At 64.0% G+C, this 230,154-nt stretch carries 200 protein-coding genes, 2 tRNA genes, 1 other RNA gene, 1 pseudogene and 2 riboswitches (1 of these 206 cut by a window edge); of the genes and pseudogenes, 108 read left to right on the top strand and 96 right to left on the bottom strand.

Features of this window, described 5'->3' with window-relative positions:
* From dtd to OU419_RS26290, 6 genes are all read left to right on the top strand, one after another.
* Positions 1-416, top strand: partial view of a D-aminoacyl-tRNA deacylase gene (dtd, locus tag OU419_RS26315; RefSeq protein ID WP_254476198.1) — the 3' portion only. Its footprint begins 22 nt before the window's first position; only the last 416 of its 438 coding nucleotides appear in the window; its start codon lies beyond the left edge, outside the window; its stop codon occupies positions 414-416.
* Between the two features lie 243 nt (positions 417-659).
* Entirely contained in the window at positions 660-2,186 is a 1,527-nt protein-coding gene (locus OU419_RS26310; RefSeq protein ID WP_254476327.1) for a glucan biosynthesis protein G, read from the top strand.
* Positions 2,179-4,758, top strand: a complete 2,580-nt coding sequence (gene mdoH, locus OU419_RS26305; protein WP_254476200.1) for a glucans biosynthesis glucosyltransferase MdoH — start codon at positions 2,179-2,181, stop codon at positions 4,756-4,758. The genes OU419_RS26310 and mdoH overlap by 8 nt, the downstream gene beginning before the upstream one ends.
* Before the next feature lie 235 nt (positions 4,759-4,993).
* Positions 4,994-5,791 carry a transporter substrate-binding domain-containing protein gene (locus tag OU419_RS26300; RefSeq protein WP_254476202.1) on the top strand — a complete coding sequence of 266 codons (798 nt, stop codon included), beginning with the start codon at positions 4,994-4,996 and terminating at the stop codon, positions 5,789-5,791.
* Between the two features lie 72 nt (positions 5,792-5,863).
* The gene (locus OU419_RS26295) at positions 5,864-6,826 is read left to right on the top strand and encodes an amino acid ABC transporter permease (RefSeq protein WP_254476204.1); all 963 of its coding nucleotides are present in this window, start codon (positions 5,864-5,866) and stop codon (positions 6,824-6,826) included.
* Positions 6,819-7,553 carry an amino acid ABC transporter ATP-binding protein gene (locus OU419_RS26290; protein WP_254476206.1) on the top strand — a complete coding sequence of 245 codons (735 nt, stop codon included), beginning with the start codon at positions 6,819-6,821 and terminating at the stop codon, positions 7,551-7,553. The genes OU419_RS26295 and OU419_RS26290 overlap by 8 nt, the downstream gene beginning before the upstream one ends.
* A gap of 240 nt (positions 7,554-7,793) precedes the next feature.
* On the opposite strand, the gene OU419_RS26285 is transcribed toward OU419_RS26290, so the two are convergent.
* From OU419_RS26285 to OU419_RS26260, 6 genes are all read right to left on the bottom strand, one after another.
* A complete protein-coding gene (locus tag OU419_RS26285) occupies positions 7,794-9,788 on the bottom strand; it encodes a DEAD/DEAH box helicase (RefSeq protein ID WP_254476208.1) in 1,995 nt (664 codons plus the stop codon).
* A gap of 154 nt (positions 9,789-9,942) precedes the next feature.
* The gene (gene metF / locus OU419_RS26280; protein WP_254476209.1) at positions 9,943-10,791 is read right to left on the bottom strand and encodes a methylenetetrahydrofolate reductase [NAD(P)H]; all 849 of its coding nucleotides are present in this window, start codon (positions 10,789-10,791) and stop codon (positions 9,943-9,945) included.
* Positions 10,792-10,845: 54 nt separating this feature from the next.
* On the bottom strand, positions 10,846-11,376 hold the full coding sequence (locus OU419_RS26275; RefSeq protein WP_254476211.1) for an HD domain-containing protein: 531 nt from the start codon (positions 11,374-11,376) through the stop codon (positions 10,846-10,848).
* Positions 11,377-11,434: 58 nt separating this feature from the next.
* Positions 11,435-12,844 (bottom strand): adenosylhomocysteinase, encoded by a 1,410-nt coding sequence (gene ahcY, locus OU419_RS26270; RefSeq protein ID WP_254476213.1) that lies wholly within the window; start codon positions 12,842-12,844, stop codon positions 11,435-11,437.
* 22 nt (positions 12,845-12,866) lie between these two features.
* A riboswitch (S-adenosyl-L-homocysteine riboswitch) is annotated at positions 12,867-12,979 on the bottom strand.
* Between the two features lie 194 nt (positions 12,980-13,173).
* On the bottom strand, positions 13,174-14,397 hold the full coding sequence (locus OU419_RS26265) for a CaiB/BaiF CoA transferase family protein (protein WP_254476215.1): 1,224 nt from the start codon (positions 14,395-14,397) through the stop codon (positions 13,174-13,176).
* A gap of 123 nt (positions 14,398-14,520) precedes the next feature.
* A complete protein-coding gene (locus OU419_RS26260) occupies positions 14,521-15,702 on the bottom strand; it encodes an acyl-CoA dehydrogenase (protein ID WP_254476217.1) in 1,182 nt (393 codons plus the stop codon).
* 228 nt (positions 15,703-15,930) lie between these two features.
* Here OU419_RS26260 and OU419_RS26255 point away from each other — a divergent pair, with 228 nt between their 5' ends.
* From OU419_RS26255 to OU419_RS26235, 5 genes are all read left to right on the top strand, one after another.
* Positions 15,931-16,839 carry a LysR family transcriptional regulator gene (locus OU419_RS26255; protein WP_254476218.1) on the top strand — a complete coding sequence of 303 codons (909 nt, stop codon included), beginning with the start codon at positions 15,931-15,933 and terminating at the stop codon, positions 16,837-16,839.
* A gap of 263 nt (positions 16,840-17,102) precedes the next feature.
* Positions 17,103-17,510: an acyl-CoA thioesterase gene (locus OU419_RS26250; RefSeq protein WP_015479269.1), complete on the top strand. Its 408-nt coding sequence runs from the start codon at positions 17,103-17,105 to the stop codon at positions 17,508-17,510.
* 188 nt (positions 17,511-17,698) lie between these two features.
* Positions 17,699-18,706, top strand: a complete 1,008-nt coding sequence (locus OU419_RS26245) for an ABC transporter substrate-binding protein (RefSeq protein ID WP_254476219.1) — start codon at positions 17,699-17,701, stop codon at positions 18,704-18,706.
* A gap of 67 nt (positions 18,707-18,773) precedes the next feature.
* Positions 18,774-19,580: an ABC transporter permease gene (locus tag OU419_RS26240; RefSeq protein WP_254476221.1), complete on the top strand. Its 807-nt coding sequence runs from the start codon at positions 18,774-18,776 to the stop codon at positions 19,578-19,580.
* Positions 19,580-20,356 (top strand): ABC transporter ATP-binding protein, encoded by a 777-nt coding sequence (locus tag OU419_RS26235; protein WP_254476223.1) that lies wholly within the window; start codon positions 19,580-19,582, stop codon positions 20,354-20,356. The genes OU419_RS26240 and OU419_RS26235 overlap by 1 nt, the downstream gene beginning before the upstream one ends.
* Before the next feature lie 18 nt (positions 20,357-20,374).
* On the opposite strand, the gene OU419_RS26230 is transcribed toward OU419_RS26235, so the two are convergent.
* Positions 20,375-21,364, bottom strand: a complete 990-nt coding sequence (locus OU419_RS26230; RefSeq protein WP_254476225.1) for a TPM domain-containing protein — start codon at positions 21,362-21,364, stop codon at positions 20,375-20,377.
* On the bottom strand, positions 21,361-21,975 hold the full coding sequence (locus OU419_RS26225; protein ID WP_254476227.1) for a LemA family protein: 615 nt from the start codon (positions 21,973-21,975) through the stop codon (positions 21,361-21,363). Before OU419_RS26225 ends, OU419_RS26230 begins: the two co-directional genes overlap by 4 nt.
* A 153-nt stretch (positions 21,976-22,128) precedes the next feature.
* Between OU419_RS26225 and OU419_RS26220 the strand changes: the two genes are divergently transcribed.
* The 3 genes from OU419_RS26220 to OU419_RS26210 all read left to right on the top strand — a co-directional run bounded on the left by OU419_RS26220 (position 22,129) and on the right by OU419_RS26210 (position 24,046).
* The gene (locus tag OU419_RS26220) at positions 22,129-22,959 is read left to right on the top strand and encodes an EamA family transporter (protein ID WP_254476229.1); all 831 of its coding nucleotides are present in this window, start codon (positions 22,129-22,131) and stop codon (positions 22,957-22,959) included.
* Between the two features lie 102 nt (positions 22,960-23,061).
* On the top strand, positions 23,062-23,448 hold the full coding sequence (locus OU419_RS26215) for an MAPEG family protein (RefSeq protein ID WP_254476231.1): 387 nt from the start codon (positions 23,062-23,064) through the stop codon (positions 23,446-23,448).
* 130 nt (positions 23,449-23,578) lie between these two features.
* Complete coding sequence (locus OU419_RS26210; protein ID WP_254476233.1) at positions 23,579-24,046, top strand: c-type cytochrome; 468 nt, start codon at positions 23,579-23,581, stop codon at positions 24,044-24,046.
* A gap of 303 nt (positions 24,047-24,349) precedes the next feature.
* Here the strand turns inward: OU419_RS26210 and OU419_RS26205 are convergent, their stop codons facing one another.
* Entirely contained in the window at positions 24,350-24,745 is a 396-nt protein-coding gene (locus OU419_RS26205) for a DUF1090 domain-containing protein (protein ID WP_254476235.1), read from the bottom strand.
* Positions 24,746-24,881: 136 nt separating this feature from the next.
* Here OU419_RS26205 and OU419_RS26200 point away from each other — a divergent pair, with 136 nt between their 5' ends.
* Complete coding sequence (locus tag OU419_RS26200; RefSeq protein WP_254476237.1) at positions 24,882-25,850, top strand: alpha/beta hydrolase family esterase; 969 nt, start codon at positions 24,882-24,884, stop codon at positions 25,848-25,850.
* 3 nt (positions 25,851-25,853) lie between these two features.
* Here the strand turns inward: OU419_RS26200 and OU419_RS26195 are convergent, their stop codons facing one another.
* The gene (locus OU419_RS26195; protein WP_254476239.1) at positions 25,854-26,597 is read right to left on the bottom strand and encodes a metallophosphoesterase; all 744 of its coding nucleotides are present in this window, start codon (positions 26,595-26,597) and stop codon (positions 25,854-25,856) included.
* Between the two features lie 172 nt (positions 26,598-26,769).
* Between OU419_RS26195 and OU419_RS26190 the strand changes: the two genes are divergently transcribed.
* On the top strand, positions 26,770-28,074 hold the full coding sequence (locus tag OU419_RS26190; RefSeq protein ID WP_254476241.1) for a ferredoxin reductase family protein: 1,305 nt from the start codon (positions 26,770-26,772) through the stop codon (positions 28,072-28,074).
* A gap of 417 nt (positions 28,075-28,491) precedes the next feature.
* Here OU419_RS26190 and metK read toward each other — a convergent pair whose 3' ends face one another.
* Entirely contained in the window at positions 28,492-29,682 is a 1,191-nt protein-coding gene (gene metK, locus OU419_RS26185) for a methionine adenosyltransferase (protein ID WP_254476243.1), read from the bottom strand.
* A gap of 17 nt (positions 29,683-29,699) precedes the next feature.
* A complete protein-coding gene (locus tag OU419_RS26180) occupies positions 29,700-30,701 on the bottom strand; it encodes an ArsR/SmtB family transcription factor (protein WP_254476245.1) in 1,002 nt (333 codons plus the stop codon).
* Between the two features lie 213 nt (positions 30,702-30,914).
* Between OU419_RS26180 and tkt the strand changes: the two genes are divergently transcribed.
* The 8 genes from tkt to OU419_RS26140 all read left to right on the top strand — a co-directional run bounded on the left by tkt (position 30,915) and on the right by OU419_RS26140 (position 39,036).
* Positions 30,915-32,912, top strand: coding sequence for a transketolase (gene tkt / locus OU419_RS26175; RefSeq protein ID WP_254476247.1), 1,998 nt, complete (start codon positions 30,915-30,917; stop codon positions 32,910-32,912).
* 89 nt (positions 32,913-33,001) lie between these two features.
* Complete coding sequence (epd, locus tag OU419_RS26170) at positions 33,002-34,048, top strand: erythrose-4-phosphate dehydrogenase (protein WP_254476249.1); 1,047 nt, start codon at positions 33,002-33,004, stop codon at positions 34,046-34,048.
* Positions 34,049-34,077: 29 nt separating this feature from the next.
* Entirely contained in the window at positions 34,078-35,241 is a 1,164-nt protein-coding gene (locus tag OU419_RS26165) for a phosphoglycerate kinase (protein WP_254476251.1), read from the top strand.
* Between the two features lie 435 nt (positions 35,242-35,676).
* Complete coding sequence (locus OU419_RS26160; RefSeq protein WP_254476253.1) at positions 35,677-36,012, top strand: MliC family protein; 336 nt, start codon at positions 35,677-35,679, stop codon at positions 36,010-36,012.
* A gap of 103 nt (positions 36,013-36,115) precedes the next feature.
* Positions 36,116-37,180 carry a class II fructose-bisphosphate aldolase gene (fba, locus tag OU419_RS26155; protein WP_254476254.1) on the top strand — a complete coding sequence of 355 codons (1,065 nt, stop codon included), beginning with the start codon at positions 36,116-36,118 and terminating at the stop codon, positions 37,178-37,180.
* Between the two features lie 83 nt (positions 37,181-37,263).
* The gene (locus OU419_RS26150; protein ID WP_254476255.1) at positions 37,264-37,686 is read left to right on the top strand and encodes a hypothetical protein; all 423 of its coding nucleotides are present in this window, start codon (positions 37,264-37,266) and stop codon (positions 37,684-37,686) included.
* 36 nt (positions 37,687-37,722) lie between these two features.
* Positions 37,723-38,493, top strand: a complete 771-nt coding sequence (locus OU419_RS26145; protein WP_254476256.1) for a class I SAM-dependent methyltransferase — start codon at positions 37,723-37,725, stop codon at positions 38,491-38,493.
* 51 nt (positions 38,494-38,544) lie between these two features.
* The gene (locus OU419_RS26140) at positions 38,545-39,036 is read left to right on the top strand and encodes a YgjP-like metallopeptidase domain-containing protein (protein ID WP_254476259.1); all 492 of its coding nucleotides are present in this window, start codon (positions 38,545-38,547) and stop codon (positions 39,034-39,036) included.
* A gap of 204 nt (positions 39,037-39,240) precedes the next feature.
* On the opposite strand, the gene OU419_RS26135 is transcribed toward OU419_RS26140, so the two are convergent.
* Positions 39,241-41,679: a penicillin-binding protein 1A gene (locus OU419_RS26135; protein ID WP_254476261.1), complete on the bottom strand. Its 2,439-nt coding sequence runs from the start codon at positions 41,677-41,679 to the stop codon at positions 39,241-39,243.
* A gap of 186 nt (positions 41,680-41,865) precedes the next feature.
* Between OU419_RS26135 and OU419_RS26130 the strand changes: the two genes are divergently transcribed.
* From OU419_RS26130 to hemE, 11 genes are all read left to right on the top strand, one after another.
* On the top strand, positions 41,866-42,930 hold the full coding sequence (locus OU419_RS26130) for a pilus assembly protein PilM (protein WP_254476263.1): 1,065 nt from the start codon (positions 41,866-41,868) through the stop codon (positions 42,928-42,930).
* Positions 42,930-43,523 (top strand): type 4a pilus biogenesis protein PilN, encoded by a 594-nt coding sequence (gene pilN / locus OU419_RS26125; protein ID WP_254476265.1) that lies wholly within the window; start codon positions 42,930-42,932, stop codon positions 43,521-43,523. Before OU419_RS26130 ends, pilN begins: the two co-directional genes overlap by 1 nt.
* Complete coding sequence (gene pilO / locus OU419_RS26120) at positions 43,520-44,173, top strand: type 4a pilus biogenesis protein PilO (RefSeq protein ID WP_254476267.1); 654 nt, start codon at positions 43,520-43,522, stop codon at positions 44,171-44,173. The genes pilN and pilO overlap by 4 nt, the downstream gene beginning before the upstream one ends.
* Entirely contained in the window at positions 44,170-44,694 is a 525-nt protein-coding gene (gene pilP, locus OU419_RS26115; protein ID WP_254476269.1) for a type 4a pilus biogenesis lipoprotein PilP, read from the top strand. The genes pilO and pilP overlap by 4 nt, the downstream gene beginning before the upstream one ends.
* 53 nt (positions 44,695-44,747) lie before the next feature.
* Positions 44,748-46,889, top strand: coding sequence for a type IV pilus secretin PilQ (gene pilQ, locus OU419_RS26110; protein ID WP_254476271.1), 2,142 nt, complete (start codon positions 44,748-44,750; stop codon positions 46,887-46,889).
* 35 nt (positions 46,890-46,924) lie between these two features.
* On the top strand, positions 46,925-47,416 hold the full coding sequence (aroK, locus tag OU419_RS26105) for a shikimate kinase AroK (RefSeq protein WP_408004973.1): 492 nt from the start codon (positions 46,925-46,927) through the stop codon (positions 47,414-47,416).
* Between the two features lie 50 nt (positions 47,417-47,466).
* On the top strand, positions 47,467-48,573 hold the full coding sequence (gene aroB, locus OU419_RS26100; protein WP_254476273.1) for a 3-dehydroquinate synthase: 1,107 nt from the start codon (positions 47,467-47,469) through the stop codon (positions 48,571-48,573).
* 6 nt (positions 48,574-48,579) lie between these two features.
* Positions 48,580-50,253, top strand: a complete 1,674-nt coding sequence (locus tag OU419_RS26095) for an AAA family ATPase (protein ID WP_254476276.1) — start codon at positions 48,580-48,582, stop codon at positions 50,251-50,253.
* 448 nt (positions 50,254-50,701) lie between these two features.
* A complete protein-coding gene (gltB, locus tag OU419_RS26090; RefSeq protein WP_254476278.1) occupies positions 50,702-55,147 on the top strand; it encodes a glutamate synthase large subunit in 4,446 nt (1,481 codons plus the stop codon).
* A gap of 27 nt (positions 55,148-55,174) precedes the next feature.
* Positions 55,175-56,593: an FAD-dependent oxidoreductase gene (locus OU419_RS26085; RefSeq protein WP_254476280.1), complete on the top strand. Its 1,419-nt coding sequence runs from the start codon at positions 55,175-55,177 to the stop codon at positions 56,591-56,593.
* Between the two features lie 228 nt (positions 56,594-56,821).
* On the top strand, positions 56,822-57,886 hold the full coding sequence (hemE, locus tag OU419_RS26080; protein ID WP_254476282.1) for a uroporphyrinogen decarboxylase: 1,065 nt from the start codon (positions 56,822-56,824) through the stop codon (positions 57,884-57,886).
* 49 nt (positions 57,887-57,935) lie between these two features.
* Here hemE and OU419_RS26075 read toward each other — a convergent pair whose 3' ends face one another.
* The 3 genes from OU419_RS26075 to OU419_RS26065 all read right to left on the bottom strand — a co-directional run bounded on the left by OU419_RS26075 (position 57,936) and on the right by OU419_RS26065 (position 61,505).
* Positions 57,936-58,364, bottom strand: coding sequence for a hypothetical protein (locus OU419_RS26075; protein WP_254476331.1), 429 nt, complete (start codon positions 58,362-58,364; stop codon positions 57,936-57,938).
* Positions 58,365-58,549: 185 nt separating this feature from the next.
* Entirely contained in the window at positions 58,550-59,941 is a 1,392-nt protein-coding gene (gene gabP / locus OU419_RS26070; protein WP_254476284.1) for a GABA permease, read from the bottom strand.
* A 244-nt stretch (positions 59,942-60,185) separates the two neighbouring features.
* Positions 60,186-61,505, bottom strand: coding sequence for an MFS transporter (locus tag OU419_RS26065; RefSeq protein ID WP_254476286.1), 1,320 nt, complete (start codon positions 61,503-61,505; stop codon positions 60,186-60,188).
* 173 nt (positions 61,506-61,678) lie between these two features.
* On the opposite strand from OU419_RS26065, the gene OU419_RS26060 reads away from it, so the two are divergent.
* Entirely contained in the window at positions 61,679-62,581 is a 903-nt protein-coding gene (locus OU419_RS26060) for a LysR family transcriptional regulator (protein WP_254476288.1), read from the top strand.
* An 86-nt stretch (positions 62,582-62,667) separates the two neighbouring features.
* The gene (locus OU419_RS26055) at positions 62,668-63,435 is read left to right on the top strand and encodes a ParA family protein (protein WP_254476290.1); all 768 of its coding nucleotides are present in this window, start codon (positions 62,668-62,670) and stop codon (positions 63,433-63,435) included.
* Positions 63,436-63,467: 32 nt separating this feature from the next.
* On the opposite strand, the gene OU419_RS26050 is transcribed toward OU419_RS26055, so the two are convergent.
* The 14 genes and pseudogenes from OU419_RS26050 to OU419_RS25990 all read right to left on the bottom strand — a co-directional run bounded on the left by OU419_RS26050 (position 63,468) and on the right by OU419_RS25990 (position 85,235).
* Entirely contained in the window at positions 63,468-64,277 is an 810-nt protein-coding gene (locus OU419_RS26050) for a universal stress protein (protein WP_254476292.1), read from the bottom strand.
* Positions 64,278-64,354: 77 nt separating this feature from the next.
* Complete coding sequence (locus OU419_RS26045) at positions 64,355-64,798, bottom strand: YiiD C-terminal domain-containing protein (protein ID WP_254476294.1); 444 nt, start codon at positions 64,796-64,798, stop codon at positions 64,355-64,357.
* Between the two features lie 105 nt (positions 64,799-64,903).
* On the bottom strand, positions 64,904-65,338 hold the full coding sequence (gene trxC / locus OU419_RS26040; RefSeq protein ID WP_254476295.1) for a thioredoxin TrxC: 435 nt from the start codon (positions 65,336-65,338) through the stop codon (positions 64,904-64,906).
* Positions 65,339-65,610: 272 nt separating this feature from the next.
* Complete coding sequence (locus tag OU419_RS26035) at positions 65,611-66,252, bottom strand: hypothetical protein (RefSeq protein WP_254476296.1); 642 nt, start codon at positions 66,250-66,252, stop codon at positions 65,611-65,613.
* Complete coding sequence (locus OU419_RS26030) at positions 66,243-69,026, bottom strand: RHS repeat-associated core domain-containing protein (protein ID WP_254476297.1); 2,784 nt, start codon at positions 69,024-69,026, stop codon at positions 66,243-66,245. Before OU419_RS26030 ends, OU419_RS26035 begins: the two co-directional genes overlap by 10 nt.
* A gap of 16 nt (positions 69,027-69,042) precedes the next feature.
* A complete protein-coding gene (locus OU419_RS26025) occupies positions 69,043-70,548 on the bottom strand; it encodes a DUF6531 domain-containing protein (RefSeq protein ID WP_254476299.1) in 1,506 nt (501 codons plus the stop codon).
* 279 nt (positions 70,549-70,827) lie between these two features.
* The gene (locus OU419_RS26020; RefSeq protein ID WP_254476300.1) at positions 70,828-72,336 is read right to left on the bottom strand and encodes a DUF6531 domain-containing protein; all 1,509 of its coding nucleotides are present in this window, start codon (positions 72,334-72,336) and stop codon (positions 70,828-70,830) included.
* A gap of 353 nt (positions 72,337-72,689) precedes the next feature.
* The gene (locus OU419_RS29095; protein ID WP_408004972.1) at positions 72,690-73,394 is read right to left on the bottom strand and encodes a methyl-accepting chemotaxis protein; all 705 of its coding nucleotides are present in this window, start codon (positions 73,392-73,394) and stop codon (positions 72,690-72,692) included.
* A 198-nt stretch (positions 73,395-73,592) separates the two neighbouring features.
* Positions 73,593-74,474 (bottom strand): annotated as a pseudogene (locus OU419_RS29090) (methyl-accepting chemotaxis protein); the annotation flags it as partial.
* Positions 74,475-75,006: 532 nt separating this feature from the next.
* Positions 75,007-76,284, bottom strand: a complete 1,278-nt coding sequence (locus tag OU419_RS26010; RefSeq protein ID WP_254476304.1) for a bifunctional O-acetylhomoserine aminocarboxypropyltransferase/cysteine synthase — start codon at positions 76,282-76,284, stop codon at positions 75,007-75,009.
* 125 nt (positions 76,285-76,409) lie between these two features.
* Complete coding sequence (gene selO, locus OU419_RS26005; protein ID WP_254476306.1) at positions 76,410-77,870, bottom strand: protein adenylyltransferase SelO; 1,461 nt, start codon at positions 77,868-77,870, stop codon at positions 76,410-76,412.
* Between the two features lie 106 nt (positions 77,871-77,976).
* The gene (mscK, locus tag OU419_RS26000) at positions 77,977-81,339 is read right to left on the bottom strand and encodes a mechanosensitive channel MscK (protein WP_254476308.1); all 3,363 of its coding nucleotides are present in this window, start codon (positions 81,337-81,339) and stop codon (positions 77,977-77,979) included.
* A gap of 82 nt (positions 81,340-81,421) precedes the next feature.
* Positions 81,422-83,164, bottom strand: a complete 1,743-nt coding sequence (locus OU419_RS25995; RefSeq protein ID WP_254476310.1) for a potassium/proton antiporter — start codon at positions 83,162-83,164, stop codon at positions 81,422-81,424.
* Between the two features lie 253 nt (positions 83,165-83,417).
* The gene (locus OU419_RS25990) at positions 83,418-85,235 is read right to left on the bottom strand and encodes an acyl-CoA dehydrogenase (RefSeq protein WP_254476312.1); all 1,818 of its coding nucleotides are present in this window, start codon (positions 85,233-85,235) and stop codon (positions 83,418-83,420) included.
* A gap of 176 nt (positions 85,236-85,411) precedes the next feature.
* Here OU419_RS25990 and OU419_RS25985 point away from each other — a divergent pair, with 176 nt between their 5' ends.
* The gene (locus OU419_RS25985) at positions 85,412-86,248 is read left to right on the top strand and encodes a 23S rRNA (adenine(2030)-N(6))-methyltransferase RlmJ (protein WP_254476313.1); all 837 of its coding nucleotides are present in this window, start codon (positions 85,412-85,414) and stop codon (positions 86,246-86,248) included.
* 209 nt (positions 86,249-86,457) lie between these two features.
* Here OU419_RS25985 and msrA read toward each other — a convergent pair whose 3' ends face one another.
* The 4 genes from msrA to aceE form a co-directional block, all read right to left on the bottom strand.
* On the bottom strand, positions 86,458-87,105 hold the full coding sequence (gene msrA / locus OU419_RS25980) for a peptide-methionine (S)-S-oxide reductase MsrA (protein WP_254476316.1): 648 nt from the start codon (positions 87,103-87,105) through the stop codon (positions 86,458-86,460).
* Positions 87,106-87,186: 81 nt separating this feature from the next.
* A complete protein-coding gene (locus tag OU419_RS25975) occupies positions 87,187-89,886 on the bottom strand; it encodes a putative bifunctional diguanylate cyclase/phosphodiesterase (RefSeq protein WP_254476318.1) in 2,700 nt (899 codons plus the stop codon).
* A 290-nt stretch (positions 89,887-90,176) separates the two neighbouring features.
* Positions 90,177-91,817 (bottom strand): dihydrolipoyllysine-residue acetyltransferase, encoded by a 1,641-nt coding sequence (aceF, locus tag OU419_RS25970; RefSeq protein WP_268172514.1) that lies wholly within the window; start codon positions 91,815-91,817, stop codon positions 90,177-90,179.
* Positions 91,818-91,828: 11 nt separating this feature from the next.
* Positions 91,829-94,477, bottom strand: a complete 2,649-nt coding sequence (gene aceE / locus OU419_RS25965; protein ID WP_254472215.1) for a pyruvate dehydrogenase (acetyl-transferring), homodimeric type — start codon at positions 94,475-94,477, stop codon at positions 91,829-91,831.
* A 244-nt stretch (positions 94,478-94,721) separates the two neighbouring features.
* Between aceE and glnE the strand changes: the two genes are divergently transcribed.
* The 14 genes from glnE to OU419_RS25895 all read left to right on the top strand — a co-directional run bounded on the left by glnE (position 94,722) and on the right by OU419_RS25895 (position 111,795).
* Positions 94,722-97,667: a bifunctional [glutamate--ammonia ligase]-adenylyl-L-tyrosine phosphorylase/[glutamate--ammonia-ligase] adenylyltransferase gene (gene glnE / locus OU419_RS25960; protein WP_254472216.1), complete on the top strand. Its 2,946-nt coding sequence runs from the start codon at positions 94,722-94,724 to the stop codon at positions 97,665-97,667.
* 273 nt (positions 97,668-97,940) lie between these two features.
* The gene (gene waaF, locus OU419_RS25955) at positions 97,941-98,975 is read left to right on the top strand and encodes a lipopolysaccharide heptosyltransferase II (protein WP_254472217.1); all 1,035 of its coding nucleotides are present in this window, start codon (positions 97,941-97,943) and stop codon (positions 98,973-98,975) included.
* Positions 98,972-100,042 (top strand): lipopolysaccharide heptosyltransferase I, encoded by a 1,071-nt coding sequence (gene waaC / locus OU419_RS25950; protein WP_254472218.1) that lies wholly within the window; start codon positions 98,972-98,974, stop codon positions 100,040-100,042. The genes waaF and waaC overlap by 4 nt, the downstream gene beginning before the upstream one ends.
* On the top strand, positions 100,039-101,160 hold the full coding sequence (locus tag OU419_RS25945; RefSeq protein ID WP_254472219.1) for a glycosyltransferase family 4 protein: 1,122 nt from the start codon (positions 100,039-100,041) through the stop codon (positions 101,158-101,160). Before waaC ends, OU419_RS25945 begins: the two co-directional genes overlap by 4 nt.
* Entirely contained in the window at positions 101,157-101,963 is an 807-nt protein-coding gene (gene rfaP, locus OU419_RS25940; RefSeq protein ID WP_254472220.1) for a lipopolysaccharide core heptose(I) kinase RfaP, read from the top strand. Before OU419_RS25945 ends, rfaP begins: the two co-directional genes overlap by 4 nt.
* A complete protein-coding gene (locus OU419_RS25935; protein WP_254472221.1) occupies positions 101,963-102,697 on the top strand; it encodes a lipopolysaccharide kinase InaA family protein in 735 nt (244 codons plus the stop codon). The genes rfaP and OU419_RS25935 overlap by 1 nt, the downstream gene beginning before the upstream one ends.
* Complete coding sequence (locus OU419_RS25930; RefSeq protein ID WP_254472222.1) at positions 102,694-103,449, top strand: lipopolysaccharide kinase InaA family protein; 756 nt, start codon at positions 102,694-102,696, stop codon at positions 103,447-103,449. Before OU419_RS25935 ends, OU419_RS25930 begins: the two co-directional genes overlap by 4 nt.
* On the top strand, positions 103,446-104,924 hold the full coding sequence (locus tag OU419_RS25925) for a lipopolysaccharide kinase InaA family protein (RefSeq protein ID WP_254472223.1): 1,479 nt from the start codon (positions 103,446-103,448) through the stop codon (positions 104,922-104,924). Before OU419_RS25930 ends, OU419_RS25925 begins: the two co-directional genes overlap by 4 nt.
* A gap of 16 nt (positions 104,925-104,940) precedes the next feature.
* Positions 104,941-106,680, top strand: coding sequence for a carbamoyltransferase family protein (locus OU419_RS25920; RefSeq protein ID WP_254472224.1), 1,740 nt, complete (start codon positions 104,941-104,943; stop codon positions 106,678-106,680).
* Positions 106,681-106,696: 16 nt separating this feature from the next.
* A complete protein-coding gene (locus tag OU419_RS25915) occupies positions 106,697-107,665 on the top strand; it encodes a glycosyltransferase (RefSeq protein ID WP_254472225.1) in 969 nt (322 codons plus the stop codon).
* A 38-nt stretch (positions 107,666-107,703) separates the two neighbouring features.
* Complete coding sequence (locus tag OU419_RS25910; protein ID WP_254472226.1) at positions 107,704-109,047, top strand: UDP-glucose dehydrogenase family protein; 1,344 nt, start codon at positions 107,704-107,706, stop codon at positions 109,045-109,047.
* On the top strand, positions 109,047-109,916 hold the full coding sequence (locus OU419_RS25905) for a hypothetical protein (RefSeq protein ID WP_254472227.1): 870 nt from the start codon (positions 109,047-109,049) through the stop codon (positions 109,914-109,916). Before OU419_RS25910 ends, OU419_RS25905 begins: the two co-directional genes overlap by 1 nt.
* Positions 109,917-109,921: 5 nt before the next feature.
* Positions 109,922-110,536 (top strand): hypothetical protein, encoded by a 615-nt coding sequence (locus OU419_RS25900; RefSeq protein WP_254472228.1) that lies wholly within the window; start codon positions 109,922-109,924, stop codon positions 110,534-110,536.
* Positions 110,537-110,589: 53 nt separating this feature from the next.
* On the top strand, positions 110,590-111,795 hold the full coding sequence (locus OU419_RS25895) for an O-antigen ligase family protein (protein ID WP_254472229.1): 1,206 nt from the start codon (positions 110,590-110,592) through the stop codon (positions 111,793-111,795).
* A 42-nt stretch (positions 111,796-111,837) separates the two neighbouring features.
* Here the strand turns inward: OU419_RS25895 and OU419_RS25890 are convergent, their stop codons facing one another.
* Positions 111,838-112,701 carry a glycosyltransferase gene (locus tag OU419_RS25890; protein ID WP_254472230.1) on the bottom strand — a complete coding sequence of 288 codons (864 nt, stop codon included), beginning with the start codon at positions 112,699-112,701 and terminating at the stop codon, positions 111,838-111,840.
* A 49-nt stretch (positions 112,702-112,750) separates the two neighbouring features.
* Complete coding sequence (locus OU419_RS25885; protein ID WP_254472231.1) at positions 112,751-113,410, bottom strand: phosphotransferase; 660 nt, start codon at positions 113,408-113,410, stop codon at positions 112,751-112,753.
* Between the two features lie 91 nt (positions 113,411-113,501).
* Between OU419_RS25885 and msbA the strand changes: the two genes are divergently transcribed.
* The 6 genes from msbA to OU419_RS25855 all read left to right on the top strand — a co-directional run bounded on the left by msbA (position 113,502) and on the right by OU419_RS25855 (position 122,023).
* Positions 113,502-115,340, top strand: a complete 1,839-nt coding sequence (gene msbA, locus OU419_RS25880) for a lipid A export permease/ATP-binding protein MsbA (protein ID WP_254472232.1) — start codon at positions 113,502-113,504, stop codon at positions 115,338-115,340.
* A 19-nt stretch (positions 115,341-115,359) separates the two neighbouring features.
* Positions 115,360-116,256, top strand: coding sequence for a GNAT family N-acetyltransferase (locus tag OU419_RS25875; protein ID WP_254472233.1), 897 nt, complete (start codon positions 115,360-115,362; stop codon positions 116,254-116,256).
* Between the two features lie 65 nt (positions 116,257-116,321).
* Positions 116,322-117,737 carry a PIG-L deacetylase family protein gene (locus tag OU419_RS25870; protein ID WP_254472234.1) on the top strand — a complete coding sequence of 472 codons (1,416 nt, stop codon included), beginning with the start codon at positions 116,322-116,324 and terminating at the stop codon, positions 117,735-117,737.
* Positions 117,738-117,833: 96 nt separating this feature from the next.
* Positions 117,834-119,258: a bifunctional D-glycero-beta-D-manno-heptose-7-phosphate kinase/D-glycero-beta-D-manno-heptose 1-phosphate adenylyltransferase HldE gene (gene hldE / locus OU419_RS25865; RefSeq protein WP_254472235.1), complete on the top strand. Its 1,425-nt coding sequence runs from the start codon at positions 117,834-117,836 to the stop codon at positions 119,256-119,258.
* Positions 119,259-119,522: 264 nt separating this feature from the next.
* Positions 119,523-120,806 (top strand): acyl-CoA dehydrogenase family protein, encoded by a 1,284-nt coding sequence (locus OU419_RS25860; RefSeq protein WP_254472236.1) that lies wholly within the window; start codon positions 119,523-119,525, stop codon positions 120,804-120,806.
* Positions 120,807-120,817: 11 nt separating this feature from the next.
* The gene (locus OU419_RS25855; RefSeq protein ID WP_254472237.1) at positions 120,818-122,023 is read left to right on the top strand and encodes an acyl-CoA dehydrogenase family protein; all 1,206 of its coding nucleotides are present in this window, start codon (positions 120,818-120,820) and stop codon (positions 122,021-122,023) included.
* Positions 122,024-122,122: 99 nt separating this feature from the next.
* On the opposite strand, the gene OU419_RS25850 is transcribed toward OU419_RS25855, so the two are convergent.
* The 4 genes from OU419_RS25850 to OU419_RS25835 form a co-directional block, all read right to left on the bottom strand.
* A complete protein-coding gene (locus OU419_RS25850; protein WP_254472238.1) occupies positions 122,123-123,034 on the bottom strand; it encodes a metal ABC transporter ATPase in 912 nt (303 codons plus the stop codon).
* Between the two features lie 307 nt (positions 123,035-123,341).
* Positions 123,342-124,145: an aldo/keto reductase gene (locus OU419_RS25845; RefSeq protein WP_254472239.1), complete on the bottom strand. Its 804-nt coding sequence runs from the start codon at positions 124,143-124,145 to the stop codon at positions 123,342-123,344.
* Positions 124,142-125,317 (bottom strand): NAD(P)/FAD-dependent oxidoreductase, encoded by a 1,176-nt coding sequence (locus tag OU419_RS25840; protein ID WP_254472240.1) that lies wholly within the window; start codon positions 125,315-125,317, stop codon positions 124,142-124,144. The genes OU419_RS25845 and OU419_RS25840 overlap by 4 nt, the downstream gene beginning before the upstream one ends.
* A gap of 115 nt (positions 125,318-125,432) precedes the next feature.
* Complete coding sequence (locus OU419_RS25835; protein ID WP_254472241.1) at positions 125,433-125,765, bottom strand: DMT family transporter; 333 nt, start codon at positions 125,763-125,765, stop codon at positions 125,433-125,435.
* A 126-nt stretch (positions 125,766-125,891) separates the two neighbouring features.
* On the opposite strand from OU419_RS25835, the gene OU419_RS25830 reads away from it, so the two are divergent.
* Both OU419_RS25830 and waaA read left to right on the top strand, forming a co-directional pair.
* Positions 125,892-126,776 (top strand): LysR family transcriptional regulator, encoded by an 885-nt coding sequence (locus OU419_RS25830; protein WP_254472242.1) that lies wholly within the window; start codon positions 125,892-125,894, stop codon positions 126,774-126,776.
* A 150-nt stretch (positions 126,777-126,926) separates the two neighbouring features.
* On the top strand, positions 126,927-128,198 hold the full coding sequence (waaA, locus tag OU419_RS25825) for a lipid IV(A) 3-deoxy-D-manno-octulosonic acid transferase (protein WP_254472607.1): 1,272 nt from the start codon (positions 126,927-126,929) through the stop codon (positions 128,196-128,198).
* A gap of 8 nt (positions 128,199-128,206) precedes the next feature.
* Here waaA and OU419_RS25820 read toward each other — a convergent pair whose 3' ends face one another.
* The 4 genes from OU419_RS25820 to OU419_RS25805 form a co-directional block, all read right to left on the bottom strand.
* Positions 128,207-128,800: a helix-turn-helix domain-containing protein gene (locus tag OU419_RS25820; protein WP_254472243.1), complete on the bottom strand. Its 594-nt coding sequence runs from the start codon at positions 128,798-128,800 to the stop codon at positions 128,207-128,209.
* 54 nt (positions 128,801-128,854) lie between these two features.
* Positions 128,855-129,307, bottom strand: a complete 453-nt coding sequence (locus tag OU419_RS25815; protein WP_254472244.1) for a DUF6896 domain-containing protein — start codon at positions 129,305-129,307, stop codon at positions 128,855-128,857.
* 65 nt (positions 129,308-129,372) lie between these two features.
* Entirely contained in the window at positions 129,373-131,322 is a 1,950-nt protein-coding gene (locus tag OU419_RS25810) for an oxidoreductase (RefSeq protein ID WP_254472245.1), read from the bottom strand.
* Positions 131,323-131,395: 73 nt separating this feature from the next.
* The gene (locus OU419_RS25805; protein WP_254472246.1) at positions 131,396-131,746 is read right to left on the bottom strand and encodes a cupin domain-containing protein; all 351 of its coding nucleotides are present in this window, start codon (positions 131,744-131,746) and stop codon (positions 131,396-131,398) included.
* Between the two features lie 321 nt (positions 131,747-132,067).
* On the opposite strand from OU419_RS25805, the gene OU419_RS25800 reads away from it, so the two are divergent.
* On the top strand, positions 132,068-133,111 hold the full coding sequence (locus OU419_RS25800; protein ID WP_254472247.1) for an ABC transporter substrate-binding protein: 1,044 nt from the start codon (positions 132,068-132,070) through the stop codon (positions 133,109-133,111).
* A 53-nt stretch (positions 133,112-133,164) separates the two neighbouring features.
* A complete protein-coding gene (locus tag OU419_RS25795) occupies positions 133,165-133,959 on the top strand; it encodes a class II aldolase/adducin family protein (protein WP_254472248.1) in 795 nt (264 codons plus the stop codon).
* 135 nt (positions 133,960-134,094) lie between these two features.
* Here the strand turns inward: OU419_RS25795 and OU419_RS25790 are convergent, their stop codons facing one another.
* Positions 134,095-135,543 carry a TolC family outer membrane protein gene (locus tag OU419_RS25790; RefSeq protein WP_254472249.1) on the bottom strand — a complete coding sequence of 483 codons (1,449 nt, stop codon included), beginning with the start codon at positions 135,541-135,543 and terminating at the stop codon, positions 134,095-134,097.
* A 188-nt stretch (positions 135,544-135,731) separates the two neighbouring features.
* A riboswitch (TPP riboswitch) is annotated at positions 135,732-135,839 on the top strand.
* A 115-nt stretch (positions 135,840-135,954) separates the two neighbouring features.
* Here OU419_RS25790 and thiC point away from each other — a divergent pair.
* Together thiC and cytX are read left to right on the top strand one after the other, a co-directional pair.
* A complete protein-coding gene (thiC, locus tag OU419_RS25785; protein WP_254472250.1) occupies positions 135,955-137,835 on the top strand; it encodes a phosphomethylpyrimidine synthase ThiC in 1,881 nt (626 codons plus the stop codon).
* Positions 137,836-137,954: 119 nt separating this feature from the next.
* The gene (gene cytX, locus OU419_RS25780; RefSeq protein ID WP_254472609.1) at positions 137,955-139,241 is read left to right on the top strand and encodes a putative hydroxymethylpyrimidine transporter CytX; all 1,287 of its coding nucleotides are present in this window, start codon (positions 137,955-137,957) and stop codon (positions 139,239-139,241) included.
* A gap of 197 nt (positions 139,242-139,438) precedes the next feature.
* On the opposite strand, the gene OU419_RS25775 is transcribed toward cytX, so the two are convergent.
* Positions 139,439-140,191, bottom strand: a complete 753-nt coding sequence (locus OU419_RS25775) for an RsiV family protein (protein WP_254472251.1) — start codon at positions 140,189-140,191, stop codon at positions 139,439-139,441.
* Positions 140,192-140,397: 206 nt separating this feature from the next.
* Between OU419_RS25775 and OU419_RS25770 the strand changes: the two genes are divergently transcribed.
* From OU419_RS25770 to OU419_RS25720, 11 genes are all read left to right on the top strand, one after another.
* Positions 140,398-141,015: an NUDIX domain-containing protein gene (locus tag OU419_RS25770; protein ID WP_254472252.1), complete on the top strand. Its 618-nt coding sequence runs from the start codon at positions 140,398-140,400 to the stop codon at positions 141,013-141,015.
* Positions 141,006-141,464 (top strand): DUF1249 domain-containing protein, encoded by a 459-nt coding sequence (locus tag OU419_RS25765; protein WP_254472253.1) that lies wholly within the window; start codon positions 141,006-141,008, stop codon positions 141,462-141,464. Before OU419_RS25770 ends, OU419_RS25765 begins: the two co-directional genes overlap by 10 nt.
* A gap of 157 nt (positions 141,465-141,621) precedes the next feature.
* Complete coding sequence (cpdA, locus tag OU419_RS25760; protein ID WP_254472254.1) at positions 141,622-142,440, top strand: 3',5'-cyclic-AMP phosphodiesterase; 819 nt, start codon at positions 141,622-141,624, stop codon at positions 142,438-142,440.
* 93 nt (positions 142,441-142,533) lie between these two features.
* The gene (locus tag OU419_RS25755; protein ID WP_254472255.1) at positions 142,534-143,157 is read left to right on the top strand and encodes a YqiA/YcfP family alpha/beta fold hydrolase; all 624 of its coding nucleotides are present in this window, start codon (positions 142,534-142,536) and stop codon (positions 143,155-143,157) included.
* An 11-nt stretch (positions 143,158-143,168) separates the two neighbouring features.
* Positions 143,169-145,067: a DNA topoisomerase IV subunit B gene (parE, locus tag OU419_RS25750; RefSeq protein ID WP_254472256.1), complete on the top strand. Its 1,899-nt coding sequence runs from the start codon at positions 143,169-143,171 to the stop codon at positions 145,065-145,067.
* On the top strand, positions 145,067-146,071 hold the full coding sequence (locus tag OU419_RS25745) for an esterase-like activity of phytase family protein (RefSeq protein ID WP_254472257.1): 1,005 nt from the start codon (positions 145,067-145,069) through the stop codon (positions 146,069-146,071). The genes parE and OU419_RS25745 overlap by 1 nt, the downstream gene beginning before the upstream one ends.
* A complete protein-coding gene (locus OU419_RS25740) occupies positions 146,068-146,592 on the top strand; it encodes a retropepsin-like aspartic protease family protein (RefSeq protein WP_254472258.1) in 525 nt (174 codons plus the stop codon). The genes OU419_RS25745 and OU419_RS25740 overlap by 4 nt, the downstream gene beginning before the upstream one ends.
* 7 nt (positions 146,593-146,599) lie before the next feature.
* Positions 146,600-148,864, top strand: a complete 2,265-nt coding sequence (gene parC / locus OU419_RS25735) for a DNA topoisomerase IV subunit A (RefSeq protein WP_254472259.1) — start codon at positions 146,600-146,602, stop codon at positions 148,862-148,864.
* Between the two features lie 149 nt (positions 148,865-149,013).
* Positions 149,014-149,736 carry a PqiC family protein gene (locus OU419_RS25730; protein ID WP_254472260.1) on the top strand — a complete coding sequence of 241 codons (723 nt, stop codon included), beginning with the start codon at positions 149,014-149,016 and terminating at the stop codon, positions 149,734-149,736.
* Positions 149,737-149,897: 161 nt separating this feature from the next.
* On the top strand, positions 149,898-151,547 hold the full coding sequence (locus OU419_RS25725; protein WP_254472261.1) for an ArnT family glycosyltransferase: 1,650 nt from the start codon (positions 149,898-149,900) through the stop codon (positions 151,545-151,547).
* Complete coding sequence (locus OU419_RS25720; RefSeq protein ID WP_254472262.1) at positions 151,544-152,863, top strand: metallophosphoesterase family protein; 1,320 nt, start codon at positions 151,544-151,546, stop codon at positions 152,861-152,863. Before OU419_RS25725 ends, OU419_RS25720 begins: the two co-directional genes overlap by 4 nt.
* On the opposite strand, the gene OU419_RS25715 is transcribed toward OU419_RS25720, so the two are convergent.
* Together OU419_RS25715 and OU419_RS25710 are read right to left on the bottom strand one after the other, a co-directional pair.
* Positions 152,777-153,313, bottom strand: a complete 537-nt coding sequence (locus tag OU419_RS25715; protein WP_254472263.1) for a metal-dependent hydrolase — start codon at positions 153,311-153,313, stop codon at positions 152,777-152,779. The two genes, OU419_RS25720 and OU419_RS25715, sit on opposite strands and share 87 nt — an antisense overlap.
* Positions 153,314-153,350: 37 nt before the next feature.
* Entirely contained in the window at positions 153,351-154,886 is a 1,536-nt protein-coding gene (locus OU419_RS25710) for an AhpA/YtjB family protein (RefSeq protein ID WP_254472264.1), read from the bottom strand.
* Positions 154,887-155,110: 224 nt separating this feature from the next.
* On the opposite strand from OU419_RS25710, the gene serB reads away from it, so the two are divergent.
* A complete protein-coding gene (gene serB, locus OU419_RS25705; RefSeq protein WP_254472265.1) occupies positions 155,111-156,331 on the top strand; it encodes a phosphoserine phosphatase SerB in 1,221 nt (406 codons plus the stop codon).
* Between the two features lie 53 nt (positions 156,332-156,384).
* On the opposite strand, the gene OU419_RS25700 is transcribed toward serB, so the two are convergent.
* From OU419_RS25700 to OU419_RS25675, 6 genes are all read right to left on the bottom strand, one after another.
* A complete protein-coding gene (locus OU419_RS25700; RefSeq protein ID WP_254472266.1) occupies positions 156,385-158,457 on the bottom strand; it encodes an EAL domain-containing response regulator in 2,073 nt (690 codons plus the stop codon).
* Positions 158,458-158,522: 65 nt separating this feature from the next.
* Complete coding sequence (locus OU419_RS25695) at positions 158,523-160,325, bottom strand: molecular chaperone (protein WP_254472267.1); 1,803 nt, start codon at positions 160,323-160,325, stop codon at positions 158,523-158,525.
* Positions 160,326-160,453: 128 nt separating this feature from the next.
* On the bottom strand, positions 160,454-161,431 hold the full coding sequence (locus tag OU419_RS25690; RefSeq protein ID WP_254472268.1) for an HPP family protein: 978 nt from the start codon (positions 161,429-161,431) through the stop codon (positions 160,454-160,456).
* A 76-nt stretch (positions 161,432-161,507) separates the two neighbouring features.
* A complete protein-coding gene (gene asd / locus OU419_RS25685; RefSeq protein WP_254472269.1) occupies positions 161,508-162,377 on the bottom strand; it encodes an archaetidylserine decarboxylase in 870 nt (289 codons plus the stop codon).
* 3 nt (positions 162,378-162,380) lie between these two features.
* Positions 162,381-163,196 (bottom strand): thiosulfate sulfurtransferase, encoded by an 816-nt coding sequence (gene rhdA, locus OU419_RS25680; RefSeq protein ID WP_254472270.1) that lies wholly within the window; start codon positions 163,194-163,196, stop codon positions 162,381-162,383.
* 129 nt (positions 163,197-163,325) lie between these two features.
* A complete protein-coding gene (locus OU419_RS25675) occupies positions 163,326-164,849 on the bottom strand; it encodes an HDOD domain-containing protein (RefSeq protein ID WP_254472271.1) in 1,524 nt (507 codons plus the stop codon).
* 121 nt (positions 164,850-164,970) lie between these two features.
* Between OU419_RS25675 and motA the strand changes: the two genes are divergently transcribed.
* Positions 164,971-165,822: a flagellar motor stator protein MotA gene (motA, locus tag OU419_RS25670; RefSeq protein ID WP_254472272.1), complete on the top strand. Its 852-nt coding sequence runs from the start codon at positions 164,971-164,973 to the stop codon at positions 165,820-165,822.
* A gap of 15 nt (positions 165,823-165,837) precedes the next feature.
* On the top strand, positions 165,838-166,893 hold the full coding sequence (gene motB, locus OU419_RS25665; protein ID WP_254472273.1) for a flagellar motor protein MotB: 1,056 nt from the start codon (positions 165,838-165,840) through the stop codon (positions 166,891-166,893).
* A gap of 35 nt (positions 166,894-166,928) precedes the next feature.
* Here motB and rsgA read toward each other — a convergent pair whose 3' ends face one another.
* Complete coding sequence (rsgA, locus tag OU419_RS25660; RefSeq protein WP_254472274.1) at positions 166,929-167,960, bottom strand: small ribosomal subunit biogenesis GTPase RsgA; 1,032 nt, start codon at positions 167,958-167,960, stop codon at positions 166,929-166,931.
* Between the two features lie 89 nt (positions 167,961-168,049).
* Between rsgA and orn the strand changes: the two genes are divergently transcribed.
* The gene (gene orn / locus OU419_RS25655; RefSeq protein WP_254472275.1) at positions 168,050-168,592 is read left to right on the top strand and encodes an oligoribonuclease; all 543 of its coding nucleotides are present in this window, start codon (positions 168,050-168,052) and stop codon (positions 168,590-168,592) included.
* A gap of 44 nt (positions 168,593-168,636) precedes the next feature.
* Here the strand turns inward: orn and queG are convergent, their stop codons facing one another.
* Positions 168,637-169,710 (bottom strand): tRNA epoxyqueuosine(34) reductase QueG, encoded by a 1,074-nt coding sequence (gene queG / locus OU419_RS25650; protein ID WP_254472276.1) that lies wholly within the window; start codon positions 169,708-169,710, stop codon positions 168,637-168,639.
* Between the two features lie 103 nt (positions 169,711-169,813).
* Between queG and OU419_RS25645 the strand changes: the two genes are divergently transcribed.
* The 12 genes from OU419_RS25645 (at position 169,814) to OU419_RS25590 (ending at position 183,059) form a co-directional block, all read left to right on the top strand.
* Positions 169,814-171,316, top strand: a complete 1,503-nt coding sequence (locus tag OU419_RS25645; RefSeq protein ID WP_254472277.1) for an NAD(P)H-hydrate dehydratase — start codon at positions 169,814-169,816, stop codon at positions 171,314-171,316.
* Entirely contained in the window at positions 171,304-171,771 is a 468-nt protein-coding gene (tsaE, locus tag OU419_RS25640) for a tRNA (adenosine(37)-N6)-threonylcarbamoyltransferase complex ATPase subunit type 1 TsaE (protein WP_254472278.1), read from the top strand. The genes OU419_RS25645 and tsaE overlap by 13 nt, the downstream gene beginning before the upstream one ends.
* Before the next feature lie 8 nt (positions 171,772-171,779).
* Positions 171,780-173,207, top strand: coding sequence for an N-acetylmuramoyl-L-alanine amidase AmiB (gene amiB / locus OU419_RS25635; RefSeq protein ID WP_254472279.1), 1,428 nt, complete (start codon positions 171,780-171,782; stop codon positions 173,205-173,207).
* The gene (gene mutL, locus OU419_RS25630; RefSeq protein WP_254472280.1) at positions 173,204-175,105 is read left to right on the top strand and encodes a DNA mismatch repair endonuclease MutL; all 1,902 of its coding nucleotides are present in this window, start codon (positions 173,204-173,206) and stop codon (positions 175,103-175,105) included. The genes amiB and mutL overlap by 4 nt, the downstream gene beginning before the upstream one ends.
* 85 nt (positions 175,106-175,190) lie before the next feature.
* Positions 175,191-176,156 (top strand): tRNA (adenosine(37)-N6)-dimethylallyltransferase MiaA, encoded by a 966-nt coding sequence (miaA, locus tag OU419_RS25625; RefSeq protein ID WP_254472281.1) that lies wholly within the window; start codon positions 175,191-175,193, stop codon positions 176,154-176,156.
* A gap of 106 nt (positions 176,157-176,262) precedes the next feature.
* Positions 176,263-176,511: an RNA chaperone Hfq gene (gene hfq / locus OU419_RS25620; RefSeq protein ID WP_015479145.1), complete on the top strand. Its 249-nt coding sequence runs from the start codon at positions 176,263-176,265 to the stop codon at positions 176,509-176,511.
* 12 nt (positions 176,512-176,523) lie between these two features.
* Positions 176,524-177,825 (top strand): ribosome rescue GTPase HflX, encoded by a 1,302-nt coding sequence (gene hflX / locus OU419_RS25615; RefSeq protein WP_254472282.1) that lies wholly within the window; start codon positions 176,524-176,526, stop codon positions 177,823-177,825.
* A gap of 95 nt (positions 177,826-177,920) precedes the next feature.
* A complete protein-coding gene (hflK, locus tag OU419_RS25610) occupies positions 177,921-179,090 on the top strand; it encodes an FtsH protease activity modulator HflK (protein ID WP_254472283.1) in 1,170 nt (389 codons plus the stop codon).
* Positions 179,090-179,959: a protease modulator HflC gene (gene hflC / locus OU419_RS25605; protein ID WP_254472284.1), complete on the top strand. Its 870-nt coding sequence runs from the start codon at positions 179,090-179,092 to the stop codon at positions 179,957-179,959. The genes hflK and hflC overlap by 1 nt, the downstream gene beginning before the upstream one ends.
* Positions 179,960-180,301: 342 nt before the next feature.
* The gene (locus OU419_RS25600; protein WP_254472285.1) at positions 180,302-180,487 is read left to right on the top strand and encodes a DUF2065 domain-containing protein; all 186 of its coding nucleotides are present in this window, start codon (positions 180,302-180,304) and stop codon (positions 180,485-180,487) included.
* 31 nt (positions 180,488-180,518) lie between these two features.
* Complete coding sequence (locus OU419_RS25595; RefSeq protein ID WP_254472286.1) at positions 180,519-181,697, top strand: ATP phosphoribosyltransferase regulatory subunit; 1,179 nt, start codon at positions 180,519-180,521, stop codon at positions 181,695-181,697.
* 66 nt (positions 181,698-181,763) lie between these two features.
* Positions 181,764-183,059 (top strand): adenylosuccinate synthase, encoded by a 1,296-nt coding sequence (locus tag OU419_RS25590; protein ID WP_254472287.1) that lies wholly within the window; start codon positions 181,764-181,766, stop codon positions 183,057-183,059.
* A 284-nt stretch (positions 183,060-183,343) separates the two neighbouring features.
* On the opposite strand, the gene OU419_RS25585 is transcribed toward OU419_RS25590, so the two are convergent.
* Positions 183,344-183,430: transfer RNA gene (locus tag OU419_RS25585), tRNA-Leu, on the bottom strand.
* Positions 183,431-183,577: 147 nt separating this feature from the next.
* Positions 183,578-183,664: transfer RNA gene (locus OU419_RS25580), tRNA-Leu, on the bottom strand.
* 205 nt (positions 183,665-183,869) lie between these two features.
* On the opposite strand from OU419_RS25580, the gene rnr reads away from it, so the two are divergent.
* The 8 genes from rnr to alr all read left to right on the top strand — a co-directional run bounded on the left by rnr (position 183,870) and on the right by alr (position 192,297).
* On the top strand, positions 183,870-186,611 hold the full coding sequence (gene rnr / locus OU419_RS25575; protein WP_254472288.1) for a ribonuclease R: 2,742 nt from the start codon (positions 183,870-183,872) through the stop codon (positions 186,609-186,611).
* Positions 186,608-187,360, top strand: coding sequence for a 23S rRNA (guanosine(2251)-2'-O)-methyltransferase RlmB (gene rlmB / locus OU419_RS25570; RefSeq protein ID WP_254472289.1), 753 nt, complete (start codon positions 186,608-186,610; stop codon positions 187,358-187,360). Before rnr ends, rlmB begins: the two co-directional genes overlap by 4 nt.
* 203 nt (positions 187,361-187,563) lie before the next feature.
* Positions 187,564-187,980: a 30S ribosomal protein S6 gene (gene rpsF / locus OU419_RS25565; protein WP_054906367.1), complete on the top strand. Its 417-nt coding sequence runs from the start codon at positions 187,564-187,566 to the stop codon at positions 187,978-187,980.
* Positions 187,981-188,009: 29 nt separating this feature from the next.
* A complete protein-coding gene (rpsR, locus tag OU419_RS25560; protein ID WP_003095634.1) occupies positions 188,010-188,240 on the top strand; it encodes a 30S ribosomal protein S18 in 231 nt (76 codons plus the stop codon).
* 36 nt (positions 188,241-188,276) lie between these two features.
* Complete coding sequence (locus tag OU419_RS25555; RefSeq protein WP_254472290.1) at positions 188,277-189,146, top strand: hypothetical protein; 870 nt, start codon at positions 188,277-188,279, stop codon at positions 189,144-189,146.
* A gap of 21 nt (positions 189,147-189,167) precedes the next feature.
* On the top strand, positions 189,168-189,614 hold the full coding sequence (rplI, locus tag OU419_RS25550) for a 50S ribosomal protein L9 (RefSeq protein WP_254472291.1): 447 nt from the start codon (positions 189,168-189,170) through the stop codon (positions 189,612-189,614).
* A gap of 139 nt (positions 189,615-189,753) precedes the next feature.
* Positions 189,754-191,148 (top strand): replicative DNA helicase, encoded by a 1,395-nt coding sequence (gene dnaB / locus OU419_RS25545; protein ID WP_254472292.1) that lies wholly within the window; start codon positions 189,754-189,756, stop codon positions 191,146-191,148.
* Between the two features lie 72 nt (positions 191,149-191,220).
* On the top strand, positions 191,221-192,297 hold the full coding sequence (alr, locus tag OU419_RS25540) for an alanine racemase (RefSeq protein WP_254472293.1): 1,077 nt from the start codon (positions 191,221-191,223) through the stop codon (positions 192,295-192,297).
* Here alr and OU419_RS25535 read toward each other — a convergent pair whose 3' ends face one another.
* The gene (locus tag OU419_RS25535) at positions 192,298-194,154 is read right to left on the bottom strand and encodes a diguanylate cyclase domain-containing protein (protein WP_326494063.1); all 1,857 of its coding nucleotides are present in this window, start codon (positions 194,152-194,154) and stop codon (positions 192,298-192,300) included.
* A 199-nt stretch (positions 194,155-194,353) separates the two neighbouring features.
* Here OU419_RS25535 and OU419_RS25530 point away from each other — a divergent pair, with 199 nt between their 5' ends.
* Positions 194,354-196,609, top strand: a complete 2,256-nt coding sequence (locus OU419_RS25530) for a YgiQ family radical SAM protein (RefSeq protein ID WP_254472294.1) — start codon at positions 194,354-194,356, stop codon at positions 196,607-196,609.
* Between the two features lie 22 nt (positions 196,610-196,631).
* On the opposite strand, the gene OU419_RS25525 is transcribed toward OU419_RS25530, so the two are convergent.
* Complete coding sequence (locus OU419_RS25525; RefSeq protein ID WP_254472295.1) at positions 196,632-197,042, bottom strand: bacteriohemerythrin; 411 nt, start codon at positions 197,040-197,042, stop codon at positions 196,632-196,634.
* Between the two features lie 178 nt (positions 197,043-197,220).
* Between OU419_RS25525 and OU419_RS25520 the strand changes: the two genes are divergently transcribed.
* The 7 genes from OU419_RS25520 to OU419_RS25490 all read left to right on the top strand — a co-directional run bounded on the left by OU419_RS25520 (position 197,221) and on the right by OU419_RS25490 (position 202,828).
* Positions 197,221-198,468 carry a parallel beta-helix domain-containing protein gene (locus OU419_RS25520; protein WP_254472296.1) on the top strand — a complete coding sequence of 416 codons (1,248 nt, stop codon included), beginning with the start codon at positions 197,221-197,223 and terminating at the stop codon, positions 198,466-198,468.
* Positions 198,465-199,589: an SO2930 family diheme c-type cytochrome gene (locus OU419_RS25515; protein WP_254472297.1), complete on the top strand. Its 1,125-nt coding sequence runs from the start codon at positions 198,465-198,467 to the stop codon at positions 199,587-199,589. The genes OU419_RS25520 and OU419_RS25515 overlap by 4 nt, the downstream gene beginning before the upstream one ends.
* Before the next feature lie 110 nt (positions 199,590-199,699).
* Complete coding sequence (locus OU419_RS25510) at positions 199,700-200,551, top strand: mechanosensitive ion channel family protein (RefSeq protein ID WP_254472298.1); 852 nt, start codon at positions 199,700-199,702, stop codon at positions 200,549-200,551.
* A gap of 291 nt (positions 200,552-200,842) precedes the next feature.
* Entirely contained in the window at positions 200,843-201,313 is a 471-nt protein-coding gene (locus OU419_RS25505; protein ID WP_254472299.1) for a GspH/FimT family pseudopilin, read from the top strand.
* Between the two features lie 23 nt (positions 201,314-201,336).
* Entirely contained in the window at positions 201,337-201,828 is a 492-nt protein-coding gene (pilV, locus tag OU419_RS25500; protein ID WP_254472300.1) for a type IV pilus modification protein PilV, read from the top strand.
* Positions 201,829-201,836: 8 nt separating this feature from the next.
* Positions 201,837-202,625, top strand: a complete 789-nt coding sequence (locus tag OU419_RS25495; RefSeq protein WP_254472301.1) for a prepilin-type N-terminal cleavage/methylation domain-containing protein — start codon at positions 201,837-201,839, stop codon at positions 202,623-202,625.
* Positions 202,622-202,828: a PilX N-terminal domain-containing pilus assembly protein gene (locus tag OU419_RS25490; RefSeq protein ID WP_254472302.1), complete on the top strand. Its 207-nt coding sequence runs from the start codon at positions 202,622-202,624 to the stop codon at positions 202,826-202,828. The genes OU419_RS25495 and OU419_RS25490 overlap by 4 nt, the downstream gene beginning before the upstream one ends.
* 96 nt (positions 202,829-202,924) lie before the next feature.
* Here the strand turns inward: OU419_RS25490 and OU419_RS25485 are convergent, their stop codons facing one another.
* From OU419_RS25485 to terL, 22 genes are all read right to left on the bottom strand, one after another.
* The gene (locus OU419_RS25485; protein WP_254472303.1) at positions 202,925-205,096 is read right to left on the bottom strand and encodes a phage tail protein; all 2,172 of its coding nucleotides are present in this window, start codon (positions 205,094-205,096) and stop codon (positions 202,925-202,927) included.
* Positions 205,086-205,301, bottom strand: a complete 216-nt coding sequence (locus tag OU419_RS25480) for a hypothetical protein (RefSeq protein ID WP_254472304.1) — start codon at positions 205,299-205,301, stop codon at positions 205,086-205,088. The genes OU419_RS25485 and OU419_RS25480 overlap by 11 nt, the downstream gene beginning before the upstream one ends.
* Positions 205,298-205,528, bottom strand: a complete 231-nt coding sequence (locus tag OU419_RS25475) for a hypothetical protein (RefSeq protein WP_254472305.1) — start codon at positions 205,526-205,528, stop codon at positions 205,298-205,300. The genes OU419_RS25480 and OU419_RS25475 overlap by 4 nt, the downstream gene beginning before the upstream one ends.
* 8 nt (positions 205,529-205,536) lie before the next feature.
* A complete protein-coding gene (locus tag OU419_RS25470) occupies positions 205,537-206,358 on the bottom strand; it encodes a phage BR0599 family protein (protein WP_254472307.1) in 822 nt (273 codons plus the stop codon).
* On the bottom strand, positions 206,348-208,054 hold the full coding sequence (locus tag OU419_RS25465; RefSeq protein ID WP_254472308.1) for a hypothetical protein: 1,707 nt from the start codon (positions 208,052-208,054) through the stop codon (positions 206,348-206,350). Before OU419_RS25465 ends, OU419_RS25470 begins: the two co-directional genes overlap by 11 nt.
* Complete coding sequence (locus OU419_RS25460) at positions 208,054-208,947, bottom strand: hypothetical protein (protein ID WP_254472309.1); 894 nt, start codon at positions 208,945-208,947, stop codon at positions 208,054-208,056. The genes OU419_RS25465 and OU419_RS25460 overlap by 1 nt, the downstream gene beginning before the upstream one ends.
* Positions 208,944-209,798 (bottom strand): hypothetical protein, encoded by an 855-nt coding sequence (locus OU419_RS25455; protein ID WP_254472310.1) that lies wholly within the window; start codon positions 209,796-209,798, stop codon positions 208,944-208,946. The genes OU419_RS25460 and OU419_RS25455 overlap by 4 nt, the downstream gene beginning before the upstream one ends.
* A gap of 5 nt (positions 209,799-209,803) precedes the next feature.
* Positions 209,804-213,769: a tape measure protein gene (locus OU419_RS25450; protein ID WP_254472311.1), complete on the bottom strand. Its 3,966-nt coding sequence runs from the start codon at positions 213,767-213,769 to the stop codon at positions 209,804-209,806.
* Between the two features lie 148 nt (positions 213,770-213,917).
* Positions 213,918-214,391 (bottom strand): DUF6631 family protein, encoded by a 474-nt coding sequence (locus tag OU419_RS25445; RefSeq protein ID WP_254472312.1) that lies wholly within the window; start codon positions 214,389-214,391, stop codon positions 213,918-213,920.
* 3 nt (positions 214,392-214,394) lie between these two features.
* Positions 214,395-215,165, bottom strand: a complete 771-nt coding sequence (locus tag OU419_RS25440) for a phage tail tube protein (RefSeq protein ID WP_254472313.1) — start codon at positions 215,163-215,165, stop codon at positions 214,395-214,397.
* A 32-nt stretch (positions 215,166-215,197) separates the two neighbouring features.
* The gene (locus OU419_RS25435) at positions 215,198-215,389 is read right to left on the bottom strand and encodes a DUF7210 family protein (protein WP_254472314.1); all 192 of its coding nucleotides are present in this window, start codon (positions 215,387-215,389) and stop codon (positions 215,198-215,200) included.
* A complete protein-coding gene (locus OU419_RS25430; protein ID WP_254472316.1) occupies positions 215,377-215,850 on the bottom strand; it encodes a phage tail terminator protein in 474 nt (157 codons plus the stop codon). Before OU419_RS25430 ends, OU419_RS25435 begins: the two co-directional genes overlap by 13 nt.
* A complete protein-coding gene (locus OU419_RS25425) occupies positions 215,847-216,263 on the bottom strand; it encodes a gp436 family protein (protein WP_254472318.1) in 417 nt (138 codons plus the stop codon). The genes OU419_RS25430 and OU419_RS25425 overlap by 4 nt, the downstream gene beginning before the upstream one ends.
* On the bottom strand, positions 216,260-216,436 hold the full coding sequence (locus OU419_RS25420; RefSeq protein WP_254472319.1) for a hypothetical protein: 177 nt from the start codon (positions 216,434-216,436) through the stop codon (positions 216,260-216,262). Before OU419_RS25420 ends, OU419_RS25425 begins: the two co-directional genes overlap by 4 nt.
* A gap of 62 nt (positions 216,437-216,498) precedes the next feature.
* Positions 216,499-217,026, bottom strand: a complete 528-nt coding sequence (locus OU419_RS25415; protein ID WP_254472320.1) for an HI1506-related protein — start codon at positions 217,024-217,026, stop codon at positions 216,499-216,501.
* A gap of 12 nt (positions 217,027-217,038) precedes the next feature.
* The gene (locus OU419_RS25410; RefSeq protein WP_254472321.1) at positions 217,039-217,947 is read right to left on the bottom strand and encodes a Mu-like prophage major head subunit gpT family protein; all 909 of its coding nucleotides are present in this window, start codon (positions 217,945-217,947) and stop codon (positions 217,039-217,041) included.
* Between the two features lie 27 nt (positions 217,948-217,974).
* Complete coding sequence (locus OU419_RS25405) at positions 217,975-218,373, bottom strand: hypothetical protein (protein ID WP_254472322.1); 399 nt, start codon at positions 218,371-218,373, stop codon at positions 217,975-217,977.
* An 11-nt stretch (positions 218,374-218,384) separates the two neighbouring features.
* Complete coding sequence (locus OU419_RS25400; protein WP_254472323.1) at positions 218,385-219,491, bottom strand: phage protease; 1,107 nt, start codon at positions 219,489-219,491, stop codon at positions 218,385-218,387.
* Between the two features lie 202 nt (positions 219,492-219,693).
* The gene (locus OU419_RS25395; protein ID WP_254472324.1) at positions 219,694-220,161 is read right to left on the bottom strand and encodes a phage virion morphogenesis protein; all 468 of its coding nucleotides are present in this window, start codon (positions 220,159-220,161) and stop codon (positions 219,694-219,696) included.
* On the bottom strand, positions 220,161-221,447 hold the full coding sequence (locus OU419_RS25390; RefSeq protein ID WP_254472326.1) for a phage head morphogenesis protein: 1,287 nt from the start codon (positions 221,445-221,447) through the stop codon (positions 220,161-220,163). The genes OU419_RS25395 and OU419_RS25390 overlap by 1 nt, the downstream gene beginning before the upstream one ends.
* Positions 221,447-223,033 (bottom strand): DUF935 domain-containing protein, encoded by a 1,587-nt coding sequence (locus OU419_RS25385; RefSeq protein ID WP_254472327.1) that lies wholly within the window; start codon positions 223,031-223,033, stop codon positions 221,447-221,449. The genes OU419_RS25390 and OU419_RS25385 overlap by 1 nt, the downstream gene beginning before the upstream one ends.
* A 9-nt stretch (positions 223,034-223,042) precedes the next feature.
* Positions 223,043-224,698: a phage terminase large subunit gene (gene terL / locus OU419_RS25380; RefSeq protein WP_254472329.1), complete on the bottom strand. Its 1,656-nt coding sequence runs from the start codon at positions 224,696-224,698 to the stop codon at positions 223,043-223,045.
* Between the two features lie 29 nt (positions 224,699-224,727).
* Here terL and OU419_RS25375 point away from each other — a divergent pair, with 29 nt between their 5' ends.
* Positions 224,728-224,979 carry a hypothetical protein gene (locus OU419_RS25375; RefSeq protein ID WP_254472330.1) on the top strand — a complete coding sequence of 84 codons (252 nt, stop codon included), beginning with the start codon at positions 224,728-224,730 and terminating at the stop codon, positions 224,977-224,979.
* Here the strand turns inward: OU419_RS25375 and OU419_RS25370 are convergent.
* The 14 genes from OU419_RS25370 to OU419_RS25305 form a co-directional block, all read right to left on the bottom strand.
* A complete protein-coding gene (locus OU419_RS25370; protein WP_254472332.1) occupies positions 224,957-225,187 on the bottom strand; it encodes a hypothetical protein in 231 nt (76 codons plus the stop codon). The two genes, OU419_RS25375 and OU419_RS25370, sit on opposite strands and share 23 nt — an antisense overlap.
* Entirely contained in the window at positions 225,187-225,687 is a 501-nt protein-coding gene (locus tag OU419_RS25365) for a DUF1804 family protein (RefSeq protein WP_254472334.1), read from the bottom strand. Before OU419_RS25365 ends, OU419_RS25370 begins: the two co-directional genes overlap by 1 nt.
* An 8-nt stretch (positions 225,688-225,695) precedes the next feature.
* A complete protein-coding gene (locus tag OU419_RS25360) occupies positions 225,696-225,884 on the bottom strand; it encodes a hypothetical protein (protein WP_254472335.1) in 189 nt (62 codons plus the stop codon).
* Between the two features lie 110 nt (positions 225,885-225,994).
* Positions 225,995-226,396 (bottom strand): hypothetical protein, encoded by a 402-nt coding sequence (locus OU419_RS25355; RefSeq protein ID WP_254472336.1) that lies wholly within the window; start codon positions 226,394-226,396, stop codon positions 225,995-225,997.
* On the bottom strand, positions 226,393-226,515 hold the full coding sequence (locus OU419_RS25350; protein WP_268172467.1) for a hypothetical protein: 123 nt from the start codon (positions 226,513-226,515) through the stop codon (positions 226,393-226,395). Before OU419_RS25350 ends, OU419_RS25355 begins: the two co-directional genes overlap by 4 nt.
* Positions 226,512-226,931, bottom strand: coding sequence for a structural protein (locus OU419_RS25345; RefSeq protein ID WP_254472338.1), 420 nt, complete (start codon positions 226,929-226,931; stop codon positions 226,512-226,514). Before OU419_RS25345 ends, OU419_RS25350 begins: the two co-directional genes overlap by 4 nt.
* 2 nt (positions 226,932-226,933) lie before the next feature.
* Positions 226,934-227,353 carry a hypothetical protein gene (locus OU419_RS25340; RefSeq protein ID WP_254472340.1) on the bottom strand — a complete coding sequence of 140 codons (420 nt, stop codon included), beginning with the start codon at positions 227,351-227,353 and terminating at the stop codon, positions 226,934-226,936.
* Positions 227,346-227,690 (bottom strand): hypothetical protein, encoded by a 345-nt coding sequence (locus tag OU419_RS25335; RefSeq protein ID WP_254472341.1) that lies wholly within the window; start codon positions 227,688-227,690, stop codon positions 227,346-227,348. The genes OU419_RS25340 and OU419_RS25335 overlap by 8 nt, the downstream gene beginning before the upstream one ends.
* Before the next feature lie 102 nt (positions 227,691-227,792).
* Positions 227,793-228,251: a Mor transcription activator family protein gene (locus OU419_RS25330; RefSeq protein ID WP_254472342.1), complete on the bottom strand. Its 459-nt coding sequence runs from the start codon at positions 228,249-228,251 to the stop codon at positions 227,793-227,795.
* Complete coding sequence (locus OU419_RS25325; protein WP_254472343.1) at positions 228,238-228,645, bottom strand: gp16 family protein; 408 nt, start codon at positions 228,643-228,645, stop codon at positions 228,238-228,240. Before OU419_RS25325 ends, OU419_RS25330 begins: the two co-directional genes overlap by 14 nt.
* A 193-nt stretch (positions 228,646-228,838) precedes the next feature.
* Positions 228,839-229,120: a hypothetical protein gene (locus tag OU419_RS25320; protein WP_254472344.1), complete on the bottom strand. Its 282-nt coding sequence runs from the start codon at positions 229,118-229,120 to the stop codon at positions 228,839-228,841.
* 12 nt (positions 229,121-229,132) lie between these two features.
* Positions 229,133-229,804: a DUF2786 domain-containing protein gene (locus tag OU419_RS25315; protein ID WP_254472346.1), complete on the bottom strand. Its 672-nt coding sequence runs from the start codon at positions 229,802-229,804 to the stop codon at positions 229,133-229,135.
* 5 nt (positions 229,805-229,809) lie between these two features.
* An RNA gene (locus OU419_RS25310) (hammerhead ribozyme type II) lies at positions 229,810-229,881 on the bottom strand.
* On the bottom strand, positions 229,880-230,149 hold the full coding sequence (locus OU419_RS25305) for a hypothetical protein (protein WP_254472348.1): 270 nt from the start codon (positions 230,147-230,149) through the stop codon (positions 229,880-229,882). Before OU419_RS25305 ends, OU419_RS25310 begins: the two co-directional genes overlap by 2 nt.
* Between the last annotated feature and the right edge of the window lie 5 nt (positions 230,150-230,154).

Genomic DNA, 230,154 nt, shown 5'->3' with positions numbered 1-230,154 from the left:
TGAGCGGCGCTCGCGTCGAGGTTGGCGGCGAGGTAGTCGGCGCTATCGATCACGGCCTGCTGGTCCTGGTGGGCGTCGAGCCGGAGGACAGCGAAGAGTCGGCGAACCGTTTGTTGCACAAGCTGCTTAACTATCGAGTGTTCGGCGACGATGAAGGTAAAATGAATCTTTCGTTGAGCGATGTCGGCGGCGGTCTGCTGCTGGTTTCGCAGTTCACGCTGGCCGCGGATACCCGGAAGGGGCTTCGGCCGAGTTTTTCCAGCGCGGCGCCTCCGGAAAGGGGCGCCGCGCTGTTCGATTTTCTCGTTGAGCAGGCGCGAGCCCGTCATTCCCTGGTCGCCACTGGCCGTTTCGGCGCCAACATGCAGGTTCATCTGGTCAATGACGGGCCAGTGACCTTTCTTCTGGAGGCTTGAACGCGCGGCAGCTTGTCATAACGCCGTGGGATGATGGTTAGGGCATATGCACATAGAACAATGGGTCTCCGGGAGACTGAATTACCCGCTGAAAAAATCGGGGAATCATTCAGGCTCACCGGGGTCGGAACTCAATCGTCGGCATTTTGGCATCGCTTTTGCCGGCTTTATCAGCTTCATGTTCACGGACGAGGGGGACTCGTGATTTTCCGTTCCGTTCAGCAACCTTTTTCCAGCAAGCTCCTGCGCGCGCTGGTCGGCTCCGCCCTCCTGGCGTTGAGCACCAGCCAGGCGTGGGCTTTCAATCTCGATGACGTGGCCGAAAAGGCCAAGGCCCTGGCAGGTGAGAAGTACAGCGCACCTACCAGCAATCTGCCATCGGAGTTCAGCGAAATGAAATTCGCCGACTACCAGCAGATTCGCTTCCGTAACGAGAAGGCCTACTGGGCCGATGAGAAGACACCCTTCAAGATCAGCTTCTATCACCAAGGCATGCACTTCGACACGCCGGTGAAGATCAATGAGGTCACTTCCACCAGCGTCAAGGAGATCAAGTACGATCCCTCCCGTTTCGACTTCGGTTCACTGAAGTTCGACGAAAACGCTACCAAGGACCTCGGCTACGCCGGTTTCCGCATCCTCTATCCGATCAACTCCCCGGACAAACAGGACGAGATCGCCACCTTCCTCGGCGCGAGCTACTTCCGCATCGTTGGCAAGGGCCACTGGTGGGGCCTGTCCGCCCGCGGCCTGGCGCTGGACACTGCGCTGCCGTCCGGCGAGGAATTCCCGCGCTTCCGCGAGTTCTGGATCGAGCATCCCAAGCCCTCGGACAAGCACCTGGTGATCTTCGCCCTGCTGGACTCGCCGCGCGCGACCGGTGCCTATCGCTTCATCGTGCGGCCGGGCAACGACACCGTGGTCGACGTGAAGGCCCGTGTCTATCTGCGCGACAAGGTTTCCAAGCTGGGCCTGGCCCCGCTGACCAGCATGTTCCTGTTCGGCTCCAACCAGCCGTCGGCGGAGCACAACTTCCGTCCCGAGCTTCATGACTCCACCGGCCTGCAGATCCATGCCGGCAACGACGAGTGGATCTGGCGCCCGCTGAACAATCCGAAACACCTCTCCGTCAGCGCCTACAGCGTCGAGAATCCGAAAGGTTTCGGCCTGCTGCAGCGCGGCCGCGAGTTCTCCCGCTACGAAGACCTGGACGATCGCTACGATCTGCGTCCGTCCGCCTGGGTCGAGCCGCAAGGTGACTGGGGTAAGGGCACCATCGAACTGGTGGAGATCCCGACGCCGGACGAGACCAACGACAACATCGTTGCCTTCTGGAACCCCGAGAAGCGCCCGGAGAACGGCGAGCCGCTGGACTTCGCCTATCGCATGCGCTGGACCAAGGACGAAGATGCCCTGCACGATCCGAAGAACTCCTGGGTCATGCAGACCATGCGTTCCGTGGGGGACGTGAAGCAGAAGAACCTGATCCGCCAGCCCGACGGCAGCGTTGCCCTGGTTGTCGACTTCGTCGGCCCGACCCTGAAAGCGCTGGCTGGCGATGCGCCGGTGAGCACCCAGGTGAGCACCGACGACAATGCCGAGGTCAAGGAGAACAATCTGCGCTACAACCCGGTTACCCAGGGCTGGCGTCTGACCCTGCGGATCAAGGTCAAGGATCCGAAGAAGCCGACGGAAATGCGTGCTGCGCTGGTGAATGGCGGCCAGACGATTTCCGAAACCTGGAGCTACCAGCTGCCTGCCGATGAATAACTCCACCTCTACGACGGCTCCGTTGGCCGACTACCTCGCGCACCTGCCGCTGTCCGAGCAGGAGCGCGAGCGTCTGGCCCAGGTCGATTCCTTCAGCGAGCTGCATGAGCAGCTCGCTGGCACCGCCCGCGAGGGCGGTGACAACGCCGCGCTGGCTTCGGTCGGCGCGCGTTTGCGTCATGGCTTCGGCCAGGAGCTGGACGACGCGCAAATGCTGGGGATGGACGATAACGGTCGCACCTACCTCAAGGCCGCGCCGCCGATCCAGCGTACCAAGGTCATTCCCGAGCCCTGGCGCACCAACCCGCTGGTCCGCGGCTGGCGTCGCCTGACCGGGCGCAGCAATCCGTCCAGGCCCTCGCGCGACCTGCCCAGGGCGCGCTGGCAGCGTGTCGGCTCCTGGCGCCGGTTCATCCTGGTGCTGCTGATGCTGGGGCAAACTACCGTCGCCACCTACTACATGAAGGGCATCCTGCCGTATCAGGGCTGGGCCTTCGTGGATCTGGAAGAAATTAACCGCCAGACCTGGCTGCAGACGCTGGAGCAGGTGCTGCCCTATGTCGTCCAGTTCGGTGTCCTGACGCTCTTCGCCATCCTGTTCTGCTGGGTTTCCGCTGGCTTCTGGACTGCCCTGATGGGCTTCTGGGAGCTGCTCACCGGGCGCGACCGCTACCGGATTTCCGGTAGCAGCGCCGGCAACGAGCCGATCGCAGCCGAGGCCCGTACCGCTATCGTCATGCCGATCTGCAACGAAGATGTTCCGCGCGTCTTCGCCGGTCTGCGCGCGACCTTCGAGTCGGTGGCTGCCAGCGGCGAGCTGGATCGCTTCGACTTCTTCGTGTTGAGCGACACCAACCAGCCGGACATCGCCGTAGCTGAGGAAAAGGCCTGGATCGAGCTGTGCAACGAGGCCAAGGGCTTCGGGCGCATCTTCTACCGCCGTCGTCGGCGCCGGGTGAAGCGCAAGAGCGGCAACATCGACGACTTCTGCCGCCGCTGGGGTGGCCAGTACAAGTACATGGTCGTCATGGATGCCGACAGCGTGATGAGCGGCGACTGCCTGACCAAGCTGGTGCGGCTGATGGAAGCCAATCCGGAGGCGGGCATCATCCAGACCGCGCCGAAGGCCTCGGGCATGGATACCCTCTATGCGCGCATGCAGCAGTTCGCCACCCGCGTGTATGGCCCGCTGTTCACCGCCGGCCTGCACTTCTGGCAACTGGGTGAGTCGCACTACTGGGGCCACAACGCGATCATCCGCATGAAGCCCTTCATCGAGCACTGCGCCCTGGCGCCGCTGCCGGGCAAGGGTTCCTTCGCCGGGGCGATCCTCTCCCATGACTTCGTCGAAGCCGCGCTGATGCGCCGCGCCGGCTGGGGCGTGTGGATCGCCTACGACCTGGAAGGCAGCTACGAAGAACTGCCGCCGAACCTGCTGGACGAGCTCAAGCGCGACCGTCGCTGGTGCCACGGCAACCTGATGAACTTCCGCCTGTTCCTGGTCAAGGGCATGCACCCGGTGCACCGCGCGGTGTTCCTCACTGGCGTGATGTCCTACCTGTCGGCGCCGTTGTGGTTCTTCTTCCTGGTGCTGTCCACGGCGCTGCTGGCGGTACACCAGTTGATGGAGCCGCAGTACTTCCTCGAACCGCGCCAGTTGTTCCCCATCTGGCCGCAATGGCATCCGGAAAAGGCTATCGCGCTGTTCTCCACCACCCTGACCCTGCTGTTCCTGCCCAAGCTGCTCAGCGTCATGCTGATCTGGGCCAAGGGTGCCAAGGGCTACGGTGGCGTGGTCAAGGTGACGCTGAGCATGCTCCTGGAGATGCTCTTCTCGGTGCTGCTGGCGCCGGTGCGCATGCTCTTCCACACCCGCTTCGTGCTGGCCGCCTTCCTTGGCTGGGAAGCGCAGTGGAAGTCACCGCAGCGCGATGACGACGATACCCCGTGGGGTGAGGCGATCCGTCGCCACGGCCTGCAGACACTGCTGGGCCTGTGCTGGGCGCTGCTGGTGGCCTGGCTGAACCCGCGCTTCCTGTGGTGGCTCTCGCCGATCGTCGGGGCCCTGATGCTGTCGATCCCGGTGTCGGTGATCAGCAGCCGGGTCAAACTGGGCCTGGCATCGCGCGACGAGAAGCTGTTCCTCATCCCCGAGGAGTACGACACCCCGCGCGAGCTGCGTGCCACCGACGAGTACACCTACCAGAACCGCTGGCAGGCATTGAAGGACGGCTTCCTCCGCGCAACCGTCGATCCGGTGCTCAATGCCCTGGCCTGTGCGATGGGTACTGCTCGCCACGGCAAGTCCGAGCCGATCGAGGCAATGCGTGCCGAGCGCGTGCAGAAGGCGCTGGATGCCGGTCCTGCGCAACTGGATGGCAGTGTGCGCCTGGCGCTGCTGAGTGATCCGGTGGCGCTGTCACGCCTGCATCTGGCGCTCTGGCAAGGCGACAAGGAGCAGTGGATCGGCCCGTGGCGGCAATCGCTGCAGGCTGACGCGCACGCTCCAGCCCTGCCGCTCGCTCCCGTGGCGGAGCCCGGCTCACTGGCGATGCCTGCCGCGCAATCCTGAATCCGGTCGACCTCGCCCGTCAGCGGCGAGGTCGACCTGCGGGTTCGCCTGTTTTCCCCGCGCGGCGCTACTGGTACCCTGCGCCAGCTATCCAGAAAAGATTGAGATGTACGGCGCATCGGGTACGCTTCGCACCCTTCTGGCGCGACCAGCCCCCGCGCCTGTCGGGCAGCGAATGCCCGGCTCGATCTATGGGAACAACAAGAAGTTCTTTCACTTGCTTGGGAGTTTGGGGATGAAAAAGTACCTGGCATCGCTGGTGATGGGCGTCTGCGCCCTGGTCGGCGTGGCTTCGGCACAGGCCGGCGCCATTGATGAAGCGGTCAAGCGCGGCACTCTGCGCGTGGGCATGGACCCGACCTATATGCCGTTCGAGATGACCAATAAGCGCGGTCAGATCGTCGGATTCGAAGTCGATCTGCTCAAGGCAATGGCCAAGGCCATGAACGTCAAGCTGGAGCTGGTTTCCACCGCTTATGACGGCATCATCCCTGCTCTGCTCACCGACAAGTTCGACATGATCGGCTCAGGCATGACCCTGACCCAGGAACGCAACCTGCGCCTGAACTTCTCCGATCCCTTCATCGTGGTCGGTCAGACGCTGCTGATCCGCAAGGAACTGGAAGGCGAAATCAAGTCCTACAAGGACCTGAACGATGCGAAGTACCGCATCACCTCCAAGATCGGCACCACTGGCGAGTTCGTCGCCAAGAAGCAGCTCTCCAAGGCCCAGTACCACGGTTTCGACAACGAGCCGGAAGCGGTAATGGACGTCGTCAACGGCAAGGCCGACGCCTTCATCTACGACTCGCCGTACAACGTCGTGGCCGTCAGCAAGTTCGGCGCTGGCAAGCTGGTTTACCTGGACCAGCCGTTCACATACGAGCCGCTGGCTTTCGGCCTGAAGAAGGGCGACTACGACTCGGTCAACTTCATCAACAACTTCCTCAAGCAGATTCACGAAGACGGTACTTACGATCGTCTGCATGACAAGTGGTTCAAGAGCACCGACTGGCTGAAGGACATGGAATAATCCACGTCCCAAGTTGGTCGACCCGACGCGCAGGCCCCGGCCTGCGCGTTCGCATTTTCACGGTAAAGATTCGTGGCTAGAACGAAACGCGCAACCTGGCCCTGGCATGGGCTGACCGGGCTGATCATTCTGCTGATCGGCCTGGCCATCTGGTATTCCACCTCTCTGATCTCCTACGAGTGGCGCTGGAATCGTGTCCCGCAGTACTTCGCCTACAAGGCGGAAGAGCCGCAGCGGGCGGACAACATCTCGCGAGTGGAGAAGGTCGAAGAGGATGGGCGCAATGTCCGCGTGACGCTGCAGGGCGAGGACGGCAGGCAGCAAGTCCTGAGCGTCGCCGCCGACAGCCTGCAGTTTTCCGAAAACGACGACGTCAGCGAAGGCGACGTGGTCGGCGTACAGCGCCACTGGGCCGCAGGCCCTCTGGCCTGGGGGTTGTGGACCACGTTGTGGATTTCCTTCGTCTCCGGCGCGTTCGGTCTGATCATCGGGCTGTTCACCGGCCTTTGCCGCCTGTCGAAGAACCCGACGCTGCATGACCTGTCGACGCTCTATGTCGAGCTGGTACGCGGCACACCGCTCCTGGTGCAGATATTCATCTTCTATTTCTTCATCGGCACAGTGCTGAACCTTTCCCGCGAGTTCGCCGGGGTGGCGGCGCTGGCGCTGTTCACCGGCGCATACGTGGCCGAGATCGTCCGTGCTGGCGTGCAGTCCATTGCCCGTGGCCAGGACGAAGCGGCACGCTCGCTGGGTCTTAACGCGGCGCAGTCCATGCGCCACGTTATCCTGCCGCAAGCCTTCAAGCGCGTGCTGCCACCGCTGGCCGGACAGTTCATCAGCCTGGTGAAGGACACCTCGCTGGTCTCGGTGATCGCCATCACTGAACTGACCAAGAGTGGCCGCGAGGCGATCACCACTTCGTTCTCCACCTTCGAAATCTGGTTCTGCGTCGCGGCGCTCTACCTGGTGATCAACCTGCCGCTGTCGCACCTTGCAGGTCGTCTGGAACGGAGGCTCGGCCAAAGTGATTGAAGTCCGCAACCTGACGAAGGTGTTCGATACCCGCGGGCAGGTCGTTCGTGCCGTCGACGACGTCACAACCGGCGTGGCCAAGGGCGAGGTAGTGGTGGTGATCGGGCCTTCCGGTTCTGGCAAATCCACGTTCCTGCGCTGCCTGAACGGCCTGGAAGAGTTCGACTCCGGTTCGGTGAGTATCGATGGTGTCGACCTCGCCAACCCCAGGACCGACATCAACGCCTACCGCCGCGAAGTCGGAATGGTGTTCCAGCACTTCAACCTGTTCCCGCACATGACCGTGCTGGAAAACCTCTGTCTCGCCCAGAAGGTCGTGCGCAAGCGTGGCAAGGCTGAGCGAGAGGCCAAGGCCAGGGCGTTGCTGGAAAAGGTCGGTATCGGTCAGAAGGCCGATGAGTACCCGTCGCGTCTTTCCGGCGGCCAGCAGCAGCGCGTCGCCATCGCTCGCGCGCTGTGCATGGATCCGAAGGTCATGCTGTTCGACGAACCAACCTCGGCGCTCGACCCGGAGATGGTTGGCGAGGTGCTGGACGTGATGAAGACCCTCGCACTGGAAGGCATGACGATGGTTTGCGTCACCCACGAGATGGGCTTTGCACGTGAAGTGGCGGACCGGGTGTTGTTCTTCGATCACGGCAAGCTGCTGGAAGACGCCTCCCCGGCGGAGTTCTTCGCCCAGCCCAAGGATACGCGCGCACAGACCTTCCTGCGGCAAGTGCTCTGAGGTTCGATGCTGTTATGAAAAAGCCGCCTTCGGGCGGCTTTTTCATGCCCTGGGCCGTGATCGGCGGAGGCGGCACCGAATACCGGAAGCGAGGCGGGTCGATTTGCCCCCGTCAATGCTGTCGCGCACCGCTCGAGGGGGATCGCCTGGCTCCGCGCCGTTTTGCGGACTTGCCAGGTGCTCCCGCGGAGACTTGTGGGCAAAAAGAAACCGCCCCGGAGGGCGGTTTCTTCTGTAGCGTCAGTCGCGGTTGCGGGTCAGCAGCGCGGGGCGCTCTGTCTTGCGTCGCGGTTCGAGCTCTTCCAACTGCTCGGCAGTGGGGAAGCGATCGGTGCGGATCAGGTCGCGCTTGTTGATAACGACCGGCTGACGGGTCGGCTTGGCCGCGCCGTACTCGCTCGGTTCGCGCAGCGGCGCGTCATTCATCCGCGAGGTGGATGCCTTGCCACCGCGCTTGCGCTGGCCCTGCTTGCCTTGGCCATTGTTGCCGCCCTGGCCGCGAGCGCCGCTGCCGTTGGGCTTCCTGGCAGCCTTGCCTTGTCCACGGTTCTGCCCATTGCCCTGGCCTTGGCCGCCGCCCTGGCCGCCCTGGCCGCGAGCGCGTTGCTGGCCCTGGTTCTGGCCTTGCCCCTGGCCCTGACCGCCACGGCGGCGCTGGCCGCGTTGCTGGTCCTTGTCCGGGAACGGGCTGACATAGTCGGCGCGGTTGCCGAAGTTGTCGAAGTCGTCGTCGAGGAATTCTTCCGGGTCGCGGTTACCGTCGACCTTCGGTGCGCGAGTCGGTTTTGGCTGCTGCTGGCGAGGTTGGCGGGATTCGCGTGGTTGGGCGTTGCTGCTCGGCTGGGCATCGCCGCCCTGGCCGTCACCTTTGCGCTTGCCGCGCCCGCCGCGACGGCGGCGCTTGCCGGCGGGTTTGTCACCCTGTTCGGCTTCGCCTTCGGAGGGGGCGGCGGCATTCGCCTGCTCTTCGCTCTGCGGTTTGTCCCTGTTGCGGTCCTTGCGTTCGCCGCGCTTGGCCTTGTCTTTGCGCGGCTGGCGCTGGGAGGTTTCCTTCGGCTCTGGCTGCTGGACTTCCGGCAGTACGGCGTCGGGGTCGAAGCCCTGCATGTCACCATCAGGGATGCGTTGCTTGGTCAGGCGTTCGATGGCCTTGAGCAGCTTCTCCTCGTCCGGCGCCACCAGCGAGATGGCCTCGCCCGTGCGACCGGCGCGGCCGGTGCGGCCGATGCGGTGGACGTAGTCTTCCTCGACGTTGGGCAACTCGTAGTTGACCACGTGGGGCAGTTGGTCGATGTCCAGGCCGCGGGCGGCGATATCGGTGGCGACCAGGATACGTACGTCGTTAGCCTTGAAGTCGGCCAGGGCCTTGGTGCGTGCGTTCTGGCTCTTGTTGCCGTGGATCGCGGCAGCCGGCAGGCCATGCTTGGTCAGGTACTCGGCGAGGCGGTTGGCGCCGTGCTTGGTGCGGGTGAACACCAGTACCTGCTCCCAGGCGCCGACGGTCACCAGGTGCGCCAGCAGAACGCGCTTCTGCTGCGCGGGGACACGGAATACGCGCTGCTCGATGCGCTCGACGGTGGTGTTCGGCGGGGTGACCTCGATGCGCTCCGGGTTGTGCAGGAGCTTGTTGGCGAGGTCGACGATGTCTTTCGAGAAGGTCGCCGAGAACAGCAGGTTCTGGCGCTTGGGCGGCAGCTTGGCGAGGACTTTCTTCACGTCATGGATGAAGCCCATGTCGAGCATGCGGTCGGCTTCGTCGAGGACGAGGATCTCCACATGGGACAGGTCGATGCTGCCCTGGCCGACCAGATCGAGCAGGCGGCCGGGGCAGGCGACGAGCACGTCGACGCCCTTGGAGACGGCCTGGACCTGCGGGTTCATGCCGACGCCGCCGAAGATGCAGGCACTCTTGAGCGGTAGGTCGCGGGCGTAGATCTTGAAGCTGTCATGGACCTGGGCGGCCAGCTCGCGGGTCGGTGTCAGGACCAGCACGCGGGCCTGGCGCGGCCCGTGGCGATGCTCGCGGTCAGGGTGGCCTTCGGGGAACAGGCGTTCGAGAACCGGGAGGGCGAAGCCGCCGGTCTTGCCGGTGCCGGTCTGGGCGGCAACCATCAGGTCGCGGCCTTGCAGTACGGCGGGAATGGCTCGTTCCTGTACGGGAGTGGGCTGCGCGTAGCCGGCGGCTTCGACAGCGCCAGCCAGGGCCTCGGAGAGACCGAGGGAAGTAAAGGACATGCGGGGTTCCTGTAGGCCGGCGACCTGCCGGCTCGAGGGCGCGTGGTTCTACGCTCGGGGCGAGCGCTCAGCCGATGGCTGCAAGCACTCCGTCCACGATACGCCGGCGTTGCGCTGGCCGGGATCGAGGACGGTTAGCCCGGAGCAATGATCCTCAGCGTGGGAGCTTGAGGTTGTTCCAGAGTGCCAGGCTGGGGTCAGCCTGGTTCAGCGTGTAGAAGTGCAATCCGGGTGCGCCGCCTTCGAGAAGGCGTTCGCACATTTCGGTGATCACCTGCTCGCCAAAGGCCTGGATGCTGGCGGTGTCGTCGCCGTAGGCTTCCAGTTGCTTGCGAATCCATCGAGGGATTTCCGCGCCACAGGCGTCGGAGAAGCGGGCCAGCTTGGTGTAGTTGGTGATCGGCATGATACCCGGTACGACCGGAATGCTGACACCGAGTTTCTCCGCACGCTCGACAAAATGGAAGTAGCTGTCGGCGTTGAAGAAGTATTGTGTGATCGCGCTATCGGCGCCGGCTTTGACCTTGCGCACGAAATTGGCGAGATCATCCTCGAAATTGCGTGCTTGTGGGTGAACTTCCGGATAGGCGGCAACTTCGATGTGGAAGTGGTCGCCGGTCTCGGAGCGGATGAATTCCACCAGTTCGTTGGCGAAGCGCAGCTCGCCGCTGGCCATGCCCATGCCCGAGGGCAGGTCGCCACGCAGGGCGACGATGCGGCGGATGCCGGCATCCTTGTAGTGGGCGAGCAGGGCGCGCAGTTCGGCCTTGGTATCGCCGACGCAGGACAGGTGCGGCGCTGTCGGAACCTGCACGTCACCGTCGAGCTGCAGCACGGTGGTGAGGGTGCGGTCGCGGGTCGAGCCGCCGGCACCGTAGGTGCAGGAGAAGAAATCGGGTTTGTACGCGGCCAGTTGGCGAGCGGTCGCCAGCAGTTTTTCGTGGCCGGCTTCGGTCTTGGCGGGGAAGAACTCGAAGCTGAAACGGCGTTCGTTCTGACTCATGGTCGTTCCTTCGGTGCTGCGTCGTCGCGCAGCGACCGGTATGTGCCGTCGACTTCAGAAGTAACGGCGATAGTTGTCTATCTTCTCGCGCAGTCGCTCGGCGCTGGGCTCGTGCGCGTGGCCGAGTACGGCCAGGATGCGCTGCGACTCCGCGTGATACTCGCTGATCTTGCTCCGCGCCCAGGTGGAGGGTGGCGGTTGCAGGTTGGTGATCCGGTCGCACAGCTTGACGATCGCATACTGCGGCGCGGCGCTGGCCAGCCTGCCAAGGTAGTTCTCCAGCGACAGTTTGCCGCCGTCCGCTGCCTTGCTCAGCCGCTGGGCTCCTTCCGCAACGAAGGCGCCGAAACGCGTTTGCAGTTGTTCGAAGCTTACCGAGGTGTCTTCGAGCACATCGTGCAGCAGGGCGATCTGGACGGTCTCCGCCAGGCGTTCGATGGACGCTTCGCGGTCGGCCGCCATGACTTCGTTGGCCACCATTGCCAGGTGGACCGCGTAGGGTAGCGTCGAGGCGGTCAGCGTCTGGCCAGCGTGAGCGCTGGCGGCGAAGAGCCAGGCCTGGTTGTAGCTATCCTGCAGGTTCATTGTTTCCAGTCCGCATATGGCAACGGGGCAGACGATTGCTCGTCTGCCCCTTGGCACATCAGTAGCGGTAGGTGTCCGGCTTGAACGGGCCTTCCACGGTCACGCCGATGTACTCGGCCTGTTTCGGGGTAAGTTGGGTGACTACGCCACCGAAGCCTTTGACCATCTCCAGCGCTACTTCTTCGTCGAGCTTCTTCGGCAGTACTTCGACGGTCAGGCGCCGGGCTTTGTCTTCGGCGGACAGCTCGGCGAACTTCTGCTCGAACAGGTGGATCTGGGCCAGCACCTGGTTGGCGAAGGAACCGTCCATGATGCGCGACGGGTGGCCGGTGGCATTGCCCAGGTTCACCAGGCGGCCTTCGGCCAGCAGGATCAGGTAGTCATCGTTGTGCGGGTCGAAGCCGTCCTTGCCGGTACGGTGGATCTTGTGCACCTGCGGCTTGACCTCTTCCCAGGCCCAGGTCTTGCGCATGAAGGCGGTGTCGATCTCGTTGTCGAAGTGGCCGATGTTGCAGACCACGGCGCGCTTCTTGAGGGCCTTCAGCATGCCGGCGTCGCAGACGTTGACGTTGCCGGTGGTGGTGACGATCAGGTCGATCTTGCCCAGCAGGGCGGCGTCGACGCTGGCTTCGGTGCCGTCGTTCAGGCCGTTCTTGTAGGGAGATACGACTTCGAAGCCGTCCATGCAGGCCTGCATGGCGCAGATCGGGTCGACTTCCGATACCTTCACGATCATGCCTTCCTGACGCAGGGACTGGGCGGAGCCCTTGCCCACGTCGCCGTAACCGATCACCAGGGCCTGCTTGCCCGACAGCAGGTGGTCGGTGCCGCGCTTGATGGCGTCGTTGAGGCTGTGACGGCAGCCGTACTTGTTGTCGTTCTTGCTCTTGGTGACCGAGTCGTTGACGTTGATCGCCGGGACTTTCAGGGTGCCGGCCTTGAGCATGTCGAGCAGGCGGTGCACACCGGTGGTGGTCTCTTCGGTAATGCCGTGGATCTTCTCCAGCATCGCCGGGTACTTCTTGTGCAGGATCTCGGTCAGGTCGCCGCCGTCGTCCAGCACCATGTTGGCGTCCCACGGCTGGCCGTCCTTGAGGATGGTCTGCTCGATGCACCACTCGTACTCTTCCTCGGTCTCGCCTTTCCAGGCGAATACCGGGATGCCGGCAGCGGCGATGGCGGCTGCGGCCTGATCCTGGGTGGAGAAGATGTTGCAGGAGGACCAGCGTACTTCGGCGCCCAGGGCGGTCAGGGTTTCGATGAGCACGCCGGTCTGGATGGTCATGTGGATGCAGCCCAGGATTTTTGCGCCCTTGAGCGGCAGTTGGCCGGCGTACTTGCGGCGCAGGCCCATCAGTGCCGGCATTTCGGACTCGGCGATGATCAGCTCGCGGCGGCCCCATGCGGCCAGGGAAATATCGGCGACTTTAAAATCGGTGAAACCGGCAGGCGTCATGACAGCGCTCATGCGTAACTCTCCATTCGTTGTCTGCGAATGGGCGCCGTTGATGCGTTTACAGCACCGGGATTCGGTACTGTGAGCGCGCTCCGTTCGAGCCTGACAAGTCGGGGTTGCCGACCTGCTGCAGCGCCCCTCGAACGGAAGGCGGGAGCGACCGGGAAGTCGCTTGAGGGGGCGATTATAGCGGCGCCTTGAGCATCGCCCAAGTCCGGCGTGCGCCGCCGGTCAGCGGAATGTGATCTCCGCCGGCTTCCAGCGACGGGGCCGTGAAAACCCGGCGCTGGAAGCCAGTCAGGAGATGCTCGTTAGCGCCCCGCCGGGAGCGGGGCGCGCAATCAGATGACGCCGTCCGCGCGCAGCTTGCCGATGGTCGCTTCATCCAGGCCCAGCAAGCCTTCGAGGATTTCGTGGGTGTGCTGGCCGAGGGTCGGCGGCGCGTTGCGGTACTGCACCGGGGTTTCGGAAAGGCGGATCGGGCTGGCCACCTGCGGCACGCTGCCGGCCAGCGGGTGCGGCAGGTCCAGGCGCAGGCCGCGGGCGATCACCTGCGGGTCGGCGAATACCTGGGCCAGGTCGTTGATCGGGCCGCAGGGCACGCTGGCCTGCTCCAGCACGGCGATCCACTCGGCGGTGGTGCGCATCACGGTGGCCTGGCGGATCAACGGGATCAGCACTTCGCGGTGAGCCACGCGCGCCTGGTTGGTGGCGAAACGCTCGTCGGTGGCCCATTCCGGGTGGCCGGCCAGTTCGGCGAACTTGCGGAACTGCCCGTCGTTGCCGACGGTGAGGATGAAGTCGCCGTCCGCGGTGGGGAAGTCCTGGTAGGGCACGATGTTCGGGTGCGCGTTGCCCAGGCGACGCGGCGGGTTGCCGGTGGTCAGGTAGTTCAGGGTCTGGTTGGCCAGGCAGGCGACCTGTACGTCCAGCAGCGCCATGTCGATGTGCTGGCCGATACCGCTGACATCGCGGTGGGCCAGGGCAGCGAGGATCGCGGTGGAGGAGTAGAGGCCTGTGAGGATGTCGGTCAGCGCTACGCCGACTTTCACCGGGCCGGCGCCTTCCTCCGCGTCGGAGCGGCCGGTCAGGCTCATCAGGCCGCCCAGCCCCTGGATCATGAAGTCGTAGCCGGCACGCTTGGCGTAGGGGCCGAACTGGCCGAAGCCGGTGATCGAGCAGTAGATCAGCTTCGGGTTGATCGCCTTCAGCGACTCGTAGTCCAGGCCATAGGCCGCAAGGCCGCCAACCTTGAAGTTCTCCAGCACGATGTCGGCATTGGCCGCCAGTTCGCGAACCAGGCGCTGGCCTTCGGGCTGAGTGAAATCGATGGTCAGGGACTTCTTGTTGCGGTTCGCCGACAGGTAATACGCCGCTTCGCTGGTATCGCGACCGTCTGCGTCTTTCAGGAACGGCGGGCCCCAGGCGCGGGTGTCGTCGCCACTGCCGGGGCGCTCGATCTTGATCACCTCGGCGCCGAGGTCGGCGAGGATCTGCCCGGCCCAGGGGCCGGCGAGGACGCGGGAGAGGTCGAGGACACGGATGTGCGAAAGGGCGCCGGACATGGAATCACCTGCAACGTGAATTGGGGCGGGGAGGGGGCGGTGCGGGGACTCCACGTCCCTCCCCGGGGCCTCTCGGGCGAGAGGTAAAACGTGCGCCGACCTTTCAGGATCGGCGCGAGGCGCTTAGAAGAACGCCTGGATGCCGGTCTGGGCGCGACCAAGGATCAGCGCGTGGACGTCGTGGGTACCTTCGTAGGTATTGACCACTTCCAGGTTGACCAGGTGGCGGGCGACGCCGAACTCGTCGGAGATGCCGTTGCCGCCGAGCATGTCACGGGCCATGCGCGCGATGTCCAGGGCCTTGCCGCAGCTATTGCGCTTCATGATCGAGGTGATTTCGACGGCGGCGGTGCCTTCGTCCTTCATGCGGCCCAGGCGCAGGCAGCCTTGCAGGGCGAGGGTGATCTCTGTCTGCATGTCGGCCAGCTTCTTCTGGATCAGCTGGTTTGCGGCCAGCGGACGGCCGAACTGCTTGCGGTCCAGGGTGTACTGGCGTGCGGTGTGCCAGCAGGCTTCGGCTGCACCCAGGGCGCCCCAGGAGATGCCGTAGCGAGCGGAGTTCAGGCAGGTGAACGGGCCGCGCAGGCCGCGAACTTCGGGGAACGCGTTCTCTTCGGGGACGAACACGTTGTCCATCACGATCTCGCCGGTGATGGAGGCGCGCAGGCCGACCTTGCCGTGGATGGCCGGAGCGGACAGACCTTCCCAGCCTTTCTCCAGGACGAAGCCACGGATCTGGCCTTCGTCATCCTTGGCCCAGACCACGAAGACATCGGCGATCGGGCTGTTGGTGATCCACATCTTGTTGCCGGTCAGGCGGTAGCCGCCGTCGACCTTGCGGGCGCGGGTGATCAGCGAGCCCGGGTCGGAACCGTGGTTCGGCTCGGTCAGGCCGAAGCAGCCGATGTATTCGCCGCTGGCCAGCTTGGGCAGGTACTTCTGGCGAGTGGCTTCGTTGCCGAACTCGTAGATCGGCACCATCACCAGGGAGGACTGCACGCTCATCATCGAGCGATAGCCGGAGTCGACACGTTCGACTTCACGGGCGATCAGGCCGTAGCAGACGTAGTTCAGGCCGCTGCCGCCGTATTCGGCGGGGATGGTCGCGCCGAGCAGGCCGGTTTCGCCCATCTCGCGGAAGATTGCCGGGTCGGTCTGCTCGTGGCGGAAGGCTTCCAGCACGCGAGTGGCCAGCTTGTCCTGGGCGAACTGGTAGGCGCTGTCGCGCACCATGCGCTCTTCTTCGGTGAGTTGCTGATCCAGCAGCAGCGGATCTTCCCAGTTGAAGCTTGCTTTGGTGGCCATGAAGAAAACCTCGGAACAGACAGTGAAAGACCCGCTCAAGTCTAGGCGGGCTGGGTGTGGGCCATCCTAGTCAGCCGTCGGGAAGCCGGGCAACCGATTAATTTGCACGCTGTTGTGCTATTTTTTCACTCCGTAATTGTGTCGGTGATGAGCGAACAGGCGTTTGAATGGCATTTTCAGGCGCTTCTGCCGGTTTGGCCGTATCACGAGATTCCGAAGAGGCATTCGATGCGACGTAAAATCCCGACCACCGCAGCGTTGGTCGCCTTCGAGTCAGCCGCCCGCCATGAAAGCTTCACCAAGGCCGCCGACGAGCTGTCGCTGACCCAGAGTGCGATATGCCGGCAGATCGCCGCGCTGGAGGAGTTCTTGGGTGTCGAGCTGTTTCGCCGCTCGCGTCGCGGGGTGAAACTCACCGAGGCCGGCTTGAACTACAGCCGCCGGGTCGCCGCGCGGCTCGACGCGGTGGAGCGCGACACCCTGGCGGTGATGGGGCAGCAGGGCGGCGGTACGCTGGAGCTGGCGGTGGTCCCGACCTTCGCCACCCAGTGGCTGCTGCCGCGCTTGAAGGATTTCAAGCGCCTGCACCCGGAAGTCACGGTGAATCTGACCAACCGCACCCGGCCATTCCTGTTCGCCGACACGGAGTTCGATGCCGCGCTGTACTTCGGCGATGGCGTCTGGTCCGGTACGGTGGCCAACTTCCTCATGCACGAGAACCCGGTGCCGGTGTGCAGCCCCGAACTGCTGGGCGGGCGCACCGAGCTGTCTGCCGCCGAAATCGCAGGGTTGCCGCTGATGCAGCAGACCACCCGGCCCTATGCCTGGCGCCAGTGGTTCGGTTCGCTGGGCATGAGTGTCGCCCACGATATGGGCGGTACCCGCTACGAACTGTTTTCGATGCTCGCCCAGGCGGCCATGCACGGCATGGGCGTGGCGCTGATTCCGCCGATGCTGATCCAGCAGGAGTTGGCCGATGGCAGGCTGATCGTGCCGATGCAGCATGCCTATTTGAGCGAAAACGCCTATTACCTGATGATTCCCGAACGCAAGGTGGAATCGGTGACGCTGGGCGCGTTCCGCGACTGGCTGGTCGACGAGGCGGCGCAGTACCGCGCCGAAGCGGGTCTTGGCTGAACATCTGCTGCGCATCGGCAAACCGCGTTGTAAACAGCTCATTCACAGAGCCTGGACTTCGCCTGTTTGATTCGGTGGCGCTCACCCCTCGGTTGTTACTCCCGCTGGTCGTTGCGCCTTGTTCAGCTTTAGCTTGCGAGATGTTGAACTGACTCTGAGTCATGGCAAGGTATCTGGCGCCGGAGCGGGCCAGACTTGCGTAGCCGGCGGGGCTTTCCCCGTCATCGCGCTCACGAGGCGCAACCTCCCAACAAGGAGTACACATGAATTTCCATACCCGTAAATGGGTCAAGCCCGAAGATCTCAACCCGAATGGCACCCTGTTCGGCGGCAGTCTTCTGAAGTGGATCGACGAAGAAGCGGCGATCTACGCCATCGTCCAGTTGGGCAACCAGCGTGTGGTGACCAAGTTCATCTCCGAGATCAACTTTGTCAGCTCCGCGCGCCAGGGCGACATCATCGAGCTGGGGATCACCGCCACCGAGTTCGGGCGCACCTCGATCACCCTGACCTGCGAAGTGCGCAACAAGATCACCCGCAAGAGCATCCTCACGGTCGACAAGATGGTCTTCGTCAACATCGGTCCGGATGGCCAGCCGGCCCCTCACGGCCGCACCGAGATCAAGTACATCAAGGACCAGTTCAAGGATGACGCCATCCCGCAGCCCTGACCGGCCGCCGGGTGATTGCCTGCGGGCCCGGAGCTAAACCGATCCGCGGCGAAATCCTTTGCATTTGCGTCGATTGAATGTGAGCCTGTGCCCGCCCACGGCGGGCATGGGCCGATGCAGCTCCCCGCCGCTTCAGCAGCACTTCATTTCCGAAGAATGTCCTGCAAAACAATGACCGGGGAGAGACCATGCACACCACCTTCGTATCCGCGCTGCGCCAACTGGCCGTGGCCACCTGCGCCAGCCTGTTGCTGGCAGGCGCCGCCCAGGCTGCGCCGCTCAAGGCCGACACCAAGCCAGAGGCTGGTACCTTCAAAATGGGCATGCAGCCCTGGCTGGGCTACGGCCAGTGGTACGTCGCCGAGCAGGCCGGCGCCTTCAAGGCCAACGGCCTGGAGAAGGTCGAACTGGTGAACTTCACCGAAGACAAGGACATGAATGCCGCGTTGGCCAGCGGCCAGATCGATGGCGGCAACCTGGCCACTCACACCGCAATGGCGATGGTCGCCGCAGGCTTGCCGGTGAAGATCGTCCTGCTGCTGGACCAGAGCACCAGCGCCGACGCGCTGATCGTCGACCCATCGATCAAGACCCTGACCGATCTCAAGGGCAGGCAGGTCGCCTACGAAGAGGGCACCACCAGCGACATCCTCCTGCACAGCGCGCTGCGCAAGGCGGGCCTGACCATCGCCGATGTGCAGCCGGTGCCGATGCCCGCTGCCAACGCTGGCAGCGCGCTGATCGCAGGCCAGGTACCTGCCGCCGTGACCTACGAGCCGTACCTCTCTGCGGCCAAGCAGCAGAACCCCAAGGTCAACCTGCTGTACAAGGGCTCGGATGACCCGGGCATCATCAGCGACGTGCTCGTGGTGCGCGACGAAGTGCTGAAGGAGCGTCCTGGCCAGGTGCTGGCGCTGATCAAGAGCTGGGAAGCGGGCCTTGCGCGGTACAACGAGAAGACCGCCGAAGGCCGCGCCGCGATCGCCAAGGGTGTGGGCGCCGATGAGGATGAGCTGGGCAGCGCGTTCGACGGCGTGCATTTCTACTCGCTGAAAGAGAACAAGGCCGAGCTCAAGGGCACCTTCCAGAAGGGTTCCTTCGAGCATATCCAGAAGGCCGCCAGCGAAGCCGGCATTCTCCCGCAGCCAGTCACCCCGGCGCAGGCCATCGACGCGCGCTTCGTCGAGGCTCTCTGATTCTCCGAAACACCACGCGCGCCGGCCCTGAGCCGGCGCGTGTCTTTCTTCGTTCGACGAGCCAGACATGAAAGCCCGTAAATCCAACCCGCTGTTCACCATCGGCAAGCCGATTGCGCAGCGCCACTTCCTGCTCATCGGCGGCGCCGTGTTCGTCCTGCTGGCGCTGCTCTGGTGGCTGGCTGGCGCCAGCGGCGCGGTGCCGAAGATCTTCCTGCCGGCGCCCGGCGACGTCTGGGCGCGCATGCTCAAGCTGGCCGCCGACGGCACCCTGTGGGCGGACCTGAAGGTCAGCGTGTACCGCATTGCCGTGGCCTTCGTGGTGTCCTCGGCGATGTCCATCGTGATCGGTGTGTTCGCCGGCTGCTACGGTTTCTGGAAAGCCGCCAGCGAACCGCTGGTGGACTTCGTGCGCTACATGCCGGTGGTTGCCTTCGTGCCGCTGACCATCCTCTGGGCCGGCACCAGCGACTTCCAGAAATTCCTCATCATTTGGATCGGTACTTTCTTCCAGCAGGTACTGATGGTGATGGATGCCATCAAGCGCGTGCCGGCGGACTTCGTCGGCCTCGGTCGGACCCTGGGCATGCCGGACCGCCGCATCCTCCTGAAGATCGTCCTGCCCAGCGCACTGCCAGGCATCTGGGACGCGCTGCGGATAAGCCTTGGCTGGGCCTGGACCTGGCTGGTGCTGGCCGAGCTGGTGGCCGCGACCTCGGGCCTGGGCTACCGCATCACAGTGTCCCAGCGCTTCTTCCAGACCGACACCATCATCGGCTATATCCTCCTGCTCGGCTTCCTCGGGCTGGTCACTGACCAGGCCATGCGCGCCGGCGAGAAGGTCCTGTTCCGCTACAACCGGAGGCGCAACTGATGGCGACCCTGGAAATCTCCGGCCTGAACAAGAGTTTCGCGGTCGGCAAAGCGCGCCGTGAGGTGCTGCGCAATATCGACCTGACCCTGGCGGACAACGAGTTCGTCTCCATCGTCGGGACGTCCGGTTGCGGCAAGAGCACGCTGCTGTCCATCGCCGCCGGCCTGGAGGAGTTCGACGGCGGCAGCGTGAAGGTGGATGGCGTGCAGATCACCGGGCCGGGCCTGGACCGTGGCGTGGTGTTCCAGTCCTATACCCTGCTGCCCTGGCTGACAGCGCGGCAGAACGTCGAGTTCGCCCTCAAGGCGGCAGGCATGTCCCGCGCGCAATGCCGCGAAATCGCCGATGAACACCTGGCGCTGGTGAAGCTGGAAAAGTTCGCCGATGCCTATCCTAACGAGCTCTCCGGTGGCATGAAGCAGCGCGTGGCGATTGCCCGTGCGCTGTCCTACCGGCCGAAGATCCTGCTGATGGACGAACCCTTCGGCGCGCTGGACGCGATGACCCGCCACCAGATGCAGGAGCTGCTCACGCGCATCTGGGAAACCCACCGGCTGACGGTGATGTTCGTTACCCATGATGTGGAAGAGGCGGTCTATCTGTCCGACCGCATCGTGGTAATGGGCCTGGGGCCGGGACGGATCAAGGCGACCTTCGACGTGAAGCTCGGCCGCCCGCGCCACGAGGACATGGCCGCCAGCGCCGAGTTCATCGAGCTGCAGCGCCAGGTGCTGCGTTCGATCCGCGAGGAAGAACAGGGTGTCGCAGCCCTCTGATTCCCCAGGGATCAGCCGCTACCAGCGCCCGGAGGCTCCGCCACCGCCGCTGGAACCACCGCCGCCGCGAAAGCCACCGCCGCCCCCGCCTCCGCCACGACCACCGCCGCCGCGGCCGATCGAGCTGACGATCATCCATAGCAGTTGCAGTACGCCCGAGGTCAGCCACATCGGCGGCAGGAAGAAGATGTACAGCACCAGCGGGATCGAGAAGGAGCCGATCATCTGTTGCTGCAAGGCTTCGGGGTTGGTTTCGCTCAATAGCAGTACCGCCGATGCCACGCCGCCGACCAGCGCGCTGCACAGAAGGTAGCGGCCCATGCTGCGCTGGCGCAGCCACTGCACCGGGAACAGCAGGCACAGCAGCGGTACGCCGACCAGCAGGGCGAGCAGGCCGAGCAGCCGCGCGGGCGGAATTGCCTCGGGCGTGTTGGCGTTCTGATTGGAGTAGATATCGCTGTAGTTCGAGGCTGGTGCGATGGGAGCTGCCCTGTCGCCTGGCTGGTCCTGCGGAGCGGCGTTGGCTGGCGGATCGATCAGCGCGATCAGATTGTCCACGCCGGCCTGGACGCCGCCGGCGAAATCGCCGGTCTTGAAGCGCGGGACGATGGCGTCGCGAATGATGCGCCCGGCCTGTACGTCGGTGATGGTGCCTTCCAGCCCATAGCCGACCTCTATGCGCAACGCTCGGTCGTTCTTGGCGATGACCAGCAGTACGCCATCGTCCACACCCTTGCGCCCCAGCTTCCACTGTTCGAAGGCGCGCACTGCATAGTCTTCGATGCTGTCTTCGCCGGTCGTGGGAAGCATCAGCACCGCCAGTTGCGCGCCCTTGCGCTGCTCCAGCCCGGCGAGCTGGCTTTCCAGTTGCGCGCGCTGTGCGCTGCCGAGGGTCTGCGTGAGGTCGGTGACGCGGGCGTTGAGCGGCGGAATAGCGACCGGCGCCGCTTGCAGCAGGGCTGTCCAGCACAGCAGCAGGGCAGCCAGCAGCCAACGCGGCAGGATCATTGTGCGGGCTGCGCCGGCGAGTTGCCGAAGTCCACTTTAGGCGCAGTTGAGATGGCGGCTTCGTTCTCCACGCTGAAGTTGGCCTTGGGCTGGTAGCCGAAGATCTTCGCGGTGATCACCTGCGGGAACTGGCGAATCATCACGTTGTACTCCTGCACGGCCTTCACGTAGCGGCCACGGGCGACAGTGATGCGGTTCTCGGTGCCTTCGAGCTGGGTCAGCAGGTCCTTGAACAGGCCGTCGGCCTTGAGTTGTGGATAGTTCTCGGTGACCACCAGCAGGCGCGAAAGCGCCGAGCTGAGTTCGCCCTGGGCCTGCTGGAAGCGCTTCACGGCAGCCTCGTCGCCGAGTTGGTCGGCGCTGAGCGTGGTGCTGCCGACCTTGGCGCGGGCCTCGGTCACCTGGGTCAGTACGCTGGCTTCATGGGAGGCGTAGCCCTTCACCGTACTGACCAGGTTTGGAATCAGGTCCGCGCGGCGCTGGTACTGGTTGAGCACTTCCGACCACGCAGCCTTCACCTGCTCGTCGCCGGCCTGCATGGCGTTGTAGCCGCAGCCCGACAACAGCGTGACGAGGATATAACAGGAAAGGAACTTGATCAGACGTGGCATGGCGCGGCGCTCTTTGGTCGAAAAGGCTCAGTCTAGGCCACTTCCCGGCGCTGGGGCATGTGGAAATGTCGCAACCTGAGACATGCCTGGCTCTTGTCGGGAGCGGGGGAGCTCGGGGTAGAATCCGGCTGGTATATACCAAGAGGCTTCTTCGTGTTCGCCACTGCTCTGGTACTGCTCGCCGCCCTGCTGCACGCCACTTGGAACACCCTGGTGAAATTCAGCAGCGATCGCCTGCTGGTAGTTGCCTGCATGGACCTGGTCGGTCTCGCCGCCGCGTTACTGCTGTTGCCGTGGATCGAGGTCCCGCCTGCCGAAGTCTGGCCCTGGTTGCTGGCCGCCGTGGCGCTGCAACTGGTGTACCGGGTGTTGCTGATCCAGGCCTATAAGGTTGGCGATCTCGGGCTGGTATATCCGTTGATGCGTGGCCTGTCGCCGCTGGTGGTGCTGGCCCTGACGCTGTACTTCGGCGGCGAGCACCTTACCGACCGGCAGATTCTCGGCATCCTGCTGATCCCGCTGGGCATGCTGTTCCTGCTCAAGGGTGGCGGCGGTTCCGGGCTGCCGTGGATTGCCTGTCCGGTCGTTCTGCTGATGGGACTGTGCATTGGCAGCTACACCTGGATCGACGGTAATGCTCTCAAGCGCTGGTCGCAGCCGCTGGACTACCTCGTCTGGCTGTCGCTGCTCTCCGGCTTGCCCTTTCCGCTGGTTGCGCTGTTTGCGCGAACCCGCGCTTTCGCGCGTTTCTGGCTCACCGACTGGAAACTGGGTATCAGTGTGGGGCTGTGTGTGCTGGCGAGCTACGGGCTGGTGCTGTGGGCCATGCAGCTGGGCTCCATTGCGGAAGCCGCCGCCCTGCGCGAAACCAGCGTGCTGCTGGTGGTGCTGTTCGGCATGCGCTTCCTCAAGGAGCCCTTCGGCCTGCCGCGCCTGGCAGCCTGTAGCCTGGTACTGGCAGGGATGCTGGTCATGAAGCTCTGAGCGCGATTGGCCGCCGCGCCCATGCGGTCGCCGAGCCGGTCAACGATTCCGCGGTGGCGATGGCCTAGGCTGCTGCTTTTCCCACGATGAGAGCCTTTCGCCATGCCCATTGCCTTCTGGTGCGTCCTGATTGCGATCTTCCTGCCCTACCTGGGCACCAGTATTGCCAAGTTCACCGGCGGGGGCTTCGGGCCGCGGCAGAATCATGATCCGCGCGCTTTCCTCGCCGGGCTGGAGGGCTATCGCAAGCGCGCCAACGCCTTCCAGCTCAACAGTTTCGAGGTGACACCTGCCTTTGCTGCGGCGGTGATCATCGCCCACGTGGTGAACAATGCCGAACCTTCCACCATCGATCGCCTGGCCATCGTCTGGGTCACCAGTCGCCTGCTTTATCTGATTTTCTACGTTGCCGATCTGGCGTTGCTGCGTTCGCTGGCGTGGTTCGCTGGTATGGCGCTGATCGTCGCCCTATTCGTCGTCTCTGCCTGAACGGCGGCTGAACGGAAGTCGATCAGGCTGCGACGGATGGCCGCAGCCGCTTCCGTGTGCTCTGGATCAATCGGGGATCGGGGCGGATAATCCGGCGCTTCCGTGTCCAGCTGTCCTACAAGAGTCCCCCATGAAGTTGAAGACCCTGCTCGTTCTGCTGCTCGCCGGCGTGGCGCTCACCGGTTGCCATCGCCTGGACCCAAACTCGCCGGAAGCCAAGCGCCAGGTGGTGTTCAAGGAGATGCTCAAGACCAGCGAAGACATGGGCGGCATGCTGCGTGGGCGCCTGCCGTTCGACGCGGACAAATTCCGCGCCGGCTCGGCGAAGCTCGGTGAACTGGCCGACAAACCCTGGCAGTACTTCCCCAGCACCCAGCCGCCGGCTGGCCAGGTGGAGAACGACGACACCCGCGCCAAGGCGGAAATCTGGCAGCGTCAGCTGGAGTTCCAGGCCGACGCCAAGACCTTCGAGCAGGCCGTCCGCACGCTGGTCGATAACACTCGCAACGCGGCACCGACGCCGGAAGGGGTGCGCAAGGACTTCGCCGCCGTGGAAGACGCCTGCGAAGCCTGCCACAAGAAATTCCGCGCGCTCTGAGCCGGGCGAAGGGACGGACGCCGTCCCCCTGGCGGGAGCCGCCTGCGACAGCGGCTGCTCGGGGGATGGCAGCGATTCCGCGACCATTTGGCGCTATCACCGGAATGGCTTCCGTCTGTGAGAACTCTGGGTTGCGCTGGAAGACATCGAGGACAAAATCCGATCCTGCGAGGTAGCGCTGGCGCACGCCTGGCCTGCTGAGGTAATCGCCCGGCAGGCTCATGGGCAGGATCGACTCCGGCATGCGCCGTTCCCGGCGGCGCGAGGCTTTTCTGCGACCCGGCCACCGCTCGGCTTCCATCTTTACTCTTCGAGTTCGCGCTTGGCCTGGTCCAGTTCGGCGCGAGCTTCGGCAAGCTTGTTCTTGCGCTTCTCGACTTTCTCGGCGTCACCCTTGTTCATGGCCTTGCGCAGGTCCTTCTCGCGCTGGCTGACTTCCTTCTCGGCATCCAGAACCCGTTGCTTGCGCGCCTGCGTGAGGCTGGCATCGGTGCAGTGCGCCTTCACTTCATCCAGAGCCTTCTGCAAACCGGCTGCCTGGTTGGCGTTGCCGTAGGCCCTGGCCTCCTGGAGTTTGCTTTCGATGGCGGCCCGTTTGGCGGCGCAGCCGGTCAACTGCCCGGACTGCTCGGCGGCGGGCAGCGGTGCGGCGCAACCCAGAGCGAGCAGAGCGGCCAGGATGGAAGAGCTTCGGAACATTTTCGGAATCCTTGGTTACCAAACACTATGACGCTGGCGTCAAGGGTCAGAGTTTGCCACGGACCGGCGCGGTAGCGACTGCCCCAGGACAAGGGCGGAATCGGCGGGGCCCGCGAGACGGGCGAGGAGGGTCGGGATGCGTATGGCGATTCGCGTCGTGCAGGGACTCATCGTGCTGCTGGTGCTGGCGCTGCTGGCCGGCACATGGTGGTACGTACCGGGCGAGCTGAAGCAACGGCCGCTGCTTGCCGGCACCAGCGAGGATGCGTCGGTTCGCCAGGGCGAGCGGCGCCGTCACTATGTGCTCTACCTGCCCGCGCATCCGGCGGAGCGGCCGGCGCTGCTGGTGGTGCTGCACGGCTCCGGCGGCAACGGTGAGCGGATGCGCCGCGAGAGTGGCTATCGCTTCGATGCGCTGGCTGATCGCGACGGCTTTCTGGTGCTCTATCCCGACGGTTTCGAGGGGCACTGGAACGACTGCCGCAAGGCCGCTTCCTATAGCGCCCGGCGGCTCAATATCGACGATGTCGGGTTTCTGTCGACGATGATCGAGCGGCTGCAGCGCGAGCGTGGCGTCGATCCGCAGCGGATTTTCGTCACCGGCTACTCCAATGGCGGACAGATGGCGTTGCGCCTGGCAGCCGAGGCCCCCGATGCGGTAGCTGGCGTGGCGGCGATAGCGGCGAGCCTGCCCAGTGCGGAGAACGACGCCTGCCGGCCGGCGCAGCAACCCAAGGCGACGCTGCTGATGAATGGCACGCGGGATCCGATCAATCCGTATGCGGGCGGCAGGGTGACGCTGTTCGGCTTCGGCAACCGCGGAACGGTTCTTTCGAGTGGGGAGTCCGCGCGCGCCCTGGCCCGGCGCAACGGCGTGAATGCTGCGCCGAGCCTGGACAGGCTGACGTCGGTAGGGCCAGTGTGGAGCGAGCGCCAGCGCTGGGGTGCCGCCGGAATGGCGCCGGTGGAGCTGGTGACTGTCCACGGCGGCGGGCATCTGCTCCCGCAGGCGCTGTACCGGCCGCCCCGCCTGCTGGGCGAGGTCGATCCGGAACTGGATGGTCCTGCGGAAATCTGGCGGTTCTTCAGCGAGTTGTCGCGCTGAGGTTCAGAGCTCGATCACCAGGCGCGGGTCGAAGCCGCTGTCTTCTCCCGGATAAGCGCCCGGGTTGGTGACGATCCGGGCATTGCCGATGCGGTAGTCCAGGCGTTCGTGGACATGCCCGTGAACCCAGAGGTCGCAGCGTTCGGCCAGGTGTTCGAGGTTCGAAGCGAAGGCAGGGGAAAGGCTGTCACCGACGTAGTGCGCGGGAATCGAGCGGCCGCTTGGGGCGTGGTGGGTGACCACCACTGTGCGTCCGGCGAAGGGCTGCGACAGTTCCGCCGCCAGCCATTCGCAGGAGGCCTCGCAGAGGTCGCGGCTCATCGACGGTGTGAAGGGCTGGGTGAAGTAGTCCACGCAACTGAAATCGGGCATGAGCAATTGCGCCTGCTCGATGGCCAGTTCGGCGCTGCGCTCGCCGTATAGCTGGAAGTCGGTCCAGAGTGTTGCGCCGAGCACGCGCACATTGCCTAGCACTACGGCATCGTTTTCCAGGAAGTGGATATCCAGCGCTCGCGCGAGGTTGCGCATGGCCTGGGTCAACTCGGGCAGGTCGGCGTTGTAGAACTCGTGGTTGCCGGCGACATAGACGATCTGCGTATCGGGAAACGCCTCCCGTGCCCAGTGCAGCCCCTGCAGGTGCTCATGGATGTCGCCAGCGAGGATCACGACGTCGGCATCCTCCTCTGGCAGCTCGCGGCCGCCGGGGAAGTGCTCTTGGTGAAGGTCGGACAGGATACGCAGACGCATGGTCGTTACCGGGCGGCGAGGGGGATTCATTCTGCGCACGGTGGTAGCGATTGCCTAGTGTTTGATCTGCGTCATGGCATGGCCAGTCATCCGGAAATTCCCACATGGAATTAAGGGATGATTCAGAGGAATCCTTCAGTTTCCGCTTGGAGAAGCAGTCTGGGAGGACCTCATGAAACTCATCTGGATCGTACTGGCCGCTGTGGCAGCGGCCTTTGGCCTGGCGTTAGTGCTCGACCCGCCGGCAATGGTGGATATCTGGGTCGTGCGCAAGCAGGCCATTCTGTTCACTGGCGTGGCTGCGTTCGCGCTCATGTCGCTGATCATGCTGCTGGCGGTGCGCCCGGTATGGCTGGAGCGCCCGCTTGACGGGCTGGATCGCATGTATCAGGCGCACAAGTGGGCGGGCATCCTCGCCATCGTGCTCGGCCTGCTGCACTACCTGATGGAACTGGCCGGCCCCCTGCTGGCGGAATTCATCGCCAAGCCCGCGAAAGGACCTCGGGTGGAGACGTTCCTCGATGCTTTCCGCGGCTCGGCCAAGGAGCTTGGGGAGTGGTCCGCGTGGCTGCTGGCGGCGATGCTGGTGATCACGCTCTGGCAACGCTTCCCCTATCACCTGTGGCGCTACGTGCACAAGACGCTCGCCGTGGTCTACCTGGTGCTGGCCTTCCACGCCGTGGTGCTGGCGCCGGCGGGCTACTGGACGCAGCCGATAGGCTGGCTGGTGGGTTTCTGCGCTCTGCTGGGCAGCGCCTGTGCGCTCTGGTCGCTGGCCGGCAGGATCGGCCGCAAGCGTACCCACGAAGGCGTCGTGGTAGCGGTGGAGCGTCCCGGCGAACGCATGCTCGAAGTCACCTGCAAGCTGCAGGGTTCCTGGCGTCACCGCGCCGGTCAGTTCGCGTTCCTGACCTGCGATCGCCTCGAAGGCCAGCACCCCTTTACCTTGTGCGGTGCCGATCGCGGCAACGGCGAGGTGCGCTTCAGCATCAAGGCGCTGGGGGACTATACGCAGCGCTTGCAGGACTGCCTGCGGGTGGGTGACCCGGTGAAGGTGGAGGGGCCGTACGGTCGCTTCGACTTCCGCCGCGACAACGGTGCGCGTCAGGTGTGGATCGCCGGCGGCATCGGTATCACGCCGTTCCTCGCCTGGCTGGAATCCCTGCAGGACAAACCCGGCGATTGCCCGGAGGTGACGCTGCTGTACTGCGTGCGCAGCCCGTCGGATGCCATCTATGCGGGGCGCCTGCGTGAGCTTTGCGAGAAGCTGCCGCGCATCGATCTGCGGGTTCACTACAGCGAGAGCGAAGGCCGTCTGCAGACTACCGATCTGGAGCTGCAACCCGGCCCTCAGGGGCGCTGGCCGAGTGTCTGGTTCTGCGGCCCGCAGGGGCTGGCGGAGCTGTTGCGGCGTGACCTGCGCCGCCAGGGTATGCCGAGCAATCGCTTCCATCAGGAAGCTTTCCAGATGCGTTGAGCGGTGTGCTGGCAAGGCATCGGGATTCTGCGCTGATGCCGCAATGGATGCGCCCTGGCGTCAGCGACGAAAAGGATGACGAGATGCTGCCGGGCTTGTCTGCGACGGCTAAGGGGCACCTGGGTCGTTCAACTGTTGCTGGAGGCCGGTGCAGCGGTGGATGAGGTTGTCGATGCCCGCTGCTCTGGGCGGTCATCGGCGAGCAGCCGCAAGCGCCCCGGGTTGTCGAGGCGCTGCTGAAGCTGGGCGCGAACAGTAGGCGAGAGTTCGAGGGCTTCGACGGATCGGAGCAGAGTGCCGCCCAGTTGGCGGAGAGAGTTGGTCCGAAGGTGCCGGACAGCTTCCGGCGCAGCGCCAGGTAATGGCCGGAAATGAATAAGCCCCGCGGATGCGGGGCTTATTCATGGAGACCGAACCTTACAGGCCGGCGGCGTCACGCAGGGCGGCAGCCTTGTCGGTGCGCTCCCAGGTGAAGGCGGTGAAGGTGTCGCCCTCGTAGGTCATCTCGAACGGGTTGCGGCCGAAGTGGCCGTAGGCCGCGGTCGGCTGGTACATCGGGTGCAGCAGGTCGAGCATCTTGGTGATCGCGTACGGACGCAGGTCGAAGTGCTCGCGGACCAGTTGGACGATCTTCTCGTCGCTGATCTTGCCGGTGCCGAAGGTGTTGACCGAGATGGAGGTCGGCTGGGCCACGCCAATGGCGTAGGACACCTGGATCTCGCAACGCTCGGCCAGGCCGGCGGCGACGATGTTCTTGGCTACGTAGCGGCCAGCGTAGGCTGCCGAGCGGTCGACCTTGGACGGGTCCTTTCCGGAGAACGCGCCGCCACCGTGGCGGGCCATGCCGCCGTAGGAGTCGACGATGATCTTGCGACCGGTCAGGCCGCAGTCTCCCACCGGGCCGCCGATCACGAAGTTGCCGGTCGGGTTGATGTGGAACTGGGTGTCCTTGTGCAGCAGTTCGGCCGGCAGGACGTTCTTGATGATCAGCTCCATCACGCCCTCGCGCAGGTCGGCGTAGGAGACTTCCGGGTTGTGCTGGGTGGACAGCACCACGGCGTCGATGCCGACGACCTTGCCGTTCTCGTAGCGGCAGGTGACCTGAGACTTGGCATCCGGGCGCAGCCACGGCAGCAGGCCGGACTTGCGGGCTTCGGCCTGACGCTCGACCAGGCGGTGCGAGAAGCAGATCGGCGCGGGCATCAGCACGTCGGTTTCGTTGCTGGCGTAGCCGAACATCAGGCCCTGGTCGCCAGCGCCCTGGTCTTCCGGCTTGGCGCGGTCGACGCCCTGGTTGATGTCCACGGACTGCTTGCCGATGATGTTCAGCACGCCGCAGGTGGCGCCGTCGAAGCCGACTTCGGAGCTGTTGTAGCCGATGTCGATGATGACCTTGCGCACCAGCTCTTCCAGGTCGACCCAGGCGGAGGTGGATACTTCGCCGGCGATGATCGCGACACCGGTTTTCACCAGGGTTTCGCAAGCCACGCGGGCGTATTTGTCCTTGGCGATGATGGCGTCGAGCACCGCATCGGAGATCTGGTCCGCGATCTTGTCCGGATGGCCTTCGGATACGGATTCAGAGGTGAAGATCGAATATTCGCTCATCTAACGGTTCCTATCATTTACCGGTGGGTGAGGACGCTTCGCGAATCCGGTTTGGCAAAATGCCGCACCTGGATCTGAAAGCCATTGCGTAAACCAATGTACAAGCTTTCACCGGGGGTGAGCCCCGCGGCATCGGCCCAATGGGCCAGGTCTTCCTGTTCGAACCCCAACCAGAGGTCCCCGCAGGCTTCGCGGGCCCAGTCCTGGTCGTGGCTGCAGAGCTCCGTCACCAGCAGACAGCCACCGGGTTTGACCAGGTGCGCCAACTGCCGCAGAGCTTCCGCTGGTGCTGCGAAGTGGTGCAGCACCATGTTCAGTACCACGCAGTCCGCCGCATCGCTGGCGTCCTGCAGGGCGTCGGCCAGCCGCAGCCGGACGTTGTTCAAGCCTTCGCTGGCACAGCGTTGCCGCGCCATGTCGAGCATCGCCTCGCTGTTGTCCAGCGCGGTCACCTGCTCGAAGCGCCGGGCCAGCTCCGGCAGGAATCCGCCGTCGCCGGGGCCTACCTCGAGCGCCGTGGCGCCCGGAGCGAAACTCAGTGCGTCGAGCAGCGCCAGTACGCCTTCCCGGTATTGCGGCAGTCCTGCGATCAGGTCCTGCGTCGCCTGGAACTTCTCCGCGCTGCGGGCGAAGTAGTCGCGGCTCACCGCGGCACGCTGGGCGTGAACGCTGGTGACACGGGTACTGACATCCGCCGGCAGTTCCAGCTCGTCGACCTCTTCCAGCAGCGCTCCGTGCAGCGTTCCTCCCAGGTTTTCGGTCTGGGGCAGGGCGCGGCGGTAGAAGATCGCGTTGCCTTCGCGGCGGGTCGCGACCAGCCCGGCCTGGGCCAGCACCTTCAGGTGATGGCTCATGCCCGACTGGCGAATGCCGAAGATATACGCCAGCTCCAGCACGCCGAACGAGTCGTTGGCCAGCGCGCGCAGCACGTTCAATCGCAGTGGATCGCCACCGGCCTTGCACAGGGCGGCTAGCTGGTCGCAATCGTCGTGACGGATTTCGGGCAGGCGCAGGCTCATAGGTCGCGCAGTCTAGTCTCGGGTTTCGGGGTGGGCAATAGCTGTATCAAAAAATTTTGATATTGCCGGATGGGCGGTTTTTGGCCAGTTGCCCGTGGCTCAGGTCAGGCATCTGCCGATCTGTCATTGCCCCGCGGGGGCCGGCTGGGCGAAAATACCGGCCTTTTTTCACCCCTTCGATGATTCGAAGCAGCCCCCGCAGGAGATTCAGCGATGCCCAGCCGTCGTGAGCGAGCCAATGCCATCCGCGCACTGAGCATGGATGCCGTGCAGAAAGCCAACAGCGGCCACCCCGGTGCCCCTATGGGTATGGCGGATATCGCCGAAGTGCTGTGGCGCGACTACCTCAAGCACAACCCATCCAACCCGCAGTGGGCCGACCGCGACCGCTTCGTGCTGTCCAACGGCCACGGTTCGATGCTGATCTACTCGCTGCTGCACCTGACCGGCTACGACCTGTCCATCGATGATCTGAAGAACTTCCGCCAGATGAACTCGCGTACTCCGGGCCACCCGGAATACGGCTACACCGCTGGCGTGGAAACCACCACTGGCCCGCTGGGCCAGGGCATCGCCAACGCCGTGGGCATGGCATTGGCCGAGAAGGTGCTGGGCGCACAGTTCAACCGTGACGGCCACGCTATCGTCGACCACTACACCTACGCCTTCCTTGGCGACGGCTGCATGATGGAAGGTATCTCTCACGAGGTGGCTTCGCTGGCCGGAACCCTGCGCCTGAACAAGCTGATCGCGTTCTACGACGACAACGGCATTTCCATCGACGGGGAAGTCGAGGGCTGGTTTACCGACGACACGCCCAAGCGCTTCGAAGCCTACGGTTGGCAAGTGATCCGCAACGTGGACGGCCACGACGCCGAAGAGATCAAGACCGCCATCGAGACGGCCCGCAAGAGCTCGGTGCCGACCCTGATCTGCTGCAAGACCGTGATCGGCTTCGGCTCGCCGAACAAGCAGGGCAAGGAAGAATGCCACGGCGCTCCGCTGGGCAATGACGAAATCGCTGCCACCCGCGCCGCGCTCGGCTGGAGCCACGGCCCGTTCGAAATCCCGGCCGACATCTACGCCGAGTGGAGCGCCAAGGAGACCGGCGCCAGCCGCGAGAACGAGTGGAACCAGCGCTTCGCCGCCTACCAGGCCGCTTACCCGGAGCTGGCTGCCGAGTTCCTGCGCCGTATCGCCGGTGAGTTGCCCGCCGATTTCGCCGAAAAGGCCGCGGCCTACGTCGCCGACGTCGCCGCCAAGGGCGAAACCATCGCCAGCCGCAAGGCCAGCCAGAACGCATTGAATGCCTTCGGCCCGATGCTGCCGGAGTTCCTCGGCGGCTCCGCCGACCTAGCTGGCTCCAACCTGACCCTGTGGAAGGGCTGCAAGGGCGTCAGCGCAGAAGACGCCAGCGGCAACTACATGTTCTACGGTGTCCGTGAGTTCGGCATGAGCGCCATCATGAACGGCGTGGCCCTGCATGGCGGTTTCATTCCCTACGGCGCGACTTTCCTGATCTTCATGGAGTACGCCCGCAACGCAGTGCGCATGTCCGCCCTGATGAAGCAGCGTGTGCTGTACGTTTTCACCCACGACTCTATCGGCCTGGGCGAAGACGGCCCTACCCACCAGCCGATCGAGCAGTTGGCCAGCCTGCGCCTGACCCCCAATCTGGATACTTGGCGCCCGGCCGATGCCGTGGAATCCGCGGTGGCCTGGAAATACGCCATCGAGCGCGCCGACGGCCCCTCCGCACTGGTATTCTCCCGGCAGAACCTGCCGCACCAGCCGCGCGACGCTGGCCAACTGGTCGATGTCGCCCGTGGCGGCTACGTGCTGAAGGACTGCGATGGCGAGCCGGAACTGATCCTGATCGCCACTGGCTCCGAAGTCGGCCTGGCCGTGCAGGCGTTCGACAAGCTAAGCGCCGAAGGCCGCAAGGTGCGTGTGGTCTCTATGCCGTCCACCAGCGTCTTCGACCAGCAAGATGCCGGCTACAAGCAGGCCGTGCTGCCGGTACAGGTTGGTGCGCGTATCGCCATCGAGGCTGCCCACGCGGACTATTGGTACAAGTATGTCGGCCTGGAAGGCCGTGTCATCGGCATGACCACTTTCGGTGAGTCGGCTCCGGCCGCCGCCCTCTTCGAGCACTTCGGCTTCACCGTCGAGAACGTGCTGGAAGTGGCCGCCGAGTTGCTCGACGCCTGATACTTGCAGGAGCGGCATTGTCTGCTCGCGAAGGGGGGCACCCGGCTCGCGAGCAGGCTCGCACCTGCGAAGATCGACAAGGGATAACAATGTCCAAGCGCCCTTACCGAGTTGCCCTGAACGGCTACGGCCGAATCGGTCGCTGTGTGTTCCGTGCTCTGCATGAGCGCCGTGCGAGTGCTGATTTCTCTATCGTCGCGCTGAACGACCTGGCCGATCTCGCCAGCCTGGAATACCTGACCCGCTTCGACTCCACCCACGGCCGCTTCCCTGGCGATGTGAGCGTGGATGACGGCTGCCTGCACGTCGATGGCGACTGTGTGAGGGTCTTCCGCGAGGCGACGCCCGAAGCCATCGACTGGCGCGCGCTGGATGTCGACCTGGTGCTGGAGTGCTCCGGTGTCTACCACACACGCACCGATGGCGAGCGCTTCCTCGCAGCCGGTGCCCCGCGGGTGCTGTTCTCGCAGCCGATGGCCAGTGAGTCGGATATCGACGCCACGGTGGTCTTCGGCATCAACCAGCAGGACCTTTCCGGTGCGGAAAAGCTGGTTTCCAACGCTTCCTGCACTACCAACTGCAGTGTGCCGCTGCTCAAGTCGCTGAACGAGGCGGTGGGCATCGAGTACGTCTCGATCACCACCATTCACTCGGCGATGAACGACCAGCCGGTGATCGATGCTTACCACCACGAAGACCTGCGCCGCACGCGCTCGGCCTTCCAGTCGGTGATCCCGGTGTCCACCGGTCTGGCCCGGGGCATCGAGCGCCTGCTGCCGGAACTTGCCGGACGTATCCAGGCCAAAGCCATTCGCGTGCCGACGGTGAACGTCTCGGCGCTGGACATCACCCTCCAGGTGTCCCGCGATACCACCGCCGAAGAGATCAATCGCGTGCTGCGCCAGGCTGCCGGCGAGGGGCCTCTGAAGGGCCTGCTGGCCTATACCGAGCTGCCTCACGCCAGTTGCGATTTCAATCACGACCCGCACTCGGCCATCGTCGATGGCAGCCAGACCCGCGTTTCCGGCCCTCGGCTGGTCAACGTGCTGGCCTGGTTCGACAACGAGTGGGGCTTCGCCAACCGCATGCTCGACGTCGCAGCGCACTATCTGCGCGTCGCCGCAGCAAACCGTTAATAGAAACAGCCCAGACAGGACTGACCGTCATGACCGTGTTGAAGATGACCGACCTCGACCTCCAAGGTAAGCGCGTACTGATTCGCGAAGACCTCAACGTTCCGGTGAAGGACGGTGTGGTCAAGAGTGACGCGCGCATCGTGGCCTCCCTGCCGACCATCAAGCTGGCCCTGGAAAAGGGTGCGGCGGTAATGGTCTGCTCGCACCTCGGTCGTCCGACCGAAGGCGAATACTCCGAAGAAAACAGCCTGCAGCCGGTGGCCGACTATCTGTCCAAGGCCCTGGGCCGCGCTGTGCCGCTGGTCAAGGACTACCTGGGCGGCGTGGATGTGAAGCCGGGTGAAGTCGTGCTGTTCGAAAACGTGCGCTTCAACAAGGGCGAGAAGAAAAACGCGGACGAGCTGGCGCAGAAATACGCTGCGCTGTGCGATGTGTTCGTCATGGATGCCTTCGGTACCGCTCACCGTGCCGAGGGCTCGACCCACGGCGTGGCAAAGTTCGCCAAGGTCGCCGCTGCCGGCCCGCTGCTGGCTGCTGAACTGGAAGCCCTCGGCAAGGCTCTGGGCAACCCGGCCCGCCCGATGGCGGCCATCGTCGCCGGTTCCAAGGTCTCCACCAAGCTCGACGTGCTGAACAGCCTGGCGCTGATCTGCGACCAACTGATCGTCGGCGGCGGCATCGCCAACACCTTCCTCGCCGCGGCTGGCCACAAGGTCGGCAAGTCGCTGTACGAGGCCGATCTGGTCGACACTGCCAAGGCCATTTCGGCCAAGGTCAGTGTCCCGCTGCCGGTGGATGTGGTCGTTGCCAAGGAGTTCGCCGAGAGCGCCGCCGCAACCATCAAGGACATCGCCGACGTGGCCGATGACGACATGATCCTGGACATCGGCCCGAAGACCGCTGCCCAGTTCGCCGAGTTGCTGAAGTCTTCAAAGACCATCCTGTGGAACGGCCCGGTAGGCGTGTTCGAATTCGATCAGTTCGGCGAGGGCACCAAGACCCTGGCCAAGGCGATCGCTGAAGGCTCCGCGTTCTCCATCGCCGGCGGTGGCGACACCCTGGCGGCCATCGACAAGTATGGCATCGGCGACCAGATCTCCTACATTTCCACCGGCGGCGGCGCCTTCCTCGAGTTCGTCGAAGGCAAGGTCCTGCCCGCAGTTGAAGTGCTGGAGCAGCGCGCCAGAGGCTGAGGTGCTCGACAGAAAGCAAACCCCTCCGGCATCCCGAGGTCATAGACCTTGTAGGCCGCCATCGGAGAACGGATATGCGATCTGTCACCGCCCTGATCCCGTTTTGCCTGGTACTGATGGGGTGTACGGCCGGAGCTGACGCCCCCAGTGCCTGTGAAGTGATAAGCCCGCCCTCGGTCATGGTGCCGTCCGACCAGAACCGGGAGCGTGTGGATAGCCAGAGCAGCAGTGATCCGATGCCCGAGCGCAAGCCGACGAACTGCCCTTGAGGTACTCGCCGACGCGTGGCGGCGGATCTCCGCTGCACTCCACGCCGTACAGCACCGCCGTCGTCCGATGTCCGATCGATGGCGGTGCTGGTGTTCCCGCGGCGGCGCGGGCAAGCTGGCGCATTGGATACCCGGCGGCGACGCCGCCCCAAGGGAGAGTTGCCCGATGCTGCGTTATTTCGTCCCGGCCCTGGCGTTGTCGCTGGCCACGGGATGTTCGAGCCATTCGTCTGGCGGCGCCGCCGGCAAAGATGCCGGTTGGAACCACTGGGTTTGCGACAGCCAGGCTGTCGTCATCTGGCGTTACGTGGACGTCAGCAAGTCGGTGGTCGACCTGCGCCTGGGCGAGGATGACGTAGTGCATCACCTGGAGGAGGAACCCGGTGGCTCCGGCGCTTTCTATAGCGACGGACTGGTTGGGTTCAGCATCACCGGGAATCAGGGGCTGATCTACTGGGTCGAGAGCAATGATCTCATCGGCCGAGGCTGCAAGGCGCGCTGAGCGCCGACTGTCCTGGCCGTGGCCGGGATACTTGAATACAGCCTGTCCGTGGGGCAGGCTTTTGAACAACTGAACGAGCCCGTCTTCTGGGAGAAGCGAAAACATGGCACTCATCAGCATGCGCCAAATGCTGGATCACGCCGCCGAATTCGGCTATGGCGTTCCGGCTTTCAACGTCAACAACCTCGAGCAGATGCGCGCCATCATGGAAGCGGCCGACAAGACCGATTCCCCGGTGATCGTGCAGGCCTCCGCCGGTGCCCGCAAGTACGCCGGTGCCCCGTTCCTGCGTCACCTGATCCTCGCGGCCATCGAAGAATTCCCTCACATCCCGGTGTGCATGCACCAGGACCACGGCACCAGCCCTGACGTCTGCCAGCGCTCCATCCAGCTGGGCTTCTCCTCCGTCATGATGGACGGCTCGCTCAAGGAAGACGGCAAGACTCCCGCCGACTACGAGTACAACGTCCGAGTGACTCAGCAGACCGTTGCCTTCGCCCACGCTTGCGGCGTGTCCGTGGAAGGTGAACTGGGCTGCCTGGGCTCCCTGGAAACCGGCATGGCTGGCGAGGAAGACGGCGTTGGCGCCGAAGGCGTGTTGGACCACAGCCAACTGCTGACCGATCCGGAAGAAGCCGCCGACTTCGTCAAGAAAACCAAGGTCGACGCCCTGGCCATCGCCATCGGCACCAGCCACGGTGCCTACAAGTTCACCAAGCCGCCGACCGGCGACATCCTCGCCATCGACCGCATCAAGGCGATCCATGCGCGCATCCCCGGCACTCACCTGGTGATGCACGGTTCGTCCTCGGTTCCGCAGGACTGGCTGGCGATCATCAACGAGTTCGGTGGTGAAATCCCGGAAACCTACGGCGTGCCGGTCGAAGAAATCGTCGAAGGCATCAAGTACGGCGTACGCAAGGTGAACATCGATACCGACCTGCGCCTGGCCTCCACCGGTGCCATTCGTCGCTTCCTGGCGAAGAACCCGAGCGAGTTCGATCCGCGCAAATACTTCGCCAAGACCATCGAAGCGATGCGCGATGTCTGCATCGCCCGCTACGAAGCCTTCGGCACCGCCGGCCATGCCTCCAAGATCAAGCCGATCTCCCTGGAAGGCATGTTCCAGCGTTACGCCAAGGGCGAGCTTGAGCCGAAGGTCAACTGATCGCGGTCCAGCCCCGTTCCTGATGAGCCGAAGAGCCCCGCCTTGCGGGGCTCTTTCGTATCCGCCAGAAGGAGATTTCCGGCATGCCGCACCTTCGTTCCGGCTTCGCCGCCTTGCTGTTCGTTCTACTGGCAGGCTGTTCGCAGCAGTCGCCGCAGCAGCCCCCGGCTCCGCCGCCCAAGCCGCCCGTTGCGCTTGCGGTGGACGCGCAGAATTGCCTGACCCACGTTGAGTGCACACTGAAAACGTCGCGCACCTTGCTATTCGTCTTCGATTACGCCGATGCCGGCGGTGCTTTGGTGGAAAGCCAGGGCAGGCTGCTCAGTACGCCAGACAAGGCGCCGAAGAACGGCTGGCCGGCACTGCGGATAAAGCTTGCCGATCCAGATGGCGGGCGCTTCGAGTTCCACAGCGAGTGCCGACAGAAGCGTTGCCGGATCAAGGATTCCCGCCTGCTCAACTGCTACCGTAAATATCTGGACGGCAAGACCTGCCGGCTGCGCTGAGCGTTCCGTTCGGCCGGGGCGGGTTCGGGAGGCACGATGACGGATGTACATGGTAGTGCGCAGCAGGGCTTCACCCGGGAAGCGAAGGCATACGCCCTCGGACGGCCGGACTACCCGGATGCGCTGCTCGGTTGGCTGAGCGATGAGTTGGGCGTTGGCTCCGAACGGCAGGTGGTCGACCTGGGGGCTGGTACCGGCAAGTTCACTGCGCTGCTGCTGCGCACCGGCGCTCAGGTAACGGCGATCGAGCCCGTCGCGGCGATGCGCGAGCAGTTGAGCGCGGCGCTGCCGGACGTGAAGGTGCTCAATGGCACCGCTCAGGCCATCCCGCTGGTGGCTCATAGCCTGGATGCGGTGGTTTGTGCGCAGGCATTCCACTGGTTCGCCAATGAGCGTGCGCTAGCGGAGATCCACCGGGTGCTGCGGCCTGGCGGTCATCTCGGGCTGGTCTGGAACGTGCGTGACGAGCGAGTGGACTGGGTTGCCGAGGTCGCCCGGATCGTCGAGCGCTACGAGGGCGGAACCCCGAGGTTCCACAGCGGCGAGTGGCGTCGTGCCTTTGCTGGGGCGCAGTTCGCACCGTTGCGGCTACGTGAGTTCAGCTACCAGCACGTGGGGCCGCCGGAGCAGGTGATCGTGGCGCGCAATCTTTCTGTCAGCTTCATCGCCGCACTGCCGGACGAGCAGAAGCAGCGCGTAGCCGAGCAGTTGCATGAGCTAATCGCCCAGCATCCGGACCTGAAGGGGCGCTCCGAGGTTGCTTTCCCGTACCGAACCGAGGCGTACAGTACCCACTCGCTGGGCTGAGGCAAAGAATGAGGTAGACTGGCGAACGCTTCGCCAGCCAGTCTGCCCTTCATGTCGCTGCTACGTTATCTCCAGGCCTACCCGCCGCATCTCCAGGACCAGGTTCGCCAGCTCATCGAGCAGGGCCGGCTGGGCGAATACCTCGAACGCCGCTATCCAGCCCGCCATGATGTGCAGAGTGACAAAGCTCTGTATGCCTATGCGATGGATCTCAAACAGCAGTACATGCGCACGGCACCGGCCGTAGACAAGGTGCTGTATGACAACAAGCTGGACGTGGTGCAGCGCGCCCTGGGCCTCAACACCGCCATCTCGCGGGTGCAGGGCGGCAAGCTGAAGGCAAAGAAGGAGATCCGCGTCGCTTCGCTGTTCAAGGATGCCGCGCCGGAGTTCCTGCAGATGATCGTGGTCCATGAGCTTGCGCACCTGAAGGAGCGTGACCATTGCAAGGCGTTCTACCAGCTATGTGAGCACATGCTCCCGGGGTATCACCAACTGGAGTTCGACCTGCGCGTCTACCTGACCTGGCGGGACCTGGTCTAGAGCCGCATGGAAGTCGTGACGCTGTGCGAGGGACGCTGGAAGTTGCTGCGGGAAGCCCCTGACAGACCGGATGGGGTCGGCTGTCCGGGGTTGTTCGCCGCCGCAAGTGCAGATTAATCAATGATTTGGCTGATTGCCATCACTTGCTTTCAGATATGCCGCTCACAATGAAAGAACCCCTCTTGCGAGGGGTTCCTGTGTGGGTCAGAAGAGGTCGATCGGCGCCTCTTCCTCGGCTGGCATGCCGCTGCCAGGCGCGCTGCCCGGCGCCAGCTCGCTCATGGACGGTGGCGTGTCTTCGTTCTTGAACAGCTCGAAGTAGGCGCCCGGGGTGCCCGGCGGAGCCGCGCGGCCAGTGACTGGGTCGATGCGCAGGCTGACCATCCCGGCGGGTTCCGGCAGCATGTGCAAGGGTTTGTCCTTCAATGCGGCACCCATGTAGCGCATCCAGATCGGCAGTGCTACGTTGCCGCCGTATTCGCTGCGACCCAGGCTTTCTGGCTGGTCGAAGCCGACCCAGACAGTCGTCATGTAATCAGCGTTGTAGCCGGAGAACCAGGCGTCCTTGGACTCGTTGGTGGTGCCGGTCTTGCCCGCCAGGTCGTCACGCTTGAGTGCAAGGGCGCGGCGGCCGGTGCCGCGCTTGATCACGTCCTGCAGCATGCTGGTCATGATGTAGGCGGTGCGTGCATCGATGATGCGCTCTGCTGCGGCCGGTTCGATGGTGGTCTTGGCCAGGCTCGGGTCGTCGTTGCCCAGTGCATTGGTGCCGGTCGGCTGGGCCTGTGCCTGGGCCACATCGGCCTGGGCATCGTCGTTCGGAACGCGAGCCGGGTTGGCCTGGTAGACGACCTGTCCGTCGCGGCTTTCGATGCGGTCGACCACGTACGGGGAAATCTTGAAGCCGCCGTTGGCGAAGGTGCTCCAGGCGGTAGCGATCTCCAGCGGGGTCAGCGTGGCGGTGCCAAGGGCCATCGACAGGTTCGGCGGCAATTCGTCGCGGTTGAAGCCAAATCTGCTGATGTAGGTGCGCGCGCGCTCGACGCCCAGGCCCTGGAGGATTCGGATCGAGACCATGTTGCGTGACTTGTAGAGTGCTTCACGCATAGGGATCGGGCCGAGGAAGGTGTTGGTGTCGTTTTTCGGACGCCATACCTTGTCCAGATACTCGTCATAGAACACCACGGGGGCGTCATTGATCAGTGACGCCGCGGTGAATCCGTTGTCCAGAGCGGCACTGTAGATGAACGGCTTGAAGCTGGATCCGGGCTGGCGCTTGGCCTGGCTTGCGCGGTTGTAGTTGCTTTGCTCGAAGGAGAAGCCCCCAACCAGCGCCATGATCGCGCCGTCCCGTGGGTTGAGAGATACCAGCGCGCTCTGCGCTGCCGGCACCTGGCTCAGGCGCAGCGAGCCGTCCTCGCGGCGCTGTACGCGGATCACGTCGCCGGCCTGCACCACATCGCTGGGCTGACGCGGCATCGGCCCCATGCTGTTATTGCTCAGGTAGGGGCGTGCCCACTTCATGCCATCCCAGCCGAGCGCTTCCTCCTTGCCGTCGCGTGTCATGACCATCGCGCCGCTCTTTTCGACTTGCACGACAATGGCCGGCTCCAGCCCGCCGAGCGGGCGTTGCTGGGCAATGGCCTGTTTCCACGCGTCGCGGGTCTTGCCGGGCAGGCGGGTTTCGGGGCCGCGATAGCCGTGGCGCTGGTCGTACTCCTGCAAGCCTTCGCGCAGGGCGTTGTTGGCGTCGTCCTGCAGATCGCTGCGAACGGTCGTGTAGACGCGATAGCCTTCGGTATACGCATCGCCACCGAAGCGCCCGACCAGCTCGGCACGCGCCATTTCCGCGATGTACGGGGCGGCCAGCTCCGGGCTTTGCACATGGTAGGAGGCTCCCACGGGCTCCTTCACGGCAGCCTCATAGCGTGGCTGGTCGATGAAGCCGAGCTTGAGCATGCGCTCGAGAATCCAGTTACGCCGCTCCAGGCTGCGTGCAGGGTTGGCCAGTGGGTTGTAGCGCGACGGCGCTTTCGGCAGTCCGGCGATCATCGCCATCTGGGCCAGGCTCAGATCCTTGATCGACTTGCCGTAGTAGACCTGTGCCGCGGCCTCCACACCGTAGGCGCGATTGCCGAGATAGATCTTGTTGACGTAGAGCTCGAGAATTTCATCCTTGGTTAGCGAGCGCTCGATTTGCAGGGCTAGCAATATCTCATTGATCTTACGGGAGAAACTGCGCTCGTTGGTGAGGAAGTAGTTCTTCGCCACCTGCATGGTGATGGTGCTGCCGCCGGTCTGGATATGGCCAGTCTTCAATAATTGGGCAGCAGCACGCATCAGGCTCTTGACGTCCACGCCATAATGATTGGCGAAATTGTCATCTTCGGCCGATAACAGTGCGTGAGTGAAATCCGGGGGGATTTCTGCAAAGCGAATCGGCGTGCGGCGCATCTCGCCAAACTCTGCTATCAATTTGTTATCACTGCTGTACACCCGCAGCGGCATCTGCAAACGCACGTTGCGTAAGGCTTCCACGGACGGGAGGTTCGGGCTGAGGTACAGATAGGCGCCACTGAAACTGAGCAGCAATCCACAGATTATGGTGATGCAGGTCCACCACAGAAACTTCAGCAGGCGCATTTGGAAGGTCTTGGATTTCCAGAGAAAAGAAAGAGTTAAGCGGATGGCGCGGCAAAAAGGGAAAAGCTGATCACATTATAAGCAGTTTTTTTGCCGACGAGCTATTTGCGCAGGTGTCAAGTCTGGTATCTAATGTGGAAAAACATAAATCGTCCGTAAGTCTCGGATGCTGATAGGAAATCAGTCGTGCTAGGGCTCTTCAATAAGAAAGCGAACACGCTGCTGGGGATAGACATCAGTTCGACTTCGGTCAAACTTCTCGAATTGAGCCGCTCTGGAGGCCGCTACAAGGTAGAGGCCTACGCTGTCGAGCCGCTCCCGCCCAATGCAGTGGTAGAAAAGAACATCGCTGAGCTGGAAGGGGTCGGCCAGGCGCTGTCGCGCGTGGTCGCCAAGGCGCGTACCGGCGTCAAGACGGCTGCCGTCGCCGTTGCTGGCTCAGCGGTAATCACCAAAACCATCGAGATGGACGGGGGCCTCTCCGAAGACGAGCTGGAAAATCAGCTCAAGATCGAAGCGGACCAGTACATCCCTTACCCCCTCGAGGAAGTGGCGATCGATTTCGAGGTCCAGGGCGTTTCCGCGCGCAATGCGGATCGCGTGGACGTTCTGCTCGCCGCTTGTCGAAAGGAAAACGTCGAGGTGCGCGAAGCTGCGCTGGCGCTGGCAGGATTGGGCGCCAAGGTCGTCGACGTCGAGGCGTACGCGCTGGAGCGGGCTTTCGGTCTGCTCAACGATCAGCTAGGCGGCAACGCCGACGAGCTGACCGTAGCGGTAGTCGACATCGGCGCCACCATGACCACCCTCAGCGTCCTGCATCACGGTCGAACCATCTATACACGCGAGCAGCTATTCGGCGGGCGCCAGCTCACCGAGGAGATCCAGCGTCGTTACGGCCTGTCGGTGGAAGAGGCTGGTCTTGCCAAGAAGCAGGGCGGTCTTCCGGATGACTACGACAGCGAAGTTCTTCAACCGTTCAAGGATGCCGTCGTTCAGCAGGTATCCCGTTCGCTGCAGTTCTTCTTCGCGGCCGGCCAGTTCAACGATGTGGATTACATCCTGCTGGCTGGCGGAACCGCCTCCATTCCGGATCTGGACAGGCTGATTCAGCAGAAGATCGGGACTCCCACGCTTGTCGCCAACCCGTTCGCCGACATGGTGCTGAGCGGGAAGGTCAATGCGGGAGCGCTGGCCAGTGATGCGCCGGCGCTGATGATTGCCTGCGGTCTGGCGATGAGGAGTTTCGACTGATGGCTCGCATCAACCTACTGCCGTGGCGGGAGCAACTGCGCGAGGAGCGCAAGCAGCGGTTCCTGGTTACCCTGGGCTGTGTCCTGCTGGCTTCGGCCGGTGTGATATTCCTTGGCGATCAGTACTTCAACTCGGCCATCGAGCGGCAGAACGCGCGCAACGATTTCCTCCGCAAGGAAATTGCCGTGCTGGACGCGCGAATCAAGGAAATCAGTGAGCTGAAAACGCGCCGGCAGCAACTGCTGGAGCGTATGAAGATCATTCAGGACCTGCAGGGCAACCGCCCGATCATTGGGCGTGTATTCGATCAACTGGTCCGCACGCTGCCGGACGGCGTCTACTTCACCGGTTTGAAGATGACCGGTAAATCCATTGCCATCGCAGGGGCGGCCGAGTCTAACAACCGTGTCTCCAATCTGATGCGTAACCTGGATGCGTCCGAGTGGTTGACGTCACCGAACCTGACGGAAGTGAAGGCTGTGACCCAGGGCGCCCTGGATCAGGCGAACGTCTTCCAGCTGACTGTGCAACAGACCCAGCCTGGCGGTGAGGAACAGGACAAGAAGAACGTCGCGCAAGGAGCCAAGAAATGAGTCTGGCCAGTTCCCTCGAGAGCTTGCGCAAGATCGACGTCAATGATCTTGACCTGAACAACATCGGCTCCTGGCCCTCGGCAGTCAAGGTTATCGCCTGCGTGCTGCTGATGGCCGTGATGCTCGCGCTTGGATACAACTTCCATCTGAAGGACCTGCAGGATCAACTCGATCGCCAGGCTGCCGAGGAAGAAACCCTCAAGCAGCAGTTCGCGAGCAAGGCGTTCCAGGCTGCCAATCTGGAAGCCTACAAGACCCAGATGAAGGAGATGGAAGAGTCCTTCGGTGCGCTGCTGCGGCAACTGCCCAGTGACACTGAAGTTCCCGGGCTCCTTGAAGACATCACTCGCACTGGCCTGGGGAGCGGGCTTGAGTTCGAAGAGATCAAGCTGCTGCCGGAGGTCACCCAGCAGTTCTACATCGAGTTGCCCATTCAGATCAGTGTCGTGGGCGGGTATCACGACCTTGCGACTTTCGTGAGCGGAGTAGCCAGCCTCCCGCGGATCGTTACGTTGCACGACTTCGAGATCAAGCCTGTCAGTGCTGACAGCACTTCCAAGCTGCGAATGAGCATCCTGGCCAAGACCTACCGCTACAACGACAAGGGCGGGAAGGTTAATGCCCCGAACACGGGAGCCAACAAGAAATGAGGGGTCGCCTGATCTTCTGCAGTCTTCTGCTCCTGAGTCTGAACGGATGTGGTTCCGGCGGCGATTTCAGCGACCTACAGGCGTACATGGACGAAGTCCGTGCACGCCCAAAGGGGTCGATCGAGCCGCTTCCGAAATTCCAGCCGTACGAAGCCTTTACCTATAGCGCTTCGGCATTGCGCAGTCCCTTCCAGCCGCCGGTGAAGATCGATCTGGCCGTCAAGCAGAAGGGTAACAAGGTCGTGAAACCGGACGAAACCCGGGTCAAGCAGTTCCTGGAAGGTTTCAACATCGAGACCTTCGAGATGGTTGGAACCTTGTCCAGGGATAGCCAGACGTTCGCTCTCGTGAAAGGTGCAGGGGGGGTGCACCGCGTACGGGTTGGCGACTATCTGGGGCGTAACGACGGCAAGATTGTTGCGATCAGCGAAGGCAAGATCGACGTGATTGAAATCGTTCCTGATGGTGAGGGTGGCTGGCTCGAGCGTCCGCGTAGCCTGACTCTCAAGGAACGCTCCTAAGGGCGGGGATGAATATGGAAAACAAACAGCAGTCTGCACGACGGATTCAGACGATGAATAGAAGACTTTCCCGCCTGAGCATTTCCTTGCTCGCGGCTGTATTCGCACCGGCTCTTCTTGCCGCCAATCTGCAAAGCGTCGATGTAGCGGCGCTGCCGGGTGATCGTGTCGAGTTGAAGCTGGGTTTCGATGAGCCGGTTGCGGCTCCGCGTGGCTATACCATCGAGCAGCCCGCCCGTATTGCGCTGGACCTGCCAGGCGTACAGAACAAGCTGGGTAGCAAGAACCGCGAGTTGGGCGTTGGTAATGCGCGCAGCCTGACGGTCGTGGAGGCCAAGGATCGGACCCGCCTGATCGTAAACCTGACCAATCTTTCGCCCTATACCACGCGTACGGAAGGTTCGAACCTGTTCATCGTGGTGGGCGGAGCGCCGGGGGCGTCCAGCACCGTCGCGTCGGCAGCACCCGTTTCCGCACCCATTGCCAAGCCGGCGCAGCCGAAGCCCTATATCCCGGCTGGCAAGGCGATTCGCAATATCGACTTCCAACGCGGAGCGCAAGGTGAAGGCAATGTCGTGATCGACCTTTCCGATCCGACTGTTAGCCCGGATATCCAGGAGCAGGGTGGCAAGATTCGTCTGGACTTCCCGCGCACCCAGCTCCCGGACAACCTGCGCGTTCGCCTGGACGTGAAGGACTTCGCCACTCCGGTGCAGTTCGTCAACGCTTCCGCCGCGAGCGACAAGGCCAGCATCAGTATCGAACCGACCGGTCTGTATGACTATCTCGTCTACCAGACCGACAATCGCATGACCGTCAGCATCAAGCCGCTGACTGCGGACGATGCCGAGAAGCGCAAGAAGGACGCGTTCGCCTATACCGGCGAAAAGCTGTCGCTGAACTTCCAGGACATCGATGTTCGTTCGGTGCTTCAGCTCATTGCCGACTTCACCGATCTGAACCTGGTGGCCTCCGATACCGTTCAGGGCAGCATCACCCTGCGTCTGCAGAATGTGCCGTGGGACCAGGCGCTGGATCTGGTGCTGAAAACCAAGGGGCTGGACAAGCGCAAGGTCGGCAACGTCCTGCTGGTCGCCCCGGCTGACGAGATCGCCGCGCGTGAGCGCCAGGAGCTCGAAGCGCAGAAGCAGATCTCCGAACTGGCACCGCTGCGTCGTGAGCTTATCCAGGTCAACTACGCCAAGGCCTCCGATATCGCCAAGCTGTTCCAGTCGGTGACCGGTTCCGGCCCGGGTGCGGCAGCCGCTTCTGCTCAGTCGGACAGCCGTGGCTCCATCACGGTAGATGACCGTACCAACAGTATCATTGCCTATCAGACCCAGGATCGCCTGGATGAGCTGCGCCGAATCGTGGCGCAGCTGGACATCCCGGTTCGCCAGGTCATGATCGAGGCTCGCATCGTCGAGGCTGCCGTCGACTACAGCAAGAGCCTGGGGGTTCGCTGGGGTGGCGCCGTAACCTTCGGCAACTGGGCTACCTGGGGCAAGAATGGCAACATCGGTGTGGGTGGCGATAACGGCACCAGCTGCGGCCCGTTTGGTGGCGGCGGTTGTACGCTGCCAACCGTCAGCGATGTCCCGACGCCCTCGGTCGATCTTGGAGTACAAAACAGCACCTCTGGCCTTGGTATCGGCTTCGTTTCCAACAATGCGATTCTCGACCTGCAATTGTCCGCTATGGAAAAAGGCGGCAACGGCGAGATCGTTTCACAGCCGAAGGTCGTCACCTCGGACAAGGAAACCGCGAAGATCCTCAAGGGCTCGGAAATTCCGTACCAGGAAGCCAGCTCCAGCGGCGCCACCTCGGTTTCCTTCAAGGAGGCGGCCCTGTCCCTGGAAGTCACTCCGCAGATCACTCCGGACAACCGGATCATCATGGAAGTGAAGGTCAACAAGGATGAGCCGGACTACGCCAACGCCCTGAACGGCGTACCGCCGATCAAGAAGAACGAAGTGAATGCCAAGGTGCTGGTCAACGATGGCGAGACCATCGTGATTGGTGGTGTGTTCTCGAACACCCAGACCAAGGCGACCGACAAGGTTCCGTACCTGGGTGACGTACCGGTGCTGGGCCGCCTGTTCCGTCGTGATTCGGTAACTGACAGCAAGAACGAGCTGCTGGTTTTCCTTACCCCCCGGATCATGAATAATCAGGCCTTTGCAGCCGGCCGTTGATCAATGTCGTGTCCAATTTGATTCTGGTAGGCCCGATGGGAGCTGGAAAGAGCACCATCGGGCGTCTTCTTGCCAAAGAGCTTCATCTCGTTTTCAAAGACTCGGATAAAGAGATCGAGCAACGCTGCGGAGCCAACATCCCCTGGATATTCGATGTCGAGGGCGAGGCTGGCTTTCGCGAGCGCGAACAGGCAATGCTCGCCGAGCTCTGTGCCGAAGGCGGTATGGTGATCGCGACGGGTGGCGGAGCGGTTATGCGAGAGGCCAACCGTCTGACGCTGAAGTCCGGCGGTCAGGTGATCTATCTGCACGCCTCCGTGGAGCAGCAGATATCCCGCACCGCGCGGGACCGGAATCGCCCACTGCTGCAGAAGCCCAATCCTGATCAGATCCTGCGCGACCTCATGCAGCTTCGTGACCCGCTGTATCGCGAGATCGCCGACATCATCGTCGAAACCGACGAGCGGCCACCCCGCATGGTGGTGCAGGAAATCCTCGATCGTCTGCGTAGCCTGGAGCGCCACTAACGGTGTTCCATTCTGCGTTATCCTAGTCCCCTTTATTGCTTGGGGGTTTCATGCGCACACTCAATGTCGATCTGGCTGATCGCAGCTACCCGATCTATATCGGTGAGGGGCTGCTGGATGATCCGGGCTTCTTCGAGCCGCATATTCGCGGTCGCCAAGTCGCGATCGTCACCAATGAAACCATCGCGCCGCTCTATCTGGATCGACTGAAGAAAACCCTCTCAGGCTTCAACGTTACTGCGGTAGTGCTGCCTGATGGCGAGGCCTACAAGCAGTGGGAAACACTGCAGCTCATCTTCGATGCGCTGCTGCAGGCGCGGCATGATCGCAAGACCACGCTGATCGCCCTGGGTGGTGGCGTCATCGGCGATATGACCGGGTTCGCGGCGGCGTGCTATCAGCGTGGCGTCGATTTCATTCAGGTGCCGACCACGCTGCTGTCCCAGGTCGACTCCTCTGTCGGCGGCAAGACCGGTATCAACCATCCCCTGGGCAAGAACATGATCGGGGCGTTCTACCAGCCCCAGGCCGTGGTGATCGATACTGCAACCCTGCGCACGCTCCCGGCGCGCGAGCTTTCCGCGGGCCTCGCGGAGGTCATCAAATACGGCTTCATCTGCGACGAGCCGTTCCTTGGCTGGCTGGAGTCGCGCATGGATGATCTGCTGGCACTCGAGCCGGCTGCGCTCACCGAGGCGATCGAACGCTCCTGTACCGCCAAGGCCCGTGTGGTTGGTGCGGACGAGCGTGAGACTGGTGTTCGTGCCACCCTGAACCTGGGGCACACGTTCGGCCATGCCATCGAGACCCACATGGGCTATGGCGTCTGGCTGCACGGCGAGGCGGTCGGGGCGGGAACCGTGATGGCACTTGAGATGTCGCATCGGCTGGGCTGGCTGACATCTGCCGAGCTGGAGCGTGGCGTCCGCCTGCTGGCCAGTGCGAGATTGCCGGTCGTGCCCCCGCAAGAAATGAATGCCGAGCATTTCCTTGAGCATATGGCAGTCGACAAGAAGGTGCTCGATGGTCGTTTGCGTCTGGTATTGCTCCAAGGGCTGGGGGCTGCAGTGGTTACTGCCGATTTCCCCCGTGAGGTTTTGGAAGAAACGCTGCGCGCTGACTATCAGGCACTGGCCGGTCAGCCAGGAGAACGTTGAGATCCCATGTCCAGTTTGCATGCCGATGAGGCCTTCCTGGCCCACTACCAGTTCAGCCACGATCCGTTCGCCCCGCGCGTTCCTGGCTTCAAGTTCTTCCCGGCACAGCGCAAGCCCGTGCTCGGCCAACTTCATCATCTGGCCCGATACAGCCACTTGCTGCTGGCGGTGACCGGTCCGCTCGGTAGCGGCAAGACGCTGCTGCGCCAGGCCCTGGTGGCCAGCACCAACAAGGACGCGGTCTCCAGCGTGGTCATCTCAGGGCGCTCGGTGGCCGACGAAACCACCCTTCTGCGCCAGTTGGCTCAGGGCCTGGGGATCACTCAGGTCAGCACCGAGTCGATCCTTGCCAAGGTCGCGCAACTGGCAATCACCGGGCAGGACGTCTACCTGCTGGTGGATGATGCTGAGCAACTGCGTGACGATGCGCTGGAAGTGCTGTTGCTGCTGGCTGCTGGCAATTCCGAGGCGCGTCTGCATGTATTCCTGTTCGGTGAGCAGGCGCTCCTGTCGCGACTGGAGGTGTTATCCGAGGGCGAGGAACGCTTCCATGCCATCGAACTGCAACCTTACAGCGAGGAAGAAACCCGCGAGTACCTGGCGCAGCGCCTGGAAGGTGCCGGCCAGGGAATCGAGCTGATTTCCGCTGATCTTCTGGGGGATATCCACGAGCAGTCCGGCGGTTGGCCGGGCGTGATCAATCAGGTCGCCCGCGATGCCATGATCGAGGCGATGCTGGCGGACCGTGGCGGTGCACGCAAGTCCGCTGGCGCGGGCTTCAAACTGCCCAAGAAGCACCTGGCGATACTCGGCGTTGTCGCGATCGGCGTGATTGCTGCCTGGTTCATGCAGGGCAAGACCAGCAAGCCGGACACCGCAAGCAATACCGCTGCGCAGACCTCGTCGCAGCTACCGCTAAACGGTTCCGCTGCGCCGCAGCCGGATGCCCAGGGCTCCGCGCCGTCGGTTGAATTCGCTGGCTCCAACCAGCCGCTGCCCTTGCCGCTGGTAGGTGAAAGCCAGCCGGTGATCCGTGAGCCGATGGCACAAGCTGGCGGCCAGGAGGATGCCGATGAGGGCGGCATGCCGTCTGCGGTAATCCCGCCAACCGTGACCACTGCCGCGCCGCCGGTAACGCCACTGGCCAATAACGGCCCGGCGCCGCTGCATCCGGTGCCGCCAGCGCCCGCGCAGCGGCAGGCTGCTATCTCGCAGCCGCCGGCCCAGGCTGCCGCGCCTGCGCCGCGCCCGGAGCCGGTGAAGCCCGCTGCTACTGCTCCGGCCAAGCCGGTGCAGGCGGCCAAGCCCGCCGCCAAGCCCGCGGTCGCCGTCGCCAGTGCCAAACCGGCTGCGGCCAGCAAGCCTGTCGCCACCGGTGGCAGCGCTGGCGGTAGTAGCTGGTACCAATCCCAGGCCGGTTCGCGCTACTCCGTGCAGGTGCTGGGTACGGGCTCCGAGGACAGTGCCAAGGCATTCATCAGCCAGCAAGGCGGCGGCGAGTACCGCTATTTCCGCAAGAATCTGCAGGGCAAGCCGTTCTACGTAGTGACCTACGGCAATTTCGCGGACCGTGCCTCCGCCCAGGCTGCCATCAAGAAGCTGCCGGCGAAGATCCAGGCCTCCAAGCCCTGGCCGCGGCCGTTCTCCAGCATTCAGCAAGATATCGCTGGGGCGCGCTGAAAGGCCGTCATGTCGCCAAAATGAAAAAGCCGGGACCTTTGGCGGGTTCCGGCTTTTTTCTTTTGCTGAATTCTTATATTAATGCGACATTCGGTGTCGACAGTGCGTCAAAAAAAACAGTGACGTCGCTTTCTCCATGTGTACAATGACCTCCCTTTGCCTGTCGGAAACTTGCCGCTTGAGCGAGTAGGCAGGCGAAGTGCTTGAAGAGGGTCTGCTGACGTTTCGTCATGGCCAGAACCGGAACCGCCGTCGCGTTGGGTAAGACGCGGCAAACGAGGCGTTTCGGTCATTCCAGGTGAACCAGGGGCTGAGCGGCGCTGCACGATAGATGTGGCACGTGCCTTTGGGGTGCGCGGGAATCGAGCCAGCAAAGGCGAAGCAGGGCGCATGGCGAAACGTCAGCAGACCCTGGAAACTAAAAAAGTTTTGCCGGTGAGAGTTCCCTATGAAAGCAGGTCTGTACCATCCTGAGACGTTCAAGGATAACTGCGGATTCGGTCTGATCGCCCACATGACGGGTGAGGCAAGCCACGAACTTCTGCAAACCGCCATCGAAGCACTGACCTGCATGACCCACCGAGGTGGGATCAACGCGGACGGGAAAACCGGGGATGGCTGCGGGCTGTTGATCCAGAAGCCCGACCAGTTCCTGCGCGCCGTGGCCAGGGAGTCCTTCGCGACCGAGCTGCCCGACCAGTATGCGGTCGGCATGGTCTTCTTCAATCAGGACCCGGTGAAAGCCGAAGCTGCCCGCGCGAACATGAATCGCGAAATCGAGCGTGCCGGCCTTAACCTGGTCGGTTGGCGCAAGGTACCGATCGACACCAGCGTCCTGGGTCGCCTGGCACTGGAGCGCCTGCCGCAGATCGAACAGGTGTTCATCGGTGGCGAAGGCCTGTCCGACCAGGAGTTCGCGGTCAAGCTGTTCAGCTCCCGTCGCCGTTCCTCCGTGGCCAACGCCGAGGATGCCGATCACTACGTCTGCAGCTTTTCGCACAAGACCATCATCTATAAGGGCCTGATGATGCCGGCGGATCTCGCCGCCTTCTATCCGGACCTGTCCGACGAGCGCCTGAAGACCGCCATCTGCGTCTTCCACCAGCGCTTCTCGACCAACACCCTGCCGAAATGGCCGCTGGCCCAGCCGTTCCGCCTGCTGGCGCACAACGGCGAGATCAACACCATCACCGGCAACCGTAACTGGGCGCAGGCGCGTCGCAGCAAGTTCGCCAACGAGTGGATGCCCGATCTCGACGAGCTCGGCCCGCTGGTGAACCGCGTGGGTTCCGACTCCTCCAGCATGGACAACATGCTCGAGCTGATGGTCACTGGCGGCATGGATATGTTCCGCGGCCTGCGCATGATCATTCCGCCGGCCTGGCAGAACGTCGAAACGATGGACGCCGACCTGCGCGCGTTCTACGAATTCAATTCGCTGCACATGGAGCCGTGGGACGGCCCCGCTGGCGTCGTGCTGACCGACGGACGCTATGCCGTCTGCCTGCTCGACCGCAACGGCCTGCGTCCGGCGCGTTGGGTCACCACCCGGAACGGCTATATCACTCTCGCCTCGGAAATCGGCGTTTGGGACTACAAGCCCGAGGACGTCATCGCCAAGGGCCGCGTCGGACCGGGCCAGATCCTCGCGGTGGACACCGAGACCGGTCAGCTGCTGCAGACCGAAGACATCGACAACCGTCTGAAGTCGCGCCACCCGTACAAGCAGTGGCTGCGCCAGAGCGCCTTGCGTATCCAGGCCACCCTGGACGACGACCAGGGCGTTGCCAGCTACGATGGCGACCAGCTCAAGCAATACATGAAGATGTTCCAGGTCACCTTCGAGGAGCGTGACCAGGTACTGCGTCCGCTGGCCGAACAGGGTCAGGAAGCGGTCGGTTCGATGGGTGACGACACCCCGATGGCGGTGCTGTCCAAGCGTATCCGTTCGCCCTACGACTACTTCCGCCAGGTATTCGCCCAGGTGACCAACCCGCCGATCGACCCGCTGCGCGAGGCGATCGTGATGTCCCTGGAAACCTGCCTGGGCATCGAGCAGAACATCTTCGAAGAGTCGCCGCACCATGCCAATCAGGCGATCCTCACCACTCCGGTGATCTCTCCGGCCAAGTGGCGCACTCTGATGACGCTGGACCGTCCAGGCTTCGACCGTCATCACATCGACCTGAACTACGACGAGTCCGTTGGCCTCGAAGCGGCCGTACGCAATATCGCCGACCAGGCCGAGGAAGCCGTGCGCGCCGGCAAGGTGCTGCTGGTGCTTTCCGACCGCCATATCGCCCCTGGCAAGCTGCCGGTGCACGCGGCTCTGGCCGTCGGAGCCGTGCACCATCGCCTGGTGCAGACAGGGCTGCGCTGCGACTCCAACATCCTGGTGGAAACCGCCACCGCCCGTGACCCGCATCACTTCGCGGTGCTGGTGGGCTTCGGTGCGTCTGCTGTCTACCCGTTCCTCGCCTATGAGGTGCTGGCCGACCTGATCCGTACCGGCGAAGTGCTGGGCGACCTCTACGAGGTGTTCAAGTACTACCGCAAGGGCATCTCCAAGGGGATGCTCAAAATCCTCTCGAAGATGGGCATCTCCACTATCGCTTCCTACCGCGGCGCTCAACTCTTCGAAGCCATCGGCCTTTCCGACGAGGTCACCGGCCTGTGCTTCCCGGGTACCCCGAGCCGCATCCAGGGCGCGCGCTTCATCGACATCGAGAACGAGCAGAAGCTGTTGGCCTTTGAGGCCTGGAACAACCGCAAGCCGATCCAGCAGGGCGGCCTGTTGAAGTTCGTCTACGGCGGTGAGTACCACGCCTACAACCCGGACGTGGTGAACACCTTGCAGGCCGCCGTGCAGCAGGGCGACTACGCCAAGTTCAAGGAATACACCGCGTTGGTCGACCAGCGCCCGGTGTCCATGATTCGCGACCTGCTCAAAGTGAAGACCCTTGAGCATCCGCTGAGCCTGGACGAGATCGAGCCGCTGGAGTCCATCTTCAAACGCTTCGACGCCGCCGGCATCTCTCTCGGTGCGTTGTCGCCGGAGGCTCACGAGGCGCTGGCCGAAGCCATGAACCGCCTGGGCGGCCGCTCCAACTCCGGTGAGGGCGGTGAAGACCCGGCGCGCTACGGCACGCTGAAAAGCTCGAAGATCAAGCAGGTGGCCACCGGCCGCTTCGGTGTGACCCCGGAATACCTGGTCAACGCCGAAGTCCTGCAGATCAAGGTGGCCCAGGGCGCCAAGCCCGGCGAAGGCGGCCAACTGCCCGGCGGCAAGGTCAACGGCCTGATCGCCCGCCTGCGCTATGCCGTGCCCGGCGTGACCCTGATCTCGCCGCCGCCGCACCACGACATCTACTCCATCGAAGACCTCGCCCAACTGATCTTCGACCTCAAGCAGGTCAACCCGCAGGCGCTGGTGTCGGTGAAGCTGGTGTCCGAGCCCGGCGTCGGTACCATCGCCGCCGGCGTGGCCAAGGCCTACGCCGACCTGATCACCATTTCCGGCTACGACGGCGGTACCGGCGCATCGCCGATTACCTCGATCAAATACGCCGGTAGCCCCTGGGAGCTGGGCCTCGCCGAGGCGCACCAGACCCTGCGCGGCAACGACCTGCGCGGCAAGGTCCGTGTGCAGACCGACGGTGGCCTGAAGACCGGCCTGGATGTCATCAAGGCTGCCATCCTCGGCGCCGAAAGCTTCGGCTTCGGCACCGCGCCGATGATCGCCCTGGGCTGCAAATACCTGCGCATCTGCCACCTGAACAACTGCGCTACCGGCGTCGCCACCCAGAACGACAAGCTGCGCAAGGATCACTTCATCGGCACCGTGGACATGGTGGTGAACTTCTTCACCTTCATCGCCAGCGAAACCCGCGAGTGGCTCGCCAAGCTCGGCGTGCGTAGCCTGGAAGAGCTGATCGGCCGCACCGATCTGCTGGAAGTCCTGCCGGGTGAAACGCCGAAGCAAGGCAATCTCGACCTCACGCCGCTGCTGGGCAGCGACCTGATTCCGGCCGAGAAGCCTCAGTTCTGTGGTGTCGAGAAGAACCCGCCGTTCGACCAGGGCCTGCTGGCCGAAAAGATGGTCGAACTGGCCCGCGACGCCATCGCAGGCGCCAAGGGTGGCGAGTACGAGCTGGATATCTGCAACTGCGACCGTTCCATCGGCGCGCGGATTTCCGGCGAGATCGCCAAGGTCCACGGCAACCAGGGCATGGCCAAGGCGCCGATCACCTTCCGCTTCAAGGGCACCGCGGGCCAGAGCTTCGGCGTGTGGAACGCCGGCGGCCTGCACCTGTACCTGGAAGGCGACGCCAACGACTACGTGGGCAAGGGCATGACCGGCGGCAAGCTGGTCGTTACCCCGCCCAAGGGCAGTCCGTTCAAGTCGCAGGAGTCGGCCATCGTCGGCAACACCTGCCTGTACGGCGCCACCGGCGGCAAGCTGTTCGCCGCGGGCACCGCTGGCGAGCGCTTCGGCGTGCGCAATTCCGGCGCCCACGCGGTAGTGGAAGGTACTGGCGACCACTGCTGCGAATACATGACCGGCGGTTTCGTCTGCGTTCTGGGCAAGACCGGCTACAACTTCGGCTCCGGCATGACCGGTGGCTTCGCCTATGTCCTCGACCAGGACAACACCTTCGTTGACCGCGTGAACCATGAGCTGGTGGAAATCCAGCGCATCAGCGGCGAAGCGATGGAGGCCTACCGCAGTCATCTGCGCAAGGTGCTGGTCGAATACGTGGCGGAAACCGCGAGTGAGTGGGGCGCACATCTGTTGGAGAACCTCGACGACTACCTGCGTCGGTTCTGGCTGGTGAAACCGAAGGCCGCAAGCCTCGGTTCCCTGCTGACCAGCACCCGTGCCAACCCGCAATAAGCGCCCGAAGTCTGAAGAGGTCTTGAAATGTCTGAACGTCTGAATAACGACTTCCAGTTCATCGAAGTCGGGCGCAAGGATCCGAAGAAGAAGCTCCTGCGCCAACGCAAGCGCGAGTTCGTGGAGATCTACGACCTGTTCAAGCCGCAGCAGGCGGCTGATCAGGCCCACCGTTGCCTGGGTTGCGGCAACCCGTACTGCGAGTGGAAGTGCCCGGTGCACAACTTCATTCCCAACTGGTTGAAGCTGGTCTCCGAAGGCAACATCCTGGCCGCCGCCGAGCTGTCCCACCAGACCAACACCCTGCCTGAAGTCTGCGGCCGGGTATGCCCACAGGACCGCCTCTGCGAAGGCGCCTGCACCCTGAACGACGGTTTCGGCGCAGTCACCATCGGCTCGGTCGAGAAGTACATCACCGACACTGCCTTCGCGATGGGCTGGCGTCCGGATATGTCCAAGGTCAAGCCCACCGGCAAGCGCGTCGCAGTGATCGGTGCCGGCCCGGCCGGCCTGGGCTGCGCCGACGTGCTGGTGCGCAACGGCGTGAGCCCGGTGGTCTTCGACAAGAACCCGGAAATCGGCGGTCTACTGACCTTCGGCATCCCCGAGTTCAAGCTGGAGAAGCAGGTTCTCAGCCGTCGCCGTGAAGTCTTCACCGGCATGGGTATCGAGTTCCGTCTCAATACCGAGATCGGCAAGGACGTGACCATGCAGCAGCTGCTCGACGAGTTCGATGCGGTATTCATGGGCATGGGTACCTACACCTACATGAAAGGCGGCTTCCCCGGCGAGGACCTGCCCGGCGTGCACGATGCGCTGGACTTCCTGATTGCCAACGTGAACCGCAACCTGGGCTTCGAGAAGTCGCCGGACGATTTCGTCGACATGAAGGGCAAGCGGGTAGTGGTTCTGGGCGGTGGCGACACCGCGATGGACTGCAACCGCACCTCCATCCGTCAGGGCGCCAAGAGCGTGACCTGCGCCTACCGCCGAGACGAGGAAAACATGCCCGGCTCGCGCAAAGAGGTGAAGAACGCCAAGGAAGAAGGCGTGAAATTCCTCTTCAACCGCCAGCCCATCGCCATCGTCGGCGAGGACAAGGTGGAAGGCGTGAAGGTGGTCGAGACCCGTCTCGGCGAGCCGGACGCCCGTGGCCGTCGCAGCCCCGAGCCGATCCCCGGCTCCGAGGAAATCATCCCGGCGGAAGCCGTGCTGATCGCTTTCGGCTTCCGCCCGAGCCCGGCGCCGTGGTTCGACCAGCACCAGGTGGAAATCGACAGCCAGGGCCGCGTCATCGCCCCGGCCGCCGCGCAGTTCAAGCATCAGACCAGCAACCCGAAGATCTTCGCCGGTGGCGACATGGTCCGCGGGTCCGACCTGGTGGTGACCGCCATCTTCGAAGGGCGGACCGCCGCCGAAGGTATCCTGGACTACCTCGGCGTTTAAGCTGCTGCGCTAGCTCAGGCGGTGCTGGAAACAGGCTCGGAATGCTGATTTGCTGCAGCAAACTCCGCTTCCTCGACTGTTTCCGCCTAACCTGGGCGCCGCTCGCGACACTTAAATCACTGAGGGTCGCAGCGACCAAATGTCGCGATGGACGAAAGGCACGGCACCCGCCGTGCCTTTTCTTTTGGGCTTTGCGAAAATGCCCGCACTTTTTTGTCGGATGCCGTTATGACTGCCCTGAAGAACGATCGCTTCCTTCGCGCCCTGCTCAAGCAGCCCGTCGATGTCACGCCTGTCTGGATGATGCGCCAGGCCGGTCGCTACCTGCCGGAATACCGCGCTACCCGCGCCAAGGCAGGCGACTTCATGAGCCTGTGCATGAACCCGCAGCTGGCCTGCGAAGTCACTTTGCAACCGCTGGACCGTTACCCCCAGCTGGACGCCGCGATCCTCTTCTCCGATATCCTCACCATCCCCGACGCAATGGGGCAGGGCCTGTACTTCGAAACCGGCGAAGGCCCGCGTTTCAAGAAAGTCGTTAGCACCCGGGCCGACATCGACGCCCTGCCGATGCCCGATCCGGAAAAGGACCTGGGCTATGTGATGGACGCCGTGCGCACCATTCGCCGCGAGCTGAATGGCCGCGTGCCGCTGATCGGTTTCTCCGGCAGCCCCTGGACCCTGGCCACCTACATGGTCGAAGGCGGCTCCAGCCGCGACTTCCGCAAGTCCAAGGCGATGCTCTACGACAACCCGCAGGCCATGCACGCGCTGCTGGACAAGCTGGCGCAGTCGGTGACCAGCTACCTCAACGGCCAGATCCTCGCGGGCGCGCAGGCGGTACAGATCTTCGATTCCTGGGGCGGCAGCCTGTCGGCGGCGGCATACCAGGAGTTCTCGCTGGCCTACATGAAGAAGATCGTCGACGGCTTGATTCGCGAGCATGATGGGCGCCAGATTCCGGTGATCCTCTTCACCAAGGGGGGCGGCCTGTGGCTGGAATCCCTGGCCGCGACCGGCGCCGAAGCCCTCGGCCTGGACTGGACCTGCGACATCGGCAGCGCCCGCGCCCGCGTTGGCGACAAGGTGGCGCTGCAGGGCAACATGGACCCGGCGGTGCTGTACGCCAAGCCCGAGGCCATCCGTGCCGAAGTCGCGCGTATCCTTGCGGCATATGGCAAGGGCAGCGGCCACGTCTTCAACCTCGGCCACGGCATTACCCCCGAAGTCGATCCGGCTCACGCTGGAGTCTTCTTCGCGGCGGTTCACGAACTGTCGGCGCAGTACCACTGAGCACGGCACCGAAATGAAAAAGCCCCGCAATGCGGGGCTTTTTCATTGTTCAGAAGTTGCTGAACTTCTTCTCGATCTTGCGCCTTTCCACAGTGTACTGCGCCAGGTCGATTTCCTTGGACGTCAGGCGCTCGTCGAGTGCCTGGAACTCACTCTCCTGCATCTTGTTTACCCGCGCCTTGGTAGCCTGGTAGTTGATGGAGCGGGCGGCGTCATAGCCGCTGACCGGGTCCCACAGGATCGAGATCGGCCAGGTCAGCAGGTTGACTACACCGAAGCCATACTCCCTGCCGTAGAAGGATCCGCCGCCGGGCAGAAGTCCGAGTGCCGCACCCAGGTCTGGGCTCTTTTCGGTGACCGCCATGCCGCGGGCATCGTAGTAGTCCAGTTCGGATTTCTGGGCGGAGTTGAGTCCGGTTGCACAGCCGGTGCAGAGGGCGATGACCAGCGCGGCGAGTAGGGAGCGGGCGTACAAGATGAATTCCTTTTCATTGCCCGGAATGGGCGGCGGCGGAGACTAGCATGGCGTAATGGCCATTGGCTACGCTCTGCTTCCCATGCGCTCTTGCTGGATTGGAGCGATGCAGGTCGCCATGAAAAAGCCCCGCCAATCGGCGGGGCTCTTCATTTCTCTGACGGGGCATCGTACCCCGTCAGAGTGCCTCAGGCGGCGTCGGCAACCAGGCCGGCGTTGCGCTGTGCTTTGCGGCGGTTGGACACCAGCAGGCCCGAGCAGACCACCACGATGGTCAGCAGGGTGGTGGCAACGACTTCCATGCGGTGATCCGGGCGGATCAGCATGGTCACCAGGGCGCCGACGATGAACAGGATCACCGCCCAGGTCAGCCAGGGGAACAGCCACATCTTCAGCTTCAGTTGGTGACCCTGGGCGAGCAGCTTCTTGCGCATGCGCAGTTGCGACATAGCGATCACCAGGTACACCAGCAAGGCGATGGCGCCGGAGCTGGCCAGCAGGAAGTTGAAGACTTCCTCGGGCGCCAGGTAGTTGGCGAAGGTGCAGAGGAAGGCCATCGCGGTGGACAGCAGCACAGCGTAGATCGGGGTACGGCTGGCGCTGGTCACCTGGGCGATCTTCGGGGCGTCGCCGCGCTTGCTCAGGGAGTACATCATGCGCGAGGCGGTGTAGAGCGCGGAGTTCAGGCAACTGGTTACCGAGACGAGGACGATGATATCGACGATCAGCTTGGCGTACGGGATGTGCAGGTGCTCCAGTACGGTCTGGTAGGAGCCCATGCTCACCAGGCGCGGGTCGTTCCAGGGCACCAGGCAGACCACGATCAGGATCGACAACAGATAGAACAGCGCGATACGCCAGATCACCGAGTTGGTGGCCCGGGTGATCTGCTGGGCCGGATCCTTCGACTCGGTGGCGGCGATGGTGACGATTTCCGAACCCATGAAGGAGAACATGGTGGTCAGCAGCGCTGCGAGTACGGCGCCCCAGCCCTTGGGCAGGAAGCCTTCGCTGGTCAGGTGACCGATGCCGGACACTTCATCGTTGGGCGAGAAGCCGAAGATGGCCGCGCAGCCCAGCACCAGGAAGGCGATGATCGAGCAGACCTTGATCAGCGCCAGCCAGAACTCGAACTCACCGTAGTTCTTCACGCTGAACAGATTGGTAACGGTCAGCGCCGAGGTGATCACGAAGGCCAGTATCCAGATCGGCGCACCGGGGAACCAGGCGTGGATGATCGCGGCGGCGGCGTTGGCTTCCAGCGGAATCACCAGGACCCAGAACCACCAGTACAGCCAGCCGATGGTGAAGCCGGCCCAGTGGCCGATGGCGCGGTCGGCATAGGTGGAGAAGGAGCCGCTGTCGGGCTGCGCGACGGCCATTTCGGCCAGCATGCGCATCACCAGCACCACCAGCAGGCCGGCGATCAGATAGGAAATCATTACAGCCGGGCCGGCCTCGGCGATGGCGTGGCCGGAACCCACGAACAGGCCCGCGCCAATGGCACCGGCAATCGAGAGCATCGTGACGTGACGATTTTTCAGGCCTTGGGAAAGGCCGGAAGGAGGAGTACTGCTCATGCTTTACCTACAACTACAGGAGGGAATTGCGTGCTGCGGGAGCTGAGGTCCGTTTCAGGATTCCAACAAAGCGTTCGTTTTTCTTGACGCAAGGATCGCGCCATATTTTGTTACGACTTTGGTTGTAGGTTGAGTAGAAGCTTCACAACGCCCGTGCATGGGGCGTTGTGGTGGAGGAGATATTTGTCCTGGTACGACCGTCTAATGTCGTTTTTAGATAAGTATTGCGAAATGTGTGTAGAAACTACCCGCGCGCGATCGGTGCGGGAATCGCGCGCGGTAACACAGGCAGGCGAGCCAGGTGCAGGGCAACCAGTACCGCGATCACCAGCATGCCGGCGATGAACGAGCCGACTCCGTTCCAGCCGTAGGCGTGCCAGAACACGCCGCCCGCCGTGCCCGCGATGCTGGAGCCGACGTAGTAGCTGAACAGATACAGCGACGACGCCTGGCCCTTGGCTTTCAGGGCGCGGCGGCCGATCCAGCTACTGGCCACCGAATGCGCACCGAAGAAGCCGAAGGTGAACACCAGCATCCCGATCAGTACCAGCGCCAGCGGCTGGAACAGGGTGATCAGCAGCCCGCCGAGCATCAGCGCGATCATCGCCCACAACACCTTGCGCCGGCCCAGGCGGTCGGCCAGGGAGCCGACCCAGGCGGAGCTGTAGATCCCCGACAGGTACACCACCGACAGCACGCCGACCACGGCCTGGCTCAGGTGGTAAGGATCGGCGAGCAGCCGGTAGCCGATGTAGTTGAACAGGGTGACGAACGCACCCATCAGCAGGAATGCCTCGACGAACAGCCAGGGCAGGCCCGCATCGCGGAAATGCCCGCGGAAGCCTTCAGCCAACTGGCGCGGCTTGAGCGGTGCCGGACGGAAGTTCTTCGATTCGGGAAGGATGCGCCAGAACAGCAGGGCGGCGGCCAGCGCCATCACGCCCAGGGTGGCCAGCGCTACATGCCAGTTCACGTAGTCCACCAGCACGCCGCTGATCAGCCGGCCGCTCATGCCGCCAATGGCGTTGCCACCGATGTACAACCCCATCGACAGGCCGATGTGCTGCGGATGGATTTCCTCGCTCAGATAGGTCATGCCCACCGCCGCCAGGCCGCTCAACGACAGGCCCAGCAGTGCACGCATCACCAGCACGCCGTGCCACGTCGGCATCATCGCGCTGCCGAGGGTGAACAGTGCGGCGAGGATCAGCGAGGCAACCATGATGGGCTTGCGCCCGATGGCGTCGGAGATCGGACCGGTCACCAGCAGGCCGATGGCCATCGTGATGGTCGAGATGGACAGCACCAGGCTGCTCTGAGCCGCCGTCAGGCTGAACGCCTTCGACAGCACCGGCATCATCGGCTGTACGCAGTAGAGCAGGGCGAAAGTGGCGAAGCCGCCGGAGAACAGCGCGAGGGAGGTGCGCATGAAGGCCGGGGTGCCTTTCTCGATGTAGCTTTCGATCTCTTCGACAACGCTGATGACGCTGGCATTCGCCTCGCGTGCGGCACTGAGTAACTCGGGTTCGCCCTGTTCGGAAGCCCGCAATGCAGATTGACTCACAACTCACCTCGATTCGGCTCGCGCAGGGGCAGCGAATGGCCCGTGCGGCGGGGATGACGGAAGACTTTGGAGTTGTTATTGGGCTTGTGCTGGAAAGGATAAGGAGGCGCTTTTATTATTTCCAATATATTAATCGACATGTTTGATATGTATTTCGAATCAATGGTGGTGGCATGGAACTGAGGCACCTGCGTTACTTCATCGCTGTGGCGGAAGAGCTGCACTTTGGCCGTGCGGCCGAGCAACTGGGCATTTCCCAGCCGCCACTGAGCCAGCAGATCCAGGCGCTGGAAGAGGAAGTCGGAGCCCGCTTGCTGGAGCGCACCAATCGGCGGGTGGAGTTGACCGAGGCCGGGCGCCTGTTCCTCGCCGAGTCGCGGCAGGTGTTGCAGCAGGTCGAACGTGCGGTGTTGCTGGCGCGGCGTGCACACCAGGGGGAATTGGGAGAGTTGAAGATCGGCTTCACCGCCTCGGCGCCGTTCACCTCGACCATCCCGCGCAGCATCCTGGCCTTTCGCCAGGCTTACCCGGATGTCCACCTGGATCTGCAGGAACTGAGCAGCGGCCAGGCGGTACAAGCGCTACTGGAAGAGCGCGTGCAGGTTGGCCTGATCCGGCCGGTTCCGCTGCCGGAGACCCTGGAAGCGGTCGAGCTGTTCAGCGAGCCGCTGGTGGCAGTGCTGCGGGCCGACCACCCGCTGGCGGAGTCCAGCCTGGACGGCCTGGAAATCGCTGCCCTGGCGGAAGAGCCCTTCGTCTTCTTCCCGCGCAGCTATGGCACCGGCCTCTATGACCAGTTGATCACCCTGTCGCGGCAGGCTGGCTTCAGCCCGCGCATCGCCCAGGAGGCCGGTGAGGCCATGACCATCATCGGCCTGGTAGCGGCGGGGCTGGGCGTCACCATGTTGCCGGCCTCTTTTCGGCGCACGCGGGTGGACGGGGTGGTCTATCGCACCCTGCTCGATCCCGGTGCGACCAGCTCGGTCTGGTTGGTGCGCCGCCGTGACGAGCGCTCGCCGCTGGCACAGTCCTTCATTGATCTGCTGACCCGCGAGGTAGCCGCCTTGCGCGGCTGAGTCGGAATCGTCCGACAGAGAGCTCGCCGTTGTCATGGGCATTGCATAGAATCCGGAGCACTCGAATGGCTTCCGGAGGCAGGCTCATGCGGCGCGTGGTGTTCAATCAGAAAGGTGGAGTGGGCAAGTCGAGCATTGCCTGCAACCTGGCGGCGGTCAGCGCGGCGGAGGGCTATCGCACATTGCTGGTGGACCTGGATGCCCAGGCCAACTCCACTCACTACCTCACCGGCCTGACCGGCGAGGACCTGCCGGTGGGTATCGCCGACTTCTTCAAGCAGACCCTCTCGTCCGGCCCCTTCAGCCGCAAAGGCAAGGTCGATATCTACGAGACTCCGTTCGACAACCTGCACATCGTGACGGCCAGTCCCGAACTGGCCGACCTGCAGCCCAAGCTTGAGCAGAAGCACAAGATCAACAAGCTGCGCAAACTGCTGGACGAGCTGGCCGACGATTACGACCGGATCTACCTGGACACACCGCCGGCACTGAACTTCTACACGGTATCGGCCCTGATCGCCGCCGATCGCTGCCTGATCCCCTTCGACTGCGACAGCTTCTCCCGCCAGGCGCTCTACGGCCTGTTGCAGGAGATCGAAGAACTCAGGGAAGACCACAACGAGGACCTGGAAGTCGAAGGCATCGTGGTCAACCAGTTCCAGCCGCGCGCGAGCCTGCCGCAGCAACTGCTGGATGAACTGGTGGAAGAGGAGTTGCCGGTGCTGCCGGTCTACCTGATGAGTTCGGTGAAAATGCGCGAGTCGCACCAGGCGTGCACGCCGCTGATCTTCCTCGAACCGCGCCACAAGCTGACGCAACAATTCGTCGAGCTGCACAACCTGCTGGAAGCCTGATGCAGCAAGGGATGGGCCGGGCCCATCCCGCGTCATTGCGAAAGAAGAATGTCGCAGGGCGGCCGACGCAGATAGTGACGAACGACGTTGCCCAGGAACGCCTGCTCGATGCTGCCGCGGCTGCGGCTGCCGAGCACCAGGAGGTCTGGCTTCCACTCTCCCAGCGCGCGGTCCAGTACTTCCTTGAACGGCCCGCTCTGCACCGCGCACAGCAGGCGCGGTCCCATGTCCGGAACATGTGCGCGCTCCTCCTGGATCGCCTGGCGCAGCAGGTCGCGCTGGGTGGCCAGGTGGCGCTCGGCCTTGTCCGCTTCCTTGCCCGGTTCGTAGGCATTGAGAGCCAGCAGCTCTGCGCTGCTCGATAGCAGCCGGTATCCCAACCGCCAGGCGTGGCAGGCACACAGGGAGAAATCCATCCCGCTCAACGCCCGCGTATAGGAGCTGACCGACTCGTCCACCGCCAGCAGCAATGGCACGCGGCTGTGCCGGGCGATGCGGTCCAGCGTGGTGCCGTCGAAGCGTTCCAGAAGCTGTTGATGGTGGGCGCCAATCACCAGCAGATCGGCTTTCAGCTCATGCGCGGCCTCGCTGATGGTCGGTGCGGCGCGGCCCTGGCGGATCAGCAGGTGGCAATTGCCAATGGCATTGCTCTGCGCGGCATCGCGCAGCGCGACTTCCGCTGCCTCGCGCACGGTCTGCATCATCCGTTCGGGAAAGTATTCTTCGATGACATGGAGCAGGGTGACGCGCGCATCGTGCAGCCGCGCCAACTGGGCGGCGCGGCGCACGGCGATGTCCGCCTCCACGCTGAGATCGTGGGCGACGAGCAGGTTCTTGTACATGGTAGCTTCCCTCTATGGCAGCACCAATGTCGCGCGCTGCGGGGAAAGCCACCTTGATGCACGGCAACGCCGCGGTTTCAGCGGCTGCGCAGTTGATAGATGGCGTGGCTTTCTGCGACGACGTTACCGTTCTCGTCTTTCAATTGCAGGTCGAGGACGAACTCGGATTTGCCCTGATGAGTGGCTTCTTCGCCGATACGCTGGATATCCGCCTCGCTCAGCCGCGCATCGACCGTCACATCGCTGGCCGCAGGGCGCAGGAAGCGCAGCCCGGCTTCTTTGACTATGGGGTAGAAGCGCCGCGCATCGAAACTGGTCAGCATCAACACACCGCCGGGTAGCTCGGCCACGGTGAACAGCGCGCCGGCATACATGTTGTTGATGTGGTTCTCGTTACCCTTGAGCGGCATGCGCAGGCGCACGTGGCCCGGTTCCAGAACCTCGGCCTTGAGGCCGGTGCGCTTGACGAAGGCAATGTGTTCTTCGGTGAGCTGGCGGATGAAATCTTCGGGATAAGGCATTGAGCGCTCCGTTCGCCTGGACATTGTTTTCGTCCAAGACTAGCCGCACCGCGCGCCCTGGCAATGACCGCACGGATTGACCGGATCGCTCAGCGAACGCCTGCCTCAGACACCGTTGCGCGCCAACCAGTCGAGCAACTGCGGCAGCGGCACGGCACCACTCTGGCGCGCCACTTCCTGCCCGTTGCGCAACAGGATCAGGCTCGGGATCGAACGAATCCCCAGGCGCGTGGACAGGTTCGGGTTGGCATCGCTGTCCAGCTTGGCCAGCCGCACCTTGCCCGACAGCCGCGCCGCCGCCTGCTCGAACACCGGCGCAAAACCCTTGCACGGCCCGCACCATTCCGCCCAGACGTCCACCAGTAACGGCAGATCGCCCTTGGCCTGGGCGGCGAAGCTGGCTTCATTCAACTCGAAGGGCCGGTCGACGATGACCGCGGACTGACAGCGCCCACAACGCGGCGCATCGCCCAGACGCTCGGCCGGAACGCGGTTGAGGCCGTTGCAGTTGGGGCAGGGGATGATCAGGGAGTCGGACATGGTGGGGGCTCCAGAGGCAATGGGGAGCTAGGTGGAGGCGGGGGAGGGGAATATCAAGCGGGACGGTCTGTGGAGGGCTTCTGTTCTGTTGTGACGATACTTCCAGCCAATACATGATCAATCTGGAAATATTGACTCTGAAAAAGAGAGCTTTCCCCATTTTTCTCAAATGCACAAAAAACAAAGCCTGCGAAAGCGGGCTTTGTTTTTTTTGTGCGGAACATCTTGTTAGATAGCTCTAACATATCAGGGGTAAATTCACCCCTGTTGGTTTAGTCAAACAACCCGCGAATAGCTATTTTCTCATTTTCGCCTTGACTTACTTTGAGTATGAATTTTGCTGCATGACTAAGTTTTTTTATTTCGCCAGAGTTATTAGGTAGCAGGGCCTCTCCACTAATGATGCCTGCCCATTGCGTGCGTAGTGAGAATACGCACAAGGTTGGATCGATTGTGACTCCTCTGTTTTTATTGTATCTAGCTGAGGTTATCGAAAGTTCCCATAGTTTAATTAGATTTTGTGCCGCTGAGTCGGATATGGGCTTGCTCTTGTACTCACTCCCTGTCTCGTCGCTCTTGGTGTTTGTGAGTGTGAATTCTCTTTTCTTGACTAAAAGCTGAACGGGTTGATCAGGCACTATAGAAAAGGCTTCGTAGTTTCCTGGTGTTCCCCTGATTCCGACCATGATCTCTTTGGACATGCTTGGAAGTATGTGTGCGGTCAACACCACGTCAGGTTGAGAACCCTTGCTAAAGACATGCCTCAATGCCTCGTAGTAATTCCCGAAGCTAAACAGTGGGGAAGCCACGGGGGAAAGATTTCCATTTATCTCACTGGCAGTGGAGGCTAATGGGAATACAAGCGAGGAAATGATCAAAAAATATATGCGCTTTGATATCTGGTTCATTGGCATCCGCAAGCCTCTGGCTCCTTGTTAGGGAGCTGCCGGTATGGGTTGTTAGGATTTTGAGGGTAGTCGTAATATGCGTTAATGCCACTTGGGGTGTTTAAATAAATTCCAATGTTAGAATTTCTAGATGTGGACATATCACCTGGGACGCTCCCGTCGTAGCTTCCTGAGAAGTTTTCTTGGAACATAGTTGGACCAACAGGTGGGTGTGTATGCCAGATTTTTCTTGCTTTTGGTGGGCGCGAACTATCCAGTTTGTCGGGTGGCAGCATTCCACTCTGCCAGTCATCTGCGGGTGGAAGTTCGCCCTCTATAAAATTGTAAGACCAGCAGTTTCCCGCCGGATACACCCAGCCCCCATACTCAATACTCTGATTTCCTCGCTTTCTAGCATATCTAGCTGCATCAATTGCTGCATCGTCTGGGGTCCGGAAAAGATCGCCAGGATCAAGGCCTAGCATGTCTACCAAGCTGAGCGGGTTCGCCGCGACGTAGCCATAAATATTTAGTCCTCCCGCCAACCCAATCGGATCACTCTCCACATACCGCCCAGTCTCCGGGTCGTAATCCCTGAAGTAGTTGTAGTGCAGCCCGCTCTCCCCATCGAAGTACTGTCCCGGGAAGCGCAGGCTCAGTACGGTCTGTTGCCCAGTTCCCTGCGGATCCTGATTGGGTGTGCCGTTGCCGAAGGCATCCGACTGCCATTGCCAGACGATCTGCTGATTCGCCGCCGTAGCCAGGCGCGGCGTATTCAGGTGGTCGCCGTGCAGGTACAGCACCTGCGGTGCGCTGGTTCCCTGGATGATTACGCTGGCCAGCGGCATGCTGTCGAGCCAGAGGTACGCCTGGGTGCGTTGCTGAGCGCCGGTACTGGTGTATTCGCTTTCGCCAAGCAGTTGCCCGTCCGGTCCGTACAGGTAGGTGGTGAATCCCTGTCCGGTTAGCTTGGCCACACGCTGGCCGAGGCTGTTGTAGCGATACTCCGCCACCTGCTGGCCATTGATTTTCACACTGGCCAGGCGGTTCTGTGCGTCGTAGCCGAGCAGTCGGCTGGCGCGATCCTGGGTCAGGTTGCCGGCGGCGTCGCTAGTGACGGCCTGGCTGTCGATGGCGGTCAGGCGGTTGCTGTCGCTGGCGTATTGGTAGGTGGTGGTCGCGGTGGCGCCGTTCTCGGTTTGCTGCCGCTGGGTGCGGTTGCCCACCGCATCATAGCTGTAGCTGCGTTGCTGGCCGGTGCCGTCCTCGCTGGTCAGCCGGTCCAGGGCGTCATAGCCGTAGGTCAGGGTGCCCCAGAGGTTGTTCGCGAGTTCGGTGATGTTGCCGTTGGCGTCGCGCTGGTAGTCGTTGCGCCACGGGCCGACGTCCTGGCGGGTCAGCTGGTAGTCCTGGTCGTACTCGCGCTTGAGCTGGATGCCGTTGGCCCAGGTCAGCTGCTGCAGCGGGCCGAAAGGCAGGTAGTTGATGCCGCTGGCCAGGTTGGTGGCGCTGCCGCCGTTGAGAGCGACGGTCACGCTGGCGACCTGGCCGCCAGTGTTGCGTGGATATCCAACCTGTACCGCGCCCGGATAGCCGATGCCCACCAGTTGATCGGCGGCGTCGTACTGGAAGGTCGCGGTGTCTGTCAGAGCCTGGCCGTTGACGCTGAGGTTGCGCGCCTGCTCGATCAGGTTGCCGCGCGCGTCGTAGCGATAGGCAAGGCTACCGCTGCCGTCCTGAATCGCCGTCAGCCTGCCGATGCCGAAGTTGCCATTGGCGCTGGCGTCATAGCTGTAGGTGGCGTCCAGCGCCGGTGTTGCCGGGTAATGACGTGCGGTCAGGCGGTTCAGCGCGTCGTAGCTGAAGGTGACGACCACGCCGCGGGCGTCGGTCTGCTTGGTGATATTGCCGGCGTTGTCGTACTCGAAGGTACTGGTGCCGCTGTCCGGGCTGATCAGCCTGGTCAGGTTGCCCAGGCCGTCGTACTCGTAGCGGGTGGTGACGCCGCGCGGGTCCTGCACCTGGGTGAGGTTGTCCTGGCCGTCGTAGCCCAGCTGGGTGACGCCGTTCAGGGCATCGGTCTGGCTGACCAGGCGATCCAGTGCGTCGAAGCTGCTGGAGTTGCTGAACTGGCGCGGGTTGGTGTGGCCGGTGGTGTTGTCGTTCAGGTCGTACTGGTAGTGATCGGTCTGCGCGCCGGCGCCGACCGAGCGCAGCAGGCGGCCCAACTCGTCATACACCCAGCTTTGCTGCTGCTTCAGGGTGCCGCTGGCGTCCTTAAGGCGCTGCGCGGTGCGCTTGCCGGCGACGTCGACGTCGTACTCGACACGCTCGCCCAGGTTGTTGGTGATAGCGGTCAGGCGGCGCGCCGGATCGTAGGTGTATTGCAGCCAACTGCCGTCGGCGCGGGTGATCCTGGTCAGTTGCCCGACTGCATCGTGCTCGAAGCTGGTGGTGCTGCCGGCGGTGGTGATGCTGGCTAGCTTCGGGTCGACGCCGCTGTAGGACAGGATGCTGACCACGCCGTTGGCATCGGTGATGGTGCCGGGGTTGCCACGATCATCGTAACTGCCCAGCAGGGTTTCCTGGCCCAGGGCGTTGGTGACCTTGGAGAGGTTGCCCTTGGCGTCGTAGGCGTAGTGGGTGACGTCCTGGACGTCGGTACGCGGGCCGTCCGCGCTTTCGATTCGTCCCTGGGCGGTGTAGGTGTAGCTCCAGCTGCGCTCGGCCGCTGTCGCGGACAAAGCGAGGCCGCAGGCAAGGGCGAGCGCGCCCAGCCTGTACATGGGATGTACCTGCATGATGACTTCCTTGGCGTTAGCGAGGGGTGACGGTCTGGCCGAGAGGGCGGCCCTGGGCGTCGTACTGGTAGGTGGTGATGCGGTTGGGTTCGGTGACTTTGGTTTTCAGGTAAAGGGTTGGATGCCACTCGGTAGTGATGGTGCGCGCCTCGGGCGTGCCGGAGGCTTCGGTGCGGCTCACTTCCAGACCGCGAGTGTTGTAGTCGTAGGTAGTCAGATTGTTCTTTGCGTCTATTTTTGACTCAAGCAGACCTCGACTGTTGTAGGTGAACTTGGAATTGCTGTAGGGGCAGTTTGAGGTAGCCTCGCCTTCAATCGAAGTGATCTGCTTTATTCCATTGATTGTCTGGAATTGATATGTGGAATTCCTGCCGTACTCATTAGTTACGGTTGTGGTTCCATCTCTGTTGTATGAAAGAGACACTCTCTCGGTGCCATTGGCGTGCTCGCTAGATATGGCGAGCCCTTGGCTGTCATAGTCCCATTTTGCATATTGAACTCCATTCTCGTCCGTGATTCCCGTTAGCAGGTTTCTGTTGTTGGAATCGCTGTAGTGATAGTTTCGGAGGCTATGGTTTCCCCCTAGTGTTCGGGTGACAGATAGTAGTCGGTTAATTAACCTGTCTTCTGTGCCATAGGTGTAAGAGGCCTTGAAGCTACCTGCTTGCATGGATAGGGGTTGGTGATTAGGGTCTTCGGTGTAAATTAAGCTATTTCCTGTTTGATCTTGTATGGTGACTTTGTCATCGCTGTAGGTTATTTCGTATTTGTTCCCGGTGGGATCAATCCAATGTGTCATTCTTCCACTTTCGTTGAAAATTATTTCCCCACTTCTTGAGCTTCGATAAATCCAGTTGCTGCCGGATTTTAGAAGTGTTCCAGAATTATTTGATTGCGCTGATATATTATCTCCGGTGATGGTGAAAAAGCTCTCCTTTCCGTCGGGCTGTACTAATGCCAGGCTCCCGAAGTTGGTAAGCCTTAAGTGCGTGGAGAAGTTGTGTCGCCAAATTCCATCTAGGCTGTTGTAGGTGCGCGAGAAATTTAGTGATGGTGAGTTTTCAGATCTGTAGTCTGTTTCTATTTGAAATTTGTTCCCTATCGCTATATTTATAGGGTTGGCAGCACAAGACTTTGAGTCAGGTATGCCTTTCTGCTCATCTCTAGTGCACCCGCCTTTTGTTGGGTTGTATTTCTTGTCAAGTGAGCAGCCAGCACCATCCCTAGTGCTATAGGATGTGTATGCTCCGACCTGAGGGCGGCCAATTTCATATACGCCAACAAAGCAGAGTGCACTGTGGTCCGGGCCGCGATACTCTGAGCCTTTGTATACTATGTTGAATCTTTTGTCGTACGAGTAATATGCTTTGTACCAAGTGAAAAAATTCCAGCACACTTCTTCGGGGGTTGAGCCGGTTATTTCAGTGTTGGCTGTGGATCTCCAGTAATAATCTTCAGCACTTGCTCCTCCGGTAGCGAGAAAGGTTGCTGTGAGTAATAGGGGTAGTCTATTTTTCTTCATCTGTTTGTCTCGTTGGTTATTGCTCTTGTGATCCGGTTGTAGGACTGGGGTAAATGACGAGGGGTATTGATTTTGTCAGGTATTATTTGTTTTTATGATTTGTCTGGGTTTATGGGCGTTTCTGCTGGGGATTTATCTTTGAAGATTTCAGTAATAAGTTGTGGTGTCTAAAGTATTTCGGTGTCGTATCGGTATTAGATAAGTGAGAGTTTCCTTCTCCTCTAAAATCGAGTGCATCCATCTTGTGCATGGGATGTACTTGCGCGGGTTTTTCCGGCGTTAGCGAGGGGTGATGATCTGGCCGAGCGGGCGGCCCTGGGCGTCGTACTGGTAGATGGTGATGCGGTTGGGTTCGGTGACTTTCGTTTTCAGGTAAAGGGTTGGATGCCACTCGGTAGTGATGGTGCGCGCCTCGGGCGTGCCGGAGGCTTCGGTGCGGCTGGTTTCGAGGTTGCGGTCGTTGTAGTCGTAAGTGGTCAGGTTGCCCTTGTTGTCGATCCTGGTCTTAATCAGGCCGTGCTCGTCGTAGGTAAAGCTGGAGTTGCTGCTGGGACAGTTGGTAGTTAGTTCGCCTTCGATGGATGTGATGCGCTTGGTGCCCTGGATTGCCTGGAATTGGTAGTTGGCTCGCTTGCCGTACTCGTTGGTGACAGTGGTGGAGCCATCGCCGTTATAGGTGATGGTTACTTTCTCTGCGCCGTAGGCATGTTCACTGGAGATGGCTCTGCCAAGCGTGTCATAGCGCCAGATGGCATATCGCTCCCCGTTTTCATCGGTGATACCTGTCAGCAGCGAGCTGTTGTTTGTGTCTTCGTAATGATAGATCCGCTGAGTGGTGCCACTTGGGGAGGTACGAGTTAGCTTCGTGAGCCGTCGGTCGCTGTAAGTGAAGGCGATCGTAATGCCCGGTGCGCTGAACGAAAGGGGCTGCTTGTCTGGGTCTACGGTCAGCGTGACAGTGTTGGAAAGGCTATCGGAGATGGTTAGAAGATTTCCGTTGTAAGTAAGTTGTTGAAGGTTTCCATTGGCATTCAGCCAACTCGTCAGGTCTCCGGAATTGCTGAATGTATATGTGGTGTTTTCAATAGATGTATAAGTCCAGCCAGTTTCTGTCTTTTTCAGAACTCCGCTACCGTAAGACGTTGGTGTTATGTTTGTACCGTTGACCGTAAAGTAGCGCTCCTTTCCATTTCCCATGATGAGTGCCACGGACTGGCCATCCTGAGAGATCTGGAGTTGTGTCGAGAAACTGTGTCGCCAGAGACTGTCAGAACTATTGTAAGTGTGTGAAAGATTAAGCTCAGGATTCCCAGGGGCTTGGTAGTCGAGTTCTTCCTGGTATTTGTTTCCTGTTGAGAAATTTACAGGGTTTCCTGCATATGAAGTGGTCGGGGAACAGTGTTCCGGCGGGCCTTTTTCTTCTGGCGGACGACAGGTTTTATTGTAGGGGTTTGCGCTTTGGAAAGCGGTTTCCGGGGGGCAAGTATCGCCGTACCGGTATATTTCAGTCCATGCTGTGTATTTATCAATTTTTCTAAATGATGTGCATCTGAAATTCTTGTCTGTGACTCTCTTTAGGCCGGAATAATAGTAGTCGTACTGCCATCCAGCGGCTGCGATCTGGTCGCATACCTCGGCTGGCGAGTTTCCTTTGTATATGCGGATGTCGTTGTCTGCTCCTATGTGCGGGTTTGATTCCCAGTAGTAATTTGTTGCGCTTGTGGCTGCGGTGGGTAGTGCGAGAGATGTAGTGAGTAATATCGCCTTGACGGCTGAGGTTTTATGCATTATCTGTTGCTCCTTTCCTTATTTTGTCGGGTGGGGAGTCCTGATTCGTCCGTTGGGTTGATGAAAATAAAAAGCCCGGCTCAGAGGCCGGGCTTTCATGTTTCACTCAGTTTTTTGGGGCGTGGGTTTGAAGGTTGACTTGTTTATATTCCACTATTCCTGAGAAGGGAATGATTTCTTGTGCTCGAACTTCAATATGTGGTCATCGCACCATTAATGCAGTGCGGCGGCACGGCCACATGAAGCTGGGGGCGTGCCGCTTTCAGTTCGTGTGAAGTGCTCGGCGCATTATGCAGCGGACCGCAACCCCACCCGCGAGGAGCCGGAGCAGCGCTCCCCGCAGGCCGGCGTCGTTACACGCGGAAGTGGCTGACCAGCGTCTGCAACTGGCCGCCCAGGCGGGCCAGTTCGACGCTGGAGGCGGCGACTTCTTCGTTGGCGGAGGCGGTCTGTTCGGAGACGTCGCGGACGTTGACTACGCTGCGGCTGATCTCTTCGGCGACTGCGCTCTGCTCTTCGGCGGCGGTGGCGATCTGCTGGTTCATCGCCTGGATGTTGGACACGGTGCGGGTGATGTTGCCCAGGGATTCGCCGGCCTGGCGGCTCAGGGCGACGCTGCTGGCGGTCAGTTCGCGGCTGCCGAGCATGACGCTGGAGACCTGGCGGGTGCCGCTTTGCAGGCCGGCGACCAGGGCTTCGATTTCTTCGGTGGATTGCTGGGTGCGCTGGGCGAGGGCGCGCACCTCGTCGGCGACCACGGCGAAACCACGGCCGGCCTCACCGGCGCGCGCGGCCTCGATGGCGGCGTTGAGGGCGAGCAGGTTGGTCTGTTCGGCAACCGACTTGATGACGTCCATGACTTTTCCGATCCGCTCGCTCTCCTGTTCCAGGCGTTGCATGGCGTCGGCGGAGCGCTCGACTTCCTCCGCCAGGCGCTCGATCTGCCCGACTGCCTGGTTCACTACCCGGTCACCCTCCTGGGCTTCGAGGTCGGCGGCGGAGGCGGCGACCGATGCCTGTTCGGCGTTGAGCGCGACTTCCTGCACGGTGGCGGACATCTCGTGCATGGCGGTAGCGACCTGGTCAGTCTCGACTTTCTGGCTGTTGGCGCCGGCGCTGGTTTGTTCGGTGACGGCCGAGAGTTGCTCGGCGGCGCTGGCGATCTGGGTGACGCCGTCGCGGATGCCGCCGATCAGGTCGCGCAGGCTCTGGCTCATGCGCTGCATGCTCTGTTGAAGGCGGCCAAGTTCGTCGCGCCGGGTGACACGGATGTCCTGCGACAGGTCGCCGGCGGCGATGCGGTCGACCACCGCCATCGTGTCGTGCAGCGGCCGGGTGATCTGGCGGGTGATGATGACTGCTGCCAGTGCGCCGAGCACCAGGGTCAGCAGTGTGAAGAACATTTGCAGGCTGCGGGCGCGGGTGCTTTCCACGTCGCGGCGGTCGAGCTGCAACTGGTAGAGGTTCTCGCTGATCTTGACGATGTCCTGGCCCTGGACGGTCATTTCCTTGCGCGCCTGGACGATGCCGGCAATGTTCGTGCGCAGGCCCTGCACGGCCTCGCGGTAGGCACGCAGGGCGTCGCCCAGTTGCTGCACGCGCGTGGCCTGGCTGGCGCCGAGCACGCTGTGCAGCTCGGGCAGGCTGGCGATACTGGCGTCCAGTTGGGCGGTCACGCCATTGCCGTCGCTGGTGAGTGCGTCGGCAAGGTAGTCGCGCACGTCGTAGCGGGCCTGCAACAGTTCCTCGCGGGTGCGGCTGATGGCTCGGTAGCGGGCGGCGCGTTCTTCGTCGGCGGGGGCCTTGAGCACTTCATCCTGCAGTTGCGCGGTGAGTTCGGTGGCGCGTGCGGCGTTCTCTTGCAGGGCGCGGCGGGTGTTTTCGGCGCTCTGGTAGCCCGAACGCATGTCGGCCAGGGATTTCTCGTAGTCGGCGATGACGCCGCCGAGCTGGTCGAGCATGCGCACATTGTCCGGGCTGGTGAAGTAGCCGCGTAGTTGCTGTTGATGGGCCTTGAACTCGCCCAGGGTGGCCATGACATTGGCAGCCTCCTGATCGGCGCCGTCGGCGATCATGTATTGCAGGCGGGCGATGCGCAGTCTGGTGAGGCGCGAGTTCAACTCGGTGATGTCGCTCATCCAGTTGCTGCGGTCGATCAGCGAGCCAAGGCCGACCCAACTGACTGCCGCGAGGATGGCGGTGAAGGCGAGGACGAGGCCGAAGCCCAGAGCCAACTTGAGGTTAACGCTCAGGTTGGATATCCAGCTATTCATTGACGATCTCCAGGAAAGGTTGTGTGAAGTCAGGCCGTTCGGAGATTGTTCTTGTTGGGGGCCAGTGGTGGCGAAGCACGCCAGGACCCTATCGGCAGGGTTTGGCGGAACCGGATGGTCACGGGCGAAAAAAGTTCTCCACCGACCGGCGCCGGAGGCGGATCGGGATGGAAAGGTCTTGGGGGCGGGAAGGACGCTGATGGCCGCGCAAATCCCTTTTTCGCTGGCGTATCGGTTGGTGCGGTCGCGGGGTTGCCCGTGCGCCGGGTCTGCCGGTCGGCAAGCGGGCAGCGCGCGATTCTACGCGAGCTGGCCGCGCCAGTCTGCACGGTGATGGCGTCGGGGTATCACGGGAGGCGGGTGCGAGGCACCGGAGTGGTGCCTCGCGCCACTGGCATCAACCTTCGGCGGCCTGCAGGGCCTGGTTCAGGTCGGCGAGGATGTCGTCGATGTGCTCGATGCCGATGGACAGCCGGACCATGTCGCGCGGGACGCCGGCTTTCTCCAGCTCCTCGTCGTTCAACTGGCGGTGGGTGGTGGAGGCGGGGTGGCAGGCCAGCGACTTGGCGTCGCCGATGTTCACCAGACGCACCACCAGCTTCAGTGCGTCGATGAAGCGCGCGCCGGCCTCCTGGCCGCCCTTGATGCCGAACGAGAGGATGGCCGCCGGCTGGCCGCCCATGTAGCGCTGGGCCAGTGCGTGCTCGGGATGATCCGCCAGGCCGGCATATTTCACCCAGCTCACTTGCGGATGCTGTTGCAGGTACTGCGCGACTTTCAGGGCGTTGTCGCAGTGGCGCTCCATGCGCAGCGCCAGCGTTTCCAGCCCTTGCAGGATGAGGAAGGCGTTGAACGGCGAGAGCGCGGCGCCAGTGTTGCGCAGTGGCACCACGCGGCAGCGGCCGATGAAGGCGGCGGGGCCGAAGGCTTCGGTGTAGGTCACGCCGTGGTAGGACGGGTCGGGGGTGTTGAGCAGCGGGAAGCGCGCCTTGTGGTCGGCCCAGGGGAATTTGCCGGAGTCGACGACGATGCCGCCGATGCTGGTGCCGTGCCCGCCGATGTATTTGGTCAGCGAGTGCACCACGATGTCCGCGCCGTGTTCGAACGGACGGCAGAGGATCGGTGTGGCGACGGTGTTGTCGACGATCAGCGGCACGCCGTGGCGGTGAGCGGCGTCGGCCAGGGCGCGCAGGTCGACGATGTTGCCTGCCGGATTGCCGATGGATTCGCAGAAGATCGCCTTGGTGCGCTCGTCGATCAGCGCTTCGAGCGCGGCGATGTCGTCGTGTGCGGCGAAGCGGGTCTGGATGCCGAAGCGAGGCAGGGTGTGGGCGAACAGGTTGTAGGTGCCGCCGTAGAGCTTGGCCACCGAGACGATGTTGTCGCCGGCCTCCGCCACGGTCTGGATGGCGTAGGTGATGGCCGCCATGCCGGAAGCCACCGCCAGCGCCGCCACGCCGCCTTCCAGCGCTGCTACGCGCTCCTCCAGCACGGCGTTGGTCGGGTTCATGATCCGCGTGTAGATGTTGCCGGCGACCTTCAGGTCGAACAGGTCGGCACCGTGCTGGGTGTCGTCGAAGGCGTAGGAGGTGGTCTGGTAGATCGGCACCGCCACGGCCTTGGTGGTCGGGTCGGGGCTGTAACCGGCGTGGATCGCCAGGGTTTCCAGTTTCATCGCGCGTGTTCCCTGTGGGCGTAAAAGAGCAGGGAGCATGCGAGGCGGCTCGATGGCCGGTCAATGACCGGGAGCAATTTCCGCCTCCTGTGGCTAGAACCCTTGCGCCTGAGCTTATAACCGCGTCAGGAGGAACAACTGATTTCCAGGTGGCGTCCCCAGTCCGGCGGGCGACGGGTGAAGGCTTCGGCGCCGGCCTGTTCCTCGAACGGGCGGCTGAGCACTTCGTGCAGGCGGCGCACCACGCTGTAGTCGCCTTGCTCGGCGGCGGTAATGGCTTCCTGCGCCAGGTAGTTGCGCAGCACATAGAGCGGATTCACCGCGTGCATGCGGATGCGCCGGGCGTCCTGGCTGTCGTCTTCGCTCGCGGCGCGGGCACGGTATTCGGTGGCCCAGGCATCGAAGGCAGCCAGGTCGACGAAGTCGTCGCGCAGCACCGCCAGTGCCTGCTCTGGCGCCTGTTCGCCGAGGCGGCGGAAGAACAGTGAGTAATCCACCGCACCCTTCTGCATGGCCTGCAGCAGGCGCTGGACCAGTTCCAGGTCGCCGTCCTGGGCGGTGGCGAAGCCGAGGCGGCGGCGCATCAGGCTGAGGTAGTGCGCCTGGTAGAGTGGCAGGAACAGGTCGAGCGTGGCGCGCAGGTCGTCGACGGCGACGAACGGCGTCAGCGCCTGGCCCAGCGCCGCGAGGTTCCAGTGGGCGATGGGCACCTGGTTGCTGAAGGAGTAGCGGCCGGTGTCGTCGGAGTGGTTGCAGATGTGATTGGCGTCGAAATCGTCGAGGAAGGCGTAGGGGCCGTAGTCGAAGGTGATGCCGAGGATCGACATGTTGTCGGTGTTCATCACTCCGTGGCAGAAGCCGTAGGCCTGCCACAGCGCGATCATCTCGGCGTTGCGTTCTACCACCTCGCGGAACAGCGCGAGGTACGGTTTTTCGTCCGCCAGGCACTGCGGGAAGTATTCGCGCAGGACGAACTGGGCCAGGGTCTCCAACTGCTCCTGCTGCTTGGTGTAGTAGAAGTATTCGAAGTGACCGAAGCGCACGTGGCTGGGTGCCAGGCGCAGCAGCATGGCCCCGGTTTCCTTCGTCTCCCGCCATACGGTGGTGCTGGAGCCGGTGACGCACAGGGCGCGGCTGGTGGGTATGCCCAGCGCGCAGAGGTATTCGCTGGCGAGGAATTCGCGGATCGACGAGCGCAGCACCGCGCGGCCGTCGCCCATGCGCGAGTAGGGGGTCAGGCCCGCGCCCTTGAGGTGCAGGTCCCAGTGCTCGCCGGCGTCGTTGAGCACTTCGCCCAGCAGCAGGCCGCGGCCGTCGCCCAGGCGCGGGTTGTAGGAACCGAACTGGTGCCCGGAGTAGACCATCGCCCGGGGCTGGGCGGTGTCCCAGAGCTTGTGGCCGGAGAAGATTTCCGTGAACAGCGGGGTGTCGGCTTCGCTCGGGTCGAGGTCGAGCAGCGACATGGCCGCCGGGCTGGCGACGACCAGGCGCGGGTCGGCGATGGGATCGGGCAGGACTTCGGTGGAGAAGGCATCGCCGAGGCGGGCGAAGCGGTTGTCGAAGGTCAGTTCGTCGAGCTTTTTCACACATATCTCCCTAGGGCCTGCTCCCGTTTCGGCGCGAGCCGCGCTGAAGCGGGAGCAGGCTCATTGTCCGAGCATTGTGCTCGGACTTATCGGGAGGCGTCCAGCCTCAGGCCTTGTCGCCGCCGGGTTTCTCCGGCGTTGGCTTGACCTGCACCGGTACGGCGGCCGCTTGTTGCTGGCCGATGATGAGTTGGGCTTCCTGGCCTTGGAGGTTCTTCACGAACACGTCGACCTGGTTGAAGGCCATCTCGATGTTGTGGTCGCGGAAGGCCAGGGCGATGCGCGTCAGGGTTTCGTCCACCGCCGGGTTGCGGTCGCCCAGTTCGCGCACGTGGAAGCGCAGTTCATAGTCGAAGGTGCTGGCGCTGATCGTGGTGAAGTACAGCACCGGCTCCGGGTCACGCAGGATGCGCGGGTTGGCGTGGGCGGCGTCGAGCATGAGCTTGCGCGCCAGCGCCAGGTCGCTTTCGTAGGCCAGGCCGATCTTGACCGTTACGCGGGTCACCGTGTCGCTCAGCGACCAGTTCACCAGTTGGCCGGTGATGAACGTCTGGTTCGGGACGATGATTTCCTTGCGGTCGAAGTCGGTGATGGTGGTGGCGCGGATGCGAATCCGGCTGACGGTGCCGGACAGGTTGCCGATGGTCACCACGTCGCCGATCCGCACCGGGCGCTCGAAGAGGATGATCAGGCCGGAGACGAAGTTGGAGAAGATCGCCTGCAGGCCGAAGCCCAGGCCGACGGAAAGCGCGGCCACCAGCCATTGCAGCTTGTCCCAGCTGACCCCCAGGGTCGACAGCGCGGTGACGATGCCGACGCCGCTGATCGCGTAGGACAGCAGGGTGGTGATGGCATACGCGCTGCCCTGGGCCAGGGTCAGGCGCTGCAGCACCAGCACTTCGAGCAGGCCCGGCAGGTTGCGCGCCAGGGCCAGGGTCACGGCGGCGATCACCAGCGCGATGATGAAGTCGCTGAGGCTGATCGGCGTGGTGGAGGCTGCGTCGCCGGTGCCGCTGGTGTACTGGTAGAGGGTCACGTTGTCGAGGTAGGACACCACGCTGATGAGGTCGGCCCAGACCCAGTAGAGGGTGACCACGAAGCCGATCAACAGGCCCAGACGGATCAGTCGCATCGACTGTTCGTTGATCTGTTCGATACCCAGTGTCGGCTCTTCCACCGCGATCTCGGTGCCCTCGATACCTTCCTTGGGCTGGTTCTGCCGCTTCGCCAGCGCCCGCTGGTAGGCCAGGCGGCGGGCGGCTACGCCCATGCCGCGCACGAAGGTGGCTTCCACCACCATCCAGAACATCAGCAGGAACAGCGTGTCGATCAGGCGGTCGGTGAGCTTGAGCGCGGTGTAGTAGTAGCCGAAGCCGACGGCCAGGAACAGCGCCACCGGCAGGGCAGTGAAGCCCAGGCCGACGATCATCTTGATCATCGACGGACGCTCGCTGGAGGGGCTGTTGAACAGCAACTGGGCGAGCAGCCAGGTCATGGCGCCATAGCCGAACAGCACCACGGCGATGCCGATCACGTCGTCGGCCAGCGCCGCCGGCTGGTGTTCGGCGACGGTCACCACCGCCACCAGTGACATCACCACCAGGCCCAGTCGGCGCATGATTTTGCCGAGGAACTGGACCTGCGGCGGACTCCAGTGGAAGTGCCGCTCGGCGATGCTGCCGGGGCGCAGGATGCGGTGGGCGGTGTAGAACACCATCCAGACCTGGGCCATTTCCAGCAGCGCGCTGCCCAGGGTGGCGTTCTGTCCGCGGGCATCGAGCAGCAGCGCGAGACCGCCGATGGCCAGCGCGAGGGTGCCGGGCAGTGCCAGCAGCATTGCCACCAGCAGCGCCAGCGGGGTGTGCAACTGGCTGTCGCGCTTGAAGTGGCCGATGTCGTCGTTGAGCGAGGCGAGCTTGTCGTAGAGGTACTTGCGCTTCCACAGCAGGCCGGCGACCAGCAACAGCAGCGGCAGGAACAGGAACGGCCGGTCGATCAGGCCCTCGCCCAGCTCGGTGATGCCCGAGCCCCACGGTACTTCCGAGAGCTGATGGTGGAGCAGCGCCGGAGTCATCTTGAACCACGACAGGTCCAGCGGGCGGTTGCTGGGAATCCAGAACATCTGCTCGTCGAGCGTGGCGCGCAGCTTGTCGCTGGTCTGCTTGAGTTGCTTCTGGTTGAGCTGGAGGGTGATCGCCTCGTTGAGCAGGGCGTTCAGCTCATGGTTCAGGCGGTCCATCAGCTCCAGGCGGGTGTCCACCAGTTCGGTGAGGTCCTGGCGCAGGCGCGGCGTGAGGTTTTCGCTCGGTTGCTGGGCGAGCTGGCTGTCGATGTAGACCTGGGTGTCGTTCAGTTCGTCGCGTTTCTGATTCAACTCGAACTGATACAGGCGCAGGTCGGCGATTTCGTCTGCCAGGTCCTGGTCTGTCTTGATTACCGGCAGTTGCTGTTTCTGCTGGTAGAGGATCTTCGACAGCAGCAGGCTGCCGCGCAGGACGTTGATCTGCTCGTCCAGCGCCTGCTCGCTTTGGGTCAGGTTGTCGAGCTGCTGCTTGGCTTCGAGATTGCGCCGGGTGAGGGCGTTGAGGCGGTCGGTGGTGCGCAGCAGGTAGTCGGAGAGGCGCAGGTTGGTCGCACTTTCCTGGCTCAACAGGCTGTCAGTCCCCACGGCCTGCCCGGCGTCCTTGGAAAGCTCGGCGACGGTCTTCTCGGACTGCTCGCGACGCTTGTCGCTGATCATCGCCTGCAGCGCAAGGGTATCGCGCTCCTGCCGCGCGATACGCTCGGCGAGGAGGTCGCGCTGGCTGGCGGCGAGGTCCTGGAGCAGGTTGTTGCCTGCCAGTTGCTGGCGCAGCAGCAGGTTCTGCGCGGTCAGCGCGGCCTGTTCGGCCAGCAGCTCGCCGCGATGTTCGTCGCTCACCGGCTTGCCGCTTTCCTTGCCGGCCTTGAGTGCGGTGCCAATGTCGAGCAGGCGGCTCTGGTTCTTGCTCAGGTCGGCCTGGGCGCGCTCAGGGCGGGTCTGTGAGGTGATGATCTGGCTCTTGGCGTCGATCATCTGCTTCTGCCAGGCGGCCAGCTCGGTGGATTGTTCGTTGAGCAGCATCTCCAGCTGGGTGGTGCCGTAGGCGCCATAACGCTGGTTCGCCGGCTTGTCGCTGCTGGCTTTCAGGCGGGCGAGCGCGCGCTGGTTCTCGGTGATCTGCCGTGGCGCGTCGGCAAGCTGGCCCTTGAGGTCGGCGAGCTGTTTCTCGCTGTCGGCCTTGCTGGCGAGGAACTGGAGGGTGTTCTCCAGGCTGGTCTTGACGACCTTCAGGTCCGCTTCCGGGAGCTTGCGGTTGGCGAGGCTGTCGAGGCTCTGCTGCACCTGGTCGGCGCTGGGCGGAGTGTTGTCGGCGGCCATCGCGGGCAGGCCGATGAGCGAACCGCCCAGGAGGACGGTGGCGAGGAGAGTACGCAGCAGGAATGACATGGTCGCGTTCAGCGGCTCGTGCGGAGGTGGTGTGAGGGTAGTTCTGGCTGCCCGGCGCCCGCAAGCGGGCGCCGGTAGGCGGTCAGAGGAACAGACCGGGACCGGGGCGACCTTCGGGGAATTTGACCCCGACCTTGCGGATCTTGTTCCCGTCCAGGGCGGCTACCGTCCAGGTCAGGCCGTTCCACTCGACCTGGTCGCCGATGATTGCCTGGCCGCCGATTTCGTGGGCGATGAAGCGGCCGAGGTTCTGCTCGCCGTCGACGCCTTCGAGCTTCAGGCCGTACAGCGAGGCGACAGCGGAGAGCTGGGCATCGCCTTCCAGTACGAAGTCGCCGAAGAAACGCGCGCTCAGCCCGCGATCCGGCGCCTGGCTGAACAGCTTGCCCAGCGCAGAGAGGTCATGTTCGTGGCCGATCACGCAGAGAATGTCGTCGGCTTCGAGAATGGTACTGCCGGAAGGGTGCAGCAGTTGGGTACCACGGAACAGTGCAGCGATGCGGGTGCCTTCAGGCATCTTCAGCTCGCGCAGGGCGGCGCCGATGCACCACTTTTCCTTGCTCAGGTGGTAGACGAACAGCTCCCACTCGCTGGTCGGGTGGACTTCCAGGCCGGCGCGGGAGATCGGCGCCGGGTCCGGCGGCACCACCACGCGCAACAGCTTGGCCGCCCACGGCAGGCTGGTGCCCTGCACCAGCAGCGATATCAGCACGATGAAGAAGGCCACGTTGAAGAACAACTGGGCATTCGGCAGGCCGGCCATCAGCGGGAACACCGCGAGGATGATCGGCACCGCGCCGCGCAGGCCGACCCATGCGATGAAGGCTTTCTCGCGGGCATGGAAGGCTCGGAACGGAATCAGCCCGACCAGCACCGAGAGCGGACGGGCGAAGAGGATCATCCACAGCGCCAGGGCCAGCGCCGGCAGGGCGATTGGCCAGAGATCGTGGGGCGTGACCAGCAGGCCGAGGACCAGGAACATGCCGATCTGCGCCAGCCAGGCCATGCCGTCGAGCATGTGCAGGATGCCGTGGCGCGAGCGGATCGGCTGGTTGCCCAGCACCAGGCCGCACAGATAGATGGCGAGGATACCGCTGCCGTGCACTGCGTTGGCTACGGCGAAAATCAGGAGGCCGCCGCTGATCACCAGCAATGGGTAGAGGCCGCTGGCCAGGTGCATGCGGTTGATCACCTGCAGCAGCAGCCAGCCACCGCCCAGGCCGAGCAGCGAACCGATGCCGAACTCCCGCAGGAAGTGCCAGAGAAAACTCCAGCTCAGGCCGGCTTCGCCGTGGGCGAGCATGTCGATCAGGGTGACGGTGAGGAAGACCGCCATCGGGTCGTTGCTGCCCGACTCGATTTCCAGGGTAGCGGTAACCCGCTCGTTGAGGCCCTTGCCGCCGAGCAGCGAGAACACCGCCGCGGCGTCGGTGGAGCCGACGATGGCGCCGATCAGCAGGCCCTCCATCCAGCTCAGCTTGAACAGCCAGGCGGCGGCGATGCCGGTCAGGCCGGCTGTGATCAGCACGCCCGCGGTTGCCAGGGAGAGCGCAGGCCAGAGGGCCACGCGGAAGCTGGCCACCCGCGTGCGCAGGCCGCCGTCGAGCAGGATCACGGCCAGCGCCAGGTTGCCTACCAGGTAGGCGATGGGATAGTTGGAGAAACCGATGCCGCCGGGGCCGTCGGTGCCGGCAAACATGCCCACGGCGAGAAAGATGACCAGGATCGGGATGCCCAGTCGCGAGGACAGCGAGCTGACCAGGATGCTCATGCCTATCAGCACAGCAGCGATCAGGAAATAGCTGTTGATGGCCACGGCATCCAAAGTGTCGACCTCCTGGGAAATGGGGTGGCGACGCTACGAGGGATGGGATGCAGGCCGCATGCCAACCGATTCTAACCTGCGGATTTGCAAGGCTGTCAAAGGCTAATTGCGTGGCTTGGGACGAAGCTTTCAGCGGCCTTTCAGAAGGATGGCGACGCGTGCTGCGCGGGCTGCCCCGGAAGTGGGCACGGCGCTCGGCGCGCGGGCATAAAAAAGCCCCGGACGTGACCGGGGCCAGAGGGGCATGCGAGACCTAGAACCAGGAATCCCGCATGGTTGAACAGGTGTCGTCGCGGGCTTCGAGCAGCGCCAGCTCGTGGTGGCAGGACGGCACTTCCCAGGTCAGGAAGTAGCGCGCGGCCTGCAACTTGCCGTGATAGAAGTCCGCGTCCGCGGCATTGCCTTCGCTGCTGCGGATCCGCGCCAGGCCTTCCTCGGCGCGAATCGCCTGCTCCAGCCAGCGCCAGCCGATCACTGCGTGCCCGAAGACCTTCAGGTACAGCGCGGAGTTGGCCAGGCCCTGGGCCACGCGACCCTGCATCAGATCGCCGAGCAGGCTCAGGGTGGTAGCCGACAGGCGCGCCATCAGTTGTTCCAGCGGCTGGCGCAGCTTGTCCAGCTCCGGGAATGCCTGGGCGCGCTCGCAGCATTGGTTTATCAGGCGGGTCAGTTGCTTGAGGCCCGCGCCGTTGTTCTGTGCCAGCTTGCGGCCGAGCAGGTCCAGCGACTGGATGCCGTGGGTACCTTCGTGAATCGGGTTCAGGCGGTTGTCGCGGTAGTACTGCTCCACCGGGTATTCGCGGGTGTAGCCGTGGCCGCCGAGAATCTGGATCGCCAGCTCGTTGGCCTTCAGGCAGAACTCCGAGGGCCAGGATTTGACGATCGGAGTCAGCAGGTCCAGCAGCTCATGGGCCTGCTTGCGTTCTTCCTCGGTGGCCAGTGTCTCGCAATCGTCCACCAGCCGCGCGGCGTAGAGGCCGAGGTCGAAGGCGCCTTCGACGTAGGCTTTCTGGGTCAGCAGCATGCGCTTGACGTCGGAGTGCTCGATGATCGAGACCTGTGCAGAGGTCGGGTTCTTGGCGTCCACCGGACGTCCTTGCGGGCGCTCGCGGGCGTACTCCAGAGAATACAGGTAGCCGGCGTAGCCAAGCATGATGGCGCCCATGCCGACGCCGATGCGCGCCTCGTTCATCATCTGGAACATATAGGCCAGGCCCTGGTGCGGCTTGCCCACCAGATAGCCGACACACTCGCCCTTGTCGCCGAAATTCAGCGCGGTGGAAGTGGTGCCGCGCCAGCCCATCTTGTGGAACAGCCCGGCCAGGGTAACGTCGTTGCGTGCGCCCAGGGAGCCGTCGTCGTTGACCAGGAACTTGGGCACGATGAACAGGCTGATGCCCTTCACCCCGGCAGGGGCGTCCGGCAGCTTGGCCAGCACCATGTGCACAATGTTCTCCGACAGCGGGTGGTCGCCGCCGGAAATGAAGATCTTGTTGCCGCGGATCCGGTAGCTGCCGTCGGCGGCCGGTTCGGCGCGGGTGCGGATGTCCGCCAGGGAGGAGCCGGCGTGCGGCTCGGTCAGTGCCATCGTGCCGAAGTAGCGGCCTTCGATCATCGGTTGCAGGAACAGGCGCTTCTGCTCGTCGCTGCCGAAGGTCTCTATCAGGTGGCTGGACCCCATGCTCAGCATCGGGTACGACGAGGTGGCGATGTTGGCCGACTGGAAGTGCGCGAAGCAGGCGCGCGACAGCAGGTGCGGCAACTGCATGCCGCCTTGCTCGAAGCTGCGCGAGGCGTTGTGGAAACCGGCCTCGTTGAAGGCGTCCACGGCCGGCTTGACTTCGGGGATCAGCACGGCGGCGCCGTCCACGTACTGTGGCTCGTTCTCGTCGTTCTTGCGGTTGTGCGGCGCGAACAGTTCCTCGGCTATGCCGCGGGCAGTGCCCAGGGCGGCATCGAAGGTTTCGCGATTGTGTTCGGCAAAGCGTTCGCGCTGGGTCAGGGCCTCGGCATCGAGCACTTCGTAGAGTTCGAAGGCGAGGTTACGGGAGCTGAGCAGGGTCTCGGACATGGTCGACCTCCGTTGGAATCGCCGCAGTCTAGTCTGGTGAATGAAGCGCGCACAGAATCATCCATGAGCGTGATAAAGGGTTAAAACATCACGACTCGGGACGCAGTTGCCGACGGCGGACTCGCGCCGCCCCCTCGACACGACCTAAACTGCGCGCCTCGAGGAGCCCGCTACCCATGAATTACCGCCACGCCTACCACGCCGGCAACCACGCTGACGTGCTCAAACACATCACCCTCGCGCGCATCTTCGCGCTGATGGCGCGCAAGGACACGCCCTTCGCCTACCTGGACAGCCACTCCGGCGTTGGCCTGTACGACCTGCTGGGCGACGAAGCCAGCCGTACTGGCGAGTGGGAGTCGGGCATCGGCCGTCTATGGGGGCGCGGCGACCTGCCGGAACTGATTCAGGATTACCTGGACGTGTTGAGTGCGCTCAATCCCGATGGCGGCCTGGAGTTCTATCCCGGCTCGCCGGAGTTGGCACGCCGCCTGACCCGTCCGCAGGATCGCGTGCTGCTCAACGAACTGCACCCCGAAGATGGCCGCCTGCTCAAGGCCAACATGGCCGGCGAACGCCGTATTGCCGTGCATCAGGGCGATGGCTGGCTGTTGCCGCGAGCCTTCCTGCCGGTGGCGGAAAAGCGCGGGGTGCTGCTGATCGACCCGCCGTTCGAGCAGGGTGACGAGCTGCAGCGCTGCGTCGCCGCGCTGGAAGAAGCCATCCGCCGCATGCGCCAGACCGTGGTTGCGATCTGGTACCCGATCAAGGACCGCCACCAGCTCAGGCGTTTCTACCAGGGGCTGGAAAGGAGCTCTGCACCAAAGCTGCTGCGCGTGGAGTTGTGCGTGCACCCGGCCGACAGCGCCGACCGCCTGAACGGCTCCGGGCTGGTCATTGCCAACCCGCCGTGGCCGCTGGAAGACGAGCTGCGCAGCCTGCTGCCCTGGCTGGCCGAGGTGCTGGCACAGAGCGAGGGAAGCTGGCAGCTCGACTGGCTGATCTCCGAATGAAAAAAGCCCCGGCAGTGCCGGGGCTTTTTCTTTGGGCTCTGCGCAGGCGTGGATTCATCCACGATGTTCCTGACGCGATTTCCTTCCTGGGCGCAGTCATGCGGCGAGGCGCCCGCGGGATGGGGGGAGCGACGCGATACCGATGCTGCCCGTACTCGGGCGGTGACAGGCTTCGCTGCGCTCTACGTCAACTTGCCGATGCGTTGCCATTACGCCGGCAGGCAGACACCCGTGCCGCCCAGGCCGCAGTAACCGTTGGGATTCTTCGCCAGGTATTGCTGGTGGTAGGCCTCGGCGTAGTAGAACGGCGGCACTTCACGGATTTCCGTGGTGATCTCGCCGTAGCCACGGGCGCTCAGTTCCTTCTGAAAGGCGGTGCGGCTGGTGTCGATGGCGGCTTTCTGGGCCTGGTCGTACCAGTAGATCGCCGAGCGGTACTGGGTACCCGTGTCGTTGCCCTGGCGCATGCCCTGGGTCGGGTCATGGGATTCCCAGAACACCTTCAACAGGGCCTCGATGCTGGTTTCGTTCGGGTCGTAGACTACCAGCACGACTTCACTGTGGCCGGTCAGGCCGGAGCAGACTTCGTCGTAGGTCGGGTTCGGCGTGTGACCGCCGGCGTAGCCCACGGCAGTCACCCACACGCCCGGCTGTTGCCAGAAGCGTCGTTCGGCACCCCAGAAGCAGCCCAGGCCCAGCACGATCTGCTGCAGGCCAGCGGGGAACGGAGCGCTCAGCGGGCGGCCATTGACGTAATGCGCTTCGGGCACTGGCATCGGGCTTTCCCGGCCCGGCAAGGCCTGGGCGGAGCTGGGCAGTTCCAGCTTGTGGGCAAGTATTTGCGAGCGCAGGACCATGGCATTCGTCTCCTCTGGATGGGGCGGCAATAGACTCTCGTACTCGCCGAAGATTACAGCGTTTTGGCACCGCTGCGGGGATCAGTGCGGACGGCAGGGGTAGCGCAGCAGGCTGGACGAAAGGTCGGTGCCGGGAATGGGGCGGTCGAACAGGTAGCCCTGGCCGATATCGCAGCGGTTGCGGCGCAGGAAGGCCAGTTGCGCGGCAGTCTCCACGCCTTCGGCGACCACTTGCAGCTTGAGGTTGTGGGCCATCGCGATCACTGCCGAGGTGATTTCCATGTCGTCCTGGTTGTCCGGGATGTCCTTGATGAAGCTGCGATCGATCTTGATCACGTCGATGGGGAACTTCTTCAAATAGCTCAGCGATGAGTAGCCGGTGCCGAAGTCGTCCATTGCCAGGGTCAGGCCGAGGTTCTTCAGGCGCTCCAGTTGCTGGCGGGTGTCGTCGGTGGCGTCCAGCAGCAGGCTTTCGGTCAGCTCCAGCTCCAGTTGGCGTGCCGGGATGCCTTCTTCCTGGAGAATCGCGGCGATGGAACCGACCAGGTCCGGGTCGCTGAACTGCTTGGGCGACAGGTTGATGGCGATGTGCAGTTCGCCCAGGCCCTTGCTGGCAAGCTCGCGGACCTGCCGGCAAGCCTGGCGGATCACCCACTTGCCGATCGGGATGATCAGCCCGGTTTCCTCGGCCACGCTGATGAACTGGTCCGGGCGGATCATGCCTTTTTCCGGGTGCTGCCAGCGCAGCAGGGCTTCGAGGCCGAGCAGATGACCGCTGCGCAGGCACAGCTTGGGCTGGTAGTGCACCGCCAGTTCGTCCTGTACCAGTGCGCGGCGCAGGTTGCTCTCGACGAACAGCTTGTAGCTGGCCTCGGCGGTCATCGCCTCGGTGAAGGTCTGCACCTGGTGCTTGCCGTTGGCCTTGGCCTTGTGCAGCGCGAGACCCGCATGCTTCATCAGCGTCTGCGGATCCTCGCCGTGCTGGGGTGCGTAGGCGATGCCGATGGAACCGGTGATGCTGATCAACTGGTTGTCGACGAACAGCGGTTTGTCGAGGACGCCGAGGATCTGCGCGGCGATCTGTTCGCCACGGCCGGCGACGGACTCCTCCAGCAGCACGGCGAATTCGTTGCTGGCGAAGCGCGCCAGGGTGGCGCTGTCGCTCAGGCTGCTGCGCAGGCGCCGAGCCAGGTTGGCCAGCAACTTGTCGCCGGTCTGGTGGCCGAGGCTATCGTTGATCCGCTTGAAGTTGTCGATGTCCACCAGCAGCAGGCTCAGCGAATGCTCGCTGCCAGCCTGCAGGCGCTCTTCGAGGGCGCTGATGAAGTAATGACGGTTGGCCAGCCCGGTGAGGTTGTCGCGGTAGGCGAGCTTTTCGATGTGCTGCTGGGCCAGCTTGCTCTGGGTGATGTCTTCGTAGATGCCGATGTAGTGCGTCAGCTCGCCCTTGTCATCGTAGACCTTCGACAGCGACAACTGGCCCCAGTAGGGTTCGAGATTCTTGCGCCGGCTGCGGAACTCGCCCTGCCAACTGTTCTGCGTAACCAGGGTGGAGCGCGCGTCGAACAGCAGCTCGCTGAGGTTGGCCAGCGCCGGCAGTTCCGGCAGGCGGCGGCCGCGCACTTCGTCGGCACCGTACTGTGTGATGGCGGTGAAGCTGGGGTTGACGTACTCGACCAGGCCATCGCGGTCGATCAGCAGGAAGGCGCTGGCGCTCTGCTCGACGGCGCGCTGGAACAGGTGCAGGGCACTGGAGACGTTGCGCCGCTCATGGTTCATCAGCACCTGGGCGTACTGGTCGGCCAGTTCGCCAGCGAAGGCGATTTCGTCGCTCTGCCACATGCGCACTTCACCGACGTGCTCCAGGCAGAGCACGCCGACCACCTCGCCGCCGACACGGATGGTGGCGTCGAGCAGCGCACTGATGCTCTGCGGACGCAGGTAGCGCTGCGCCAGTTCCTGGGTGCGCGGGTCCTGCAGGGCATTGTGGGCATCGATGGCGCGGCCGCTGTGGACTGCTTCGAGGTATTTGGGGAAGCGGCTGGCATCGATGTCAGCCGGCTTCTCGTACTGGTCGGTATCGCGGCGGTAGATGGTCACCGCTTCCAGGCGATTCTCCTGGCTCAGCCGCCAGATACCGGCGCGGGCGACGTCATAGGCTTCGCAGGCGGCTTGCGCGATGAGCTGCGCGGCTTCCAGCAGCGGGTCGCTTGACAGGTAGCGGTGGCGTGCCAGGCGCACGATCAGATTCTGCTGGGTGCGTGAGCGCACCAGGTGCTGCAGGTGTTCGTCCTGGGAGCGCTGGTACATCTCCAGCGACATCTTCAGGCGGATGTTCTGCGCTTCGAGATCCAGCAGGCGAGGATCCAGTTCGGCGGACTGCGCATCGCCGTCGTCCTGCAGCAGGTAGCCGTGCAGCAGTTGCCGTCCGTGCTGCTGGAAGGCTTCGCCGACTTCCAGAATGTTCAGCGTGCCGCGCGGCGAGTGCAGGCAGTAGCGCACCCGGTAGCGACCGTCTGCGAGCAGTTGCTGCTGCACCTGCTCGTGCAACCGATGGCGCGCTTCGGGCTCCATCAGGCTGGCGTAGGGTGAGTCGAGAATGCCGCACAGATCCTGGGCGGGAACGCCGATCTGTCGTTCGCAGACCGGGTCGAGGAAGAGCAGGGTCCAACTGGGTTCATTCAGGCGCTCGAAGCGCAACATCCCGAGCCGCGAAGGGACGGGGAGCTGCGTGACAACCTCGGCCGCCGAACGGCTGGCGGCATCGGGATGACTCTTCATGCGCGGCGGATTTCCAGGTGCTGGCGAGGTACATGGCCTCGGCCGACTTCGATGGGCGTTGGCAAGATTTGCATGATGCGCAGTGCGCTGACAAGCCAAGTCTGTATCGGCCATTCGGCAAGGAAGTTGAGTGCCCTGCGGGCCCGCGCGCAGGTTGCGTCAGCAGTACGCCCGTGCAAAAAAAGAAGCCCTGCCGTCCGGCAGGGCTGGAGAGAACGAGCGTGGCGTGCTCGTCGAGAGGAAGGGCCGGATGCGACCGGCCCCTGACAACGCTTGCAGCGGTGACGCGATTACAGCAGCAGGGTGCGGATATCGCCCAGCAAGTCGGACAGTCGCTTGGTGTAGCGCGCGGCGGCCGCCCCGTTGATCACGCGGTGATCGTAGGACAGCGACAGCGGCAGCATCAGGCGCGGCTGGAAGGCCTTGCCGTCCCATACCGGCTGGATGGTCGCCTTGCTCACACCGAGGATCGCCACTTCCGGCGCGTTGACGATCGGCGTGAAGCCGGTGCCGCCAATGTGGCCGAGGCTGGAGATGGTGAAGCAGGCGCCCTGCATCGCGTCGGCGGAGAGCTTCTTGGTGCGCGCTTTCTCGGCCAGTTCGGCGGCTTCGGCGGCGAGCTGCAGGAGGCTCTTCTGGTCGACGTTCCTGATGACCGGCACCAGCAGGCCGTCGGGCGTATCCACGGCAAAACCGATGTGCACGTACTTCTTGCGGATCAGCGCCTTGCCGCTGGGGGCCAGGGAGCTGTTGAAGTCCGGCATTTCCTTGAGCAGGTGTGCACAGGCCTTGAGCAGGATCGGCAGCACGGTCAGCTTGACGCCGGCCTTCTCCGCGACGGCCTTCTGCGCAATGCGGAAGGCTTCCATCTCGGTGATGTCGGCGGAGTCGAACTGGGTCACGTGCGGCACGTTCAGCCAACTGCGATGCAGGTTGGCGGCGCCGACCTGCATCAGGCGGGTCATCGCCACTTCTTCCACGTCGCCGAACTTGCTGAAGTCGACTTCCGGGATCGGCGGGATGCCCGCGCCAGCGGTAGCGCCAGCCGGCGCGCCTGACTTGCCGCGCTGCAGTTGTTCTTTCACGAACGCCTGCACGTCTTCCTTGAGGATACGGCCTTTCGGGCCGGTACCCTTCACTTCGGCCAGGTCGACACCGAACTCGCGGGCAACCATGCGCACGGCGGGGCCGGCGTGAACCTTGGCGCCGTCACGACTGGGCGCGCCCACCGGGCTTGCATCGACAGCTTTGGCCGGTGCGGCGGCAGCCGGCGCTGGAGCTGCGGCAGGAGCAGCAGCGGCCGGAGCTGCAGCCGGAGCTTGAGCTTCGGCTGGCGCAGCAGCACCTGCGACCTTGAGCTTGAGGATGAGGTCGCCGGTGCCGACTTCGTCACCGACCTTGATCGACACGCTTTCCACCACGCCGGAGGCCGGCGAGGGGATTTCCATGCTGGCCTTGTCCGATTCCAGGGTGATCAGCGACTGGTCGGCTTCGACCGTGTCGCCGGCTTTCACCATGACTTCGATGACGTTGGCCTTGCCGGCCGAGCCGATGTCCGGGACATGGATGTCCTGGACGCTGGCGCCGGCGGCCGGAGCGGCAGCCGGTGCCGGGGCAGTGGCCGGAGCTTCTGCCTTCGGTGCCTCGGCGGCCGGTGCCTGCGCTTCGGCCTTGGGGGCTTCGGCTGCAGCGGAACCGCCTTCGACTTCCAGTTCGAGGATTTCGTCGCCTTCCTTCAGGGTGTCGCCCACCTTGACCTTCAGGCTCTTCACCACACCGGCTTTCGGCGAGGGAATCTCCATGCTGGCCTTGTCCGACTCCAGGGTCAGCAGGCTCTGGTCGGCTTCGACGGTATCGCCGACCTTGACCAGCAGCTCGATGACTTCACCCTGGCCATTGCCGATGTCGGGTACACGAATCAGTTCGCTCATCGTGCCTCTCCTCAGCAGTCCAGCGGGTTGCGTTTTTCGGGGTTGATGCCGAACCTGGCGATGGCTTCGGCCACCACCTTGGGTTCGATATCACCACGGTCGGCCAGGGCTTCCAGCGCGGCCAGAACGACCCAGTGACGGTCCACTTCGAAGAAGTCGCGCAGCTTGCGGCGGCTGTCGCTGCGGCCGAAGCCGTCGGTGCCCAGCACCTTGTACTCCTTGCTCGGAACCCACTGGCGGATCTGCTCGGCGTAGAGCTTCATGTAGTCGGTGGAGGCGACGACCGGGCCCTTGCGGCCGGAGAGGCACTCTTCGACGTAGCTCTGCTTGGGCTTCTGGCCCGGGTGCAGGCGGTTCCAGCGCTCCACGGCCAGGCCGTCGCGGCGCAGTTCGTTGAAGCTGGGTACCGACCAGACGTCGGCGCCGATGCCGAAGTCGTTGCGCAGGATCTTCGCGGCTTCCTCCACTTCGCGCAGGATGGTGCCCGAGCCCAGCAGTTGCACGTGGTGCGCGGCTTCCTTCTTGTCCTCGTCGAGCAGGTACATGCCCTTGATGATGCCTTCCTCTACACCCTTGGGCATGGCCGGCTGGACGTAGTTCTCGTTCATCACGGTGATGTAGTAGAAGATGTCCTGCTGCTCTTCGATCATCTGGCGCGAGCCTTCGCGGATGATCACCGCCAGCTCGTAGGCATAGGTCGGATCGTAGGTACGGCAGTTCGGAATGGTCGCGGCCAGCAGGTGGCTGTGACCGTCTTCGTGCTGCAGGCCCTCGCCGTTCAGGGTGGTACGGCCAGCGGTGCCGCCGATCAGGAAGCCGTGGGCGCGGCTGTCGCCTGCGGCCCAGGCCAGGTCGCCGATGCGCTGGAAGCCGAACATCGAGTAGAAGATATAGAACGGCAGCATCGGCTGGTTGTGCGTGGAGTACGAAGTACCCGCCGCGATCCAGCTGGACATGGCGCCGGCTTCGTTGATGCCTTCTTCGAGGATCTGACCTTTCTTGTCCTCGCGGTAGAACATCACCTGGTCTTTATCCACCGGCTCGTACAACTGGCCTACCGAGGAGTAGATGCCGAGCTGGCGGAACATGCCTTCCATACCGAAGGTACGGGCTTCGTCCGGGACGATCGGGACGATGCGCGGGCCGAGCTCCTTGTCCTTGACCAACTGCGAGATGATCCGCACGAAGGCCATCGTGGTGGAAATCTCGCGGTCGCCCGAACCATCGAGAATAGCCTTGAGGGTTTCCAGCGGGGGAACCGGAACCTGGAAGCTCTTCTCGCGGCGAACCGGCATCACACCGCCCAGGGCGGCACGGCGGGAAGCCAGGTACTTGGCTTCGGCGCTGCCTTCTTCGGGGCGGTAGAAAGGCAGGTTTTCCAGGTCGGCATCCTTGATCGGGATGTCGAACTTGTCGCGGAACGACTTCAGGGACTCGACGTCGACCTTCTTGACGTTGTGCGCGATATTCTTCGCTTCGCCGGAGCCTGTGCCATAGCCCTTGATGGTCTTGGCCAGGATGACGGTCGGCTGGCCCTTGTGGTTGACCGCCTGGTGATAGGCCGCATAGACCTTGTAGGGGTCATGGCCGCCACGGTTGAGCTTCCAGATCTCTTCGTCGGAGAGATCCTTGACCATCTCCAGCAGCTCCGGACGCGCACCGAAGAAGTGCTCACGCACGTAGGCACCGTCCTTGGCTTTGTAGTTCTGGTACTCGCCGTCGATGACTTCGTCCATGCGCTGCTGCAGCAGGCCGGCGGTGTCCTTGGCGAACAGTGGGTCCCAGAAGCGGCCCCAGACCACCTTGTTGACGTTCCACTCGGCGCCGCGGAATACGCCTTCGAGTTCCTGGATGATCTTGCCGTTGCCGCGAACCGGGCCGTCGAGGCGCTGCAGGTTGCAGTTGATGACGAAGATCAGGTTGTCCAGCTTCTCGCGCCCGGCCAGGGAGATCGCGCCGAGGGATTCGGGCTCGTCGCACTCGCCGTCGCCCATGAAGCACCAGACCTTCTGCTTGCCGGCGGGGATGAAGCCGCGGCTTTCCAGGTACTTCATGAAGCGCGCCTGGTAGATCGCCTGGATCGGGCCCAGGCCCATCGATACGGTCGGGAACTGCCAGAAGTCCGGCATCAGCCAGGGGTGCGGGTAGGAGGACAGGCCGTTGCCGTCCACTTCCTGGCGGAAGTTGTTCAGTTGATCTTCGCTGATGCGGCCTTCAAGGAAGGCGCGGGCGTAGACGCCAGGGGATGCGTGGCCCTGGAAGAACACCAGGTCGCCGCCGTGCTCTTCGGTCGGGGCCTGGAAGAAATAGTTGAAGCCGACGTCGTAGAGGGTCGCCGAGGAAGCGAAGGAGGAGATGTGGCCGCCCAGGTCCGGGTCGTTCTTGTTGGCCTTCATCACCATCGCCAGGGCGTTCCAGCGCACCAGGGAGCGGATGCGGCGTTCCATGAACAGGTCGCCAGGCATACGGGCTTCGTGGGTGACCGGGATGGTGTTGCGGTACGGCGTGGTGATGGCGTAGGGCAGTTGGGTACCGGTGCGGGTAGCCAGTTCGCCCATGCGGGTCATCAGGTAGTGAGCGCGTTCCTCACCTTCGCGGTCGAGAACGGATTCCAGGGCGTCCAGCCACTCCTGGGTTTCGACGGGATCGAGGTCTTGCATGGCTTGCTCCAGGGCGGAAAGGCTTCCAGAATCGGAAGCCAGTAGATCGTTGCCGATAGCTGCGCCGGCCTCGTGGGCGACGCGGCGAATTCTTGGAAGTACTCCGGGGGTACGCCCGGCGGGTTGTAGTTTTACTACAAATCGCCGGCAGATACACCCCTTCGCCAGAAAAAGTTAGTAGTAAAACTACAGGGGCGCGAAAAGACAGGAATGCCGGCGCCTCGCCGACCTTTCAGGATAGAACATGAGCCTGCCGTCCCTGGCCGCCCTCCCGGCCACGTTGAAGCCCCTCGCCGAACGAGCGGAGCAGAATTTCCGCACCGCCGTTTCCCAGCTTTCTCCCGAACAGATCGCCTGCTTCGACAGTTGGCCCGACGAGCGGCGCGCCGATTTCGCCCGCGTGACCGCCGGCAGCGACTTCGTCGCCGAGCAGGTCCAGCGCGACCCTTCTTTCTTTCTGGAGCTGGCCGCGACCGGCGAGCTGGAGCGCGCGCTGCAGCCGGGCGAGATGCGCGCCCAGCTGGAAGCGGCGCTGCTCGGCTGCGCCGACGAGGATGAACTGGGGCGCCGCCTGCGACGCTTCCGTCGGCGCCAGCAGGTGCGGATCATCTGGCGCGACCTGACCCGCCGCAGCGACCTCTCCGGCACCTGCCGCGACCTCTCCGACCTCGCCGACACCTGCATCGACCAGGCTTACCATTGGCTGTACATCCGCCATTGCCAGCAGTTCGGCACGCCGATGGGTAATCGTTCCGGCCTGCCGCAGCACATGATCGTGCTGGGTATGGGCAAGCTCGGGGCCGGTGAGCTGAACCTGTCGTCGGACATCGACCTGATCTTCGGCTACCCGGAGGGCGGCGAGACCGAGGGCGCCAAGCGCGCGCTGGACAACCAGGAGTTCTTCACCCGCCTGGGGCAGAAACTGATCAAGGCGCTGGACGCCATCACCGTCGATGGCTTCGCCTTCCGTGTCGACATGCGCCTGCGTCCCTACGGCTCCAGCGGCCCGCTGGTACACAGCTTCGCGGCGCTGGAGCAGTACTACCAGGACCAGGGGCGCGACTGGGAGCGCTACGCGATGATCAAGGCCCGGGTGGTCGGCGGCGACCAGGATGCCGGCCAGCGCCTGCTGGAGCTGCTGCGGCCATTCGTCTATCGCCGTTACCTGGACTTCTCCGCCATCGAAGCACTGCGCAGCATGAAGCAGCTGATCCAGCAGGAAGTCCGGCGCAAGGGCATGAGCGAGAACATCAAGCTCGGCGCCGGTGGCATTCGTGAGGTGGAGTTCATCGCGCAGGCCTTCCAGTTGATCCACGGTGGCCGTGATCTCAGCCTGCAGCAACGACCATTGCTCCGGGTGCTGGCGATCCTCGAAGGGCAGGCCTACTTGCCGCCGCAGGTGGTCGCCGAACTGCGCGAAGGCTACGAGTTCCTGCGCTACGCTGAGCACGCGCTGCAGGCCATCGCCGACCGGCAGACGCAGATGCTGCCGGAGGATGAGCTGGAGCGGATTCGCGTCGCCTTCATCATGGGCTACGCCAATTGGTCGGCGTTCCACCAGGCGATCAATCACTGGCGTGACCGCATCGACTGGCACTTCCACCAGGTCATCGCCGACCCGGACGAGGACGAAGACGGCAAGGTCGACACCACCATCGGTGGCGAGTGGATCCCGATCTGGGAAGAGGCGGTAGACGAGGAGTCCGCCTGCCGGCAGTTCGCCGATGCCGGTTTCACTGCGCCAGCGGCGGCCTGGAAGCGCCTGACCGACCTGCGCCACGGCGCACAGGTGCGCGCCATGCAGCGCCTGGGGCGCGAGCGTCTCGATGCTTTCATGCCGCGACTGCTGAACATGATTGCCGAGCGCGGCCCGGCGGATGTGCTGCTGGAGCGGGTGCTGCCGCTGATCGAGGCGGTGGCGCGGCGTTCGGCCTACCTGGTGCTGCTCACCGAGAACCCCGGTGCGCTGGAGCGCCTGCTGACTCTCTGTGCCGCCAGCCCGATGGTGGCCGAGCAGATCGCCAGGTTCCCCATCCTGCTCGACGAGCTGTTGAATGAAGGGCGCCTGTTCCGCCCGCCGCAGGCCGTCGAACTGGGGGCGGAGCTGCGCGAGCGGCTGATGCGCATTCCCGAGGACGATCTCGAGCAGCAGATGGAGACCCTCCGCCACTTCAAGCTGGCCCACGGCCTGCGCGTGGTGGCGTCGGAAATCGCCGGTACGCTGCCGCTGATGAAGGTCAGCGACTACCTGACCTGGCTGGCCGAGGCGATTCTCGAACAGGTGCTTTCCCTGGCCTGGGACCAACTGGTGCAGCGCCACGGCCGGCCGAGCCGCGCCGACGGCACGCCGTGCGATCCTGACTTCATCATCGTCGGTTACGGCAAGTCCGGCGGCCTGGAGCTGGGCCACGGCTCGGATCTGGACCTGGTGTTCATCCACGACGGCGACCCGCAGAGCGAGACCGACGGCGCCAAGCCCATCGACGGTGCGCAGTTCTATACCCGCCTGGGGCAGAAGATCATCCACCTCCTCACCGCACAGACGCCATCCGGCACGCTGTATGAGGTGGACATGCGCCTGCGCCCGAGCGGCGCGTCCGGGCTGCTGGTCAGCTCCCTGCGTGCCTTCGAGGCCTACCAGATGGGCGAGGCATGGACCTGGGAACACCAGGCGCTGGTGCGTGCCCGCGTGCTGGCTGGCTGCAGGCGGGTGTCGCTGGCATTCCAGGCGATCCGTGCCAGGGTCATCGGCCAGCAGCGCGACCTGGCCGGGCTGCGCAAGGAAGTCAGCGAGATGCGCGCCAAGATGCGCGACAACCTGGGGACCTCCAGCACCGCCGCCGGAACCGCGGCGAATGCCTTCGAGGCCACGGCGCCGTTCGATCTCAAGCAGGATGCCGGTGGTATCGTCGATATCGAATTTATGGTGCAATACGCGGCCCTGGCCTGGTCGTGGCAGCACCCGGAACTGGTGGAGTTCACCGACAACATCCGCATCCTGGAAGCGCTGGAGCGGGTCGGATTGATGTCCGGCGAGGATGTCCTGAAGCTGCAGGATGCCTACAAGGCCTACCGGGCGGCGGCTCACCGCTTGTCCCTGCAGAAGCAGCCGGGCGTGGTGAGCGGCGACCGCTTCCACGCGGAGCGGCGCATGGTGATGGCGATGTGGAAGGCCTTCGAGCTGACCTGAGGCGCCCTCTCGGATTCCCCACGAAACACCCCGGACGACCGGCGGGAGCGCATCCGCCGGATCACCACGGGCTGCCGGGCAAGGCGGGAATCAGGCGCATGATGCCATTGCGCCAGGTCACAGGGAGTGACGAAATCCGCCCGGCCGGCGTTCCGGCTGGGCTAGACTGCGGGGCATTCGATGCTCGGCACCCGCCCGTAAGGCCCGCGCCGTACGGCTGGATGAATGGAATACGGGGAGGCGAGAGCCTCCCCGGTCGTTTCTGGAAAACGCATGAGAATTCTGATCGTAGGCCCCTCCTGGGTGGGCGACATGGTGATGGCCCAAACGCTGTTTCATTGCCTGAAGCAGCGCCATGCCGACTGCGTGATAGACGTGCTGGCGCCTGACTGGAGCCGGCCGATCCTCGAGCGCATGCCCGAAGTGCGCCAGGCGTTGAGCTTCCCGCTCGGGCATGGCGTGCTGGATGTAGCCGCGCGCCGGCGCATCGGTAAGTCGCTCAAGGGGCAATACGACCAGGCGATCCTGTTGCCGAACTCGCTGAAGTCGGCGCTGGTGCCGTACTTCGCCGGCATTCCCAGGCGCACCGGCTGGAAGGGCGAGATGCGCTACGGCCTGCTCAACGACATCCGCACTCTGGATAAAGAGCGCTACCCGCTGATGATCGAGCGCTTCATGGCCCTGGCCTATGAGCCGGGCGCCGCGCTGCCGCAGCCCTACCCGCAGCCGCGCCTGGCCATCGACCCGCAGAGCCGCGACGCCGCGCTGGCCAAGTTCGGCCTGAGCCTGGATCGCCCGGTGCTGGCGCTGTGCCCCGGCGCCGAGTTCGGCGAAGCCAAGCGCTGGCCGGCGGAGTACTACGCCAAGGTCGCCGAGTTGAAGATCCGTGCAGGCTGGCAGGTATGGATCTTCGGTTCGAAGAACGACCACCCCGGCGGCGAAGACATTCGCATGCGCCTGATTCCCGGCCTGCGCGAGGAGTCGGTGAACCTCGCCGGCGAGACCGCCCTGGCCGAAGCCATCGACCTGATGTCATGCGCTGGCGCGGTAGTCACCAACGACTCCGGCCTGATGCACGTGGCTGCCGCGCTGAATCGCCCGCTGGTGGCTGTCTATGGCTCCACTTCGCCGCAGTTCACCCCGCCCCTGGCCGACCAGGTGGAGATCGTCCGCCTCGGTCTGGATTGCAGCCCGTGCTTCGACCGTGTGTGCCGTTTCGGCCACTACAACTGCCTGCGCGAGCTGAAGCCGCGTCCGGTGAGCGAGGCGCTGGACCGACTGGTCGCCGATCCGGTTGATGTGGAATGAGGGTGCTGTTGATCAAGACGTCGTCCCTGGGCGACGTCATCCATACGCTGCCGGCGTTGACCGATGCCGCGCGTGCGATTCCCGGCATCCAGTTCGACTGGGTGGTTGAGGAAGGCTTCGCGGAGATTCCCGCCTGGCATCCGGCGGTGGCCCAGGTGATCCCAGTGGCGATCCGCCGCTGGCGCAAGAGCCTCTGGCAGACCATCAGGAACGGTGAGTGGAGCCGCTTCAAGCGCCGCCTGAAAGAGGTCGACTACGACCTGGTGATCGATGCCCAGGGGCTGCTCAAGAGTGCCTGGCTGACCCGCTATGTGCGCCGTGGCACGCGCGTTGTCGGGCTTGACCGCGAGTCCGCCCGCGAACCGGCCGCCAGCCGCTTCTACCGTCACGGCTATCCGGTGGCCTGGGGGCAGCACGCGGTGGAACGGGTGCGCCAGTTGTTCGCCCAGGCGCTGGACTACCCGCTGCCCGCCAGTACCGGCGACTATGGCCTTGACCGCAATCGCCTGCTGGACGCTGTGGAAGCCGAGCCCTACCTGGTATTCCTCCACGGCACCACCTGGGTGACCAAACACTGGCCGCAAGCCTACTGGCGCGAACTGGCCGAGCGCATGGGCGAGCGTGGCTGGTCGGTGCGCCTGCCGTGGGGCAACGAAGCCGAGCGCGAGCGCGCCGAGCGGCTGGCTCAGGGCCTGGAAAGCGTTTCCGTGCTCCCCAGATTGTCCCTGGCAGGCATGGCCAAGGTTCTGGCCGGCGCTTCCGCCTGTGTGGCGGTGGACACCGGGCTTGGGCACTTGGCGGCCGCCCTGGACGTACCGACGCTGTCGCTGTTCGGCCCGACCAACCCCGGATTGACCGGCGCCTACGGGCGCTCGCAGGTGCACCTGGCCAGCGACTGGCCGTGTGCGCCCTGCCTGCAGAAGACCTGCACCTACCAGCCGACGGCTGACGACCAGCGCCAGTTCGACCTGCGGCATGAACAGCCCCTGTGCTTCACCCGCCTGAATCCCCAGCGCGTGGCGACCCAGCTCGAGGCCCTGCTGCTGGCTCCGGAGACGCTTCGATGACCCTGGCTTTCGTCCTCTACAAATACTTCCCGTTCGGCGGGCTGCAGCGCGACTTCATGCGCATCGCCCTCGAATGCCAGCAACGCGGCCACGCCATTCGTGTCTACACGCCGATCTGGGAAGGTGAGGTGCCGCCCGGCTTCGATGTGCGCGTGGCGCCGATCAAGGCGCTGTTCAATCATCGCCGCAACGAGAAGTTCAGCGCCTGGCTGGCCGCGGACCTCGCGCGCGACCCGGTGGACCGGGTGGTTGGCTTCAACAAGATGCCAGGGCTGGATGTCTACTATGCCGCCGACGGCTGCTTCGAGGACAAGGCGCAAACCCTGCGCAACCCGATCTACCGCCGCTGGGGGCGCTACAGGCACTTCGCCGACTATGAGCGCGCAGTGTTCGCCCCGGAGTCGAAGACCGAGATCCTGATGATCTCCGAGGTCCAGCAGCCGCTCTTCATCAAGCACTACCGCACGCCGGTTGCGCGTTTCCACCTGCTGCCGCCTGGCATCGCCCAGGATCGCCGCGCGCCGGCCAATGCCGCTGAAGTCCGCGCCGAGTTCCGGCGTGAGTTCAGGCTGGCCGACGATGACCGGCTGCTGGTACAGATCGGCTCCGGCTTCAAGACCAAGGGCCTGGATCGCAGCCTCAAGGCATTGGCCGCACTGCCGCGCGCGTTGCGCAAGCGTACCCGGCTGATCGCCATCGGCCAGGACGATCCCAAGCCTTTCCTGTTGCAGGTCAAGGCGCTGGGGTTGTCGGAGAATGTGCAGATTCTCAAGGGGCGCAGTGATATCCCGCGCTTCCTGCTGGGCGCCGACCTGCTGATTCACCCGGCCTACAACGAAAACACCGGCACCGTGCTGCTCGAAGCGCTGGTGGCCGGGCTGCCGGTGCTGGTCACCGATGTCTGCGGCTACGCCCACTACATCGCCGAGGCTGACGCAGGGCGGGTGATACCCTCGCCATTCGATCAGGAACGGCTCAACCGCATGCTGGTGGAAATGCTCGAAGACGACGCGGCGCGGGCCGCCTGGTCGCGCAATGGCCTGGCCTTCGCCGATAGCGCCGATCTCTACAGCATGCCGCAGTACGCGGCTGACGTGATCCTGAAGGAGCGCGCATGAAGCTCGAACTGCTCGAGCCCTTCAAGAGCCTGTGGGCCGGCAAGGACCCCTTCGTCGAAGTGGAGCGCCTGCAGGGCAAGGTTTACCGCGAGCTGGAAGGCCGCCGCACGCTGCGAACCGAGGTCGACGGACGTGGTTTCTTCGTGAAGATCCACCGTGGCATCGGCTGGGGCGAGATCGTCAAGAACCTGCTCAGCGCCAAGCTTCCGGTGCTTGGCGCCGGCCAGGAGCAGCGCGCCCTGGCGCGTCTGCACCAGGCTGGCGTGGCGACCATGACCTCGGTGGCCTATGGCGAGCGCGGCGGCAATCCGGCCAGCCAGCACTCGTTCATCATCACCGAGGAGCTGGCGCCGACCATCGACCTCGAAGTCTTTTCCCTGGACTGGCTCAAGCAACCGCCCGAGCCGCGCCTGAAGCGCGCGTTGATCGCCGAGGTGGCGCAGATGGTCGGTACCATGCATCGCGCCGGCGTGAACCATCGCGACTGCTATATCTGCCACTTCCTGCTGCACACCGACCGGCCGGTCAGTGCGGGCGACCTGCGCCTGTCGGTGATCGACCTGCACCGCGCCCAGACCCGCGAGACCACGCCGCGTCGCTGGCGCAACAAGGATCTGGCCGCGCTGTACTTCTCGGCGCTGGACATCGGCCTTACACGCCGAGACAAATTGCGCTTCCTGCGCGGTTACTTCGGCACGCCTCTGCGTGACATCCTGCGCGACGAAGCCTCTCTGCTGGCCTGGATGGAACGCAAGGCGGCCAAGCTGTATGACCGCAAACAACGCTACGGAGACCTGCTCTGATGGCGGGCTGGACACTCGCTGATGACTATCGCCACCTGGACGCCGAGTTCGGCAGCCTGGAGGCCGTGTTCGATCTGGAGGGCGAGCGCATCACCCGCGACGCCATCTCCGAGGTGATCCGCATCGAGCGCGAAGGTGTGCGCTACTACGTGAAACGCTACCGCAACGCCGGCAAGGGCTATCGCCGCTACCTGGCCCGCCCGCGGGTGAAGGCCGAGTGGCAGAACCTCAAGCAGTTCGCCAAATGGGGGATTCCCACCGCCGACGTCGTGGCCTACGGACTGGAGCGCGAGCGCGGCGCCTTCAAGCGCGGCGCGCTGGTCACGCGCGAACTGGTCGGCACCGACGATCTTGCGCGGCTGGCCAAGAAGCGCGATCCGCGCCTGAAGGATCGCGTCTGGGTCGAGCACATCATGCAGCAACTGGCTGCCTATACGCGGACGATGCACGATCACCACTTCACCCACAACGACCTGAAATGGCGCAACATCCTGGTCGACGGCGAAGGCAAGGTGTTCTTCATCGACTGCCCGATCGGTGACTTCTGGATCGGCTTCATGCTGCGCTACCGCATCACCAAGGACCTGGCGACCCTCGACAAGGTCGCTAAGCGCCATCTGTCCGCGACCCAGCGGCTGCGCTTCTACCTGCTGTACCGTCGGCGCGAGCGCCTGAACGCTTCGGACAAGAAGCGCATCCGCCACATCGTTCATTTCTTCGAGGGACGCGAGTGAAGGACTTCATCGCCAGCGACGACCAGGGACTGCTTCAGCAGAACGCCCTGGCCGACTTCGATGCCCTGTGGGACCTGCAGCTGGAGGCCGTGGACGAGCCCAACACCGAGCGCGGTGGCTGGAGCAGCGTGTACCGCCTGGAGCTGGAGGGCACCAGTTACTACCTCAAGCGCCAGAGCAACCACCTGACCCGCAGCCTGCTGCGCCCGCTGGGCGAGCCGACCTTCGCCCGCGAGTTCCGCAATATCCAGCGTTACCGGCAGCTCGGCATTCCATCGATGCAGGCGGCCTTCTTCGGCGTGCGGCAGGTTGCTGGCGAGCGCCGGGCGATCCTGATGACCCGCGCGCTGGAAGGCTGGCGCGACCTCGATAGCCTGCTGCAGGGCTGGTCGAACCTCGCGCCCGAGCGGCGCCAGGCCATCCTGCGAGCCTGCGGCATGCTTGCGCGCCGCCTCCATGAAGCGGGACAGATGCATGGCTGTTTCTATCCCAAGCACATCTTCCTGCGCGAAACCGACGACGCCTACGAGGCGACCCTGATCGACCTGGAGAAGACCCGCCCGCTGTGGTTCGGCCAGCGCGACCGCGTGCGCGACCTCGAACCGCTGCTGCGCCGCGCGCCGGACTGGAACGAAGGCGACGTGCGCAACCTGCTGGCGGCCTATCTCGGCACTTCGTCCACGGGGCCTGAGGTCGACGACTGGTATCGTCGCCTGGGGGCGCGCCGCAAGAAGAAGGAATCCCGCGCATGAGGCTGTCGGCCCTGCGCGAAGCTGGCCGTACGCCCTCTTTGCCGCTGCGCATCGAGCTGGAGGACGGCGCTGGCGCAGCCGAGCTGCGCCTGGACAGCCTGCTGCGCGTGCTGCCGGGGCAGCGCTATGTAGGCGCGGCCAACTGGCGCGGCCGCCCGGTGCTGGCCAAACTGCTGGTCGGCGGCAAGGCTGCGCGGCACTTCCAGCGCGAACGCGAAGGCGTGCGCCTGCTGGCCGAGCAGGGGCTGACGACGCCGCTGCTGCTGGCTGACGGCCTGAAAGACGGCGAGGGCGGCTGGCTGCTCTTCGAGTTCCTCGACAACGCCCAGAGCCTCTGGGAGGCCTGGCGCGCAGTGGAGGGGCAGCCGCTGCTGTGCGCCGAGCAGGAGGCGGTGATCGGCGAAGCGCTGGTGGCCATCGCCCAGTTGCACGCCAAGGGGCTGTGGCAGGAAGACCTGCACCTGGACAACCTGCTGCGCCACGACGGCAGGCTGTACCTGATCGACGGCGCAGGCATCCGGGCGGAAGTTCCGGGCCAGCCGCTTTCGCGCAAGCAGGTGCTGGAAAACCTCGGAGTGTTCTTCGCGCAGTTGCCGGCCGGGCTCGATCCCTATCTGGAAGAGTTGCTGGTGCACTACCTGCTGGCCAATGGCGAGCACGCCTTGCCGCTGGAGGCGCTGCAGAAGGAGATTGCCAAGGTCCGGCGCTGGCGCGTTCGCGACCTGATGAAGAAGATCGCCCGCGATTGCAGCCTGTTCAGTGTCCTCAAGGGGCCGTTCGGTCTGCGTGCGGTGCGCCGCGAGCAGGAGTCTGTGCTCGAACCGCTGCTGGCCGACCCCGATGCGTTCATCGCCAAGGGGCACATCTACAAGACTGGCGGCGCGGCGACTGTCGCGCGGGTCGAGCTGGATGGCCGACCGCTGGTCGTCAAACGCTACAACATCAAGAACCTGCTGCACTGGCTCAAACGCTTCTGGCGCCCCAGTCGCGCCTGGGCATCGTGGCGCGAGGGCAATCGCCTGGACTTCCTCGGCATCGCCACGCCGCGCCCGCTGGCGGTCGTCGAGCGCCGCTGGCTGTGGCTGCGCGGCCCGGCCTTCCTGATTACCGATTACCTTGCGGGTCAGGATATAATCGCCCGTTTCAAACCCTACCTGGACCAACCGGAGGGGGGCGGCCTGCCGCCGGAAACAGACCTTGCGGCCCTGGACAGACTGTTCGCGGCGCTGGTGCGCGAGCGCATCAGCCACGGCGACCTGAAGGGGCACAACCTGTTCTGGCAGGAGCAGGGCGAAGGTGGGCAGTGGGCGCTGATCGATCTGGACGCCATGCACCGTCACTCGCACCAAGCGAGTTTCGCCCGCGCCTATGCCCGCGACCGTGCGCGCTTCCTGCGCAACTGGCCGCAGCACAGCGCACTGCACCAGCTGCTCGACGAACGTTTACCGCGGGTGCCAGCGCACCCGCCCAGATGAAAAGAGGCTAGACCCTGTGGCATTGACCATCCTCGGCCTGTCCGGCGCCGTAAGCCATGACCCTTCCGCCGCCCTGTACATCGACGGCAAGCTGGTCGCGGCCGCCGAAGAAGAGCGCTTCGTCCGCGACAAGCACGCGAAGAACCGCATGCCCTACGAGTCGGCCAAGTTCTGCCTGGAACAGGCCGGGATCAAGCCGTCCGACGTTGACGTGGTGGCCATTCCGTTCGCCCCCATCAGCATCTTCGACAAGGCCCGCTGGCACTACGCTAAGCGCTACGCCTACGCCCCGGATCGTGCGCTGGACGCCATCCTGCTCGGCAACCGCCGCTACCACCGCTACTACAAGCGCATCCAGTGGTGCCTGCAGCAACTGGGCTTCGACCTGAAGAAGACCAAGATCCAGCCGGTGGAGCACCACCTGGCCCATGCCTCCAGCGCTTACCACTGCTCCGGCTTCAAGGAGAAGACCGCGATCCTCGGGATCGACGGCAAGGGCGAGTACGCCACTACCTTCTTCGGCTATGGCGAGAACGGCAAGATCCACAAGATCAAGGAGTTCTACGATCCGGACTCCCTGGGTGGCCTGTACGGCGCGCTGACCGAATACCTCGGCTTCGACATGCTCGACGGCGAGTTCAAGGTCATGGGCATGGCGCCTTACGGCGATGCCAGCAAGTACGATTTCTCCCGCCTGGCCAAGTTCGAGAACGGCGAGCTGATCATCAACACCGACTACGCCAACGTCATCGGCTTCCGTCGCTACAAGGAAAAGGGCAAGGGCTATTACTTCTCGCCCAAGCTGATCGAGTGGCTCGGCCCGAAACGCGAAGGCGACATCGCCGACGATCCGTACATCCATTACGCCGCCAGCATCCAGGCCCTGTTCGAGAAGCTGGCGCTGGAGATGATGGATTACTACCTGGGCGACATCATTCGCGAGACCGGCAAGATTGCGTTCGCCGGCGGCTGCGCACTGAACGTCAAGCTCAACCAGAAGATCATCGCCCGTCCCGAGGTCAAGGAACTGTACGTGCAGCCCGCGGCCAGCGACGCCGGCACCGCCGTTGGCGCCGCCGCGTACGTGTCCTGGGAGCGCGGCGTGCCGGTCGAGAAGATGGAGCACGTCTACCTCGGCCCGGAGTACAGCAACGAAGACGTCATCGCCGCCTGCGCCCGCCACGAGGCCAAGCCGCAGTGGCGCAAGATCGACAACGTGCCCGAGTACATCGCCAAGGTGCTGGTCGAAGGCAATCCGGTGGCCTGGTTCCAGGGCCGCATGGAGTTCGGCCCGCGCGCCCTGGGCGGCCGCTCGATCATCGGTTGCCCGAGCATCGCCGGCGTGGCCGACCGCATCAACGCGCAGATCAAGTTCCGCGAGCGCTGGAGGCCCTTCTGCCCGTCGATGCTCGATACCGTCGGCCCGCAGATGTTCAAGATCGACCATCCGGCCCCGTTCATGACCTTCACCTTCGAGGTCAACGAGGAGTGGAAGACCCGTGTGCCGGAAGTCGTCCATGAAGACGGCACGTCCCGTGCCCAGGTGCTCAAGCGCGAGTTCAACCCGCGCTACTACGACATGATGAAAGAGCTGGAGAAGCTCACCGGCAACGGCGTGGCGTTGAACACTTCGCTGAACCGCCGTGGCGAGCCGATGATCTGCTCGCCGACCGATGCGCTGAACATGTTCTACGGCTCGGACCTGCAATACCTGATCATGCAGGACATCCTGGTGGTCAAGGACGGCGTTCAGTGATCGGCGGAGCGCCTGCATGCGTGTTCTGATCATCAACCGGGCCGAGCGTGCTCGTTCGCTGGATACCCTCTATGAAGGCGTGATCGCGCTGAACCCCGGTTCGCGGATGATCAAGCTGACCAAGGAGGAGATCCACGACCTGCCGCGTACCCTGGCCCAACTGGACACCAGCGGGTATGAGCGAGTGCTCTTCGACATCCCCCTGCGCCGCGCCGCGCACGCCTTCGACAGCGTGCGCGCGTTGCCGGGCCTGGTGTACTACGAAGAGGACGCGTACCAGGAGTTCATGGGCGAGAGCAAGTTCTACGGCAAGTTCCTGCGCTTCTTCGAGTCCCTGCGTGGCGCGCCGGTGATCTACACCAGCGAGTCCGTGCGCACCTATTTCGCCAGACAGGGCGTCAACGCGCACTTCGTGCCCAAGGCATTCGACGACCGCCAGCTCAAGGACCTCGGCCAGCCGCGGGATATCGACCTGGCCTTCGTCGGCCGGATCAAGAGCAAGGTCTACGGGCGCCGCAAGGAGTTGCTCGACCGGGTGGCGGAAGCGACACCCCTGCAATTGCTGCGCACCGAGAATCCCGACGAGTACCTGGCGGTGCTCAACCGCATTCGCTTTTTCCTCAGTGCCGATATCGGCTTCAACGAGTACATGGCCAAGAACTTCGAAGCCATGGCGTGCGGCTGTGTTCTGGTTGCCAAGCGTCAGCCCACCGAGGACGGGTTGCTCGGGCTTGTCGATATGCAGAACGTGGTGCACTACGACACCGTCGAGGAACTGCTGGAGAAGTACCGGCAACTGCTGGCTGCTCCCGGGCAGGCGCAGGCCATCGCCCAGGCGGGACATGACCTGGTATTCGAGCGTCACCGCCTGAGCCAGCGCGCCGAAGCTTTCTCCAGAGTGCTTGCGCTGCCTCACCCAAATCCCCAAGGAATCAGCCGCCCGAGTCTTCTCCGGCGGCTGGGGTCGCTGTTCTCCCGCGCTTGATGTGCGGGCGGGCGACCTCGCAACAGCAGGGTCTCAGCATGAAAATCACGATCTTCGGTAGCGGTTACGTCGGCCTGGTGACCGGGGCCTGCCTGGCGGATGCCGGGCATCAGGTCATTTGCGTCGACACCAACAGCGAGCGCACCCGGATGCTGTCTCAGGGACAGATTCCGATCTATGAACCCGGCCTGGACGTCATGGTGCGCAGCAACCTTGCCGCCGGACGTATCAGCTTCACCGAGGATGCCGCTTCGGCTATCGCCTTCGGCACGCTGCTGTTCATCGCCGTGGGCACGCCGCCGGACGAGAACGGCTCGGCCGACTTGACCCATGTGCTTACCGTGGCGCGCACCATTGGCCAGCACATCGATAGCTACAAAGTGGTGGTGAACAAATCCACCGTGCCGGTCGGCACAGCCGACAAGGTCCAGGCCGCTGTGCTCGACGAGCAGCGTAAGCGCGGCGTGGACGTGCGTTTCGACGTTTGCTCGAACCCCGAATTCCTCAAGGAAGGCGCGGCAATCGAAGACTTCACCCGTGGCCCGCGTATCGTCGTCGGTACCGACTCGGAAGAAGTGCGCACCCTGATGCGCGAGTGCTACGCGCCGTACAACCGCAACCACGACAAGCTGTTCTTCATGGGCGTGCGCGCCTCCGAGCTGACCAAGTACGCCGCCAACGCCATGCTGGCGACCAAAATCAGCTTCATGAACGAAATCGCCAATATCGCCGAGCGCGTTGGCGCGGACATCGAACAGGTACGCATGGGGATCGGTTCCGATCCGCGCATCGGCTACCACTTCATCTACCCCGGCTGCGGCTATGGCGGCTCCTGCTTCCCCAAGGATGTCCAGGCCCTGGCGCGCACCGCCGAGGAGATCGGCTATGACGCCGAGCTGCTGCGAGCGGTCGAGCAGGTCAATGGCCGGCAGAAGAACATCCTCCTGCAGAAGCTGGCGCAGGCCTTCGATGGCCAACTCGCCGGACTGACCGTGGGGATCTGGGGCCTGGCGTTCAAGCCCAACACCGACGACATCCGTGAGGCTCCCAGTCGCACGCTGATGGAAGCTCTGTGGGAGCGTGGTGCCCGCGTCCGTGCCTATGATCCGGTCGCCGCGCACGAGATCGCCCGGGCCTATGGCGAGCGCGCCGACCTGGAACTGGTCGGCAGCCGCGAGGCGGTGCTGCAGGGCGCCGACGTGTTGGTGATCTGCACCGAGTGGAAGGAGTTCCGCGCGGTGGACTTCGCCTATATCGCCTCGACCCTGCGCCACCCGGTGATCGTCGACGGTCGCAACCTGTATAACCCCGACGAAGTGCATGCCGCCGGCCTGCGTTACTACGCCATCGGCCGTGGCGACTCGCTGGAGCACGGCGCCTGATGGGTCGCCACGCAGGAAGCTCGAAACTCGCCAGGAAGGTTCGCAAGTACCGCACCCGTCTGCAGCGCAAATACCTGTTGCTCAAGTACGCCCTGGTCAACCGCTTCGGCACGCGCCGGGTGGTGGCCGAGGGCGGGCCCGTGGTGTCGCTGACCAGCTACTCCACCCGTCTGCGCCGCGTGCACATCACCTTGGAGTCCATCGCTGCCGGTGCGCTGTTGCCGTCGCGGCTGATTCTGTGGGTCGACGAGGAACCTGTTCTGGCTGACCTGCCCGCGCCGTTGCGGCGTCTGCAGGCGCGAGGCCTTGAGGTAAAGCGCTGCAATAATTACGGGCCGCACAAGAAATACTTTCCGTACGTCCAGGGTGAGAGAATCGGCGCGCCGCTGGTGACCGCCGACGATGATGTGCTCTATCCGCAAACCTGGCTCGCCGGCCTGCAGGCCGCGCACGAGCGAACACCGGACCAGGTGGTCTGCTACAAGGCCAAGCAGGTGGGCATCGAGGATGGCGTGATCCAGCCCTACCACGGCTGGATGACCCAACTGGATAAGGCGCCGAGCCTGCGCAACTTCGCCATCGGGGTGTCCGGCGTGCTGTATCCCGCGGCGTTGCAGGAGGTGCTGCGGCGCGAGGGCGATGCCTTCGTGCCGGTGACGCCGAAAGCCGACGATATCTGGCTGCACTGGCACGCCCTGCGTTCCGGCGTGCGGATCCGGCAGATTTCCGATACCGACGAACACTTCCTGAGTGTTCCGGGTACTCAGGACATTGCGCTGTACAGCGCGAACCTGAAGCAGGGTGGCAATGACCTGGTCATTGCGAAGCTGTATGCGGCGGAGGATATCGCCGCGATGTTGAAGGACTGAACCCGATGCTGTCGGCTGCTCAACAATCACTGGAACGCCTGTCGCCGGAGTTGCTGGCGCGCATCGAGGCGTCGCGCCGGATCGTGCTGCTGGCCAATAACCCGGCCATCACTCGCGAGCATATCGATGCGCTGGCGCTGGGGCCGGATGACCTGGTGGTGAGCTTTAACAAATGCCGCAACCGCGCGTTGCTGCGCCGCCAGTTGCACAACCTGTTCATTCATCGTCACAACTACCGCAAGGGCGGCTATTTCGGCTTCCCTTACAAGGGCTGGCTGCGGCTGTTCCCTTGGTTCAACCAGCGTTTCCACAGCGTTCTGCTGGGCGGCGACGCCGACAGTCTGCCGGAGTCGCACCGTGGTGTTTCATTCCTGCCGTTGCGCCAGCCGTTCCCGGCTCTGGAAGGCTATCCCTACGAGATGCTGCCGACCCGTGGCGGGCCGTCTACCGGCTTCTACGCCGTGGCCTTCTTCGATTACGTGAAGCGTTTGAAACAGGCCGACTACGAAATCGTGCTGGTGGGCTTCTCCGATGAGGGCGGCTCTTTCTGGGATGGCCACGCCTGGGATTTCGAACGGGAATGGACGCGCTCTTCCGGCGTGACCGTCATCAAACTCTAACTCCGGGGCCGGCACCGGCCGGCTCTCGACAACTGACTTGCCAGCGTGGATTTATGCAACTCGAAAGACGGTCGGATTGGTTGAAACTGGTGGGGCTCGCCTTTGCGGTCGTCACCCTGAGCATGCTGGTGGTGGGCCGCTTCTGGTGGCCGACGGAGAACGGCGACTGGCTGAAAAGCATCCGCTTGGGCGCGTTCCTGGCGGTGATCTTCCTGTCGCTGGAACTGTTCCGCGAGAGGGCGCGCCTGGCATCCCTGGCGTTCCTGCTCTATCTCGTGTTCTGGATGGGCTTGATGCTCAACGCCATCCTCACGGACTCGCCCAGCTCGGTCAAACAACTGCTGGTCATCCTGTTCTTCACCTGGGTGGTGATGGTGATGGGCGGGCGCGAGAGTCGCCCGTGGCTCTTCGTGCTTGGCCTGGACGCCCTGGCTGGCGCTGGTTTCGCTGGTTTCTCGCTGCTGAACAAGGCTCTGCAGGGGCAGTTCGAGCTCGGCTATCGGGTGATGAACATCAAGGACTCCGGTATTCCCGGCATCGCGGATTTCGGCATCACCATCGAGGCAGGCATGCACTACGCATTCTGCTTCATCGTCGCTGTCTGGCTGCTGCTTCGTGCGCGCAACTGGGCCATGCGGCTGCTCTGGCTGGTCTGCACGCTGGTGCTCTTCGTCTATCTGTACTTCACCTTCGCGCGTTCCGCCTGGGTTGCCGGCCTGATGGGCGCCAGCGTGCTGGTGCTGTGCATGACCGAAGGGCGCCAGAGGATCTATGCAATCGGCCTGGCCGTGCTGGCGGGCATCGCCGTGCTGGTGTTCGGTTTCGAACAGGTGGTGTATGAGTTCGGCTCCCGCGGGCTGACCAAGCGTGACGAGATCTGGCGCGTGGTCTTCGAGCGTATCGGCGAGGCCTGGTGGTTCGGCCACGGTTCGCACACCGAGCTGGGCAGGGTCACCCTGTCCACCGGCCAGGTGGTGCGCAACCCGCACAGTCTTTACCTGGAGGTGCTCTATCAGTTCGGCCTGGTGGGACTGATCACCATGCTGCTGGCGATGGCCGCCTGCCTGTGGGGCGCGTGGAAGGCGCGCACTGACTTCGCGCGGCTGTGGTTCTCGGTGATGGCGGCGGCTGCCGTGGTCATGACCGTGGAGCTGCACTTCTTCGTGGCGGCGCCGAACCTTGTGTGGATGTGGTTCTGGCTGCCGATGGCCGGCTGCCTGGCGGTGGCGACCCAGTACCGGGTCGAAAGGCGGATCTGAGGGCGACGGGCCGTCACGCGCTGGCGTGGCGGCCCGTTTCGATCACCGTCCGAACAGGCGGCTCAGCAGGCCGCCGCTCTTCTTGCCGCGGGTAACGTCGTTACCCTTGTAGTTCTTCTGCGACGCCTTGGTGATGGTGCCGAAGCGCTGCTTGACCTTGTAGTTGTCCAGCGAATAGCCGGCGGCCAGGGCTTCGGCCAGGTAGCGGTCGAACAGCTCGATCAGGTCCTTGCGCGGATGATCGAACACCGCCCCGTCGAACCAGTGCTTCTCACCCTGGCTTTCCAGGCGCTTGAACGAGTGCTTGTGCGATAGCTGGGTGCCGATGTCCGAGTAGTGCAGGATCTTGATCGCGTCGATCGGGTGACCTTCACCGTCGATATTGTTGAACTGAGTGTCGAACGCCTGGATCAGCTGGGTATGGTGGCGGAAATAGTCACGCAGCTTGTGGTGCGCCTTGCGGTCGCCACGGATTTCTTCCAGCGGTGGCAGGTGTGCCTTGGCCGCGGCGCAGTCCCACATCGACACACAGAAGCGCCAGGATTCCTCGCCGCCCTTGGCCATCACGATCTTGCCCTGCTCGAACGGGGTGTTCCACAGTTCGGCGATGTCGCTGAGGATCACGACGTCGGCGTCCATGTAGATGGCCCGGCCTTCGAAGTTGCAGAACGCCGGAATGCTCCAGCGAAAGCCCGAGAAGGGCGTGGTCCAGTCGTCGCTGCGCCAGCCTTCACCGGCTTCGGGCTTGGAGTACCAGAAGCTCGAGGGATCGTGGGACAGTTGCATCCAATGGATTTCGACCGGCTGCGAAGCATGTTTGCGGAGGCTGTATTCGAGCACCATCATCTGTTCGAGATCGCAGTCGTTCGGATCACAACCGACGAAGATCTTTACCGTATCGTTCATTTCCGGGCATTCCCTGATCTGGGGTGGAGCCGTGCTCCCATTGTCTGTGTCACGCCCTGGAAGCGTCGTACTCGGAGGCGATCTCCTGGCCGTCCAGGGGCGTAGTCGAGTTCTTGTTGTAGTGGTCGAAGAAGGCTGTCAGACCCAGTTTCCGGATCAGTGCAATGTCCTTCTTGTAGCGCAGCAAGTGCTTGAAATTACGTTTTCGCTTGGCCCGCGACAAGGGGAGAACGCTGGTTCGCAGGTCGGAAATATCTATCAGTCCGTAGGCCCCGGATGGCGTGAGGATGACATTGCCCAGATGCAACGAGCGGAAGTAGATCCCCTTGTCGTGCAGATGGGCGATGAACGCCGCCACGTCGCGGAGTATCTCTAGCTGGCGCTCGGGCTCCTGCGTCGGGATGTAGCTGCGCAGGGTATGGCCTGGAAGGGGCTCGTAGCGCACGGCGGTGCGTTCGATTTCGGGAAAGTTGTAGGTGCGAAGCGCGCGCGGACAGGGAATGCCCTTGTCGGCGAGGATGCTGCAGTTGTTCAGGAAGCGCTTCTCCGGCGGCGAAATGATCGCTGTGGAAAGCAGGCGCTTGCGGCGGAACAGCTTGAGGAAACTGCCATCGCGCAGGTGCAGGACCTTGTCGCCATGAGGATCGCGTTCGATCACTTCGGCGCCGTCGACGAGCGAGTGATAGGAGGAGTCGTCGAGGGCATTCATGGGAAACGGACTGTCAGACCTGGGGGCAGCATGGAATGGGACTGGGGTGGTATCATCCGCAGTCTTCTTACGACAAGGCAGCTTGCACTTCATGAGTGATTCTCCCCGGAGCGCCCAGCCGGTGTCCAGCGTCAAGATCTACTTCCGTCTGCTCTCCTATGTGCGCCCTTATGCGGGCCTGTTCGCACTGAGCATTGTCGGTTTCCTGATCTTCGCCGCCACCCAGCCGATGCTTGCCGGCATCCTCAAGTACTTCGTCGACGGCCTGACCAACCCGGACGCCGCGTTGTTCCCAGACGCTCCCTGGCACTGGTTGCGTGACCTGGAACTGCTCTATGCCGTACCGCTGCTGGTGGTGCTGATCGCCCTCTGGCAGGGTGTTGGCTCGTTCCTCGGCAACTATTTCCTGGCCAAGGTTTCCCTGGGCCTGGTCCACGACCTGCGCGTGGAACTGTTCAACAACCTGCTGACTCTGCCCAACCGCTACTTCGACCGGCACAATTCCGGCCACCTGATTTCGCGCATTACCTTCAACGTGACGATGGTTACCGGTGCCGCCACCGACGCCATCAAGGTGGTGATCCGCGAAGGCATGACCGTGGTGTTCCTGTTCGGCTCGCTGCTGTACATGAACTGGAAGCTGACCCTGGTGATGCTGGCGATCCTGCCGGTCATCGCGGTGATGGTGACCAGCGCCAGCCGCAAATTCCGCAAGCAGAGCAAGAAGATCCAGGTGGCGATGGGCGACGTCACCCATGTTGCCTCGGAGACCATCCACGGCTACCGCGTGGTCCGCAGCTTCGGCGGCGAGCCCTACGAGAGCAAGCGTTTCCTCAAGGTGAGCAGCGAGAACACCAAGAAGAACCTGCGCATGAACAAGACGTCGGCGGTTTACACGCCGATGCTGCAACTGGTGATCTACAGCGCGATGGCCGTGCTGCTCTATCTGGTCCTGCTGCTGCGCGGCGATGCCACCGCGGGCGAGCTGGTCGCCTATATCTCCATGGCCGGCCTGTTGCCCAAGCCGATCCGCCAGCTTTCCGAAGTCAGCTCCACCATCCAGAAGGGCGTCGCCGGCGCGGAGAGCATCTTCGAGCAGTTAGACCAGCCGCAGGAAGTGGACAAGGGCACCATCGAGCGCGACCGCGTCAGCGGCCGCCTGGAAGTGAAGAATCTCAGCTTCACCTATCCGGGCACCGAGAAGCAGGTGCTCAACGACCTGAACTTCACTGTCGAGCCGGGCCAGATGGTCGCCCTGGTCGGTCGCTCCGGCAGCGGCAAGTCGACCCTGGCGAACCTCATCCCGCGCTTCTACGCCCATAGCGACGGGCAGATTCTGCTCGATGGCGTGGATGTCGAGGAGTACCGGCTGCGCAACCTGCGCAAGCACATCGCCCTGGTCACCCAGCAGGTCAACCTGTTCAACGACAGCGTTCTGAACAACATCGCCTATGGCGACCTGGCCGACAAGCCGCGCAGCGCAGTGGAAAAGGCCGCTGACGACGCCTTCGCCCGCGAGTTCATCGACCGCCTGCCCGAAGGCTTCGACACCGAGGTCGGCGAGAACGGCGTGATGCTCTCCGGCGGTCAGCGCCAGCGCCTGGCGATCGCCCGTGCGCTGCTCAAGGACGCCCCGGTGCTGATCCTCGACGAGGCCACCTCGGCACTGGACACCGAGTCCGAGCGGCATATCCAGGCCGCCCTGGAGAAGGTGATGGAAGGCCGCACCACCCTGGTCATCGCTCACCGCCTGAGCACCATCGAGGCGGCGGACATGATCCTGGTGATGGATCAGGGCCACATCGTCGAGCGCGGCTCCCATGACGAACTGATCGCGCAGAATGGCTACTACGCCCGCCTGCACGCTCGTCAGTTCGCCGACGACCCGGTCGACGGGACTGAAGAAGCGCCGGTCGAGCAGCCGGTATGACGGCGTGGAATAGCCGTACATGCTGAATCGTCTGCGAGTCTTCCGCGAGCGCGGCTGGACGCCCATCGCGGCGGCGGATTACGCCGCCGCCTGGCAGCGTTTCGGCGGTAGCGTCGCTACCCACCCCGAAGTGGTTGAGCGCCTGGCCGGTCTGGCCGGCATCCCGGTGCGCTACCTGGGCTGGTTCGACGGCGACGAATTGCGCGCCGCAGTGCCGACCTGGGGGCGCAACCTCGCGCTATCCAAGGACGTGCTCAAGCGCCAGGGCAAGAAGGCGTTGTTCGACCTGGGCAATGCCGAGATCATCCTGCCGATTGCCGAAGGCGCGCACATCGAGCTGCGCCATCAGGTGCGTTACCTGTCCGAGCTCAACCGCGAGCAGGTCCGCGGTGCCCGCGAGCAGCCCGAGCAACTGGCGATGAACCGCGCGCCGGCAGATTTCTCGAAGAAGTTCCGCTACAACCAGCGCCGCGAACAGCGTCTGCTGGAGGAGGCCGGCGGCGTGCTGCAGCCGATGAGCGAGCTGAGCCCCGAGGAACAGGCGCGCATCTATGCCGATCTGTTCCAGCGCCGCTGGGAATTCGAGGTGCCGGGCAAGGCGCGGCTGGCCGAAGTGTTCGGCCTGATGCGCGAATTCATGCGCGGCTCGCTGGTGCGTCTGGACGGCGAGCCGGTGGCGATCCAGATTCTCTATCGGGTCGAGTCGCCGAAGTGGATCAGCGTCGAGTACATCAACGGTGGTGTCGCACCGGAAAACCGCGAGTTCAGCCCCGGCAGCGTACTGAGCTTCGTCAATACCCAGGAAGCCTGGGCCGAAGCCGAGGCGCTGGGCAAGCCGTTGCGCTATTCCTTCGGTCGCGCCGACCGCGAATACAAGGACCGCTGGTGCCACCGCGTGCCGGTGTTCCAGGTCTGACCCGGAAGCGCCGGCCTCCTGCGCAGCGCCAGCTGAGCCAACAGTAGGATTACGGAGAACCATCGATGAGCGCCCGTAAGCAGCAACTGCTCAAACAGCACCGCCGCAAGAAGCGCGCAGTCCTGCTCGTTGCCGTGCTGGCGCTGATCCTGCTGGGCATCTTCGCGCCCTGGTGGAGCGTGCCGCTGGCCGTCGTCCTCGGTTGGATCGCCCATGAAGCGTGGTTCGCCGACCACCTGTTCTATTCTCCGCGCGACGACTACCGCTACGACTTCCCGCAGGGCTCGATGGCCTTGCCGGTCTCCCTCGGCCCGCATGGTCTGCATGTCGCCACGGGCGCGCTGCCGGTGGACGAGGAAACCCTGCTGCTGGAACTCGACGTCAAGGCGTCGCTGCTGGGCCGCTGGCTCGATCCCCAGGTGCTGATCGACGGCGTCGAGAGCGACCGCCAGGACTTCGAGCGCGGCGTCAGCGGCAAGCGCTACATCAATCTGTCTGGCCAGGGCGAGGCCCTGCGTGCCGGCCGTCTGCGCCTGCGTGGCCGCCATTGCCGGCTGGCGCAACAGGGCGTGCTGCACGCCTTCCGCAACCCCGACTATGCCAGCCAGCGCCTGCTGATCATCGCGCCCCACGCCGACGACGCCGAGCTGGCAGCCTTCGGTCAGTACAGCCGCTGCCCGGAGGCGTGGATCGTCACCCTGACCCAGGGCGAGATAGAGGCCGAGCACTATGAACGCCTGGGCCTGGACAAGGCCGCCGCCGCGCGCCTGAAGGGCCGCCTGCGAACCTGGGACAGCATCGCCGCGCCGCTCTGGGGCGGCGTGCCGGCCGAGCGTTGCGTGCAACTGGGCTACTACTGCCTGCAACTGCCCGGCATGGCCGCCGAGCCGAGCCAACCGTTCGGCTCGCGCGATTCGGGCGACAGCGACACCCGTACTGCGCGCGGCTTCAACGCCTTGCGTCTGCCCGGAGACACCGACGGCGCCCCCACCTGGCTGAACCTGGTTGCCGACCTGACCGCGCTGCTCGATCACATTCGCCCCGATGTGGTCCTCACCGCTCACCCGGAACTCGATCCGCACGCCGACCACGTACACGCCACCCGTGCGGTACTCGAAGCCATTGGCCGCAGCAGTAGCTGGAAGCCGCAGACCCTCCTGCTCTACGCCAATCATCTGCACGACAACGACCGCTGGCCGATGGGCCCGGCCGACGGCGGCATCGCCCTGCCACCTTGTATCGAACCGTTGCCGGCCGATCCGCTGTGGAGCCCTGTGCTCGATGCCGCGACACGCATCGACAAGGCCGAAGCTCTGGCGCTGCAACATGACCTGCAGACCCCGCTGAGTGCCAAGAAGCGCCTGCGCCGGCTGATCCAGCGCGCTCTTGCAGGGCGCCGCTGGCCGGTGACCGGCGACGACGAGTTCTTCCGCAAGGCCGTGCGCCGTCATGAGCTGTTCTGGGTGCGCAAGGTCGACTGAGCCTGGCGCGGAGCGTCGAATGCGCCGCCAGCTCGGCGCAAGTCGCACCAGGCGGCTATGGTATTATCCGCGGCGATTTCGACCTGCGGAGTTCCCATGAAACTGACCATGCCCCGATTCGATCAGGCCCCCGTGCTGGTGGTTGGCGACGTTATGCTCGACCGCTACTGGCACGGCGCGACCTCGCGCATTTCGCCCGAGGCGCCGGTGCCCGTGGTGCGGGTCGAGCAGCATGAGGACCGCCCCGGCGGCGCCGCCAACGTCGCGCTGAACCTTGCCGCCCTCGGCGCACCGGCCTTCCTGGTCGGCGTCACCGGCATCGACGAAGCCTCCGACAGCCTCAGCGACAGCCTGCAGGCGGTGGGCGTCACCACCCGCTTCCAGCGCATCGCCGGCCAGCCCACCATCGTCAAGCTGCGGGTCATGAGCCGCCACCAGCAACTGCTGCGCGTGGACTTCGAAGAGCCCTTCCGCACCGACGCCGCCGCCCTCTCCGCAGATGTCGAAGCGCTGCTCGAACAGGCGCGCGTGCTGGTGCTCTCGGACTATGGCAAGGGCGCGCTGAAGAACCACCAGCAATTGATCCAGGCCGCCCGCCAGCGCGGCATCCCGGTGCTGGCCGATCCCAAGGGCAAGGACTTCGCCATCTACCGTGGCGCCAGCCTGATCACTCCGAACCTCTCCGAGTTCGAAGCCATTGTCGGCCGTTGCACCGACGAGGCCGATCTGGTCGCCAAGGGCCAGCAACTGATGACCGAGCTGGAACTCGGCGCGCTGCTGGTGACTCGTGGCGAGCACGGCATGACCCTGCTGCGTCCCGGCCATAGCGCCCTGCACCTGCCGGCCCGCGCCCGCGAGGTGTTCGACGTCACCGGCGCCGGCGACACGGTGATTTCCACCCTGGCCGGCGCCCTGGCCGCCGGTGAAGACCTGCCCCAGGCCGTGGCCTTGGCCAATCTTGCCGCCGGTATCGTGGTCGGCAAGCTGGGTACCGCTGCCATCAGCGCCCCGGAACTGCGCCGTGCTGTCCAGCGCGAGCAGGGCTCCGAGCGCGGCGTGCTGAGCCTCGACCAGTTGCTGCTGGCGATCGAGGACGCACGTGCCCACGGTGAGAAGATCGTCTTCACCAATGGCTGCTTCGACATCCTCCACGCCGGCCATGTGACCTACCTGGAGCAGGCGCGCGCCCAGGGCGACCGCCTGATCGTCGCAGTCAACGACGACAGCTCGGTGACCCGCCTGAAGGGCCCGGGCCGCCCGATCAACAGCGTCGACCGTCGCATGGCCGTGCTGGCCGGCCTCGGCGCGGTGGACTGGGTCGTCAGCTTCGGCGAGGACACGCCCGAGCGTCTGCTTACCGAAGTCCGCCCGGATGTGCTGGTGAAAGGCGGCGACTATGGCGTCGAGCAGGTGGTCGGCGCAGATATCGTCAAGGCTTATGGCGGCGAGGTCCGCGTGCTGGGGCTGGTGGAGAACAGCTCCACTACCGCCATCGTCGAGAAGATCCGCCACCAGGGCTGACCTGGCTCCGGCCCTGGCGGCGAGAGCGGCGCCCGGCGAGGGGGCCGGGCGATCCTCATCGACCCGGTGGCGCCACGCATGAAAGCGCCTGCGGACCTGCCAGGACCGTCCCTCCGGCAGGGCGCGCGAACCGGCCGTCAGGCCGGTTTTCCTTTGCTGCGGCACTGACCGCTCTGCCAGCGACCGGCGGCAAAGCGGTCATGGTTCCTCCCACAATTCCCGGCGCATGATCGACGGCATCCACCCTCCGCGGAGCGAGATGCCATGACCACCGACGTGCAGGGCCGTGCCCTGGCCGTGCTGAACCGTGTCGCCCAGGCCGACTGGCCGGACCGCCTGAAACTGCGCAAGCCATTCGAAAAGCTGCTCTATAGCGGTAGCCGTACGGGCTTTCGCATGGTCAGCGAGCGCGCTGCGAAACAGAGCAAGATGCCGAGGAAGGTCGACCCTGACGGGCTGTTCGACCTGTCCCTGTCCGATGAACAGCAGATGCTGGTGGAGATGCTCGAAGGCTTCGCAGCCGACGTGCTGCGCCCGGCTGCCCATGATGCCGACGCCAGGGCCAGCCTCAGCCTGGAGCTGCTGTCCCAGGCGCAGGAACTGGGGCTGACCCACTACGGCGTCGGCGAAGTGCACGGCGGCATGGCCGGCGAGCGCACCACCCTGACCAACGCCCTGATAGCCGAAGCTCTCGCCCGGGGCGACATGAGCCTGGCCGCCGCGTTGCTGGTGCCGCTGTCGGCGGCCAACTGCATCCGCCGCTGGGCCTCTGCGGAGCAACAGTCGCGCTGGCTGCCGGCCTTCGTGGCCGAGGAAGCGGCGCCGCTGATCGCCATCGCGGTGAACGAGCCACAACTTCTGGCCGACCCGCAGCGGCTGTCCGCCAAGGCGCGCAAGCGCGGCGGGCACTACCTGCTGTCGGGCGAGAAATGCCTGGTGCTGCGTGGCGTGGATGCGCAGAAGCTGATCGTCGCCGCCGACTCCGGCGACGGGCCGGCGCTGTTTCTGGTGGATGCCCGCGCCAAGGGTGTGGAAGTTCGCTCCGAGCCGGCGATGGGCCTGAAGGCGGCCGGCACCGCGCGGGTTCGCTTCAAGAGTGTGAAGGTGCCCACCGAACACCGGCTGGCGGCGGAGCACTTCGACTACACGGCGTTCCTCGATCATGCGGCGCTGGCCTGGTGCGCGCTGGCGGTGGGTACTGCGCAGGCCGCGCTCGACTATGTGATCACCTACTGCAACGAGCGCGAGGCGTTCGGGGAGCCGATCAGCCATCGCCAGGGGGTGGCGTTCATGGTCTCCGACATCGCCATCGAGCTGGATGCCATGCGCCTGATGGTCTGGCGCGCCTGTGCGCTGGCCGAGCGCGGGCAGCCGTTCCACCGCGAGGCCTACCTGGCGCGGCTGCTCTGCGCGGAGAAGGCCATGAAGATCGGCACCGATGCCGTGCAACTGCTCGGTGGCCACGGTTTCACCCAGGAGCATCCGGCCGAGCGCTGGTACCGCGACTTGCGCGCGGTCAGCCTGATGGCTGGCGGCCTGCATCTCTAAGGAGCTTTTCCATGTATCTCGAAACGCCGAAGAAGTTCCGAACCCTGCAGAACCAGGCCCGCCAGGTAGCCGAAAACTATCTGCGCCCGATATCGCGCAAGTACGACAAGTCCGAGCATGCCTATCCCAAGGAACTCGACCTGCTGGCGGCCTTGCTCGACGGTATGAATGCCGGCTCGCCGGACGCCGTGGGCGCCAGCTCCGCCAGCAAGCGCAAGGGCGCCGTGGAAGAGGGCGTGAAGAATGGCGGCAACCTTTCCGCCTGCCTGGGCGTGATGGAAATGTGCTGGGGCGACGTCGGCCTGCTGCTGGCCATGCCGCGCCAGGGGCTGGGCAACGCCGCCATCGCCGCGGTGGCCAACGAGGAGCAGCTCAAGCGCTTCTCCGGAACCTGGGCCGCGATGGCCATCACCGAGCCGGGCTGCGGCTCGGACTCTGCGGCAATCCGCACCACGGCCACCCGCGATGGCGACCACTATGTGCTCAATGGCGAGAAGATCTTTGTCACCTCCGGCGCGCGGGCCGATGCGGTAGTGGTCTGGGCGACCCTGGACAAGAGCCTGGGCCGTGCGGCGATCAAGTCGTTCGTGGTGGAAAAGGGTACGCCGGGCATGACCGTTACCCGGCTGGAGAAAAAACTCGGTATCAAGGCATCGGACACCACGTCCATCAGCTTCAGCGACTGTCGCGTGCCGGCAGCCAATCTGCTGGGCAACGCCGAAATCGATGTGCAGAAAGGTTTTGCCGGGGTAATGGAAACCTTCGACAACACCCGCCCGCTGGTGGCAGCGATGGCAGTGGGGGTGGCCAAGGCTTCTCTGGACCGCACCCGCGAACTGCTGAAGAAGGCCGGTTGCCGCTTCGACTATCGCCAGCCGCTGCTCTGCGCCAGCCACGCAGAGGCCACGCTGTATCGCCTGGAAGCCGAATGGGAAGCCGCACGGCTGCTGACGCTGAAGGCCGCCTGGATGGCCGACAATCGCCTGCCCAACTCCAAGGAGGCCTCCATCGCCAAGGCGAAGGCCGGGAGGGTGGCCAACGAGGTGACGCTCAAGTGCGTGGAACTGGCCGGCGCGCTGGGTTACGCCGAGGAAGAGTTGCTGGAGAAGTGGGCGCGCGATTCGAAGATTCTCGACATCTTCGAGGGCACCCAGCAGATCCAACTGCTGATCATCGCGCGGCGGCTGCTGGGCAAAAGCTCCAGCCAGTTGAAGTGATGGACGCCGGCCGGCTTCCATTCCGGCGTGCGATGCTCCCGCGGGAGTGGATCTATCCGCGATCCGGCCGGCAAGCCGGCCTGATCGCCGAAGGGCCTGTCAGGCCGTGCGCCGCCCGCTGCCGGAGTTACCGTTGGCGGGCGGCCACTGCTCCATCCATTCGCGGAAGCGAATGCGCTCGTTCCGCACCAGCCAGCCGTCCTGCTCGGCGAAACTCTCCGACAGCCACAGGCCGCGGGTACTCGCCTTGCACAGTTCACCCTTGCTCAGGGTGAACAGCTCGCCGGTCGGCTGACCGTGCTCCAGCGGCAGCAGGTAGATATCCGGGCGACGGCGATCAAGACGCGCAACCAGCGGGCCGCTTTCGAGTTTCTCGTCGACATGGAACAGGCTGACGTCGCGCACATCCCTTGGAAGCTCCATGCGCAGGTCGTAGACCAATTGCAGCGAAGCGGTCGGCAGGTGCACATACGCCTGCGGGCGCTCCAGCAGGCGCAGCGCGCCGGCCTGCACCGGGCGGGCGGCGCCGGACAGCGGGGTCAGGGAGAACTGGCTGGCTTCGCGGTAGCGCAGGATGCCTTCGTACGGCGTCGGCAGCCAGGTATCGCCGAAACGTCCGCCCAGCCAGCCGTCGGCGGTCTCCACCAGGCACTCCTCGGCGACTTCCTGGATGGCGGTGAGTAGCGGAAGGTTCAGTTCGTGGGCCGGAACATAGCCGGAAATCAGCTTGAGTACTGTGTCGCCACGGTCGAGGCGACGCTGGCGCACCAGGATCCAGTGGTCGCGGCCCTGGAAGTTCAGGGTCAGGCGCACCGAGACGCCGAGGTTGGCCAGCTCGGCGACGAAGCGTTCGTTGTCGTCGATCTCGATGGGGCGGCGCCGTTCCAGTACCTGGGCGAAGTTCAGCGGCTTGCCGAGGGTCTGGTAGGCGAGGCCATCCGCGCCGGCTTCCACCAGCAGCGGCAGTGTCTTGAAGGCGGTCGGATCCTTGCGGGCGAGCGTACGGGGCATGTTGGCTCCTTCTCGTACAGGGCGCCGGGTTGCGCCGGGTATGTCGTTCTCTGCTGGACGACGCCGACGCGAACGCTGACCGTCCTTGCAGGACGGTCCGGCCGATCGATTCTATGGAGTCGCTACAGCCTCGCACCGATCCCGGTGCTATCGAAAATCAAAAGGATTTCCGGATTTTTCCCTGAAAGGCTTGGACATTCCGTGGTTTTTACTGGGGAATGGCCGGCTGGCGACACTTTCTGTGCCCGCGATTTCCTCGGGGGACTCTGAGCATGGCACAGGAATATTCAATCCACATGACCGCTGATCAGCGGTCGAGCACCTCGGCGGCGATGTTCACGTTGTGGCGCAGGTGCAGCGGGTTGATGGTGCCGACGATGGCGCTGGCGACCCCGGGATGGCCCAGCACCAGCTCGAAGCTGGCGCGTATCGGGTCCACGCCGGGGGCGAGGGCGGCGTGGCCGCTGGCCAGGGCTTTCTTGATCAGGATGCCGCGGCCGTTGGCCTGGGCGTGGTCGATCACTGCCTTCTCGGCCTGTTCCCTGAGGTTGTAGGTGACCATCGCGCAGTCGCCGCGCTCCAGCGCCAGCAGGCCGCCGTCCACGGTCTTGCCGGAGAAGCCGAAGCCGCGGATCAGGCCCTCCTGCTTCAGGCGTTCGAGTGTCGCGTAGACTTCGGTGCCGCGCAGGATGTCCAGGTCGTTGCCATCGGAGTGCACCAGCACCAGGTCGATGTAATCGGTTTCCAGGCGCTTGAGGCTGCGTTCCACCGAGCGGCGGGTATGGGTGGCGCTGAAGTCGAAGTGCGACTGGCCGGCCTCGAATTCCTCGCCGGTCTTGCTGACGATCACCCAGGCGTCGCGCTGTCCGCGCAGCAGCGGGCCGAGGCGCTCCTCGCTGTGGCCGTAGGCGGGCGCGGTGTCGATGAGGTTGATGCCCAGGTCGCGGGCGGTGGCAATCAGGTTGGCGGCCTCGCGGTCATCGGGAATGCGGAAGCCTTCGGGGTATTTCACGCCCTGGTCGCGGCCGAGTTTCACGGTGCCCAGGCCCAGCGGCGAAACCTTCAGCCCGGTGGCGCCCAGCAGACGGTGCAGGTGATGCAGAGTGTTCATCCGAACAGTTCCTCCCAGACCGGACGGGCCGTGGCCGGGCGCGGCAGGTCCGGCAGGGCGGCGCTGGCTTGCGGGCGGATGCCATGCTTGTGCAGCGATTCGACGACCCGGTCGGCGAAGTTCGGCGCCAGTGCCAGCTTGGTCGGCCAGCCGACCAGAAGCGCGCCGTCTTCGGCGAGGAAGGCGCTGTCCGGGCGCAGCAGGTTGCTCTGCGCCGGCTCGGCGCGGTCGACCCGCAGAGTGGCCCAGCGGGCGGCGGAGAGATCGATCCACGGCATCAGCTTGTGCAGTTCGCGCTGCGCTTCGGCAATCTGCTCGGCCTCGTCGCGGGCTACGCCGCCGGCTTCGGCGATGTCGCCGCCGAGGTACCAGACCCACTGGCCGTTGCCGAGCGGATGGGTGGTGACGGTGACGCGGGGTTTCGGCCCGCCACCCAGGCAGTGGGCGTACAGCGGTTTCAGGGTCGGCGCGGTGACCAGCACCATGTGCAGCGGGCGGCGCTGCATCTCGGGACGCTCCAGGCCCAGATCGCGCAGCAGTGCTTCGTTGCCGGCCCCGGCGCTGAGCACCACGCGCTGGGCGCGGATCTCACGGCCATCGACCCGCAGGCCGGCCAGCTTGCCGTCCTCGCGCAAGGCTTCGAGGCGCTCGCCGGCCAGCAGGCTGTCGCCGGCCAGTTCGGCAAGCCGCGCGATCAGGCTGGGAACGTCCAGCACCAGTTCGGTGAGGCGGTAGGCTTTGCCTTTGAAGGCTTTGTCCTGCAATGCCGGCGGCAGTTCCGCGCCTTTCACCTGGGCGACACGGCTGCGCACTGCCTTGCTGGCGAAGAAGCTGGTGAGGTTGCCGGCCAGGCCGCCGGGCGACCACAGGTAGTGCGCGTCGGAGAGCACGCGCACGCCGCGCAGGTCCAGCTCGCCAGTGCCGGCCAGGCAGTCGCGCCAGAGCGCGGGCATGTCGGCGATGGCTTCGGAGGCGCCGGTCAGCGCGCCGTGCAGCGCGTACTTGGTGCCGCCATGAATGATTCCCTGCGAGCGCATGCTCTGCACGCCGCCCAGTGCAGCGTTCTCCACCAGCACGGTGGAGAAACCGGCGCGCCGCAGGCGGGCGTTGAGCCAGAGACCGGCGATGCCGCCGCCGACGATGAGGATGTCGGTGCTCAGGGATTCGGACATGAAAGCGCCTCGTGGGGAAAACGAAGCGCGCAGTATAACTCTCTCGGCTGCGCTGATCGCGCGAGCCGGGGCGAGGCCCTTCCAGCGCGCCTGGTCGACGCGCAGCCTGCGGAACTCAGTGGCCGGCGTTGCTGGAGAACAACTGGATCACCACCACGCCGCTGACGATCAGGCCCATGCCCAGCAGCGCCGGGGTATCGAGCTTCTGCTGGTAGAGCACCAGCGCGGCGATGCTGACCAGCACGATGCCCAGGCCTGCCCAGATGGCGTAGGCGATGCCGACCGGGATGCTGCGCACTACCAGCGTTAGCATCCAGAAGGAGATCGCATAGCCGACGATCACCAGCACCAGGGGCAGCGGGGTGGACAGGCCCTTGACCGACTTCAGCGAAGCGGTGGCGATGACCTCGGCGACGATGGCGATGGCGAGATAGAGGTAGCCGGGCATGTCATGTCCTCCCCGGAAGCGGCGCGCCGCAGTGTGCGGCGAGTGGGTTGCGTTCGAAACTGTCCGGCATTCTAGTCTTCCGGTCGATGGGATAAAGTCATTACCTATCTTCCCTGGAGATAGGTAATGGAGTGGAATCTGGACCAGTTGCGGCTGTTCGTCTGCGTCGCCGATCAGTCTTCGTTCTCGGCGGCGGCACGCCAGTTGAGGCGTGTGCAATCGGCGGTCAGCTCCTCCATCGCATTGCTGGAAAGCGATCTGGGCGTGACCCTGTTCGACCGCAGCAGCGGCCGCCAGCCGGTACTCACCGTCGAAGGCCGTGCGTTGCTGGATGAGGCGCGGGAAGTGCTGCGCCAGTGCGATCGTCTGGAAAGCCGGGCGCTGGCCCTGGCGCGAGGCGCCGAGCCCTTGCTGCGTCTGGCGCAGGACGAGGCGATGCCCTACCAGCCGGTACTGGCGGGGCTGCAGGCGCTGGCGCGGGAGTTCCCCGTGCTGGAGGTGCAGTTGGCCAGCGGGGCCCAGGGTGACGTGGCGCGCAAGCTGCTGGAGCGCCGTGCCGACCTGGGCCTGCTGTTCCACCATGAAGGCATGCCGGCGCAACTGGAGCGGCAGCGCCTGGGTACCATCGAGATGGTCACCGTGTGCGGCGCCGGCCACGAGTTGGCGAAGCTGGACTATGCCGACCGCCGCGAACTGGCGCGGCACCGCCAGTTGTTGATGGCCCCCCAGGACAGCCACTACCCCGGAGGCGAGCAGATCAGCCCGCTGGTCTGGCGCGCCGACAGCTTCTACGCGATGGCCGAGCTGCTGATGCGCGATCTCGGCTGGGCCTGGCTTCCGACCCACGTGGCGCAGTACCCGGCGTACCAGCCCCTGCTGATCGAGCTGGCCAGCGACTGGACGCCGCCGCGACTGGTGGTGGAGCTGGTCTGGCGCCGCGACGAGCCACTGGGGCCGGCGGCGCAGTGGCTGGGCGAGTGCTTCGCCGAACATCTTGCTGCGCCGGTCTGAAGAACTTTTCGTAGGGCGAATAACCTGGAACAGGTTATCCGCCGGCTCTTGCTCGGCGGATAACGCTGGCGCGTTATGCGCCCCACGACTGGCGCGGCTCTGACGGATTCTGCGGCGGGGGATGAGGGGAATTTGCTACTCTCCGCCGCCATGAACCGGACTCTCTATACCCTGCTGTTCCACCTGGGCCTGCCGCTGGTCGCGCTGCGCCTGTTCCTGCGTTCGCGCAAGGCACCGGCCTACGCCCGGCGAGTCGGCGAGCGCTTCGCCATCGGCCTGCCGCCGCTCAAGCCCGGCGGTATCTGGGTGCACGCGGTGTCGGTGGGCGAGAGCATTGCCGCCGCGCCGATGATCCGCGCGCTGATGCAGCGCCATCCCGATTTGCCGATCACAGTCACCTGCATGACGCCCACCGGCTCCGAGCGCATCCGCGCGCTGTTCGGCGACCAGGTGCAGCACTGCTACCTGCCCTACGATCTGCCCTGGGCGGCGGCGCGCTTCCTCGACCGTGCCCGCCCGGTGCTCGGCGTGATCATGGAAACCGAGCTGTGGCCCAACCATATCCACCAGTGCGCCAAGCGTGGCATTCCGGTGGCGCTGGCCAATGCGCGGTTGTCCGAGCGCTCGGCGCGGGGCTATGCGCGCTTTGCCGGGCTGACCCGGCCAATGCTGGAAGAAATGAGCTGGATCGCGGTGCAGACCGAGGCCGAGGCCGAGCGCTTCCGCCTGCTCGGCGCGCGCCCGGCGTGCGTGAGCGTCACCGGATCGATCAAGTTCGACCTGGCCATCGACCCCCAGTTGCTGGTGCGCGCCGCCGACCTGCGTGCCGCGTGGCAGGCGCAGCAGCGTCCGGTGTGGATCGCCGCGAGCACCCATGCCGGAGAGGATGAAGTCATTCTCGCCGCACACCGCCGCTTGCTGGAGAAGCACCCGCAGGCGTTGCTGATCCTGGTGCCGCGCCATCCGGAGCGTTTCGACGCGGTCTTCGAGCTGAGCCGCCGCGAAGGTTTCAGCAGCCAGCGCCGCTCCAGCGGTGAGCGGGTGGCTGCCGAAACCCAGGTGCTGGTCGGCGATACGATGGGTGAGTTGCTGTTCCTCTATGCCCTGGCGGACGTCGCCTTCGTCGGTGGCAGCCTGGTGCCCAACGGCGGGCACAACCTGCTGGAGCCGGCGGCGCTGGGCAAACCGGTGCTGTCCGGCCCGCACTTGTTCAACTTCCTCGAAATCGCCGCGCAATTGCGCGAAGTCGGCGCCCTGCGCGAGGTGGCGGATGCGCCGTCACTGGCAGTGGCGGTGGCGGCGCTGTGGGACGAGCCCGCGGCGGCGCAGCGCATGGCCGAAGCCGGCCTGGGCGTGATGAAGGCCAATCAGGGGGCGCTGGAGCGATTGCTCGGCGGACTCGGGCGCCTGATCGAGGACTGAGCGGGGGCTCAGAATGTTGGCGGGGTGATTACCCAGATCACCACCGCATCCACCTCCCCGGGGTTGCCGTAGCGGTGCGGCTCCTGGCTCGAGTAGCTGAAGCTGTCGCCTTCGTTGAGCAGGAAGTGGCGCTCGCCAACCCAGAGTTCGAATGAGCCGCTGAGCAGGTAGCCAGCCTCCTCGCCATCGTGGCTGTAGCTTTGCTGGCTGTAGGTACCCGGCGGGAAGCGCGAGTGAAGGATTTCCAACTCGCGGCTGGGTTGCGGGCTGAGCAGTTCGTCGACGATGCCGTCTTCGTAATGCACGCTGGTGCGCGCATTGCGCCGCACCACGTAGCCGGCGTCGGCGGGGTCGACCTGCACCTCGCTGGCGAAGAACCACTGGATGGTCACGCCCAGGGCGCGGGCTATGTTGAATAGCGCGGGAATCGACGGGTAGGCGAGGTTGCGCTCCAGTTGGCTGATGTAGCCGGCGGTGAGCTGACTCTGCTCGGCCAGCTCGGCCAGGGTCATGCCGCGCCGCTTGCGCAGTCCGCGAATGCGGGTGCCAAGGAACTGCGCTTCGGCGCTGACGGGTGCTTCCTGCGGGGCTTTGCGGCTCATGCGGCGGTGGTCCTGGCGATTGGCGTCGTGGGGCATTCTAAACAATGCGCCGGCTCATCGTTGGGTGCAGTTCGGCTCACGGTGCGTGAGGTAATAGAGGATGTAACCGGAGTAGCGAAGCGATCCTGCTTCGACTTCCCGGTTGAAACACTCCTTGAGGGCCGCCTCGTCGGCAAAGCCGTAGTCGGGCAGGCGTTCATTCGCGAAACCGGCAAGACGCCAGAGATCGAACCCGTCTATTTCGCCGTTGGCACCAAAGTCGAAGTCCACCGTGCCAGCCGGCAGGTGTACGGCACAGCCGTAGCCGTGCTTGAAGTAGCGTACGTTGCCTGGAAGTTCTCCTCGTTGGGGAATGCCGAGAAATGCCCATTCGCCATTGCTGGAGGGGCGCGCGATGCCTGCTTGTTCGAGCAGTGTGACCGCCAGGCGTACGGCGCGCTGGTAGTCGGCGATGAGTCTGGACAGACCTGGATTCATGGCTTCAACGACTGGCTGCAAGGCTGCCATTGTAGAGCGCAATTCCGGTTGATGGGCCGGGGACGGATTGAGCCGCCCCCGGGATTGGCGCGGGTTCAGATCGCCCAGCCCGCCTTGAGCCCCTCGTAGATGGCTTCTTCCGCCGTGCGTGGCGCCAGGCAGTCGCCGATGCGCTGCACCTGGGCGAGGCCGGCGATTTCGTCGGCAAGGTCGTCCACTGGCTGGTGGCCCTGGCAGAGCACCAGGGTGTCGATGCCCTCCACCAGCATCGGCTCGCCGCTGGCGGTGTGTTGCAGGTAGACGGTGCTGTCGTCGCAGCCGTACAGGCGCGCATAGGGGGTGATGGCGATGCCCAGGCGGTGCAGTTCGCCGGCCAGGTGGTCGCGCACGTAGAGCGGCAGGCTTTCGCCCGCGTGCGTGCCGTTGACCGCCAACTGCACCTGGTGACCGTCGCGCACCAGGCGCTCGGCGATGCCGGGGGCGATCCAGTCGGCGCGCCAGTCGGTGACCAGCACCGAGCGGCCTATCTTCACTTCGCCGCGCAGTACCTGCCAGGCGTCCACCACCTGCAACTCGCCGGCGCGCTCGAAGGGCGGCCAGTAGGGTTGGGCGCCAGTGGCTACGATCACGACGTCGGGACGCTCCTGCTCTACCAGCGCGCGGTCGACGCGGGTGTTGCGGCGTACTTGGACGCCTGCCAGTTGCATCTCCCGTTGCAGGTTGGTGGAGGCGCCACCGAACTCCGCACGGCGCGGCAGCAACTGGGCGAGGTTGACCTGTCCGCCGAGTTGCCCGCTGGCTTCGCAGAGGGTCACTTCGTGGCCGCGTTGGGCTGCCACGGCGGCGGCTTTCATGCCCGCCGGTCCGCCGCCGGCCACCAGCACGCGCTTGCGCTGGGCAGCCATCTGACGCTCGGCGTAGATCAGCTCGCGGCCGGTTTCCGGGTGCTGGATGCAGGAGATCGGATAGCCCCGGTGGAAGTGGCCGATGCACGCCTGGTTGCAGGCGATGCAGGCGCGTACGTCCTCGACATGGCCGCTTTCGGTCTTGCTCGGCATCTGCGGGTCGCAGATCAGTGCGCGGGTCATGCCGCACACGTCGGCCTGGCCGCGGGCGACGATCAGCTCGGCTTCCTGCGGCTGGTTGATGCGTCCGGTGACGAACAGCGGGATTGCCAGGCTGCGCTTGAAGGTGCCGGCCTCGTTGGCCAGGTAGGCCGCGTCGATGGCCATCGGCGGGACGATGTGGATGGCACCGCCGAGGGAGGCTGAGGTGCCGGCGACGATATGCACGTAGTCCAGTTCGTTCTGCAGGGATTTTACCGCCTGCAGCGATTCGTCTTCGGTGAGGCCTTCGGGGTCGCGCTCGTCGGCGGAAATCCGCAGGCCGACGATGAAGTCGTCATCGGTCGCGGCGCGTACGGCGGCGATCACCTCGCGGGTGAAGCGCAGGCGGGCGTCGAGGTCGCCGTTGTAGACGTCGTTGCGTCGGTTCACTCGCGGGTTGAGGAACTGCGCCGGCAGGTAGCCGTGGCTGGCCACCACCTCCACGCCGTCTATGCCGGCGGCGTGGAGGCGGCGCGCGGCGGCGGCGTAGCCTGCGACGATCTCGCCGATCATCGCCTGGCTCAGTTCGCGGGGCATCACGCGGAAGCGTTCGTTGGGCGAGGCGGAGGCGGAGTAGGCGACCGCCAGCAGGCCGTCGCTGGATTCCATGATCTCGCGGCCCGGATGGAACACCTGGGACAGCACCACTGTGCCCTCGGCATGGCAGGCCTCGGCGATGCGCCGGTAGCCGGGGATGCAGGCGTCGTCGGTGGCCATCAGTACGTGGGAGGTGTAGCGCGCGCTGTCATGCACGCCGGCGACCTGCAGCACGATCAGGCCGACGCCGCCCTTGGCGCGGGCGGTGTGGTAGGCCACCAATTGGTCGTTGACCAGGTTGTCGGTGGGCATCGAGGTGTCGTGCCCGGTGGACATGATGCGGTTCTTCAGCGTTTTGCCGCGAATGCGCAGCGGGCTGAACAGGTGGGAAAACTGGCTCATCGGGCGACTCCGGATTCTTGTTGTTGATATCGCGCTGGACATTGGCACGCGCAGCGTACGGCCGGTCGATCGACTAGCCGTTGCGCGCCTGCCAGTCCACCGGATAGAGGGCATAGAACACGCAGGCTTTCTCGCCTTCGTAGGCCAGCGGGGTGCGCTCGGGAACCCAGATCACGTCCCCCGGCTTCGCTTCGATGACCTGATCGGCCAAGCGCAGGCGGAAGTGTCCTTCGAGCACCACGATCAGTTCGTCGTAAAGCACCGTCCACTCGATGGATACACCGTCGAAGCGGGCGAGGCCGGCGCCCATCGTCTGGCTGTCGGCCGGGCCGATCAGGCGACAGATCGCGGCACGCTCGATGGGCTCGCCGGCATAGGACTGGAATTGCAGGGCGGATTGCTGGAAATGGCGGACCTCGGGCACGGTGGCGTCTCCTGGCGGCGCGGATGGTTATCTAAGTTATTTCTATGGAAATTTACCAACAGTAAAAAATCAACTTGTTTTTTTAAAAATGACTGAGTAGTTTCATTTCCGCACCCGGACTTCTCCGGGGCATCCGCGACGTGCTCCACAACAACTACAAGAGGAGAGGCGCATGAACCGTTCATTACGGTCCCCCCTCGCATTGCGGGCCTGCCCGCAGGCCATCGTTACACCTCTGCCCGTTGTTCCGGCGCACCCGTCCAGTGCGTGCACGGCCTTGCCCGTCGTGCCCGCTGCCACCTACGACATGGGGTATGCCCGATGACTTTCCGCAAGAACGCTGTGCAACCGTTGCTGCTCGCCCTCGGACTGTGTTGCGGTGCCGTACAGGCCGCTGAAAACATGGTGGTGGTCGGCTACGGCGGCGCCGGCCAGAAGGCTCAGGATGAGGCCTTCTTCCAGCCTTTCAGCAAGGAGTCCGGGGTCGGCGTGACCCAGAGCGAGTACAACGGCGAAATGGCCCGCATCAAGGTGATGGCCGACACCGGCCACGCCGACTGGGATGTGGTACAGATCGAGGGACCTGACCTCGCCCGCGGCTGCGACGAAGGGCTGTTCGTGCCGCTGGACTGGCAGAGCATCGGCGGCAACGATCAGTTGATTCCCAACGCCGCCAAGGACTGCGGTTCCGCCGCGCTGGTGTGGGGAGTGGCGATCGCCTACGACGCCGACAAGCTCAAGCCGGCGCCGACGTCCTGGGCGGATTTCTGGGACGTGAAGAAGTTTCCCGGCAAGCGCGGCCTGCGCAAGCGCGCCATCTACAACCTGGAGTTCGCCCTGCTGGCCGACGGGGTGAAGCCCGCCGATGTCTACAAGGAGCTGACCACCCAGGCCGGCGTCGACCGCGCCTTCGCCAAGCTCAACCAGATCAAGCCCTACGTGCAGTGGTGGGAAGCCGGTGCGCAGCCCGCGCAGTGGCTGGCGGCTGGCGATGTGGTGATGACCTCGACCTACACCGGACGCATCGCCGATGCCTACAAGGGTGGGCGTAACCTGCAACTGGTCTGGCCGGGCAGCCTTTACGGAATGGACTACTGGGCGATCATCAAGGGCTCCCGGCACGTCGATGCGGCCAAGCGCTTCATTGCCTTCGCCAACCAGCCCGATGCCCAGGTCGACTACGTGAAGCGCATTGCGTATGGTCCGACCAACAAGCAGGCCGCTGCGCGCCTGCCGGCGGAGCTGGCAGGCTGGGTGCCGACCTCGCCGCAGAACCTGAGCCAGGGGCTGGCGATGGACGATGAGTTCTGGGTCGACCACGGCGAGGAGCTCGAAGAGCGCTTCAACGCCTGGGCCGCTCAATGATCGCGTTGCCGGGGCCCAGGTGCCCCGGCATCTTTCGCGCAGGAGGAGAAACCATGACGTCGCTGCAGGCGCAGGCACCGAGCCGCGCCACCTGCCCGCCCGAGGAGTGGAGGCTGCGCGAGGAGCTGGCAGCCTGCTATCGGCTGATCGCGTACTTCCGCATGAGCGATCTGATCTTCACTCATATCTCGGTGCGCATTCCCGGCCCCGAGCATCATTTCCTGATCAACCCCTATGGCCTGATGTTCGAGGAGATCACCGCATCCAGCCTGGTGAAGATCGATCTGTCCGGCCACGCGGTGGAGCCTACGCCGCACCTGGTCAATCCGGCGGGCTTTGTCATCCATAGCGCGATTCACGGTGCCCGCGAGGATGCGCAGTGTGTGTTGCATACCCACACCCGCGCCGGCTGCGCGGTTGCTGCGCAGGCTTGCGGGCTGTTGCCGCTGAACCAGATGTCGATGGAATTCTATGGGCGCCTTGGCTACCACGATTACGAGGGCATTGCGCTGTCGATGGACGAGCAGGAGCGCCTGGTGCGTGACCTGGGGGACCACCTTGGCCTGGTGCTGCGCAATCACGGCTTGCTGACCGTGGGCGATAGCGTGAAGCAGGCGTTCCTGCGCATGTACTACCTGGAAAAGGCCTGCGATATACAACTGGCGGCTCAGGCCGGCGGTGAGCTGGTTATTCCGCCGGACGAGGTATGCCTGCATACCGAGCGACAGTTCAACGCGCCGCAGCGGCCGCTGGCCGAGGGCGAGCTGAGCGATCCGGATGGCTACGACCTGGCCTGGGCCGCGTTGCTGCGCCTGCTGGAGCGGGTGGCGCCGGGGTATCGGGACTGACCGACGGGGCGGGCCAGTTCTGCGACTGCGAGCCTGCCGCGTCTCTTGTGGCAGCGGCTGCCCCGGCTGTTGCTTGGCGGCATGACGGCAGCAAAGAAAAAGCCCCGCGATGCGGGGCTTTTTCGTGGTGCGCGATCAGTACTTGGTGTTGGACTTCAACTGGGCCTCGGCAGCCTTGGCCAGGTCCGGTGGGAGGAAGTCCTTGTCCGGGTTGTAGTCCGGCTTCAGGTACGCGCTCAGGGCCTGCAGGTCGCTGGGCGCGAGGGTGCCGGCGGTCTGCTTCAGGCGCAGGTTGTCGAGGATGTAGTCGTAGCGGGTGTTGTTGTAGTCGCGCACGGCGCTGTACAGCGAACGCTGTGCGTCGAGTACGTCGACGATGTTGCGGGTGCCTACCTGGTAGCCGATCTCGGTGGCTTCCAGCGAGCTCTGGTTGGAGATGATCGCCTGGCGACGCGCCTTGACCTGCTCCACGTCGGTATTCACCGCGCGGTGCTGGTTGCGGGCGTCCTGCACCACCTGGCGGCGCTGGCTCTCGCGCAGTTGCTCGCTCTGGCTCAGGCGCTGGTAAGCCTCGCGGACCTGGGAACTGGTCAGGCCGCCGCTGTAGATCGGTACGTTCAACTGCAGGCCGATGCTGCTCTGGTCGACCCATTTGCCGTAGTGCGGCGGGGCGCCGTCGTTGGCGAAGCCCAGGGCGTCGTTGTCGCCCTTCTGGTACTGGGCCACGGCATCGACGGTAGGCAGGTGGCCGGCCTTGCGCTGGCGCAGGGTCTCTTCGGCGGCGTCGACCGCGTAGTTGCTGGCCTGCAGGTTGAGGTTCTGCTGGACCGAGGTGTCTACCCAGGCTTTCGCGTCGTTGGGCATCGGCGCGACCACCGGCATCGAGTGCAGGATGCCTTCGAGGGAGCTGTACTCGCGGTTGGTCAGGGTGACCAGGGCCTGGAATGCGTCATCCACCTGCTGCTCGGCAACCATGCGGTTGGCGCGCGAGGTGTCGTAGCTGGCCTGGGACTCGAGCACGTCGGTCTTGTCCGACAGGCCTACGTCGAAGCGCTCGTTGGACTGGTCGAGCTGGCGCTTGAACGCCGCTTCCTCGGCCTTGCTGGCGGCCAGGTTGTCCTGGGCACGGAGCACGCCGAAGTAGGTCTCGGCGGTCTGCAGGATGAGCGCCTGCTGGGTCGCGGAGAATTCGAGCTGGGCCTGTTCGCTGACGTTTTCGGCGGCCTTGAGCTGGAACCATCGGTCAGCGCGGAACAGCGGCTGGCTCAGGGTCGCCTGGATCACCTGGCTGTTGCGGTTCAGGGTGACGTTCGGCTCGTCCAGCGAAGTACGGGTGGAACCCGTGCTGGCCCCGGCGTTGATCTGCGGCAGCAGGCCGGAGCGCGCTTGCGGCACGGCCTCCTTGCGGGCCAGATAGTCGGCTTGCGCGGCGGCAAGGTCGGCGTTGTTATCAACGGCATCCTTGTAGACGCTGATCAGGTCCGTCTTGGTCGGCAGCGGGGATGCCGCCGGGGTGGGCTGGGCAGCCCAGGCAAAGCCTGTAGTAGCGGCCACGGCGACAGCCAGGGAGAGTCTGCGCAGCATTCGTTCGTCCTAGAAAGTGATGCGAGGTTGGGCAAGGCTACGGGTGCCGCACATGGCGGTCAAGGCACCGCAATGTGGGCTTTCAGGATGTGCAGTGTAGATGGCCGCGTCGAACCCGGTGGGAGCCGCACGCAAAACTTTCGGCTCGGCGGTATTGGCCTGGGCGGGGCGTGTTGATTAGACTGCGGACGTTCTTGTCGGGGTGCCCCAATGCGAGGGGCTGAGATCGGATAGTTCCGGATCCCGTTGAACCTGATCGGGTTAAGACCCGCGTAGGGAACAAGAAGTACGCATCCCCGGCGCCTTTCCGCCCCGGCCCCAGCCCTTTCGGGATGCGCCTCTTCGCCGCTCGGTGCGGCTCCTTCGAAGTCCAGGTTCTCCCCCGGCAAACACCCCCAGAGGAGAGCCAGGATGAGCACCCAGAAAAACAACGTAACCCGCCTTGAACAACTGGATCGTCAGTCGACCCAGCCCTTCCCGAATTCGAAGAAGGTCTACCTGACCGGCTCGCGCCCTGACATCCGCGTGCCGGTGCGGGAGATTTCCCTGGCCGATACGCCCACCGCATTCGGCGGCGAGAAGAACGCGCCAGTGATGGTCTACGACACCTCCGGCCCCTACACCGACCCCGATGTGCACATCGACCTTCGCAAGGGACTGCCGGACGTGCGTTCGCGCTGGATCGACGAGCGCGGCGATACCGAGATCCTCCCCGGCCTCACCTCCGAGTTCGGCCAGTCCCGCCTGGCGGATGTCAGCCTCGACGCCCTGCGCTTCGCCCACGTGCGTACGCCGCGCCGTGCAAAGGCTGGGCATAACGTCACGCAGATGCACTACGCGCGCAAGGGCATCATCACGCCCGAGATGGAGTACATCGCCATCCGCGAGAACATGAAGCTGCAGGAAGCCCGCGCAGCCGGCCTGCTGGATGCCCAGCATCCCGGTCAGAGTTTCGGCGCCAGCATCCCGAAGGAAATCACCCCCGAGTTCGTCCGTGACGAAGTGGCACGCGGCCGCGCGATCATCCCGTCGAACATCAACCACACCGAACTGGAACCGATGATCATCGGCCGCAACTTCCTGGTGAAGATCAACGGCAATATCGGCAACAGCGCACTGGGTTCCTCCATCGAGGAGGAAGTCGAGAAACTCACCTGGGGCATCCGCTGGGGCGCCGACACGGTGATGGACCTCTCCACCGGCAAGCACATCCACGAGACCCGCGAGTGGATTCTGCGCAACAGCCCGGTGCCGATCGGCACGGTGCCGATCTACCAGGCGCTGGAGAAGGTGGGCGGCATCGCCGAGGACCTGACCTGGGAAATCTTCCGCGATACCCTGATCGAGCAGGCCGAGCAGGGTGTGGACTACTTCACCATTCATGCCGGTGTACTGCTGCGCTACGTGCCGCTGACCGCCAAGCGCGTCACCGGTATCGTCTCTCGCGGCGGTTCGATCATGGCCAAGTGGTGCCTGGCGCATCATCAGGAGAATTTCCTCTACACCCACTTCGAGGAAATTTGCGAAATCATGAAGGCCTACGACGTCAGCTTCTCGCTGGGCGATGGCCTGCGTCCCGGTTCGGTGGCCGACGCCAATGACGCTGCCCAGTTCGGCGAACTGGAAACCCTTGGCGAGCTGACCCGCATTGCCTGGAAGCACGATGTCCAGGTGCTGATCGAAGGTCCCGGCCATGTGCCGATGCACCTGATCAAGGAAAACATGGAGAAGCAACTGGAGTGCTGCGACGAGGCGCCGTTCTATACCCTCGGTCCGCTGACCACCGACATTGCGCCGGGCTACGACCACATCACCTCGGGCATCGGCGCGGCGATGATCGGCTGGTACGGCTGCGCCATGCTCTGCTACGTCACGCCCAAGGAGCACCTGGGCCTGCCGAACAAGGATGACGTGAAGACCGGCATCATCACCTACAAGATCGCGGCCCATGCCGCCGATCTCGCGAAGGGGCATCCGGGCGCGCAGATCCGCGACAATGCGCTGTCCAAGGCACGTTTCGAGTTTCGTTGGGAGGACCAGTTCAACCTGGGCCTCGATCCGGATACCGCCCGCGCCTTCCACGACGAGACGCTGCCGAAGGATTCCGCCAAGGTTGCGCACTTCTGCTCCATGTGCGGACCGAAGTTCTGCTCGATGAAAATCACCCAGGAAGTTCGTGATTACGCCAGGGAAAACGGTCTGACCGATGAGCAGAAAGCCATCGAGGCCGGCTTCCAGGAACAGGCCATGCGCTTCCGGGACGAAGGTTCGGTGATTTACAAGCAGGTGTGATGCCCGTCTACCCATAGGATGGGCAGGGACTGCGAAAGCCGCCGAGCATTGGGCGGATTCGCCAGCCCCTGCCCATTGCGCGTTTCTCCATAACAATAACCTTGAGCCTCGCACGTATCGTGACCGTTACCGCAACCAACTATTCCCCCTCCGTCGCCGTCGGCAGCGCCCAGCGCGTGCTTGGCCTGCGCGACGTGTTTTCCCTGTGGTTTTCCCTCGGCATCGGCCTGATGGTGCTGCAGACCGGCGCGTTGCTGGCGCCTGGCCTGGGCCTGGCCGGCGCGCTCGGCGCGATCCTGCTGGGCACCCTGGTTGGCGTGCTGCTGCTGGCCAGCGCCGGGGTGATCGGCACCGACACCGGGCTCTCTGCGATGGCCTCGCTCAAGCTCAGCCTGGGCAGCCACGGCGCGGCGCTGCCAGCGTTGCTCAACCTGATGCAACTGGTGGGCTGGGGCGCCTTCGAGATCATTGTCATGCGCGATGCCGCCAGCCTGCTGGCGACCCGCGCTTTTGGCGAAGGCAGCGGCCTGACCAGCCCGGCGCTGTGGACGCTGGTGTTCGGTACGCTGGCGACCTTGCTGGCAGTCAGCGGCCCGCTGGCGTTCGTCCGCCGGGTACTGCGGCGCTGGGGGATCTGGCTACTGCTGGCGGCCTGTGCGTGGCTGACCGCCGATCTGTTCAGCCGCGCCGATCTGGCCGCGCTCTGGGCCAAGGGGGGCGATGGCTCGCTGTCCTTTGCCGTCGGCTTCGACATCGCCATTGCCATGCCGTTGTCGTGGCTACCCCTGATCGCCGACTACTCGCGCTTCGGCAAGCGCGCCGGGCATACCTTCGGCGGCGCCGCGCTGGGCTTCTTCATCGGCTGCTTCTGGCTGATGAGCCTGGGCGTGGCCTACACCCTGGCGTTTGCCGAGGGCAGCGATGCCAACGCGCTGCTGCTGGCGCTGGCCGGCGCGGGCATGGGTATCCCGCTGCTGCTGATCCTGCTGGACGAGTCGGAGAAAGCTTTCGCCGATATTCACTCGGCGGCGGTTTCCAGCGGCATTCTGCTGCCGTTGAAGGTCGAGTGGCTGGCACTGGCCATCGGTGTGATCTGCACGCTGATCGCCTGGTTCGCGCCGCTGGAGCAGTACGAAGGCTTCCTGCTGTTGATCGGCTCGGTATTCGCACCGCTGTTCGGTGTGGTGCTGGTGGATCACTTCGTCCTGCGTCGCCGTGCGTCGGCGGTGATTCCGCACGGTCTGCGCTGGGGCTCGCTGCTGGCCTGGGCCGGTGGCGTGGTGGTCTACCGCCTGCTGGCGAGCTATCTGCCGGACGTGGGCGCGACCCTGCCGGCGCTGGTAGTGGCGGGCGCGTTGCAACTGATGCTGGGACGGATCGGCGCGAAGGCGCCAGCGTCGGCGTGATGCCGCGGCATTTGCATCAATAGGAGCGCGCCCCCGCGACGTCCGTTTTTCTGCGCGAGAACTTTATCTGCAGGCCGGCGCGAGGCGAAGCGGCGAGCATCGAGCATCACGCGACGCGTGCCTGCGGCTTGCTTCGATTCCGGCGCATTGCTTTCGCAGGCGCGGGTTGCCTCCGTGTGCCGTGCGCGTCGCGCGCGTCACTGCACCCCGCGTCCCGGGAAGTAGTACGGCTTCACGATGCCGTTCAGGCGTGGGTAGGGAATCTTCAGTTCCGGGTGGCCGACCGAATGCGGGGCGATACGGTCGATATCGTACTTGAGCGTCAGCGAGCCGAAGGTCAGGGCGAAGTGCGGCGTGGTCTGGAACGGCCAGTCGCGGGAGAAGTTCGGGTCCTGCTCGTCCAGTTTGTTCTGCAGGACCCAGGCCTGGTGCGCCATGCGCGCCACCTTCCAGAAGCTCTCCTCCTGGCCGGGCAGGAGAATGTCCTGCAGGGTGAGCACCTTGTGCAGGCGTCGATCATAATTGATGAACGCGCGGCCCGGTTCTCCGTACTCGCCGCCGGTGAAGCGGTAGCTGGACAGCTCGATGATCACCAGACCGTCATGCTGTTCGCGGATCTTGGCCTGCAGGTAGCTGCTCCAGCCAGGCTGGGCGCTATCGAGAAAACGTTTTTCGTAGATATCGAGACTGCCGGGGATCGCGCCATCCTGGCTGCGGGCCAGTTCGCGCAACTGCCGGTCGATGGCCTCGTTCAGCGCCGGTTCGTCGTCGAAGCTCAGGGTGTCCAGGTTGAACAGTGGGCATTGTTCGCCCTGGCAGCCGGCACGGAGATGTTCGAAGGCGTTGTGGCGGGCGGGCAGCGGTTCGTCGAGGCTTGGCTTGAACAGGTTCTGGCAAGCCCCCAGTAACAGGCAGAGGCTGCCGAGAGCAGCGAGTTTCAGAAGACGCATGGGATTCCTTGTCGTCGCGGACATGGGCGGGTTTGACCGTCATCGCGGCCGCCAGTTCGGCGGCAGTATGAACCAGTCCGGGCAACGGCGGCAGGGGCGGCGCATGGCACAGCGTGGCCCGTCGGGCGGTCCGAGAAACAGGCTGCGCCGCTTCTGGCGGCGCGATAGGATGGCGCGAAGTTCAATCGACCAGTGAGTGGAACGGGATGTCGGACACGTTCAAACCAGGCCCGCAGGATGTCGAAATCCAGAAGCGCGAACAGTGCTTCAAGGGTTTCTATACGCTCGACCGGCTGCATCTGCGCCACCGGCAGTTCGCCGGCGGCATGGGCCCGGTGCTGACCCGCGAGCTGTTCGTGCGCCACGATGCGGTGTGCGTGCTGCCGTATGACCCGCAACGCGATGAGGTGGTGCTGGTCGAACAGTTCCGAGTTGGCGCGATGGACGCAGGCGTCAACCCCTGGCTGCTGGAGCTGGTTGCCGGTCTGATCGACAAGGACGAAGTCCCCGAGGAAGTCGCTCGCCGCGAAGCGGTGGAAGAGGCTGGCCTGACGCTGGGCTCGCTCTGGCCGATCAGCCAGTACCTGCCCTCGCCGGGTGGCAGCAACGAGCTGGTGCATCTGTTCGTCGGTCGCTGCGACAGCAGCACCGCCACCGGAATTCATGGCCTGGAGGAAGAGGGCGAGGATATTCGCGTCCACGTCATGCCGTTCGAGGGGGCGTTGCAGGCCGTGCGCGACGGACGCATCAACAACGCGGCGAGCATGCTCGCCCTGCAATGGTTGGCGCTCAATCGCGCCGAGGTACGGGGGTTATGGGTGTGAATCTGCTGCGCGAGCGCTATCGCGTCGACCTGGCGGGGTTGCAGGCGACCTGCGAGGCGAACTACTTGCGCCTGATGCGCCTGTTGCCGGAAATGCGCGAGGCGCGGATATCCCGCCGGGTCGCCTTGAGCGAGGGCGAGCGCCTGCTCGGTGTGCTCGTGCTGGATGTGCTGGATGCGTGTCCCTATACCACCGTGCTGCAGGTTCGCCAGGAACTGGGATTGCCCTGGCTGCCGGCGCCGAAGCTCGAAGTACGGGTGTACCACGATGCGCGCATGGCCGAGGTGGTCGGCGCGGAGCAGGCACGCCGCCTGCTGGCGATCTACCCCTATCCGAACCAGGCGATGCACCAGCCGGACGAGAAGAGCCAGCTCAACCTCTTCCTCGGCGAGTGGCTGAGCCATTGCCTGTCCTGCGGACATGAACTGGAGACGGTGCTGCAGCGCTGAATCTGCGGTAATGGCTTCGTGCCATGATATGCTGCCCGCTCATCGTACGCCGTGTGTCCCTAACTGTGATCTGTGACGCTTTCCCGGTTTGATCAGGGGCGTGCCTGTCACCATACTCGTCACATTGCCGTGGACTCGCCTCACAGGAGAAGGCGCATTGCCTCCAGTGCCTGCAAATCCTTCCGACGCCGCGCCGGTCCTGCTGGTCCAGCTTTCAGACAGCCATCTGTTCGCTGAGCCCGACGGTCGCCTGCTGGGCATGGATACTGCCGACAGTCTGAGTCAGGTGGTCCGCCTCGTGCGCGACGAGCAGACGGACATCGGCCTGGTGCTGGCCACCGGCGATCTCTCGCAGGATGGCTCCCTGGAGTCCTACCAGCGTTTTCGCGACATTACCGCGCCAATAGCGGCGCCAATCCGCTGGTTTCCCGGCAATCATGATGAACTGGACTCGATGCGTGCTGCGGCAGCCGGCACGGACCTGCTGGACCCGGTGATCGACCTGGGTGCCTGGCGGGTGATCCTGCTGGACTCCACCATCTCAGGCGCTGTGCCGGGGCAGGTGACCGACGATCAGGTCGCGCTGCTCGAACGCGCCATCGAGGACGCCCCCAGCAAGCATCTGCTGATCAGCTTCCATCACCATCCGGTACCCATCGGCAGCCTGTGGATGGACCGCATCGGCATCTACAACCCTGAAAAACTCTTCGCCGTGCTGGATCGTTATCCGAACGTGCGCTGCCTGCTTTGGGGGCATGTGCATCAGGAAATCGACCGGATGCGCGGCGATGTCCGCCTGCTCGCCTCGCCTTCCACCTGCGTGCAGTTCACGCCGGGCAGCGAGGACTTCTGCGTCGACAGCCCCGCGCCTGGCTACCGCTGGTTGCGCCTGTATCCCGACGGTTTGCTGGAGACGGGTGTGTCGCGTGTGACCGGCATCGACTTCGAAGTCGACTACAGCGTCAAGGGTTACTGAGGCCGGGCCTGCCGTGTCGGGCCGCGCGCCAGTCGCCGTCTGCGGCGCTATCCACTTGCGGCATGCCGCTTGCAGCTTGTAGCCTCCCGGCCCATGACTGCATTCCTCTATATTCACGGATTCAACAGCTCCCCCGCCTCGCAGAAGGCGCGGCAGTTCATGGCTGCAATGGAACACCTGGGCCTGGCCGGCCAGGTGCGGATCCCAGAGCTGCATCACCATCCACGCCAGGCATTGGTCCAGTTGGAGTCGGCGCTCGCCGAACTCGACCGGCCTCTGCTGATCGGCAGTTCGCTGGGCGGTTACTATGCGACGGCGCTGGCGGAGCGCTATGGCCTGAAGGCCGTGCTGATCAACCCGGCGGTAGCGCCACACAGGCTGTTCGACGGCCAGCTCGGTCCGCAGACCAACTACTATAGCGGCGATACCTGGGAACTGACGCACGACCACGTACAGGCCCTGGCCGAGCTTGAGGTGCCGGCGCCAACCGATGGCGCGCGCTACCAGGTGTGGCTACAGACCGCAGATGAAACCCTCGACTATCGCGCCGCCGAGCGTTATTACCGCGCTTGCGTCCTGCGCATCCAGGCGGGTGGCGATCACAGTTTCCAGCGTTTCGTCAGCCAGTTGCCGGCGCTTCTGGCATTCGCCGGTATACCCTCCGGCCAGTGGCGCGACGTAGACTTCTCGACCTTTGAACGAATTTCTTCTGACTAAGTAGGGACCCCATGGCCCAGCAGAACGCCTATACCGCAGAAGCCATCGAAGTCCTTTCCGGCCTCGATCCGGTGCGCAAGCGCCCGGGGATGTATACCGACACGACGCGCCCGAACCACCTGGCACAGGAAGTCATCGACAATAGCGTCGACGAAGCGCTGGCCGGCCACGCCAGGAGCGTGCAGGTGATCCTCCATGAGGACAACTCGCTGGAAGTGATCGACGATGGCCGCGGCATGCCGGTGGATATCCACCCGGAAGAGGGGGTGCCGGGTGTCGAGCTGATCCTCACCAAGCTGCATGCCGGTGGCAAGTTCTCCAACAAGAACTACCAGTTCTCCGGCGGCCTGCACGGTGTGGGCATCTCGGTGGTGAACGCGCTGTCGACCACGGTGGAGGTGCGGGTCAAGCGCGACGGCAACGAGTACCGCATGACTTTCGCCGATGGCTTCAAGTCCAGCGATCTCGAAATCGTCGGCACCGTGGGCAAGCGCAACACCGGCACGACCGTGCGCTTCTGGCCGGACGCGAAGTACTTCGATTCGCACAAGTTCTCCGTCAGCCGCCTCAAGCATGTGCTCAAGGCCAAGGCCGTTCTGTGCCCGGGCCTGCTGGTCACATTCGAGGACAAGTCCAGCGGCGAGCGTGTGGAATGGCACTACGAGGACGGCCTGCGCTCGTATCTGGTCGACTCGGTTTCCGAGCACCTGCGCCTGCCCGACGAGCCGTTCTGTGGCGCGCTGGCCGGCAACAAGGAGGCGGTGGACTGGGCCCTGCTGTGGCTTCCCGAGGGCGGTGAGTCGCTGCAGGAAAGCTACGTCAACCTGATTCCCACCGCTCAGGGCGGTACCCACGTCAACGGGCTGCGCCAGGGCCTGCTGGATGCGATGCGCGAGTTCTGCGAATTCCGCAATCTGCTGCCGCGCGGCGTGAAACTGGCCCCGGAAGACGTCTGGGAACGCATCGCCTTCGTCCTCTCGATGAAGCTGCAGGAGCCGCAGTTCTCCGGGCAGACCAAGGAGCGCCTGTCCTCGCGCGAGGCGGCGGCGTTCGTTTCGGGCGTGGTCAAGGACGCCTTCAGCCTGTGGCTCAACGCGCACCCTGAACTTGGCCTGCAACTGGCGGAACTGGCCATCAGCAACGCCGGTCGCCGCTTGAAGGCGGGCAAGAAGGTCGAGCGCAAGAAAATCACCCAGGGCCCGGCCCTGCCCGGCAAGCTGGCTGACTGCGCGGGCCAGGACCCGATGCGCGCCGAGCTGTTCCTGGTGGAGGGTGATTCCGCCGGTGGTTCGGCCAAGCAGGCGCGGGACAAGGAGTTCCAGGCGATCATGCCGCTGCGCGGGAAGATCCTGAACACCTGGGAAGTGGATGGTGGTGAAGTGCTGGCCAGGCAGGAAGTCCATGACATCGCCGTCGCCATCGGCGTTGATCCGGGCGCGGCGGACCTGACCCAACTGCGCTACGGCAAGATCTGCATCCTCGCCGATGCCGACTCCGACGGCCTGCACATCGCCACGCTGCTGTGCGCGCTGTTCGTCCGCCACTTCCGCCCGCTGGTGGAGGCTGGCCACGTCTACGTCGCCATGCCGCCGCTGTTCCGTATCGACCTGGGCAAGGAAGTCTTCTACGCCCTGGACGAGGCCGAGCGCGACGGCATCCTCGACCGCCTGGCCGCCGAGAAGCGCCGCGGCAAACCGCAGGTCACCCGATTCAAGGGGCTGGGCGAGATGAACCCGCCACAATTGCGTGAGACCACGATGGATCCGAACACCCGTCGCCTCGTGCAACTGACCCTGGACGACACCGAAGGCACTGTGGAAATCATGGATATGCTGCTGGCCAAGAAGCGTGCTGGCGACCGCAAATCCTGGCTGGAAACCAAGGGCAACCTGGCGGAGGTGTTCGCCTGATGCGCTGGCTGCCGGCCGCTTTGGGCCTGTTTGCCGGCCTCGCTCTGGCCGACCCGGCGCCCACGGCGGTACCGAACACCCTGCAGTTCATCTCCGAGCACCCGGTGGAAGGCATGCCCCGTGGCAACCTTTCCGGGCTGGCGCAATGTGGCGATGAGCTATGGGCCGTTTCCGACCGCGACGACGACCGCATCTACCGTATGCTCGCCGACGAATCGCCGGGCAGTGTCTGGCAGGCAACGCCGGAAGCCTTTGTGGTCTCCGGCGCGCCTGACAGCGGGCTGTCCTGGGGCATGCGCACGCGGGTGCTGGCAAGCGGCCTGGTACGCGGTGGAGCGCTGGACTTCGAAGGCATCAGTTGCGACAAGGCTGGCAATCGCTATGTGGTGAGCGAGGCCTATGCTGGCGTGCTGCTGGTGCCGGTGACGGGCGATCCGGCCTGGTTGCCGTTGCCGCAAAGCCTGCTGCGCCAGGCTCGCGCCAGTGGCCTGCTGATGAGCTTCAACGCGTTGTATGAAGGGCTGACCATCGATCCAGACGGCAAGACCCTGTGGCTGGCGGCCGAACGCCAGCGCCGGGGACTGCTCCGTGTGCGCAACGAAAATGGCACCTGGAAGTGCGACGGCAACTGCGTGCTGCTCAGCGAGGGTGGCGTGGCGATGCCGCCGCCGGAGCTGGGGAGCGAGCGCGCACTGCCGATCGATTTTTCCGACCTGGCTCTGTACAAGGGTAAGCTGTTCACCCTGGAGCGCCTGGCGCACCAGATATGCCGGCGCGATGCCGGCACGGGCGCGCAGGAACAATGCTGGTCGTTCGCCGCCGGAGCGCTGGCGCCGGAGCGTCGCTACGACCTGCCGTATGGCGTCGCCGAGGCTCTGATCGTCGACGACAAGGGCGCCTGGATCGGCCTGGACAACGGTGAGCGGGCGCGCGCCGATGGTGATGCGCGTCCCTTCGTGTTGCGCTTCGCCGCACCGGTCGGCGGTTGGCTTGGTGGCAAATGAGCGACGCGACTCCGGGGCGGCGGTTGGGCAAGGTCATGATGTTTCTCGCCTGGGGCGCGGGCATCCTGCTGGCGACCCACTACTTCGGTGCCTGGGAGAAGCGGCAGAACAATCCCAATCAGCAGCCGGAGTCCGTCCACGGCGCCGGTTATGTCGAGGTGCGGCTGCTCGGCAACCGTGCCGGCCACTATGTGGTCGACGGCCGTATCAACGGCCAGCCGGTGACCTTCATGCTCGACACCGGTGCCACCCAGGTGGCTATCCCGCAGGAGCTGGCCCGGAACCTGGGCTTGGCCCGTGGCGCGCCGGTCACCCTGAATACGGCCAACGGTCGCAGCGAGGGCTGGCGTACGCGCCTGTCGCAGCTGGACCTTGGCGACATCCGCCTGAACGATGTGTCCGCGCTGGTCGCGCCGGGCATGGAGGGCGACGAGGTGTTGCTCGGCATGAGCGCCCTCAAACAACTCGATTTCACCCAGCAGGGCGGCACCCTGGTGCTGCGCCAGAATTCTTCACCGTGAGGCCCGCATGAGCGAAACCCTCGATCTGAGTCTGGAAGGCGTGGAGCGCCGGTCACTGGCCGACTTCACCGAACAGGCTTATCTGAACTACTCCATGTACGTGATCATGGACCGTGCCCTGCCGCATATCGGCGACGGCCTCAAGCCCGTGCAGCGGCGCATCGTCTACGCCATGAGTGAACTGGGCCTGGACGCGGATGCCAAGCACAAGAAGTCGGCGCGTACCGTCGGCGACGTGCTCGGCAAGTATCACCCCCACGGCGATTTGGCCTGCTACGAAGCGATGGTGCTGATGGCCCAGCCATTCTCCTATCGCTATCCGCTGGTGGATGGCCAGGGCAACTGGGGTGCGCCGGACGATCCCAAATCCTTCGCCGCCATGCGTTACACCGAGGCGCGTCTGTCGCGCTATGCCGAAACCCTGCTGTCCGAGTTGGGCCAGGGCACGGCGGACTGGGTGCCGAACTTCGATGGCACGCTGGAGGAACCAGCGGTGCTGCCGGCGCGCCTGCCCAACCTGCTGCTCAACGGCACCACCGGCATCGCCGTGGGCATGGCGACCGACATCCCGCCGCACAACCTGCGCGAAGTGGCAGCCGCCTGCATTCGCCTGCTCGACCAGCCGGACGCCACCGTCGGCGACCTGATCGAGCACGTACCGGGCCCGGATTTCCCCACCGAGGCGGAAATCATCACCCCGCGAGCGGACCTGCAAAAGATCTACGAAACCGGCCGTGGCTCGGTGCGCATGCGCGCCGTGTACCGTGTGGAGGACGGCGACATCGTGGTCACCGCGCTGCCGCACCAGGTTTCCGGTGCCAAGGTGCTGGAGCAGATCGCCGGCCAGATGCAGGCCAAGAAGCTGCCGATGGTGGCCGACCTGCGCGATGAGTCGGACCACGAGAACCCGACCCGTATCGTCATCATTCCTCGCTCCAACCGCGTGGACGTCGAAGAGCTGATGACCCACCTGTTCGCCACCACCGACCTGGAAAGCTCGTACCGGGTGAACATGAACGTCATCGGCCTGGACGGCAAACCCCAGGTCAAGGACCTGCGCCAGGTACTCAGCGAGTGGCTGAGCTACCGCACCGACACCGTGCGCCGTCGCCTGCAGTTCCGTCTGGACAAGGTCGAGCGCCGCCTGCACCTGTTGGAGGGCTTGCTGGTCGCGTTCCTCAATCTCGACGAAGTCATCCATATCATCCGCACCGAGGATCAGCCAAAGCCGGTCCTGATGCAGCGTTTCGAGCTGTCCGAACTGCAGGCCGACTACATCCTCGATACCCGCCTGCGTCAGTTGGCGCGCCTGGAAGAGATGAAAATCCGTGGCGAGCAGGAGGAACTGGCCAAGGAGCGCGCCAAGCTGCTGGCGATCCTCGGCTCCAACGCCAAGCTGCGCAAGCTGGTGCGTGACGAGCTGCTGGCCGACGCCGAAACCTACGGAGACGACCGCCGTTCGCCCATCGTCGCCCGCGCCGAAGCCCGTGCTCTGTCGGAAACCGAGCTGATGCCGACCGAGCCGGTGACTGTCGTGCTGTCCGAGAAGGGCTGGGTACGTTGCGCCAAGGGACACGACATCGATGCCACTGGCTTGTCGTACAAGGCCGGCGATGGTTTCAAGGCGGCGGCGCCGGGGCGTTCGAACCAGTATGCGGTGTTCATCGACTCCACCGGCCGCAGCTATTCGCTGGCGGCCCACAGCCTGCCGTCGGCTCGCGGCCAGGGCGAGCCGCTGACCGGGAGGCTGACGCCGCCGCCGGGGGCGACCTTCGAGAGGGTCCTGCTGCCCGAAGATAGCGCGCTGTACGTGCTGGCCTCCGATGCCGGTTATGGCTTCGTCGCCAAGGGCGAGGACATGCAGGCCAAGAACAAGGCCGGCAAGGCGCTGCTCAGCCTGCCCAATGGCGCGCAGGTGATGGAGCCGCGGCCAGTGACCGATGTGGAGCAGGACTGGCTCGCGGCGGTCACGACCGAAGGGCGGCTGCTGCTGTTCAAGGTCGCCGATCTGCCGCAACTGGCCAAGGGCAAGGGCAACAAGATCATCAGCGTTCCGGGCGATCGCGTTGCCAGTCGCGAAGAGTACCTGACCGACCTTGCGGTATTGCCGTCCGGCGCCACCCTGGTGTTGCAGGCCGGCAAGCGCACGCTCTCGCTCAAGGGGGACGATCTGGAGCATTACAAGGGCGAGCGGGGCCGCCGGGGCAATAAACTGCCGCGCGGTTTCCAGCGCGTGGACAGTCTGCTGGTAGAATCACTGTCTCAGGATTGAAACGCGAGCCGATACATTCTGGCTCTGGAGCTGCGGCGCTGGTTGAGGGATGATACGTCCCTTTCACGACCGGCGCCGTGGCGCGTCGTCCTTGTTTACCCGAAATGTTTGATGTAGCGCCGATCTTCGGCGAATGACGGTGATGCACGATGAGCGCTTTGCGCGTCTTGGCATGTCTTTCCCTCGTCAGCCTGCTCGGGCTGGCGGGTTGCACAGTGAATCGACCGACCCAACTGTATCAATTGGATGCAGGTGCCGCGTCGGTTCCGACCCGCGAAAATGGCGTCGCTGTGCTTCTCGGTCCGGTATCCCTGGCCGATTATCTGAAGCGCGAGACAATGGTTCAGCGCCAGGCTGATGGCATTCTCAATCTTTCCACCGAAGCCCGTTGGGCGGGAAGTCTGGAAACCAACGTCAGCCAGCAACTGCTGCGTCTGCTCTCAGGGCAGCTCGACAGCACCCGCCTGGCCTTGTTCCCGGAGAAGCCCGGCTTTACGCCGCAGGTGCAGGTCATGCTGACCATCAGCCGGCTGGATTCCGGCCCGAAGGAGCCGGCCGTGCTGGAAGCTCGCTGGCGCCTGCTCGATCAGAAAGGCGAGTTGCGCGATAGCCGTGTGTTCCGCGAAGAAGAAGCACATTCGGGGAGTATTCAGGATCAGGTTCGTGCCCAGGGCGACCTGCTGCGCAAGCTGTCGGTGCAACTGGCCAAGGATGTTCGCCCGGTGGCCACGGCAGTCGCCGAGCAGCAGGCTGCGCCGGCACGCAAGCCGGTGGTGAGCAATTCCGAGCAGGCAGCCAAGCCTAAGGAAGAGGGGCCCAAGATTCCGCTGGTAGTGCCGATCCGGACCGATGTCGAGGTCTACCGTTTCTGATCCGCATACGGCCCGGGAATCCACACCCGGGCCGTTTCGTATGGGCCCGCGGGGCCTCGCAGCTTGACATCTTCTTGACGCCCATCGTGGTATCTAGGGCGCCGTTTGCAGGTCTCGATTGCACGGAACTCCTTCCGTAGCGCGCCTGCCAGGGGCCCGACGTGTCGTCGTCATTTCCAGTTTCTCTATCCGGTCAGACAGATACCTCGCTGACCCGGCAGGCGCTGTACATTGCCCTGGCGGTGTTCGTGCTCTGTTTACTGGGCGCGCACGGAACGGCGGTGGTGGGTTTCGACTCGCGCTTCGTGCTTTTCGCCAAGGAGATGTTGCGCCACGGCCCCGGTGTCTTTCCGACCACCTATGGCGAGCCCTATCCGGACTATCCGGCCACTTCGACTTTCCTGACCTACCTGCTTTCGCTGCCGTTCGGCCGGGTCGACCTGTTCACCGCCTGGCTGCCCACGGCGCTGGCATCGGGCCTCATCGCCGGACTGACTTACCGACTCGCCGCCGCCATCTCCAGGTCATGGGGGCTGCTGAGCCTCGCTATGCTGTTGCTGACTGCTACCTTCCTCAGCGAAGCGCGCGCGGTGTCGCTCGATCAGATGGTCGCAGCGGTGGGATTGCTTGCCTTCTTCATTGCCTTCAACGCACAGCGCTACTCCATGCAGGGCCTGCTGGTGCGCCTGCTTTTGCTGCTGCTCCTCGGCTTCGCGCTGCGTGGGCCACTGGGTCTGGTAGTGCCGGCAGGCATGGTCTGCAGTCAGCTTCTGCTGGATCGCAACTGGCGCTGGCTGGCGGTCTTCTCGGGCAGTGCGTTGGCGCTGCTGTTGGCGTGCAGCGCGCTGCTGCTCGTGGCGGCACGCAGTATCGGCGGCGAAGGGTTCGTCGGGGACGTGCTGCGCATGCAGGTGACGGGCCGCCTGGATGGTAGCGCCGGGGCCAGCGATGCGCTGTATTACTTCCGCAGTTCGCTGGGCAACTACGCCCTGGCCTTCCCCCTGGCCATACCCGCCCTCGCGCTTCTTTGGCGCCGGCGGGATGATCCTGCGGCGCGCCTGGTTGCAGGCTGCGCCCTGGCGGCGCTGGTGGTGATGGCCGGTCTCTCGTTGCCGCAGGCGAAGAAGGCGCGCTACATCCTGGCGATGGCGCCGCTGGCGGCGATCATAGCGACCTACCCGTTCCATGTGAGCGGCCAACGCCTGGCGGCACTGCTGCGCGGACTGATCCAGGGAATCTGGCTGGTTCTTCCGGGGCTACTGATGCTGGGTATCTGGCTTGGCTGGCGGCGTTATCCACAGGTACTGCAACCACTGACCGAGCGCGTCGTGCTCTGTGCGCTGTGGCTGGTGCTGCTGCAACTCCTTGCCCTTTCCCGCCTGTACTGGCGCAACTGGCGCGCCGAAGGGCTGGCGCTGGGGGCGGCACTGGCGCTCTGGGGCAGCTACATCATGGTGATCGAGCCGGCAGAGCAGCGACTCTACGATAGCCGCGAGTTTTCCCTGGCGGTGGACGCCGTAGTGGCCGCGAAGCCGGCGCCGCTGGTGCTTTATGGCATGGGACGCGATGCGCGGGCGATCAAGTTCATGGTCAATCTCGAACATGACGCCCAGCCGTTGTTCGCCGGCTCGCCCGATCAACTGGCAAGCCTGTCGGCGCCTTACTACCTGATGCTGGATGAGAAGCTCGCGATCCACTTGAAGAACACCTATCCGGCCCTGGGAGCAGCCTTGTTCACGGGGCGTTTCGACAACGACCGTTACTGCCTGCTGCGCGTTGATGACGCCGGCGTTTTCAACTCCATACGATGAAGTCACTGTTACTCGCCCTGGGCCTTGGATTGCTGCTGTGCGGCTGCCAGGGCTCGGATAGCCACGAGCAGATTGCTCACGACCAGGCGTTCTTTCGCCAGCACCCGATACCGTCATTGAAAATGACGGCGACCTCGGGGAGTTTTGTCCTGCCGCTACTGCCGGACACCCAGTTCTATGCCGAGAACAATCACCGGGAGTTGCGGCTGTTCCGCACCAACGAACGCTATTCCGGCTTACCGTACGAGCCGGCGCTGGCATTCTTCGCGCAGACCACCTGGCTGGCCAGGAATGCCGCGGCCCTGCAGGTTCCGATGGTTGTGCACCTTGGTGACGTGGTGCAGAACGCCGGCACGCTGACCCAGTGGCAGATCGCAAGCGGTGCGATGCGCGTGCTGGAGGAGGGCGGGGTACCCTACAGCATCATGAGTGGCGATCGCGACATTCACGGCGCTACCACGCCGGACGACGAGCGCTCCTTCCGCGACCGCTTCAAGGATCACTTCGGGCCGCAGCGTGCCGCCTGGCAGAGCACCTACGGCGGTAGCGATCCCTTGGGCCTCAGCCAGTTCCACCTGTTCCGCATGCATGAGCAGCCGTTCCTGCTGCTGGCGCTGGACTGGAGCCCGTCCCGTGGGACGCTCGCCTGGGCGCAGCAGGTCATCGACGAACATCCTCATGTGCCGGTAATACTCGCTTCGCACAACATCCTGTATCGCAAGGGTAGCGAGTCGCCGCAGCTCTCCCGCGAGGGCAATGAGAGCGGGCCCCTGCTCTGGGAACAGCTTATTCGCCGCAACGATCAGATATTCCTCACAGTCAGTGGCCACGTCGAAGGCTCGGCCCATGCGCGCATGCTCAATGATCTTGGCCATAGCGTGGATATGGTAATGGTCGACTACCAGGACGAGTACCTGGGGGGGAATGGCCTGCTGCAATTGCTGGAGTTCGACCTGCGGCGCAACCGTATCGATGCGCTGTCGGTGTCGCCCTGGGTTCTGTGGAAGCGGCAGGTGTATCCCCGGGCATTCAAGAGTTGCGCTTCGGATCAGTCACTGCGCGGTTGTGACCAGTTGTTCCCTGCGCCGTCTTCCGGCTGGGACAACCGCTTCCGCATAGACATAGATTTCCGAGCGCGCTTTGCCGGCTTCCAGGGCTATGTCGCGCAATTGCCGGAGGCTGAAGCGCAGGAGGCGTCATTGCTGGAGCAGCTTCAGGAGCAGCTCGAATCAGCCGCGCGGACGCAGCCAGCGGCGCAGCGCGATGCCGCCAAGGGCGACGCCAAGGCTGGGAAGCCAGACCCAGCGCACCTCTGAGAGCAGCACTTCAGCGCCCCTGGGGCTGAGGAAGCGCGACAGGCCGATGGGCGAAACCTCGATTGGATGCAGCGGCAGGAAATAGCGCTGATCGCGCCACGGCCAGAGCCAGGCGACACCTAATCCGCCGTCGGTCATGGCATCCAGCAGGCTGTGAGAGGCGGTTGCCAGTGCTATCCACATACCAGCCTTCAGCGCGCGGCAGTCGAATACCCGGGCGATTGCGGCGCCGAGTGCGCCCAGGATGGCCGCGAACAGCAGTGAATGACTGAATCCGCGGTGCCCCAGAGCGTCCTGGTAGGCGATGCCCAGCTTGAAGGCAACCACGTCCAGGTCGGGTAGGCAGGCCGCGAACATGCCGGCGAGCAGCAGGCGTGGAGGGACTACTCGGCTCCCGAGAGCCAGGCCGACAGCCAGCACCGGCAACGGGTGAGTGATCAGGGTGGTCACGGAATCCGTTCCGCCTCGGGGGCGCGTGGCCCCAGGCTCAGTTGGTGCGCAGGGCGCGCATGCGCGAGAGCTGGCGCTCCAGCATCGACGGGTAGGGTTCTTTCAGCCATTCGACGCAGCAGGCGTTCTCGGGGCTGGCGATGGGGCGAATGCGTGCCCGCTCACGGACTTGCTCATCGTCGCCGATGGCGCGCTCCACAAGGAGCAGGTTGCGGCTGTGCTGGCTGAGAGCGAGGGCATTCTGTACCGCCGACTCTTCCAGCAATTGCACTTGCTCGAGATCAGCGATGTCCTCACCAAGGGTCAGGCCCAGTTGCAATTGCAGGGTGATGCCGCTATCGGCGACCTCGATCTGCAGGGCATGGCCCAGAGCCCGCATCAGTTCACCGCAGCACAGTGCGTTGGTGAGGTACTCGTCGTCCTGGTCGCGGCTGTGGAAGAGAATAAGGCTGCCGCCATCATTCAGGGTGTGCAGCGTGCCCTTGTACAGGCGAGCCGCCTGCTCCAGGCAGCCGCGGTAACGCTCCAGCAGATCTACAAGCCGCGCGCGCGGCAGGCGGCGAAGCTGCTCCTGGGCACCCAGTTGTACGGCTAGTACGGCGCTGGCGCCAGACGATAGAGGCTCCGGTTCGGCTTCCTCGTCGAATGCTTCCGCATGTGCCTGCCCGAAGTCTGCGTCGGACAGATCGGCATCGTCGTCGGCTTGCTGCCGGGCAGCAGGGGCAGGTAGTTCGTCGTCGGAGAAGATGTTCTCGTCGAAGATGTCTTCGTGCTCATCCAGCGGTGAGCGCTCGTCGAGCATGGGCTCCCGCGCCGAGGCTGGCTGACGGGCGGCCGGGGACGCCGCGACGATCGGCTCGGGTTCTGGTGCCGGCGGCTTCTCCGGCACCAGGCGCGACTGGAGCTGACGGGCCAGGTCGCCGATCTCGTTCTGCAGGCCGGCACCGGGAGCAGGGTCGTCCGGGTCGCGCAGCCAGACACGCAGTTGCAGCAGCGGAGTGGAGATGTGACGGCCCAGGCGCAAGCTCAGTGTCAGCGTCAGCAGCAGCAGAATCAGGCTGATCAGCCCCATGCTCTGCAGGCTGACGGTCATCGGTTGTTCGAACTGGTGCATGTCCAGGCTGATGCGCAGGTGGCCGGCGATCACTTCCTGAAAGGTGATGGGGGTCGAATACAATCCCTCCGCGTCGCCCAGCAGGCTCTGCTTGGGACGCGTGCCCGCCTCGGCGAGGATGCGGTTGTCCACGCTGTAGATCGCCGCGTGGGCCACCAGCGGGTTCTTGGTGAGGTTGTTGAGCAGCACGTTGAGGCTGAGGATGTCGTTGGACACCAGTAGCTCGGTTGCTGACGACGCTGTCTGGGTGGTGAGGCTCTGTCCCAGGGCGTCGGCCTGCTGCTGCATGGCCTGCTTGAACTGCATGCCCATGACCCAGGCGTAGATCACCAATGCGGCGGCGACCAGCAGCAGGCTGTGGATGGCGATCTTCAGAGCGATCGGCACACGGCGCTGACGCAGGGCATGGAACAGCAGCAGGAAGAAATTATCGGGCTTGACGGAGGTGGGCCGGGTCACAGCGGGCTCGGTCTTCAACAGGGTAGATGCGGGGCAGTATAACGGTGCCCTCTGGAGGGGCAAAGCGCCGTAGGCCTTGTCAACGCGGCGAAAGTCGGCATCGATGGGTGGGGCGAGTCCTAATCCGATCGACGGTGGCACTGCTCGGAGCCGGCGGGCGGGGCGCCCGCTACGGCTGAAAGCAGGTAGAATGTCGGCCTTTTTTACATGGCGGAGACAGCGCCTTGCGCGAAATCGTCCTGATCAACATCACCGGGGAAGATCGCCCCGGCCTCACCGCAGCCATCACCGGCGTTCTGGCCCAGGGTGGCGTGAACATCCTCGATATCGGCCAGGCGGTGATCCATGACACGCTGTCGTTCGGCATCCTGGTCGAGATCCCGGATACCGAACGGGCCTCCTCGGTGCTCAAGGACGTGTTGTTCACGGCCTACAAGCTCGACCAGCAGGTGCGCTTCACTCCCGTTTCGGAAGATGACTACCGACAGTGGGTCGGTGGTCAGGGCAAGCCTCGCCATATCGTGACGCTGCTGACACGTCGAGTGACCGCCGAGCAGTTGCAGCGGGTCAGTTCGATCACTGCCAAGTACGGTCTGAACATCGATCAGATCGACCGTCTGTCCGGCCGTATGCCGCTTGACATGCCGGCTGACGAGGGCAAGGGCTGCATCGAGTTCTCGGTCCGCGGCGAGCCCGCCGATCCGGTCGCGCTGCGCGCCGAGTTTCTCAGCGTTGCCCAGGAATTGAACGTAGATATCGCCTTCCAGCAGGATTCCGTATTCCGTCGCAATCGCCGGCTGGCGGTGTTCGACATGGATTCGACGCTGATCGAGGCTGAAGTGATCGACGAACTGGCGAAGGCTGCCGGCGTTGGCGAGAAGGTCGCGGAGATCACCGAGCGCGCGATGCGCGGCGAGCTGGATTTCCGCGCCAGCTTCAAGGAGCGTCTGGCGCTTCTGCAGGGGCTTTCCGAGGATGTGCTGGAGGAAATCGGTGCCTCGCTGCGTCTGACCGAAGGCGCCGAGACGCTGTTCGCCGAACTCAAGCGCCTGGGCTACAAGACTGCGATCCTGTCGGGCGGCTTCAGCTATTTCGCCAGGCAACTGCAGGCCAGGCTGGGTATCGACTATGTGTTTGCCAATGAGCTGCAGATAGTCGACGGCAAACTGACCGGCGTGGCCATCGAGCCGATCGTCGACGCCCAGCGCAAGGCCGACCTGCTACGCGAACTGGCAGCAAAAGAAGGGCTGCAGCTCGAGCAGACCATCGCCGTAGGCGACGGAGCCAACGACCTGCCGATGCTCGGCCTGGCTGGCCTGGGCGTGGCGTTCCGCGCCAAGCCGTTGGTCAAGCAGTCGGCCAAGCAGGCCATTTCCACGCTGGGACTGGATGGCATTCTCTACCTGCTAGGCTTCCGCGACCGCGAAGGCGTTGATGGACGCTGATCTCCATCAACATGAAAAAAGCCGCCCCAGGGCGGCTTTTTCCTTTCTGTGGATCACTCTTCCGAGGCGAAGTCGTAGTCCATAGCCTGACTTGGGCCTTGCAGGTAGTGGCCCTGGATGTAGTTGGCTCCGGCCTGCCAGAGCGTCGCCAGGGCGCTCGCGCTTTCTACCATCGGCACGATGGTGAGTTTGGCCTGGGCGTGCAGGCTGGCCATCAGGGTCTTCAGGTTTTCCTGGTTTTCCGCACTGCCCAGGTCCTGCACATAGGAGCCATCGACCTTCACGAAGTCGACATTCATGTGCTTGAGCGTATTGAACGGATTCAGTGCACAGCCGAACTGGCACAGGGCGACCTGGCAGTGCAGCTCGGCGAGCCCCTGGCTGAGCGCCTTGGCCTGCTTCAGGTAGCTGATTGCGTCCGGCTCGTTGATCTGGAGGATCAGTGCGTCAGCCGGCAGGCGCGCCGCCTTCAGCGCCACGCTGAGCCAGGGCAGCAACTCCGCGTCCTGCAGGCTGGGGCCGGAAAGGTGTACGAAGAGCTTGGTCTCATGCCCCTTGGCGCGGTGCTCGGCCAGCAGCTTGATGGAGTTGAGCAGTACCCAGCGGTCGATCTTTTCTGCCAACCCACCGGACTTGGCGGCAGCGAGGAAGTCTGCCGGCGGTACTTCCTGGCCTTGGGGGTTGAGCAGGCGCAGCAGTACTTCGTAATGCTCGTGGGTATCGCCGCGCAGGCTGATGATCGGCTGGAAGAGCAGGCGGAAGCTGTTCTGTTCCAGTGCCTGGCGAATGATTGCCAGGGTATCGCCGCGATTGGCTGCGGCGGCCAGTTCGTCGGCCGGATCGTAGAGCTTCAGGCCATTCCCGCCATTCTGCGCGATCTCGTCGGCGCTGCGGTGGGCGCGCTCGATGACGTCCTGCGCGCGCGTGGTCTTCTCGTCGAGGCCGGCAACGCCGATGGAGAGCGTGACCTGGGCGGTACGTCCGTGGATGTCGAACAGATGTCCTTCGATCTTCTTCAGCAGGTTGCCCAGCAACGGCTTGATCTGCTCGGGAGCCTGGCCCGGCAGCAGCACGGCGAATACGTCGTCACTGAAACGAGCGAGCTGGGCGTCCTGCGGGAAGTGGCTGCGCAGCAGGTTGCCGAGGTCAGCGAGCAGCAGGTCGATACTGGCGACGCCGAGGTTCAACTGCAGCGTCTGGGCGCGATCGAGCAGCATGTAGGCGAAGCTCGCCGGCTGGCTTGCCGTCACGGCGCGCTCGACGGCTCCGTCCATCAGGTCGAGGAAATGGCCGCGGTTGAACAGGCCGGTGACCAGGTCCTGGCTGCTGACTTCGCGCAGCTTTTCTTCAAGCTGGGCGTTGTCGGTTTCCGCGCGGATCACTACCTGGATGCACGGCTCGCCATCGTAGGTGGCGGGCGAGAAGGACATGCGTGCCCCGAATGCCTGTCCGTCGATCCTGATACCGCTGCAGGCCAGTTCGGCACTGTCCTCGGTGGTCTGGTAGCCCTTGAGGAAGTCCTTGAAGGTCGCCTGGTCGCAGCCGGCGATCAGGTCGATCATCGGCATGCCTTCCAGTTCCTCTGCGTCGTCGTAGCCGAACAGGTCGACGTAGGCGCGGTTGGCATAAATGTGCATGCCGTCGTGCACGTAGGTGATGGCGTCGACCGAACTGTCCAGCAACAACTGGCAGCGTTTTTCGGCTTCGCGCAGGGCGACTTCGGCGGCGCGGCGCGAGCGGCGCTCTTCGAGGTTGGCCAGCTCGCGGTTGGCGACCAGGATCAGGCGCTCGTCTTCACCTTGCGGCAGCGCGTCCTGGGCGCCCAGGGCCAGCGCTTCGGTCACCGAATCGGATTCATTGTCGGCAACGAGCTGAATGAACGGGATGTCCTTGGCCTGGCGGCGAATAGTGCCGAGGGCGTCGCTGGGGGACATGGCGCTGCTGTCGGGCGAGGCGATCAGCAGGTCCCACCCCTGCGGAAGGATCTCGATGAGGTCTTCACTGGAAGTGATGCGGTGGACGCGAGTGGCGCGGCCGGCATTGCGGAACAGGCTGACCAGGCGCTCGGCTTCGTTCTGCGAGTCTTCCAGGATCAGCAGGCGGATCGTTTTCTTTTCATTGGCCATGAGTAAGGCTGCTTATACCGCGCTGGACGGCAGCAAATAGGCGATGAATGGATATTCGGTCGAATCTACAGAGACTTCCAGAGTGAGTCAAAGTCTTCCTCCCCGCCGCTGCCGCGGGTGTTTGGCGCTGTGACCGGCTTATCGTTAGCCGGCGCCACGGGGTCCTGTGCACGGTATTCGAACTGCGTGAAGCTGCCGGTTGCGGTGATCTTGCGGGAAAGCGTCGCGCGGCGCTCTTCGCCGTGCAGGTTGATCTGCACGCGGTTGCCTTCCTGGAACGGAAGGCGAGGGGTGATGACAGTGGCCGGCCTGGAAATCGCGGAGATTTCCGGCAGCAGCAATGCCCGCAGATACTGGCTGCTCTGTTCGGTCTTGCGCAGCAGTTGCAGGCCGCAGGGCTGGGCCAGCGGAGCGATCAGTTCGATGCCCATCTGTGTGCCGCCGCCGCGTACCTGGCGAATCCAGCGCACCACGGCGATGCTCCAACTATGCTCCGGCGTGTCCTGGATGCCCAGCAGCTCGCCGGCCTGGAGCTGGTTGGGAATTTCCTTCGGCCAGGTCAGGCAATAGCCGCCGGGGCTGTGGTTGACGATCGGCAAGGTGAAGACCGGGTAGTCATCGCTGGGCGACTCGGCGATGGCCCGGGAGCCGTCGGCAGGTGTGTGCGGGGTGTATTCGATTTCTTCCAGCGGCATGCCGGGTTGCCAGTCATTCACCTTCTGGGCGTCGAAGGCGCCGGACCAGGCGTCCTTGACGTCGGCCTTGAAGGCGGGAACCTGGGTATCCAGTTGTATCCTGAGCACGTCGGCGAAGTTCTGCCGGCCAGCGAGAAAGTAGTGCAGGGCGCTCATGCCGATACAGACGATGAGCTGCCCCTGGCCGGGGGTGCGCTGGAAGGTCCGCTCGGCGATGTCGCCCCAGGCGGCGGCGAGGTGCTGCAGCAGATCGACGGTGATGCCGTCGGCCACTTTCAGGCGCGCCTGGGCGCGGCTTTCCGCTGGCAGTAGCAGGTACTCCTTGATCTGGTCGACCAGCGGCTGCGGGTCGACTCCCACGCAACTGTGCAGGTCGCTTTCCTTGAACAGCGTGCGGTAGCGCGGCGGTCCGTCTACCTGGGGCGCGATGACGAACAGGGTCGAAGGTGCGTCGGCCGACTGGATGCGCACCTGCGCGGTCCAGCCTTCGAGCGCTTCCGCCAGGCGGGCGATATTGTTCTGGCGCATCTGGTTGCAACGCGCCGAGCCGAGCATCAGCGCTACCAGGTAGGACTGCTCGATGCTCAGCCCTTCCGGCTGGCGGGCCAGGGAGTCGCGGATTGCGATGTTCTGCAGGCCGTGCTGGCGGGCCAGTTGGTACAGTTGATGAAGCTCAAGCCAGAGCCCTTCCGGCACCGGGCAGTATAGTTGCGAGGCTCGCACCAGCGGCCCGCACAAGGCGCGGATGGCGCGCTGGATGGAGGCGGCCAGCAACTGCGCGCGCTCGCGGGAAGTCCGCGGTGCCTCGCGCACGACGATGAGTTTGTAGCCGATGGCCAAGTGGTTCTGCAGCGCTTGGCAGAGATTTGCCACCTTGCGCGGACGCTCGTCGAGGACGATGGACTGGTTGAGGAAATGCCGCTCCAGGTGCTGGCAGACGAACTGCACTTCCGGGCGGAACAGTTCCAGCAACTGCAGGCGTGCTTCCACCGGAAGCTTCAACTGGTTCAGCTCGATCAGCCCCTGATAGAGCTGCCGGGCCGTTTCGCCCAGGTTGGCTTTTGGCAGATGGTCCAGCCAGTATTTCAGCTCGCGCGGGTTGGCATTGCAGAAGCTAAGGCTTTCGTGCGTCGGGGTGGGGACGCGCAGAAACTGCTGGGGACTGTTGTCCATGGTTGGATCAGGTTCTCCACAATCTGGGCCGTTTGGCGGACCGACCGGTCATCACGCTCGGCTTTTTCCGAACTCTAGCAGCATCCGTCGCGCCCCGCAGCCCATCGCTGGGTTGGTGCGCTATCGAGTCACGGCCGAGGCGTTTCGCCCTTGAGCTGGCGGAGCAGGGCGTTGCTCGCGGAGTCCTGCGGCGTCACGCGGACCCAGCCGTCCCCCTGGGCGATCACCGCGTGCGCAGCCCAGTTCAGCAGGTCCTGGCGGCGGCACGACCCGGTGTTGCCCTTGCCTGCCCCGGCGACCACCTTGTAGATCAGTTGGTCCTGGCGCGTGCGCTTGCCGGGGTGGTCATCGATCACCTGGCGCACGGCCCAGGCATTGCCGCTCTGGGCGTTGCTGTAGCAGGCGCCGAGCAGGATGTCGTCCAGCCCCAGACGCTGGGATTGCGCGTGTCGCTGGGCGAGTTGGAGGATTTTCAGCAGATCGTCGAACTGCACATCGATGAATGAATCCATCTTGCGCAGCGCGTGGTAGAGGTCTTCCGGAGCGGGGCCGCTGGGCAGCCTGGGTGCTTCGGGCAGGCGCGCAAGCGGCGCCGGATAGCGGCGCCACGGGAACAGACCGTTGAACAGAACGGCGACGGCTAGGATCAGTACCACGTTCAGCAGTACCGGGCTGAGCACGTAGTGGAAGCCCAGCGCGGCGATTGCCGGCCCGCCCGAGACCGCCGCCAGCGCCGTTGCGCCCCCGGGCGGATGGATGCAGCGCGCATAGTGCATGACCAGGATCGCAATGCCGACTGCCAGCGCGGGGGTGAAGGGGTGGTCAGGGAGGAGCTTCTGGCAGGTCACGCCGACCAGGGCCGAAAGCACCTGCCCGCCAAGTACCGCCCAGGGCTGGGACAGCGCGCCGTGCGGTACGGCGAACAGCAGGACGGCGCTGGCGCCCATCGAGGCGACGACCCAGAGCGCCGCTTCGCTGGGCAGCAGCCAGTGGGTCACGGCATAGATCACGGCGATTGCGCAGAGTGCGCCGATGGCGGAGAGCCATTTTTCCAGGTGGCTGGTGGCGTTCGCGCGCCAGCCCATGAGATGCAGGAAGCGTTTCATGGTGAGACAGCAAGGCAGTAAGCGAGGAGCGTGGCGGGCGGCTCATGGGCCGCCCGCCTGATTATGGTCGGGGCGATCAGCCCTGGCGGGCTCCACCCAGGCGCTGGCCCATGCGCACCGGGCTGGTGGCGGAGAGGTTTTCGGCCCAGCTCACCTGCTCGGGGCCGAACAGCACTATGGCGGTCGAACCCAGTTTGAAGCGGCCCAGCTCGGCGCCTTTCTCTAGGTGGATCGGGGCGCGGGCGGCTTCGTCGTAGGAGAAGCTCTTCAACTCGCGCTTGGGCGGCGTGACCAGGCCGGCCCAGACCGTTTCGATGGAGGCGACGATCATCGCACCGACCAGCACCACGGCCATCGGCCCGCGCTCGGTATCGAAGATGCACACCACGCGTTCGTTGCGGGCGAACAGTTCCGGTACCTGCTCGGCGGTCAGTTGGTTCACCGAGAACAGGCGGCCCGGGACGTAGACCATCTCGCGCAGGGTGCCGGCCAGCGGCATGTGCACGCGGTGGTAGTCCTTGGGCGACAGGTAGACGGTGGCGAACTCGCCTCCCATGAAGGGCGCGGCGCGCTCGGCGTCGCCGCCCAGCAGTTCCATCAGGCTGTAGCTGTGGCCCTTGGCCTGGAACACGCGGCCATGCTCGATCGGGCCGAGCTGGCTGATCGCGCCGTCGGCGGGGCAGAGCACACTGTCGGCGGCCTCATCCAGCGGACGGGCACCATCCTTGAGGGCGCGGGTGAAGAAGGCGTTGAAGTGCTCGTAGGCAGCCAGGTCTTCGACCTGCGCTTCGCGCATGTCGACCTGATAACGCCGGGCGAACCAGGGAATCAGGCGGTTCTTGAACCAGGGGGCGCGGCACTCGGCGGCGCAGCCGATCAGGCGCGACAGCAGGTGATGCGGCAGCAGGTACTGGCTGAGGATGAACAGACGATCTTTGAACGACATTCCTTAAACCTCTACAGGGGTGTCGGGGTGGTTGCCCCATTCCGACCAGGAGCCAGCGTAGCCTTTCACGCGCGGATAGCCGAGGGCCTTGGCCACCAGGTAGGTGAAGCCGGAACGGTGGTGGGTCTGGCAGTGAGTGATCACTTCCTTGTCAGGAGTGATGCCCAGGTTCTGGAGAATCTGCGGCATATCGGTGCGGATGCGCAGCGCGCGCGCCGGGTCCATGCCTGCGGTCCACTCGAAGTTGATTGCGCCGGGGATGTGCCCGCCCCTGGCGGCGAGGACTTTCTGCCCACTGTATTCGCTGGGGTTGCGTGCGTCCCAGATGGCCAGGTCGGCTGCGCCCAGGCGGCTCTGCAGGTACTCGCGGGTGGCAGTGGGGGCATCGTCCAGCGTCAGCGGCAGCGGGCCGCCGGCAGGGGAGGGGGCGTCCTGGCTCAGCGGCAGGCCATCGGCGATCCAGGCGTGCAGGCCGCCGTCGAGATAGTGGTAGCGGTGATGTCCGATCACATCGAGCAGCCAGATGAAGCGCCCCGCCCAACCACCGCCTTCGTCGTCGTACACCACGTAGACGGCATCAGGGTTGTGGCCCAGTTCGCCGAACAGCGCTTCGAGGTCGGCCTTGGCCGGCAGCAGGCCGGGGGCCGGCGTGCCGCCCATCTGGGTGCGCGCCGGGGCGACGAAGCGGGCGCCGGGGATGTGGCCTTCGGCATAGCGTGCGGCGCTGGTCAGGTCGACCAGGATCAGTTCGGCGGCTTCGAGGCGGCCGGCGAGGTCGGCGGGCTCGATGACCAGGGGCAGTGTGGAGAAGGCGGACATGTCGGAGTCTCCCGGTACGGTGGGTGGCCCACCGTGATGATGGAAGAGGCGGCGTGAGCTGGCGGCCCTGGGCTACCCGTTGCGCGGCGATAGTCTAAAGGGAACGCAGTGTACCGGAAACGGGACGGGTCAGGATGCGCTGCGGGACATCTGCCGGATGGCCTGCTCGATACACTGGGCGGTGCGGCCGAATGCCTGGGCATGCAGGTCGCCCAGCGGCTGGCCGTTGCGGTCGGCGGCGAGCAGCATCACCACCCGGTTGCCGTTGCCCAGCGAGCGCAGCAGCAGGTGTTCGCTGGGCAACTGGGTTTTCAGCGCGCCGGGCAGCACGGCCGAGAACTCCGCCATGCTCGCCGGGCCGAGGCGCAACTGTGCGGGCTGTTGCATCAGCCTGCGCAGCAGCGGGCTGGCGGAAATCTGCAGCTTCAGCTCGCCGGCCTGCTCCGGCAGCCCGAAGTGCCGGCGGACCTGCAGCCATTCCTGGCCGCGGTCGGTGAGCAGGATCAGGCCGCGCTGCAGTCCGCAGGCTTGCAGCGCGGCGGCGGCGGTGTCGAGCAACTGCACGGCGTTGCCGAATGGCGTTGGGTTCTGCAGCAGGCGCGTGCAGTGCTGGCGCCATTGCGCGAGTGTGTCGGGTGCGCTGGGCGCGGGCTCTGCAGCGATGCTGCCCCAGCGGCGTGTGTCCCACGGCCAGAGCAGCGCCTGGGCCGGGTGCCAGAGCCGAGGGCGGGAGTGGCGCCGTGCGCTCTGTGCGGCGAGGCCGTGGATCTGCTGTTGCAGTTCGTCCAGCGGCATCTGCAGGTAGAGTCCAGTCAGGCGTTGCCAGCGCAGCATGTGCGGGCCGTTCCAGGACTGATGCGCGGCCATCGCCAGGCTGTTGGCCAGCAAGATGGTGTTCGCCGGCCGGGTCAGCCAGCGCGCCAGTTCGGGGTCGGCGTCCAGGCGCTGCTGCTGTCCCAGCGGCTCGGATTCGGTGTGGGCGACGTGCAGGGCGCGGACCAGCAGGCGACGGTCGTCACTGAGCAGGGTGAAGCCCTGGCCGATCCAGTCGGGCAGCCGCCAGCGCTCGGCCAGCGCCCGGCATAGCGGCAGCAGGCGCATGCCCAGCAGCTCCTGCTCGACCTCTGCGCTACTACGGCCCTGGGCGAAGACTTGCCGTTGCCAGGTTTCCAGCAACTCCGGCCGCGCCGTTGCCAGAGCCCACAGCGGCGCGAGAGCGAACAGGCTGCCCCAGTGGATTTCCTGCCACAGGCGTGCCAGGCGGTTGGCAAACAGGCCGCTGGCCTGCTGCATGGCGTGGCGGCTGATCAGCAGCAATTGGCTGAGCGCGCGTGGCATTTGCGCCTCGGGCTGGCTCGGCAGCTGCTCCAGCAGATTGGTGACGCGCGCAAGCCCAAGGCGATTGAGTGCGACTTCCAGGCTTTCCGCCGGATTGTCGCGGGCGCTTTCGGCGCGGTTGGCCTCGCGCAGGATGGCCAGCGCCAGGGTCGGGCAGTCCTGCAGCAGGTCGGAGATGTCGCGGATCGAGCGGCGGCTGTCGCCCAACGCGTGGCGAATTCGCTGGTTCTGCTCCTGCGGGACGGGCAGTGGCAGCTCTTCCAGCAGGGAGAGCCAGGCCGCAAGACGCTCTGGATTGGGCACTGGGTTGGGCATGCGTAGGGCGCCGAACTGGTTTTTAGTGTTTTCGGCCTATAGTCTTGCCCGAATTTTCCGATAACAACAGGGAGGCGGGAAAAGTGCCTCTCTTTCTGTTCACAGCTTCAGTCCGGTCCCCATGTCAAAAATCATCGGCATCATCGTCATCCTGGGCAGTGTGCTCGGCGGGTACATGCTCTCTGGCGGCAAGATCGCGGCCATCATTCAGCCGTTCGAAGTGCTGATCATCGCCGGTGCGGCGCTGGGTGCCTTCCTCCAGGCGAACCCCGGCAGCACCTTCATGACGGTGCTGAAAAAAGCGCCGAAGATGTTCAGCAACCGCTTCACCCACACCTTCTACCTGGAGGTGCTTGGCATGCTCTACGAGGTGCTCAACAAGAGCCGCCGCGAGGGCATGATGGCGATCGAGGCGGACGTCGAGGACCCTTCCGCCAGCCCGATCTTCAGCAAGTACCCGGCGGTATTGAAAGACGAGCGCATGACCGCCTATATCTGCGACTACCTGCGAATCATGTCCTCCGGCAACATGGCGCCGCATGAGCTGGAAGGTCTTTTCGACATGGAGCTGGGCAGCCTCAAGGAGGATTTCGAACATCCCGCTCATGCGGTGACCCGTGTGGCCGATGCCCTGCCGGGCTTCGGTATCGTTGCCGCGGTGCTCGGCATCGTGATCACGATGGCCCTGCTGGGCCAGGGTAGCCAGGCGGAGATCGGCCACCACGTGGCAGCCGCGCTGGTGGGAACCTTCCTCGGTATTCTCGCCGCCTACGGCTTCGTCGGCCCGCTGGCCAATGCCCTGGAACACGACGCCAAGGAAGAACTGAATCTCTACGAGGCCATCAAGGCCTGCCTGGTGGCCTCGGCCTCGGGGATGCCGCCGTCGCTGGCCGTGGAGTTCGGCCGCAAGGTCCTGCTGCCGGCGCATCGTCCGAGCTTCACTGAGCTCGAGCAGGCCGTTCGCGGTCGCTGATGGGTCGTCTGACGCATGGATAACAACCAGCCGATCATCATCAAGCGCGTCAAGCGCTATGCCGCGGGCCACCACGGTGGTTCGTGGAAGATCGCCTTCGCCGACTTCGCCACCGCCATGATGGCGTTCTTCCTCGTGCTCTGGCTCCTGTCCTCGGCCACGCCGGAGCAGAAGAAGGCCATTTCCGGCTATTTCCAGGACCCCATCGGCTTCACCGAAAGCGCCAGCCCCTATGTGATCGACCTGGGCGGCACGCCGACGCCGGCGCCGGACAAGACCCTGAACCCGCAGATCCAGGCGCAGCCCGAGGCGGATGAAACCCGCATCAGCCCGCAGGATGAGGCCAAGGTGAACGCCGACCAGGCGGAGAATATCGCCGAGAAGATCGAGCACGAACGCCTCGAACTGTTGCTCCAGGAGCTGCAGAACAAGGTCGACGAAAACCCCACGCTCAAGCGCTTCAAGGATCAGATCCTGTTCGAGATTACCCAGGACGGCCTGCGCATCCAGATCGTCGACTCGGAGAACCGGCCGATGTTCGACCTGGGCAGCGCGCGGTTGCAGCCCTACTTCGAGGACATCCTGCTGGCGATGGCGGAAACCATTCGCCAGGTGCCGAACAAGATCAGCATCAGCGGCCACACCGATGCCAAGCCATACGCGGGCAATGGTGACTTCGGCAATTGGGAACTGTCCGCCAACCGCGCCAACGCGGCGCGCCGTGCGCTGGAGGCCGGTGGCTATCCGGAGAACCAGATCGCCCGTGTGGTCGGCTACGCCTCGTCGGCGCTATTCGATCGCGACAAGCCGCTGAACCCGGTGAACCGTCGCATCGACATCATCGTCCTGACCAAGAAGGCGCAGCGTGCCATCGAAGGGCAGGATGGCCGGGCGGATAAGCCGCAGGATGGCACCGCTCCAGTGCCGGGCAGCGCTGCGCCTGCGGGCGCACTGGCTCAGCCCTCAAACGGCCAGGGCGAGCCGCTGCCGCCGGATCAGCTCAAGCAGAAGCTCAATCTGTTCGACGATGGCGGGACGCTGAAGCTCGACGAGTTGAACAGGCAGCAGTGAAATTGAACAGGTCAGCGTGAATGCTGGCCCTTTCTCTAGTACTCGTCCTGCGGCAGGCTGGCCAGAATGTGCCGGTAGCTCGCCATTCGTTGCGGCGAGATACGGCCTTCCTCCAGCGCCTTGAGAAGGGCGCAACCGGGTTCGCGGTCATGCTTGCAGTCGCGGAAGCGGCAATGCCCGAGCAGGTCGTGGAATTCGATGAATCCGGCCTCGACATCGTCGCGGCTGACATGGCCCAGGCCGAATTCGCGGATACCGGGAGAGTCGATCAGGTCGCCGCCCGCCGGGAAGTGGAACAATCGCGCGGTGGTGGTGGTGTGGGTGCCTTTGCCGGTGACTTCCGACAGGTCGCCGACGCGGGTATCGACGCCCGGCAGCAGCGCATTCACCAGCGACGATTTGCCCACGCCCGACTGGCCGACGAACACACTGACGTGCTCGTTCAGCGCGGCGCGCAAGGCGTCCATCGCCAGGCCGTTGAAGGCGGAGACTTCCAGCAGCGGGTAACCCAGCTCGCGGTAGGTGCCCAGCAGCGAATCGAGGAACGGGGCGTTTTCTTCGTCGACCAGGTCGGCCTTGTTCATCAGCAGCAGCGGCTTGATGCCGGCATGCTCGGCGGCGATCAGGTAGCGGTCGATCAGGTTGGCGTGGGGCTCCGGGCGCGGGGCGAAGACGATGACGATGCGGTCGACGTTCGCCGCAACGGGCTTGAGCACGCCGCGCATGTCCGGGCGGCACAGCTCGGAGCTGCGTGGCAGTTGCGCGACGATCACGCCGATACCCTGGTTGCCGGGGCGCCAGACCACCTGGTCGCCGGTCACCAGTGGCGGCAGGTTGGCGCGCAGATGGCAGCGGAACACCTGGCCGGCATGCTCGCCTTCCTGGGCCTCGACTTCCACCTGCACGCCGAAGTGGGCGATCACCTGGCCGGTCTGTTCCGGGCCGAGGTCGCCGCCTTCCAGCTCCTCCAGGGCGCGCGTTTCGCGCTTGGCCGCGCGCGCGGCGCGTTCTTCCTGGATCTTTTCGATGCGCCAGCTTTGCCGGCGGGTGAGGTGACGCTTGGCCATAGGGTATCCACAGGGAAAATCGCGCCGCAGTTTAGCATGCAGTCATGCGCTTCCCGCTAAACTAGGGGGCTGAGCTGAGGAGCCCCATCATGCAGAACCCACAGAACCTGATCTGGATCGACCTGGAAATGACCGGGCTGGACCCGGACAAGGACGTCATCATCGAGATGGCGACCATCGTTACCGACAGCGATCTGAACATTCTTGAGGAAGGCCCGGTGATCGCCGTGCACCAGAGCGAGGAGCTGCTCGCCGGCATGGACGAGTGGAATACCCGCCAGCACGGCCAGTCGGGGCTGACCCAGCGGGTGCGCGAGAGCACCATCTCCGCGGCCCAGGCGGAAGCCATGACCCTGGCGTTCCTGGAGAAGTGGGTGCCCAAGCGCAGCTCGCCGATCTGCGGCAACAGCATCTGCCAGGACCGCCGCTTCCTCTATCGCCACATGCCGAAGCTGGAAGGCTACTTCCACTATCGCAACCTGGACGTCTCCACTCTCAAGGAACTGGCTGCGCGCTGGGCGCCGCAGGTGCGGGACGGCTTCAAGAAGGGCAACACCCACCTGGCGCTGGACGACATCCGCGAGTCCATCGCCGAACTGCGCTACTACCGCGAGCACTTCATCAAACTGTAAGTGGCGCTGGTCTGGTCCGCTCCGCAGGGGCGGGCCGGGAGTGGCTAGCCGCGGCGCCGGCCCTCGTGCTGGCGCAAGGCCCACGCCACATGTTCGCGCACCAGTTCCGACGGGAACTCCCGGCGTGCCTTCAGCGCTTCGATCACCGGAATGGTCGACGGCGCATTGCCCAGTCCCACGGCCAGGTTTCGCAGCCAGCGCTCATAGCCTGCGCGGCGCAGCGGCGAGCCTTCGGTGCGGCTGAGGAACTCTTCCTCCGTCCACAGGAACAGCTCTGCCAGTGCGGCGTTGTCCAGGCTGTGGCGGGGTCGGAAGTCGCCCTGGTCGGTAGCGCGTGCGAAGCGGTTCCACGGGCAGACCATCTGGCAGTCGTCGCAGCCGAATACGCGATTGCCGATCAACGCGCGCAGGTCTTCTGGGATCGAGCCCTTCAGCTCGATGGTCAGGTAGGAAATGCAGCGCCGCGCGTCCAGCACGTAAGGCGCAACGAAGGCGGCGGTCGGGCAAATGTCCAGGCACGCCGAGCAGCGTCCGCAGTGCTCCGTGGCGTGGGGCGGGTCGACCGGCAGCGGCAGGTCGGTGAACAGTTCGCCCAAAAAGAAATAACTGCCGGCCTTGCGGTTCAGTACCAGGGTGTTCTTGCCGATCCAGCCGAGCCCGGATTGCTCGGCGATGGCCTTTTCCAGAACCGGAGCGCTGTCGACGAAGGCGCGGAAGCCGAATGGACCGATCCGTTGCTGGATACGCTCGGCCAACTGTTGAAGGCGCTTGCGGATCAGTTTGTGATAGTCGCGGCCCAGCGCGTAGCGGGAGACGTAAGCCTTCTCGGCATCGCCCAGCACCTGTGCCATGCGGGTGTCGCCGGGCAGGTAGTCCATGCGCAGCGAAACCACGCGCAGGGTGCCGGGCACCAGTTCGTCCGGGCGCCAGCGTTTGCTGCCGTGGGCGCCCATGTAGTCCATCTCGCCGTGGTAGCCCGCCTCCAGCCAGCGCTGCAGGTGTGCGCCGTGGGTTTCCAGGTCGAGCCCGCTGATGCCGACCTGCTGGAAGCCGAGTTCGCGCCCCCAGTCCTTGATGGAACGGGCGAGGTCGTCGTAGTCGAGCGTCGAATCGTACATGGAGAGCGGGAAAGCCGGGCCTGGGTGAGTATAATTCTGCCAGACCTTGCCGCAGCCGGCCTGCCCGGCGCGAAGGCGACACATCCCGCCGCCCGGAAACGCGATGACTGACCATCCACACGACGATCTCCCCATTGCCCTGTATGGCGCCGCACAGGTGCGCGACCTGGATGCGCGCATCATTGCCGCTGGCACCCCGGGCTTCGAACTCATGCAGCGCGCCGCTCATGCGGCCTGGCGCGCGCTACGCCGGCGCTGGCCGGATGTCGGCGAAATCAGCGTGCTGACTGGGCATGGCAACAATGCCGGGGATGGTTATCTGATCGCTGCACTGGCATTGCGCGCCGGCTGGCGGGTGCGAGTGCTGGCTGTGGGCGATGCGACCCGGCTTGCCGGTGATGCTGCCTCCGCCTACGGCGAGGCCCGCGCCGCCGGGGTCGACATGGAGCGCTGGAGCGAGGGCTCGGAGCTGCGGGGCGTCGTCGTCGATGCGTTGCTCGGCACCGGACTCGGCGGCGCCGTGCGCGAGCCCTATGCCGCGGCGATCGCCGCGATCAACTCCAGCGGACGGCCCGTGCTGGCGGTGGATATCCCCTCTGGCCTGGGCGCGGACAATGGCCAGGTGTTCGGCGTGGCGGTGCGTGCCGATCTGACGGTGACCTTCATCGGGCTGAAGCTCGGCCTGTTCACCGCCAGCGGTCCGGATTTCTGCGGCGACCTGGTGTTCGATGGGCTCGATGCCGACCCGGCGCTGCTGTCGGGAGACTCGATGGCGATTCGTCTCGCCCCGGCCTCCCTGGCACGTTTGCCGCCGCGGCCGAAAGCGGCGCACAAAGGCTTGTTCGGTCACGCGCTGGTGATCGGTGGCGACACCGGCATGGGCGGCGCAGTGCTGCTGGCTGCCGAGAGCGCGCTGCGTTGCGGCGCGGGGCTGGTGTCGGTGGCCACTCGCGCAGCGCATGTCGCTGGCGCGCTGGCGCGTTGCCCGGAGTTGATGGCGCGTGGTGTCGCTTCTTCGGCCGAGCTGCTGCGCCTGGCCGGGAAGGCCAGCGTGCTGGTGGTAGGCCCCGGCGTAGGGTGTGAGGCATGGGGGCGGGTGCTGGTCAGCGCGGCCGCCAGCCTCGAACGATTGCAGGTGTGGGACGCCGATGCGCTCAATCTGCTAGCCGAGGATCTGGTCGCACGCCCGTCCGGCGACTGGGTGATGACGCCGCATCCGGCGGAGGCAGCGCGCCTGTTGGACATATCAACAGCCGATGTACAGGCGGATCGTCCGAAGGCCGCCCGCGCACTGGCGCAGCGCTATCAGGCGGTCGTGGTGCTCAAGGGGGTTGGCAGTCTGGTGGCTGCTCCCGATGGCAGGCTGGCGCTGTGCAGTCACGGGCATCCGGCAATGGCCGGGGCCGGCCTGGGGGATGTCTTGTCCGGCATTCTCGGTGCGCTGTTGGCCCAGGGGATGCCGAGTTTCGATGCCGCCTGCCTGGCGGTGTGGTTGCACGCCCGTGCTGGCGAGTCGCTGGGTGCCCAGGGGCGCGGCCTGGCTGCCAGCGATCTTGCCCCTGCCGTTCGTCAGTTGCTCGAGGAGCACAGCCCATGTCTGAACTGAATCTGTTCGCCGACGGCGAAGAGGCCATGTATGACCTCGGGTGGCAGATCGCCGCAGCGACCCAGGGGCATGGCGTGATCTATCTGCACGGCGACCTGGGGGCGGGCAAGACCACACTGTCGCGCGGCATCCTGCGGGGCCTGGGGCACGGCGGGGCGGTCAAGAGCCCGACCTTCACTCTGGTCGAACCCTACGAAATCGGCGCGTTGCGCGCCTTTCACTTCGACCTCTACCGGCTCGCTGACCCGGAGGAGCTGGAGTTCCTCGGCATCCGCGACTACTTCGAGGGCGACGCCCTGTGCCTGATCGAATGGGCTGAGCGTGGCACAGGCATTTTGCCAAAGGCCGACATGGACATTACCATTACTCCGCATGCGGGCGGACGCATGCTGCGCCTCGAACCGCACGGTACTCGGGGCGAAGCCTGGTGTGCCGCCCTGGCCAAGGGAGCATGAGAAAAAAGATGGGTTGGGGGTTGCGCCTTCGGGCGTTGTTGACCGGAATGACCGTTCTGCTGGCGATGACTGCTGGCGAGGTTCTTGCCGCCACGCAAATCAAGAGCGTTCGAATCTGGCGTGCGCCGGACAACACTCGGCTGGTCTTCGACTTGTCCGGGCCTGTGCAGCACAGCCTGTTTACCCTCAGTGCGCCTAATCGCATCGTCGTCGACATCAATGGAGCCCAACTGGCTACCGCCGTCGACAAGCTCAAGCTTGGCAATACTCCGATTACCGCGGTGCGCTCCGCCCAGCGCTCGCCGACCGATCTGCGTCTGGTGCTGGACCTGAAGAATCAGGTCACCGCCAAGAGCTTCGTCCTGGCGCCGAACCAGCAATATGGCAACCGCCTGGTCGTCGATCTGTATGACCAGGGTGCCGACATCACCCCGGACGTCCCGGCCACACCGACGCCGAACCTGCCCGCCACGCCTGTGACGCCCAGCCAGTCTGTGGCCAAGCTGCCCGTGCCCGCCGGCGGCAAGCGCGACATCGTGATTGCTATCGACGCCGGCCACGGCGGCGAAGATCCTGGCGCCCTCGGCCCGGGTGGCCTGCACGAAAAGAACATCACCCTGGCCATCGCTCGCGAATTGCAGCGCCAGATCAACCAGATGAAAGGTTTCCGCGCCGAGCTGACACGTACCGGCGACTACTTCATCCCGTTGCGCGGTCGTACCGCCATCGCGCGCAAGAAGGGCGCCGACCTGTTCGTCTCGATCCACGCCGACGCCGCGCCCAGCCGCAGTGCCTTCGGTGCGTCGGTATTCGCCTTGTCCGACCGCGGCGCGACCTCCGAGACCGCGCGCTGGCTGGCCGATACGGAAAACCGTTCGGACCTTATCGGCGGTGATGGCGGAGTGAACCTCGACGACAAGGACAAGATGCTCGCAGGTGTGCTGCTCGATCTGTCCATGACCGCGACCATGTCGTCCAGCCTGGATGTCGGCCACAAGGTGCTGACCAACGTGGGCCGTGTGACGTCGCTGCACAAGCGGCGTGTGGAGCAGGCGGGGTTCATGGTGCTGAAGTCTCCGGACATTCCGTCGATCCTCGTGGAAACCGGGTTCATCTCCAATCCGAACGAATCGCAGAAGCTGGCCAGCAGCTCGCACCAGCAGGCGCTGGCGCGCTCGATTGCCAGCGGTGTTCGCCAGTACTTCGTGCAGACCCCGCCGCCGGGCACCTATATCGCTTCGTTGCGCGACGGCGGCCAACTGGCCAGCGGGCCGCGCGAGCATGTGGTGCGTGCCGGTGAAAGCCTGGGCATGATCGCAAGCCGCTATGACGTCAGTACCGCCTCGCTGCGTACCGCCAACAATCTCAAGAGTGACACGGTGAAAATCGGCCAGGTCCTCAAGGTTCCGGGCACTGCCCTGGCGTCCCAGCGATGAGTGACGCGCGCCGTATCCAGCTGCTCAGCCCGCGGCTGGCCAACCAGATAGCCGCCGGCGAGGTGGTCGAGCGGCCGGCCTCGGTTATCAAGGAGCTGCTGGAGAACTGCCTGGATGCCGGTGCCAAGCGCATTGACGTCGAGGTCGAACAGGGTGGTGTGAAGCTGCTTCGGGTGCGTGACGATGGCGGCGGCATTCCTGCCGAGGACCTGCCGCTGGCCCTGGCCCGCCACGCCACCAGCAAGATCCGCGAGCTGGAAGATCTGGAGCGGGTGATGAGCCTGGGCTTCCGTGGAGAAGCGCTGGCCTCGATCAGTTCCGTATCGCGCCTGACCCTGACCTCCCGCACCGCCGACGCCGAGCAGGCCTGGCAGGTGGAAGTCGAGGGGCGCGACATGGAGCCTACCGTGCAGCCGGCCGCCCATCCCGTGGGCACCAGCATCGAAGTGCGCGACCTGTTCTTCAATACTCCGGCTCGGCGCAAGTTCCTGCGGGCGGAGAAGACCGAGTTCGATCATCTGCAGGAAGTTATCAAGCGCCTGGCGCTGGCGCGTTTCGACGTGGCCTTCCATCTGCGCCACAACGGCAAGACCGTTCTTTCGCTGCACGAAGCCAGGGACGAAGCGGCTCGTGCCCGTCGCGTCGGAGCGGTGTGCAGCGCCGGTTTCCTCGAGCAGGCGCTGCCTATCGAGGTAGAGCGTAACGGCCTGCATCTGTGGGGCTGGGTCGGGCTGCCGACATTCTCGCGCAGCCAGCCGGACCTGCAGTACTTCTATGTGAATGGCCGCATGGTGCGCGACAAGCTGGTCGCTCACGCCGTGCGCCAGGCTTATCGCGACGTGCTGTACAACGGCCGCCATCCGACCTTCGTGCTGTTCTTCGAAGTCGACCCGGCGGTGGTGGACGTCAATGTGCACCCAACCAAGCATGAAGTGCGCTTCCGCGACAGCCGCATGGTGCATGACTTCCTCTACGGCACCCTGCATCGGGCTCTGGCCGAAGTGCGGCCGGACGATCAGCTCGCGCCGCCCGGCGCCACCACGCTGACGGTTCCGCGTCCCACGGGCGTCGCCGCCGGCGAGTTCGGGCCGCAGGGCGAGATGCGACTGGCGGAAACCGTGCTCGAAGCGCCGGCTGCGGCGCGTACCTGGCAGTCGGGCTCCGCCTCGGGGGGGGCTTCCTCCGGCTACGGCTACCCGTCGGCACGTCCGGAGGTTCCGCCGCTGCAGGAGGCCCAGGGCGCCTACCAGGCGTACTTCGCGCCGCTGCCGGAGCAGGCAGTGTCGCAGCCCTTGCCGGAGTCTAGCCAGGACGTACCGCCGCTGGGCTATGCGCTGGCGCAGTTGAAAGGCATCTACATCCTCGCCGAAAACGCCCACGGCCTGGTGCTGGTGGACATGCACGCCGCCCATGAGCGGATCACCTACGAGCGCCTGAAAACCGCGATGGCCAGTGAAGGCTTGCGCGGGCAGCCGTTGCTGGTGCCGGAGTCCATCGCTGTCAGCGAGCGTGAGGCTGACTGTGCGGAGGAGCATTCGAGCTGGTTCTCCAGGCTTGGTTTCGAGCTGCAGCGGCTCGGCCCGGAAACCCTGGCAATCCGCCAGATTCCCGCATTGCTCAAGCAGGCCGAGGCCACGCAACTGGTGCGCGACGTGCTCGCCGATCTCCTTGAGTACGGCACCAGCGATCGCATCCAGGCGCATCTCAACGAATTGCTGGGCACGATGGCCTGCCACGGCGCAGTGCGTGCCAATCGCCGCCTGACGCTGCCAGAGATGAACGCCCTGTTGCGCGACATGGAGACGACAGAGCGCAGTGGCCAGTGCAACCACGGTCGGCCGACCTGGACGCAACTGGGGCTGGATGAGCTGGATAAATTGTTCCTGCGCGGACGTTGAAGTCGACGTCCCGTAAGCCTGGGTTCAGCTTTCTGCAGTACACTGCGCGTCAAACGATTCAGCAGTGCGCAAGAACGAGTCCCCGATGTCCTCCCTGCCTCCCGCGATTTTCCTCATGGGCCCCACTGCCGCCGGCAAGACCGACCTGGCCCTGGAGCTGGCGCGCCTGTTGCCTGTCGAGTTGATCAGCGTCGATTCGGCGCTGATCTACCGGGACATGGATATCGGCACCGCCAAGCCCTCGCGCGAGCTGCTGGCGGAGTTTCCGCACCGTCTCATCGATATCCGCGACCCCAGCGAAAGCTATTCGGCGGCCGAATTCCGTGCCGACGCCCTGGCGGCGATGGCTGAGATCACCGCTGCCGGCCGCATTCCTCTGTTGGTCGGCGGCACCATGTTGTATTTCAAGGCATTGCTGGAAGGCCTTGCCGACATGCCCGGCGCGGACCCCGCCGTGCGCGCGGAGCTGGAGGCCTGGGCGGCCGCAGATGGTTGGGCCGCCCTGCACGCGGAGCTTGCGCGAGTAGACCCTGAGTCGGCTGCGCGCATCCATCCGAACGATCCGCAGCGCCTTGTCAGGGCGTTGGAAGTCCATCGCGTCAGCGGCATGTCCATGAGCGAACATCGACGTCGGCAGGCGAGTGAAAATGCGGGGTTCGGCGCGCAAGGCGGTGGGCAATTGCCGTATACTGTCGCTCACCTGGCGATCGCGCCTCTGCAGCGCCAGGTACTGCACGCGCGTATCGCGCAACGATTTCGCCAGATGCTGGAACAGGGATTCGTCGCCGAGGTCGAAGCCCTGCGCTCGAGAAGTGACTTGCACGCCGGGCTGCCGTCTATACGGGCTGTTGGCTATCGACAGGTATGGGATTACCTCGAGGGCAAACTGTCCTACTCTGAAATGGAGGAGCGCGGCGTGATCGCCGCGCGGCAATTGGCCAAGCGCCAGTTCACCTGGCTGCGCAGCTGGAGCCATCTACACTGGTTGGACAGCATGGCGGATGACAATCTGCCGCGTGCCTTGAAATACCTTGAGGCGGTCTCCATATAGGCTCGAGACCTTAATTCTGGCCGTCTATCCTTGGGGTTCAGGACGGCGTTAAGCCAATTCGACTACTACTAAAATCTGATTATTACCCTTACAAGGAGTGCGGCATATGTCAAAAGGGCATTCGCTACAAGACCCTTACCTCAATACCCTGCGGAAAGAACGCGTACCGGTTTCCATTTATCTGGTCAACGGCATCAAGCTGCAGGGCCAGATCGAATCGTTCGACCAGTTCGTCATCCTGCTGAAGAACACTGTCAGCCAGATGGTCTACAAGCACGCGATCTCTACCGTTGTTCCCAGCCGTCCGGTGCGTCTGCCCAGCGGTGACCAACCGGCAGAGCCGGGTAACGTTTGACGGGAGTTCGCCTTGTTCTTTGAGCGCCCGGGCGGTGGGGAACGGGCCATTCTGGTCCATCTGGAAGGTCAGGACCCCGAGGCGCGCGAAGACCCGCAGGAGTTCCAGGAGCTGGCGCGTTCGGCGGGCGCGGAGTCTGTAGCGTTCGTAAACATTTCGCGCCATCAGCCTTCAGCCAAGTACCTGATCGGCAGCGGCAAGGTCGAAGAGTTGCACGACCTGGTCCATGCCGAGAAGGTCGAGCTGATCATCTTCAATCACACCCTCACTCCGAGTCAGGAGCGCAACCTCGAGCGAGCGCTCGAATGCCGTGTGCTCGACCGGACGGGGTTGATCCTCGACATCTTCGCCCAGCGTGCTCGTACACACGAGGGCAAGCTGCAGGTGGAGCTTGCCCAGCTCGAGCACATGAGTACGCGCCTCGTGCGCGGATGGACTCACCTTGAGCGCCAGAAGGGCGGTATCGGCTTGCGCGGTCCGGGTGAAACCCAACTGGAAACCGACCGCCGTTTGCTGCGGGTGCGCATCCGGCAGATCAAGCAGCGCCTGGAAAAGGTCCGCAGTCAGCGCGAGCAGGCTCGTCGCGGTCGTCGCCGTGCGGAAATCCCGTCGGTCTCTCTGGTCGGCTACACCAACGCCGGCAAGTCCACGCTGTTCAACGCGTTGACCACTTCCGAGGTATACGCGGCCAACCAGTTGTTCGCTACCCTCGATCCGACCTTGCGCCGGCTGGAGCTGGACGATATCGGGCCGATAATTCTGGCTGACACCGTAGGCTTCATTCGCCATCTGCCGCACAAGCTGGTAGAGGCGTTTCGGGCTACCTTGGAAGAGTCGAGCAATTCGGACCTGCTGCTGCACGTCATCGACTCTCACGAGCCGGAGCGCGATGCTCAGATCGAGCAGGTGCTGGCGGTGCTGCAGGAAATCGGCGCCAACGAGTTGCCGATGCTCGAGGTCTACAACAAGATCGACCTGTTGCAGGACATGGATCCGTGGATTCAGCGTGACGAATTCGGCAAGCCCGTTCGGGTCTGGGTGTCGGCGCGTGAGTCCCGTGGGCTGGACTTGATCGAGCAGGCGATCTCCGAGTTGCTGGGCGAGGACCTGTTCGTTGGGACGCTCTGCCTGCCACAACGCCTGGGGCGGCTTCGTGCTCAGTTCTTCGAACTGGGCGCGGTACAGTCCGAGGGGCATGATGAAGAAGGGCGCGCTGTGTTGCAGGTCCGCCTGCCGCGTGTCGAGTTGAACCGCCTGGTCAGTCGAGAAGGCTGGCAGCCGGCGGAGTTCATTGCGCAACACACTTTGCAATAAAGCCCGGGCCGCTGCTTTTGGCAGGGGGCGGGGCATTCGGTAGCATGGGTGGGCGCGCCGTAGGCGCGTTTTCGCGTTATCAGATGGAGAGCGCTATGGCTTGGAACGAGCCGGGTGACAACTCGAACAAGAACGATCAGGACCCGTGGGGTGGACGCCGTGGTGGCGGCCGCCAGGGCCCGCCTGATCTGGATGAGGCCTTTCGCAAGCTGCAGGACAGCCTGAACGGTATTTTCGGCAAACCCAAACGCGGTAGCGGCACCGGTGGCGGTGGCAGCAAGGGCGGTACTCTGGGACTGTTCGGTATCGGACTGGCGATCCTCGGCGTACTGTGGCTGTACAACGCCATCTATGTGGTGGACGAGCAGGAGCAGGCGGTGATCCTGCGCTTCGGCAAGTACTACGAGACCGTGGGGCCGGGCCTGAATATCTACTTCCCGCCGATCGACAAGAAGTTTCAGGAGAACGTGACCCGCGAGCGTGCATACAGCAAGCAGGGCCAGATGCTCACCGAGGACGAGAATATCGTGGAGGTTCCGCTGACCGTGCAGTACAAGGTCAGCAACCTGCAGGATTTCGTGCTCAACGTCGACCAGCCCGAGGTGAGCCTGCAGCAGGCCACCGAGAGCGCGCTGCGTCACGTCGCGGGCTCGACCACGATGGACCAGATCCTCACCGAAGGTCGTGAGCAGATGGCTACCGAGGTGCGCGAGCGGCTGCAGCGCTTCATGGATACCTACAAGACCGGCATCGCCGTGACTCAGGTGAATATCCAGAGCGCCGCCGCGCCGCGAGAGGTGCAGGAAGCGTTCGACGACGTGATCCGTGCCCGCGAAGACGAGCAGCGCGAGAAGAACCAGGCCGAAGCCTATGCCAATGGTGTCGTGCCTGAGGCTCGTGGTCAGGCCCAGCGCATCATCGAGGAAGCCAACGGCTACCGTGATGAGGTCGTGTCTCGCGCCCAGGGTGAGGCGGATCGCTTCAGCAAGCTGGCGGGTGAGTACCGCAAGGCGCCCGAGGTTACTCGTGAGCGTCTGTATCTGGACGCCATGCAGGACGTTCTGAGCCAGAGCAGCAAGGTGCTGGTGACCGGGCAGCAGGGTCAGAACAATCTGATCTACCTGCCGCTGGACAAGATGATGGATGGCCGTGGTTCGGCAGCCCCAAGCACCACGCCAGGCACGACCAGCAGCACGCAAGACATCGGTTCGCGGGTGGCCAACGACCTGCAGCAGCGTGACATGCGTACCAGGGAGAGCCGCTGATGAGTAACAAGTCTCTGATTGCCCTGATCGCCGCCGTCGTTGCCGCGGTTGCGCTGTGGAGCAGCATCTATGTCGTTCAGCAGACCGAGCGCGCCGTGCTGCTGCGCTTCGGTCGCGTGGTCGACGCCGACGTCAAGCCGGGCCTGCACTTCAAGATTCCGTACGTCAACCAGGTGCGCAAGTTCGACGGCCGTCTGCTGACTCTGGACTCGCCGACCCAGCGTTTCCTGACGTTGGAGAAGAAAGCGGTGATGGTCGATGCCTACGCCAAATGGCGCGTCTCCGATGCCGAGCGCTTCTATACCGCGACTTCCGGCATGAAGCAGATCGCCGATGAGCGTCTGTCTCGCCGCCTGGAGGCCGGTCTGCGCGACCAGTTCGGCAAACGCACCTTGCATGAAGTGGTTTCCGGTGAGCGTGACGCGCTCATGGGGGATATCACTGCTTCGCTGAACCGCATGGCGCAAAAGGAACTGGGTATCGAGGTCATCGATGTTCGCGTCAAGGCCATCGACCTGCCGAAGGAAGTGAATCGCAGCGTGTTCGAGCGCATGAGCACCGAGCGTGAGCGGGAAGCCCGCGAGCATCGCGCGAAAGGGCGTGAACTGGCCGAAGGTATCCGCGCGGACGCCGACCGTCAGCGTCGTGTACTGCTGGCCGAGGCTTATCGCGAGTCGGAAGAAACCCGGGGTGACGGTGATGCCAAGGCTGCGGCAATTTACGCCAAGGCCTACAGTGCCGATCCGGAGTTCTACGCTTTCACCCGCAGCCTCAAGGCTTACCGCGAGAGCTTCGCGGACAAGAAGGACGTGCTGGTGCTCGACCCCAGCAACGATTTCTTCCGCTATCTGGAAAAAGCTAAACCCTAAGGGTCCGTCGACGCTTCGTCGTGACCGCGCTGAACCCCGTGTTGCGAGTTGTCCCGATGCCGAATTGAGGCCCGGGCGCCGCGCAACACGGGGGTTCGTCCCTTCGGGTTGCGCGTCAAATCACGCCATGCGTCGTTGCGGGGCTAGGCAAGGGCCGGCCATTACCGTCGCCCCGCGTCTAGCCTGGCGTGATTTGCCGCGGCAACGCGATTCACGCCGAAACATCAACGGACCCTTGTAACTCTCCGGCGGGCGGCAGTGCCCGCCGGAGAAATCGTGTTATCATGGGTCAGCCGGGAAATCCCGGCTTTTTTGCGCCCGTTAGATCCATGTGCAGGAACCATGTGGCAGGAACTCGGCAAAGCGTTCTGTCTGTTACTGGTGCTGGAAGGCATCCTTCCATTCCTGTATCCGCGTGGCTGGCGGGACGCTGTGAGTGGGCTGGGTCGCCTCGACGACCGCAGGCTCAGACTCATCGGGCTGGGCAGCATGTTGCTCGGTACCGTTCTTCTTTACTGCATTCATTGAAGTGCCGCCCGGCTGAAAGGGGAGAGGCGACATGGCAACGGTAGACCGCTGGCTGCTGCCAGATGGGATCGAAGAAGTGCTGCCACCGGAGGCGGCGCGCGTTGAAGCAGCCCGCCGTCAGGTGCTGGACCTCTTCCAGCGTTGGGGTTACGAGTTCGTAGTCACCCCGCATATCGAATACCTGGAATCCCTGCTGACTGGCGCCGGGCAGGATCTGGATCTGCGTACCTTCAAGGTTACCGACCCTGCGTCCGGTCGCCTGATGGGGTTCCGTGCGGATATCACGCCGCAGGTCGCTCGCATGGATGCGCACAGCCTCCGCCGCGAAGGTCCTAATCGCCTGTGTTACGCCGGCAGTGTGCTGCATGCGCGCCCTCGTGCTCTGGCTACTTCGCGTAGCCCGATTCAGCTGGGGGCCGAGCTGTATGGCAATACTGGCGCCGCTGGTGACGTCGAGGTCATCAGCCTGCTGCTCGACATGCTGGACATGGCTCAGGTGCCGGACGTGCATATGGATCTCGGCCATGTCGGCATCTACCGCGGGCTGGCGCGCGCGGCTGGGCTTTCCGGTGAGGTTGAGCAGTCGCTGTTCGATGCGCTGCAACGCAAGGCTGTCGATGAGGTTGCAGCGCTGACCGAGGCCTTGCCTGCGGATCTGGCTGGCATGCTGCGCGCACTGGCTGAGCTGTGCGGCAGTCGTCAGGTGCTGGATCAGGCGCGTGAGGTGCTCGCCAGCGCTCCGCTCGCGGTGCAGGAGGCGCTGGCGGATCTGACCGCTATCGCAGACTCGCTGGCTGCGCGTTTCCCGCAGTTGCCGCTGTACTTCGATCTCGGCGAGCTGCGCGGTTATCACTATCACACGGGCGTGGTGTTCGCTGCGTTCGTGCCTGGGGTTGGCGAATCCATCGCTCAGGGCGGTCGCTACGATGACATTGGCGCTGATTTTGGTCGCGCCCGTCCGGCGACCGGTTTCTCCACCGATCTCAAGACCCTGGTCACTCTCGGTCGCGCCCAGCTCGACGAGCCGCGCGCCGGAGTCTGGGCGCCGGTCGACGGACCTGGCTTATGGCAGGCGGTGCAGCAGTTGCGCCGTCAGGGTGTGCGCGTGGTACAGGCGTTGCCCGGGCAGGATGCGGCTTCGGCTACCGAAGCGGGCTGCGACCAGCAACTGCTGGCTCGCGATGGCAATTGGCAGGTGGTCGCGCTCTGAGGCGCGCCACTTCGAGTTTCTGCCGGCCGCGGCCGGCACCGAACATCCACGATGGGGACAAGAGTTATGGGTAAGAATGTCGTAGTCCTGGGCACCCAGTGGGGTGATGAGGGCAAAGGCAAGATTGTCGACCTGCTGACCGACCAGGCTGCTGCCGTGGTGCGTTACCAGGGCGGCCACAATGCCGGTCATACCCTGGTAGTCGCTGGCGAGAAGACCGTGCTGCACCTGATTCCGTCGGGCATCCTGCGTGAAGGCGTGCAGTGCCTGATCGGCAACGGCGTGGTCCTGGCGCCCGATGCGCTGATGCGCGAAATCGCCAAGCTGGAAGAGAAGGGCGTACCGGTGCGCGAGCGCCTGCGCATCAGCCCGTCCTGCCCGCTGATCCTGTCGTTCCACGTAGCCCTGGACCAGGCTCGCGAGAAGGCTCGTGGCGACGCCAAGATTGGCACCACCGGTCGTGGCATCGGTCCGGCGTACGAGGACAAAGTGGCTCGTCGCGGTCTGCGCGTTGGCGACCTGTTCCATCGCGAGCGCTTCGCCGCCAAGCTGGGCGAGTTGCTGGACTACCATAACTTCGTCCTGCAGAACTATTACAAGGAGCCGGCCGTCGACTTCCAGAAGACTCTGGACGAGTGCATGGCCTATGCCGAAGAGCTGCGTCCGCTGATGGCTGACGTGACCTCGACCCTGCACGATCTGCGTCGTGGCGGGGAGAACATCATGTTCGAAGGTGCTCAGGGTTCGCTGCTCGACATCGATCATGGCACTTACCCCTTCGTCACCAGCTCCAACACCACGGCGGGCGGCACCGCTACCGGTTCGGGCTTTGGTCCGCTGTACCTGGATTACATCCTGGGGATTACCAAGGCCTATACCACTCGCGTGGGTTCCGGCCCGTTCCCGACCGAGCTGTTCGATGACGTTGGTGCTCACCTGGCCAAGGTTGGTCACGAGTTCGGCGCCACTACCGGCCGTGCCCGCCGTTGCGGTTGGTTCGATGCGGTCATCCTGCGTCGTGCCATCGAGATCAACAGCCTGTCCGGCCTTTGCCTGACCAAGCTGGACGTCCTTGACGGCCTGGATGCCGTACGTATCTGCACCGGCTACAAGAACGCCGCCGGTGAGCTGCTGACCGATGCTCCGACCGATGCCGACAGCTACATTGGCCTGCAGCCTGTCTACGAAGACCTGCCGGGCTGGAGCGAGTCTACTGTCGGCGTGCAGAGCCTGGAGGCCCTGCCGGCCAATGCGCGCGCCTACATCAAGCGCGTCGAGGAGCTGGTCGGTGCACCCATCGACATCATCTCCACCGGCCCGGACCGTGCCGAGACCATCGTGCTGCGCCATCCGTTCGGCTGATCTGCGCTGTGTACCTCGCAACGGGCCGCTCTGCGGTCCGTTGTCGTTTCTGCGTGGAGTACGTCAGGCGATATGGTTCGCCTGGGCATCTCCATTGATGTCATTGAGGTGTGGATTGGCGGTTGCTGGCGGGCGGTTTGTCGTCGGCGGTATGAGTGGGGCTGGTTGGCTGAGCGAGAGTGTGGGGTGATCAGTGCGGCAAGCTCGGACATTGTGCCCGGCTTTGGATTGCGGAAACCCGAAAACGAAAAAGCCGAGCAGTGCTCGGCTTTTTCGTTTGAATATGGTGCCCAGGAGAAGACTCGAACTTCCACGGTGTTGCCACCGCTAGGACCTGAACCTAGTGCGTCTACCAATTCCGCCACCTGGGCATGCTTTTCAGCATGGGGTGCGATGATCGCTCATCGTCTTGCGGTGATGCAACCCTTGGCTGCATCGGGCGGTCTATCGTTCGGTTATCAGGGTTCCGAACCCGCCGGGATAAAGTCTGTCATCGACTGACTCTATCCTTGAATAAGTGGTGCCCAGGAGAAGACTCGAACTTCCACGGTGTTGCCACCGCTAGGACCTGAACCTAGTGCGTCTACCAATTCCGCCACCTGGGCACTGGAGTCGATGATTGCTCATCGTTTCCGTGTTACAACGTCTGTGTGACGCTGTGGGCGCGAACTATACGGAGAGCGTTTTCGCTTGTAAACCCCTGATGCGATAAAAAATTTATTCACGTCCAAAGCTGACCGACGAGCGGATTTCGCGCTTCAATAAGCATATGGCGAACCATACCCAAATAGATAAGGTGACCGCACTTTAATGGCCGATTGGCAAAACCTCGATCCCGAGGCCGCCCGCGAGGCGGAAAAATACGACAACCCCATCCCCAGCCGTGAACTCATCCTGGCACATCTCGCCGAACGCGGCGCGCCCGCAACGCGGAGCCAGTTGCTCGATGAGTTCGGCCTCTCCGGCGAAGAGTCGGAAGAAGCGTTGCGCCGCCGACTGCGCGCCATGGAGCGCGATGGCCAGCTTATCTATACCCGCCGAGGCGCCTATGCTCCGGTGGACAAGCTCGACCTGATCCTCGGCCGCATCGCCGGTCATCGTGATGGATTCGGCTTCCTGATTCCCGATGATGGAAGCGACGACCTGTTCCTCAGTCCGACGCAGATGCGCCTGGTATTCGACGGCGACCGCGCCTTGGCGCGCGTGTCCGGCTTCGATCGCCGCGGTCGCCGCGAAGGGGCGATAGTGGAAGTGGTCGAGCGTGCCCACGAAACCATTGTCGGCCGTTACTTCGATGAGAGCGGCATCGGCACGGTGGTGGCGGACAATCCGAAGATTCAGCAGGAAGTGCTGATCCCGCCGGGTAAGGCCGGCAAGGCCAGGCACAACCAGTTCGTCCAGGTGCGCATCGACGTGTGGCCGAGCGTGCATCGCCAGGCTCAGGGCGAAGTGGTGGAAGTTCTCGGCGACTACATGGCGCCAGGCATGGAAATCGAAGTCGCGCTGCGTAGCTACGACATTCCTCACACCTGGCCCGAGGCCGTGGAAAAGGAAGCGGCCAAGCTCAAGCCCGAAGTGCTGGAAAAGGACAAGGAGAAGCGCGTCGACCTGCGTACCCTGCCATTCGTTACCATCGACGGCGAAGATGCCCGCGACTTCGACGACGCGGTCTACGCCGAGAAACGCAAGGGCGGCGGCTGGAAGCTGTTCGTCGCCATCGCCGATGTCTCTCATTATGTGAAGGTCGGTTCGGCGCTGGATGAAGAGGCGGCCAAGCGCGGCAACTCGGTGTATTTCCCCGAGCGCGTGATCCCGATGCTGCCGGAGATTCTCTCCAACGGCCTGTGCTCCCTGAATCCGTTGGTCGATCGCCTGGCCATGGTCTGCGAGATGAATCTCTCCAAGGCCGGCAAAATGACCGACTACCAATTCTACGAGGCGGTCATTCATTCCCACGCGCGCCTGACCTACACCAAGGTCAGCCAGTACCTGGAAACCCCGGACAGTCCCGAGGGTCAGCGTCTGAAGGAACAACTGCCGGCGGTCGTGCCGCACCTCAATACGCTCTATGACCTGTACAAGGTCCTGGTCGGCGCGCGCCACGTGCGCGGTGCCATTGACTTCGAGACTCAGGAAACCCGCATCGTATTCGGCGCGGACCGCAAAATCTCGGAAATCCGTCCGACCCAGCGCAACGATGCGCACAAGCTGATCGAGGAGTGCATGCTGGCGGCCAACGTCGCCACCGCCAAATTCCTGGAGAAGCATGCGATCCCGGCGTTGTACCGCGTCCACGATGGCCCGCCGCAGGAAAAGCTGAACAATCTGCGTCAGTTCCTCGGCGAGCTGGGGCTGACCCTGTATCGCGGCAAGGGCGATCCGACCCCGGCGGACTACCAGAAGCTACTGGAGTCCATCCAGGGCCGCCCGGACCTGCAACTGATCCAGACCGTGATGCTGCGCTCCCTGAGCCAGGCGGTGTACAGCCCGGAGAACGCCGGCCACTTCGGCCTGAACTACGAGGCCTACACCCATTTCACCTCGCCGATCCGTCGCTACCCGGACTTGCTGACCCATCGCGCGATCCGTTGCCTGATTCGCTCCAAGACGGCATCCGAGCACGTGCAGCGCGTCGGTGCCGCCAGCATGCCCAAGGCGCGCATCTATCCGTACGACGAAGCCCGCCTGGCGCAATTGGGCGAGCAGTGCTCGATGACTGAGCGCCGCGCCGACGAGGCGACACGGGACGTCACCAACTGGCTGAAGTGCGAGTTCATGCGTGAGCGCGTGGGCGAGACCTTCCCGGGGGTGATTACCGCGGTGACCGGTTTCGGCATCTTTGTCGAGCTGAGCGATATCTATGTGGAAGGCCTGGTGCACGTCACCGCGCTGCCTGGCGACTACTACCATTTCGATGCCGTGCACCATCGCCTCAGTGGCGAGCGCACCGGTCGCAGCTTCCGCCTCGGTGACACCGTAGAGGTCGTGGTGGCGCGCGTCGACCTGGATGAGCGCAAGATTGACTTTGAACTCTCCGATAACGTGCTCAGCGCGCCCATCGGTCGCAAGAAGCGTGGCGAGAAGGCTGAGCCGGTTGCCAAGGGCAAAGTGGCCAAGGGCGGGGCGGCCAAGGGGGCCGCTACCAAGGAGAAGCCAGCCAGGGCGCGTCGCCAGGTAGCGGACGATCCGTTCTTCGCGCCTGACGTGGCCGTGGTGCCTTCGCACAAACCGCGCAAGCGCAAGGTCGGCGTGGTACAGGCGTTGCCGTCTGTAGCCCCGGAAATGCTCGCCAAGGCCGAGGAAATGCTCGGCAACACCGATGTGCGCAAGAGTCGCGAAGTGAAGAAGGCGCTGCTCGAGGAAGCCAGGGGCGGCGGGAGCAAGCCGGCGGCTGGCAAGGGCAAGGGCGCGCTCGTCGCGGGCAAGCCGCGCAAACCTTCGAAACAGAAAGCCCGGTCCGCCAAGCCGACCAAGCACCGCAAGGGTTCGTCCGCGCCCAAGGCGGGTGGCACCGGTGGCGCTCCGGCCAGCAAGCGTAAGGCGAAGAAATGAGTCAGTGGGAAAAGGTCTACGGGGTTCACGCCGTAGAAGCGTTGCTGCGCCATCACCCAAAGCGGGTCAAGCAATTGTGGCTGGCTGAAGGGCGGCATGATCCGCGCGTTCAGGCGCTTGTCGAGTTGGCTGGCCAGGTGCGCGTGCCGGTGGGCACGCGCGACCGCAAGGAACTGGACGAATGGGCCGAAGGTGTGCACCAGGGAGTGGTCGCCGAGGTCAGCCCGAGCCAGGTGTGGGGTGAGAACATGCTGGAGGAGCTGCTCGAGCGTTCCTCCGGCCCTGCGCTGTTGCTGGCTCTGGATGGCGTCACCGATCCGCACAACCTCGGCGCCTGCCTGCGTACCGCCGATGCTGCGGGTGCGTTGGCGGTCATCGTGCCGAGGGACAAGTCCGCCACGCTCAACGCCACGGTGCGTAAGGTTGCCTGCGGTGCTGCCGAGGTCATACCGCTGGTGGCGGTGACCAACCTGGCGCGCACCCTGGAGAAACTCCAGCAGCGCGGCCTGTGGATTGTCGGTACGGCGGGCGAGGCGACCCAGATGCTCTATGAGCTTGATCTCACCGGGCCGACCGTGCTGGTGATGGGAGCCGAGGGCAGGGGCATGCGCCGCCTGACCCGCGAACACTGTGACTACCTGGCCAAGCTGCCGATGCAGGGGAGCGTCAGTAGCCTGAATGTGTCGGTGGCCACCGGCATCTGCCTGTTCGAGATCGTCCGCCAGCGCCAGCTCAAGGCCGGCGCCTGACGCTCCTTCGCGAGACGGGGCATCCCGTCTCGCGCTGTTCAAATAATCGCCAGATTTCCTTGCGCCCCCCGGCACCCTTCTCTAGAATGTCGGCCCTTGTCGTCCGGGCAGGCGTTCGCGCGTCCTCTCAGGCGGCAAGGAAAAAATCATTCACTCCTTGCCTGACCGCTTTGTCGGCAGGCTGCAATCCGTAAGGAGCATTTATGCGTCATTACGAAATCGTGTTCCTGGTTCACCCGGACCAGAGCGAACAAGTCGGTGGCATGGTCGAGCGTTACACCAAGGCCATCGAAGAAGACGGCGGCAAAGTTCACCGTCTGGAAGACTGGGGCCGTCGTCAGCTGGCTTACGCCATCAACAACGTGCACAAGGCTCACTACGTTCTGATGAACGTCGAGTGCACCGCCAAGGCCCTGGCCGAGCTGGAAGACAACTTCCGTTACAACGACGCCGTGATCCGTAACATGGTCATCCGTCGCGACGAAGCCGTTACCGGCCAGTCCGAAATGCTGAAGGCCGAAGAGAGCCGCAACGAGCGCCGTGAGCGCCGTGAGCGTCCCGAATCGAACGAGGGCGAGTCCGCTGACGGCGAAGATAGCCGCGACAGCGCTGACGAGTAATCCCGGACCAGTATTGAGGAGCCACATTCATGGCACGTTTCTTCCGTCGTCGTAAGTTCTGCCGTTTCACCGCTGAAGGCGTGAAAGAGATCGATTACAAAGATCTGAACACCCTGAAAGCCTATGTTTCCGAAACCGGCAAGATCGTTCCGAGCCGTATCACCGGCACCAAGGCCAAGTACCAGCGTCAGCTGGCTACCGCTATCAAGCGCGCCCGCTACCTGGCCCTGCTTCCCTACACCGACAGCCACGGCCGTTGAGATCGGGCAGTCGACTGGATTTGATGGATAGATCGCATGCGCGCATTGGCTGAATTCGTCATGCGAGGCCGCATGCAGGCGATCCTCGTGGTCGTCGCAGCCGCGGTATTGCAGCCGTTGTTCTGGCTGGGTGCCGCAGCAGGCAGTCTGGTGCTGTTGCGTCGTGGAGCCAGTGATGCCTTTGGCATCCTGGCCTGGGCGCTGCTTCCGGCACTGGCCTGGTGGTACCTGGGAGACCCCAGCGTATCCCTGGTTCTGGTGGGTAGTGCCGTGCTGGCGCAGGTTCTGCGCAGCAGGGTGTCCTGGAACCAGGTGATGCTGGCGAGCGTTGTGCTCGGAGCGGTGTTCGTGCTGTTGCTAAGCACGGTGTCGGCCGGGTTGGTCGCAAGTCTTGCCGATGCGTTCGGCAAGGCGCTGCCGCAAATTCTGGCCGAAGCCAAGCTGACGCCGGAACAGATGGCCGCCTTGCAGGCGGAGATGGTTCCGACCATCACCGGCCTGATGGCAGCCTCGCTGCAGACGATCAGCCTGTTGTGCCTGATGCTGGCGCGTTATTGGCAGGCAGCGCTGTACAACCCGGAAGGGTTTGGCCGCGAGTTCCGCGCACTGCGTCTGTCTCCGGGCACGGCTCTGGGGCTGTTGGTCGGTGTGGTGGCTCTGCCATTCGCCGGCCCCGCCGCCACCATGCTGGCGCCGCTGTGCATGATCCCGCTGTTGTTCGCCGGGATCGCACTGGGGCACGGCCTGGTAGCGCTGAAGAAGCTTCCGGGCTTCTGGCTGGCGCCGCTGTACCTGCTGGTCTTCGTGCTGGGCAATGTGATCTGTCTTGTCGCCGTCGTCGACAGTCTGTTTGATTTTCGCGGCCGTCTGGCCCGCCGCCAGGGCGCCGCGAACGGTGAAGGTTAAAAGTTAAGAGGTAAGACTCAAATGGAAGTCATCCTGCTGGAAAAGATCGCCAAACTGGGCAACCTGGGCGACAAGCTGAACGTAAAGGGCGGTTACGCCCGTAACTACCTGCTGCCGCAGGGCAAAGCCACCGCTGCCACCGCGGCCAACGTCGCTGCTTTCGAAGAGCGCCGTGCCGAGCTGGAAAAAGCCGCTGCCGATAAGAAAGCCGCTGCTGAAGCCCGCGCTGCCCAACTGGCCGAACTGATCGTGACCATCGGCGCCCATGCTGGCGACGAAGGCAAGCTGTTCGGTTCGATCGGCACCCGCGACATCGCCGAAGCCGTTTCGGCTGCCGGCTACCCGCTGGAGAAGAGCGAAGTTCGCCTGCCCGACGGCGCCCTGCGCGCTGTAGGCGAATACAACATCGAAGTGCAACTGCACACCGATGTTGACGCAACCCTGCACGTGGTTGTTGTCGCCGAGTAAGCGATCCGTCGCTAGGACGTTTCGCACACCTTGCGTGGGCGAATCAGTCCGCTAACATCGGGCACGGTACTGTATCTCGGTACCGTGCCCTTTGTTTTTTCACTGATTCATTTATACGAAGAGCCCGCACGCAGAGCCCATGAACGACATCACCGTCCCCGAGCAATACGACCTGCAAACCGCTTCTCTCAAGGTGCCGCCGCACTCGATCGAAGCCGAACAGGCGGTGCTGGGTGGTCTGATGCTGGATAACAACGCGTGGGAACGGGTTTCGGACGCCGTGTCCGATGGCGACTTCTATCGTCATGATCATCGCCTGATCTTCCGCGCTGTTTACAAGCTCGCCGAAGGCAACCAGCCCATCGATGTCGTTACTCTCTCCGAGCTGCTGGAGCGTGAGGGTCAGCTCTCCCAGGTCGGCGGCCTGGCGTATCTCGCCGAGTTGGCGAAGAACACCCCATCTGTGGCGAATATCAAGGCGTACGCGCAGATCATCCGTGAGCGCGCCACGCTGCGGCAGTTGATTGGCATCAGCAGCGACATCGCCGATAGCGCATTCAACCCGGAAGGGCGTAGCGCCAACGAAGTGCTCGACGAAGCAGAGCGCAAGATCTTCGAGATCGCCGAAGCGCGACCGAAGACCGGCGGCCCGGTCGGGATCAGCGACATTCTGGTCAAGACCATCGACCGCATCGATCACCTGTTCAACACCACCGAGGCGCTGACCGGGATTTCCACCGGTTTTACCGACCTGGACGAAAAGACCAGCGGCCTGCAGCCTGCCGACCTGATCATCGTTGCCGGCCGTCCGTCCATGGGCAAGACCACCTTCGCCATGAACCTGGTGGAGAACGCCCTGATGCGCAGCGACAAGGCGATCCTGGTGTACTCCCTGGAGATGCCCTCCGACTCGATCGTGATGCGTATGCTCGCGTCGCTCGGCCGCATCGACCAGACCAAGGTCCGCTCCGGCAAGCTGGACGACGAGGATTGGCCGCGCCTGACCTCGGCGGTGAACCTGCTCAACGACCGCAAGCTGTTCATCGACGACACCGCAGGCATCTCGCCTTCGGAAATGCGCGCACGTACCCGCCGCCTGGCCCGTGAACACGGCGAGATCGGCATGATCATGGTCGATTACCTGCAGCTGATGCAGATTCCCGGCTCCGCTGGCGACAACCGTACGAACGAGATTTCCGAGATTTCGCGCTCGCTCAAGGCGCTGGCCAAGGAATTCAACTGCCCGGTGGTGGCGCTGTCGCAGCTCAACCGTTCGCTGGAACAGCGCCCGAACAAGCGCCCGGTGAACTCCGACTTGCGGGAATCCGGAGCGATCGAGCAGGACGCCGACGTGATCATGTTCGTCTACCGCGACGAGGTGTATCACCCCGATACCGAGTTCAAGGGTGTTGCCGAAATCATCATCGGCAAGCAGCGTAACGGCCCTATCGGTACCGTGCGCGTGGCCTTCCTTGGTCGCTACAGCCGCTTCGAAAACCTTGCTCCGGGCATGTACAACTTCGAAGACGAATGACGATGTTGCATTCCGCGTGACCGACGGGCGCCTTAAGATAGGCGCCCGTTTCATTTTGCGGAATCCCATGCCATGCGCCCGCTTGTCGCCACCGTCGATCTTTCCGCCATTCGCCACAACTACGCCGTTGCCAAGCGCTGCGCTCCGGGGCGGCAGGCGTTCGCGGTGGTAAAGGCCAATGCCTACGGGCATGGCGCCCGCGAGGTGGTCAGCGCACTGCATGACGAGGCGGACGGCTTTGCCGTGGCGTGCCTGGAAGAGGCCGCGGAGGTGCGCGCGCTGCATGCCGACGCTCGCATACTGCTGCTGGAAGGCTGCTTCGAGCCGAGCGAATACCTGATCGCTGCCCAACTGCGGCTGGACGTTGCGGTGCAAGGTCCGGAGCAGGCGCATGCGCTGCTGGAAACGCAGTTGCCGAGCGCGTTGAACGTCTGGCTCAAGCTCGATTCGGGTATGCACCGCCTGGGTTTCTCGGCGAGCGCGATCCGTGACTGGCATCCGCGCCTGAAGCAGGCGAAGCAGGTGGCCGAGCTGAATCTGATGAGCCATTTCGCCTGCGCCGACGTGCGTGGCGATTCGCTCAACGAGGATCAGGTGGAGTGCTTCCTCGGCTTGCTCGACCTGGATTTCGATCAGCGCTCGCTGGCCAATTCCGCCGCTGTCCTGACCATCCCCGCTGCGCACATGGACTGGGTGCGCCCGGGCATCATGCTCTACGGCGCCACGCCGTTCGCCGATATCAGCGCTGTCGAGCTGGGACTGCGTCCGGCGTTGAATCTGGAAGCGCAACTGATCGCCGTGCGCGACGTGCCGGTTGGCGAAAGTGTCGGCTATGGGGCGCGCTGGGTAGCGCAGCGTCCGTCGCGCATTGGAACGGTGAGCTGTGGCTACGCCGATGGCTATCCGCGCCATGCGCCGAGCGGCACCCCGGTGCTCTTGGGTGGCAAGCGCGTACCGCTGGCAGGCAGGGTTTCGATGGATATGCTGGCGGTCGACCTCACCGACCTGCCGTCGGCCAGCGTTGGCGAGTCGGTCGAATTGTGGGGCGCGCATCTGCCGGTGGATGAAGTGGCCGCCCATGCTGGCACCATTGGCTACGAACTGCTGACCAAGATCACCGCCCGCGTGCCGCGTCGTTACCGCAATTGATCAGGCGCGGCTGCTGTCCGCCCAGAGGTCGCTGGTCTCGCCGCTGCACTCGCTGGCCACCGCGTAGCTGGCCCGGCCATTTCCCTTCACTTCGTACAGCGCCTGGTCGGCCGCCTTGTAGAGCTTGCTGAACTGCATCGCGTGGCTCGGATAGATGGCGACGCCGATGCTCGGCGTCACACGCAGTTCCAGCGAGTCGAAACTGACCGGGCGTGACAGCTCATTGAGCAGGCGCTTGGCGATCTCGCGAGCATGCCCCTCGGCATCCGGGCCGGAGATCAGCGCCGCGAACTCGTCTCCGTCCAAGCGTGCCACGCAGTCGCTGGTCCGCACGCACTGGCGCAGGCGATGTGCGACGTTCTGCAGCATGAAGTCGCCAGCGTCGTGGCCGTGGCTGTCGTTAATCGGCTTGAAGTGATCGAGGTCGATGAGCATCAGCGCAACGGTCTCGCCGTTCTGCTGCGCGAGGCCCAGCGCTCGCTCGGCATGTTCCACCAGGTAGCGGCGGTTGGGCAGGCTGGTCAGCGGATCGTAGTGCGCGGCGTGCTGCAGTTGCGCTTCACGCTCACGCAGCAACTGGTTGCTCAGGGTCAGCTCCGCGGTGCGTTCAGCGACTGCCTTGGCGAGGTCGCGCTGCGCACTTTGCATCAGCGTCAGCCGCGCACTCTTTTCCCGGTCGGCCTGCTCCACGGCTTGCGCGCGTTCTCTCTTGAGGCCCTGGATGCGGTAGGTGAGTGCGAAGGAGAACAGAACCGACTCCATCGCGACCGAAATCGGGAATACATAAGCAGTGAGCGGAGAGGGCTGTACTACGCCCATCGCGCGCATCACGGAAACGCTGACGCTGGTGAGCACCAGGCCGAAGCCAAGCATGTAGAGGAAGGCCGGGAAGGAGCCCTGGCGCCAGCGCACCAGTGCGCCGCCCAGTGCCGCAGGCACGCCAATGACAGTGATCGCCACCAGCATCCAGCTCGCGATGCCCCGTAATTGCAGGGCACCGAGGGTGATGGTGAGCAAGTACAGCGCGCAGTTCAGATTCAGCAACCGATGCGCCCAGTGCACGTAGCGGCGGGTCTGCAACAGCGTGATGGTGAAGCGGTGCACGCACAGGCCCCAGAGCGATGGCAGGGTAATGCGGTCCAGCCACCACGGTACCGCTTGCCTGGGCCAGAAGTACTCGAAGCCATGCCCGCTCATGCCGAGGCTGAACAACAGCGCCGACGCGGTGGTCAGCACATACCAGAAGTACGCGCGGTCGCGCAGGGTCAGCAGTATGAACAGGTTGTACAGCAGCAGCGCCGCGATCAGGCCGTAGATCACCCCGAGGAGCAGGTTGGTGTCGGCGCGGTGGTCCTGTAGATCGTCCAGTGACCAGAGCCGCAGCGGGAAGGAGTTACCGGCAGGATCGTAGGTGCGCAGGTAGATCCGGAGCTGCCCGTTGCCATCCGGCAGGCGGAACAGCGGGCGCCGGTAGTCGCGGTCGCGGCCGGCGGAAAAGGGAACGGACTCGCCGGAGCGCAGTTCGCGATAGCGCCCCAGGTCATCGGGCAGGTAGAGCCGCAGGTCTTTCAGGTTGACCGCGTCTACCTCCAGCCACCAGCCACCGGGAGGGGGCTGCCGGCGGTCAAAATCCAGGCGCAGCCACCACGCGCTGGAGCTCTGACCGACACTGGTGCGACCGTTGGCCGGCATGAAGCCTCGGCTGGCCGCTGCCTCGTCGAGCGACATCCTGCCGCTGCTATCCTCAAGGAGTTCCAGGCTGCCATTGAGCCAGGCGCCACTGGCGTTCGAATTCAGCTCGACTGCGGCGGCGTGGCCGGCCAGCAGAGCGAGCAACAGCACGAAGACATGACGCACGACACTCACTCCCTGTGCCTGGCGGAGACCAAGGCGCGCACTGCAGATGATGGCTCAAGTATAGCCAGATGATGGCGCTGACAAACTGTAGCGCGCTGGCTAAATCTGAGTTCGCTGGTCGGATTTGTACACTTTTTGTGCTATATTCCGCGCCCGCGTTTTTCCGCGATACCTAACTTCGAGATACCCGGTGCCCGTGATGCAAGCCGCCAAACCGCTGTTCGACTATCCCAAGTTCTGGGCCGAGTGTTTCGGCCCGGCGCCCTTCCTGCCAATGAGCCGGGAAGAGATGGATCAGTTGGGCTGGGATTCCTGCGACATCATCATCGTCACCGGTGATGCCTACGTTGACCATCCGTCGTTCGGCATGGCTATCATCGGGCGCCTGCTCGAGGCCCAGGGCTTCCGTGTTGGAATCATCGCGCAGCCCGACTGGCAGTCGAAAGACGACTTCATGAAGCTCGGCAAGCCGAACCTGTTCTTCGGCGTTGCGGCCGGCAACATGGACTCGATGATCAACCGCTATACCGCCGACCGGAAAATCCGCTCCGACGATGCCTATACCCCCGGCGGCAAGGCCGGCAAGCGCCCGGACCGCGCCAGCATGGTCTACAGCCAGCGCTGCCGCGAAGCCTACAAGGGCGTGCCGATCGTGCTCGGAGGCATCGAAGCCTCGCTGCGCCGCATCGCCCACTACGACTACTGGCAGGACAAGGTTCGTCATTCGATTCTGATGGACGCCAAGGCCGACATCCTGCTTTTCGGCAATGCCGAGCGCGCTGTGGTGGAAGTGGCCCAGCGCCTGTCTGCCGGCGAGCCCATCGAGTCGATCACCGACGTGCGCGGCACCGCCTTCGTGCGCCGCGATACGCCTGAAGGCTGGTTCGAACTGGACTCCACCCGCATCGACCGTCCGGGCAAGGTCGACAAGATCATTAACCCCTATGTGAACACCCAGGACACCGCTGCCTGTGCCATCGAGCAGGAAAAGGGGCCGCAGGACGATCCGAACGAAGCCAGGGTTGTGCAACTGCTGCCGAACCCGCGCCTGGAGCGCGAGCGCACGGTGATCCGCCTGCCATCCTTCGAAAAAGTGAAGAGCGACCCGGTGCTCTATGCTCACGCCAACCGTGTCCTGCACCTGGAGACCAACCCAGGCAACGCCCGCGCGATGGTGCAGCGTCATGGCGAAACCGATGTCTGGTTCAACCCGCCGCCCATTCCACTGACTACCGAGGAAATGGACTACGTCTTCGGTCTGCAGTATGCCCGCGTGCCGCATCCGGCCTACGCCGGCGAGAAGATTCCGGCCTACGAGATGATCCGTTTTTCGGTGAACATCATGCGTGGCTGTTTTGGCGGCTGCACCTTCTGCTCCATCACCGAGCATGAAGGTCGGATCATCCAGAACCGCTCTGAAGACTCGATCATCCGCGAGATCGAGGAGATACGGGACAAGGTGCCTGGTTTCACCGGCGTCATCTCCGACCTCGGCGGGCCGACGGCGAACATGTACCGCATCGCCTGCAAGGACCCGGAAATCGAGCGTCACTGCCGCAAGCCTTCCTGCGTCTGGCCGGGCATCTGCGAGAACCTCAACACCGATCACTCCTCGCTGATCCAGTTGTATCGCCGTGCCCGCGACCTGCCGGGCGTGAAGAAAATCCTCATTGCTTCGGGCCTGCGCTATGACCTCGCCGTGGAGTCCCCGGAGTACGTCAAGGAACTGGTGACCCACCACGTCGGCGGCTACCTGAAAATAGCCCCGGAGCATACCGAGGAAGGCCCGCTGTCGAAGATGATGAAGCCGGGCATCGGCACCTATGACGCTTTCAAGCGCATGTTCGAAAAGTTCTCCAAGGAAGCGGGCAAGGAGCAGTACCTGATCCCGTACTTCATCGCGGCGCACCCGGGCACCAGCGACGAAGACATGATGAACCTTGCCCTGTGGCTCAAGCGCAGCGGTTTCCGCGCCGACCAGGTACAGGCGTTCTACCCGTCGCCGATGGCCACCGCCACCGCCATGTACCACTCGGGCAAGAACCCGCTACGCAAGGTCACCTACAAGAGCGACGGCGTAGAGATCGTCAAGGGCGAGCGTCGTCGGCGCCTGCACAAGGCATTCCTGCGCTATCACGACCCGAACAACTGGCCGATGCTGCGTGAAGCGCTCAAGGAAATGGGGCGCGCCGACCTGATCGGCAATGGCAAGCACCACCTCATCCCGACGCACCAGCCGACGGGGGATGGCAGCTACCAGAGCGCGCGCCGCAAGAACTCCACCCCGGTGGGCAGCAAGAAGACCGGCAAGCCGCTGCTAACCCAGCACACCGGCCTGCCGCCACGCGCCAGCGATGGCTCCAAGCCCTGGAACAAGGCCGCCGAAGACAAGGCCACCGGCTACGCCAAGGGCAAGAAGCGCACCACCAAGCGCCAGCCGAACATCCCGCGCTGACGCTTGTGCCACGGCGTGGTCGCTAAGCGGTCACGCCGTTATTGCGGAAGAACTCCACGTAAGCCTTGTCCACTTTCAGAATGTGGTGGGTAAGCCACGCCTTCAGCAGCTCCAGCGCCTCGGTCGAGACCACCTCGCCATCCTCGTTGCGGTACAGCAGGTCGACGATCTGCCGGTTGAAGCGGTCGTGCTCCGCCTTGTGCGCATCCTCCCCCGGGTAGCCAAGGCGTTGGAACAACACCTCCTCCACGATGAAGTGGTTCATCGTGTACTCCACCAGGCGCTCCAGCAGCTCGCCAATCGGCGGGGCCTGGTCATCAAGGCCATGCAGGCTGTCGTACAGCGCATTGGTAAGGTCGACCAGCCAGCGGTGCTGCTCGTCGATCCGCTCGATTCCAATCACGAATTCGTCGTTCCAGGGCATGAAGCTCATCCGTGCACTCCTTGAGGATGGAAGGGGCAGATCATCCCGATCCGCCATCACGAAACAGTGACGCCCATCAATCAAAGTGCATGTGGCTGAAGGGCTGGCGGCGCGTGGGATGTAGGAGTATTCTGCGACTCAGTTGGTACGATAGTTCCATATCATAAGAACAATACCGGAGCCCGCCATGCGTCTCGCAACCCTCTCCCTTCTCGCTGTTTCCGTCGCCCTGGCCGCCTGTGGCGAAGGCGACAAGCCCGCCGCTGCCGTAAGCACCGACTTCCAGAAAGATCTGCAGGCCCGCCTGATCAAGGCCAAGTCCGGCGACGTTATCGAGATCCCCGCCGGCAGCTACCACCTCGACCGCAGCCTGAGCCTGAAAGTGAATGGCGTGACCATTCGCGGCGCCGGCATGGACAAGACCATCCTCAGCTTCAAGAACCAGAAGGCGGGTGCGGAAGGACTGTTCGTCGATGCCTCGGACTTCACCGTCGAGAACCTCGCCATCGAAGATACCAAGGGCGACGGCCTGAAAGTCATCGGCGGCAAGAACATCGTCATCCGCAATATCCGCACCGAATGGACCAACGGCCCGTCCACCGAGAACGGCGGTTACGGCATCTACCCGGTGCAGACCGAGAACACCCTGCTCGAAGGCAACGTCGCCATCGGCGCCTCGGACTCCGGCATCTACGTCGGCCAGTCGCGTAACGTCGTGGTGCGCAACAACCGCGCCGAACGCAACGTCGCCGGTATCGAGATCGAAAACACCATCGGCGCCGATGTCTATAACAACGTCGCCACCGACAACACCGGCGGCATCCTCGTGTTCAACATGCCCAACCTCCAGCAGCCGGGGCGTGGTACCCGCGTCTTCGACAACGACGTACAGGGCAACAACCACGAGAACTTCGGCCACAAGGGCACCCCGGTGGCCAGCGTGCCGGCGGGATCGGGCGTGGTGGTGAACTCCAACGACGACGTGGAGATCTTCAACAACAAGATCGGCAACCACAAAACCGCCAACGTCATCATCAGCAGCTACTTCAGCACCAACTACTCGGACAAGGCTACCCAGCCCAACTTCGACCCGTACCCCGAAGGCATCTTCATCCACGGCAACACCTTCGGCCCCGGCGGCGACAGTCCCGACCATCTGGAACTCAAGGCGCTGAAGATCGCCAAGTTCGGCCTTAACGGCCGCCTGCCCGACATCCTCTGGGACGGCTACTTCAACCAGAAAAAACTGGTCGACGGCAAACTGCCCGAAGCCCTGGCCATCTGCATCGACAACGGCAGCGCCGGCATCGTCAATGTCGACGGACCCAACGGCTACAAGAACATCAGCACCGACATGAGCTCGCACCAGTGCAAGCTCAAGCCGCTGCCGAAGATCGAACAGGCCGGGCTGGGTGGCAAGGGCGCCAAGGCATGACCAGACACGCTTCGTTCCTGTTGTCGCTCGCCCTGGCCACTGCGCTGGCCGGATGCGGGCAGGAGAGCAAGCCACGCTACCAGCCCGAAGGCGACGACTACCCTGAAAAACTCAGCGGTTGGGGCATGCTGCGCCAGGCGGACGGCCACCTTGCGCCGGTCGCCGAGGTGCTGCCCTACGATCTGAACACACCGCTGTTCACCGACTACGCCCACAAGCTGCGCACCATCTGGATGCCCGAAGGGCAGACGGCGCAGTACGCCGAGGACCGCTTCGACTACCCCGTCGGCGCCGTACTCACCAAGACCTTCTATTACCCCAAGGACGCCCAGGGCAACCTGTTGCAAAACAGCCAGGACGACCGCGACCCCAGCGCCGGGCTCGATCTGGCCAGGGTGCAACTGGTGGAGACCCGCGTGCTGGTCCGGCAGAAGGAAGGCTGGGCCGCGTTGCCCTATGTCTGGGACGCCGACCAGCGCGAGGCGCGCCTTGAACTGGCCGGCGACAGCCCGGTGCTGGAGCTGACCGCCGCGGACGGCAGGAAAACATCCTTCACCTACATGGTGCCTGATGCCAACCAGTGCTCTGAATGCCACGCCGAGCAGAAAGGCGCCGGCATCGCCCCGCTGGGCCCCAAGGCGCGTCACCTGAACAAGGATTTCGCCTACGCCAGCGGCACGGAGAACCAGCTACAGCACTGGCAGGCACGCGGTTTCCTCAAAGGACTGCCGGAGCTGGCGCAGGTACCGCAGAACGCGCTGTGGGGCCACCCGCGGGCGAGAGAAAACCTGGAGAAACAGGCGCGCAGCTACCTCGACGCCAACTGCTCGCACTGCCACAACCCCAAGGGCGCGGCACGCACCTCCGGGCTGTACCTCGACCCGCATACGCCCGTGTCGATTGCCTATGGCGTGTGCAAGCCACCGGTGGCAGCAGGTGGCGGCACCGGAGGCCGGCTGGAAGACATCCACCCCGGCAGCCCCGAGAAGTCCGTGCTCACCTACCGTGTCGGCAGTGACAAACCGGGCGACATGATGCCCGAGCTGGGGCGTAGCCTGGTGCACCACGAAGGGCTGGAAATGCTCGGCCGCTGGATCGCCAGCCTGCCCGGCGACTGCTAGCTGGAACACACCCGGAGCCGGCCACGGCTCTGGGCTGCGTGCTGCGACGAGCAAACGGCCGAGGGCGTGCTAGCGTTCATGAGGTCCCTATCTCTCGCAGGTGCGCTTCCATGGAAGATACGAACATCATCAATGTGGGTACGGAGAAGATCAACGCACTGTGGGCGACGGTTTCGCAGTACGCGCTCGCATTCGGTGTGAAGATCCTCGCGGCCATCGCCTTCTGGGTGATCGGACGCTGGTTGATCGGCCTTGCCGTGGGCATGGTCGAGAAAGCGCTCGTAAAGCAGAGCGTCGACCCCACGGTACTGCGCTACGTCGGCTCCTTCATCACCGTCACCCTGAACATCCTCCTGGTGATCGGTATCCTCGGTTACTTCGGTGTTCAGACCACCAGCATCGCCGCACTCATCGCCGCGGCCGGCGTGGCCATCGGCATGGCCTGGTCCGGGTTGCTGGCGAACCTCGCGGCCGGTGGCTTCATCATCGTGCTGCGGCCGTTCAAGGTTGGCGACTTCATCACCGCCGGCGGTGTCACTGGCACCGTCAAGGAAATCGGCCTGTTCGTCACCGCCATCAACACCCCGGACAACGTTCTCACCCTGGTGGGCAACAACAAGATATTCGGCGACACCATCCAGAACTACACCCACAACCCCTACCGTCGCGTGGAACTCAAGGCGCAGCTCTCCGGCGCCGCGGACTACCCGGCCGCCGCCGCGGTGCTCAAGCAGCGCATAGCAGCGATCCCGAATGTACTCAGCGACCCGCCAGTGGACGTCGAAATCCTCGAGTTCAACCTCGTCGGCCCAGTGCTCGCCGTGCGGCCCTACTGCCATAACGACAACTACTGGCAGGTTTACTTCGACACCAACCGCACCATAAAGGAAGCGCTGGGCAGCGAATTCCCGGCGCCGATGCCAGCGCAGAGAGTGATCGTGCAGCAGGCGAGCGAAAGCTGACATTTCGTAGCGCTCCGAGGGAAAGGCCACCACCCGGGTGGCCTTTTCTTTTGCCCGAAATAAATATGGAGGATGGCTGGGACAAACGGTCAATTAATGGAGATAACTGGCGTTTCAGTAATAACGCCCCGCTGAAGCCGCCTTATTGAATACCTGGGTGGGAATATTCCTCCTCTAAATAGCCAATTATCTGGCTGATCCTTTTCTGGTCTGCTCGGCAACCTGATTACGTCAACTGGCGTGTCGATATCCGGCACAAGTGACGTTAATTATCCCAAGCAGGGTCTTGCCATGAGCAATCCCGTAAGCAGTCACGGATTCACCTTGATAGAACTGATGGTCACCGTGTTGATCCTCTCTATCTTCGCCGCTATTGCTGTTCCGGGTTTCACGGATCTTATTCGTGATAGTCGCACGCAGTCTGTAGGTAACGAACTCGACTCTCTCATTCAATTCGCCCGCTCAACCTCCGTTACCCGTCGAAGTGAAATCAGCGTCTGTGTCGGCGCGGATAGCGTATGGACGGTAAAGAGTGATTGCGCGTCCGCAGCGACAATACGCTCAATGAAAGTTCCGCAAGGCGTTCAGGCCGAATCGGATACAAGCGAATTGAACTTCCACTCCAATGGAACCGTCGCCGCCGCGATGAATATTGCGGTTTGCCGCGAAGATAACAGCGGGCGGGCCTATCTGCTAAGTGTTCAGCGCAGCGGCTTCATTTCGCAACGCGTCAGTGAGGGCAATGGATCATGCACACCGTAAACAGAAGAGTTATGGGGTTCAGCATGATCGAAGTGCTGCTCACCATACTACTGATATGTGTTGGCGTACTGGGCATGGTGGCGCTGCAAAGCCGATCGGTCGAGTATGCGCAGGACTCTTCGGAGCGGGGTACCGCAATGGCTTTGGCCGATGACCTCATGGAAATGATGAGGCTACGAACAAATTCGGTTAACCCCGTTATACCCGCAGGCTACCTCAAGGCAGATGGCACCGACTTCCCCGCTGTATCAGCCAGCGGATGCTCCAACACTGCCATCGATCCTGCGCAGCAACTGGCTTGCTGGGCACAACGTGCCCATGCCCTGTTGCCCGGCAGTAGCGAATTGCTATCGAGCGATTTCCACATCTGTGTATCGAAGGGGGCTTCAGGCTGCAGTGCGGACGGCACGGGAAGTTCCGTGGAAATCCAGCTCGCCTGGAGTGTGAAGAACAAACAGTGCCTGGACTCATCCACCGGCGGTGTTTGCCATTACACCCTGCGTAGCCAGTTATAGGAGGCGATATGGTAGCTCGATGGCAGAGGGGCATATCGCTGATAGAAATGATGGTGGCAATGTTGATCGCCAGCATCCTGATAATTGGCGTAACCCAGATCTACATAGACAACAGGCGGGCATACTCCTTCCAGCAGGGGCAATTGGAGAGCCAGGAGAATAGCCGATTCGTTCAATTGTTCCTGAAAGATGAATTGAGCAAGACCGGCTATCGGCGGCGTCCGGATATAAGGCTGGAAGATGATCCCGCGTTCAAGGCGCAATCCAGTTTTGACTGCAACTTCCAGAAAGGTCAGGTAATTACCTATACCGGTGGCGCGCTTTGCATTCGCTATCAACCCCGTGACACTAATGAAAGAAATTGTGCCGGGGATGTAATCAGCGATCCTTCCTATGACAAACCCTACACGGCAGGGCGGATCAACGCGCTCATCGTCGAGAAAATAAGTTTGAGCGCAAATGGCGAACTGCTTTGTAACCGCCAAGCCGTCGTCGATGGAGTCGTCGATGTGATGTACGAGTTTGGCGTGAGTTCCAGGGATACCAGCCGGGGAGTCATGTCATACACGCAAAGCCCCGGGCTGAACGATGTGCTGGTTAGCGTTCGCTACAGCGTGCTGTCCCGCAGTTCCGGTGTGAGGCTCAGGGACGTGATGGATACAAACCAGGCGCTTGATACCTGGAAGACGCTAACGGGGCGCTCAGCTTCCGCGATCAAATCATTGAAGAGCTCTGACAACGGGCAGATCTATCAGATCAGCCAGCGGAGCGTCATGCTGAGGAATCTGATGCCGTGAATGCTGTGTATTTGGGAAAACAGCGTGGGGCCGCTCTTTTTGTCGCCCTGATCATGCTTCTGCTCATTACGATGCTGGCCATTTCCAGTGTGCGCCAGGCGACCATCGAGTCGCGCGTAACGGGGAACAATGCGCTACAGCAGAAATTGACCAGCTCCGCCGAGGCCGGCCTTCGGGAAGGTGAAATCAGTATGCTCATGTAGCGCCGCGCGATTTTTGGCGCGGATTTGTAGCGGTTTTGACGCGGAATACTTGTGCAGGACGTGACAAAAGAAACTCAAAAACAGCAATCCGGCGCCCTATGGCGCCGGATTGCTATGGTTGAATGTCCAGCGGTGGCGCTGCAGGCTGGCGGTGCTGCCCCTGGTTGACCACAGCTCCACTGTGACCTGGCCCGCGTAGGTGGTCGCCAACGTGATCGAGGGCGCCGCAATGCCGTCCTGGACGGCCAGCACGGCACCGCTGTCAGTGCGGAGCAACCTCGCCGAGTACTTAACTCCAGACTCCGGCCCAATGCTGTCCACCGTGGTATCGATCAACTGGTCAGCCTGTTGCAGTCGATCACGGTGCGCGAAGGTCAGGACAACATCCCCGACAACCGATGCAGGGTACGCAGCCCCGCCAATCAGCATTTTGCCCGGTGGATATGGACGGCCCTGACGGCCCTGCAGGGCGAGCTGATCCACCACCGCTAGCGCGGGGTCCAACTGCCCGGTACTGGTGTTGGTCAGCAGGCGCGCGGCCACCGTGGTGCCCTGGGTGTACTCGGTGTTATCCACGCTCTCAAACGTGTCGTAGATCCAGAGCCTGGCTCCGGCCGGGTGGCTCATCGGCACGGTGTCTGCGCATCCTCTGGCCAGCGTCAGCGCGCCCGTGGTCGGGTCAACCGCATCGACCCGGACAATCTCATCATCCAGCAGACCCGCCATTCCAACGCGGATGTCCTCAACGCCTGATGCACTGGTGATCATGACGGAGGTAGGCCCAGCCTCCAGCGGCATTGCTGCGACCAGGAGCCCGGTCGGGCACCAGGTGCCAGTGCCACGGTCAACGAACTCAGCCGAGCCCACGCGACTGGTCAGGTTGAACGACAGGGACAGACTGGTCGGCGCCTCGGCCACCGCGACCAACCAGGCCATTGTCGGATCGAGCAACTGAAGGTTGGCCGGGTCGATTGAGCCGGCCAGTTCACGGTACGGCAGCTCAAAAATGCGCCGAGTGGTGACGGTGCGCGGCGTCCTGTCCGGTGGCTCCCATCCTGCCGGAGGAACAGCCACGAACGACGTCAGCGGCAGCGCGAAACGGTCTTCGAGCGCGGTCACCGTTATCCGACCATCCGTCAGCGTTCCGTCTTCGAATCGACCAACCCGCACCACGACCGCCTCCAGCCCGCGCTTCAGCGACCGAACCCGGAACGCCTGGCCCGGCGATAGGTCTCGGGCACGGCGGTCAAGGATCACTTTGAAACGCCGTAGACCGGACGACTTGATCGTTAGGTCACGCTGGCACAGCCGGGCGGCAATCTCCGCAGTTGGAGCACCCACATACTCCACTTCCTCGACTGACTGGCCGCCATCCCGCGCCGCGACAGCGCTATTGACCGCCCTGACCGTGCGCATTTCGCCAGTGATCGCGTCTTCGTACTTGACCAGCAGCTGGCTCGGCACCGTGTCGCTGCCATTGCTGCTGGTTTCCTCCTGGGTGATCTGTATCAGGCCGCTGTCTTCGTCGAACAGAGGTAGGGTGGCGGCATCGTAGTCATTGCGCAGCAGACGGATAGTGATGAGACCGCTACGGCGATCCACGTACACCTCCGCGCTGATGTGAGCCAGGACGGTGTCCCGGAACGACCGGAACGAATCGGACCTTTTCCACTCCAGGCACAAGCCCAACCCTTCGCTGTACAGCGTATCGGCGGCTGCGCGCCAGGCCGCGTCGTCCATCCGGCTGCGAGCTAGCCCACGGAAGCGCTTGCCGGTGTACATCAAATACAGGATATGCGCGGGGTTCATGGCCTTGATCTGGTTATCCGCCAGCCAAATGAACTGTTTCGCGGCGTACCAGGCGCCGTCGCTGTCCCACAGGCGGTTGCCGCCCCGGCGCAGGATCTCCCAGGTTTTCGGGTATGGGTTCACTGACGTAATCAGGCCCGAGTAAAAGGCCGTTGTGATCCCACGGAACGCCGGCACCAGGCCGCCCAGCATCGAGGCCAGCTTCGGGACGACAACCTGGTCCTCGTCGCCAAACATTACGTCGAGCGTCCCGTCGAGCCCTCCCTCGCCTTTGTCACCGCCAAACAGTTTGGGCGCGTTGATGCGGACCTGGCCGTTGGTGGTGATTGAGCCGCTCCAGGCCGACTTACCGCTGGCACGGATGGCACAGATCTCGTCTAGCGGCATCCCCAGCCCCATATGGATGTCGAAGCTATAGCGGTAGCCCGCGACCTGATCCGACGAGCTGCTACTGCCCATCACCAACCTCCCGCGCATGCTCGACCAGGCGCAGTGCCAATGCGTCACCTGTCGCGGTCAGCGCTTCCTCATCAATTCCATTGCGAACGAATTCGAGCCAGTCGAGGTTATGGCGCTCAAAGAATGCGCGAGTCGCGCGGTGGCAATAACCCTGCCTGGCGGTCCACGTAGGCACGCTATGCAGGTGCGTGACTGTCACTCTCATTTCTTCGACCCCTTGACTCTGATGGGCTTGGTTCGATAGTTCCCAACCGTCAGCACCATCCAGCTTTTTGTCCATTTCTGGCCAAACACTGCGGTGATTTCCTCGCCCTCTTTGCAGAGGGGAAAATCGATGTCGGCAAAGGCCGTCGCCTTGGGCTGTTTAGGCTTCGGAGCCAGCGCACGCTGGAGGATGTAACTAGCGACCAGGATGGCAATTTGTACCCACATAGTTCACCTCACCAGACCTGATTTCCGTCGAAGGGGGATTCCCCCTGGAGCTTGTTGATGCCCCGGAAGTTGGGTGTGTTGTTGAATTTGCTGTGACAGGTTTCGATCAGGAAATCGCAACCCGGATAAACCCGAACGGCGCCCGCCACCGGCATTCCTGCGGTGCCGCCGAGGATCGCCAGGTCAGTGCCCTGGTGCCGCTCGATGTGCCTGCGATCAAAATTGCCCCCGCCTGCGGACCACTCCACGTACCCAGCGGTGAACCACCCGTCCGGGTAGCCCGCCACGGCCGCAGCGGACAGCGTGGTGCCGGTGCGTGACTGGATCTGTGCATCGACGCGGTAGCTGGCCAGCGCGACCTTACAGCGCGTATCGCCCAGCACCGCGCGGCAGGTCCGGCCATAGGTATCGCTTAGTCCAGGGCGCTCCATGCTGGCCTCGATTGAGAGGCAGGTGATTCGGACGGTGTCGATTCGCGGCCAGTTCACGGCCGCGATACTCCCGGCCAGGCTGACCAGCGCCTCGTTGTCGCCATAGTGGAGGTCGAACACCGTCAGCGCGACCTCATCGCTCGGGGGCCGCCCGCGATACTGCTGGGCGACATCGAGGTCAGCCGGCGCCTCGATCACGAACCGATCAGCCTGCGGATCTCCTGACTGGGTGATGCCGCTGTCACTGATGCCGCCGGGAACGCTGCGGAAAATCTGGTTGTTCCAGGTGATATCCCGATCACCGCTGGTGTAGGTCCAGCGCAGTACGCCACGCTGGAATTGGTAGAGCCGAACTGGCTGCCCAGATGCGAGCGAGCGCTCGCGATTATCAAAACTCATCGTCGCGTACCCTCTTGAATGTCAGGGAGCTGCTAGCGAGCCCTTCGCTGTCAGTGACGTGCTCAATCTCCACCACATCGCTGCCGCTCCTGCAGAGGGCCAGCCAGCAGATCCGGGAGACCTGTTCCGGGGTCACATCACGCCCCAACTGGCTATCGATCTGCAGGCGCTCAACCGACGCACTCAGTTCGGTGCTGTTGACGATGCGGCGGTGTAGCGCCGTGCCATCGGTCAGCTCGATACGGATGTCGCGTCGGCCTGCGCGTAGTTGGCCAAACCGGGTGTAACCGACATTGGCGACATCCATCACCAGCAACGTGGCGGTTATCGTCGATACCAACGTGAGGTCGTCAGCGTGGGTGGGAACCCAGACGGCACGCTGCTGCCCGCGCAGCGCATAGACCAGCGAACGATATGCAGCACGCTCCGCGCGCCCCATCCCGATCCAGCGATGCCCCAACACCGTGAACGCGCGGCCGGCCAGGTCGGTGGTCAATGGGAGCGCCATGCTGTTGTCGAGCTGGCTAAGAACGCGCTGAACGCTGCTGGTCAGATCCTCGTTCTCGTCGGGACGCTGTTCCAGGACCGGCCATCCTCGATAGAGGGTGCTCGGCATCACTTCCGGCCAGTCGCTGACCTCCGAGATCAGGAAACGCACCGCTGCGGACTGCACCGTATCGGTGAGCCTGGTCAGCGTCGGCTGCTCGACCAGCTGTGCCGACCGGGCCGGATACAGGCGAGTGCGTGCCGGCCAGGTGCGCTGGGCGGCGCGCGACAGCGTCAAGCCGGTCGCATCAATGTCCTCGATCTGGACTACCTCATACTCGAAGGCGGTTTCGCCCCTGAGCATGGCCAGGCCGCCCTTGCGGAAGTCCAGATGCTGAGTGCTGCAGGTGATGCGGAGCGATCCGGCCGTCACCGGCACCGGCAGGAGCTGAATGTCCGGCCAGATCGGCAACGCCCAGATCCTGGAGCCCCAGCCAAACAGGGCCATGTCCAGGAGCTGCCGCTCCCGCCCTTCGGCAAACATGTGCGCCTCGAACTCGCGGCGGGGGGATGTCCGTAGCGAGCGGCGCAACTCCACCCCGGACTCACTCTGTTGGATGTCCGTCAGAGAGGACAGGCGTTCGATGATGCTGTCGCCCCAGTCCGGGGTAAACGACCAGGCGACGATACGGTTGGCGGTCACCCGGATACCCGCCGTCACGCCGTTATCGAAGTTCCAGCCGACAACGGTATCCAGTGTTGGCTTACCGTCTGGGGTAACGCTGAGCTGCCACGTCAGTTCCTTCAGCGCCGGGAACAGCATCGGCGGCGATGACTGGCCGCTGACGCTCAGCCCTTCGTCGGTGCCATCGATCTCCAGCAGCGTTCTCGGCTCCAGGTACGCATTCCACAGCAGCACCGGGAACGACTGGCTGGTGACCAGGTTGCCCAGATCCAACCTATGCGGGGTGATGTGGATACGGTTGTAGAAGTCGTCGAAGTAGGACCGCGCGAGCTGGCCGGGCACAGCTCGGCCATTAGCCTCGACTGGGTATTGCGGCGAGATCGGCGCGCCACCAGGTGCGCGAGCCGACTCGCTGGCGTAGGGGATCGCATCGGCCGATGAAAAGCCATCGTGCCCATTGGTCAATGCTGGGTTGTCGATGTTCCAGTCGGCAACACGCGCCAACTGAGCGACGATGACCGCCATTACGGACCCTCGTAACGAACGGCCCAGCCGAATGTTCCTGAGTGCGTGACGTTCGCCCCTCCGGTCCGCGCGGCGGCGTTCTTCAGATACCAGGGGAACACTTTCCAGCGATCAGCGCCGAGGGTAATGATGTCGCCAGGCGTGTAGTTGTCGACGCGCGTATAGCGCGCGTGCTCGATGTCCGCGACGAGGCTCAATTTATTGCTGGGGCGCGGTAGGAACACACGAATTGGCAGCAAAATCGCTTCGCTGTTCCAGGCGTTCGGCAGCATTCCCAGGAGCGGATACAGGGCGTCAATTGCCGAGGCACCCGGATTGGCAGTATTCACGCCGTCAGACCAGTTCAGCGAATCGAGGCCGTGGTGGACTTTGCATTCCACCAGGCCGGCGCCCCAGGTTCCGAATGACCGGTCGCGGTAGAACAACGCGGGGATACAGTAATTTGTCGAGCCACTGCCGCCGTTATGGAGCATTCCAATGTTGATGGCGTTGTCGGCATGGACCGATGCCCCGAACCACATGCCCGTACCGGGCACGCCCTGAACGGTCGTCCGGCCAAACGCCGCCCACTGGTAGCAACTGACGTTGTAGTTGACGACCAGGTACACCTCGGCGGCGAAGGTGAAAATCTCGTATTTGACAGGGAACACCAATGCCTGGCCGGCGAACAACCCAATTCGGGAAACCGCTCCAGCTGCACCAGTGAGGGCTCCCGCCGATTGGCCGGTACCGCCCAGGAAAGTCAGGTATCCACTGACGATCTGGACACGCAGGAACATGGTGCCCTTGCTGAGGATCTCCCCTGTCAGGGTCCAGCCGTCCGCCGTACAGGCATCAAAAAGGCTTTGGCGCAGGCCGGCGAGATCCGCCGCGCTTCCGGTTGAGTAGCTCATGGGTCCATCCGCAGTGCGTAGTAATCGGTGTGGCCGGTGCGCGCCACGTCCTGGATGACGACGTAGGTAACACCGTCAATGACGAGCGTGTTCTCGACCGCGTTGTTGAAGCCGCTGACGTAGAACACTCCGTCCAGCCGGCCCCAGATGTTGGCGACGTTGTCGTTCAGTTCGACCGGCAGCAGCTGATAGACGCCCCCGGTGTCGCGCATCTGTCCGTACGAGGTGAGTAGCGGGTTGGCAATCTCGGTGTTGCTCCAGGGGTAGCAGTACGGCTGAATCCAGCCATCGTTAGTGCGCAGTCCCATGCCGGCCCGATTGCCCTTGTACGGGATGGAGTGAGTGGTATCGCTGAATCGCGTAGCGGCTGCGCCAGTGAGCATCCCCGCGCAGACCACGGGATACGGGTACTGACTCGGCCTGCCATAGGGCAGCATCTTGCCGACGTAGGCGCTTTCATAGACCGGCGTGCCGACCTTCATAGCGAGGGCAATCCGCTGGGCGTTGAGCGTCAACCAGTAGTCGATCCGATTGTTGTGCGCCGGCACGCCCGAGAGGCGCACGCCCGGTTGTGTGTCGAAACTGTTGCCCGCCACATACCCCGTGAAGGTGGCGGCCAGGAGGTTGTAGTAGTCCGCCGATACGTCCTGGTAGGTGCGAAAACCGACGAAGATCTCTTCAGTACCGGTGAACCCCGGCGCCTTCAGAATCAGCTCCCGATTGGCGGGGGCAGTGTCATACCGCAGCACCTGGTAACCGTTCGCGGCTGCGAAATCACGAATCACCTGGAGCATCTTGTAGTGGGCGAGCGTGCCACCCGAGTTGTCGACGTAGCCAATCGAATTGGGCATTGGAGTTATTCCAGTCGGATGGCGGAACGAAAACGAGCCGGATCGCGGGAGATGCGGACAAGCATCTTCTCGATGCCGGCATCGCTGTAAGCGAGGTCCTGGATGCGGTTCTCGTCGTCCACCAGGTAGAAATTTTGGGAGTTCTTGAGCGTGGCGCTCATCGAGGCCGCAGGTTCCGGCAGCGTTGCGCCACCACCGATTGGCGCTGGCAGCACGGGGGCAGGCATGCCAACGGGGCCACCCGTCGAATGACGGGGAGCCATCCTCCAGGCCCACTCGGTCAGTGCCTGCATACCGCGTGCATTGAAGTCATGCAGGAATCCGAGCGCGCCTGGCTGGCGAACCACTGCCCCGCGAGTGACGAACTCGGTATCCGATGCCCAGATCGGAACGCTATCGCTCGTTGGCGTACCAGGCCCACGGACCTGGCCCCCCCCGGCAAACGCGGCCATGCCTAGCCCAAACAGCGAGGAGAAGCCGCCAGCACCCCCAGCCGCTCCACCCCCCAGACCGCCGAACAGGCTGCTGAACAGAGTGCCGAACATGTCAGCGCCGCCACTGAAAATGCCGGATAGCGCACTGCCGAAGATTCCCGACCCCTGGCTGGAGGCCGAGGTGATTGCTTCTCCCATCGCAGCCGCGCCCTGGGTTGAGGCTGAACTAATGGCGTCCGCCGATGCCTGAGCGGCTCCGCCGCCGGCCATTGATGGCAACCCGAAGGCGGCGCCGAAGTCATCGGCGATGCCCTGCATGCCACCGGCCGCGCCTGCAGCTGCACCGCCCGCCTGAGAGCCATTGGCGGCGGCCAGCGCGGTAGCGGCGGCGCTGATCGCTGACGCCCCGGTCAGCAGCGTCCCACCGGCCATCGTCAGTTGCGCCGCAGACCCGGAAACCGCTGCCGCTCCCGTGGTCAAGCTAGCGCCCTGCTGTTCGCCGCCAAACATCCCCATGATGCCGCTGGACAGCGACTGCGCCAGGTTCTGAGAAGCCATGTCCACAAGGGCATTGGCCACGCCCTCGGCCAATGCCCCAATGGCGTCGCGCAGATCCATCGTGCCCTTGGCCAGGCCCTTCAGGGCATCAGTAAAGCCCGTCGTCAGCCCGTCGCGGAGGGTGGTTTGTAGCAGGGTGGTAGTGGCCTGCAGGCGCTGTGCTTCACCGTCCAGTTCGGCCAGTGCCTGAGCAGCTGCACGACCAACCTCACCAGGTTGACGGGCCATTTGCTTCAGGACCGGGCGAATCTGCTGGAGCTTCTCAAAGGTCGCCCGATGGATATCCAGGATGCGCTGGCGGGCGTCCATTTCGTTGATGACGCCGGAGTCCTGCTGCACGTTCACCGAGGCTTCAGTACGCTGCTGCTCGGCCAGCAGATCGTCCATGCGCTGCTTCACGTCATCGAGACGGACCTTCGCCTCTGCCACCGGTACCAGCTTGTCGATCCAGGCCAGGCCGGCGTCATTGCCGGACTTCTCGAAGTCCTGGCGCATCGCGTCAAATTTCGCCCTAATCTCCAGCAAGCCGGCATCGACGTTGCGACCGCTCGCATGCAGGAACTCGGCTTCCAGGTCGGCATTGGTGCGAGCGTTGGTCTCGGCCTGGCGCTTCTTCTCATCGGCGTCGATGGCTGCGAGCGCGGCGTCTGCCCTGGCCTTGAGCGCGCCGGTCAACCCTTTTTCCGCCAACTCGTAGGCGCGCACCTCGGCGCTGTTCAGACCAAGGATCGCCGCCTGCTTCTCCAACTGGTCGACGTAGCTTTCCTGGCTCTTGCGCAGCTGTTCGGAAGTCTGGAGGCCCTTGCGTGCTGCGGCTTCCGCTTCGCGCTTGGACTCGGCTTCGGCCTTGTTCGCTGCGTCCAACTTCTGGTTTGCACTGGCCTGCTCCAGGATCCTCTTGCCCAGCGCCGACGTGGCGTCGATACCTTCCTTGCGGAGGTAGTTCATGGCCTCTTCAGTGGCGCTCAGGTTCTGGAGTCGCTCGTTCTGGCGCTCCAGATTCTCCAGGTACTTGTTGCCTTCGCGGACGTTCTTGAAGCGGTCGCTACCCTGCTGAGCTTCCAGTTGCCGCAGGGCGCCGGTCAGCGCCTGCACTTTCTCGTTTGCCTCGTCCAGGCTCGGCAGGTCCATTCCCGGCACGGCAGGCACGTCGCTGTCCTGAAGGGCCTCTGCCCGCTGCTGCACCTGCTCGGCCTCGGCCAGTTGGCGCTTGATCTGCTCGATGCTCTGGCCGATCTGGTCATAGTTGGCAGTCTTGAGGTCGCCCAGGTTCAGGGACTGGATGATGTTGCGGGTGGCGTTGCGGATGCGGACGCTGGCCGTCTCGGTAGCGTTGGCGGCGCGATCCATACCGGCCTCGGCGTCACCTCCGAAATCAATGAAAGCAGTGGCGGCAATGGCAATCATCGAAATGACGCCAATGGGGCCGCCCAGGAACGCGAGCAGTCGACCACCTACCGCAGTCACGGTGCCCAGCCCCCGAGCCAGCAGGCTGGAGGCGGTCGCCGCCGCTGCGGACGCCACGTTGGCATTGTTCGTGGCCACGGTGAGGGCCTGCTGGGTCGTAGCTGCGGCCGCGACGGCGGCAGTGCGGCGCTGATAGGCAGCGGTGGCGGCAGCAGACGATGCCACGGTAGTGGACGCGAGGGCTGCTTCCGCAGCCTGGACTTGCTTGATAATCGCGGCTTCCGCCAGGCGCAGCTCGGCCAGGCGAGCAATGGACTGCTGCCGGCCCACGTCGGTGATCTGCGCCTGCAGGCGGGCCTGTTCCAGGCCGCGCTCAGCGACCAGGGCGGCCTGCACGTCCCGAAGGTTCTGCAGGGCTGCGGCCTGTCGGGCGCGGCTGGCTGCCACCTCGGACTCGGCCGAGGCAACGGCGGCCTTGGCACGCTGGAGTTCCAGAGCCGCAGCACGCTGAGCGGCGACGGCCACGCCTTCGTCGGCCGTGGCCTTCTGTGCGGCGGCGACGGCAGCGGCCTTGCTGGCGGCGGCATCGCTCAATTTTTTGGAGGTCAGATCGGTGATGGCCGCCACGGCGCGGCCGGCCGCCGTCACCATGACGGCGTCCAGCGCGGTGCCCAGCAGCTCGGCGTTGTCGCTCAGACCGTCCAGGACGCTGGCCACACCCGAGATAGCGCCGGCCAGTGCCTCGCCCGCGCCTTGGCCGTTGGTGAACTCACCCACAAGGCGGGTGAAGGAGTTTTCCAGCTCCTGGATGGCAGCGGATGCAGTTTTGATGCGGGTGGCAAACTGGTCATTAACGCTGCCTGCCGCACTGGTCAGAGCGTCCACCAGGACATCAGCGGTCAACTCTCCAGCGGCCGCCATATTGCGTAGTTCTGTGGTTGTGACACCCAGGCCATCCGCAATCGCCTTCATCAGTGCTGGCGTTTGCTCCGCAACTGAGTTGAACTCATCGCCCCGCAGCACGCCTGAACCAATCGCCTGCCCAAACTGAGTTAGGGATGCCTCTGCGCTCGCGGCGTTAACTCCCGAAATGGCGATGGCTTTGGCGACGGTTTCCGTCAGCGACGCCACCTGTTTTTGACTGATACCAAGGCGGTCAGCGTTCTGGCCGAAGCGCTGGTAGACGGTGGCGGTCGAGTCGAGTTCGGAGCTGGTGAGCTGGGCAATGCGGTACACGTCGCCAGTAGCTATCGCCAGTGCGGCCGAGTCCGAGGTGATCAGGCGAAGCCTGTTCTGCAGGTTGGTCCAGGCGTCGGTAGCCTGAATGATCTCCCGAACGCCAAAGAAGGCTGTCAGCCCGACGGCCGCCGCCCGAATAGAGGCCGTCAGCGCGTTCATTCCGCCACCGATACGCTGGGTGGCCGCCGTCAGTTGGTCGGCATCGCGCGCGGTCGTCCTGGTGCTGTCGCCCAACTGGTCGACCTCGCCTTCCAGACGACGGAGCGCGTTCTGGGCATCCCGCATCTCAGCCCGGATGCGCAGCGCGAGGGTCAGTTGTTGATTGTTTGCCATCAGGATCCCAACTTCTGCAGCTCGGCGCTGGCTGCCTTGCCACCCGCCATGCCGTAATTAGTCGCCAACAAGTCGCGTGCCTGCTGTCGCCGTTCCGCCGCCTGGGCTTCGTTCCAGAACAGGGTCAACTGCCGGCCGGTGTAGCCGCCTAGAGACTCGCGACTGTGCCCGGCGCGGATGAGGTCGGCGAAGACGCGCCCCCAGCTTGCTCGCTCTGGCCGCGCGCCATTGCCAGCAGGCGCGGCCTCCAGAGCCGGCGCACGAAAAAACTGCTGTTCACCATCCACCAGCTCAGAATTAGCGCCTCACCGTCGCCGGGAGGCAGAGCATCAATCCACGCCACCGACTGCCCACAACTGATGGCGAGTAGCTCGCGCAGGCTATCGGCGTACAACGCCAGTGCGTCAAAGATGACGTTGATGGAATCCGGCCCTTCCAACTGCTCAGGAGGAATGGCTGCCAGAGCGTCCGCCATCGGCGCGAGCAAATGGTTGTGGCGCAGCTGCTCGCTGAAGGTCAGCTCGCGCACGGTCAAGTCGACACCCCCGACCGTCAATTGACGGTCGGGGAATAGCACCTCCAGGCTGCTATCGGGGGCCTGACCCTCGGGGCTCTTTTGCATGGATTACCCCAGCTGGATGATGCGGCCGAACTGGCCCATTTCGCCCGAAGCCGGGCGGCTGCTGTCCAGAAGGATGCCGCCGCTGATCTGCATGCCCGCCACGGCGTTACCGTCGCTGATCAGTGCCAGCTCCTGGAGCGGATCGGTGGCAACTTTGAACAGTTCGACGATGACCGGCGCGCCACCCTCGGCCAGGTTGATGCCCTTGTAGCGCAGGGCAATAGTTGGTTGCGGCGCGGTGAACATACCCACCTGTTTGGTCGCGGCGTACCCATACGCAGCCTTGAAAGGCTGTGCGGGTGCTGGCGTCGGCAGGCCCACAATCTTCACCTCGCCATAGGCACCATCGGCCAGGACGGTGTAGTACTGCTCATCCAGTACGACAGGGGTAGTGGCGCTGTCGGTGATGACCACATCGCTGACGCCGGGATTGACCAGGGCAACCACATCGCCGGCAACCAGATCAGTGGGCAGCGCTTCGGCTGTCACGGTGCCGGCTGCCTTGGTCACCACCTTGCCGTACAGGGTCAGCGCCAGGTTGTCCGGGCTGATGCTGTGCAAGGTCATGTTGAGGGTGGCGGTTTTACCAATGGGAAAGCTTCTGACCAGGGCCTTCTGGCCGCTATACGATTCCTTGTGCTCGACCTTGTCGACCGCCATCTTGATGGTCATTGCCGAGACGTCCTGAATCCAGCGCCATTTGCCGACCACACCGTTGACGATGGGGGCGGCGTCGACCTGGCCCTGCCCGTAGAAGTAAGTTTCCTGTGCCATGTGTGGCCTCCGTAGGAATCAGTTATGGCGCGTTATTTGTCGCTGGTTTCAGAACCCGGCTTGGCAGCCTTGGCTTGACCGGGGATCTTGTCGATCAGCTTGCGGCGCAGCAGGAACGCAGCTTCTGCGGCGCTGACCTCGATCTCGTCGCCTTTGGCCACCGGCTTGCCGGCGTGGGTGTGATTGGGGGTTTCTGCTGTGATGGTGACTTTCACGGTTTCCATGCTTTGCTCCTCGGGTAGACAAACCTGGCGGTGAACACCAGGGGGAAATAGAAGTAGCCGTTGGCATAGCCAACCTGGGCGACCTGAGAGCTACGAGCCAGCGCTGCCACGTCCAGGGCCGGAACCCATCCGGTCAGCGCCTTCAGCAGTCGGCCGAGCAGCGGGCCGGCAAGACGCCTGGCGCCCTGGCCATCACCCTGGGCATCGGCGTAGTACACCGTCAGCACGGCCGCCCAGTGCTGGACCACGAACTGGACTGCCCGGCTGCCGCCCTGGGCACTCGCCCCGGTGTCGATCTGGTCGCCCAGGTAGATCACGTAGACGCACGGCGTGGCCTGCCTCTGATCGTCCAGGGTTGCGAGATCGGGCAGCCCGTCGACGCTGGCCAGGCCCGGCACCTCCGCCCGAATCCGCTCGACCAGGAGCGGCTCCAGGAACAGGTAGTCGAAGGGATCGCTCACCACGTATTCCCCCAGTCGTTGCGGCCCTGGCTGATCTGCACGGTGTTGGCGATGGGCGCTGGCGTACCAGCGCTGGACAGCGCCAGGCTCAGCTTCCCGGTGGAAATTCCGCCCAGGAGCTTGCGCTTGCGCTCGGCGTCCTGGAGCGCGGGGTGATCCTCCTGGACCTGGGTGTGCAGGTTCGCGTAGGCCAGCACGCAGGCCACCCGCTTCAGCACCGTCGGCACCTCGGCCAGCGGCAACTGATAGCGAGCGTGCAGGTGCAGATCGATCTCCGCGTCCGCATCAGCGATGGCCTGGTCCACGACAGCCGGATCGATGGCTGTTGCGGGTTTATTGACGCGGTCGCTCAGCTGGCGGATGACCGCTTCGCCGTATTGCTCGACCAGGTCGGCCTGGGTGCAGTAGCTCACTGTTGCGGCTCCTGGTGCTCCAGGACTTCAATGGCAGCGCGGCAATCGGCGGCGACCTGGTACTCCAGGCCGGCCTGGACAAGGTCGCCCTCGGATACATTGATCGGCGCGTTGTGCTCGGCGATCTGCGCGGCGATGGCCAACTGACTGATGGCCAATTCGTGGTCACGCATGTCGGTCTCCTGAATAGGTGGCCATCCTTGGCCGGGGGCGGTCCCTCTGCTGCGGCGGGTGGTTATTCGGTGCCGGTCTGCTCGCCAGCTTCGGCGGCGCCGACGCTGGTGTCGTCCACCGGGAAGTCGCAGAACTCGACGCTCAACATGGGTTCGTCCTGGATCGCCTTGAGCTGCTCGGCAGTGATGGCGCTCAGGGCGATCCCCATGCCTTCACTGGTGAAGGCAAAGCCAGCACGGCGGAAGGTCGGTGGGAAACTACGGACGTAGATGCCTTCGATGGCCGACGGCAAATCCTTGTCATCCTGGCTTTCCAGGTCGGGCTGTGTGACCTGCCCCCCCGAACTGGTGAGGGCATCTACGACGGCGCGCGCGGTGTCATCGCCCTGGCCGGCCATGACGATCTGGAAAGACGGCCTCGCCTCGGAGCCTTGGCCACCCTGGTCGTTCTGGCCGGCAGCGGTGCCCTTGGCGTCTTTGCTGACCTGATCGTCCTGGGTGCCGGTACTGGCCGGGACGGCCTTCGCCTGCTGGCTGGATTTGCCAGCCGCGCGGGCCTTCGGGTTGCCGGGTGTTTTTTTAGCTGCCATGTCCTGCCCCCTTTACGCGCCGGTCCCGGTGGAACCGTAGGCCAGCTGCCAGAAGCCGTAACCGGCAGCAGCACGAGCTTCGGCGCCGAACTTGAGCTTTTTCAGGTTGAACACGTCGTCCGAATCCAGGTTGACCTGGGAGACGAACACCGGCTTTTTCCGGGGTTGGTAGAGGAATGGCTTGATGGGCTTGGTGGTGTCCAGCAGGAACCAGGCGGTATCCGACTCGATACGCGCATCCACCACCAGTTCGGCGGTGCCGACGTAGGGGTTGGGCGTGTTGTCCGCCAGTTTCGGGTTGGTCAGCAGCATCTTCGCCACGTCTTCCAGCGCCGGGCCTACCAGAAGAATGTTCGGGGTGACGTTGAGGGAGCGGCCCTCATCGTCCTTGAACTTCTTCATGGCGGTGCGTGCCGCGCCATAGCTGCCCTTGGCGGCGGCCTGGCTGGCATTGGAGAGCGCGGCGGTGCCCTTGTTGCTCACCAAGGCGTCGCCCACCGGGTGATCGGTGTCGATGAAGTACTGGCCGTCGAAGCACAATTTGCTGAAGGCGCCGTTGACCGCTTCGTACACCAGTTCATCGGGTAGTTGGGCAGCCGAGTATCCCGCCATCTGCGCCTGCGGCGCATAGATGCCGAGGTTGTCGTCCTCGATGTCGTTGCGGTCCACCTCGACCGTGGCTTCGAAGTCCTCGTTTTCGACGACGTACTTGTAGCCCTTGAGGTTCTTGACCACCTTTGCACCGATCCAGCGGCGCATTTTCGGGAAAGCACTCAGCCACTTGTAATCGTTGCTGCCGCTGGTGCTCGGCACCTCCATAGCGATCTTCTGCCAGGTGGCAGGGGCCGCCGCGAATGCGTTGTTGAAGATCGTCTTGATCGCGATGAAGGCCGCGCTGAGACTCTGCTTATTGATCAGCATGTGCTCGGTTCTCCGTTGGTGAGCCGGTTATTCCACCCAGACGCCGTCGGACTCGACACCAACGATGGTGCCGGCCTGGGAGCGGGTGGAGGTGCCATCCGTGGCGGCGACGGTCTGGTCGTCCACGATGTAGGCGGGTTTCATGAGGTTGGCCTGGGTGATGGAACCGTCGTTCGCCCACTTGAAGGCGTTCAGGCGGCGCACGCGGACGACCTTGGCCCCGGCAGCGCCGTTGCGGTTGTCTACGTATTCCTCGGCGCGGCCGAGGTAGGTCAGGCTGGTCGCAGTGCTGCCGCCCACGGCATAGCCGCTGGCGTTCGCCACCACGATGGAGCCAGCGAAGACCTGGACGTTGGCCGCCACCGGCACGCCGATGACTTCGGCGTCCTGCAGCGGGGTGTTGCGGTCAGTGGTCAGGGCGGTCATGGCGCCTCCTTCTATTTAGCTTTCAGGGTGGCGAGGTAGTCTTCGGGCTTGAGGTGCATAGCCGCGCAAACCGCCAGGGCGGCCTCGTCCAGCTGCTCCACCGAGGCGGGCACGCTGTCGCGGTCGTCGGTCTGCTGACGGGTCAGCGCAGCGATGGGTTTCGCCTGGGCCAGGTAGGACTTCAGGCCGGCCATGTCCTTGGCGCCGTACTCGCGCGCCCAGGTCTCCATCGACGGAATGAGGCGACCTTCCTGGATGGCGGTATTGATCAGGCCGTCCAGCTCGCCGCCGTTGAGGCGGGAGGTCAATGCGGCGACCTGCTCCTGGAGCTGGCCGACAGCAGCGACGGGCACCCACTTGGCCGGGTCCGGGTTGCCGGTGCCGGTGGTTTTCAGCTGGGCGGTGGCGACGGCGATCTGCTCGACGCTCGCGTCCTTGTCCAGGCCCAGGGTCTCGCGCAGCTTGGTCAGGTTCGCGGCCTGGCTGTCCAGGGCGGGCTTCAGCGCGGTCAGGGCAGCGATGGCCTCGGCCTCGGTCGTGCCTTCCTTCAGCGACAGCGCCAGGATGATGGCTTTCAGGAGTTCATCCACGGAGGGTTCCTCTTTGGGTGGGTAAAGGCCAAAGGTGGCCGCCGCTCGGCGCGCGAGCGGTTCCAGGCCATCAACGGCGGGGTCATTGGTCAGGGCGCCCATGAGGAAGGACAGGACAGTGCCGTCCGGGGCGTAGCTGAAGACGGGGCTGAAGTACATGTACTCACCGTCCTCGATCAGCTTGGCGGCGCGCTCGGTGTACTCGACGCGGCCCCAGAGGCCGGAACCCTCGCGCCATTCGAAGTCATAGAAGCGGCCGGCAGCCGGTGCGGGCTGGCCGTTTTCCTCTTTCTTCAGGGTCTGGTGTTCGTAGTCCAGGACTTGAGGTGTCCGACGAGCCTTGGCGCGCTGGATTACGGCGGCGGCGCTGGCGGCGTCGATGCGCCAGGCCGGTACGTCCATTGGGCGCCCATCCATAGGCAGGAACTCACCAGCCGGCGTGATTTGAATCCAGGTGCTGCCGTCTTCCAACTTCGGGAGCTGGAAGGCGCAGGCAGCGATGGCAACGAGCAGTGGGTTCTTTTCCATGTCGCCAATGGTGGCGACCGGTGAACTGCTTCAGCAGATGAGAGGGTTCAACGGCTCCGAATCTCGGTGCCGAGTGATCTGAAGGCGGAACCCTCTGGCGCGAATGGCTGAGGAACGATTTCTAACGGGGCTCTAACGGGGGTATCGATTAAAACGCGATGCGAGGTAGCGCGTCGGTCGCTTGCGTGCATCCTGCGCGTTTCTAGCGCGTTCGAGTGAGCGCCGCCATGACACTGTCCAGGACAGCCTGTCGCGCGTTGGGTTTCAACTGGCCGCTGCTGGTGACCGGCAGGTACTCCCGCGCCGGGATCAACACCTTATGCCCACGCCCGGCCTTGCCGCCCAACTGCTGGATTGCCGCATAGACCAGATTGGAGCCGATCTGCGCCTGGTCGCGGTCCGCCTGGGTGGTGATCGAGCGCGCCAGGGCGTTGGTCACCTGCAGGATGGGATGGGCGCCGCGTCCCTTCGCCTCGCGCGCCGCCACCGTGGCCGGGGCGAGCTGCGGCCAGCCTGGCCCCTCATCCATAAAGGCGAACTCGGTTTCCGCCGCCAGCTCGGCGGCGATGCCGCGCATCATCGGCAGCGTGTCGGTCACGGCGCCCAGCAGCGCCTCCAGCCGTGCGCGCAGCTCCTGGTCATCCAACTGGATGTCGAACCTGTCGGCCATCAGCGAACCCTCCTGTACCGGCCCGTAGCCAGGCCGTCCTGGATGCTTTCCATCGTGACCTCCTGCAGCTGGGCGACGTTCTCCAACTGGCCGGGGCCGTAGATCTCACCGCGCAGCCGTACCGCCAGGACAGTGCCCTCGGCCTGCACCACGTACACTAGGGACTCGCTACCACGCTCCCACAGCACCATGTCTGGCCTCGCCAGGCGCTGCGGCAGGTTGGCCAGCAGCTCGCGGGCGACGACGCTATTGCGGATGGCCGTGTCGCTGGTTGCCACGACGCCAGCGCGGAGCTGGGCGCCCTGGGCGACGGCATAGGTGATGTCGGTCGGATCGAGCACGCCGATGGACATGGTTTGCCCCTGGGGTGATGCGGCACGGTCCACGAACGCCTCCCAGGCGCGCAGGCGCACCGGATCGAGCAGCACGCCCTGGACCTCGGCAATGGCAGCCGGCGCGCCCAGGGTGCGCTCGGCCTTGTCATACAGCACCTGGTCCATCAGGTGACTCTGTATCGGGCTGCCGTCGAAGCCGGCATCCGGGCGGAATTGGATCTTCCGGCCGCTGCGGTCGGTGGTGTCCAGGGCGGTGATGGTCTGTTCGCGAATCTCGCCCGTGCGCTTGTCCACGCCGGTTTCCACGGTGACCTGGTGCGTCTTGCCCTCGCTGGATTCGACCTTAAGCCCGCGACGCTTAACCGCTTCGGCGGTGAGCGCGATGATGCGGCACCGGCAGTTGTAGCCGTTGGGCGGCATGATGTGCTGCCAGATCGGGTCGTCCCAGCGGAACACCTTGCCGTGCAGGGCGGCATGGCTGGGCCGGGTGACGCCGTCCATGACGGCCACGTACATCCAATAGGGGTGTGTTTCCCGCGCCTCATAGGCGGCGGCGTAGCGGCCGGCCATGTAGGCGGACTGAAGGTTGGTCTGGTAGATGGTCGCCAGGCGGCGCGGACTCCCGAGCTGGGCCACCTCCGCGCCACCGTCCGGCGCCACCACGATCTGGCGGCCCCACCAGCCTTTCGCCTCCAGGCTGGGCCGGAGGTTGCGCTGAAAGTCATGCAGCGTCTGGCCGCTCTCCAGGTTGTCGACCAGGGCATCCCGAATGTCCTGGAGCACGTCCAGGCGCGCCGCCCTGGCGACGGTGACGGCGCGGGCATGGGTCGCCGCGTCCACGTCGTGCCAGTTCCAGGTGATGGCAAAGCCCTTGCGCTCCAGGTACTCGATAGCGGCGTCCGGCCGCATACCAAAGATGGCCCGCAGGTCGGCCTCGGTTGGCGTCGGCATCAGTCGATCCTGTCGAGGTTGCCGTGGAGGCGGCCCCAGGTGTCGGCCACAAACAGTAGGCGTTGCAGCGCGTCGGCCAGGGCGCTTTCGTCCATATCCGGGAACGACTCGGCCAGCGCGCCAAGTAACTCGGCCTCGTCGCCCCCTCGGTTGATAGCCTCCAGCAAGGGGGCCAGGAGGTCGTTGGCCTGATCCTGCAACCCCTGTGCTGGCAGGCTAGCCAGGACGTTGTCCAGGGCCTGCTGGTCGCCGTAGCGCGGTCCGATCACCTGGGCAAGCGCCGCGATGCGGCCGCCCTGGCGGCGGGTAAGCGCGGTCATGCCGGTGTCGCTCCTGTCGATCAGAACGGCCTCGCCCTTGGCCGGTACTGGAATGCCCAGTTGATCCTGGAGCCAGTTGACCGGCACCTGTACGCCCAATTTGACCAGCGGCGGCAGCGCGGTTGACATGGCGGCCATGTCGGCGCGGTCCTTCAGGTCGAAGACCAGCCGGGGAGCGCGGCGTGCGTCGGCGTTGCCGGAGCGGTTCAGGACCAGCAGCGGCCAGAGCAGATCCCGGCTCAGGGTGCCCGCCAACTGGCGAGCATCGGCGGCCAGCAGGTCGTGGCGGACCTCGTTATGGACGTTGCCCAGGGCAAAGGCGCCGCCGCCCGACTCGCTGGTCTGGCTGGTGAGCGTGCCACCCAGGACCGCCTTCGACACGGCGTCGTCGCACCAGCGCATCATGGCCAGGAAAGGATCGCTGGAGCCTTGGGCGGCCTGGTGGAAGTCGATGGCCATCGACTCCGGAATGATGCCGGCCGCCGCGTGGCCCAGGCCGGTCACAGCCCGGAGCAGCGTCACCTTCTCTTCGTCGGGGGTGCCGGGCGGGTATTTTCCCAAGCGGATCGGCAGGCCGTAGATTTCCAGCATCTCCGCGAGGTCCGACGTGGCGTAATGCTTGAACAGGTACGGCCAGGCCAACACCCTGAAGAGGCCGCTACGCGCCACGTAGCCCGAGCGCGCACGCGGCTTGTGCATGATCCAGCCGAAGGGCTGAAGCTCTTCGCCCGCCATGCTGTTGTCGCGCAGGCGTAGCTCGTTCTGGTCGTCCGGATTGAGCTGGAACCAGCTCTGCGGGCGGTGATCGAAGGCCAGCGGCATCCATTCCCGCCCCTGGAGCGACCAGTCCAGCTCGATGGCGCTGTATCCGTGGCCGACACCATCCATAGCATCGAGCATCAAGTCTTCCAGCCCCTCCAGGTCCAGGAGCAGCTCGTGGAGGTATTCCGCGTCGGCCTTCTCGGCGGCCGACGCATTACGCGGTGGCACTACGGTCCAGTCCAGGCCGAGCACGGCGCGCTTACGCTTGCTCATCTCGGCGAACAGGTGCGCGTCGCGTTCCTCCATGTCCATGAACAGCTCGGCCTGCGCCTGCAGGTTGCCCTGTTCGGCTTCCTGGAGGATGCGGGCGAGCTTGGCCGGTGTCAGCCCCCTGGCCGGATGGTTGGCAAACTCTTTGACCAAGGCGGACAGGCGCGCCGTCTGCTGCTCGCGCAGCTCCTGAGTTCTGAGGGGATGGCCGTAAATATCTACGATGGCGGGCATCGTCGTCTCCTACCAGTCGCCGCCCATGCGGCCAGCTGCGTCAAATGAGTCTTCGAATCCACCGGAGGCGGCCATGCCCTGGCGGGCCACCAGGGTGAACTCCATCGTCGAAAAACCAGTGGTGGCCAGCATCCAAAGCATGTGCAGAGCGTCGGGGCCGTCGTCGTGGTCGGCGGCCGGGAAGTGCTTCAGCTGCTGCTCCAGGACGGTCTGACTGGGGTGAAGGCGGATAAGACCGTTGGCCATGTGCGGCTGGAGGCTCTCGATGCGCAGGAGCTTGTCCGCGTGTGGCGTGATCGCGCGGGCCGGCACCGGACAACCGGCCTTGGCCGAGCGCTTCACCAACTCGGTGCGGAGGAACTCCTGGAACTGCACCGCCTCGACACCCCACACCAGGCACCGATAGGCCCGGTGCATGGCGATGATGTCTTCGATGATCTTGTCCGGTAGGCGCTTGCGGATGCCGGCTTCAACCACGTCCAGGATGCCGGTTTCGCGGTTGAAACCGCCGACCAGGATGGCGCTCGGATCACGGCTGGCCCCCTGTTTCCCCAGGGATGGGTCACATGCGCCATAGAAAACCCACTGCGCCAGGCGGTTCACCCAGAAGGTGATGCAGGCCGCAAATGGGGCGTTGTCGCCTTGCACCGGGTCGTTCTGTTGCTCTGAGTCAAACGCCGAATGCCCGTCACGGGCGCGCTTCACCATCAGCTTGTAGAGGGGCTGCCCATCCGGCCAGCAGATGATGGCGCCTTCTTCCATCGCGGCAGCGCGCTCCTGGTAGAACTCCAGGGCTGCAGTCCCTTCGTCATCCGAGTTGAGCAGAAGCTCTTCCCACTTCTCCCACAGGTCCATGCGATGCGGCCATTCGATGATGGCCTTGAACTTGCGGCGCTTCCACAGCGGATTTTTCAGCAGGCGCGACAGAACCGAGTCGTAGTGCAGGATGGTGCCGATGATAATCACGTCCATCGTGTCATCGGCCGCGCCAAGCGAAAGAACGGTCTTTTTCAGCCAGTTCTCCAGCTTGTCGCGCTGCTCCGGGCTGCGGACGTTCTCGTCGTTCTCCAGGTCGTCACCGATGACCAGATCCGGGCGGTGGGGACCGTGGCGCAGGCCACGCATACGCTTCCCAGATCCGAATGCCTGTACCTTTGCGTCATTCGCCGTGATGATGGTTCCGACCTTCCAGACCCGTCCTCTCCCCGCGCCCTGGGGAAAGTCCATCGCCAAGCGTGGATTAAACTCCAGCTCGGCCTTGATGGCTTCCAGCATGGTGGCCGCCTGCTCCAGGGCGTCCATGATGATCAGCGGGTAGTGCTTGCGGTCGGTGAGCACGCACCAGATGACGAAGATCTGGCTGACCAGGGTGGATTTCGCGTTACCACGGGGCGCAGCAATGGCTTCGTGCTGGCCATCCGGGTAATCCACCAGCTCGGGCAGCCGCTTGTAGAGGTAGTCGTGAAGCAGCGCATTGCCGCGCTTCACGTAGTGCGGGAAGTAGGTGCGGGCGAAGTACTCGTAATCGTTGCTGGCCCGCTCGCGCCGGGCGGCGCTTGCCTTCGGGTCCGGGTCGAAGCCGGCAACCTCGGCTTCGATCTGGCGGCGGAACTGGACGGCAAGCTCAGCGATATCGGCCAGGAAGTCCTTGGTGTTAGTCTTCATGGGTTTGTGCCAACACACGGAGCGTCAAGATGGAAGAGCCAACGGTTTTGGGCGTCGAAGAGATAGGCCGGATCAAGGACCGGGATTCGCTGATTGCGGGCCTGGCCCGTGGCCTGTTGTCCCTGACGGAAGTCCTGGGCAAGAACGAACAGGCCAGGCAGGACCTGGAAGCAGCGATGGAGAGGGCCTTCGCCACACTTCCTGACCATGTAGATGCCGAAGTGGCTCTTTGGGTTAAGGAGGCCATGCAGGAGCGCCTCACGAACCCAGAAGGGCTTTAACGTCAAGCTCTCCCGTTACGCTCACCAGGTTCATGGCCGAGGTGAGCGTTTCTTTAGAAGTGCTTTTCACGTACGCACTGAGCAGTCCGCCAAAGATCGTGGGCGCGGTGTTTTCAATGCACAGGTGCTTGCACTCCTTCTGCCGTAGCTCCGCCAAGCGGACAGTTGCGTCTGCAATCACCTGCAGGGTTTCCGGGCTGATCGACATTATCCAATCTCCTTTGCAATGACTTCGCCGAACGGCTCCAGCACCTCGGCGAACGCCTGGGCGTGCTGCGGGAACCGCTCACGGATGAAGCTGGCCAGGCGCTGGAGCACCTCCATCGCGGTGGCCAACGCTGAGGTTTCAGGCAGGACACGCTTCGACGCGCTGACCGTCTTGTTGTAGGCATCGGCCAGGCTGGCGAGCAGTTGCACCTTCACGGCCGGTTTGATTTCGGCGTCCCCCTGGATCGCCTCCATCGTCGCCTGGAACTGCATCACCAGGCCGGACAACACCTGGCGCGCCACTTCCTCCAGACCACCACCGGACAGCAGCTGTGCCGATTGCGCCTTGTCCCAGTCGTCCCCCTCGACCTCCGCCTGCTGTTTCCAGCGCCTGGCCGTGCCATAGGAAACGCCGAACATGGCCGCCGCGACCTCCAGGCTCTGGCGGTCGAAAACGTAGGCGCGGCGCAGGGCGTCGCGGGTTTCCTTGGGGTGCGCCATGTACGACCTCAGATGCCGAGCTTGAGACGCGCCACGGCCAGGCCGCAGGCAACCAAACCACCAGCCAGCGCACCGGCTGCCGAGCCATACAGCACCGCCTTGCGCTCGATCTGAGGGAAGCGCTCTTCGAAGCGCTCCAGGCGGCCGTCGATGCGTTGCAGCAGGTCGTACTCGGGGGAGTTTTTCTTCTCGGTCATCGGATCAGTCCTTTTGAAGGTGTTGCACGGTGTCCCAGTGCAGGCCGGCGCAAACGCCGTATTGGTCGTAGAGCTGTTTCAGGGCGAGCGCGATGGCGTCGGCGCTGTCGTCAGTCGCCGCCACCGGGATCGGGCACGGCTGAGCCAAGGCCGCTGGTAGTGGCTTTGGCAGCGCGTTGGCGGGCGGTTTCGAGCTGCTGCATGACGTCAGCAGGAAAGCGACAGGCAGCGCGATCAGCAGCGGTTTCAGCCAGTGCATGGCGAAGCTCCCGTGTGGTTTGTTGGTCGCGGTCGTCCCGCTGGGCCAGGCGCTGGAAAATGGAGTTGCTGGTGTCCTGGACCTTCTTCAGCTGGGCCGTTGATTCGTCCAGGACATCACGGTAGGCGTCGGTCTGCGCCTCGGCGCAGATGGCGCGGCCGTCAGCCAGGCCGACCTGCCGCCCCACCATCCAGGAACCGGCCGAGGTCAGCACCAGGAGCAGCACCAGGAGCAGGCCGATGCGCCAGGTCATTCGGACGACTCCGGGGCAATCCAGAGAGCGGCCTGAAGGGTGTCACAGGCGATGTTGATCAATACCGCGCTGAGCAACGCACGGCCCTTGGTGACAACCAACTGACGGCGGCGCTTCACGCCAGCACCTCGCGCACGGCGTTGCCGATCAGCTCGGCGCTGTAGGGCTGCTGGCCGTTTTCGTGGCGAATGATGGCGGTGACCAGGGCCGACAGGGTGTTCTGGTCCAGGTGCAGGCCAGCCTGCGGCGGAACCCTCATTTCGCGGGACACGGCGGCGGCATAGGCGCGGGTGTCGTTCTCGTTCGAAGGCGCCCAGCGTGCGATCAGGGATTCGACAGTGCGCAGGCCGTGGATCTTGCGGTAGTTCAGGAGCAGTTTCGCCAGCGCGCGAATGCCGTTTTGCGGGCTGTCGAAGCGGGAGAAGCGCGGCTCGACCTTCGGGTCGTGTGGGAGCTGGCCCCGCCAGTTGTTGCTGGGCGAAAATACGATGTTGCCGGGGTTGTTGTTGCGGATGCCGCGAGGTTGCAGAGCCATGACTAGACCTCCAGTTTGCGTTTAACCCACTGGGCGAACACGCCCAGCCACGAATCACCTTCACGCTCGAACAGGCGCAGCGCGGCTCCGATCAGCCACCAGGCCGGCAGCCCGGCGATGACCAGGAGCGGAGCGGAAACGAACAGCAAGCCCACCGCTGGCTCCAGCTGGTAGAGGCTGGCGACCACTCGCGCGGAGTCGAAAAGCTCGGGGCGGTTGGTGTGCAGGTAGACGACCAGGAGCGGGCCGAACACGCTGCTGGCGACGATGGTGCAGAACAGGCGGGCAAAGCCTTCGCGCATGGTCTTGGGCCACAGGACCAGGAAGCCCAGGGCGGCGGCCAGTGCCCCCGCACCAATGTGGATGCCGAATAGCTTGAGCAGCGCGGCGCTGCCGGCCGAGGTGGATGCGGGATCAGGCATTTGATGCTTCCGATGCGAGCGCTGCCCGAATTGCGGATAAGTGGCCATTGCCAACCTCCGGCGCGGACTTGGTGAAGTTGGAGATGCGGTAATCGGTATCGGTTACGCGGGGAGCAGGCTCCGGGCCGCGTCGCATCGACTCGGCACGCCGGTCCATCAGTTCGCGGTAGGCTTTGATCTTGGCGAACGCATCTTCCACGTGCGTGCGAACAAGCGGCCGCCAGTCGGCTGGGCAGGCGTCCAGCAGCGCGTTACGGCGCTCGCGGCAGCCCTCCGCCAGGATGGCGGCGGCATAGTCGCGGGGGCTGCGTGGAGGGTGCGGGTTGAACTCTTTCATGCAGCCATGTTGGTAATGGCGTGCTAGGCGCGCGGCGTGAAAGGGTTCAACAGTCGAAACAGGCGTGGCGCGACGGCGCCAGCCGGGGCATTGCGCCCCGGCTTAGTGGAACAGGGTGGGCTGCTGCTGTAACTGCGGCAGCTGCTCGCTGGGCCGGTTCACAATCTCCCAGATCCAGCGGGAGGACAGTTTGTACTCGCGGGCCAGCTCGTTGAGCAGGCTACGGACGGTTTGCCCATCCCGCAAGCCCTGCTCGAAACGCTCCATGATCTCCAGGTCGCGCCACCGCACTAGGGCCTTATTGCAGCGGGCGACGTAGATTTCCTCACCCTTGTAGTGGGCATGAAGCTGCTCTTCGATCTCGCTGCCCACCAGCTCGGCCAGGGCCGCGCGGCGTGCCTCGCCCTTGCGCGCCCGGCCCTCGGCTATGCGCCAGAGCGTCCCGCCGAGCTGCTCGACCACCACCAGGGTGGACGGCAGGCCGATACGGCCCGCCATGTCCCTGACGTTGTCCGGCAGCATGTCCTGGACCTGACGCAGATCGATGTCACTGCTGTTCATGCCGGCTCCTGTCGATGATCAGCGCCTGCATCAGGCGATACAACTGGCTGTCGTCCAGCCATTCGACGCGCTCGCGCTGGAACATGTGCTTCGCCATTGCATCGGCGTAGCTCCAGGGGCGCGTGGCGCTGGCCAGCAGCGCCGTGATCTTCTTCAGCACGACCTGGCGGTTTTGAGGAACTTTTGGCGTGGCGCGGCCCTGCTGTTTGCTCTCCGGTTTCCAGCCCAGGCGCTGGAACTCGGCCAGCACCTGGGCGACCTGACGCGGACCCAGTTCCTTGGCCGAACGTACGCCCGCGACACGCCCCAGCAGCGCGCGATAGGCATCATCGTCCAGGCCAAGCTGGGCCTTGGCGATGTGGATTTTGGCGAGGTTCACGTTGCGCAGGCTCATTGAACCCTCCGGCGACGTTCCTGGTGGTGTTCGTTCACGCAGCAGCGGCACCAGCTGTCGAGCTTTCCTTCACCCCGAGGGCTGAAGAACTCGGCGTCGGCCGGCCAGTAGTCGTCGCAACGTGGGCAGAGTTTTTCCGGGCCCCACCATTGCTGAACAAGGCGTGGCTTTGGCTCAGAGAGAAGTGATGTGGTCATGTACATCTCCGTGTGCTGACCAATTCCGTAAAGCGTGACTCGTCACGCTTTGCAATTTCTGCCACGTTGTGGAGTAACAACGTGACGGCTTCGGCGGGCTCATCGAAGCCACCGCGCTGGCAGATCAGCGCAAGGGCATCGGCCGTTGCCTGGAACATGTCCATGCTGAAACGTCGCCCACCAAGGACTGCACGGCGAAGAGCGTCGCGCTCGCGCTTCGCTTTCTGGCGCTCCTTGGCCAGACGGCGCCGGCGTTCGGCTTTGGTTTCGTTCGTCATCGCCGGACGTGCTCAGGTCAAGGCCAGCGGGGCGGAGCCGCCGACACCGTGGTTGAGCTGGACGCCATCAGCCGCAGCGATGCCCTTGGCTACGTCGCCGAGGTCGCGGTTGCTGAGCTGGCCTTTCTTGCTGCGGTCGGTGGTTTCACCACGGACCAGGTCCGGGTGGTGCTTCACCATGTACGCCTCGGCCGCCTGTGACGGTTGCGCCGTCCCGGCGAACTTGTCGACCTGCTTACGCACCGACCACACCCAGGCATCACAGAACAGGTCTCCGCGCTTGGTCTTGGTCGCGGCCTTGCAGCGCTTCAGCTCGGTGGCGATGTAGTCGCGGCGGGCCTTGCGCACCTGGCGCAGCAGGATGGTCATGGTGTAGCTGGCCACCTCGGCCATCTCGCCCACAAAGCGCCATTGGCCGATGCCGGCCGCGAAGAACAGCTTGCAGGAGTACGCCTTCGCCACGGTACCGGCGAGATTCGCTTCCCACTGCGCGGGCTTCAGCTTGGAGCCGCTGCCGGTGCCGTGTTCGGTGATGTCGGCCAGCGCCACGTCGCCCTCGCCGATGCCGTGCTTTTCCATCATCGCCCGCGCCTGGCGCATGGCGTTCGCCGCTTCGTGCGGGTTGCTGCTCTGCGCGAGGCGCAGCAGTTTCTTGATCTTGTCCAGGGCCTTGTTGTTTTCCATATGTTCCTCGGCTGCTCATCAGTACCCAGCCACCACGCTGGGCAGACCGCTCCGGCCAGGCCGGAACGGTTTCGCTCAGTGGAGGGTCCGGTCCTTGATCTTGCTGAGATGAACTTCCGCCTGGGGCTCTTCCCCGCGAGCACGACGAGCAAGGCATTCATCGCAGGCGCAGGAGACTGCTGTTTTCTCCCCATCCATTTCTGCCAACTTGCTAGCCAGAGCCTTTGATGCCTCCATAAGCGCGAAGGCCAGCTTCGAAGCCTTGGAGTCATGCAGTTTCGGTCCCATCATTCCGAAGATGACGCCGCCTTCGGCGTCGCTGATGGTGATGGTGTACTCGGCCATAGAGC

Source organism: Pseudomonas triclosanedens (assembly GCF_026686735.1).
Taxonomy (GTDB): domain Bacteria; phylum Pseudomonadota; class Gammaproteobacteria; order Pseudomonadales; family Pseudomonadaceae; genus Pseudomonas; species Pseudomonas triclosanedens.
This window is presented reverse-complemented; position numbering and strand designations above follow the sequence as displayed.

Coding starts and splice junctions, on each gene's coding strand:
- mdoH (WP_254476200.1), top strand. CDS start 2,179: ATGAATAACTCCACCTCTACGACGGCTCCGTTGGCCGACTACCTCGCG.
- OU419_RS26300 (WP_254476202.1), top strand. CDS start 4,994: ATGAAAAAGTACCTGGCATCGCTGGTGATGGGCGTCTGCGCCCTGGTC.
- OU419_RS26285 (WP_254476208.1), bottom strand. CDS start 9,788: ATGTCCTTTACTTCCCTCGGTCTCTCCGAGGCCCTGGCTGGCGCTGTC.
- metF (WP_254476209.1), bottom strand. CDS start 10,791: ATGAGTCAGAACGAACGCCGTTTCAGCTTCGAGTTCTTCCCCGCCAAG.
- OU419_RS26275 (WP_254476211.1), bottom strand. CDS start 11,376: ATGAACCTGCAGGATAGCTACAACCAGGCCTGGCTCTTCGCCGCCAGC.
- ahcY (WP_254476213.1), bottom strand. CDS start 12,844: ATGAGCGCTGTCATGACGCCTGCCGGTTTCACCGATTTTAAAGTCGCC.
- OU419_RS26265 (WP_254476215.1), bottom strand. CDS start 14,397: ATGTCCGGCGCCCTTTCGCACATCCGTGTCCTCGACCTCTCCCGCGTC.
- OU419_RS26260 (WP_254476217.1), bottom strand. CDS start 15,702: ATGGCCACCAAAGCAAGCTTCAACTGGGAAGATCCGCTGCTGCTGGAT.
- OU419_RS26255 (WP_254476218.1), top strand. CDS start 15,931: ATGCGACGTAAAATCCCGACCACCGCAGCGTTGGTCGCCTTCGAGTCA.
- OU419_RS26250 (WP_015479269.1), top strand. CDS start 17,103: ATGAATTTCCATACCCGTAAATGGGTCAAGCCCGAAGATCTCAACCCG.
- OU419_RS26245 (WP_254476219.1), top strand. CDS start 17,699: ATGCACACCACCTTCGTATCCGCGCTGCGCCAACTGGCCGTGGCCACC.
- OU419_RS26240 (WP_254476221.1), top strand. CDS start 18,774: ATGAAAGCCCGTAAATCCAACCCGCTGTTCACCATCGGCAAGCCGATT.
- OU419_RS26235 (WP_254476223.1), top strand. CDS start 19,580: ATGGCGACCCTGGAAATCTCCGGCCTGAACAAGAGTTTCGCGGTCGGC.
- OU419_RS26230 (WP_254476225.1), bottom strand. CDS start 21,364: ATGATCCTGCCGCGTTGGCTGCTGGCTGCCCTGCTGCTGTGCTGGACA.
- OU419_RS26225 (WP_254476227.1), bottom strand. CDS start 21,975: ATGCCACGTCTGATCAAGTTCCTTTCCTGTTATATCCTCGTCACGCTG.
- OU419_RS26215 (WP_254476231.1), top strand. CDS start 23,062: ATGCCCATTGCCTTCTGGTGCGTCCTGATTGCGATCTTCCTGCCCTAC.
- OU419_RS26210 (WP_254476233.1), top strand. CDS start 23,579: ATGAAGTTGAAGACCCTGCTCGTTCTGCTGCTCGCCGGCGTGGCGCTC.
- OU419_RS26205 (WP_254476235.1), bottom strand. CDS start 24,745: ATGTTCCGAAGCTCTTCCATCCTGGCCGCTCTGCTCGCTCTGGGTTGC.
- OU419_RS26200 (WP_254476237.1), top strand. CDS start 24,882: ATGCGTATGGCGATTCGCGTCGTGCAGGGACTCATCGTGCTGCTGGTG.
- OU419_RS26195 (WP_254476239.1), bottom strand. CDS start 26,597: ATGCGTCTGCGTATCCTGTCCGACCTTCACCAAGAGCACTTCCCCGGC.
- OU419_RS26190 (WP_254476241.1), top strand. CDS start 26,770: ATGAAACTCATCTGGATCGTACTGGCCGCTGTGGCAGCGGCCTTTGGC.
- metK (WP_254476243.1), bottom strand. CDS start 29,682: ATGAGCGAATATTCGATCTTCACCTCTGAATCCGTATCCGAAGGCCAT.
- OU419_RS26180 (WP_254476245.1), bottom strand. CDS start 30,701: ATGAGCCTGCGCCTGCCCGAAATCCGTCACGACGATTGCGACCAGCTA.
- tkt (WP_254476247.1), top strand. CDS start 30,915: ATGCCCAGCCGTCGTGAGCGAGCCAATGCCATCCGCGCACTGAGCATG.
- epd (WP_254476249.1), top strand. CDS start 33,002: ATGTCCAAGCGCCCTTACCGAGTTGCCCTGAACGGCTACGGCCGAATC.
- OU419_RS26165 (WP_254476251.1), top strand. CDS start 34,078: ATGACCGTGTTGAAGATGACCGACCTCGACCTCCAAGGTAAGCGCGTA.
- OU419_RS26160 (WP_254476253.1), top strand. CDS start 35,677: ATGCTGCGTTATTTCGTCCCGGCCCTGGCGTTGTCGCTGGCCACGGGA.
- fba (WP_254476254.1), top strand. CDS start 36,116: ATGGCACTCATCAGCATGCGCCAAATGCTGGATCACGCCGCCGAATTC.
- OU419_RS26150 (WP_254476255.1), top strand. CDS start 37,264: ATGCCGCACCTTCGTTCCGGCTTCGCCGCCTTGCTGTTCGTTCTACTG.
- OU419_RS26145 (WP_254476256.1), top strand. CDS start 37,723: ATGACGGATGTACATGGTAGTGCGCAGCAGGGCTTCACCCGGGAAGCG.
- OU419_RS26140 (WP_254476259.1), top strand. CDS start 38,545: ATGTCGCTGCTACGTTATCTCCAGGCCTACCCGCCGCATCTCCAGGAC.
- OU419_RS26135 (WP_254476261.1), bottom strand. CDS start 41,679: ATGCGCCTGCTGAAGTTTCTGTGGTGGACCTGCATCACCATAATCTGT.
- pilN (WP_254476265.1), top strand. CDS start 42,930: ATGGCTCGCATCAACCTACTGCCGTGGCGGGAGCAACTGCGCGAGGAG.
- pilO (WP_254476267.1), top strand. CDS start 43,520: ATGAGTCTGGCCAGTTCCCTCGAGAGCTTGCGCAAGATCGACGTCAAT.
- pilP (WP_254476269.1), top strand. CDS start 44,170: ATGAGGGGTCGCCTGATCTTCTGCAGTCTTCTGCTCCTGAGTCTGAAC.
- pilQ (WP_254476271.1), top strand. CDS start 44,748: ATGAATAGAAGACTTTCCCGCCTGAGCATTTCCTTGCTCGCGGCTGTA.
- aroK (WP_408004973.1), top strand. CDS start 46,925: ATGGGAGCTGGAAAGAGCACCATCGGGCGTCTTCTTGCCAAAGAGCTT.
- aroB (WP_254476273.1), top strand. CDS start 47,467: ATGCGCACACTCAATGTCGATCTGGCTGATCGCAGCTACCCGATCTAT.
- OU419_RS26095 (WP_254476276.1), top strand. CDS start 48,580: ATGTCCAGTTTGCATGCCGATGAGGCCTTCCTGGCCCACTACCAGTTC.
- gltB (WP_254476278.1), top strand. CDS start 50,702: ATGAAAGCAGGTCTGTACCATCCTGAGACGTTCAAGGATAACTGCGGA.
- OU419_RS26085 (WP_254476280.1), top strand. CDS start 55,175: ATGTCTGAACGTCTGAATAACGACTTCCAGTTCATCGAAGTCGGGCGC.
- hemE (WP_254476282.1), top strand. CDS start 56,822: ATGACTGCCCTGAAGAACGATCGCTTCCTTCGCGCCCTGCTCAAGCAG.
- gabP (WP_254476284.1), bottom strand. CDS start 59,941: ATGAGCAGTACTCCTCCTTCCGGCCTTTCCCAAGGCCTGAAAAATCGT.
- OU419_RS26060 (WP_254476288.1), top strand. CDS start 61,679: ATGGAACTGAGGCACCTGCGTTACTTCATCGCTGTGGCGGAAGAGCTG.
- OU419_RS26055 (WP_254476290.1), top strand. CDS start 62,668: ATGCGGCGCGTGGTGTTCAATCAGAAAGGTGGAGTGGGCAAGTCGAGC.
- OU419_RS26050 (WP_254476292.1), bottom strand. CDS start 64,277: ATGTACAAGAACCTGCTCGTCGCCCACGATCTCAGCGTGGAGGCGGAC.
- OU419_RS26045 (WP_254476294.1), bottom strand. CDS start 64,798: ATGCCTTATCCCGAAGATTTCATCCGCCAGCTCACCGAAGAACACATT.
- trxC (WP_254476295.1), bottom strand. CDS start 65,338: ATGTCCGACTCCCTGATCATCCCCTGCCCCAACTGCAACGGCCTCAAC.
- OU419_RS26035 (WP_254476296.1), bottom strand. CDS start 66,252: ATGCCAATGAACCAGATATCAAAGCGCATATATTTTTTGATCATTTCC.
- OU419_RS26030 (WP_254476297.1), bottom strand. CDS start 69,026: ATGCAGGTACATCCCATGTACAGGCTGGGCGCGCTCGCCCTTGCCTGC.
- OU419_RS26025 (WP_254476299.1), bottom strand. CDS start 70,548: ATGAAGAAAAATAGACTACCCCTATTACTCACAGCAACCTTTCTCGCT.
- OU419_RS26020 (WP_254476300.1), bottom strand. CDS start 72,336: ATGCATAAAACCTCAGCCGTCAAGGCGATATTACTCACTACATCTCTC.
- OU419_RS29095 (WP_408004972.1), bottom strand. CDS start 73,394: ATGTCCGCCACCGTGCAGGAAGTCGCGCTCAACGCCGAACAGGCATCG.
- OU419_RS26010 (WP_254476304.1), bottom strand. CDS start 76,284: ATGAAACTGGAAACCCTGGCGATCCACGCCGGTTACAGCCCCGACCCG.
- mscK (WP_254476308.1), bottom strand. CDS start 81,339: ATGTCATTCCTGCTGCGTACTCTCCTCGCCACCGTCCTCCTGGGCGGT.
- OU419_RS25990 (WP_254476312.1), bottom strand. CDS start 85,235: ATGTCCGAGACCCTGCTCAGCTCCCGTAACCTCGCCTTCGAACTCTAC.
- OU419_RS25985 (WP_254476313.1), top strand. CDS start 85,412: ATGAATTACCGCCACGCCTACCACGCCGGCAACCACGCTGACGTGCTC.
- msrA (WP_254476316.1), bottom strand. CDS start 87,105: ATGGTCCTGCGCTCGCAAATACTTGCCCACAAGCTGGAACTGCCCAGC.
- OU419_RS25975 (WP_254476318.1), bottom strand. CDS start 89,886: ATGAAGAGTCATCCCGATGCCGCCAGCCGTTCGGCGGCCGAGGTTGTC.
- aceF (WP_268172514.1), bottom strand. CDS start 91,817: ATGAGCGAACTGATTCGTGTACCCGACATCGGCAATGGCCAGGGTGAA.
- aceE (WP_254472215.1), bottom strand. CDS start 94,477: ATGCAAGACCTCGATCCCGTCGAAACCCAGGAGTGGCTGGACGCCCTG.
- glnE (WP_254472216.1), top strand. CDS start 94,722: ATGAGCCTGCCGTCCCTGGCCGCCCTCCCGGCCACGTTGAAGCCCCTC.
- waaF (WP_254472217.1), top strand. CDS start 97,941: ATGAGAATTCTGATCGTAGGCCCCTCCTGGGTGGGCGACATGGTGATG.
- waaC (WP_254472218.1), top strand. CDS start 98,972: ATGAGGGTGCTGTTGATCAAGACGTCGTCCCTGGGCGACGTCATCCAT.
- OU419_RS25945 (WP_254472219.1), top strand. CDS start 100,039: ATGACCCTGGCTTTCGTCCTCTACAAATACTTCCCGTTCGGCGGGCTG.
- rfaP (WP_254472220.1), top strand. CDS start 101,157: ATGAAGCTCGAACTGCTCGAGCCCTTCAAGAGCCTGTGGGCCGGCAAG.
- OU419_RS25935 (WP_254472221.1), top strand. CDS start 101,963: ATGGCGGGCTGGACACTCGCTGATGACTATCGCCACCTGGACGCCGAG.
- OU419_RS25925 (WP_254472223.1), top strand. CDS start 103,446: ATGAGGCTGTCGGCCCTGCGCGAAGCTGGCCGTACGCCCTCTTTGCCG.
- OU419_RS25915 (WP_254472225.1), top strand. CDS start 106,697: ATGCGTGTTCTGATCATCAACCGGGCCGAGCGTGCTCGTTCGCTGGAT.
- OU419_RS25910 (WP_254472226.1), top strand. CDS start 107,704: ATGAAAATCACGATCTTCGGTAGCGGTTACGTCGGCCTGGTGACCGGG.
- OU419_RS25905 (WP_254472227.1), top strand. CDS start 109,047: ATGGGTCGCCACGCAGGAAGCTCGAAACTCGCCAGGAAGGTTCGCAAG.
- OU419_RS25900 (WP_254472228.1), top strand. CDS start 109,922: ATGCTGTCGGCTGCTCAACAATCACTGGAACGCCTGTCGCCGGAGTTG.
- OU419_RS25895 (WP_254472229.1), top strand. CDS start 110,590: ATGCAACTCGAAAGACGGTCGGATTGGTTGAAACTGGTGGGGCTCGCC.
- OU419_RS25890 (WP_254472230.1), bottom strand. CDS start 112,701: ATGAACGATACGGTAAAGATCTTCGTCGGTTGTGATCCGAACGACTGC.
- OU419_RS25885 (WP_254472231.1), bottom strand. CDS start 113,410: ATGAATGCCCTCGACGACTCCTCCTATCACTCGCTCGTCGACGGCGCC.
- msbA (WP_254472232.1), top strand. CDS start 113,502: ATGAGTGATTCTCCCCGGAGCGCCCAGCCGGTGTCCAGCGTCAAGATC.
- OU419_RS25875 (WP_254472233.1), top strand. CDS start 115,360: ATGCTGAATCGTCTGCGAGTCTTCCGCGAGCGCGGCTGGACGCCCATC.
- OU419_RS25870 (WP_254472234.1), top strand. CDS start 116,322: ATGAGCGCCCGTAAGCAGCAACTGCTCAAACAGCACCGCCGCAAGAAG.
- hldE (WP_254472235.1), top strand. CDS start 117,834: ATGAAACTGACCATGCCCCGATTCGATCAGGCCCCCGTGCTGGTGGTT.
- OU419_RS25860 (WP_254472236.1), top strand. CDS start 119,523: ATGACCACCGACGTGCAGGGCCGTGCCCTGGCCGTGCTGAACCGTGTC.
- OU419_RS25855 (WP_254472237.1), top strand. CDS start 120,818: ATGTATCTCGAAACGCCGAAGAAGTTCCGAACCCTGCAGAACCAGGCC.
- OU419_RS25850 (WP_254472238.1), bottom strand. CDS start 123,034: ATGCCCCGTACGCTCGCCCGCAAGGATCCGACCGCCTTCAAGACACTG.
- OU419_RS25845 (WP_254472239.1), bottom strand. CDS start 124,145: ATGAACACTCTGCATCACCTGCACCGTCTGCTGGGCGCCACCGGGCTG.
- OU419_RS25840 (WP_254472240.1), bottom strand. CDS start 125,317: ATGTCCGAATCCCTGAGCACCGACATCCTCATCGTCGGCGGCGGCATC.
- OU419_RS25835 (WP_254472241.1), bottom strand. CDS start 125,765: ATGCCCGGCTACCTCTATCTCGCCATCGCCATCGTCGCCGAGGTCATC.
- OU419_RS25830 (WP_254472242.1), top strand. CDS start 125,892: ATGGAGTGGAATCTGGACCAGTTGCGGCTGTTCGTCTGCGTCGCCGAT.
- waaA (WP_254472607.1), top strand. CDS start 126,927: ATGAACCGGACTCTCTATACCCTGCTGTTCCACCTGGGCCTGCCGCTG.
- OU419_RS25820 (WP_254472243.1), bottom strand. CDS start 128,800: ATGAGCCGCAAAGCCCCGCAGGAAGCACCCGTCAGCGCCGAAGCGCAG.
- OU419_RS25815 (WP_254472244.1), bottom strand. CDS start 129,307: ATGGCAGCCTTGCAGCCAGTCGTTGAAGCCATGAATCCAGGTCTGTCC.
- OU419_RS25810 (WP_254472245.1), bottom strand. CDS start 131,322: ATGAGCCAGTTTTCCCACCTGTTCAGCCCGCTGCGCATTCGCGGCAAA.
- OU419_RS25800 (WP_254472247.1), top strand. CDS start 132,068: ATGACTTTCCGCAAGAACGCTGTGCAACCGTTGCTGCTCGCCCTCGGA.
- OU419_RS25795 (WP_254472248.1), top strand. CDS start 133,165: ATGACGTCGCTGCAGGCGCAGGCACCGAGCCGCGCCACCTGCCCGCCC.
- OU419_RS25790 (WP_254472249.1), bottom strand. CDS start 135,543: ATGCTGCGCAGACTCTCCCTGGCTGTCGCCGTGGCCGCTACTACAGGC.
- thiC (WP_254472250.1), top strand. CDS start 135,955: ATGAGCACCCAGAAAAACAACGTAACCCGCCTTGAACAACTGGATCGT.
- OU419_RS25775 (WP_254472251.1), bottom strand. CDS start 140,191: ATGCGTCTTCTGAAACTCGCTGCTCTCGGCAGCCTCTGCCTGTTACTG.
- OU419_RS25770 (WP_254472252.1), top strand. CDS start 140,398: ATGTCGGACACGTTCAAACCAGGCCCGCAGGATGTCGAAATCCAGAAG.
- OU419_RS25765 (WP_254472253.1), top strand. CDS start 141,006: ATGGGTGTGAATCTGCTGCGCGAGCGCTATCGCGTCGACCTGGCGGGG.
- OU419_RS25755 (WP_254472255.1), top strand. CDS start 142,534: ATGACTGCATTCCTCTATATTCACGGATTCAACAGCTCCCCCGCCTCG.
- parE (WP_254472256.1), top strand. CDS start 143,169: ATGGCCCAGCAGAACGCCTATACCGCAGAAGCCATCGAAGTCCTTTCC.
- OU419_RS25745 (WP_254472257.1), top strand. CDS start 145,067: ATGCGCTGGCTGCCGGCCGCTTTGGGCCTGTTTGCCGGCCTCGCTCTG.
- OU419_RS25740 (WP_254472258.1), top strand. CDS start 146,068: ATGAGCGACGCGACTCCGGGGCGGCGGTTGGGCAAGGTCATGATGTTT.
- parC (WP_254472259.1), top strand. CDS start 146,600: ATGAGCGAAACCCTCGATCTGAGTCTGGAAGGCGTGGAGCGCCGGTCA.
- OU419_RS25730 (WP_254472260.1), top strand. CDS start 149,014: ATGAGCGCTTTGCGCGTCTTGGCATGTCTTTCCCTCGTCAGCCTGCTC.
- OU419_RS25720 (WP_254472262.1), top strand. CDS start 151,544: ATGAAGTCACTGTTACTCGCCCTGGGCCTTGGATTGCTGCTGTGCGGC.
- OU419_RS25700 (WP_254472266.1), bottom strand. CDS start 158,457: ATGGCCAATGAAAAGAAAACGATCCGCCTGCTGATCCTGGAAGACTCG.
- OU419_RS25695 (WP_254472267.1), bottom strand. CDS start 160,325: ATGGACAACAGTCCCCAGCAGTTTCTGCGCGTCCCCACCCCGACGCAC.
- OU419_RS25690 (WP_254472268.1), bottom strand. CDS start 161,431: ATGAAACGCTTCCTGCATCTCATGGGCTGGCGCGCGAACGCCACCAGC.
- asd (WP_254472269.1), bottom strand. CDS start 162,377: ATGTCGTTCAAAGATCGTCTGTTCATCCTCAGCCAGTACCTGCTGCCG.
- rhdA (WP_254472270.1), bottom strand. CDS start 163,196: ATGTCCGCCTTCTCCACACTGCCCCTGGTCATCGAGCCCGCCGACCTC.
- OU419_RS25675 (WP_254472271.1), bottom strand. CDS start 164,849: ATGCCCAACCCAGTGCCCAATCCAGAGCGTCTTGCGGCCTGGCTCTCC.
- motA (WP_254472272.1), top strand. CDS start 164,971: ATGTCAAAAATCATCGGCATCATCGTCATCCTGGGCAGTGTGCTCGGC.
- motB (WP_254472273.1), top strand. CDS start 165,838: ATGGATAACAACCAGCCGATCATCATCAAGCGCGTCAAGCGCTATGCC.
- rsgA (WP_254472274.1), bottom strand. CDS start 167,960: ATGGCCAAGCGTCACCTCACCCGCCGGCAAAGCTGGCGCATCGAAAAG.
- orn (WP_254472275.1), top strand. CDS start 168,050: ATGCAGAACCCACAGAACCTGATCTGGATCGACCTGGAAATGACCGGG.
- queG (WP_254472276.1), bottom strand. CDS start 169,710: ATGTACGATTCGACGCTCGACTACGACGACCTCGCCCGTTCCATCAAG.
- OU419_RS25645 (WP_254472277.1), top strand. CDS start 169,814: ATGACTGACCATCCACACGACGATCTCCCCATTGCCCTGTATGGCGCC.
- tsaE (WP_254472278.1), top strand. CDS start 171,304: ATGTCTGAACTGAATCTGTTCGCCGACGGCGAAGAGGCCATGTATGAC.
- amiB (WP_254472279.1), top strand. CDS start 171,780: ATGGGTTGGGGGTTGCGCCTTCGGGCGTTGTTGACCGGAATGACCGTT.
- mutL (WP_254472280.1), top strand. CDS start 173,204: ATGAGTGACGCGCGCCGTATCCAGCTGCTCAGCCCGCGGCTGGCCAAC.
- miaA (WP_254472281.1), top strand. CDS start 175,191: ATGTCCTCCCTGCCTCCCGCGATTTTCCTCATGGGCCCCACTGCCGCC.
- hfq (WP_015479145.1), top strand. CDS start 176,263: ATGTCAAAAGGGCATTCGCTACAAGACCCTTACCTCAATACCCTGCGG.
- hflK (WP_254472283.1), top strand. CDS start 177,921: ATGGCTTGGAACGAGCCGGGTGACAACTCGAACAAGAACGATCAGGAC.
- hflC (WP_254472284.1), top strand. CDS start 179,090: ATGAGTAACAAGTCTCTGATTGCCCTGATCGCCGCCGTCGTTGCCGCG.
- OU419_RS25600 (WP_254472285.1), top strand. CDS start 180,302: ATGTGGCAGGAACTCGGCAAAGCGTTCTGTCTGTTACTGGTGCTGGAA.
- OU419_RS25595 (WP_254472286.1), top strand. CDS start 180,519: ATGGCAACGGTAGACCGCTGGCTGCTGCCAGATGGGATCGAAGAAGTG.
- OU419_RS25590 (WP_254472287.1), top strand. CDS start 181,764: ATGGGTAAGAATGTCGTAGTCCTGGGCACCCAGTGGGGTGATGAGGGC.
- rnr (WP_254472288.1), top strand. CDS start 183,870: ATGGCCGATTGGCAAAACCTCGATCCCGAGGCCGCCCGCGAGGCGGAA.
- rlmB (WP_254472289.1), top strand. CDS start 186,608: ATGAGTCAGTGGGAAAAGGTCTACGGGGTTCACGCCGTAGAAGCGTTG.
- rpsF (WP_054906367.1), top strand. CDS start 187,564: ATGCGTCATTACGAAATCGTGTTCCTGGTTCACCCGGACCAGAGCGAA.
- rpsR (WP_003095634.1), top strand. CDS start 188,010: ATGGCACGTTTCTTCCGTCGTCGTAAGTTCTGCCGTTTCACCGCTGAA.
- OU419_RS25555 (WP_254472290.1), top strand. CDS start 188,277: ATGCGCGCATTGGCTGAATTCGTCATGCGAGGCCGCATGCAGGCGATC.
- rplI (WP_254472291.1), top strand. CDS start 189,168: ATGGAAGTCATCCTGCTGGAAAAGATCGCCAAACTGGGCAACCTGGGC.
- dnaB (WP_254472292.1), top strand. CDS start 189,754: ATGAACGACATCACCGTCCCCGAGCAATACGACCTGCAAACCGCTTCT.
- alr (WP_254472293.1), top strand. CDS start 191,221: ATGCGCCCGCTTGTCGCCACCGTCGATCTTTCCGCCATTCGCCACAAC.
- OU419_RS25530 (WP_254472294.1), top strand. CDS start 194,354: ATGCAAGCCGCCAAACCGCTGTTCGACTATCCCAAGTTCTGGGCCGAG.
- OU419_RS25525 (WP_254472295.1), bottom strand. CDS start 197,042: ATGAGCTTCATGCCCTGGAACGACGAATTCGTGATTGGAATCGAGCGG.
- OU419_RS25520 (WP_254472296.1), top strand. CDS start 197,221: ATGCGTCTCGCAACCCTCTCCCTTCTCGCTGTTTCCGTCGCCCTGGCC.
- OU419_RS25515 (WP_254472297.1), top strand. CDS start 198,465: ATGACCAGACACGCTTCGTTCCTGTTGTCGCTCGCCCTGGCCACTGCG.
- OU419_RS25510 (WP_254472298.1), top strand. CDS start 199,700: ATGGAAGATACGAACATCATCAATGTGGGTACGGAGAAGATCAACGCA.
- OU419_RS25505 (WP_254472299.1), top strand. CDS start 200,843: ATGAGCAATCCCGTAAGCAGTCACGGATTCACCTTGATAGAACTGATG.
- pilV (WP_254472300.1), top strand. CDS start 201,337: ATGATCGAAGTGCTGCTCACCATACTACTGATATGTGTTGGCGTACTG.
- OU419_RS25495 (WP_254472301.1), top strand. CDS start 201,837: ATGGTAGCTCGATGGCAGAGGGGCATATCGCTGATAGAAATGATGGTG.
- OU419_RS25485 (WP_254472303.1), bottom strand. CDS start 205,096: ATGGGCAGTAGCAGCTCGTCGGATCAGGTCGCGGGCTACCGCTATAGC.
- OU419_RS25480 (WP_254472304.1), bottom strand. CDS start 205,301: ATGAGAGTGACAGTCACGCACCTGCATAGCGTGCCTACGTGGACCGCC.
- OU419_RS25475 (WP_254472305.1), bottom strand. CDS start 205,528: ATGTGGGTACAAATTGCCATCCTGGTCGCTAGTTACATCCTCCAGCGT.
- OU419_RS25470 (WP_254472307.1), bottom strand. CDS start 206,358: ATGAGTTTTGATAATCGCGAGCGCTCGCTCGCATCTGGGCAGCCAGTT.
- OU419_RS25465 (WP_254472308.1), bottom strand. CDS start 208,054: ATGGCGGTCATCGTCGCTCAGTTGGCGCGTGTTGCCGACTGGAACATC.
- OU419_RS25460 (WP_254472309.1), bottom strand. CDS start 208,947: ATGAGCTACTCAACCGGAAGCGCGGCGGATCTCGCCGGCCTGCGCCAA.
- OU419_RS25455 (WP_254472310.1), bottom strand. CDS start 209,798: ATGCCCAATTCGATTGGCTACGTCGACAACTCGGGTGGCACGCTCGCC.
- OU419_RS25450 (WP_254472311.1), bottom strand. CDS start 213,769: ATGGCAAACAATCAACAACTGACCCTCGCGCTGCGCATCCGGGCTGAG.
- OU419_RS25445 (WP_254472312.1), bottom strand. CDS start 214,391: ATGCAAAAGAGCCCCGAGGGTCAGGCCCCCGATAGCAGCCTGGAGGTG.
- OU419_RS25440 (WP_254472313.1), bottom strand. CDS start 215,165: ATGGCACAGGAAACTTACTTCTACGGGCAGGGCCAGGTCGACGCCGCC.
- OU419_RS25435 (WP_254472314.1), bottom strand. CDS start 215,389: ATGGAAACCGTGAAAGTCACCATCACAGCAGAAACCCCCAATCACACC.
- OU419_RS25420 (WP_254472319.1), bottom strand. CDS start 216,436: ATGCGTGACCACGAATTGGCCATCAGTCAGTTGGCCATCGCCGCGCAG.
- OU419_RS25415 (WP_254472320.1), bottom strand. CDS start 217,026: ATGGCAGCTAAAAAAACACCCGGCAACCCGAAGGCCCGCGCGGCTGGC.
- OU419_RS25410 (WP_254472321.1), bottom strand. CDS start 217,947: ATGCTGATCAATAAGCAGAGTCTCAGCGCGGCCTTCATCGCGATCAAG.
- OU419_RS25405 (WP_254472322.1), bottom strand. CDS start 218,373: ATGACCGCCCTGACCACTGACCGCAACACCCCGCTGCAGGACGCCGAA.
- OU419_RS25400 (WP_254472323.1), bottom strand. CDS start 219,491: ATGGAAAAGAACCCACTGCTCGTTGCCATCGCTGCCTGCGCCTTCCAG.
- OU419_RS25395 (WP_254472324.1), bottom strand. CDS start 220,161: ATGGCCGACAGGTTCGACATCCAGTTGGATGACCAGGAGCTGCGCGCA.
- OU419_RS25390 (WP_254472326.1), bottom strand. CDS start 221,447: ATGCCGACGCCAACCGAGGCCGACCTGCGGGCCATCTTTGGTATGCGG.
- OU419_RS25385 (WP_254472327.1), bottom strand. CDS start 223,033: ATGCCCGCCATCGTAGATATTTACGGCCATCCCCTCAGAACTCAGGAG.
- terL (WP_254472329.1), bottom strand. CDS start 224,698: ATGAAGACTAACACCAAGGACTTCCTGGCCGATATCGCTGAGCTTGCC.
- OU419_RS25375 (WP_254472330.1), top strand. CDS start 224,728: ATGGAAGAGCCAACGGTTTTGGGCGTCGAAGAGATAGGCCGGATCAAG.
- OU419_RS25370 (WP_254472332.1), bottom strand. CDS start 225,187: ATGTCGATCAGCCCGGAAACCCTGCAGGTGATTGCAGACGCAACTGTC.
- OU419_RS25365 (WP_254472334.1), bottom strand. CDS start 225,687: ATGGCGCACCCCAAGGAAACCCGCGACGCCCTGCGCCGCGCCTACGTT.
- OU419_RS25360 (WP_254472335.1), bottom strand. CDS start 225,884: ATGACCGAGAAGAAAAACTCCCCCGAGTACGACCTGCTGCAACGCATC.
- OU419_RS25355 (WP_254472336.1), bottom strand. CDS start 226,396: ATGACCTGGCGCATCGGCCTGCTCCTGGTGCTGCTCCTGGTGCTGACC.
- OU419_RS25345 (WP_254472338.1), bottom strand. CDS start 226,931: ATGGCTCTGCAACCTCGCGGCATCCGCAACAACAACCCCGGCAACATC.
- OU419_RS25340 (WP_254472340.1), bottom strand. CDS start 227,353: ATGCCTGATCCCGCATCCACCTCGGCCGGCAGCGCCGCGCTGCTCAAG.
- OU419_RS25335 (WP_254472341.1), bottom strand. CDS start 227,690: ATGAAAGAGTTCAACCCGCACCCTCCACGCAGCCCCCGCGACTATGCC.
- OU419_RS25330 (WP_254472342.1), bottom strand. CDS start 228,251: ATGAACAGCAGTGACATCGATCTGCGTCAGGTCCAGGACATGCTGCCG.
- OU419_RS25325 (WP_254472343.1), bottom strand. CDS start 228,645: ATGAGCCTGCGCAACGTGAACCTCGCCAAAATCCACATCGCCAAGGCC.
- OU419_RS25320 (WP_254472344.1), bottom strand. CDS start 229,120: ATGACGAACGAAACCAAAGCCGAACGCCGGCGCCGTCTGGCCAAGGAG.
- OU419_RS25315 (WP_254472346.1), bottom strand. CDS start 229,804: ATGGAAAACAACAAGGCCCTGGACAAGATCAAGAAACTGCTGCGCCTC.
- OU419_RS25305 (WP_254472348.1), bottom strand. CDS start 230,149: ATGGCCGAGTACACCATCACCATCAGCGACGCCGAAGGCGGCGTCATC.